Annotated in this window: 158 protein-coding genes, 2 tRNA genes and 1 pseudogene; 76 read left to right on the top strand and 85 right to left on the bottom strand. The window is 46.0% G+C overall.

The features are described 5' to 3' along the window. Window positions 1-204 precede the first annotated feature (204 nt). The 3 genes from A3860_RS21180 to A3860_RS21170 form a co-directional block, all read right to left on the bottom strand. Window positions 205-1,893, bottom strand: coding sequence for a SpoIID/LytB domain-containing protein (locus A3860_RS21180; RefSeq protein ID WP_081149484.1), 1,689 nt, complete (start codon window positions 1,891-1,893; stop codon window positions 205-207). A gap of 165 nt (window positions 1,894-2,058) precedes the next feature. Next, a complete protein-coding gene (locus A3860_RS21175; protein WP_216823480.1) occupies window positions 2,059-3,660 on the bottom strand; it encodes an N-acetylmuramoyl-L-alanine amidase in 1,602 nt (533 codons plus the stop codon). 691 nt (window positions 3,661-4,351) lie between these two features. Next, the gene (locus A3860_RS21170; protein ID WP_081149482.1) at window positions 4,352-5,143 is read right to left on the bottom strand and encodes an HAD family hydrolase; all 792 of its coding nucleotides are present in this window, start codon (window positions 5,141-5,143) and stop codon (window positions 4,352-4,354) included. Window positions 5,144-5,343: 200 nt separating this feature from the next. Between A3860_RS21170 and A3860_RS21165 the strand changes: the two genes are divergently transcribed. From A3860_RS21165 to A3860_RS21145, 5 genes are all read left to right on the top strand, one after another. After that, complete coding sequence (locus A3860_RS21165) at window positions 5,344-5,817, top strand: hypothetical protein (RefSeq protein WP_081149480.1); 474 nt, start codon at window positions 5,344-5,346, stop codon at window positions 5,815-5,817. Window positions 5,818-6,089: 272 nt separating this feature from the next. Beyond that, a complete protein-coding gene (locus A3860_RS21160; protein WP_081149477.1) occupies window positions 6,090-7,310 on the top strand; it encodes an OmpA family protein in 1,221 nt (406 codons plus the stop codon). A gap of 194 nt (window positions 7,311-7,504) precedes the next feature. Then, window positions 7,505-8,497, top strand: a complete 993-nt coding sequence (locus tag A3860_RS21155; protein WP_245843583.1) for a GlxA family transcriptional regulator — start codon at window positions 7,505-7,507, stop codon at window positions 8,495-8,497. Between the two features lie 110 nt (window positions 8,498-8,607). Beyond that, complete coding sequence (gene gap, locus A3860_RS21150) at window positions 8,608-9,618, top strand: type I glyceraldehyde-3-phosphate dehydrogenase (RefSeq protein WP_081149472.1); 1,011 nt, start codon at window positions 8,608-8,610, stop codon at window positions 9,616-9,618. A 135-nt stretch (window positions 9,619-9,753) separates the two neighbouring features. Continuing rightward, window positions 9,754-10,284, top strand: coding sequence for a hypothetical protein (locus A3860_RS21145; protein ID WP_081149470.1), 531 nt, complete (start codon window positions 9,754-9,756; stop codon window positions 10,282-10,284). A 99-nt stretch (window positions 10,285-10,383) separates the two neighbouring features. Here A3860_RS21145 and A3860_RS21140 read toward each other — a convergent pair whose 3' ends face one another. Beyond that, window positions 10,384-11,097: a Crp/Fnr family transcriptional regulator gene (locus A3860_RS21140; protein WP_081149467.1), complete on the bottom strand. Its 714-nt coding sequence runs from the start codon at window positions 11,095-11,097 to the stop codon at window positions 10,384-10,386. A gap of 343 nt (window positions 11,098-11,440) precedes the next feature. Further along, window positions 11,441-11,740, bottom strand: coding sequence for a hypothetical protein (locus tag A3860_RS21135; protein WP_081149465.1), 300 nt, complete (start codon window positions 11,738-11,740; stop codon window positions 11,441-11,443). Window positions 11,741-12,785: 1,045 nt separating this feature from the next. Between A3860_RS21135 and A3860_RS21130 the strand changes: the two genes are divergently transcribed. Further along, complete coding sequence (locus A3860_RS21130) at window positions 12,786-15,110, top strand: YCF48-related protein (protein ID WP_081149463.1); 2,325 nt, start codon at window positions 12,786-12,788, stop codon at window positions 15,108-15,110. A gap of 126 nt (window positions 15,111-15,236) precedes the next feature. Here A3860_RS21130 and A3860_RS21125 read toward each other — a convergent pair whose 3' ends face one another. After that, window positions 15,237-15,719 (bottom strand): CAP domain-containing protein, encoded by a 483-nt coding sequence (locus A3860_RS21125; RefSeq protein WP_081149461.1) that lies wholly within the window; start codon window positions 15,717-15,719, stop codon window positions 15,237-15,239. 9 nt (window positions 15,720-15,728) lie between these two features. After that, window positions 15,729-16,493, bottom strand: a complete 765-nt coding sequence (locus tag A3860_RS21120; RefSeq protein ID WP_081149459.1) for a GH12 family glycosyl hydrolase domain-containing protein — start codon at window positions 16,491-16,493, stop codon at window positions 15,729-15,731. Between the two features lie 167 nt (window positions 16,494-16,660). Here A3860_RS21120 and A3860_RS21115 point away from each other — a divergent pair, with 167 nt between their 5' ends. Continuing rightward, entirely contained in the window at window positions 16,661-17,413 is a 753-nt protein-coding gene (locus A3860_RS21115; protein WP_081149457.1) for a sulfite exporter TauE/SafE family protein, read from the top strand. Window positions 17,414-17,418: 5 nt separating this feature from the next. Here the strand turns inward: A3860_RS21115 and A3860_RS21110 are convergent, their stop codons facing one another. Next, window positions 17,419-17,802 carry a response regulator gene (locus A3860_RS21110; RefSeq protein ID WP_081149454.1) on the bottom strand — a complete coding sequence of 128 codons (384 nt, stop codon included), beginning with the start codon at window positions 17,800-17,802 and terminating at the stop codon, window positions 17,419-17,421. 791 nt (window positions 17,803-18,593) lie between these two features. Between A3860_RS21110 and A3860_RS21100 the strand changes: the two genes are divergently transcribed. After that, window positions 18,594-19,544, top strand: coding sequence for a hypothetical protein (locus A3860_RS21100; RefSeq protein WP_081149450.1), 951 nt, complete (start codon window positions 18,594-18,596; stop codon window positions 19,542-19,544). 53 nt (window positions 19,545-19,597) lie between these two features. Here the strand turns inward: A3860_RS21100 and A3860_RS21095 are convergent, their stop codons facing one another. Continuing rightward, window positions 19,598-21,070 (bottom strand): aminotransferase-like domain-containing protein, encoded by a 1,473-nt coding sequence (locus A3860_RS21095; RefSeq protein WP_081149448.1) that lies wholly within the window; start codon window positions 21,068-21,070, stop codon window positions 19,598-19,600. Between the two features lie 85 nt (window positions 21,071-21,155). Here A3860_RS21095 and A3860_RS21090 point away from each other — a divergent pair, with 85 nt between their 5' ends. After that, window positions 21,156-21,794: a pyridoxamine 5'-phosphate oxidase family protein gene (locus A3860_RS21090; protein WP_081149446.1), complete on the top strand. Its 639-nt coding sequence runs from the start codon at window positions 21,156-21,158 to the stop codon at window positions 21,792-21,794. 51 nt (window positions 21,795-21,845) lie between these two features. Here the strand turns inward: A3860_RS21090 and A3860_RS21085 are convergent, their stop codons facing one another. From A3860_RS21085 to A3860_RS21035, 12 genes are all read right to left on the bottom strand, one after another. Continuing rightward, window positions 21,846-22,919: a hypothetical protein gene (locus A3860_RS21085; protein ID WP_081149444.1), complete on the bottom strand. Its 1,074-nt coding sequence runs from the start codon at window positions 22,917-22,919 to the stop codon at window positions 21,846-21,848. 201 nt (window positions 22,920-23,120) lie between these two features. Next, window positions 23,121-24,515 (bottom strand): T9SS type A sorting domain-containing protein, encoded by a 1,395-nt coding sequence (locus A3860_RS21080; RefSeq protein ID WP_081149441.1) that lies wholly within the window; start codon window positions 24,513-24,515, stop codon window positions 23,121-23,123. A 102-nt stretch (window positions 24,516-24,617) separates the two neighbouring features. Next, entirely contained in the window at window positions 24,618-25,997 is a 1,380-nt protein-coding gene (locus A3860_RS21075; protein ID WP_245843582.1) for a T9SS type A sorting domain-containing protein, read from the bottom strand. Window positions 25,998-26,299: 302 nt separating this feature from the next. Then, window positions 26,300-27,730, bottom strand: coding sequence for a contractile injection system tape measure protein (locus A3860_RS21070; protein WP_081149439.1), 1,431 nt, complete (start codon window positions 27,728-27,730; stop codon window positions 26,300-26,302). A gap of 4 nt (window positions 27,731-27,734) precedes the next feature. Next, window positions 27,735-27,911, bottom strand: a complete 177-nt coding sequence (locus A3860_RS41180; protein ID WP_158085318.1) for a DUF5908 family protein — start codon at window positions 27,909-27,911, stop codon at window positions 27,735-27,737. 200 nt (window positions 27,912-28,111) lie between these two features. Further along, on the bottom strand, window positions 28,112-29,380 hold the full coding sequence (gene preA / locus A3860_RS21065) for an NAD-dependent dihydropyrimidine dehydrogenase subunit PreA (RefSeq protein WP_081149436.1): 1,269 nt from the start codon (window positions 29,378-29,380) through the stop codon (window positions 28,112-28,114). 69 nt (window positions 29,381-29,449) lie between these two features. Further along, window positions 29,450-30,790 carry an NAD(P)-dependent oxidoreductase gene (locus tag A3860_RS21060; protein ID WP_081149434.1) on the bottom strand — a complete coding sequence of 447 codons (1,341 nt, stop codon included), beginning with the start codon at window positions 30,788-30,790 and terminating at the stop codon, window positions 29,450-29,452. A 34-nt stretch (window positions 30,791-30,824) separates the two neighbouring features. Beyond that, window positions 30,825-31,691 (bottom strand): nitrilase-related carbon-nitrogen hydrolase, encoded by an 867-nt coding sequence (locus tag A3860_RS21055; protein WP_173820240.1) that lies wholly within the window; start codon window positions 31,689-31,691, stop codon window positions 30,825-30,827. An 84-nt stretch (window positions 31,692-31,775) separates the two neighbouring features. Further along, window positions 31,776-33,158 (bottom strand): dihydropyrimidinase, encoded by a 1,383-nt coding sequence (hydA, locus tag A3860_RS21050; RefSeq protein WP_081149432.1) that lies wholly within the window; start codon window positions 33,156-33,158, stop codon window positions 31,776-31,778. Continuing rightward, window positions 33,142-34,626, bottom strand: coding sequence for an NCS1 family nucleobase:cation symporter-1 (locus tag A3860_RS21045; protein ID WP_081149430.1), 1,485 nt, complete (start codon window positions 34,624-34,626; stop codon window positions 33,142-33,144). Before A3860_RS21045 ends, hydA begins: the two co-directional genes overlap by 17 nt. Window positions 34,627-34,713: 87 nt before the next feature. Then, on the bottom strand, window positions 34,714-36,066 hold the full coding sequence (locus A3860_RS21040) for an aminotransferase class III-fold pyridoxal phosphate-dependent enzyme (RefSeq protein ID WP_081149428.1): 1,353 nt from the start codon (window positions 36,064-36,066) through the stop codon (window positions 34,714-34,716). A gap of 229 nt (window positions 36,067-36,295) precedes the next feature. Continuing rightward, entirely contained in the window at window positions 36,296-37,753 is a 1,458-nt protein-coding gene (locus A3860_RS21035; RefSeq protein ID WP_081149425.1) for a CoA-acylating methylmalonate-semialdehyde dehydrogenase, read from the bottom strand. A gap of 115 nt (window positions 37,754-37,868) precedes the next feature. Between A3860_RS21035 and A3860_RS21030 the strand changes: the two genes are divergently transcribed. The 12 genes from A3860_RS21030 to A3860_RS20975 all read left to right on the top strand — a co-directional run bounded on the left by A3860_RS21030 (window position 37,869) and on the right by A3860_RS20975 (window position 48,965). Further along, entirely contained in the window at window positions 37,869-38,339 is a 471-nt protein-coding gene (locus A3860_RS21030; protein WP_081149423.1) for an Lrp/AsnC family transcriptional regulator, read from the top strand. Between the two features lie 60 nt (window positions 38,340-38,399). Further along, window positions 38,400-39,794, top strand: coding sequence for an FAD binding domain-containing protein (locus A3860_RS21025; protein ID WP_081149420.1), 1,395 nt, complete (start codon window positions 38,400-38,402; stop codon window positions 39,792-39,794). A 26-nt stretch (window positions 39,795-39,820) separates the two neighbouring features. Next, window positions 39,821-42,130, top strand: coding sequence for a xanthine dehydrogenase molybdopterin binding subunit (locus tag A3860_RS21020; RefSeq protein ID WP_081149418.1), 2,310 nt, complete (start codon window positions 39,821-39,823; stop codon window positions 42,128-42,130). Continuing rightward, window positions 42,093-43,106 carry an XdhC family protein gene (locus tag A3860_RS21015; protein ID WP_081149416.1) on the top strand — a complete coding sequence of 338 codons (1,014 nt, stop codon included), beginning with the start codon at window positions 42,093-42,095 and terminating at the stop codon, window positions 43,104-43,106. Before A3860_RS21020 ends, A3860_RS21015 begins: the two co-directional genes overlap by 38 nt. 90 nt (window positions 43,107-43,196) lie before the next feature. After that, window positions 43,197-43,499, top strand: coding sequence for an urease subunit gamma (gene ureA / locus A3860_RS21010; RefSeq protein WP_081149414.1), 303 nt, complete (start codon window positions 43,197-43,199; stop codon window positions 43,497-43,499). A 22-nt stretch (window positions 43,500-43,521) separates the two neighbouring features. Next, complete coding sequence (locus A3860_RS21005) at window positions 43,522-43,893, top strand: urease subunit beta (RefSeq protein WP_081149411.1); 372 nt, start codon at window positions 43,522-43,524, stop codon at window positions 43,891-43,893. Continuing rightward, a complete protein-coding gene (gene ureC / locus A3860_RS21000; protein ID WP_081149409.1) occupies window positions 43,890-45,611 on the top strand; it encodes an urease subunit alpha in 1,722 nt (573 codons plus the stop codon). Before A3860_RS21005 ends, ureC begins: the two co-directional genes overlap by 4 nt. 18 nt (window positions 45,612-45,629) lie before the next feature. Beyond that, complete coding sequence (ureE, locus tag A3860_RS20995; RefSeq protein ID WP_081149407.1) at window positions 45,630-46,133, top strand: urease accessory protein UreE; 504 nt, start codon at window positions 45,630-45,632, stop codon at window positions 46,131-46,133. Further along, a complete protein-coding gene (locus A3860_RS20990) occupies window positions 46,130-46,816 on the top strand; it encodes an urease accessory protein UreF (RefSeq protein ID WP_081149406.1) in 687 nt (228 codons plus the stop codon). The genes ureE and A3860_RS20990 overlap by 4 nt, the downstream gene beginning before the upstream one ends. Window positions 46,817-46,826: 10 nt before the next feature. Continuing rightward, window positions 46,827-47,462, top strand: a complete 636-nt coding sequence (gene ureG / locus A3860_RS20985) for an urease accessory protein UreG (protein ID WP_173820238.1) — start codon at window positions 46,827-46,829, stop codon at window positions 47,460-47,462. Beyond that, on the top strand, window positions 47,459-48,274 hold the full coding sequence (locus A3860_RS20980; RefSeq protein ID WP_081149401.1) for an urease accessory protein UreD: 816 nt from the start codon (window positions 47,459-47,461) through the stop codon (window positions 48,272-48,274). The genes ureG and A3860_RS20980 overlap by 4 nt, the downstream gene beginning before the upstream one ends. Further along, window positions 48,264-48,965: a hypothetical protein gene (locus tag A3860_RS20975; RefSeq protein WP_081149399.1), complete on the top strand. Its 702-nt coding sequence runs from the start codon at window positions 48,264-48,266 to the stop codon at window positions 48,963-48,965. The genes A3860_RS20980 and A3860_RS20975 overlap by 11 nt, the downstream gene beginning before the upstream one ends. Before the next feature lie 5 nt (window positions 48,966-48,970). On the opposite strand, the gene pucL is transcribed toward A3860_RS20975, so the two are convergent. Then, window positions 48,971-49,816: a factor-independent urate hydroxylase gene (pucL, locus tag A3860_RS20970; RefSeq protein ID WP_081149396.1), complete on the bottom strand. Its 846-nt coding sequence runs from the start codon at window positions 49,814-49,816 to the stop codon at window positions 48,971-48,973. A 78-nt stretch (window positions 49,817-49,894) separates the two neighbouring features. On the opposite strand from pucL, the gene allB reads away from it, so the two are divergent. The 6 genes from allB (at window position 49,895) to A3860_RS20940 (ending at window position 55,655) form a co-directional block, all read left to right on the top strand. Beyond that, window positions 49,895-51,241 carry an allantoinase AllB gene (gene allB / locus A3860_RS20965; protein ID WP_081149394.1) on the top strand — a complete coding sequence of 449 codons (1,347 nt, stop codon included), beginning with the start codon at window positions 49,895-49,897 and terminating at the stop codon, window positions 51,239-51,241. Further along, window positions 51,228-52,481, top strand: coding sequence for an allantoate amidohydrolase (locus A3860_RS20960; protein WP_081149391.1), 1,254 nt, complete (start codon window positions 51,228-51,230; stop codon window positions 52,479-52,481). The genes allB and A3860_RS20960 overlap by 14 nt, the downstream gene beginning before the upstream one ends. A 1-nt stretch (window position 52,482) precedes the next feature. Next, window positions 52,483-53,229, top strand: a complete 747-nt coding sequence (allE, locus tag A3860_RS20955) for a (S)-ureidoglycine aminohydrolase (RefSeq protein WP_081149504.1) — start codon at window positions 52,483-52,485, stop codon at window positions 53,227-53,229. A 93-nt stretch (window positions 53,230-53,322) separates the two neighbouring features. Further along, the gene (uraD, locus tag A3860_RS20950; RefSeq protein WP_081149388.1) at window positions 53,323-53,835 is read left to right on the top strand and encodes a 2-oxo-4-hydroxy-4-carboxy-5-ureidoimidazoline decarboxylase; all 513 of its coding nucleotides are present in this window, start codon (window positions 53,323-53,325) and stop codon (window positions 53,833-53,835) included. 13 nt (window positions 53,836-53,848) lie between these two features. After that, window positions 53,849-54,187: a hydroxyisourate hydrolase gene (gene uraH / locus A3860_RS20945; protein ID WP_081149385.1), complete on the top strand. Its 339-nt coding sequence runs from the start codon at window positions 53,849-53,851 to the stop codon at window positions 54,185-54,187. A gap of 37 nt (window positions 54,188-54,224) precedes the next feature. Next, a complete protein-coding gene (locus A3860_RS20940; RefSeq protein WP_081149383.1) occupies window positions 54,225-55,655 on the top strand; it encodes a DUF6986 family protein in 1,431 nt (476 codons plus the stop codon). A gap of 78 nt (window positions 55,656-55,733) precedes the next feature. On the opposite strand, the gene A3860_RS20935 is transcribed toward A3860_RS20940, so the two are convergent. After that, window positions 55,734-56,303 carry an RNA polymerase sigma-70 factor gene (locus tag A3860_RS20935; RefSeq protein ID WP_158085317.1) on the bottom strand — a complete coding sequence of 190 codons (570 nt, stop codon included), beginning with the start codon at window positions 56,301-56,303 and terminating at the stop codon, window positions 55,734-55,736. A gap of 1,045 nt (window positions 56,304-57,348) precedes the next feature. On the opposite strand from A3860_RS20935, the gene A3860_RS20930 reads away from it, so the two are divergent. Beyond that, entirely contained in the window at window positions 57,349-57,666 is a 318-nt protein-coding gene (locus tag A3860_RS20930) for a hypothetical protein (protein ID WP_081149378.1), read from the top strand. A gap of 94 nt (window positions 57,667-57,760) precedes the next feature. On the opposite strand, the gene A3860_RS20925 is transcribed toward A3860_RS20930, so the two are convergent. The 3 genes from A3860_RS20925 to A3860_RS20915 all read right to left on the bottom strand — a co-directional run bounded on the left by A3860_RS20925 (window position 57,761) and on the right by A3860_RS20915 (window position 63,854). After that, complete coding sequence (locus A3860_RS20925) at window positions 57,761-59,143, bottom strand: RagB/SusD family nutrient uptake outer membrane protein (RefSeq protein WP_081149375.1); 1,383 nt, start codon at window positions 59,141-59,143, stop codon at window positions 57,761-57,763. A gap of 9 nt (window positions 59,144-59,152) precedes the next feature. Then, window positions 59,153-62,422: a SusC/RagA family TonB-linked outer membrane protein gene (locus A3860_RS20920; RefSeq protein WP_158085316.1), complete on the bottom strand. Its 3,270-nt coding sequence runs from the start codon at window positions 62,420-62,422 to the stop codon at window positions 59,153-59,155. A 133-nt stretch (window positions 62,423-62,555) separates the two neighbouring features. Then, window positions 62,556-63,854 carry a FecR family protein gene (locus A3860_RS20915; RefSeq protein ID WP_081149370.1) on the bottom strand — a complete coding sequence of 433 codons (1,299 nt, stop codon included), beginning with the start codon at window positions 63,852-63,854 and terminating at the stop codon, window positions 62,556-62,558. Between the two features lie 600 nt (window positions 63,855-64,454). Here A3860_RS20915 and A3860_RS20910 point away from each other — a divergent pair. Then, a complete protein-coding gene (locus A3860_RS20910; RefSeq protein WP_081149368.1) occupies window positions 64,455-65,708 on the top strand; it encodes a DUF2130 domain-containing protein in 1,254 nt (417 codons plus the stop codon). 102 nt (window positions 65,709-65,810) lie between these two features. Here A3860_RS20910 and A3860_RS20905 read toward each other — a convergent pair whose 3' ends face one another. Then, window positions 65,811-66,455 carry a 4'-phosphopantetheinyl transferase family protein gene (locus tag A3860_RS20905; RefSeq protein ID WP_081149365.1) on the bottom strand — a complete coding sequence of 215 codons (645 nt, stop codon included), beginning with the start codon at window positions 66,453-66,455 and terminating at the stop codon, window positions 65,811-65,813. A gap of 89 nt (window positions 66,456-66,544) precedes the next feature. On the opposite strand from A3860_RS20905, the gene dcd reads away from it, so the two are divergent. Further along, the gene (gene dcd / locus A3860_RS20900) at window positions 66,545-67,081 is read left to right on the top strand and encodes a dCTP deaminase (RefSeq protein ID WP_081149362.1); all 537 of its coding nucleotides are present in this window, start codon (window positions 66,545-66,547) and stop codon (window positions 67,079-67,081) included. Between the two features lie 51 nt (window positions 67,082-67,132). Next, a complete protein-coding gene (locus A3860_RS42300; RefSeq protein WP_081149360.1) occupies window positions 67,133-67,360 on the top strand; it encodes a PLDc N-terminal domain-containing protein in 228 nt (75 codons plus the stop codon). A 22-nt stretch (window positions 67,361-67,382) separates the two neighbouring features. Here the strand turns inward: A3860_RS42300 and A3860_RS20890 are convergent, their stop codons facing one another. After that, a complete protein-coding gene (locus tag A3860_RS20890) occupies window positions 67,383-68,462 on the bottom strand; it encodes a DUF3810 domain-containing protein (RefSeq protein ID WP_081149357.1) in 1,080 nt (359 codons plus the stop codon). Between the two features lie 84 nt (window positions 68,463-68,546). Between A3860_RS20890 and A3860_RS20885 the strand changes: the two genes are divergently transcribed. The 4 genes from A3860_RS20885 to rnhA are packed head-to-tail and all read left to right on the top strand — an operon-like array spanning window position 68,547 to window position 72,029. Further along, window positions 68,547-69,182: a hypothetical protein gene (locus tag A3860_RS20885; RefSeq protein WP_081149355.1), complete on the top strand. Its 636-nt coding sequence runs from the start codon at window positions 68,547-68,549 to the stop codon at window positions 69,180-69,182. Beyond that, window positions 69,175-69,840, top strand: coding sequence for an O-methyltransferase (locus A3860_RS20880; RefSeq protein ID WP_081149352.1), 666 nt, complete (start codon window positions 69,175-69,177; stop codon window positions 69,838-69,840). Before A3860_RS20885 ends, A3860_RS20880 begins: the two co-directional genes overlap by 8 nt. Before the next feature lie 47 nt (window positions 69,841-69,887). Next, window positions 69,888-71,516, top strand: a complete 1,629-nt coding sequence (locus tag A3860_RS20875) for an acyl-CoA carboxylase subunit beta (protein WP_081149350.1) — start codon at window positions 69,888-69,890, stop codon at window positions 71,514-71,516. A gap of 36 nt (window positions 71,517-71,552) precedes the next feature. Further along, the gene (gene rnhA / locus A3860_RS20870) at window positions 71,553-72,029 is read left to right on the top strand and encodes a ribonuclease HI (RefSeq protein ID WP_081149347.1); all 477 of its coding nucleotides are present in this window, start codon (window positions 71,553-71,555) and stop codon (window positions 72,027-72,029) included. Window positions 72,030-72,525: 496 nt separating this feature from the next. Here rnhA and manA read toward each other — a convergent pair whose 3' ends face one another. Further along, window positions 72,526-73,746: a mannose-6-phosphate isomerase, class I gene (gene manA / locus A3860_RS20865; protein WP_081149345.1), complete on the bottom strand. Its 1,221-nt coding sequence runs from the start codon at window positions 73,744-73,746 to the stop codon at window positions 72,526-72,528. 35 nt (window positions 73,747-73,781) lie between these two features. On the opposite strand from manA, the gene A3860_RS20860 reads away from it, so the two are divergent. Continuing rightward, a complete protein-coding gene (locus tag A3860_RS20860) occupies window positions 73,782-74,141 on the top strand; it encodes a YraN family protein (RefSeq protein ID WP_081149342.1) in 360 nt (119 codons plus the stop codon). Here the strand turns inward: A3860_RS20860 and A3860_RS20855 are convergent, their stop codons facing one another. Further along, window positions 74,142-74,648, bottom strand: coding sequence for a YkgJ family cysteine cluster protein (locus A3860_RS20855; RefSeq protein ID WP_081149339.1), 507 nt, complete (start codon window positions 74,646-74,648; stop codon window positions 74,142-74,144). Between the two features lie 125 nt (window positions 74,649-74,773). On the opposite strand from A3860_RS20855, the gene xerD reads away from it, so the two are divergent. Together xerD and A3860_RS20845 are read left to right on the top strand one after the other, a co-directional pair. Next, entirely contained in the window at window positions 74,774-75,676 is a 903-nt protein-coding gene (xerD, locus tag A3860_RS20850) for a site-specific tyrosine recombinase XerD (protein WP_081149336.1), read from the top strand. Window positions 75,677-75,943: 267 nt separating this feature from the next. Continuing rightward, the gene (locus A3860_RS20845; protein ID WP_081149334.1) at window positions 75,944-76,366 is read left to right on the top strand and encodes a DUF6934 family protein; all 423 of its coding nucleotides are present in this window, start codon (window positions 75,944-75,946) and stop codon (window positions 76,364-76,366) included. Window positions 76,367-76,650: 284 nt separating this feature from the next. On the opposite strand, the gene A3860_RS20840 is transcribed toward A3860_RS20845, so the two are convergent. From A3860_RS20840 to A3860_RS20830, 3 genes are read right to left on the bottom strand one after another with little or no spacing between them, the layout of a single operon-like run. Next, window positions 76,651-76,992, bottom strand: a complete 342-nt coding sequence (locus A3860_RS20840; RefSeq protein WP_081149331.1) for a carboxypeptidase-like regulatory domain-containing protein — start codon at window positions 76,990-76,992, stop codon at window positions 76,651-76,653. Continuing rightward, on the bottom strand, window positions 76,982-77,713 hold the full coding sequence (locus A3860_RS20835; protein ID WP_081149329.1) for a carboxypeptidase-like regulatory domain-containing protein: 732 nt from the start codon (window positions 77,711-77,713) through the stop codon (window positions 76,982-76,984). The genes A3860_RS20840 and A3860_RS20835 overlap by 11 nt, the downstream gene beginning before the upstream one ends. A 57-nt stretch (window positions 77,714-77,770) precedes the next feature. Then, window positions 77,771-78,826 (bottom strand): carboxypeptidase-like regulatory domain-containing protein, encoded by a 1,056-nt coding sequence (locus A3860_RS20830; RefSeq protein WP_081149326.1) that lies wholly within the window; start codon window positions 78,824-78,826, stop codon window positions 77,771-77,773. Between the two features lie 182 nt (window positions 78,827-79,008). On the opposite strand from A3860_RS20830, the gene A3860_RS20825 reads away from it, so the two are divergent. The 4 genes from A3860_RS20825 to A3860_RS20810 all read left to right on the top strand — a co-directional run bounded on the left by A3860_RS20825 (window position 79,009) and on the right by A3860_RS20810 (window position 83,173). After that, window positions 79,009-79,605, top strand: coding sequence for an RNA polymerase sigma factor (locus A3860_RS20825; protein ID WP_173820236.1), 597 nt, complete (start codon window positions 79,009-79,011; stop codon window positions 79,603-79,605). 38 nt (window positions 79,606-79,643) lie between these two features. Next, window positions 79,644-81,146 (top strand): carboxypeptidase-like regulatory domain-containing protein, encoded by a 1,503-nt coding sequence (locus A3860_RS20820; protein ID WP_081149325.1) that lies wholly within the window; start codon window positions 79,644-79,646, stop codon window positions 81,144-81,146. A 68-nt stretch (window positions 81,147-81,214) separates the two neighbouring features. After that, window positions 81,215-82,054 (top strand): DUF2911 domain-containing protein, encoded by an 840-nt coding sequence (locus tag A3860_RS20815; protein ID WP_081149324.1) that lies wholly within the window; start codon window positions 81,215-81,217, stop codon window positions 82,052-82,054. Window positions 82,055-82,222: 168 nt separating this feature from the next. After that, window positions 82,223-83,173, top strand: a complete 951-nt coding sequence (locus A3860_RS20810; protein ID WP_081149323.1) for a bifunctional helix-turn-helix transcriptional regulator/GNAT family N-acetyltransferase — start codon at window positions 82,223-82,225, stop codon at window positions 83,171-83,173. Window positions 83,174-83,282: 109 nt separating this feature from the next. On the opposite strand, the gene A3860_RS20805 is transcribed toward A3860_RS20810, so the two are convergent. From A3860_RS20805 to A3860_RS20795, 5 genes are all read right to left on the bottom strand, one after another. Further along, entirely contained in the window at window positions 83,283-85,028 is a 1,746-nt protein-coding gene (locus A3860_RS20805) for a sodium:solute symporter (RefSeq protein WP_081149322.1), read from the bottom strand. After that, entirely contained in the window at window positions 85,025-85,150 is a 126-nt protein-coding gene (locus A3860_RS42125) for a hypothetical protein (RefSeq protein ID WP_262497322.1), read from the bottom strand. Before A3860_RS42125 ends, A3860_RS20805 begins: the two co-directional genes overlap by 4 nt. A gap of 17 nt (window positions 85,151-85,167) precedes the next feature. Continuing rightward, a complete protein-coding gene (locus A3860_RS41175) occupies window positions 85,168-85,323 on the bottom strand; it encodes a hypothetical protein (RefSeq protein ID WP_158085315.1) in 156 nt (51 codons plus the stop codon). Continuing rightward, window positions 85,324-87,843 (bottom strand): PIG-L family deacetylase, encoded by a 2,520-nt coding sequence (locus tag A3860_RS20800; protein WP_081149321.1) that lies wholly within the window; start codon window positions 87,841-87,843, stop codon window positions 85,324-85,326. An 81-nt stretch (window positions 87,844-87,924) separates the two neighbouring features. Beyond that, window positions 87,925-90,456, bottom strand: coding sequence for a M14 metallopeptidase family protein (locus A3860_RS20795; protein WP_081149320.1), 2,532 nt, complete (start codon window positions 90,454-90,456; stop codon window positions 87,925-87,927). 453 nt (window positions 90,457-90,909) lie between these two features. Between A3860_RS20795 and ggt the strand changes: the two genes are divergently transcribed. From ggt to A3860_RS20780, 3 genes are all read left to right on the top strand, one after another. Further along, window positions 90,910-92,622 (top strand): gamma-glutamyltransferase, encoded by a 1,713-nt coding sequence (gene ggt, locus A3860_RS20790; protein WP_081149317.1) that lies wholly within the window; start codon window positions 90,910-90,912, stop codon window positions 92,620-92,622. Between the two features lie 46 nt (window positions 92,623-92,668). Next, window positions 92,669-93,220 (top strand): DUF1572 family protein, encoded by a 552-nt coding sequence (locus A3860_RS20785; RefSeq protein ID WP_081149314.1) that lies wholly within the window; start codon window positions 92,669-92,671, stop codon window positions 93,218-93,220. Window positions 93,221-93,651: 431 nt separating this feature from the next. Continuing rightward, window positions 93,652-98,427, top strand: a complete 4,776-nt coding sequence (locus tag A3860_RS20780) for a translocation/assembly module TamB domain-containing protein (RefSeq protein ID WP_081149312.1) — start codon at window positions 93,652-93,654, stop codon at window positions 98,425-98,427. A 132-nt stretch (window positions 98,428-98,559) separates the two neighbouring features. Here the strand turns inward: A3860_RS20780 and A3860_RS20775 are convergent, their stop codons facing one another. Further along, on the bottom strand, window positions 98,560-99,762 hold the full coding sequence (locus tag A3860_RS20775; protein ID WP_081149499.1) for a bifunctional 3,4-dihydroxy-2-butanone-4-phosphate synthase/GTP cyclohydrolase II: 1,203 nt from the start codon (window positions 99,760-99,762) through the stop codon (window positions 98,560-98,562). Window positions 99,763-100,593: 831 nt separating this feature from the next. Here A3860_RS20775 and A3860_RS20770 point away from each other — a divergent pair. Both A3860_RS20770 and A3860_RS20765 read left to right on the top strand, forming a co-directional pair. After that, complete coding sequence (locus tag A3860_RS20770) at window positions 100,594-103,866, top strand: TonB-dependent receptor (protein ID WP_081149309.1); 3,273 nt, start codon at window positions 100,594-100,596, stop codon at window positions 103,864-103,866. A 417-nt stretch (window positions 103,867-104,283) separates the two neighbouring features. Continuing rightward, window positions 104,284-107,682, top strand: a complete 3,399-nt coding sequence (locus tag A3860_RS20765; RefSeq protein ID WP_081149306.1) for a TonB-dependent receptor — start codon at window positions 104,284-104,286, stop codon at window positions 107,680-107,682. Window positions 107,683-107,758: 76 nt separating this feature from the next. On the opposite strand, the gene A3860_RS20760 is transcribed toward A3860_RS20765, so the two are convergent. Beyond that, window positions 107,759-108,586, bottom strand: a complete 828-nt coding sequence (locus tag A3860_RS20760) for an alpha/beta hydrolase (protein WP_081149303.1) — start codon at window positions 108,584-108,586, stop codon at window positions 107,759-107,761. A gap of 142 nt (window positions 108,587-108,728) precedes the next feature. Here A3860_RS20760 and A3860_RS20755 point away from each other — a divergent pair, with 142 nt between their 5' ends. The 3 genes from A3860_RS20755 (at window position 108,729) to A3860_RS20745 (ending at window position 111,690) form a co-directional block, all read left to right on the top strand. Then, window positions 108,729-109,727, top strand: a complete 999-nt coding sequence (locus tag A3860_RS20755) for an ATP-grasp domain-containing protein (RefSeq protein WP_081149300.1) — start codon at window positions 108,729-108,731, stop codon at window positions 109,725-109,727. Window positions 109,728-109,759: 32 nt separating this feature from the next. Further along, a complete protein-coding gene (locus tag A3860_RS20750; protein ID WP_081149297.1) occupies window positions 109,760-110,872 on the top strand; it encodes a carboxylate-amine ligase in 1,113 nt (370 codons plus the stop codon). A 284-nt stretch (window positions 110,873-111,156) separates the two neighbouring features. Beyond that, entirely contained in the window at window positions 111,157-111,690 is a 534-nt protein-coding gene (locus tag A3860_RS20745; RefSeq protein WP_081149295.1) for a hypothetical protein, read from the top strand. A 172-nt stretch (window positions 111,691-111,862) separates the two neighbouring features. Here A3860_RS20745 and eutC read toward each other — a convergent pair whose 3' ends face one another. The 3 genes from eutC to eat all read right to left on the bottom strand — a co-directional run bounded on the left by eutC (window position 111,863) and on the right by eat (window position 115,420). Continuing rightward, window positions 111,863-112,642, bottom strand: coding sequence for an ethanolamine ammonia-lyase subunit EutC (eutC, locus tag A3860_RS20740; protein WP_081149292.1), 780 nt, complete (start codon window positions 112,640-112,642; stop codon window positions 111,863-111,865). A gap of 89 nt (window positions 112,643-112,731) precedes the next feature. Further along, entirely contained in the window at window positions 112,732-114,111 is a 1,380-nt protein-coding gene (locus tag A3860_RS20735; RefSeq protein WP_081149290.1) for an ethanolamine ammonia-lyase subunit EutB, read from the bottom strand. Between the two features lie 13 nt (window positions 114,112-114,124). Then, entirely contained in the window at window positions 114,125-115,420 is a 1,296-nt protein-coding gene (gene eat / locus A3860_RS20730; RefSeq protein ID WP_081149287.1) for an ethanolamine permease, read from the bottom strand. 326 nt (window positions 115,421-115,746) lie between these two features. Here eat and A3860_RS20725 point away from each other — a divergent pair, with 326 nt between their 5' ends. The 4 genes from A3860_RS20725 to A3860_RS20710 all read left to right on the top strand — a co-directional run bounded on the left by A3860_RS20725 (window position 115,747) and on the right by A3860_RS20710 (window position 119,056). Beyond that, window positions 115,747-116,415, top strand: coding sequence for an SGNH/GDSL hydrolase family protein (locus A3860_RS20725; protein WP_081149285.1), 669 nt, complete (start codon window positions 115,747-115,749; stop codon window positions 116,413-116,415). Between the two features lie 108 nt (window positions 116,416-116,523). Beyond that, on the top strand, window positions 116,524-117,360 hold the full coding sequence (locus A3860_RS20720) for a type 1 glutamine amidotransferase (RefSeq protein WP_081149282.1): 837 nt from the start codon (window positions 116,524-116,526) through the stop codon (window positions 117,358-117,360). Between the two features lie 161 nt (window positions 117,361-117,521). Continuing rightward, a complete protein-coding gene (locus A3860_RS20715) occupies window positions 117,522-118,715 on the top strand; it encodes a hypothetical protein (protein ID WP_081149277.1) in 1,194 nt (397 codons plus the stop codon). Window positions 118,716-118,738: 23 nt separating this feature from the next. Then, a complete protein-coding gene (locus tag A3860_RS20710; RefSeq protein ID WP_081149274.1) occupies window positions 118,739-119,056 on the top strand; it encodes a cupin domain-containing protein in 318 nt (105 codons plus the stop codon). 96 nt (window positions 119,057-119,152) lie between these two features. Here the strand turns inward: A3860_RS20710 and A3860_RS20705 are convergent, their stop codons facing one another. The 3 genes from A3860_RS20705 to A3860_RS20695 form a co-directional block, all read right to left on the bottom strand. Then, window positions 119,153-120,292: an efflux RND transporter periplasmic adaptor subunit gene (locus tag A3860_RS20705; RefSeq protein WP_081149496.1), complete on the bottom strand. Its 1,140-nt coding sequence runs from the start codon at window positions 120,290-120,292 to the stop codon at window positions 119,153-119,155. An 8-nt stretch (window positions 120,293-120,300) separates the two neighbouring features. Continuing rightward, window positions 120,301-124,668 (bottom strand): CusA/CzcA family heavy metal efflux RND transporter, encoded by a 4,368-nt coding sequence (locus A3860_RS20700; protein WP_081149271.1) that lies wholly within the window; start codon window positions 124,666-124,668, stop codon window positions 120,301-120,303. Window positions 124,669-124,859: 191 nt separating this feature from the next. Then, window positions 124,860-125,249: a hypothetical protein gene (locus A3860_RS20695; RefSeq protein WP_143774204.1), complete on the bottom strand. Its 390-nt coding sequence runs from the start codon at window positions 125,247-125,249 to the stop codon at window positions 124,860-124,862. Between the two features lie 119 nt (window positions 125,250-125,368). On the opposite strand from A3860_RS20695, the gene A3860_RS20690 reads away from it, so the two are divergent. After that, complete coding sequence (locus A3860_RS20690) at window positions 125,369-126,247, top strand: LytR/AlgR family response regulator transcription factor (protein ID WP_081149266.1); 879 nt, start codon at window positions 125,369-125,371, stop codon at window positions 126,245-126,247. 517 nt (window positions 126,248-126,764) lie between these two features. Beyond that, entirely contained in the window at window positions 126,765-127,457 is a 693-nt protein-coding gene (locus A3860_RS20685; RefSeq protein ID WP_081149263.1) for a hypothetical protein, read from the top strand. On the opposite strand, the gene A3860_RS20680 is transcribed toward A3860_RS20685, so the two are convergent. Further along, the gene (locus tag A3860_RS20680; protein WP_143774203.1) at window positions 127,454-129,508 is read right to left on the bottom strand and encodes a putative porin; all 2,055 of its coding nucleotides are present in this window, start codon (window positions 129,506-129,508) and stop codon (window positions 127,454-127,456) included. The genes A3860_RS20685 and A3860_RS20680 overlap by 4 nt on opposite strands. A 117-nt stretch (window positions 129,509-129,625) precedes the next feature. Then, complete coding sequence (locus A3860_RS20675) at window positions 129,626-130,447, bottom strand: purine-nucleoside phosphorylase (protein WP_143774202.1); 822 nt, start codon at window positions 130,445-130,447, stop codon at window positions 129,626-129,628. A 236-nt stretch (window positions 130,448-130,683) separates the two neighbouring features. Between A3860_RS20675 and sucC the strand changes: the two genes are divergently transcribed. Then, on the top strand, window positions 130,684-131,895 hold the full coding sequence (gene sucC, locus A3860_RS20670; protein ID WP_081149261.1) for an ADP-forming succinate--CoA ligase subunit beta: 1,212 nt from the start codon (window positions 130,684-130,686) through the stop codon (window positions 131,893-131,895). A gap of 244 nt (window positions 131,896-132,139) precedes the next feature. Here sucC and A3860_RS20665 read toward each other — a convergent pair whose 3' ends face one another. Next, window positions 132,140-132,646, bottom strand: a complete 507-nt coding sequence (locus A3860_RS20665; protein WP_081149258.1) for a hypothetical protein — start codon at window positions 132,644-132,646, stop codon at window positions 132,140-132,142. 1,640 nt (window positions 132,647-134,286) lie between these two features. On the opposite strand from A3860_RS20665, the gene A3860_RS20655 reads away from it, so the two are divergent. Next, on the top strand, window positions 134,287-134,772 hold the full coding sequence (locus tag A3860_RS20655; protein WP_081149253.1) for a GNAT family N-acetyltransferase: 486 nt from the start codon (window positions 134,287-134,289) through the stop codon (window positions 134,770-134,772). A 116-nt stretch (window positions 134,773-134,888) separates the two neighbouring features. Here the strand turns inward: A3860_RS20655 and A3860_RS20650 are convergent, their stop codons facing one another. From A3860_RS20650 to A3860_RS20635, 4 genes are all read right to left on the bottom strand, one after another. After that, the gene (locus tag A3860_RS20650) at window positions 134,889-135,503 is read right to left on the bottom strand and encodes a SprT-like domain-containing protein (protein ID WP_081149250.1); all 615 of its coding nucleotides are present in this window, start codon (window positions 135,501-135,503) and stop codon (window positions 134,889-134,891) included. Beyond that, the gene (locus A3860_RS20645; RefSeq protein WP_081149247.1) at window positions 135,496-135,897 is read right to left on the bottom strand and encodes a hypothetical protein; all 402 of its coding nucleotides are present in this window, start codon (window positions 135,895-135,897) and stop codon (window positions 135,496-135,498) included. The genes A3860_RS20650 and A3860_RS20645 overlap by 8 nt, the downstream gene beginning before the upstream one ends. A 158-nt stretch (window positions 135,898-136,055) precedes the next feature. Continuing rightward, window positions 136,056-136,490 carry a bactofilin family protein gene (locus tag A3860_RS20640; protein WP_081149244.1) on the bottom strand — a complete coding sequence of 145 codons (435 nt, stop codon included), beginning with the start codon at window positions 136,488-136,490 and terminating at the stop codon, window positions 136,056-136,058. A 17-nt stretch (window positions 136,491-136,507) separates the two neighbouring features. Further along, window positions 136,508-136,903, bottom strand: coding sequence for a hypothetical protein (locus tag A3860_RS20635; protein ID WP_081149241.1), 396 nt, complete (start codon window positions 136,901-136,903; stop codon window positions 136,508-136,510). A 137-nt stretch (window positions 136,904-137,040) separates the two neighbouring features. On the opposite strand from A3860_RS20635, the gene porW reads away from it, so the two are divergent. From porW to A3860_RS20620, 3 genes are all read left to right on the top strand, one after another. Continuing rightward, window positions 137,041-140,196 (top strand): type IX secretion system periplasmic lipoprotein PorW/SprE, encoded by a 3,156-nt coding sequence (porW, locus tag A3860_RS20630; RefSeq protein WP_081149238.1) that lies wholly within the window; start codon window positions 137,041-137,043, stop codon window positions 140,194-140,196. Between the two features lie 148 nt (window positions 140,197-140,344). Further along, window positions 140,345-142,741 carry a penicillin-binding protein 1A gene (locus A3860_RS20625; protein WP_081149235.1) on the top strand — a complete coding sequence of 799 codons (2,397 nt, stop codon included), beginning with the start codon at window positions 140,345-140,347 and terminating at the stop codon, window positions 142,739-142,741. An 844-nt stretch (window positions 142,742-143,585) separates the two neighbouring features. After that, window positions 143,586-144,695, top strand: coding sequence for a DUF2911 domain-containing protein (locus A3860_RS20620; protein WP_081149232.1), 1,110 nt, complete (start codon window positions 143,586-143,588; stop codon window positions 144,693-144,695). Window positions 144,696-144,811: 116 nt separating this feature from the next. Here the strand turns inward: A3860_RS20620 and A3860_RS20615 are convergent, their stop codons facing one another. The 16 genes and pseudogenes from A3860_RS20615 to A3860_RS20540 all read right to left on the bottom strand — a co-directional run bounded on the left by A3860_RS20615 (window position 144,812) and on the right by A3860_RS20540 (window position 157,928). Continuing rightward, window positions 144,812-145,900 (bottom strand): TlpA disulfide reductase family protein, encoded by a 1,089-nt coding sequence (locus A3860_RS20615; RefSeq protein ID WP_158085314.1) that lies wholly within the window; start codon window positions 145,898-145,900, stop codon window positions 144,812-144,814. Window position 145,901: 1 nt separating this feature from the next. After that, window positions 145,902-146,504 (bottom strand): bifunctional phosphoribosyl-AMP cyclohydrolase/phosphoribosyl-ATP diphosphatase HisIE, encoded by a 603-nt coding sequence (hisIE, locus tag A3860_RS20610; protein WP_081149227.1) that lies wholly within the window; start codon window positions 146,502-146,504, stop codon window positions 145,902-145,904. 81 nt (window positions 146,505-146,585) lie between these two features. Then, window positions 146,586-146,771 carry a hypothetical protein gene (locus tag A3860_RS20605; protein ID WP_081149225.1) on the bottom strand — a complete coding sequence of 62 codons (186 nt, stop codon included), beginning with the start codon at window positions 146,769-146,771 and terminating at the stop codon, window positions 146,586-146,588. A gap of 4 nt (window positions 146,772-146,775) precedes the next feature. Next, the gene (hisF, locus tag A3860_RS20600; protein WP_081149222.1) at window positions 146,776-147,534 is read right to left on the bottom strand and encodes an imidazole glycerol phosphate synthase subunit HisF; all 759 of its coding nucleotides are present in this window, start codon (window positions 147,532-147,534) and stop codon (window positions 146,776-146,778) included. Between the two features lie 156 nt (window positions 147,535-147,690). Continuing rightward, the gene (hisA, locus tag A3860_RS20595) at window positions 147,691-148,827 is read right to left on the bottom strand and encodes a 1-(5-phosphoribosyl)-5-[(5-phosphoribosylamino)methylideneamino]imidazole-4-carboxamide isomerase (RefSeq protein ID WP_081149220.1); all 1,137 of its coding nucleotides are present in this window, start codon (window positions 148,825-148,827) and stop codon (window positions 147,691-147,693) included. A 1-nt stretch (window position 148,828) separates the two neighbouring features. Then, window positions 148,829-149,431: an imidazole glycerol phosphate synthase subunit HisH gene (gene hisH, locus A3860_RS20590; protein ID WP_081149218.1), complete on the bottom strand. Its 603-nt coding sequence runs from the start codon at window positions 149,429-149,431 to the stop codon at window positions 148,829-148,831. Between the two features lie 12 nt (window positions 149,432-149,443). Further along, entirely contained in the window at window positions 149,444-150,214 is a 771-nt protein-coding gene (trpA, locus tag A3860_RS20585) for a tryptophan synthase subunit alpha (RefSeq protein WP_081149215.1), read from the bottom strand. Between the two features lie 84 nt (window positions 150,215-150,298). Then, entirely contained in the window at window positions 150,299-151,543 is a 1,245-nt protein-coding gene (gene trpB, locus A3860_RS20580) for a tryptophan synthase subunit beta (protein WP_081149212.1), read from the bottom strand. A gap of 20 nt (window positions 151,544-151,563) precedes the next feature. Continuing rightward, window positions 151,564-152,283: a CTP synthase C-terminal region-related (seleno)protein gene (locus A3860_RS20575; RefSeq protein WP_081149211.1), complete on the bottom strand. Its 720-nt coding sequence runs from the start codon at window positions 152,281-152,283 to the stop codon at window positions 151,564-151,566. A 26-nt stretch (window positions 152,284-152,309) separates the two neighbouring features. Further along, window positions 152,310-152,828, bottom strand: coding sequence for a GNAT family N-acetyltransferase (locus tag A3860_RS20570; protein WP_081149208.1), 519 nt, complete (start codon window positions 152,826-152,828; stop codon window positions 152,310-152,312). 10 nt (window positions 152,829-152,838) lie between these two features. Next, the gene (locus tag A3860_RS20565; RefSeq protein ID WP_081149205.1) at window positions 152,839-153,477 is read right to left on the bottom strand and encodes a phosphoribosylanthranilate isomerase; all 639 of its coding nucleotides are present in this window, start codon (window positions 153,475-153,477) and stop codon (window positions 152,839-152,841) included. Between the two features lie 50 nt (window positions 153,478-153,527). Beyond that, complete coding sequence (trpC, locus tag A3860_RS20560; RefSeq protein ID WP_081149202.1) at window positions 153,528-154,313, bottom strand: indole-3-glycerol phosphate synthase TrpC; 786 nt, start codon at window positions 154,311-154,313, stop codon at window positions 153,528-153,530. Window positions 154,314-154,335: 22 nt separating this feature from the next. Further along, window positions 154,336-155,328: an anthranilate phosphoribosyltransferase gene (trpD, locus tag A3860_RS20555; protein ID WP_081149201.1), complete on the bottom strand. Its 993-nt coding sequence runs from the start codon at window positions 155,326-155,328 to the stop codon at window positions 154,336-154,338. A gap of 2 nt (window positions 155,329-155,330) precedes the next feature. After that, window positions 155,331-155,693 (bottom strand): annotated as a pseudogene (locus tag A3860_RS20550) (GxxExxY protein); the annotation flags it as partial. Between the two features lie 156 nt (window positions 155,694-155,849). Further along, the gene (locus A3860_RS20545; RefSeq protein WP_081149198.1) at window positions 155,850-156,419 is read right to left on the bottom strand and encodes an anthranilate synthase component II; all 570 of its coding nucleotides are present in this window, start codon (window positions 156,417-156,419) and stop codon (window positions 155,850-155,852) included. Between the two features lie 75 nt (window positions 156,420-156,494). Continuing rightward, window positions 156,495-157,928 carry an anthranilate synthase component I family protein gene (locus A3860_RS20540; RefSeq protein ID WP_081149196.1) on the bottom strand — a complete coding sequence of 478 codons (1,434 nt, stop codon included), beginning with the start codon at window positions 157,926-157,928 and terminating at the stop codon, window positions 156,495-156,497. Window positions 157,929-158,301: 373 nt separating this feature from the next. Here A3860_RS20540 and A3860_RS20530 point away from each other — a divergent pair, with 373 nt between their 5' ends. Further along, window positions 158,302-158,580: a GNAT family N-acetyltransferase gene (locus A3860_RS20530; RefSeq protein WP_081149190.1), complete on the top strand. Its 279-nt coding sequence runs from the start codon at window positions 158,302-158,304 to the stop codon at window positions 158,578-158,580. A 6-nt stretch (window positions 158,581-158,586) separates the two neighbouring features. Here A3860_RS20530 and A3860_RS20525 read toward each other — a convergent pair whose 3' ends face one another. The 4 genes from A3860_RS20525 to A3860_RS20510 form a co-directional block, all read right to left on the bottom strand. Further along, on the bottom strand, window positions 158,587-159,303 hold the full coding sequence (locus tag A3860_RS20525) for a pyridoxine 5'-phosphate synthase (protein WP_081149188.1): 717 nt from the start codon (window positions 159,301-159,303) through the stop codon (window positions 158,587-158,589). 164 nt (window positions 159,304-159,467) lie between these two features. Continuing rightward, the gene (locus tag A3860_RS20520; protein ID WP_143774201.1) at window positions 159,468-159,731 is read right to left on the bottom strand and encodes a hypothetical protein; all 264 of its coding nucleotides are present in this window, start codon (window positions 159,729-159,731) and stop codon (window positions 159,468-159,470) included. A gap of 350 nt (window positions 159,732-160,081) precedes the next feature. Beyond that, on the bottom strand, window positions 160,082-160,348 hold the full coding sequence (locus A3860_RS20515) for a T9SS type A sorting domain-containing protein (protein WP_081149183.1): 267 nt from the start codon (window positions 160,346-160,348) through the stop codon (window positions 160,082-160,084). Between the two features lie 250 nt (window positions 160,349-160,598). Further along, entirely contained in the window at window positions 160,599-163,082 is a 2,484-nt protein-coding gene (locus A3860_RS20510; RefSeq protein ID WP_081149181.1) for a TonB-dependent receptor, read from the bottom strand. Between the two features lie 825 nt (window positions 163,083-163,907). Here A3860_RS20510 and A3860_RS20495 point away from each other — a divergent pair. Beyond that, the gene (locus tag A3860_RS20495; protein ID WP_081149174.1) at window positions 163,908-164,267 is read left to right on the top strand and encodes a YciI family protein; all 360 of its coding nucleotides are present in this window, start codon (window positions 163,908-163,910) and stop codon (window positions 164,265-164,267) included. 174 nt (window positions 164,268-164,441) lie between these two features. Here A3860_RS20495 and A3860_RS20490 read toward each other — a convergent pair whose 3' ends face one another. From A3860_RS20490 to A3860_RS20465, 6 genes are all read right to left on the bottom strand, one after another. Further along, window positions 164,442-164,801: a hypothetical protein gene (locus tag A3860_RS20490; RefSeq protein ID WP_081149171.1), complete on the bottom strand. Its 360-nt coding sequence runs from the start codon at window positions 164,799-164,801 to the stop codon at window positions 164,442-164,444. Between the two features lie 92 nt (window positions 164,802-164,893). Next, window positions 164,894-165,481, bottom strand: coding sequence for a hypothetical protein (locus tag A3860_RS20485; protein ID WP_216823478.1), 588 nt, complete (start codon window positions 165,479-165,481; stop codon window positions 164,894-164,896). 107 nt (window positions 165,482-165,588) lie between these two features. Continuing rightward, window positions 165,589-166,671 carry a Gfo/Idh/MocA family protein gene (locus tag A3860_RS20480; RefSeq protein WP_081149169.1) on the bottom strand — a complete coding sequence of 361 codons (1,083 nt, stop codon included), beginning with the start codon at window positions 166,669-166,671 and terminating at the stop codon, window positions 165,589-165,591. A gap of 160 nt (window positions 166,672-166,831) precedes the next feature. Continuing rightward, the gene (locus tag A3860_RS20475) at window positions 166,832-167,578 is read right to left on the bottom strand and encodes a class I SAM-dependent methyltransferase (protein ID WP_081149167.1); all 747 of its coding nucleotides are present in this window, start codon (window positions 167,576-167,578) and stop codon (window positions 166,832-166,834) included. 6 nt (window positions 167,579-167,584) lie between these two features. After that, the gene (gene rpe, locus A3860_RS20470; protein WP_081149165.1) at window positions 167,585-168,235 is read right to left on the bottom strand and encodes a ribulose-phosphate 3-epimerase; all 651 of its coding nucleotides are present in this window, start codon (window positions 168,233-168,235) and stop codon (window positions 167,585-167,587) included. Window positions 168,236-168,314: 79 nt separating this feature from the next. Further along, window positions 168,315-169,328, bottom strand: a complete 1,014-nt coding sequence (locus A3860_RS20465; protein WP_158085313.1) for a tetratricopeptide repeat protein — start codon at window positions 169,326-169,328, stop codon at window positions 168,315-168,317. Between the two features lie 177 nt (window positions 169,329-169,505). Here A3860_RS20465 and A3860_RS20460 point away from each other — a divergent pair, with 177 nt between their 5' ends. From A3860_RS20460 to A3860_RS20445, 4 genes are all read left to right on the top strand, one after another. After that, the gene (locus A3860_RS20460; protein ID WP_143774200.1) at window positions 169,506-170,606 is read left to right on the top strand and encodes a TolB family protein; all 1,101 of its coding nucleotides are present in this window, start codon (window positions 169,506-169,508) and stop codon (window positions 170,604-170,606) included. A gap of 95 nt (window positions 170,607-170,701) precedes the next feature. Next, window positions 170,702-171,163, top strand: a complete 462-nt coding sequence (locus tag A3860_RS20455; protein WP_081149156.1) for a hypothetical protein — start codon at window positions 170,702-170,704, stop codon at window positions 171,161-171,163. A gap of 521 nt (window positions 171,164-171,684) precedes the next feature. Beyond that, window positions 171,685-173,010: a hypothetical protein gene (locus tag A3860_RS20450; protein ID WP_143774199.1), complete on the top strand. Its 1,326-nt coding sequence runs from the start codon at window positions 171,685-171,687 to the stop codon at window positions 173,008-173,010. Window positions 173,011-173,095: 85 nt separating this feature from the next. Continuing rightward, complete coding sequence (locus A3860_RS20445; protein ID WP_081149150.1) at window positions 173,096-173,977, top strand: bestrophin family protein; 882 nt, start codon at window positions 173,096-173,098, stop codon at window positions 173,975-173,977. Between the two features lie 5 nt (window positions 173,978-173,982). Here A3860_RS20445 and A3860_RS20440 read toward each other — a convergent pair whose 3' ends face one another. Both A3860_RS20440 and A3860_RS20435 read right to left on the bottom strand, forming a co-directional pair. Next, window positions 173,983-175,068 carry a M48 family metallopeptidase gene (locus A3860_RS20440; RefSeq protein ID WP_081149147.1) on the bottom strand — a complete coding sequence of 362 codons (1,086 nt, stop codon included), beginning with the start codon at window positions 175,066-175,068 and terminating at the stop codon, window positions 173,983-173,985. Window positions 175,069-175,073: 5 nt separating this feature from the next. Beyond that, a complete protein-coding gene (locus tag A3860_RS20435) occupies window positions 175,074-175,346 on the bottom strand; it encodes a hypothetical protein (RefSeq protein ID WP_081149145.1) in 273 nt (90 codons plus the stop codon). An 86-nt stretch (window positions 175,347-175,432) separates the two neighbouring features. Here A3860_RS20435 and A3860_RS20430 point away from each other — a divergent pair, with 86 nt between their 5' ends. From A3860_RS20430 to A3860_RS20420, 3 genes are all read left to right on the top strand, one after another. Next, window positions 175,433-176,860 carry a DUF4403 family protein gene (locus A3860_RS20430; protein ID WP_081149142.1) on the top strand — a complete coding sequence of 476 codons (1,428 nt, stop codon included), beginning with the start codon at window positions 175,433-175,435 and terminating at the stop codon, window positions 176,858-176,860. Window positions 176,861-177,036: 176 nt separating this feature from the next. Next, on the top strand, window positions 177,037-177,627 hold the full coding sequence (locus tag A3860_RS20425; protein WP_081149139.1) for an RNA polymerase sigma factor: 591 nt from the start codon (window positions 177,037-177,039) through the stop codon (window positions 177,625-177,627). Then, window positions 177,611-179,170: an outer membrane beta-barrel protein gene (locus tag A3860_RS20420; protein ID WP_081149136.1), complete on the top strand. Its 1,560-nt coding sequence runs from the start codon at window positions 177,611-177,613 to the stop codon at window positions 179,168-179,170. Before A3860_RS20425 ends, A3860_RS20420 begins: the two co-directional genes overlap by 17 nt. A gap of 252 nt (window positions 179,171-179,422) precedes the next feature. Here the strand turns inward: A3860_RS20420 and A3860_RS20415 are convergent, their stop codons facing one another. After that, window positions 179,423-179,806: an SET domain-containing protein gene (locus A3860_RS20415; protein ID WP_081149134.1), complete on the bottom strand. Its 384-nt coding sequence runs from the start codon at window positions 179,804-179,806 to the stop codon at window positions 179,423-179,425. Window positions 179,807-179,936: 130 nt separating this feature from the next. Between A3860_RS20415 and mgtE the strand changes: the two genes are divergently transcribed. From mgtE to A3860_RS20395, 4 genes are all read left to right on the top strand, one after another. Next, window positions 179,937-181,319, top strand: coding sequence for a magnesium transporter (gene mgtE / locus A3860_RS20410; protein WP_216823477.1), 1,383 nt, complete (start codon window positions 179,937-179,939; stop codon window positions 181,317-181,319). A gap of 24 nt (window positions 181,320-181,343) precedes the next feature. Further along, window positions 181,344-183,737, top strand: a complete 2,394-nt coding sequence (locus tag A3860_RS20405) for a S9 family peptidase (RefSeq protein WP_081149133.1) — start codon at window positions 181,344-181,346, stop codon at window positions 183,735-183,737. Between the two features lie 282 nt (window positions 183,738-184,019). Continuing rightward, the gene (gene glmS / locus A3860_RS20400; protein WP_081149131.1) at window positions 184,020-185,861 is read left to right on the top strand and encodes a glutamine--fructose-6-phosphate transaminase (isomerizing); all 1,842 of its coding nucleotides are present in this window, start codon (window positions 184,020-184,022) and stop codon (window positions 185,859-185,861) included. 33 nt (window positions 185,862-185,894) lie between these two features. Next, the gene (locus tag A3860_RS20395; protein ID WP_081149129.1) at window positions 185,895-188,135 is read left to right on the top strand and encodes a DUF4954 family protein; all 2,241 of its coding nucleotides are present in this window, start codon (window positions 185,895-185,897) and stop codon (window positions 188,133-188,135) included. Between the two features lie 105 nt (window positions 188,136-188,240). On the opposite strand, the gene A3860_RS20390 is transcribed toward A3860_RS20395, so the two are convergent. The 3 genes from A3860_RS20390 to era all read right to left on the bottom strand — a co-directional run bounded on the left by A3860_RS20390 (window position 188,241) and on the right by era (window position 192,544). Beyond that, window positions 188,241-190,103, bottom strand: coding sequence for a hypothetical protein (locus tag A3860_RS20390; RefSeq protein WP_081149128.1), 1,863 nt, complete (start codon window positions 190,101-190,103; stop codon window positions 188,241-188,243). Window positions 190,104-190,339: 236 nt separating this feature from the next. After that, on the bottom strand, window positions 190,340-191,656 hold the full coding sequence (gene der / locus A3860_RS20385) for a ribosome biogenesis GTPase Der (protein WP_081149126.1): 1,317 nt from the start codon (window positions 191,654-191,656) through the stop codon (window positions 190,340-190,342). An 18-nt stretch (window positions 191,657-191,674) separates the two neighbouring features. Beyond that, window positions 191,675-192,544 carry a GTPase Era gene (gene era, locus A3860_RS20380; protein ID WP_081149125.1) on the bottom strand — a complete coding sequence of 290 codons (870 nt, stop codon included), beginning with the start codon at window positions 192,542-192,544 and terminating at the stop codon, window positions 191,675-191,677. A 221-nt stretch (window positions 192,545-192,765) separates the two neighbouring features. Between era and A3860_RS20375 the strand changes: the two genes are divergently transcribed. Then, window positions 192,766-192,837 (top strand) — tRNA-Met (locus tag A3860_RS20375). Window positions 192,838-192,975: 138 nt separating this feature from the next. Then, a tRNA-Met gene (locus A3860_RS20370) sits at window positions 192,976-193,047 on the top strand. Window positions 193,048-193,321: the final 274 nt, after the last annotated feature.

Raw genomic sequence — 193,321 nt, 5'->3', positions numbered from 1 at the left:
TAAATCCCCCAAAATTTCAACCTGATCCACAAATAATAAAGCCGTCCCGCCCCTGGCGGGACAAGGGCCTTTGAATAAGACCACCAATAAAAGATCATTGAAAATAATTTTGTCCTGGGCACAAAGGCCTCCCGATGCAAATCGGGAGGCCTTATTATTTAGCGGCGGGTCCCGAAATAATCGGGATCTTATCATTCGCTTAATCTATTTAACTACGATCAGCTTACTGCTTTTCGATTTACCAGTTGCGCTGAGGCGAATGGTGATATTGTAAATACCGGTTTTAAAACCACCAGTAGGTATAGTAAGGCGGTTGACTCCTTGTTGCAATATGACTGAACGTTGCTGTACCACATTGCCATAGTTGTTCGTTACCACAATGCTGGCTGGTTGCGATACAACATCAAGCTTATATTCAATAGTAACTGAGCTTCCCGTAACCGGGTTGGGGGTCACTTTCAATGCGCCATTGGCATCCGTTGTACGATCATCACTGGCGCTTCCTTCTTTCTCTTCAAATTCAGTGGTGGTTGCAACCGAAGCTGGTGTTTGAATAGATACCCCGCCGGGTTGGTAGTAGTGATTTAAGATCCAGGTATAGGTTTTATCTCTGGCCCAAAAGCTGGAGCCCCACTGACACATACCACGGCCATGACCACTGGTAGCTCTGCCTGCACAACGTTCGTCTTTGATGCATGGCCACGTAGTTCGTGTTCCGCTATATCCATTGCCGCAACCGGCGTTGTTATTTTCGGCGGAGTATTCTGCTCTGTAAATAGCACCGCTTTTTATCAATACAACTTTGGCTGTAGCATTGGCTGCACTGGTGCAGCTGGAAGACCCATCACCGTCCCACACCTGATTGCAGGTTGTGGCAGCAATATCAAAATTGCTTTTAACCGGATGCTTTACATAATAGGCTCCATATGAACGGTAGGCAACCGCGCCCGCCCGCAGTGACGCAGCTCCCCAGCTCGCTATCCATTCATCATTCAACCCCGTTTGAACATATTTCTCAAGGCTCATTACCTGTACTGAACTGCAGCTGGTGCAACTGCAATGGGTGCCCACCCGTATGCTTGCAGGTACAGTGATCGCCATAATGCCTTCAACCCTTGCCTGTGGTTCAGCTGTTTCGTTATACCGAAGTTGTTCGTCTGTTTCTTTTCTGTCGAATAAGCCATGCTCCTGTATTTCTGTTTCTTCTGTTACCTGTTGTGCACGAACGTTGTTTGCAGGCGACATGGCCACTTTCAGGGTATACGTATCTGGGATCAGATAAAAATTCTGAATACTGTGCGGCGCATATCCCGCTTTGGTAAAGCGGATCGTTGCTTTTTCAGGAACGGCCCCATCAGCAATTGTTGATGCAGCAGATAACTGAATACTAAAAAAACCTTTGCTATCAGTGATAACTGTTTTACCACCGGCGCTCGCCTGTACACCTGCCAGTGGTTGGTTGGCGGCGGCATCTCTAACATAACCACTAATGATGGCCTGGTTTACATTGGTACGAAGTTGTTGTTCCGAAACGGGAGGCGCATTGTTACCCACCGGGTCAAGGTTTATATTCGCTTCAATGTTCGTTTCTTCTCCTGAAGCGAAGTATGTTTCAATGGGGTCATATCCGTTTGCCGTAATAGTAAATAAATACTTCCCATTTACCGCTGTAAATAACAGTTTGCCATTTGCAGCAGTGGTTAATTTACTGGTTTTACCATTAGGGGCTGTTACCTGTACAACGGCGCCGGGTACCGCAAAACCGGTGCTTTCATTTCTAACAACAAATGTAATGTTGGCACTGCTGCCCGCTCCTGAACCTGTTGGTTGCTGCGCCTGCAAACGACCAAACAGGAGTAGTATTGCAAATAATAATAATCGCGTTTTAAGCATAGTGTATAGTTATAATTATAGTCAATACGCAAAGACGAAATCAGGGAAGGCCAGGAGATCTAAAACGAACCGTCTCTGTCTCTCCTATTGTTATCACTCCCGGCCTACCTGGTTCGTCTTCCTTATTAATAAGAACATTTTATTTTATTTACCATCGATCAGACCCTACTTAACAACAATTAACTGTCTGCTTTCCGATTTGCCGGTTGTACTTAGGCGAATGGTTATATTGTACACACCGGTCTTTAAGTTGCTAACAGGTATGGTAAGCCGGTTGATCCCATGTTGCAGAACCACCGAACGTTGCTGCGCTACATTGCCATAGTTGTTGGCTATTACAATGTTTGCTGGTTGCGATGCATTCTGCAACATGTATTCAATTGTAACTGAACTTCCGGTAACCGGGTTGGGCGTTATCTTCAGGGCGCCATCAGCTTTGGCTGACTGGGAAGGCGCTGGCTCAGCAGTTACCTCATCATCGGCGCTTTCTGGTAACGCTGCAGCCACTGAAGGCGGACTGATCAGGTTCGCATATTTTGTCCAGTTCCAATATTTACCGGGGTCAGTATGCGTATTTCCGCTGTAATGCTGATGACCTTTTATACGCACAGTTACAGGCTGAGGATTGGTGCCTGCAGTAGCGGGTCCGCGAAAGCATTTTTTGCCATCGATATTCCTTCCGCGGCAAATATCACGTACCAGGGCAGCCGAGCTTTTGTACATGGCAGTGGTATACCAGGTATTGCCATTTGCTACATAACCTTCGTGTTCTATACCGATGGTGTAGCCATTATGGTTTAATACATGCCAGGCCTTGTCTTTTTCCCGTACCATTTGGGTAACCTGTCCGTCAGATGAACGAATTACATAATGGGCCGAGACTTTGGCGCTGGGATTATTAAACCATGAGATGGTGCCCGAATAACTCCCTTCGGTGGTATGTACAACCACATTCGTTATGGCAGCGCCCCCACGGCCTACAGTAAAGTTGCTGGTGCTGGCCTGGTCCCATTTAGCTGAAGGATAATCAGGACCCTGCGCTGCAGCCACATCACTAATGCCGTTGGCTTCACTGGTTGGTTCTGTAGATAATGCAGCGTCATCGGCCGCTATACGGCCCTGGTCAACATTTACCTGTACACCGGGCGTGCGTAATAAACGCAACGTTTTTGCAGGGTAAATTTTTTCGAACTGTACACTGCGTGCCGGCAGTTTTATGCCGGGCGACGTAAAACCTTTCTGCAGGTGATGGAAAACGTCATAAGTGTACAACGAATGCGCATATTTGTTAATAGCGCTGCCATCGTCGGGAATTTCAGAGAGCCTATCCAGCGCTACCGAAAAACTTTCCGGCGTGCTGTTGGCGGCCAGGCTTTGCACGCCTGCTTCCCTGTTAAGGAATTTTGCTACAGCCAGAATTTGCAGGTGCACATCTTTTTTAAATCGTTCGGGCGTAATACCACTCAGCGAACAAACTGCGGTAAGGTTGTTTTTAAAATAACCTTTACCATCTTCAATTAAACCAAAAATGCCAAAGCGTTGCGGCATGCCAACCTCGTCACCATCACCATCTGTTTGAGGAGCAAGGTTGTTCATGTGCGAAGCCGAATAAGCAGTGGCTTCCAGCACACCTTTGGGAATGCTGGGATACAGGCGATAAGCCTCGGCAAAATAGCCGCTGAAATCCTGTTCGGACTGTTGGGCGCTTAGTTGCGTGCCCAGTACAAGCGAACAAAATAAACCACAAAGTGATCTTCGGGTAATCATCGTGTTACTGTTTTTTAAAGGTTAGCAATAGGTGTTTTCCAGGAAACAAGACTCCTTTTGCCCACAGCATGCGCATTACTGTAGACACATAGGTATACCTGTCAGAGAAATCCGGAGTTTATCTGACGTTGGTAAAAAAATAAATAAGGGCTATTCTACGGCGTTAGCTTTAGATCGATAAAAGGTTGATGGGTTATGTGAAGTGCTGTTGCGGGCAATATTATCGAACTGCAGGTACATAGCTACTCATGCCATGTTGAAAGATCCGATAATTGGTGAAAGGAGAATAAGCAACCACTTTGATAAGATGATGTACAGATATTTTTCATGTGATAAGGTTTAAAAACAAATATGTCTCACATAATTAAGTAATTTTTTTGAAAACCTCACTGATGCTCATGAAAATTATGTGGGTATTTTATGGCTGCCTGCTGGCTTCGGGTACGGAGTTATACACAAGTAGAAAAGTAACCGCTTCTATGTTAACATTTCGTGCATCAGAATAGTTTACATGTGAATTGCGGTTATACATGATAGTACCTGTTAGTACCATTAATTTCAATACATTTTATATCAATATCAGATAAGAAACAGAGCCTGCAAAAAAACGCATCGGGCAAATTATGCAGGAATGAAAGCATAAGATCATTTAAAAAAATCTTTCATATTTGATGCTGACAGGCATTCCCGGCTATGAATTAAAACACAAAGCTTCGATAACATCGAGCGCCCCCGCTTCATTATTATCCTTGTCGGTAATAAAATTCGCGGCTTCAATCAATTTCGGATTTGCATTCTTCATAGCATAACTGTACGTTGCTGTTTTCATCATTTCATAGTCATTCATAAAATCGCCAAATACCAGCGTTTCATCGGCACTTATACCATGTAATGATTGTAAGATCTGCACAGCTTCTCCCTTGTTAACATCAGTACGGGTAATGTCGAGCCATTTTGCACCACCCATAGCCACCTTTAGCCTGTTTTCAAAATCTTTATACTGCGGGCAACTATTTTGTTCGGAACCTGCAAGATCATAAACAGTCATCTTCAAAACAGCTTCATCTACTTTTGTAAGGTCATCCACAATCCTGAAATTACTATGGTAGGCTAAAACAGCTTTCATAAGCGCATCGTCAGAATTTTCGAGGTACCATTGATCTCTACCACAAAGTATTGGCCAGGCATTGTCAACAGAACGTGCTGCCATTACCAACGCTTCTATTTCATGCGGCGGTAATGATTTAGAAAGGAGCTCCGTTTCACCATGTACAATAAGACTTCCATTATCTGAGATGCAATATAGCTGGCTCACTATTGACTGAAATTTTTCAGTGATGCTAAAATGCGGTCGGCCCGTGGCTATACCCAGCTTTATTCCCTTTTTAAAGAGGCGGTGCGTTATTTCCCAAAAACGGTCTGGAACTTCATGGTTATCAGTAAGAAGGGTACCATCAAGATCTGTAACGATTAGTTTTATCATGAGTACTGGGCTTATTTAGAATAACTATCAGGCAAAGATAACAAATGGTTTTGAAGTTGCTGTCAGGCACATAACAAGCAGCGGCCATAAATAACTGAAATTCAAAACCTTGAAATCATGTTTCAAACACAAAGACACGTATTTATGTAATTCAGCCAATGGCCGCATCTTCTTATTACTACAATTAAAAACAACATTTTATGACCAGTTTTCTTGTACCCTTTCTGCTGATTGTTTTAAATCTCAATCCAAATACAGCTATGCGCTCTATTAATCAGTTTAATTTGCCCAAAACCTGGAATAAAGAGCTTACGATCAGTTATTCTTTTAGCGGAAGTATGGATGGAAGCAGGACCCAAATAATATTTACCTATGATTCGTGTAAGTACACCATACAACCAGGAATGAAAGCACCCAAAACAGGTGCGTTCGCGATGACAGAAGCCGGCCGTGCAGAAATATTAAAAAAGATGCAGGAGTTGAAAGTGAATAAAATAAAGTCTGACATGAGTATAGGCGCAGTCGACGATGGTTGGTCGGAGTCTCTTTTAATTGGCAGCCATTGGATAGAGGGTGGCACCTCGGCCAAAATGAACGATAAGGATAAAGAAACATTTTCTACTGCCTGTGTATACTTGCAGGATTTCGTTGCAAAGAAAGGTAAACATAGATGATCGCACTGCCTCTTTAAAGGAGCTTGAACACAAGCCCTTTCGGTATAACCGGAAGGGCTTTATTATTATTTAGCACGCCCGCTTCCAACAAATTATCCTAATTTTATTACACAAACGATCCTTGCCGCCCGGTACCCCCCATACAAAATTCCCCTTCCCTATCATTCGCTATATCCAATTCCGGCTTTTTCCTATCATCATTACATACACTGCACCCTGCTTTTATCCCTAACATCAAACTGGCGCCGCCGGTATTGAACAAATCGCTTTATATGAGACAACTACTACTGCTCATCTCCTTCCTTGTTATTACCGTTGTAATACAAGCGCAGTTCCCCAAAAAAATATTGGATAAAGCAAAAGAAAAAGTAAATAAAAAAATAGACAATGCTACCGCGGATAAAACACCCAATACAACTCCGGAAACAAAAAACGAAGAAACCAGCACCACCACTAAAAAGGAGGAACCGGCTTCATTTAAAACATACAGCAAGTTCGATTTTATTCCGGGCGAAAAAGTGATCGGCTACGAAGATTTTTCTACGGGTAATATTGGTGATTTTCCCGCAGCATGGAATACCAATGCCTCTGCTGAAATTATTACTGTTGAAGGCAAACCGGGGCGCTGGTTATGGTTTACCAAACACGGCGTTTTTATACCGGAATTCCCGGCGCCATTCCCTGAAGATTTTACGTTTGAATTTGATCTGCTGCATGGTATCCCCATTAATGGCGCCGGCTTTACCATTTGCATTGCAGAATTGGAAAACGTTAACCAGCCACAATACTATCCAAATTCAACCAACCAGTTTACTATTGAGTTGAACACAGCCAATACGGGTACCGAAACTGGCGGCACCCGGTTCGCTGGAAGAAAGAATTCAAACACTGATATTCAAAATAATTCCGAAGCCCCTATGTTGAATGATCATAACAATCCGGCACACATTTCTATCTGGCGGCAAAAGGAAAGAGTTCGGGTATATGTAAACGAGCAAAAAATATGGGATGTACCAAAAGCCATTTCTAAAGATGCCAAATTAAACGCCATTGTTTTCTCTGTCAGTTATGCTGAAGAAACTGTAAAACATTTCATCGGTAACCTTCGCCTGGCTGTGGGTGCGCCGGATACCCGTAATAAATTCCTTAACCAGAACAAATGGGTGACCCATGGAATTTTATTCGACGTAAACAGCGATAAAATTAAACCTGAATCTTACGGCACCTTAAAAGAAATGGCAGGCATTCTTAAAGAATTTCCTGAACTGAAAGTGAAAATTGTTGGCCATACCGATGCCGATGGAAACGATGCCGCCAACCTTGATCTGTCAAAACGCAGGGCCGCCGCTGTAAAAACATCCCTGGCCAGCGAGTTCGGGATCACGGAAACACGGATGGAAACCGATGGAAAAGGCGAAAGCGAACCGATAGATAAAAACGATAATCCGGCAGGCAAAGCCAATAACCGGCGTGTAGAGTTTATTAAAATATAATGGAAAGCCCCCGCCAACTGGCAGAAGGGCTTTGTTGTTGAATTAGATCCTGGCAATAGACGCGTAATCTGCCGTTCTAATAAAAATTCTTACTTATATTTTTATCCACCTGAAATAACCCGTTTTCCCCCGATGGCCGGAATTGTATAAAATATGTCATTTGCGCCATGGTGTATTCATGCTACATTTACACCATGGCAAAGGCAAAAAAGAAACTCGTAGTGGTTGTACCAATGCCGGGGATCTTCCTCCTTGACGTTGCCGGCCCCTGCGATGTATTCGCAGCAGCAGACAAACAGGTCAACGGAAACGGCGGTTACGACATTCTGCTTGCTTCTCCCGTAAACACCAAAAAGATCAGCACCAAGAGTGGTGTGGAACTAAACTGTGCGGTCACAGTAAATACGATCAACCGGCCTATCGATACGGTGATCATTGCCGGATTTTCCTGGCCGCTGCTCGAAAACGGCGACCGATTTTTTCAATGGCTGAAAGGCGTTTATCCGAAAGTTAATCGCATTGCTTCCATTTGCGTGGGCGCCTATGCACTGGCAGAAGCCGGCATCCTCGATGGCAAGCAGGCCACTACGCATTGGGAATACAGCCAGCAGTTTCAACAACGCTATCCACAGGTAAAAGTAGATACTGACCCTTTCTTTACACGTGATACCAATGTATATACGTCGGGCGGCGTGGCATCGGGCATTGACCTTTCCCTGGCACTGGTAGAAGAAGACCATGGCCGCGAACTGGCCCTGCAGGTTGCACGCAAGTTGATCCTGCATCTGAAGCGGCCGGGTTACCAGTCACAATTCAGTAAAGTGCTGGAAATACATCGGCTTGAAAATTCTATCGGCGGAAAACTATACAGCTGGATGATCAGGCACCTCGGTGAAGACCTGAGCATACAACACCTGGCGGAGCACAGCAATATGAGCGTTCGAAATTTTGCCCGCGTATTTCAGAAAGAGACCGGCATTACACCAGCCAAATTCGTAGAGAAAGTACGGGTAGAAGTGGCGCGGCGCTACCTCGAAGACAGCGACCTGAGCATTGACCAGATAGCCACCAAATGCGGACTGGGCGGCCTGATCTCCATGCGACGCACCTTCTTACGGCACATGAATGTATCGCCCAGCGATTACCGGCGAACATTCAGGACCTCCCTGCAACCTATAGAAGAATAAATTAAAATATATTTTTATGGAACGAGGTATGAAAATATTTTCATTACAATTCCCGGGGAAGTGAAAATTTTTCATACCGGGTTCCATCTGACCAAAATAAAAATTCACAAATGAAAGTAGCTATTAATGGATTCGGACGTATTGGCAGAATGACTTTAAGAGCACTGCTGAATCAAAAAGACGTAGAAGTAGTGGCCATCAATGACCTCACCGATATCAAGCTGTTAACACATTTGTTCAAATACGATACCTCGCATGGAAAGTTTGCGGGAACCGTTGAGCACCAGGACCAGCACCTGATCATAAACGGAAATAAAATAGTATTACTGAATGAACGCGCACCGGAAAAATTGCCCTGGGCGGCGCTGCAGGTAGATGTTGTGATAGAATCAACCGGGCGGTTCACCCAAAAAGAACAGGCGCAGCTGCACATTACCGCTGGCGCGAAAAGAGTATTGATAACGGCGCCGGCTACCGGCAATGTAAAGACCATTGTGGTGGGTGTAAATAACAATGAGATCACAGAAGCAGACGAAGTGCTTTCTGTAGCATCCTGTACTACCAATTGTATAGCACCTGTATTATACCTGATCGATAAAGAATATGGAATTGAATCAGGGTTCATGAGCACTGTGCATGCATTCACAATGGACCAAATGCTGCAGGACGGGCCGCATAAAGATCCCCGCAGGGCGCGGGCTGCCACCCAATCGATCATTCCCACCACTACAGGCGCCGCAAAAGCTATTGGCGAGGTATTGCCGAACCTGAAAGGAAAGATGGATGGATTTTCATACCGTGTACCAGTGATCGATGGTTCTATTGCAGATATGTCGTTGAACCTGGTAAAGCGCGCTTCAGCTGCAGCCATCAACGAACTGTTGAAACACCATGCGGCCACAACATTAAATGGTGTACTTGAATATACGGAAGAACCGTTTGTATCGGCCGATATTCTGGGCAATGCGCACTCCTCTATCGTTGATGGTACGCTGACCCGTGCAATTGACAAACTGGTTAAAATTGTATCCTGGTACGATAATGAAGTAGGCATCAGCAACAGGCTGGCCGAGCTTACTCTTGAGCTGGCAGGAAAAGCGAACAAACTGGTGACCGCTTAACATATAGTTTTCTATTATAAGAGCCTTCCTGGTTTTACCGGGAAGGCTTTTGTTTATAGTTCTCATTTCGGGGTACCAGAAAAAAAATATATTTTAGCACTTTACAAGACCGCATCCCTGAAAAAATCCGACTTTATGAAGAATCCTGCTATCCGTGAAGCTGTAAAGGAAAAAGGCCCTGAAAAGGCTATTCAAGAGACAAAATCTTCCCTCCGCTGGATCATATTTGTTCCATTTATTATAGTACTGGGTGTATTGGCTGCTATTTCCCGAAGCGGTGAATCTTCGCCCACCGATCGTATTGAGGCCGCAAAAACCGGCAAACAAGGTGCAGTAACCGGTGGCGACGCCAGTGTAAAAAAGATGGTGCGAAACAATATCACGTCATTAGTAAAAGCGGAAAGCAATGATTACGATAGCCGTAGCCTGGGCGGCATTTCCAATTTAGAGATCACTGTAAACAACCCAACCGATTATACGCTCGACAAGGTACGTGTGAAGATCATGTATATAAAAGCCAATGGCAATATTCATGAAACCAAATATGAAGATTTTTATTTCATACGCCCCAACACCACAGCCACCCACAGAATTGCCGATACCAAACGCGGCACCAGCGTTAAATATGAAATTGCTACGATAAGGTCGAAGGCGTTGGGCTTGTGAGGAGGGCACTAAAAAAGGGTGTCCTGCCCACGCAGTACACCCTTCTGAAGCGCGAAGCGGCGGCGAGCCGCTCCTTGTTGTCCCGTTTTAATCATTGTCCTAGTTCAACATCGTTCGAAGTTTTGCTTCATTCAATATAGTTATATAGCCTTCGCTTATCTCAATCAGTTTTTCCTGCCTGAATTCACCGAGGGTCCTTATCAACGACTCGGTAGCCGTTCCGGCAATGGCGGCCAGGTTATCACGGCTGATCTTTATGGCCTCCTTGTATTTTCTGCTCAACAGTATCAATGCTTCCGCCACTTTTTTACGCAGCGAGTTATAAGCCAGTCCCAACAACAACTGTTCTTTATCAGCAATATCTTTTGCCAGCAGGGTTATGAACTTGCGGGCGATCTGCCAGTCGGTCTCCATCAACTCTTCAAATTCATCTTTGGGAACAACCGCTACCTCAGCATATTCTACGGCTACGGCCACATCTTTATAAACCGTATTTTCGAGCAATGCCACATAACCGAGGTATTCCCCCTCTCCATATATACCGGTGATCAGCTCCTTTCCTTCACCATTGCACTTGAATGTTTTTACAATCCCTTTCTTTATCTGGAATAACTGTAAAGGGTGATTGCCTTCTGTATATATGATCTGTTTCTTTTTAAACTTATGAATTGCAGTATGCTGCGTGAATAATGCCGTTAGCGGGTCAGCTTGTTTACTTCGGAAGTAAGTGCCTGAAGTATTTTCAAATATCGGCATGCTGTCCATTAATTTATGGACCTCTTTGTTATTTTCAGTAACAAGCAATCGTTTCATTGTGTAGTCAGTTTTATATGGTCAGGGTGGTAAATACCACCGACAATGGAATAAAGAATAGCAAATTGCAACGTAATCAGAGAATTTCTGCGACGGCAGCCGCCAGGCCGCCTTATTGGCCAGGATATATTGATTAATGATTGGTTTTCAGGGAAAATCAGAATTTAGGCGCAACCAAAGAGGAAATTAAAAATTCATGCGTTAGCGTTAGTCGGCCCTTTCCAATCAACTGCATTACAAATATAATACATATTTTAAATATCCATAATCAAATTGGGCAGGTTGAGAATTTCTATGTTGTAACTTCTAAGTAAAAAGCATTACACCAGGAGCAACTATCTGGTTAGCACACCACTCGCATCGTATCTGTCAGCATCTTGAATGCTGCCTTTTCTTCAATAGTGGCCTGGTTCATTTCGGCCGGACAAAGTGATATTCCTGATGATGGGTCATACTTCAACATGGCGTTGGCCATGCCAAAATAAAACTGCCAGCAAATGATATCATCTTCCATCTTCTTTTTTTGACAAAATGATATTCCTATTTCATGCCTGAGCCAGTCTGCTGTAGTATAGAAATAAGATGTGTCACATTGTAAAGACAACACTACCTCTGGATATCCATTTTTAGTTTGTAATATCATATAAAATTATTTTGCAGTAATCTCCAACAAGGAATTCGCAGGATATCTGGGAGGAAGTTGATCCCTACTAAAGCGGGACTAGCTATGATACATCAAGATATGTTTTTTAAACATGAAAAACCATGACGGCCGTCATAGTTTATACATATTTGCGATCATACGCAATCCAGTACTGTAGCGGCTTTCATCAGGTTGTATAATACGTAAAAAACATTGACATTAATCAAAAAAACACTACAAACTTCCTTGTTCGAAGCGCTTTCTAATCTTGTTTCGTATATTAGTATCAGTTCGGTCGGGTGCAATGCAGGCATACATTCACCCGATAAAAATTGGTATTTCGAGTATATTCTGATGTCCGGTCTCGTAGCATAGCCGGATAGTATCTTTTGACATCACTGCGCAGTTGTGAATTGCTATATGATGATTCACGTAATTAAACACAACTGCATTCAGGCACAAGGAACGTTCTTATCCTCTGTAGTTTTTTGTGCTGCAATAGATCCGGATTTTACTAACCGGATCTATTTTTTTTATCCTCCACAGTACCTGGTCTTCTTTTACTAACTCAAAATTGCTGGCAAGCCAACAGTCATAAGGGGGCTTCAAAGCGGAAGACCATTTTGGGCCCGGCTTTCATACCGCTATTGGGCCTTCGTTGCGTCGCACACTTGTACACCAACACGCTATGCGACGGCGTACTCCGGCGTCCGGTTCTTCTCCCTGTTTAATTCGTGAATCGCTTCACGATGGCGCAGCCCGGCGCCCACCTGGTCCTTGCACCTTGAATTAAAAACTATGAACCAAGAACTGCGAACTTAAAAACTCACAAACTGACAAACTCACAAACTCATGAACCTGTTCAATCCTGGAAAAAACTCTCAAAAATGGAAAATCTTTATAATAATTATTTTCCCATCGCGTTGTTATTCAATCGCTTAAAAAAATGGCAAGGGTATTGCCTTATTGAAATCGCGTAAACCCCTTATCCCGTAACTGTTATATCCTATTAATAAAACCATAATTCCTAAGTACCCAACCTGTTATGAAAACTGTCCTTTGCAAAACCCTCAGGGCCTTCCTGGGCCTTTTTATCATGTTATCTGCCCTGGGCGCATCTGCCCAATGGTCGAATTTAACCAGCGGCACTACCAGAGATCTGTACGGTGTACATTTTGAAGATGCCAATACCGGCTGGGTCGTTGGCAGTAATGGCGTAATCCGCAAAACTACCGATGGCGGCACCAGCTGGACGGCTCAAACCAGCGGCACCACCCAACAATTAAATAGTGTTTTCCTCGTGAGTACCACTACCGGCTGGGTAGCTGGCAACAATGGTACTATTCTTAAAACCACCAATGGTGGAACCAGTTGGGGCGCTCAAACCAGTACTACTACACAAGACCTCAACAGCATCTTCTTTCTCGATGCCAATACCGGCTGGGCTTCAGGCGACAATGGCACTATTCTTAAAACCACCAATGGTGGCACCACCTGGACCGCCCAAACAAGCGGAACCACCCGCGACCTGTACGATATAAAATTTATTGACGCTAATAATGGCTTTGCAGTAGGTGAAAATGGCAGGATCGTAAAAACCACCGATGGCGGCACTACCTGGAGCATTTTAACCAGCGGTACAACCAATGACCTCAACAGCGTTTATTTCCTGAATTCCACTACCGGCTGGGCCGTGGGCGACGGTGGTGTCATCCTTTACACCACCAATGGCGGTACTAACTGGACAGCCCAAACAAGCAATACTGGCGATGATATAAACAGCATCGTCTTTACCAGCACCTCCATCGGGTATGTAGTGTGTGAGAACGGCACCGTGTTGAAGACCGTTAATGGCGGTTCATCCTGGGGCCTGCAAACCAGCAATACTGGTGAAGACCTGTTAGGTGTCTTCTTCATTAATTCAGGCACAGGCTGGGCGGTGGGCACCAATGGCGCTATTATAAAAACCACCAATGCCGGTAGCTTTATCTGGACGGAAGAAAACAGCGGCACTACCAATAATATAGAAGACATCTACTTTGCGAGCACTACCACCGGCTGGATGGTCGGCGAGAATGGCACTATTCGCAAAAGCACCGATGGTGGCATCACCTGGAGCGGGCTAACCAGTGGCACCACACAGGACCTGCGGGCCCTGTCGTTTGCCGATGCCAATACCGGTTGGGCGGTTGGAACCAATGGAACCATTCGCAAAACCACCAATGGCGGCACCAGCTGGAGCGGCCAAACAAGTGGTACGTCAACAACTTTGCGCGGCATAAACTCCATAAGCACAACTACCGCCTGGGTGGTAGGTTCAAACGGAACCATCCTGAAAACCACTGATGGAGGAACCAACTGGAACACGCAAACCAGCGGTACTACCAGAGATCTGTATGATGTACAATTTACAGATGCCAATACCGGCTGGGCAGTTGGGGAACATGGAACTATTCTTAAAACTACCGACGGCGGCACCAACTGGACAGCCCAAACCAGCGGTACTACCCAAACATTATATGGCCTTTATATGGTTAGCTCCAGCATCGGCTATGCAGTAGGCGATAACGGCGTTATTCGTAAAACAACTGATGGCGGCACTACCTGGTCATCTCAAACCAGCGGCACTACCGATAGGTTGAATGAAGTGTTCTTCACCACAGCCACCAACGGCTGGGCAGTGGGCGACAATGGCACTATTCTGTATACTGCCGATGGCGGTACCACCTGGGTGGCGCAAACGAGCAACAGCAACAGCGATGTGAACAGCGTATTCTTCGTCAATAGCAACTCCGGCTGGTCGGTAGGTAATAACGGCGAAGTACAGATCTTTCTGCTGACGCCCTTAGCAGCCAGCTTTACTTCTTTTGATGCCATCAGCAGCGATTGCAACAGCGCCCGCTTGCAATGGCAAACTACCAGCGCTATCAGCAACAACCGTTTTGAGATCCTATGGTCAACCGATGGCAACCACTGGCAAACCGTTGGCACAGTGAAAGCCCCCACCGCCTCATCTTATTCGTTTACCTATACAGGCCTGGCCCAGGGCGCCAACTATTTTAAATTGAAACAGGTCGACAACTACGGCCGGTATGTGTTCTCGAAAATGGTTACCCTGTCAAAATCATGTACCCAGCCTGTTGCAGAGGCAACCGTTTACCCCAACCCTACCCGTTCATTGGTAACAGTTAGTTTGAACAACACCGCCTTGCTGGGTACTTCGGCCCGCCTGGTGAATATGCAGGGACATGTACTGCGTCAGTTCACGATCACTAACGTGAAAGAACCGCTGCAACTGAGCGGGTTACCTGCAGGAACCTATTTTCTGATAACCGCTAATAAACAGTCATTTAAGATCATTAAACAATAAGCTGGTTACAGCAACGATAAAAGAGCGAGCCTTCCACCTGTTGATGGAAGGCTCGCCCTTTTTTGTGGGTAACCGGCAATCGTGAAGACCCCAAATATAGCCCCCCTTTAGGGGGTTGGGAGGTATCTAGTGCCCAAATTCCTGTACCCAATACGTATTCACATTGGCGGCACCCATTTCGGTATGCCCGCTATCCATCATGGCTTTGCAATGATCTTCACTGTTCACCCAGGCTTTCATAACAGATTCTACCGAAGTATAGCCGCGGGCAATATTCTCCATAACATAATTCCCGCTATAGCCCAAAGCCATGGTGCGCTGAATGGGCGAGGTGCCGCCCGGCGAAATATGGCTGAAATAGTTATTGGCATCCATATCGCGGGCATGCGCCAGCGCAGCCGATGCCAGGGTATCGTTCCAGGTTAATGGTTTTACCGGCGGCATCCAGGTTCCGCCACAGGTACACCCTGCCAACCGCAGCGCATTTACCGCAGCCAGCATTTCCCCCTTTATATTCCGTTCTATGGCAGCCTCCTTGCGGCAGGCCGGCAAAAGACAGATCACCATAACCAGCGGGAACCAGCTATATTTTTTAACAGTATGGAACACGCTAAATTTTTAATTAAAGCTTACTGAATAGCTGTTGGTAGTCCATTGCAGCCCGGCGCCATTGGTGCCGTAGCTCGAAGTGATCTCGTACCCGAACTGTACATCACCAACCGTAATATTACCAAACCAGCCCAGGTTTTTAATATAGTTAGCAATGGCCCTGATGTCAACAGTAGTGTTATTGGTTTTGGATGTACGCAGAAAAGAGTACACATTGTTGCTGCCGTTGTTGCCACGGAATACATTCCAGGTGGCGCCACCTACAGAAACATTTGTGTACACCGGTATGGGATTGCCGGCCGAATTCCAGTTGTAGGAAATGGGTTTCACGTTACCCGATCCATCGCTGTTGCCGGTGTAATTCATCCAAAGCATTATTTCATGCTGATGGTTGTTGTCCCACACATCATAGGCCGATTCCCAGGCGCCGCCTGAAGGTGAAGTAACACTGATGCTGCTGGTGAGTGAGTTTAGCGAACTGAGCGCCCGGTTCACATTCCGGGTACAATTGGGATACGATTTAATGCCCCCCGTGTTAGGATGGTTCGCCCATATGCCCCAGTTGCTGTAGCTGTTTGCCCAAATGGTTTGAGAACCGGCCCCGCTTCCCCAGATATTATTATAAAGCGTATACCCTCCGTTAGTCCAGGTACCCCACTGGGCGCTTGACGACCAGGCGGCTTCCACTTCAGCTGGTGGCGTGCTGGTGTTTTTTTTACAGGCGGCAAAGCAAATGGCGGCGCAGGCGAGCGCAATCGTTAGTTTTCGATTCATGATGATGAAATTTTTATGGTTTTAAAATGGAAAAGACGAAATCGTCTGGTAGCTACGGGTTGCTACATGAATGTACCTTCACCTCGCCACAATGAGGGTAGCTGAATGTTTATATTAAGGGTAGCTATTGTTATATTTGAGTTTTTTTATACCTATAAGAAGTGCACATGGGTTTGTTTGCCGACTACACCACCTCCAGCCTGATATTGATAGCGCTCTCGGCCTTTATTATTGGCCTGTCGAAAGCGGGTCTTAAAGGCATTGATATGTTGAATGTAACCATTATGACCATTGTCTTTGGCGGAAAGGCTTCCACCGGTATTGTGCTGCCTTTATTGTGTGCGGCAGATATTATGGCCGTAAAATATTACCACCGCCATGCGCAATGGCCGCATGTCATTAAACTAATGCCCTGGATGGTCATTGGTATTTTAGTGGGTGTATTTGTGGGGAAAGACCTGAACGAAGCTATTTTCAGAAAAATAATGGCCACTATCATTGTGCTCACCGTAGCCATTATGCTGGTGATCGAGTTCCGGAAAACGATGGTGTTCCCCGGCAATAAATTATTTACGGCCGGCATGGGACTGGTTTCGGGTTTTACCACCATGCTCGGCAACCTCGCGGGCGCTTTTTCGAATATCTATTTTCTCGCCATGCGTTTGCCTAAAAATGATTTTATTGGAACCGGCGCCTGGATCTTCCTCCTCATCAATTTTTTCAAACTGCCCTTCCAGATCTTTTACTGGAAGAACATTACCGCTACCTCACTGCTCACCGATCTGTCGCTGGTACCTTTTCTGATCCTCGGTTTCTGGTGCGGCATAAAACTGGTAGCCCGCATCAGGGACGACCTTTACCGCCAGGTAGTGATCGTGCTCACCCTTATTGGCGCCATCTTTATCTTTTTAAAAAGATAGGCGCTTTAACTGTTCAACACCTTGTCAAAAGCCTGTTTCAGCTCTTCAAAAGAAGCATCTTTCGACAGAAACCCTTCGGCCCCTATTTGCCGGGCTCTTAATACATAGGCTTTACTGTTGTGCATGGTAAAGAACAGGATCTTTATGCGGGGCCAGTTCTTTTTCAATTCTACAGCCGTGTTAAAACCATCCATCACCGGCATATTGATATCGAGCAAACATATATCGGGCGGCGCGGGTAGCTTCCTTAACTGATCAAGAAATACCTGCCCGTTTTCTGCCTCCAGTACAATTTTATACCCAAGTAAACTCAGTCGCAAATTAATAGCCTGACGTAACATCGCGTGATCATCTACAATGGCAACCGTAACCAGCTGTGCATTCTCCATAGCAATTACTCAATAAGATTTTATACGGGACCCCGTACCTACCCATGATCAGGGATCAATGGTCAATACGGTACCCATTAGGGGAAAAAAGAATTAACCTGCTGTAGGGATTAAAACAACCGGCTTGAGCGAATAATTTTTTTATGCCGCAGCATGTCCGGTAAGCGCTAAAGTATTCGAAGGGTGTGGAAAGCCAGGAGGCCTGTCAAACTTCATGGTGTTTGGGTAGAAGCCCTGACCTCGAAGTAATATGCCAAAATAATTTAATAATGAGCAGACTAACAAATATGATTGAGTGTAAATGTCAAAATCTGCGCTTTTTTTACAACTGATAAATACTTTTATTTAGCTGCCCTATCATTGAATTGCGTTGGATCAAGTGGTTTAGGTTCTGCTGTACAATATGTATAAACGCTTTTGCTGTACTAAATACAACATCCAGCTTGTTGACACAAAGGATTTTGCTTAGCCGGGATCAAGTGGGCATTAAAAAGGCGGAAGGCCCGATTGCAGAGGGCAAAAGGCGAAAAGGCGGAATACTGAATGCAATACGTAAATGGGAAATAAGGGGTCCTGCCTTAAGCGTTCAACTTTCAGTGTTCAGCTTTCAACTTTCAGCGTTCAGCTTTCAGCGTTCAATTTTAGGCCTTCTCCGTTTTTTGTATCTTCATGCCAAATTTTACCCCTGCCCAATGAAATGTCCCCGGCAAAATTTTCATTACCATTGCGAAAACAATGAAAATTTTACCAGGGTAAGTTCCATCTGGCTAAAATAAAACTATAAAGAGCAGATGAAAAGAGTTCTCCCTGTACTGCTGCTGGCGGCAGTATTTTTTGGTTGTGGCCAACAAAAGAAAGACCCTGTAGCTGCCCCCAAAGCAAAGCATGCGACCAACAATGCGCCCCTTTTCCATTATGGCAATCCCGTGCTGTTACAATACGACCGGTACCTGGCCGGGCTCGATACCCAGTTAATCGATATGGGCAGCCAGGCCGTTGATACCTTTCAACTGCTTTTCAAAAAACAGCCTGCCGCTGTTTGCGATACGGCTTTCTATATTTTCAACCAGTACCACCAACGCCTGAGCTCCTGGGCATACGGGCATATGGATACGACTATTATTTATGAGGATATCGTTTATCCCGAAAAAACAAAACCGCTCTCCAAAAAACAGCTAGCCCGGAAAAAGCAGCTTGACAAAAATGGGTTTTACCTCTTTGGAGATGAAGGCTCGGCCTATATTGAGCAGGACCAGCATTTCCTGTCGCAGCACTTTGGCCTGTATGTAAGCGCACCCCTGAAACAATACCTGGTGCAACTGGCTAAGGAACAAAAAGAAGGTTTTTCGGAAGATGCCGGCATAACCATTGAAGCGAATGTGCTGGCTGAACGTACCGTTTGGTGGGAGAACTTCAATAAAACCATCGCCAATACCAATTTTTTGTATACAAAAGAAGCAGTTGACAAATACAATCTACTATTGTGGGTATTAATGACAGGGATGGAAAACACCCCCGTGAATGATGAGTATGCGAATGATGATGACAGCATTCCCAATAAATATAAATTGTACGATTACTTCCAAAAGGCCTGGACCTATGTGCAGGAAAAGCATCCGCAATCAGGCACCAACGCCATCGTAACACCTTATTTAAATGCCTGGTTAAAGAAAGATTCAGCCGAAATAAACCAGGTGTTCAGCCAGTTTCAGAAAGAACATAAGTCACCCTGGGGAGAATAGTTCGTTAGTTATTGAGTTTTTAAGTTCCTTATTCAACTGACCAACTCAATAACTTACGAACATAATAACTTACGCAATATTTCAACACAACTGGCCAGTTCATCAGGTGTTGAGGAAGCAAAACCCAGCCGGGTGGCGTTCAACACCGGTGACCGTTCCTCGTTCCGGTACCCCGGCGAAAAATACAGGTCATGTTGCAGGGCCTTCCGGGCAAGGGCGGGTAAATTAACAGCGGGGTCAAAATGCGTCCACACGGCCATACCGCCAACCGGGACCTGAAATTGCACGTGATCGCCTAGGTTAGCTGTCAGCAGCTCACAAAACACATCGCGCCGTTGCCGGTAAGTACGCATTGACTTGCGCAGGTACCGTTGAATGATACCATTTTGCAACAGCTCGGCAATGGCATTCTCCAACAGGATATCGCCCTGCCGGTCGATGATGCGGCGCAGCTGCGCCAGGTGATGGATCACATTTTCCGAAGCCACCAGGTAGCCTACCCTGAATGCAGGGGAAATAGTTTTGGTAAAAGAACCGCAATACAACACCACACCGGCCTTGTCGGCACTGGCCAGCGGCAACAACGGTTTGCTCAGGTAATGGAAATCGTAATCATAATCATCTTCAAAAATGATAAACCCATATTGCTCAGCCAGCCGTAGCAGTTCAATCCGGCGGTCGGCCCGCAAAGCGGTGGTGGTAGGATAAAAATGGTGTGAGGTAATATACACCATGCGTATCCGCTGTTTACGGCAAATATCGGCCAGTGCTTCAACCACAATACCATGTTCATCAACCGGGATCTTTACCAGCCTGGCGCCCGCCTGCAGAAAGTTCATATTGGCTCCATTATAGTTCAACTCCCCTACCACGGCAATATCGCCCGGTTTCAAAAAAGCCGTGCAGCTCAGGTACAGGCCCATTACGGTTCCCCGGGTTATCAGCACATTCTCTGGCGTGATCTTCAGGCCACGGGTATCATTTAAATAATCGGCCAGCACCTGCCGCAACCACAAAGAACCATGGGTATCGCCATAGCCTAAGCGTACATAGGGGTTACCGGTAAGCAATTGGCTGCGGTAGGCCCGCGCCAGCTCTTCCAGGGGCGCCAGCCGCGAATCGGGAAACCCATCATCGAGGTGGTATTTATTTTTTGAAAATACGGTCGGCTGTGCCAGGTGCGGCAGCGCTTCAAATTCAAACCCGGCCGTATGTGCGGGGTTTACAGACCGGGCAGCACCGTTCAATAAACTGCGGGGATGCATTTCTGGTAAATGCCTGGCCACATAGGTGCCGCTGCCGGTACGGCTCTCGAGCCAGCCCTGGGCCAGCAATTCATCATAAGCCTGAATAACCGTTTTGCGATGCACGGTTAGCCAGTCGGCCATTTGCCGGGTGCTGGGCAGGCGATGACCCGCCTGCAGATTGCCTTCTTTTATAAAAACCATCAATTGGTTGGCAATCTGCAAATACACAGGTTGCACACTGTCTTTATCGATCAAAATAAGGGTTGAAAGTGCCTGCATAGTAAAAGTGGACTACTGACTTTATACAAACCGGATGATTACACCCACCCAATAAAGGTACAATTTTGTAAAAAAACCAACCAATATGGCTCCACAATCGCATCTGATACCCAGCCGTTCAGCCAAAAGGGCGCAATACGACAAGGAAACGATCTACTCCATTTTAGATGAAGCGCTTTTCTGTACCATCAGCTATGCGGCCGGCAACAAACCTTTTTCTATTCCCACCGCTTTTGTGCGCTATGAGAACAAATTGTACATCCACGGTTCTGTGGGCAGCCATTTTATTTGGGAACTGGAAAAAGGGGTGCCGGTTTGCATTTCGGTAACCCTCATCGATGCGCTGGTAGTAGCCAAATCAGCCTTCTCCCATTCGGTGAATTACCGCTCGGTAGTGCTTTTTTCACAAGGCGTAAAAATGGAAGAGGACGCGCTTAAATTCTCCGTGTTGGAATGGTTGACCAACAAGATAGTGCCAAACAGCTGGGATTATCTGCGGCCGATGAAAGAGAATGAAGTGCGAAAAACAACGGTGCTGGCTTTTGATATCGATGAAGCATCAGCCAAAACACGTACGGGTATGCCGAATGATGAAGACGAAGATAAACCATTGCCTATTTGGTCGGGGATCATTCCTATTGAAACCACCCGCCGCGATCCCGTACCGGATGATCTTAGCCGTAATCTTCCTTTGCCGGTACATTTACAACCGGGGAAGGCGTAATGGGCTAATGGGCTCATGTGTTACAATTCGCCCACCAAAGCAGCTAGCCCACTATATTTTATCAGGAATTGATTTTACAGGCGGAGGAGCTACGGCAGCGGTAGCTGTTACCGGCACCTTGTTCCTGTGCCGGTATAAGATGAACCCATAAACAAACATCGACAGGGAGACGATGGCAATAAGCACGCTCCATTTTTTATTACTGTTATCGAGCGAGTGTTTGCTTTCATTATAGCTATCTACTGTTAATAGCTGTTCTCCATTGAGGGTAACGCTATAGGTATAAATAGTGGTCCATTCGTAATGCGTTTCAAAATAACCCGGTGCTTCTGTTTTTTTGATCTTCACACCGTATTCGTGTTTGAGGATAGAAAGTTCTGCCGGTGTTCCGCGGGTGGCGGCCAGCAATTGTTTCATCTTTATGGAATTGAACCCAACTTCATCAATATGGAACATGATACCCGGGTACTCGAGCAAATACAATTTAACGTAACCCGAATTATTTCTGCCCGAAGTAGATTTTACTTCCGGCGGCATACTGAGACGGCCACTCAATGTAATGAGCTTGCTTCCATCGACCGAAAGTTCGGGCGAAATAACCGATTTAATGGTGAAGCCCAGCAGAAATGCACCCACCACCATTAACACCGTACCTACACCCCGGTTCTCTATGCGGGAATGCCGGGTAACAGGCAGGTCAAATTTTCTTTTTATTTTCCATTTCTGCAGTTGCAGAATGAGGTCGGGGTGATTATTGATGAGCGGTTCGGGCAACACCACATCTTCGCCCGTTGTTTTGATGATGAGATAATTGATCTGTTTGCGGGCAGTTTCTGAAAAAGCGGTAATATCTTCTTTATTAATGATGCGGGAAGTAAAACGCCATTTTACTTTAAGCTGATCTTCATATATATCAACCGCCTTAAACCCCTGCATGGTCACCAGAAGAATAAAAACGAAGAACAGGGTCAAACTGGTTGCAGCCACCAATACATCGACCTGTACATACCGGAACGCAAATGCATGTTGAAAGATGTAAAACGAAATAACCGACATCATCGCACACAGGATCAGGATTAAAACCCACTGCCGGCTGTTGAATTTTCCTTTTGATATTGGCGCCATGGTTGTAAAATACTTTATCCCCGTTGTATAAAGTAAGAAAGATATAAAAAAAATGCCTTACGGGGATAAAATGAAGTAGGAAGTAGGAAGTAAGATTTAAGAAGAACCTTATATGCGGGAATTCCTCCTAATTCCTTCCTCTTACTTCGTATTTCCTACTTCTTACTTCGGCCTCCTACTCAGACCTGGGCTTCATCCGATCTACCTTACAAACTTCTTCGTCACAGGCTTGCCATTTACCTGGTAAACCATCACATATACACCTGGTAACAAAGAACTAACATTGATGCGATTTCCAACCGGCCTTACCGCCATCACCTGCCGGCCGGTAATATCGTATATGCGTACGGGAATACCAGCTATGCCCGAAGCATCAAAAAATCGTATTTCCTGTTGACCGGGGAAGTTAGTAATGGTGAGGCCCGTTGCCGGCGCAGTTACCGTTCTTGCATTACTCAATGCCGATGCGGCGCTTATGACGATGGAAGAAACCTTATCGTTCCACCCATCATCGACCAGGCAGGCATCGCTGGCTGTTTTGCCAAGGGTGGAACCTGCAAAATTATCATCCCAGTACAGGGTTACCGAATAACCGCTTTGCACCGTCAGCGATGAAATAGCATCATTGGCAATACCATACGATTGCAATTTGGTGAGGGTATAGCTGCCGGTGGCCAGGTTAACCCCATACCCTGCATAATTACAATCCTGATAAAATCCCGCAGCCGCGACATTTACGCCACCACCGCCAAATACGTTGTTAATAGCGGTTGCATACGCTTTTGTACCGCTGGTATTATCAAAATCATCATATAACCACATAAATCCGCCGGCAATATTGCAATTGTTTTTCCAGGTGGTTAACTGGCTTTGCACCTGGCTGGTCGATTTTTCTGCATCCCACAACCCTGCATACAGGGGTATGCTGCCGAAATTCCAGTTGCAGGGATTATTTCCCGCACCGCCCGAATAGCATTGCAGATCGACCCGGTCAACAGTACCAGCCCGCTGATTATTGGTATTGGTGGCTACGCTGGTCCAAAAAGACGAAGCAGTATACGGCACCAGCGATACCCTGAAACCCAAACCTCCCAGCATCACCGCAAATGCAGTGGCCGAGCTTACATCGTAGGTGCTTTCATCATCAAAGCCAATGGCATCTACGGCCGGAAAAGTATTTTTCAGTGCCTGAAAATTCTTGTACAGCGTACTGGCAGACCCCGTTCCCTGCGCGTTGATCAGGGTTTTTATATTGGCAAAGGTGGAAGAGCCCCACGCGCTTAAACAGAACTCAACCCGGTTGATAGAGGTTGGAGCCGATTTCAGCGACGCAATATCGCTGGCAAAATTGGGATAGGTAGAAGCGCCGATATAAGCGCCGTTCTGCACCAATGGAAATTCGGCGTTGAAGTTCAGGTTGCCACTGGCATCAATGTGAATGGTCCATACCACCACACAGGTATAGCCCGAACCTTTTAATTCACTGATGGAATAACTGCGGTTCTTGTAAACCGGTCCGCCTGCATAGATGCCCGAGTTTCCCTGCATAGTTTGAATAATACATAGCAGCAGGCATATAGTTATAATTCGTTTCATTGTACATTAGTTTTTTGGTTATTGAGTTCGTTAGTTATTGATTTAGTAAGTTTCTGACATTAAGAACTTACTAAATCAACAACTAAATAACTTACGAACTCATTATCGTTTTACAAATCGACGGGTGATCGTTTTATCATTATTGGTAACCACCAACGTGTATACACCTGAAGGCAACTTCGATACGTCAATATAATTCGTGGTTAGTTTGGCTTGCATTACTTCACGTCCCATCATATCCTGTATCCTTATCATTGAACCGGCTACTGGCTGTGTGGTGTTGAACCGTAGTTCCTGACCCACGGGGTTGGGGTAAATTATGAACTTGTCCGTTGCCACCCTTGCCGTAGCACTTACAGCAGAAACCTTGAGCGATGAGGCCTTATCATTGAAATTATTAGCGACCAGGCAGGTATTGTCTGAAGTTATGGTGATGGAAGTTCCGGAGAAATTATCGTCCCAGAACAATTGCACCTGGTAACCGCTGTTCACTTTTATAGAAGAGATATCATCATTCAACACGCCCATGTTCTGCAATTGGGTCAGGGTATAATTGCCAACACCCAACGCAGTTACATACCCGCCATAATTGCAATGTTTGTAAACGCTTGCCACTCCGGTACCATATGCAAATGGAAAATCAATACGCGCCTGGTTAAACTGTGAGTCCATTGTGGATGTCCAGCCGAAAGCGGAAGTAGCCAGCGGTTTAAGACTTACACCGGTAGCACCGCTCCAGAAATGAATAAATTCACCCCAGTTCATATCGCGCGTATAGCTGCCACCACTCTGGGGAAAATACTGGGCCAGCAGGGTAAAAAATCGGTTCAACACCTGGGTACCGCCGTAATTATTATAGATGGGGTAGAACCAATCGCGGAACCAGTGCGTACCGGTTACCGGAAAATTATCAGTTTGATTTTGCAGCTGGTTATACCAACGTGTTGCTTCGCTGGTTTTACCGAGGCCGAGGTACACATCATAAATAAAGATCTCAGCCCATTTGCTATCGCCCCAGATAGGAAAGGCCGGCGAACCTTTAATTCCTTTGCTGGCGCCTTCTACAATATGTGCCACTTCGTGGGTAGCAATATCAAGATCACCGCCGGTACCACCGCTCGTCCAGGGACCAGGGCCTACATCGATCACATTGCGGTAATCGTGGCTGGCATCGAAATACGTTGACGGGTGGCCGCCGCTGTATTTATTGGTATGAAAAACCGCAAACAGGTGTGCATCGCTGCCAAAGTTGCCGTACACGTTCTTTACATAACGCCATACATCGCCCATATAGGTGTAGGGCCAGGTAACGGAGGCGCTTACGTCATTGTCGTAATATACCGCAACATCATTATCATAGAATTTACGGTTGAGTAACTGGTTGTGCTCAAACCAATGTTCCTGCCAGGTGGCTGGGGGTGTTTGAGACATAACGGTTTGCACAACAATACTTAGTAATAATGTGTAAATAATTCTTTTCATAGATAATAGTTTGTTAGCTTTAGTTAATTAGTTAAGAAAAGACATAAGGAGGCATTACGCGTTCGGCGTTGAGCGTAGCGCATTCTGCATTCTCCAAAAGATTGTCATACTCCCTGATACAGGAGCAGCCGGTTAATTAATGCAATAAGACGTTCTGCAGATTTACGGTAGAAGAAGGTAGCCTTTCTGACTATACCTGTGCGTTATGTGAATACTAATTTACCTTGTTTAGCAAGTACGGGCCAATAAAAAGGTTGCCCGGGCGGGAAATATATTTATACACATGAGGGTCTTCCTGTATATTATAACTGTTGGTCCAGGTATTCAACCTTTCCTTCATTAGTATGCAGGATGCGGAACTCCATATTCGTTTCGTAGGCCGTTTTTAACTGGCCCGGCATCCAGGGCAGCTTTATGGTGTTGATGCTCCAGGGCAATTGTTGTAACAGTACATCCCAGTTTTTTTGCTCTATCTGCAATACCCAATCGTTGTTTACCAATTGCAACTTGCCACGCCGTTGCAGGAAGGAATGTTGTATACCTTCGGGCGAAGTATCTTTTAATGCTTCCCAATAATCAATAACCGATAGTAGTAAAGCGTGTATTTCCTGTTTTTCTGTTTTCGTTAACCGGATGTTGGTATCAACCGGCGTATCTGTTTCAAGACCGCAAAGGATCTTCGCCAGGCCCAGTTCAAACTCTGCAATCCTTTCTCTGCCCGAGGCCAGGTATTGCACCAGGCAAACAGCCCGGTTCATATCGGTTATGGCCGAACCATCAAACACATCAAGCTTGTTAAATAAAGCCGGCAGAAAGGAAGCCACAATTATGAGCCCCGCATTCTGGATATAGATGCCCTCCTGCTTAATGGTAAAAGAATCTGCCGTTAGAACAGCTTCCTCTTCTTTGCTTTTTCCATTTGTCAGGTGCCCAACGGCTATTTTGTGTTTGAATTTTCCATTGTTGACGGGTATATGTTGCAAATGCCCGCGGGCAGATAACTGATGTACAAAATGTGCATATACATGTTCCGCAAACTGGTGATGATCTACTCTGTAAATACAGGCCATAACACATTGCCTGAAAACCGGCAACACGGTTCGTCTTTCATCTTCGTCTTTAACCAGTTTTCTGATGTCGTTCATTAGGTTGGTGATGCCCTGTTCAATACCACTGTTGATCTGCACCATCAGTTTGATAAACAATTCGTCGGGCACCTCATATAAAACGCGCTGCTGCACAACCTGCTGCTTTAATAAATGCAGCAACCGGGCCCTGGCATTTTCACCAAAACCGGTGATCAACAGGTTATCCAATTCTTCCAGCCAGATATGATGTGTTGAAACAGGGCTCCACCACGGTAAATGGCCATGCTGCAGAAAATAAATAAAGGCATCAACAAAAAGTTGCTGATAAGTTGCCGGGGTTAAACCGGAGTCAGTATGATATTTTTGAATTTCCTGTTCTACCTGGTCATGTAATTGTTGAACGATCTGTACGGTAGCATCGGCCATCCATTTATTGCCATCAACCTGCACCGCTATTTCCAGCTTATCGATCCGGTACACTTTCCCCTTTGTGCGAAGCTTTCCCAATTGTTCTTCCATCTGCGGTATCAGTTCGCGGTGGCACCAGTCAGACACCTGGCGTTGCAGGGCAAACCCATCTGCCTGGCCATGGTATTCCAGGTCAATCACTTGTTTCAGGATGATATGTTTGCCAATAAACCCCAAGGCACTATTTTATAAGGTTGTCGTTCTGCTTCCCTTCTTTATCGCCCTCGCTCCGTGAAATAATAGCCTTATCCGCCTCGCCAATGCCCTCGTTTCCAACCGATACAGCTGTCGCCTGCTGGGCTTGTGCAGGTTGGTTAATAGTGATCTTTATATGCAACTCTTTTATCACCAGTGGCATATCGGTGCTATTTTTTCTTGTAAAATAATTTTAATGGTAGTCCTGCGTCAGTGGGCATTGGAGCTGGGGAGCTGAATTACGGACCGAAAGTGAAGGTACATCCTAATAAAAATCACGCAATACCACTTTGTGGTAAAAATAAAGGGCGTCACCACAATGTTATTTACACATTACGGAAGTGTTAAAAGCATAGTATGCAATCAATGATCATTCAGGGGCAAACCACGTTGTTGAAACTCTTTCCAGTTAATATAATCGGGGCCTTTGCGTTGCTCAACCATGGTAATGCAATTGTCGACCGGACAAATAAGCTTACACAAATTACAACCAACGCATTCCTCTTCTTTAATAGTATAGTTGTTGTATGGATCTCCGTATTGCAGGTTGATCGACTGATGCGAGGCATCTTCACAGGCAATATAACAAAGACCGCAGTGAATGCATTTTTCCTGATCTATGTTCGCTACAATATGATAGTTGATATCAAGCTCTTCCCATTGTGTAAGGTGGGGAACCGATTTGCCAATGAAATCATTGATGGTTTTGAATCCTTTTTCATCCATCCAGTTGTTGAGGCCTTCGCACATATCTTCTACTATCCTGAACCCATGTTTCATTACCGCCGTACACACCTGTACGGTGGTAGCGCCTAACAACATAAACTCCACCGCATCTTTCCAGGTGCTTACACCACCAATACCAGAGATAGGGACTTTGGCTGTTACCGGGTCCTGGCTAATGGTAGCCAGCATCTTGAGTGCAATGGGTTTTACTGCCGGTCCGCAATAACCGCCAAATACCGATTTACCAGCTACATAAGGATTGGGCACAAAGGTATCGAGGTCAATACCGGTAACCGATTGTATGGTGTTTATCAATGAAAGGGCATTGGAGCCGGCTTCCACCGAAGCTTTTCCTGTTGGCACAACCGAATGTACATTGGGCGTAAGCTTGGTGATAACGGGTATGGTGGCTTTTTCCATCACCCATTCCACTACCAGCCGGGCAATTTCAGGGTCCTGCCCCACTACGGCGCCCATGCCGCGTTCGGTCATCCCGTGCGGACAACCGAAATTCAGTTCAATTCCATGTGCACCGGTATCTTCTACCTGGGCTATCAGCTCATGCCATTTTTCCCGCGTATTATCGGCCATCAGCGAAACGATCATGGCCCGGTCGGGAAATAGTTTTATACATTCTTTTATTTCGCGCAGATTAAGTTCTAACGGCCGGTCACTGATGAGCTCGATATTATTCAGGCCCATTACTTTGGAGCCATTGTAGTTGACAGCTGAATAGCGGCTCGATACATTCTTCACCTGGCTGCCCAATGTTTTCCAAACCACGCCGCCCCAGCCCGCCTCAAAGGCCCGCAGCACATTGATCTTTTTATCAGTGGGCGGTGCACTCGCCAGCCAGAACGGGTTGGGCGATTTAATGCCAAGGAAATTTGCAGATATATCAGCCATAATAATATTTTTAGTTAGTAACTGTCAGTGTTATTCAGTTTTAACTTCTTAACTGAATAACTTACAAACTTATAAACTCAGGTATTTAAGGATCGCATCTGCCCCAATTTTACCAGCTTGCACTGCATCAACAACTTCTTTTCCCCCATTCACACAATCACCACCGGCAAAAACACCGGCAATATTGGTAGCGCCGTTTGATTGCGTCACGATCTTCCCTTGCTTATGTTGTATTTGATTACCGCTCACCAGTTCTTCAAAAGGAATTTGTCCGGCCGCTTTGATCACCATATCCACTTCCAGTGTAAATGTTTCACCTGTTTCTACCGGCGAACGGCGGCCGCTGGCATCAGGATCGCCCAGCTGCATGAGGTTACAGACCAGTTGGGTCACCTTTCCGTTCTCACCCTTAATAGTTGCCGGCGCAGCTAACCACATAATGCGGCATCCATCCAGTTTGGCAATATCGAGTTCTACTTCGGTGCAGGGCATTTCGGCCTGCGTTCTGCGATATACCAGGGTAACGTCTTTAGCGCCCAGTCTTTTGGCTTGCGTGGCTGCATCAATGGCCGTCATACCCATACCGATCACCGCCACTTTATCGCCCACCGGCACCTGCTCATAGGCGCCAGCCCTGATATCATAAATAAAACGGATAGCATCTACCACGCCAGTCAGCTCTTCACCGGGGATATTCAGTTGCCGGGCCAGTCCAACCCCGAATCCCAGGTACACTGCATCATAATTATTTTTGAGCTCAGCCAGCGTTATATTTTTTCCGAGCTCCTGATCATATTTAATAGTTATGCCGCCAATAGAAGTGATATAATTCACTTCAGCTTCACAAAATTGTGGCGTTACTTTATATGCGGCAATGCCAAAGGTCATGAGACCGCCCCCCTGGCTTTCCTTTTCATATATAGTAACATCGATGCCGGCGCGGCTCAACACATGCGCACAACTTAAACCGGCCGGACCTGCACCTACGATGGCCACTTTTTTTCCGGTAGCCGGTTTGCGTTCAAACAGCTTCCATTGCTTTTCCATGGCCTGTTCGGTTGAATAGCGTTGCAACCGGGCAATGGGTATCGGCGGTTCTTCCAGTAGATTATATACGCAGGCGCCTTCACATAATTTCTCAACAGGACAAACGCGCGAACAACCTGCGCCCATGATGTTGGAAACAAGAATAGTATGGGCAGAACCTTTTACATTATCGGTACTGATCTGCTTGATGAACTTGGGAATATTGATAGAGGTAGGACAACTTTTGGTACAGGGTGCATCGTAACAGTACAAACAACGATTTGCTTCCACCAGCGCCGATTCCCTGCTGTCGAATGGCGGGTGTATATCGCTGAAGTTCTGTTCGTATTGTTCAGCCGTTAACCGGTTATTCTTTATTGGCATTAATTCAGTTTAAATAGTCAATTTGGTTGCATAATTAAAGCTCCACCAACTTTCCATAAGTTTCAGGCCTTCTGTCTCTATAAAACTGCCAGATGCTTCTTACCTCTTCAATCATCTCCAGATCAAACTCAGCCACCAGCAATTCATCATTATCTTCTGAAGCCTGGGCAAATATTTGTCCGCGTGGATCAACAAAATAAGAGGAACCATAGAACTTACCCAGGTTCCAGGGCTTCTCCTGCCCTACCCGGTTAATGCAACCCATGAAATATCCATTGGCAGCTGCATGCGCCGGTTGTTCCAGCTTCCAGAGGTATTGCGATAACCCGGCCACTGTTGCAGAGGGGTTGTAAACGATCTCAGCGCCATTCAAACCCAACACCCGCGCGCCATCGGGGAAATGCCGGTCATAACAGATATACACACCTACTTTTGCATACCGCGTTTGAAAGACCGGATAGCCGAGATTACCGGGTTTAAAGAAAAACTTTTCCCAAAAACCGGAAGTATGGGGTATATGGTTCTTACGGTACTTGCCCAAATAGGTTCCATCGGCATCGATCACTGCAGCGGTATTATACAATACACCGGCCTGTTCTTTTTCATACACTGGTACTATCATCACCATATTATATTTGCGGGCATATTCAGCCATGCGTTCTGTTGTAGGCCCCGGCACCGTTTCGGCCGATTCGTACCAGGCCCTGTCCTGGCCCGGACAGAAATACGGCGTATTGAAGATCTCCTGCAGGCATAAGATCTGCACGCCCTGCTCACCGGCCCTTTCAATATATGGAATATGTTTTTGCACCATCGCCTCTTTGATCTCTTCAATAGTACCTTCGCCTTCCGTCTTCGGCAAACTCATTTGTATTAATCCCGATTTGATGATTCTGGCCATAATAGTTTAAAGTTTTTAGTTTTTTTTGTTTAGGGCCTCCCCCGGGCCCTCCCGACACTCGGGACTGTTTTTTGTGTTATGCTTTTATATTTTCCCTTCTACTTTGTTACGTTTTATAAATTGTCCGTATCCTTTGTTTACCAAACACTTTCCTTTATCGATGGCTATTTGCCCGCGCAGGATCACCGTTTTTACTTTGCCGTTGATGGGCCAGCCTTCATACGCTGAATAATCCACATTCATGTGATGGCTGTTTACCGAAAGCGTATGCGCCTCATTGGGATCAAAGATCACTATGTCGGCATCGCTGCCCGGCGCCAGCGTTCCCTTGCGCGGGAACATGCCAAATATTTTCGCCGGATTGGCACAGGCCACTTCCACATATTTATTCAGGCTGATCTTTCCCTTATGCACGCCTTCACTATATAATAGTTCCATGCGATTCTCAATAGCCGGGTGACCATTCGGGATCTTCGAGAAATCTTCCTTGCCCGTCAGCTTTTGTTCCCATTTGAACGGACAATGGTCCGTTGCCACTACCTGCACCAGTCCCTGGTTAATGCCGGCCCACAAGGTTGCCTGGTCTTTTGGCTGGCGCAATGGCGGGCTCATCACCCATTTGGCGCCTTCAAAATCTTTTTCATATAAAGAGGCATCCAGGATCAAATACTGGATACAGGTTTCCACAAATACTTTCTGATTGCGGCGCGTAGCATTACGCACGGCATTCAACGCACCTTCACAGGTAAGGTGTACAATATAACCGGGGCAGCCGGTATAATAGGTCATGTCGGCAAAGCGCTCCGAGGCTTCCGCTTCGGTTATCTCAGGTTGTGACAGGTAATGATACAGGGGCGATAATTTCTTTTCTGCACGATGTTTGGCCACCAGGTAATCGATCATATCGCCGTTGGTGGCATGCACGTTTATGAGCCCTCCATATTTCTTTACTTCTTCCATTAACCCGATCATTTGCCGGTCGTCGATCATAAGCGCGCCTTTATAGGCCATAAAGGTTTTGAAGGAAGTAATGCCTTCCTGCTCTATCATCTTTTGAATTTCGGTTCGCGTATTATCATTAAAATCGGTCACCGCCATATGAAAGCTGTAATCACCCACACAATTATTATCCGACCGCGACCGCCATTCATCCAGGGCCGATTGTAAAGAGTTGCCCTGTTTTTGCAGAATAAAATCAATCACCATGGTAGTGCCGCCAAACAAGGCGGCGCGTGTACCGGTTTCGTAATTGTCGCTCGAAAAAGTTCCCATGAACGGCATATCGAGGTGTACATGCGGATCGATACCACCCGGGAAAACCAGTTTGCCGGTGGCGTCTATTTCGGTATCTGCCTGCACATTCAGGTTTCTGCCGATCATTTGTATGGTTTCATCCACAACAAAAATATCGGCTGTAAAATCTGCGTCAGCAGTTACAACCCGTCCGTTTTTAATCAATAGCGACATGGAGTGTTTCTTCTTTTGCAGTGAGTGAATCTGATACCAGGGGTTTATAATTGCGCATCATGAACAGGTAAGCAAGTCCGGATATAAAAAAGCCTACGAACCAGGCATAATTGTACAAATGCGCAATCCATGCCGGCACGGCGTCGGGCGAAAGCACTTTTATAGTAGTAAGAAAACCCGGAATATTCGGAATGATGCCAGCCAGCAACGCTATAATGGCCCGGTAATTAATGCCGTTCTTAAAAGTATATTGTCCGTTTGCTTTATACAGATCATCCGTTGACAGCTGTTGTTTTCGAATGAAGTAATAATCCACGATCATAATACCGCCCACCGGCCCTAACAAACTGGAATAAGCGATCAACCATGTAAAGATATACCCGGTTGGGTCAGCGATCAGCTTCCACGGAAAGATCAGGATGCCCAACACCCCGGTAATATAACCACCCTTGCGAAAGCTGATCTTCGAAGGGGCCAGGTTGGCAAAGTCGTTGGCCGGACTAACAATATTCGCTGCAATGTTGGTTGCAAGCGTTGAAATAGCCACGGCGATCATCGCTACACTCACCAGCAGTTTGCTTTCGAATTTACCGGCCAGAACAACAGGATCCCAGATGGTGTTGCCATATTTTATAGCTGTGGCGGAAGTAACCACCACGCCTATGAATGCAAACAGGGTCATGGACGACGGTAAACCAATGGCCTGTCCTTTTATTTGCGCCCGCTGGCTTTTGGCATAGCGGGTAAAATCAGGAATATTGAGCGACAGAGTTGCCCAAAACCCAACCATGCCCGTTAGTGCCGGGAAAAAGAAATCAGCAAATTGGGAGGCCGTAGCAAATTTTGATGGCTGTTGTAAGATAGGGCCTAACCCATGCGAGGCGTTGATGGCCCAGAACAATAAAGCCAATGCCGCCAGGGGCAGAAAGATGGCTTTAAACACCAGCAGCTTGCGAATGCTTTCAACCCCCAGGTAAACGACGAACATATTGAGCGCCCAGAAAGATAAAAAGCAAATGAGCGGAACCGCCTGTGGAAATAAGGAGGAAGCATCTATCTCAGGCAATGCAGGGCTCCATACCCTGATCATTTGATAAATGGCAGCGCCGCCGATCCAGGTTTGAATGCCAAACCAGCCGCAGGCTACAATGGCTCGCAGAATGGCCGGAATATTGGCGCCGCGTACACCAAAGCTGGCCCGCGCAAACACCGGGAAGGGAATACCATACTTCGCACCGGCGTGTCCGTTAAGGATCATCGGTATCAATACAATGGTATTTCCCAGGAAGATAGTCAAAATGGCCTGCCACCAGTTCATACCACCGCCAATCAGCGAACTGGCCAGCATATAGGTAGGAATACACAGGCTCATGCTGATCCACAAGGCTGCGTAGTTCCAGGTATTCCACTTGCGGTTGGTTACCGGAACAGGGGCAAGGTCTTCACTATATAGTGATTCATTCTTCATATCAATAATGTAGGTGATTGCACATGGCTACATCGCGCGGGTAACGGAAATGATCGGGATACGGCGAAATGAACGTTCGAACTTTCTTCAATTTACAAATTCATCGGCAATTTTGATCGCTTCGCTGATCATGGCCAGTCCCTCATCTACTTCCGCTTTGGTAATACTCAATGGCGGGGCAATAAAAATGTAATTCCAACGCACGAAAGTATACAGGCCCAATTCTTTCAATTTGGCAGCCACCTTGTTCATGATCGCCATTTCTTCGGGTTTGGCATTATAAGGCGCCATAGGTTCTTTGGTACTGCGGTTCTTTACCAGTTCAATACAACCGAGCAAACCGGTATTTCTGAAATCGCCGATGCTGGGGTGCTTTTCTTTTAACAGTTCAACCTGTTGATCAAGATAATGCCCCATGTTGGTGGCGTTCTCCAACAGGTTCTCATCTTCATAGATCTTTAATGTTTCCAGCGCAGCTGCACAGCTGACGGGGTGGGCCGAATACGTTAACCCAAGCCATAGCACCCGGTCGTTAAAATGATCTGCAATGGCATCGCTAACGATCAATGCGCCCAATGGCAGATACCCGGCAGTAAGTCCTTTTGCCGTGGCGATCATATCGGGCACCACGCCATGATAATCGACCCCAAACCATTTGCCGGTACGGCCAAATCCGCTCATTACCTCATCAGCAATGAGCAGAATGTTGTGCTTATCGCACAGGGCACGCACTTTTTGTAAATAATCGGGCGGGTATTTGATACAACCCGAGGTACCGCTTTCTCCTTCCATTAAGATGGCGGCGATACTACCGGGCCCTTCAAATTCAATCACCCGCTCTATATGACTGACGCATTCGCGGCTGCAGGACGTAATTTCCTTACCCCAGGGGCAACGATAACAATAAGGATCTTCAACATGAATCACGTTGGGCACCTGTTGTGCATCGGATGGCAATTTACGCGGATCGCCACCGGCTGTCATGGCGCCGTAGGAAGCGCCATGAAAAGCACGATACCGGGCAATGATCTTATGCCGGCCGGTATATAACCGGGCGAGTTTGATGGCATTTTCAATCGCAGAGGCCCCGCAAACGGTGAACAGGGTTTTTGTTAACCCCGGCGGTGTTACTGATGCGAGCTTTTTGCCTAACTCGCCACGTACTTTGGTAACGCAACTGGGTGTTACATAACTTACCTGTTGCATTTGTTCCATAACGGCCTGAGTTATTCGCTGGTTTCCATGGCCAACGTTCACATTCATGAGACCGGATGAAAAATCGAGATACCGTTTGCCATCGTAATCATACAGGTACACACCCTGCGCGCTTTTCACCGCAATAGGCGCAATGCCTTTTTGTTTGCTCCACGAAAAGAGCGTGTAATCCATATTATCACGAATAATTTCCTGTGATTCGGAGATAGAAACAGCTTGTGACATATTGAATCAATTGGCAATTAATAATAAGTAGTCGGCAGCAGGCAATCGCTGAATAATGAACCGGACCCTGAAGAGTGCGACGCAACAGGCGATGCCATGAAATACAACAGCCGGGCCCACCATTCGGCTTAACCCGGAACGGCAATTAATAAGAGGGAATGCCAAACAGAAACGGCCCATTCACCATTGACCATTCACCATTGACCATTCATCATTGACCATTCACCATTCACGACATCCAATTAATACCCGCCTCCGGATTCCACTTCACCGTACTCTTTTTGAGTTTGGTCCAGAATTCAATAGAACTTTTTCCTGTGATATCGCCCACACCGAATTTGCTTTCATTCCAGCCGCCAAAAGAGAAAGGCTCGCGGGGAACGGGCACGCCCACGTTCACGCCGATCATACCTGCACTGGCGCGGTCGATCACATAACGCGCCATACCGCCATTTTGCGTAAACACCGATGCGGCATTGCCATAAGGATTGGCATTTTCAATGGCCAGCGCTTCATCAACCGTATCGGTGCGCATGATGCTGATGACCGGACCAAAAATTTCTTCTTTGGCCACCGACATCTCGGGCTTCACATAATCAATAACGGTAGGGCCCACGTAGGTGCCCTGTTCTTTACCCGGCACGGTGGTATGCCGCCCGTCGACCAGAATTTTAGCGCCCTGCGCTTCGGCCTCGGTTATATAATGTTCAATTCTTTCTTTGGCTTCCTTACTGATAACAGCGCCCAGGTTTTGACCGGGCACGATCTTTTTTGCTTCTTCGCAGATCTTTTGAATGATGTGATCAACATTGCCCACAGCCACCATGGCCGATGCAGCCATACAACGTTGCCCGGCACAACCGCTCATGGAAGCCGCGACGTTTTGTGCGGTCATGTCGGCTTTGGCGTCGGGTAAAACCAGCAGGTGATTCTTGGCGCCACCCAGTGCAAGACATCTCTTATAATGATGCGTAGACCGCTGATAAACAATTTTAGCCACTTTGGTGCTACCCACAAAGGACACCGCAGCAATACCCGGATGATCGCAAATAGCATTAACAATGGCGCTGTCGCCATTCACTACATTGAAAACGCCATCGGGCAAACCGGCCTCTTTTAATAATTGCGCCAGGCGGCCAACGCTCAGCGGCACTTTTTCAGAAGGCTTTATGATCATGCAATTGCCAAGCGCAAGGGCATTGGGGATCGTCCAGTTAGGCACCATGCTGGGGAAATTGAACGGCACAATGGAAGCCACTACCCCCAACGGAACGTGTTCGGTCCGGCATTCCACACCTTTACTAACTTCCAGCACCTCGCCCGTAACGAGCTGCGGCAAGGAAACAGCAAATTCTGTGAGCTCGATGCATTTTTCTATTTCAGCAATGGCTTCGCCCATGGTCTTTCCATTCTCTTCACTTACCAATGCTGCGAGCTCCTGCAAATGTTTCTCCAGCAAATACCGGTACCGGAACAATACCTGTACCCTTTCTTTTATAGGCGTATGGCTCCAGCCATGAAAAGCTATTTTGGCTGCACGTACGGCGGCATCCAGGTCTTTGGGGGCCGACATAGGTACAGCAGACAAAAGCGTACCATCGAGTGGTGATATAACGGGCAGTGTTTGATCGGTTGAGGCATCCACAAATTGTCCATTTATATAATTCTGAACAGGCGCGTACTTCATGAGCAGACATTTTTTAGTACTACAGATTTTGCAGAAAGAAGATAGTAATTTAAAAATATTTTAGTACTATACCAAAAAATAAACAGTATTTTTATTTTTGTTGCATCTTTGCTGTATGGAAAAAAACGGTTTCCCACTCGATGAACTGGACTTTTCGATCCTGTCGTGCCTGCAAAAGGACGGCCGGATGTCTTTTACCGTTATTGCAGAAAAGTTGAATGTATCTATTGGCACCGTTCGTACCCGGGTGAATAAATTAATTGAAGAAGGTACTATTAATATTATAGGACGCGTGAATCCCGCTAAAGTGGGATTCGGAGCCTATGCACATATTGCCGTGTTTGTTCGGCCAGCCACATTCAAGGAAAAGGTGGCGCAAAAAATAGCGAAGCTGCCCGAAGTAAGTTTTCTGGCCATGACCTCCGGCGATTATGACCTGGAAGTGGATGTGATGTGCCGCGACAATGACCATCTTGTGCAATTCGTAAATGAGATCTCGAAAATAGAAGGTGTGTATCAAACAAAGACTACGTTGTATTTTAAGGTATATAAATACGCACAGCCCGATTTGAATTTGTTGAAGTAGACGCGTTTCCCCCTTACACTTTGCCCGGATTTCGTTAACTTTAAAGAAACCGGATCTGCCTTGATCAAATTCATTCTCAATAATAAAAATATTGCAACCAGTTTGCCCGCCGGCATGGTGCTGCTTGATTTTGTACGCTATCACCAACATTTAACGGGCACCAAAGTGGGTTGTAATGAAGGGGACTGCGGCGCCTGCACCATGCTGGTGGGTGAATTGAAGAATAATAAATTGCAATACCACGCCCTCACCAGTTGTTTAACACCGCTGGGCAATGTACACGGTAAACATGTGGTAACGGTAGAGGGCCTGAACATGGAAGCACTGAATCCCATTCAGCAGGCTATGTATGATGAATCGGCCACACAATGCGGGTTCTGCACGCCGGGCTTTGTAGTATCCCTCGCCGGTTTTTGTTTAAGCGGAAAGCCAGCCACCACGCAAAATGCCATAGCACATATTGATGGCAACATCTGCCGCTGCACCGGGTATAAATCCATTGAACGCGCGGCGGCCAAAGTAGCAGCGCTGATGCAGAACAGACAATCAACCGAACCCACAACATTTGTATCAGCGAATCATATTTTGCCCGCCTGGTTTGCGGATATTAAACAACGGTTATATTCATTGCATACCGAATTGAACGGACAGCTGCATTCGACCACTGCTACAGAATGGGTAGGCGGCGGCACGGATGTATATGTGCAAAAGCACGATGTAATGAAGGAAGCCAACATCCGGTTCCTCTTCGATGAAGAAAGGCTGAAAGGCATTAAACAGGAAGGGAACCGGTGCATCATGGGCGCATCGGCTACTGTAACGGAGTTGAGCGAATCGCCGGTAATGCAGCAATATTTTCCGCGGTTGGCTGATCATATCAAATTGGTTTCCTCTACCCCTATCCGTAATATTGCTACCATTGGCGGCAACCTGATCAACGCCTCCCCCATTGGCGATCTCACTATTTTTTTACTGACGCTTGATGCCATGCTGGTATTCAGTAATGGAGAACAACGCCGGGAAATTCCATTAAGTGAATTGTATAAGGGGTATAAAACACTCGATAAACAACCGGATGAACACTTGGAATTAATTTCATTTGAATTGCCCGGCAACAACACCTTCTTCCATTTTGAAAAAGTAAGCAAACGCACGAACCTCGATATTGCCAGTGTAAACTCAGCCATTTGTATCACGCTGCAGGGCGATACCATTCAGGCGGTTCGCATTTCGGCCGGTGGCGTTGCACCGGTGCCCAAATTACTGCAGGAAACGAATGCCTTTTTGAAAGGCAAGGCTGTTAATGAATCAACGATCAAAGCGGCAATAGCCATTGCCCAAACGGAAATAACCCCTATCAGCGACGCCCGGGGAACAGCAGACTATAAACGATTGTTGTTAGGCCAGTTGATCAAAGCACATTTTATGACCATCGCTGAAAGCGCGTTACGATAAGTGCTCAGCATTACACCTTATGCGTTATGAAGAATATCGATGCATATACACACCTGCGGGGTGAATCAATATACCTGGATGATATTCCGCTGATCCATGGCACCTTGTTTGGCGCCTCCTTTGGCTCGCCGGTTGCTCATGGCATCATCAGGCATCTCGATATCAGTGAAGCCGCCGCCCTGCCCGGCGTGGTGCGCATCTTCACTTATAAAGACATCACCGGCGAAAACCAGATCGGCGGTATTGTGCCCGACGAACCGTTGATAGCCGATCATGAAGTACATTTTTGCGGCATGCCCGTAGCCTTTGTAGTAGCCGACTCAGTTGACGCCGCCCGGGCTGCAGTAAAAAAGATCAAAGTCACCATCGACCCATTGCCTGTGATCACCGATTCGCGGGAAGCGCAACAATTGGGCGAGTTAATTATACCACCCCGCACTTTTCAATTGGGCGATACCGCCAACAGCTGGCAACACTGCACCCATATTTTTGAAGGCCGGGCCGATACCAACGGACAGGAGCATCTGTATATTGAAACCCAGGGCGCTTACGCCGTACCCCAGGAGCACAACGCCATAAAAATATATTCATCCACACAAGGTCCTACTGCCGTACAACGCGCCGTGAGCCGCGTGCTTGGTTTACCCATGCACCTGGTTGAAGTGGAAGTGAACAGACTGGGGGGCGGTTTTGGCGGTAAGGAAGATCAGGCAAATACCTGGGCAGCACTATGTGCCCTGGCAGCGCATCACCTGAAGCGGCCGGTTAAATATTCCTTACACCGCATGGAAGATATGGCCATGACGGGTAAGCGCCATCCCTATTCAGCCGATTTCAAAATTGGGTTGAATGCGGAACTAAAGATCATTGCATACGAAGCAACTTTTTACCAGAATGCCGGTGCGGCGGCAGACCTGTCACCAGCGGTGATGGAACGCACACTGTTCCATTGCACCAATACTTATTTTATTCCGAATGTAAAAGCAACCGCCTATAGCTGCCGTACGCATTTACCGCCCAATACCGCCTTTCGCGGTTTTGGCGGCCCACAGGGCATGTTTATGATAGAATCGGCCATTGCCAAAGCCGCTGAAGCATTGGGTGTGGAAGCCGCGGTTATTCAGGAAAAGAACCTGCTGCAAACGGGCGATGAATTTCCTTACGGACAAATAGCACAAAGCGAAGCCCCCGATTGCTGGCACAAGGCTACCGCCTTATACGATGTGGCAGCTATGAGAAAAGAAGTGAACGCATTTAACGCCGCTAATAAATGGCATAAAAAAGGATTGGCATGCATGCCCATTTGCTTTGGCATTTCATTCACAAAAACCCTGATGAACCAGGCCCGTTCATTGGTACACGTATACACAGATGGCAGCGTGGGCATCACCACTGGTGCAGTTGAAATGGGCCAGGGTGTGAACACCAAAATATTACAGGTTGCCGCCCAGGTATTTTCTATACAACCCGAAAAGATCAGGATACATACAACCAACACTTTCAAGATCGCCAACACCTCCCCTTCGGCCGCCAGCGCCACTGCCGACCTGAACGGTAAGGCCACCCTGATGGCATGTACCGCCATTGTAGAAAGATTGAAAAAAATGGTGGCAGAAGAAATGAAGGTAGATGCACAGTCAGTTACCCTGCAGGATGAATATGTATGGGTAAACAAACAAAAAACCGACATCGATTGGAAATCGCTCGTAATGACCGGTCATATAAAACGGATAGGCCTCTCGGAACACGCCCATTACGCCACGCCAGAAATTCATTTTGATGCGGCCAAAGAAAAAGGACACCCTTTTGCCTATCATGTGTATGGCACTGCGCTGGTGAGTGTAACGGTTGATTGTATTCGTGGTACGTACACCGTTGATTCGGTAAAGGTGGTGCATGATTTTGGCGCCAGCATGAATACGGCCGTTGACCTTGGCCAAATAGAAGGCGGCATTGTACAGGGCATTGGCTGGATGACGATGGAAGAAGTGGTGTACGACGCCAATGGCAGGCTGCGCTCCAATGCACTCTCCACCTATAAGGTGCCCGACATTTATTCGGTCCCAAAAGAGATCGCCATCGATTTCCTGCAAACACCGCACGATAACCTCGCCATCTTCCGGTCAAAGGCAGTGGGCGAACCGCCGCTGATGTACGGCATCGGCGCTTATTTCGCCTTACGCAATGCGGTACGCGCATTTAACAAAACCGGTCAATTTGCATTTGACGCCCCTATGACGCCTGAAAAAGTATTAATGGCTTTATACGCAACACAAAAGGAAGGAATTATTGAATCCCATGAAGAAACAACTAATCATCTGGCAGTTGATAAATAAAAGCCTGCAGCAGCAGGTGCCGGTTATGTTGCTGTATGTGCTGCAAAGCGAAGGAAGCAGTCCGGGCCGTGCCGGCTTCTCTATGGCAGTGAATGCAGCCGGTGAAATAGCAGGATCTATCGGCGGTGGCATTATGGAACATAAATTTATTGAGACAGCAAAGGACAGGTTGAAAGCAGGCGTTTCCCTGCAATTCTCCGACTTACAGAATACCTATACAGATGAGTCGAAGATCACTATAAAAAAACAATTTCACAATAAATCAGCGGCTACCAATCAGAGCGGCATGATCTGTTCGGGCGAGCAAACCATTCTAATTTACCGGGTATCGCAGGAAGATGCGCCCACTATTAAACACCTCATTGCCAGCCTGGAACAACACCAGAATGGCACCCTGCAATTATCGCCCACCGGCATACATTTCGCTACCGGCAGCCCCGACACTGATCTTTATTTTTCCATGACTTCTGAAGTAGAGTGGTTGTACCGGGAAAAAACGGGCTACAAGAACCATTTATACGTAATTGGCGCCGGGCATTGCGCCCTGGCGCTCTGCCGCCTGATGCAGGAAATGGAATTTTATATTCATTTGTACGACGACCGCTCGAGCCTGAAAACATTTCAGGAGAACAGCTATGCACACGAGAAAAAAATAATTGACGATTATAAAGAACTGGCAGCGCTGGTACCCGGCGGAGAAAATCAATATGTTGTTGTTATGACGGTAGGTTATCGCACCGACGACATAGCACTTAGAGCCCTCTGGAACAGGCCCTTTACCTATTTCGGATTACTAGGCAGTAAAAGCAAGATCGAAAAAATGTTCAACGATTACCGCACCGAAGGTGTGCCGGGCTCTTTGTTACAACCTATACATGCGCCGGTTGGCATTGGCATTCACAGTGAAACCCCGGAAGAAATTGCCATCAGTATTGCAGCGCAGATCATTCAGGTGAAGAATAGTGTTGGCAAATAACTCACCGAATCATTTTTTTCCCTAACTTAAATTATTGCCTGCCGGTCAGTATTTCCATTTCACTATATACCTGATTTATCATTTTTATATATGCATCTTACACCAAGAGAGTCAGAAAAACTTTTATTATTTCTGGCAGGAGAGCTGGCAGAAAAGCGAAGAGCCCGGGGATTGAAATTGAATTATCCCGAAGCCATCGCCCTTATCAGCAGCCATCTGCAGGAAGCTGCCCGTGATGGTAAATCAGTAGCTGAGCTTATGCAATATGGCGCTACTATATTAACCCGCGATGATGTAATGGAAGGTGTACCTGAAATGATCCCTGAAATTCAGATTGAAGCCACGTTTCCCGATGGCACCAAACTGGTAACTGTACACGACCCTATCAGATAGTTTTTCACCATAATCAACGACCATGATCCCCGGAGAATACGTATTGAAACCCGATGACATTATTGCCAATGCAGGCCGCACCACCACCACTGTTGTGGTAGTGAATACCGGTGACAGGCCGGTACAGATCGGGTCACATTTTCATTTCTTTGAAGTGAACCGGCAACTTCAGTTCAACCGCCCGGCCGCATACGGCATGCGGCTCAATATTCCGGCAGGTACTGCTGTACGTTTTGAACCCGGTGAAGAAAAAGAAGTGCAGCTGGTTACTTTCGGCGGAGCGCAAAAAATATATGGATTCAACAACCTGGTGAACGGCGAACTATCCGACGCCAATAAACAGGAAGCAATACAAAACGCACAAACCGGTCAATTCAAAAACCAATCTGTATGAGCCTGCCCATCAATCGCATCAAATATGCCAATATGTATGGCCCTACCACGGGCGATAAAGTGCGCTTGGGCGATACCGAACTATTTATTGAAATAGAAAAAGACTTTACCGTATATGGCGATGAAGCCAAATTCGGCGGCGGCAAAACCATTCGCGATGGCATGGCCCAATCGGCCCGGGCAACGCGTAATGAAGGTGTGCTGGACCTGGTGATCACCAACGTAATGATCATTGACCACTGGGGCATTGTAAAAGCCGACATTGGCATTAAAGACGGGAAGATCGTTGGCATTGGTAAAGCCGGCAATCCCGACACTATGGATGGGGTGGATGCCAATATGATCATTGGCGCAGCTACCGAAGTGCATGGCGGCGCAGGCCTCATTGCCACAGCCGGTGGCATCGATACACATATTCATTTCATTTGCCCGCAGCAGATAGATCATGCGCTGTATAGCGGCATTACTACCATGATCGGTGGAGGTACGGGACCGGCAGATGGCACCAACGCCACTACAGTAACCCCCGGCGCCTGGAATATTCAGAAGATGCTGGAAGCGGCAGATGCCTTTCCTATGAACCTCGGTTTTCTGGGCAAGGGCAATTGTGCTGCTTTACCACCGCTGGCCGAGCAAATTGCAGCCGGCGCATTGGGGTTAAAGATCCATGAAGACTGGGGCAGCACACCCGCTGTTATCGATGCAGCGCTGCGCATCGCCGATCAGTTCGATGTACAGGTGGCCATTCACACCGACACCCTGAATGAAGCCGGATTTCTGGAAGACACCATCAACGCCATCAATGGCCGGGTGATCCACACCTACCATACCGAAGGAGCCGGTGGCGGCCACGCACCGGATATTATAAAGGCAGCCATGTATCCCCATGTGCTTCCTTCCTCTACCAACCCTACCCGGCCATTCACCGTGAACACGATCGATGAACACCTCGATATGCTGATGGTTTGTCATCACCTCGACAAATCGGTTCCCGAAGATGTTTCTTTTGCCGATTCCCGTATTCGGCCCGAAACAATTGCCGCTGAAGATATTTTGCACGATATGGGCGTATTCAGTATGATGAGTTCCGATTCGCAGGCGATGGGCCGGGTCAGTGAAGTGATCATTCGCACCTGGCAAACCGCCCATAAAATGAAAGTACAACGGGGCGCTTTATCCGAAGATGCCGGCAAAGGCAATGATAATTTCCGGGTTAAAAGATATGTAAGCAAGTATACCATCAACCCGGCTGTAACACATGGCATTTCATCGTATGTTGGTTCGCTGGAACCCGGTAAACTGGCCGACCTCGTACTATGGAAGCCGGCTTTGTTTGGCGCAAAACCCGAAATGATCATCAAAGGCGGCATGATCATCGCCAGCAGAATGGGCGATCCCAATGCGTCGATCCCTACCCCGCAACCTGTTATTTACCGGCCAATGTTTGGCGCCTACGGAAAAGCATTGCACACTACCTGCGCTACTTTTGTTTCACAGCTATCAATTGATAATAATGCAGTAGCTCAGTATGGATTGAAAAAAATGATCGTTCCGGTCACAAACTGCCGCAACATTGGTAAAAAAGATATGGTTCACAACAACGCAACGCCAGCCATTGAAGTGAACCCTGAAAATTATGAAGTAAGGGTAAATGGCCAACCTATAACCTGCGAGCCCATAGCCGTTGCCCCACTGGCCCAACGGTATTTCCTGTTTTAAGAAAAATAAAACCTAGCAATGCTGATACAACAAAAGATAGGGAACCTTCACAGTACAAATATCAATAACCGGCGTATCGATTGGTTGCAACTGGAGTGGTTTGAAAGCAGCAAACGTATTTTACGAAAGCAAACCCAGGAAGGCACTGAGCTGGCCCTGAAGTTCCTCGATAAAGATCCGATGCTCACCCAGGGCGATATCTTATATGAAGATGATACAACTATTATTGCGGTAAACATTTTGCCCTGTGAAGTGCTGGTTATACAACCTGCCAACCTGTTCGAAATGGCTTCGGTTTGTTATGAGATCGGGAACAAACACCTGCCCCTTTTCTTTGAAAAGGAGGAAGTGCTGGTACCCTTTGAAATGCCGCTGTTCCGGTTATTATCAATGCAGGGCTATGCCATAAAACAGGATAAAAGAAAACTACTGCAACCGTTGAAAACGACCGTAGCGCCACACGCACATAGCAATACCAGTTTGTTTACGAAGATCATGCAACTCACTAATTCCGGCGTATGAACCCCGCATTGATACGATTATTACAGTTAAGCGATCCGGCTTTACCCGTCGGCGGGTTCGCGCATTCGGCCTCACTGGAAACCTATGTACAACTGGGCATCGTAAACAATGAGGCCACTGCCAACGAATTTGTAACGGGTATGCTATCACAAAATATCCATTACACCGATGCGGCCCTTGTTTCCCTGGTGTATGATGCAATTGCAGGCAACGAGGCTGATGAAATAAAACAACTGGATGATCTTTGCACGGCGGTTAAACTTCCCCGGGAAATGCGGCAGGCCAGTCAGAAGTTGGGGGTGCGCCTTATTAAGATATTTCAGCCCTTATGCAACAACGACTGGTTAAACCGGTATGCGACCGCGGTTCAAACCAAAGAATTATCCGGGCATTATTGCGTGGCGTTTGGCATTATTGCCCAGGCGCTGCAAATACCTAAAACAGATGCCCTCAGTGGTTTTTATTACAACGCAGCAGCAGGCTTTGTGACCAACAGTGTTAAACTGATACCGTTGAGCCAGCAAAGCGGACAGGCACTATTGTTTTCATTACAACCGTTGATCACTGAGCTGGTAAAAAACAATTTACAACCCAACAGGGAGATGATCGGTCTTTGCTGCACCGGTTTTGATATCCGCAGTATGCAGCATGAGCAATTGTATTCGAGATTATATATGTCTTAAAGCGCGAGATATGGAAAGAACTTATATAAAAATAGGGATCGCCGGTCCCGTTGGTTCGGGCAAAACGGCATTGATAGAACGCCTGACACGAAAGTTATATCCAGCCTATAGCATTGGGGTTATTACCAACGATATCTATACAAAAGAAGATGCGGAGTTCCTGACCAAAAATAGTTCGTTGCCGGCCGATAGGATCATTGGGGTTGAAACAGGCGGTTGTCCGCATACTGCCATCCGGGAAGATGCGAGCATGAACCTGGAAGCCGTAGAAGAAATGGCCGCCCGTCTTACAGACGTGCAGCTCATTTTTATTGAAAGCGGTGGCGATAACTTATCGGCCACTTTTAGTCCTGACCTCGCCGACCTCACCATCTTTGTAATTGATGTAGCGGAAGGAGATAAAATACCACGCAAGGGCGGTCCGGGTATTACACGCAGCGATCTGCTGGTGATCAATAAAATTGACCTGGCTCCTTACGTAGGCGCCAGTTTGGAAGTGATGGAACGCGACGCCCGCAAAATGCGAAACGGCCAGCCTTTTGTGTTTACCAACCTCATGAATGGGGAAGGCCTGGCTGCTGTCATTAACTGGATAAAGAAATATGCCTTGCTGGAAGAAACAACAGAACCGATCCTGTACCGATGAATGCACGCCTGCACATACAAACCGCTGTTCGTAATGGCATCACCTGCCTGAAACAAACCTATTATACCCCGCCATTCAAAGTGGCCAATATTACGGAAGATAAACAGGCCGGCCCCTTACACCTGATGTTGATGTGTTCTTCACCAGGCGTGCTTGACGGTGACGACTACCAGATAAAGATCAATATAGAGGAGGAGAGTTGCCTGTATTTACATACGCAATCGTATCAACGACTCTTCAACATGAAAAACGGCGCCCGGCAAAATACGGAAGTGTACCTGCAAAAAGGCGCTGGCCTGGTATACATTCCGCACCCGGCGGTTCCGCATAAACAGGCTGTTTTTACAGGCTGCAATAAAATATACCTGCAGGGCAACAACCGGTTGATCTGGGGCGAGCTTTTGACCTGCGGCCGCAAATTGAACGGAGAGCAATTTGATTTTGTAAAGTATCACAGCTTAACGGAAGTATATATGAACGGCCGGCTTATTATCAGGGAAAACTGGCTGGTTGAACCAGGCATCACCCCAGTACATGCCATTGGTCAGTGGGAAGGATTTACACACCAGGCCAGTTTGATCATACTTGATGATCCGGAAACGATATCCCCGCATTATGAAACGATCAATGCATTCCTGCTACAACAAAAGGAGATCACCTACGGAATAAGTACACTGGCAAATGACGGCCTTATTGTGCGGTTGTTGGGGTACAAAGCCGAACAATTATTCAATTGCCAGCATGCAATCGCCAGGCTGGTTACAGTCAATAAACACAATCCTGTTAAAACCCAGGGCGCACATGTTAACTGAACTGCAAATATTGATGCTAACAGCCACGGGTATTGCCTGTTTGCATACGCTCACCGGGCCCGATCACTATTTGCCCTTTATTGCCATTGCCAAAGCCCGGGGCTGGCGCTTTGGCAAAACAATGCTATGGACGCTCCTTTGCGGTTGCGGCCATGTATGGAGTTCCGTTTTGTTGGGACTGGGTGGTGCTGCCCTCGGCTGGTCGCTGTCAAAGATCAACTGGCTTGAACATATTCGCGGCGGACTGGCAGGCTGGGTGCTTTTGTCGTTTGGTTTGATCTATGGGATCTGGGGATGGAGGCGGGCTTATCAGAAAAAAGCCCATAAGCATTTCGATACGTATGAAGACGGTTCCCTGTATGTATATGAACATAAACACGGTGAAACGGTGCGGCCAACCGAAAGATATAAAGTAACGCCCTGGGTATTGTTCATCATATTCTTACTGGGGCCTTGCGAACCCATGATCCCCTTACTGTACTTCCCCGCCGCCCAAAACAACTGGTGGGGCATGTTTTTGCTGATCCTCGTTTATACCTTTTTCACCCTGGCCACCATGGTGGTAATGGTAATACTGGGCTATTATGGGATATCGTTCCTGAAAACCGAAAAGCTGGAGCGGTATGTTCATGCGCTGGGAGGGCTCTCACTCTTTATTTGCGGCGCCGGTATGGTATTCATGGGATGGTGAACGGGTTATTCACGCACTACTGTACCCGTAATATACCCGTATGGTTCATCGGTAGCAATAAAGATCTCATTCTTGTTATCCATCCCAAATTGTTCAAGGTTGAACAAAATATGATGTTTGTTGGGCATTTTCAAACTGATCTCTTTCACCGCCCCAAACCGGTTCAATACAGCTTCGCCCATGGCAAACAAGGTGTGTTGTACAGAAAGACTTTGGTGGTCGGCAAAAGTCTGTAGCAAAGTGGTGCGTATTCCATTGAATAATTCAACGAAGAGTATATTGGTTGAATTGTACTTCCAGCTTACTTCACATTGCGTGGCGAAAACGCGGTCACTGGTTTCTTTCAGCGTGGTGTATTGATCTTTTATATAATTCTCGAAACCCGAGTCGGTAGTTTTTAGGATTAGCATGTCTATAATACCTGATGTAACGGTTATGTCGTTGTTGGTTTGCACAATGGTGGCGGAATGCTTCTCCCCTCCCCCGCTGCAATAGGCATGCGGATGTGTGGCGCCATTGAACTGCATCCGCTTCCAGCTATGCTCCGTTATTTCAATAGTAGCAGAAGAAACCTGGGGATTATTGCTTTTAAAATAGTTGGCCAGGTACAGGCCAAAGCTTTCAATTGAAGAAACAAAATGCTCCTTTGCCAATGCATACACCGTATTCTTCTGGGTATCGGTAGGCAGGATTTTTGAATTGTCGCCGATGGTATGTGCCGTTTCAAAATCACCTTCCAGCACTACATTCACTGATATTTGCCTGAATTCATGGTAATCGGGGTGGCGGATGATCTTGGATAAGTTAACAGCATTCTTACCATAGGTATTCTTTCCCAGTTTAATTGACATAGCAGCGTATTTTGATGATTGCATACTCAATATAAACAATTAATTGTCTATTTTTAGTAGAGCCTTTAATATTCTATTATGGTGTTTGCGGTCATAAAAGGTAAAAACATTTGTACTCCTGAGGGTATCAGGGAAGGCTTTGTATCAATTCAGGATGGTGTCATTACCGGTTTTGACACCAACCTACCACCGCACCTTAAACGCGAGGCCATTGATATTGGCGATTCGGTGCTAATGCCGGGGCTGGTTGACCCCCATGTTCACCTGAATGAACCCGGCCGTACACACTGGGAAGGGTTTGCGACCGGTACCCGCTCGGCAGCAGCCGGCGGTATTACTACCCTGGTTGATATGCCCCTGAATTCATCACCGGTCACCACCACCGCCGAAGCTTTCGATAAAAAAGCCGCAGCAGCAACCGGACAATTACAGATTAACTGTGGTTTCTGGGGAGGTATTGTTCCCGGAAATGATAAAGAAATTGAAAAGCTGATAGAAAAAGGCGTGCTGGGTTTTAAAGCATTTCTTACCCATAGTGGTATTGATGAATTTCCCAATGTCACTGAAAATGACCTGCACAAGGCCATGCCCATTATTGCCCGGCATAAACTGCCGCTGCTGGTACATTGCGAATTAACCACCCCTGCAAGCTCACAAACGGAGAATAACGAACGCTCTTATAAAAACTATCTGGCATCGCGGCCTGCAGCATGGGAAGACGAAGCCATTGCATTGATGATACGGCTTTGTGAGCAATATCAGTGCCATGTGCATATCGTACATCTTTCAACAGCCAACTCAATATCCCAAATAAAACAGGCGAAGGAAAAAGGGTTGCCCCTTACCGTGGAAACAGCCCAGCATTATTTGTATTTTAATGCAGAAGAAATACCCGATGCACAAACCGCCTTCAAATGCGCACCACCTATCAGGGAAAAAGCGAACAACGAACAATTATGGCAGGCTTTGCAGGATGGCATCATTGATTTTGTAGCAACAGACCATTCCCCGGCCCCTCCGGCCCTGAAAGAAGTGGAATCGGGCAATTTAATGAAAGCATGGGGCGGTATTGCATCGCTGCAACTGGCATTGCCTGTTCTGTGGACCGCCGCCCGCCAGCGGAATATACCGGTGGCCGGCATGGCCAAATGGCTAAGCACCAACCCGGCAGAATTTTCTGCCCTGAAAAAACTAAAAGGGAAAATAGCCAGGGGGTACAGTGCCGATCTTGTTGTATGGAACCCCAATAAAAAATTCATAGTAACAGCTGATCAATTACATCATAAACATAAATTAACACCGTACCTGAACCAGGAATTATATGGAGTGGTAGAACAAACCTGGCTGGCCGGTGAATTGGTTTTTGATAAGGGAAATTTCCCAGCCCCAAACAAAGGAAAAATAATAACACTTGATACCCCATAACCTACAACAGGCAACCATTATTCAGCAACGCATCAATGAACTGGCGTCCATCAGTGAAACGCCAGGTGTTATTACCCGTACGTACGGCACCGATGCTTTCATAAAAGGGAGAACGCTAGTGGCCCAATGGATGCAGGAAGCAGGTTTACAAACCCACATTGATCATATTGGCAATGTAAGAGGAAGACTGGCTTCGGCAAAAGCCGGTGCGAAAACACTGGTCATTGCATCGCATATTGATACGGTTGTCAATGCCGGTAAATTCGATGGGCCGCTGGGCGTGCTCATGGGAATTAACCTGGTTGAACAGTTGGTTAAACAAAACACCCGCCTTCCCTTTCACCTTGAGCTCATTGCTTTTTGCGATGAAGAAGGCTGCCGCTTTCATACCACTTACCTGGGCAGCAAAGTAGTGGCCGGGCAATTCGATAACAGCCTGCTCACCAAACAGGATAATGCTGGTGCTAAGTTATATGATGTAATTCAGGCAATGGGAGGCGACCCTACCCTGTTACCCCAGGATGCCATCCCTATGGGCAATTGGCTGGGCTATTTTGAGATCCATATTGAACAGGGACCCGTATTGTTTGAAAAAAATATTCCCGTTGGTATTGTTACGGCCATTGCCGGACAAAAAAGAATTGCCATCACTTTCAGGGGAGAAGCAGGGCATGCCGGAACCGTACCTATGCAAATGCGCAACGATGCCTTATGTGCCGCAGCTGAATTCATTCTGGAAGCAGAGCGATTCGCCAGCAGTCATATGCAGCAGGTACTGGCAACCGTTGGCACTTTACAAATTGCCCATGCAGCCAGTAATGTAATTCCCGGCGAAGTGAGTTGTACGCTCGACTTACGAAGTGCCAATCAGGCCGTGTTAACATCCTGCTTTATTTACCTCGAGCAACTTGGCGAAGCCATATGTAAGCGGCGTAATATCGCCTTTACCTGGGAACCGGTACAGGAAACCAATCCGGTGAAGGCCGATGCCAATTTGAACCGGTTGCTCACGCAGTCGGTTCAGCAGGCAGGTTATGAAGCCATCAACCTGGTAAGCGGAGCCGGTCATGATGCGGTAGCAGTAGCGCCGGTATCACCGGTCGCCATGTTGTTTGTGCGATGTTTTAAAGGCATCAGCCACAACCCGCTGGAAAATGTTGAATTGAACGATATCGCCGCAGCAGTGGAGGTATCGGCTAACTTTATACAATCTCTTATTAAAAAACATAATGCCGGTTAATATGGAAATTTCAGCGTTAACAAGATCGGTCGTAAAAAGCAATCATGCGGTTATTAGTGCGGATGGCTATGTCAACAGCAATGTGCCGGGTTGGGCGAACTGCACAGTCAACGTGATCATCAATGAACAAATGGGAGCACGGTTGTGTCAAACCCTGATCACCTTGCAAAAAGAGGGATCTCTTACCGGAAGTACCCGGCAATCACAAATATTCTTTTATGTTATAGAAGGTAAATGCAAGGCAACCGTTAGCGGCGAGTCGAAAGTAATGACCGGCGGCCAGTTTGTATATGTTCCCATTCATAAAGAATACGTGTTTGATGAAGTAACACCTGGCACCAAAATACTTACCTTTCACAAAGAGTATGAGCCCCTGCAGGAAGCCCCCGTACCATTGACATTGTTTGGCGATGCGGCTACCGTTCCAGCCCCAACTTACTTAAATGATCCGGCTTTGCGCTTGCAGGTATTGCTGCCAGATAATTTATCTTTCGATATGGCCGTGAATATTTTCACCTATGACCCGGGCGGGCATTTGCCCTTTGTAGAGACGCACATCATGGAACATGGTTTGCTGTATTTGCAAGGTCAGGGCGTATATATGCTCGATCATCAATGGTACCCGATTAAAAAGGGAGATGCAATCTGGATGGCGCCCTATTGCCAGCAATGGTTCACCGCCATGGGCAAAGAGCCGGCGGTGTATATTTACTATAAGAATGTGAACAGGTTTCCCACGCTGGTGTAGTGTGCCATTTTGAGTAATGCGCCAGAACGGAAATCATAAATTTGAGTGAGTCATTCACCATTGACCATTCACCATTCACGAAAATCAACGACTATGACCATCGCCGAATTTGATCACCTCGATCCGGAAAAAAAGAAAGCATTGCTACAGCAATGTTGTGGCAGCAGCACCTGGGTGAACAATATGATTGCCGCCCCGCCGGCTGAAGACCTGGTCGACCTATTGGAAATAGCCGAAGAACAATGGTATGCCTGTCATGAGGCCGACTGGCGCGAAGCATTTTCGCACCACCCCAGGATCGGTGATATTGATTCGCTCAGGGATAAATTTGCCGATACCGCGCAATGGGCAGAAGGTGAACAGTCGTCGGTAAGGCAGGCATCGGAACAAACCCTGCAGCAACTGGCCGAAGGAAATGAGGTATATGAAGAACGGTTCGGCTATATTTTTATCGTTTGCGCCACTGGCAAAACAGCCGATGAAATGCTGCAGCTATTAAACCAACGGTTATATAATAATCCCGAAGTGGAGATCGGGGTGGCCATGGAAGAACAACTCAAGATCACCAAACTGAGGCTGGAAAAACTATTTGGCATAGAATCTTAAAGCCCCCACCATTATGAGCCAGTTAACCACACATATTTTAGATACCACCCAGGGCAAACCGGCTGCCGGTGTGCAGATCGTTTTATACCAGCAGCAGGGAACTGAGTGGAAAGAGATCGTACGGGGCATTACCAACCACGATGGCCGCATTACCGACTGGTTGCCAAAAGAGGAAGTATTACCGGCCGGATTGTACAAATTGAAATTTGAAACGGGAGATTATTACAAGCAGTTAATGATCTCATCTTTTTATCCGTTCGTGGAAGTTGTTTTTTCCATTACTGATCGATCGCATTACCATGTGCCGCTGTTGTTAAATCCGTTTGGCTACTCCACCTACCGGGGATCGTGAATCTTTTATAAATTTTATTTTACAATAAAGGAGCAATATGAAATTTTCCATTCCGGAAAAAGAGAAAATGGTGTTGCTTGAGCAATTGCAACAAGCCAATCTCAAATTCCAGCAAACTTATCCGGGCGACAAACCCGACCGCCAACCGGTACATACGGTGTACGGGGGCGCCAACCTGTTTAAAGCAGATACCTGTGTTAAGATGGGTGAAATAGCCCTGAAAAACCTGCAAACCTATGCCCCTAATTTTGTGGTACTCGCAAACGTATTGCAATTAAACGGACATGAACATTTACCCAAACATCAGGACGATATTGAGGCGTTGACCCAAAAGCTGGATGCAATGTCAGCCGCCATGCGGAAGCAGGAACCAGCCTGGCTTTCGTATACTGTATATAACAAGATCATTAAAAAGCTGCAGCAGGAGGCGGTGGAAGATTTCAGGATCGATTTTGAAGATGGATTTGGCAACCGGCCCGATGCCGAAGAAGATGCAACTGCGGCGCAGGCAGCGCGGAAACTGGCAATGGGTATGAAAAACAAAACCGTTTCGCCTTTTATTGGGATCCGCATTAAACCATTTACAGAAGACCTGAAGCAACGGGGTGTACGCACACTGGATATTTTTCTTTCAACCCTGCTTGAAAGCACCAATGGCGTTTTACCGGATAATTTCGTAGTCATGCTGCCTAAAGTAACCATTCCTGAGCAGGTGGTAACACTGGTGCGCTTGTTCGAACTGTTGGAAAAAGCCCATCAGCTGGCGCCCGGTTCGTTGAAAATGGAAACCATGGTAGAAGCCACACAAATAATTATGGATGACGAAGGCCGCAATCCCCTGTTGCGCATTATAAAAGCCAGCGAAGGAAGATGCATAGCGGCCCATTTTGGCACTTATGATTACACCGCCTCTTGTGGCATCACGGCAAAATACCAAACAATGGCGCATCCGGTTTGCGATTTTGCCCACCATATGACAAAAGTAGCATTGGCCGGCACCGGCATATTTTTGTCTGATGGCGCCACCAACGTTATGCCTATTGGCCCCCATCGCGGCGATCAGTTGAGTTTTGAACAAATGGCTGAGAACCGGGAATCGGTGCACCAGGCCTGGCGTACCGGTTTTCATCATACCATGCATTCGCTCATTAATGGGTTTTACCAGGGCTGGGACCTAAACCCCGCGCAGCTGCCCATGAGGTATGCCGCCACGTACAATTTCTTTTTAAACAGTTATGAAGATGCGGTATTCCGGTTAAAAACATTTGTTGAACGGGCCGCCATCTCTACTTTAACGAAAGATATCTTCGATGACGCCGCCACCGGGCAGGGCCTGCTCAATTTCTTTTTAAAAGCAATGAATTGCGGCGCTATTTCTGAAGAAGAAGCCACGGCTACCGGGCTTACGATCGATGAAATACGAAGCCGGTCATTTTACCGCATCCTGGAAGGAAGAAGAAAAAAATAGTAATTACAACAAAACATGTTTACCCATCATGACCAACGGTTATGATGGGTATTTTTTTGTAGCAGTAAATAGTGATGATCACAAAATAGGCACCAGTTCTTCTGAGAAGTGGAACCTGTTTTTAATTAAATGAACGCCCCTGTTCTTCTGATTCCTGACGGTGTGCACAGAAAGACTCATTTTGCGCGCAATCTCATGGCAATCGAGGCCTTTGGTATAGCTCAACAGCATAACCTCTTTACATTTTTCGGGCAGGTCATTTACAATTTTGTTTACCTGCCGTAAAACCTCGGCATGAATAGCTTCATTCATTTCATGAGTTTCAACTTCACTCGATTGCTGGCGGATATTTTCCCTGATACGCGCCTGGTACTGCACCTGCTGGTTATGATTGAGGCAGGCATTGCGGGTACTGATGTACAAAAAAGCTTTTACAGAATATACCGTCTGAAAATCAGACTGTTTTTGCCAAAGCTTTACAAAAACATCAGTTACAATGTCCTGGGCAATGGCCCCGTCATTTACTAACCGGCGGGCAAAAAAACAAAGAGCTGGGTTGAACAGATGAAAGACTTTTTCAAACTCCGGGATCTTCTGTTGCTTTAGGCGTTTACTTTTCTCATTCGTTAATTGGTCTGCATTCCTCATGATCATGTAGTTTTTGAAATGTCGCAACACATTTAGTTTTCTTTCTTTTCATGGCATTTTTGGTACTAATGGATATATGGAGGTTGATACAGGTTCTCTTAAAAACCGGCTGCGGCCCAATGGCAAAACAGCCGGTGCGTTCTTCCATGTGATAAATCGGTAGTCTATTTATTTTCAATAAGCTTTAGTTAACTCCATCATTTCTGCTGAACAAATAAGCTGTTGAGGTTTCCGCGTTTTGAGACATATTTCCTGTCAATTATTGCCTGCCCCCACCAACAGCCTCCCCTAAAGGGTTCCCAATACATACTCTATAAATAAAAACACCGATCCCCCCCCTTTTTACTAAACAGTGGGAAAAAATATTTATTTATAATAGTTGCAATGTTAACTATTTATGCATTATTCTATTTCTTACTGAGCGCCTGGGCAATATGACGCCAATCGCACCCAAAATGAGTGTGGAAACAGTTGGGGGCCGAGCAAAACCCACTACAAAATTGTTTGTGCATTGAAAACAGAAAGGATCAAAGAAATAAAGCAGTAAACAAAACAACGATATTTTACCAATTCCTTTTTACATCTCACGGTGTTGAATCTACGCAAAACATGATCTAACGTTTTTGGTTAGTGTATAACAGACCATGAAGTTTCAGAAACTAAACATTAAACATTTCACTTAGCTATAATTTGTATTTTATCAACAACTAATCAATAACGAAATATTTTTATAAAATATATTTTCTTTCTCCTACCTTTAATCATGAATTGAATACGCGCTCCAACCTTTTCAGCTTAATTCAATTTTTCAAGCCTTACTTACCTCGTTTTACGTTATCCACTTACAAGCAAGCTGTTTCCTATCACAACCTATTCGTGATTCCGCGCCCTTAAAAATTTCGCCATTTGCGTTACTGCCGATCTCATGACTAGTCTGGTGCAAACACCGGACAGGGATTCCTATGCCTTGCAATGAACGGGTACAATCATCATTCTATACACTCAATGTTTTTCCTGCTTTTTGAAGAATAAAAGCAGCAACATTATGAAACAAACTACATTAACCTTGTTCATGGTGGCATTTGTAATAATGCTGACAACTCCCTTTGCTGTAAAACCTCATTTCAAAACCCAAAAAGTTGCCGTGCAGATCAATTACTATTGGTTTGATCCTAACACTGTGTACAGTCACCAGGCCACGCTTGCCACTGAAGAGGCAAACACGGGTTGGAATGAAAGCACACAAAACCCAAAGACCCTGCAGGAAAAGGGCTGGGCTCCTGGCAATGTAACCTTTGACGGATCTGGCACTCCGGTTCCTATTACAGGAACACCCGACAAAATCCTTTATTCTCACCCCTGATCCCAATGCAGCCGGCGTATCATGTTTACCTGTATAACACAATGTGTTCCCGCAAAAACATGATACGCCTTTTGTTTTCCTTCATCATTATACATTAATCGTAACCGCCATTTTGTTCCAGGTTTGGATCAGCTTGCAATTCGGAAAACGGAATAGGATATAATTGATCGGTTGAGCTCCAGTTGCTTCCCTTAAAATCCTTGAGCACTGTATTGGCCCGGTTGGTTCGTTTCAAATCAAACCAGCGATGGCCCCATTCTGCAAACAATTCAATACGCCGCTCCTGTTCCAATGCCTGAAAAAATTGCTCACTACTTATTGATCGGGAAATGCCTGATAATTGTGCGCGGCTACGGATCTTGTTTATATCATCTACGGCTTCCGGGATCATCTCCTTGTGAGCCAGAGCTTCCGCCCGTATCAGGTATTGTTCCGCCAGCCTTAATACAATATTATATTCTTCAGGAGGAGAAGTTGACTGGTATATTTTGTACTTGTAAGGATAATTATAAACCGGGTTACCGGTCGTTGTTTTTACCCAATATTGTTTTCGCAGATCACCGGTTTCAAAGGCGGCCAGCAATCCATTGGTCAACTTATAATTTGGCCGCGAACCAGCATTTGACTGCACAAAAATATTACCTTCAGGGGCATTTATTTTGTCGGCCACAGGCGCCCACTGAAAAATCGTTTCTTTACTGTTGCATCTAAACACAGTGTCAAGATTGCTTTCCAACATAAACTGCTTGGAATCGATAACGGCCGTTGCCATTTGTTCGGCTTTGCTCCATTTTTGCTGATACAGGTAAACCCGGGCGAGCAAGGCCTTGGCCGCATAGCTTGTTGGGCTAGTATTAGGCCTGTCAACAGCCAATGCATCACTGGCTGCCCCCAGGTCTGTTTCCATTTGTATATATATATCCTCAGCCGGCGTGCGCGCCATTAAAGCATTTACATCGGCATTGGTGCCTAATACCAATGGTACATCGCCAAATAGATTTACCAGGTAGTAATAACATAAAGCACGAACAAATTGTACTTCGCCAGTTAACCGCGTTTTTAATACGGCTGAAACGCCAGTTGACTTACGCAATCCTTCCAGACAAATATTACATTGGTAAATATAGATGTATGCTGCCTTCCAGATGTTAACGTATATCAATTGATTGCCTGAAAGGATCGAATTGGAAATGAATTGATCTTCACTACTCAATGAAACAGTGCGTTCCAACTCATCTGCTGACAGGGCTGGAAATAAACTCATGCCGCCATTCAGAAAATATTTTGGAACGCTCAACACTTTTATGTAAATCCCATTTACAGCAGCCTGTGCCAGCGAGTCGTTTGAAAATACTGTATTAGTTGACAATGAGTCGTCCGGTTCCTTCACCTGCACCAGCTTTTTGCAACCAGTAGCAATGAGTATGATCAACATACCGGTTATAAAAAAGCATTTACTATTATTTAACCATTTCATAAACGTTGTTTAAAAACTTAATTCAACCCCGGCTACAATTGTTCGCAACGGAGGTAAAGTTGATAGGTTTCGCGTTTCAGGATCTGTTCCCTGATACCGGGTAATGGTGAACAGGTTTTGCGCCTGCATATACACCCGGCAGTTCTTAAGAGAGATATTCTTCATCCATTGCACCGGCAAACGCCAGGATAATTCAATATTCTTTAACCGGCAGAAGGTAGCATCTTCAATGGGTCCATCAGATTGTGTAAAATTATCGCTGGCATCCTGGGTTACAGCTTTGGCGCCGGTGGTGAATTGCTGCAATGAAGCTAGATCATTAGGCTTCTGCCAGCGGTTCAGGGCCATTACAGGTTGATTTAACAATATGGTACCAGGTGGAGTAGACACATACATGGAATATAGATAACTGTATGCCCGTTGTTTTCTGATCTCCCAGAATACATCCAACTGCCAGCCTTTGTATTGTATATTCGTTTGAACTGAGCCATACCAACGCGGATCAAAATTCCCAAGTATCCGGTAATCCTTGGGGTAGTTTATGGTGTCATTTCCATCCTGATCTTTAAATGTAAATACACCTTTGACCGGGTCCACGCCGGTATATTGTAACCCTCTTAAAATAGAAAGCGATTGTCCCATCTCCAGTGTACCGGCATACGATGAGGTAACCAGGTTGGGAAAGGCAATTAATTTATTGCGGGGTATGGTCAGCATAACAGTACCGCCCAGTTGCCAAAAGCGGTTCAATTTATTTTTGGTTTGCATCTGCATTTCCCAACCCGTATTTTGCACTACAGCCGGGGAATTTTTAGCGGCATAACTGGGAAATCCCGTAATTACCGGCAAAATATAAGATATCAATTGATTACCTGTACGGTTGCGGAAATATCCCACTGACATCCACACCCGGTCCTTGAAGAGCCCCAGTTCAAGAGCCGCTTCCAGCTTACGGCTTACTTCCCAGCTGTAATTACTATCTGCCAGTTGAACAGGAATAATGCCCCTGCTGTTTAAATAAGTGCCGTTTATATCTTCCCATTTGTCGAGGTATTTATAATCGCCGATCTGATCGTTACCCGTAACCCCATAGCTGGCCCTTAATTTTCCAAAACTGATAAAGGGAACAGTGTATTTTATAAAAGGTTCGTTTGAAAAAAGCCAGCCCAGGCCGGTTGACCAGAATGTACCTACCTGTTTGCCCGGGCCAAATCGGCTGCTGCCATCTATACGGCCGGTGAGATTAATTAAATATTTATCGCGCAGTATGCTGTTCAACCGGCCAAAAACACCCCCATACCGGTATTCGGTATTCACCTCTTTGGTAACCAGTTTTCCTGCTTCATTCACATAACGCAACAGTGCATCACTCGGGAAATCAGAAGCATCCATCTTGGTCACTGTATTGGTTTGTACCTGCATGGTTGTACCTACCAGCCCGCTGATCTTGCCAAAGCGCCAATACCGGTTATATTCCAGTTGCGGTTCGGCAATCCAGCTATTATAGATGATCTTTCCAAAATAAGAGTACCCTTCAGGACTGGTGCCACCATTGGGTACCTGGCTACTACCTGGGGTTATGCTGATCTCATCTGAGTGCAAGCGGTTATAACCGAGGCTTGTTTTAAATACCAGGCCTTTTGCAATGCGGTAATTGATGTCAAGATTACCCAGCAGATTACTGGTCTTTGACTCATAAGTTCGAAGTAAAAAAGCCATGGGATTGAAAAAATCCAGGTTTCCCTGCGTCCAGTTTAATTTGCCCATTGAATCATATAACACAGGGGCATTCGGCGCCATTTTCACTACACCGGTCAGGTCATTCGCGATCGACCTGTTTTTATCTCTGTTAATGATCACAGATAAATTAACATTGAGGTTGGAATCTCTGCTCTGATAATGCAGGTTAACATGGCCCGATAAGCGGTCATTCTTTAGATCGCCGGGAAAAACGGTTGTTTCGCGATGATACCCGGCCCCAACATAATATTGCAGGCGGTTGGTGCCACCTGATAAGGCGAGTTGTACATTATTGGTGGCTGCCTGGCCGCCGATCAACATTTTCTTAAAGTCGGTGTAACGGGTAGTATCCCAATCGATGAGGTCGGGGGCAGTAGTCTGGTCTGCTACTTTTCCATCATTCTTCAGGGCTTCCTGCCGCATTTGTACATATTGGGCAGTATTCATCATGGTGGCATAACGTGTAATTTTACTAAAGCCACTTTTAATATCGCAGGTAAAAGTAGGCACACCGGGTTTCCCTTTTTTGGTAGTGATCAGCACCACACCGTTTGAACCACGGCTTCCGTAAATGGCCGTTGCATCGGCATCTTTCAGCACTTCTATATGATCAATATCACCCACATTAATAAACGATAAGGGGCTTCTGCCCGATTCGCCTAATGCTGAACCGGAAGCAACAGCCACCAGCGGATTGTTATTGGGCGCATAAGGAACGCCGTCAATGATAAAGAGGGGATCGTTGGGCGGCAAATGCCCGGGCAAAATACCAATGGAGCTTTGCCCGCGTAACTGAATTTTATAGGCGGAACCCGGTAACCCATTGCTTTGTATCACCAGCAAGCCCGGCACCCGTCCCTGCAGGGTAGCCAGCGGATCAGAAACCGGCTGGCGCGCAATATCAACCGCGTTCAATTTGTAAATGGAGCCGGTATTATACCGCTTTGAAGTTTTACCATAACCTATTATAACCGTTTCATCCAGATCTTTTACCAGTGGCTTCAATCGCACAACAATAAACGACTGGACTTTTACCTGTTTATGAACAGGCTCATACCCTACAAAGCTAAAAGTCAATACAGAATTGGGCTTTACCGCAATTTTAAACTGTCCATCCGGTTTTGATAAAGTGCCTGAAGGCGTACCGCTTTCCTCCACAGAAACACTTCCCAATGGCTCTCCGGCTTCATTGGTGATACGCCCTTCAATAGTTAATAAATTCGGTTGTTGAATCAAGGGCATAGAAGAATCAGGCCGCACAGTGATCATATTGCCTACGATCAAATAGTTCAACCCCAACCCTTTCAGCGCCTGTTTCATCACTTCATGAATGGTCCCTTCTTTTACATGCACCGAAACCCGGTGTGCATTTTGCAAATATTCAGTCCTGTAAGCGAAGTAATAATCGCCAGAGCGCTCAATCAGCTTAAATACCTTCCTGAGCGGAACATCATCCACTGATATGGTAAAATAATTCTGGGATTGTGCATAAACCGGAAAACACGCTACCAAACAAAGCATTAACAATATTCTAGTCATGTTTTGGTCGTTGTGATTAGCATTCGCTAGCATTACACTTTTTTAAATACGAGTTGAACCGGCTCTTCCGGCTCTGTATAAAGTTCTATCGCAATTTATTACTCCTGATAATTCCCTTAACCCAATTCCCCCACTATTGAGAAACTATTATTTTATGGCCCTCAATTTCGAAATTAATCCCACCCGATAATTCAAGCGCCTTCAATACCGGTTCTACAGTTAACTGCCTGGTCATTGATAATGTATAATGACCGGTTACCGGTTCCTTATACTCCACCTCAAGATCATATTGCCGGCATAGCTGTTGCATGATCTGCTTTATATCAAGGTCATTAAATATTAAAAGATCTTTTTGCCAGGCCATTACTTCCTGAATATCGGCATATTTTATTACTTCAAGCTGTCCATCACCGTTAACATTGGCCTGCTGCCCGGGAATTAATACAGCCGATTGCTCATTCGGCTGTTTGGCAGCTTTACGATTCAACCGGCTGACCGCATGTACAATATCGGTTAGCGGGCCAAACCGGTTGCTTACCCTCACCTTTCCCTGCAACACGGTGGTTTTAATAGCCGGTTCATCGCCATAGTCATTTATATTAAAATGAGTCCCTAACACTTCTATCATGGCGCCACCGCCTTTACCACCGGGCAGCGGATTCGCATATACAATAAAAGGCTTCATTTGCTGGCCAGTGCCAGGCGATACAGGTTGGGGGTTCACTTCAAAATATACTTCTCCGGTTATTTGTACAATACGTTCCTTGTTGATAAACGCTGTAGGGAAAGTGATGCTTGAAGAAGCATTCAACCAGGCTTTGCTGCCATCGGGCAATTCCAAAACAAATTTTCTTGTCCGGGGCGTGGTGATCGTATTGTATTCTAGTTCAGGTTGGGCATCTCCGTTCGACCATTCATACCGTACCTCATCGCCCTGTTTGTAGATCACTGATCTGTATTGCAAGGCAATATGTCCGTTTACGCTGCTGTCAAGATACACAATTCGGTCGTTTGCCAGTTTGAGCTGCACCCGGTGCACATCGGGTAATACCGCATTGCTCAATGCTGACGAAGCCCGGCTATTTGTTGCCGCGCTTTTTTTACCGGCGCCCTTTTGCAATCCCGAATACAGGGTAATACCGGTAAACAACAGGCATCCTAAAATAACCATATACGTTATTGCCGCTACAAAACGCTGCCTTCCCTGCCGGGGGAATAAGGGTCGAACCTTTCCCCTTTCTCCGTTTATGGCTTCGCTATAAAATTCAACCAGGCTATCAGTATGATATGCCTGACGATTCAACCGTTCAAACAGTAACTGGTTTTCTTCACAAAGACCACACCACGCTTCCAGCTCCTGCCGTTCATGGTCGCTCAATGTATTTCTACGGTGCTTTACAATGAGTTCAGCAATACGTTTATGGGTAGCCACGGTGAAGGGTTTAATTCACAATATGATTAACCGTTAGATATAACCCATTGCCATACGTTAAGTTAACCGCTCATACGTACATCCATAGGTAATCGGGAAAAATAACCTTCATGTTTAAGCTGCCTGATCAGTATACAGAGCCACCTTTCAGAAATATTACTTGAAGTTTAAACCAGTGGTATAATAAGCCAGAACTTTGTAGTAAACATATGTACGGTATGTTTATGACTTATAATACATTCAGGACAAGGCAGATTGCATTGATCTGATGGGATATGGAACCTTGGCAATCTCTGGTTTTAGCTATTGGTTGGGCAACCTGCACGGGGAACATTTGTACAGGTATACGAAAGTAGGAAAATTCCTGCATCATTAAAAAAAATATGAAGAGCGGATAAAGGTACATGTTAACCTGTAGATGGTGTTGCTACGAATGCAAACCTTGCTTCGTGCTCCGTCGCTGAAGCTTTGGCGCAAGCCACTGATGCTTCGCAGCTGCATGCCTCCATAGCTTAGCGGTGGCGCAAGGCGCATGAGGCCGGTTGCTTGGGCCTTTTGCCCGTTGCCCACCCTTTTCCTTAACTTGCGCAAAATTCGTACATGGCTACAGATATAAAATGCCCCGGCTGCGGACACAAGTTTGCCATTGAAGATGCTGTTTCTGAAGATATTAAGAAAGAACTAAGAGAGAAGATGCAGCATTTCTTAAAACAAAAGGAAGAGGATTTTGCCAAACGTGAAAAAGAGCTGATCCAACAAGCACAAAATAAAGACGCCGAGTTTGCAAAAAAACTGCAGGAAGAAACCAACCGGCTGCAACAATCGCTCGAAATCAGTTTGCGCAAATCCATTGCCACTGATTTCGAAACCAAATTGCATTTACTTCAGCAAACCAATAAAGAACAGGAAGACAAACTGTCGCAGGCCCGGCAAAAAGAACTGGAATTTCTGCAAAGAGAACAGGCGCTGAAAAATAAAGAGGCCGAGCTGGAGCTTTCGGTTCAACGCAAATTGCAGGAAGAACGGACGAAATTATCAGAAGAGTTGCGCAAACTGGAAGAACAAAAAACGGCTGCCCGGGAATCCGAATACCAGCTGCGTTTACGCGAGCTTGAAAAACAACTCGACGATCAAAAAAAGCTGGCAGAAGAAATGCGGCGCAAAGCCGAACAGGGTTCCATGCAATTGCAGGGTGAAGTGCAGGAACTTATTCTGGAAGAAATGCTGAAAGCAGCATTCCCCTTCGATCTGGTTTGCGAAGTGGGTAAAGGGGTTCGGGGAGCCGACTGCGTTTTAACGGTTCGCAACAACCTGGGCCAGGAATGCGGTTCCATCATTTTTGAAAGCAAACGCACCAAGCATTTTGATAAGAACTGGATCGAAAAACTAAAAGCCGATATGCGCAGCACTTCGGCCGATGTGGGGGTTATTGTAACCCATGCCCTGCCCGAACAGGTGAGCAGTTTTGGCCAGGTAGATGGCATCTGGATCTGTTCTTTCCCCGACGCCCTCTCACTGGTGCATGTGCTGCGGGACGGTATTCTCAAAGTGTTTATGGCCGCCAAAACCCAGGAAAACAAGGGCGACAAAATGCATATGTTATATGCCTATTTGACCAGCAATGAATTTGGCGAACAATGGAAAGCCATCCGGGAAGGATTCCAGGCCATGAACCAGTCGATCCAGAAGGAACGCGAGGCCATGGAAAAACTGTGGAAAATGCGCCAGAAACAACTGGAAAAGGTATTACTGAACGCAGCCCATATCAAGGGGTCAATTGAAGGCATCGCGGGCAGCGATAATATTCAATTAGATCTAATAGACGATACAGATGCTTTACTGGTAGATGAGTAACTCTTGGTAAATTGGTCAGATGTAGGATGTAAGAAGTAGGAAGAACCTGAATTTCGTACTTCTTACTTCGTACTTCATACTTCTTACCTCTTATTTCGGGTTTTACCCCCCCGTCATAACCCAGGCCAACGCCAGCTGATCGAAGATCCTGGCTTCTACCGTAAGGTGTACCGGCTCCTGCTTTTTGAACACAAAAGGCAGTACAATGGTTTCATCGGCCTTGAAGGTAATGGGACCCGACAACTGCATATGTTGCCTGAAATCGAGTTCGCCATGGCCATACCATTTATAAATGGCTTCCTTGGCGCTCCACAGCACAGTGGTTAGTTCAAGGTGCATCTTTGTGAGGTGCACCCAGTCGTTCAGGAACAGTTTTTCACTGTAATGCAGGAATTTATGCGAAATGGCGATAATGCGGCTCGAAACCAGCTCAATATCAACGCCCACCCGGCTTTTGCTGCTGACAATGGCAGCGGCAAAATTGCCCCCATGCGAAATGGAAAAGTGGTATTGCTCACTCTCAAGAAAGGGTTTGCGGGTGTCAGCCACCAGGATCTCTTCCAGGGGAAAATCGGTATACAGGGTAGGCAGCAGAAACCGGCCCGCCAGGTGTTGTAACCGCTTGTACGGATGCGATACGCCCTTCTTCAGGGGAACTTTTTCCAGGTAAAACGCCTCCGGCTCTTCTATTCGCCAGATGCCCAATTTTGTATACTCGTTAATATTATGTTGATAAAACAGTGCCACAGTAGCGTTTTAGATTATACATTGCACCAATTTTCGAGCGCAACAAAGCCTTTGCTAAACAACAATCAAATATAAACTAATCACATCACATGATCTTGTCGGATAAACGCATACTGGAAGAAATTGAGAAAGGCAGCATCCGCATTGAACCCTATAAACGAGAGTGCCTGGGCAGTAATTCCTACGATGTGCATCTGGGCAGATACCTGGCAACGTACCGGGAGCATATACTGGATGCCAAAAAGCACAACGAAATTGAATATTTTGAGATCCCTGAGGAGGGTTTTGTATTATATCCCCATGTATTTTACCTGGGCGTAACGGAAGAATATACCGAAACCCATGCCCATGTACCTTTTCTGGAAGGGAAATCAAGTACCGGCCGCCTCGGCATCGATATCCATGCTACCGCCGGCAAGGGAGATGTTGGTTTCTGTGGCAACTGGACACTGGAAATTTCGGTAAAACAACCGGTAAAAGTATATAAAGGAATGCCCATCGGACAATTGATCTATTTTCCGGTTGAGGGTGAAATTGCCATTAAATACAATCAGAAGAAAGACGCCAAATACAGTGGTCAACCCGACAAACCGGTTGAAAGCATGATGTGGAAGAATAAGTTCTAAAACCGGATCTCCATTTTCTTCCTATATTAGGTTAACAAAAAACCTTTTCATATGCCCCTGCTCATCTCCATGCCCGGCGGCCTCGAATGGCTGATTATTTTGGGAGTTATTTTTATTGTGTTTATTCTGCCCATTTGGGCACTTATTGATATTATCAGATCGCAATTCCAGGAACCCAATAATAAAATAATCTGGGTACTTGTTGTGCTTTTGCTCCCCTTTTTAGGTTCAATCTTATATCTGGCAATCGGCAGAGGGCAAAAAAGATCAATTAGCTAATTATCTCATTAGCTAATTGGTTTTATATCGCTTCTGCTCCAAACTTTTTGTAGTAGGCTACTAACCACGCCACCACTTCATTGTAGCTTAATTTACCACCCGGCTGCTCATTCGCCTTGAGGTATTGCCCGTACAAATGATCAATGATCACTTCAATGGGGTTCCGGTACTTTTTTATAAATTGTCTTAGTTCCTTATAATCGGTTTTGAAGCCGGGCGGCAATTGCGCATCGAGCTGTTTGGCGGTTACTGAATCCTGTGCATATAAATAATACCGCGAATAACTGTACAGGTCAAAATACACGGAATACCGGAACAGCGCATCTGTTGAAGATTTGGCCGACAAATACCCTGCAAAATTCGCCTCATTCTCTTTGGCATAGCCCAATTGGTGACCAATTTCATGACAGGTTGTAAAAGGCTGCACAAACAAAGGCACAGTGGTATTCACCTGCGCTTCACCGCTAAATGGATTGTAATAACCGGTATACCCCAGGTAATTTCCCAGGTAACTATACAATGAAGGCTTTACCGACCTGAATGAATACGCAAAATGGGCATCATGTTGTTTCAGCTGACCGTAGGCCGATGTGGCGCCATCAAATAAATTCCGTTTTCGGTTCAGGGCTTCGCGGTTAACGTGGGAAGCGGAGTCAAGCACATTCAGGCGAATCACGACCTGCTGCATCACCTGCACCAGGTCGTTTTTTGAATAACGCTGAACCTTCAAACCTAACTGGTAGGCCACGCCGCGCCGGTTATAATTCAACCCCCATAATAAATTAAAAGATACATATACGATCAGCACAGCAAACCCAACTTGCAGCAGGGCCTGCAACCAGTATTTTTTAGTCGTTTGCTTTTTTACAATACGCCGCGTAGTATGATACAGCTTGTATAACAACCAAACTATAACTAGTGCGTAAAAGATATCACCCACACTGAAAGGTAGCCAGCCAAGCAAAATGCGCTGGAGTTTTGAAATAACAGGATAGAACCCCGAAGCATAATACCGCTCCACCGCATCGGGGAATAAAGAAAAAATCTTAATACCAATAGCCAGACCTAATAAAATAAACCAGGCAGTTTTTTTCCTCCACATATATTGTTAATGTACTGATCCCGGCAAACGCCGGGGATGATCAAATTAGCATATTTTGCTTAAATTCACCCTAACAATAATACTATGAAAAGTTTATTAATTGTTGTGGGTTTGTTCGTAACCTGGTCTGTACGCGCGCAAAGCTACCCCTTTGCAAAGGATTTTGTTCCGGGTACCATTACCATGAAAGATGCCACGCAGAAAAAAGGGCTGATCAAATGGTTCCCGTCTCCCAATGAAAAACTCTGGTTCAAACCAAACAGGGAACAGGAAGAAAAATATGCGGTCAATGATCTGCAGGGGTTCAACACCGACAGCCTGCAGTTTAAAACATTGAGCAACCTCGATGTATATGGCGAAGATTTTCCATTACTTAACAGAATGTCGAAGCTGAAGCAAACCTTTGCCCAGGTAATTTATACCGGCAAAATAAATGTTTACTATGTGTTGTATTTTGGCTACAATGCCCTTGAGGGCAAATATGAAACCTACCCCAACATCATCTTTGAAAAAACAAAGGAAGAAAAACAGGAATATGCGGCTTTTCCGGTAATGATAAAAATGCAGGATAAGAAATATGAGAAGGCCAAACAAAACCTGTATCCTTTCTTTAAAGATTATCCGGCCATTCAGCAAAAACTAAAACAGTATTACCTCGACAGTAATATTTTCAGCCTGGTAGAATTTATTAAAACAAATAGCGGAGATAAAAATGAATAACGAATTGTTTGAATCTGTAGATCATTATATCAGCAAGCTGGTTGGCCAGGAAGATGAAGCGCTGACAGCCGCCACCCGTTCACTCAAAGAAACAGGAATGCCGGCCATCAGTGTATCGCCTAACCAGGGTAAATTTTTACAAATACTGGCCTTGTTGTGCAACGCCAAAAACATCCTCGAACTGGGAACACTGGCGGGGTACAGCACCATCTGGATGGCCAGGGCTTTGCCTTCCGATGGAAAACTGATCACGTTGGAAGCAGATCCCAAACACGCTGCTGTTGCGCAAAAGAATATTGAGCGCGCGGGGTTGGCAACGCAGGTACAAATTAAAACAGGAAAAGCACTTGATATTTTACCCCAGTTGCATGCCGAAGGCGCCGGTCCTTTCGATATGATCTTCATTGATGCCGATAAACCGCCTTATGCCGAATATTTTGAATGGGCACTTCGGTTATCGCGCCCCGGTACCCTCATTGTGGCCGACAATGTGATCCGCGATGGCAGGGTGCTCGATAAAAATTCCACAGATGCCGCTGTAAAGGGCGCGCAACGTTTTAATAAAGTGCTGGCAGCCAGTACGGCTGTAACTGCCACCATTCTTCAAATGGTGGGCGTGAAAGAATATGATGGAATGGCCCTCGCTGTAGTAAAATAATTAGCTAATTTGCTAATTATAACAAAAACAATTACTACAAAAACTACATGAATTTAGAATTTAACCGCAACGAGGATGTCATGAAAAGGGCCCTCAGCGAAATGAACCAACGCTTTGCACAGGTGGCCCTGGGCGGTGGTAAAAAAGCGATTGCCAAACAGAAAGAAAAGAACAAATTAACGGCCCGTGAACGCATCAACTATCTGCTCGATCCTGATACCCCATTCGTAGAGATCGGCGCCTTTGCCGGTTGGGACATGTATGAAGAACAGGGCGGCTGCCCGGCCGCCGGTACCGTTGCCGGTGTAGGGTATGTGAGTGGAAGGCAATGTGTTATACTGGCCAATGACCAAACTGTAAAAGCCGGGGCCTGGTTCCCCCTAACCGGTAAAAAGAACCTGCGCCTGCAGGAGATCGCCATGGAAAACCATTTACCGGTGATCTACCTGGTTGATAGTGCGGGCGTGTTCCTCCCCATGCAGGATGAGATCTTCCCCGACAAAGAACATTTTGGCAGAATCTTCAGGAACAATGCGCGCATGAGCGCCATGGGCATAACGCAAATTGCGGCCGTTATGGGCGCCTGTGTGGCCGGCGGTGCATACCTGCCTATCATGAGCGACGAAACCCTGATGGTGGAAGGCAACGGTTCCATTTTTCTGGCCGGCCCCTACCTCGTTAAAGCCGCCATTGGGGAGAATATTGATACAGAAGCGCTGGGCGGTGCAGTTACGCATAACGCCATCAGCGGTATCGCCGATTATAAATTCAAGACCGAACAGGAATGCCTCGACCAGGTAAAAAAGATCATCTCTAAACTGGGCGATACTCCCAAAGCCGGGTTCCACCGCAGCAAACCCAAACCACCTAAAAAGGACCCGCAAAATATCTACGGCATTTTGCCGGCCGACCCTACCCGCCCCTACGACATGTTGCAGATCATTGAACAGATCACCGACGACTCGGTATTTGAACAATTCAAACAGGATTATGGCAAAACCATTCTTTGTGGTTATGCCCGTATCGATGGCTGGGCAGTAGGCATTGTAGCTAATCAGCGCACCATGGTAAAAAGCGCGAAGGGTGAAATGCAAATGGGCGGCGTTATCTATAACGACAGTGCCGACAAAGCGGCCCGCTTTATTATGAATTGTAACCAGAAAAAAATACCACTGGTGTTCCTGCAGGATGTTACCGGTTTTATGGTGGGTTCGCGCAGCGAACATGCAGGCATTATAAAAGACGGCGCTAAAATGGTGAACGCGGTTGCCAATTCGGTAGTACCCAAGATCACTGTCATTGTAGGAAATTCTTATGGCGCCGGTAATTACGCCATGTGCGGTAAAGCCTACGACCCACGGTTTATTTATGCCTGGCCCAGCGCAAAGATTGCCGTAATGGGTGGCGAACAGGCTGCTAAAACATTGCTGCAAATACAGGTAAGCGCCATGAAGGCCAAAGGCAGTGAGGTGCCACCCGAAGAAGAACAAAAACTGTTGAACGATATAAAAGGCCGGTACGAAAAGCAAACAACGCCTTATTACGCAGCTGCCCGCCTGTGGGTAGATGCTATTATTGATCCGGCGCAAACGCGGCAGATCATTTCAGAAAGCCTGGCCGCCGCCAATCACAATCCCGATATTCCACCTTTTAATACGGGTGTCATTCAGGTATAGTATCTTGCCGGCTCATTAAAATAAGCTGTATTCATTTTGACAACTTCTTCGAATAAAGAACTGGTTATTTATACTGATGGCGCATCCCGCGGCAACCCCGGACCGGGTGGGTATGGCGCTATCTTACAATGGGGCGCTTCACGCAAAGAACTTTCGGCCGGTTATCGCCGTACTACCAATAACCGCATGGAGCTTATGGCGGTGATCGCCGCTCTGGAAGCCCTCAACCGCGAGGGATTAAAGATCACGATTTACTCCGACAGCCAGTATGTGGTAAAAGCGGTTATGGAAGGCTGGTTGAAAAACTGGATTGCCACCGATTTTAAAGGGGGTAAGAAGAATAAAGACCTGTGGACCCGTTTTTACAAATTGATGCAGAAACACCAGCTAAAGTTTGTATGGGTAAAAGGCCATGCCGATAACCCGTTCAATAACCGGTGCGACCAACTGGCCACTGCCGCTGCCGATGGGGGTAACCTGCTCGATGACACCGGCTTCGGTGGCGATGTTTAATAACATTTCCAGCTACATATTGAACTTTTTCAGGCCTGGGTAAATCAGTTTTACCCGGGCCTGAATATTTAGTAAAGGAGGTGCGACCTGCTGACATCTTCGCTACAGTTTCCTTTCGTATTTCTTTATTCAAACACAGACTAAACCCAGACCAAACCCAGATAAAACGCAGACCAAACCCAGGTAAAAGCTGCATTTCCTATATGTTTAATGTGCATTTATAACGCATTCAATCTGCTTTATTTTAAACCAAGACCCAAACCTAATAGCATAAAAAAGGTATATCTCCTGCCAGGAAATATACCCCTCAATGGCCGTTGGTTTTGGCTTTAGACCACTGTAATTGGCAGTCTGGGCAAACAAAGAGGCCATCCCGGAAACCGGAATGGCCAATGGAATTTATTTTTAGGCTGAATTACAGGGTAGCCGTAAAATGAAATGTGAATTTTTGAAATTCAGGATCTTCTTACCTCTTATTCCCTACTTCTTACTTCACTTACTGCGGAACTGTAGCCCTGAACAACACCGCATCCTGACTTATCTGCAGCTCAAAAGAAGCGCCGGCCGTGGCCAGCATGGTTTCGCCCTTACCCAGGGAAATTTCAGTACTGCCTGCTTTCGCTTTCACTGCCCCTTCATACACAAAAAAGATCTCGGCCGTGGAAGCGGTCAGCGATACGGTGGAACCGGATTTCAGCACCAGCCTGCGTAATTCAAAATCAGCCGCCGGCGTGGGAAAAGCTGTTTCACCGGTAACTGCACCACTAGTGCCTGTGAGGATGTTGGGGATCACTGCTTCAAACTTCGTATGATGCATCAATTCCGGTACATCAATATATTTATTGGTGAGCCCGCCACGCAACACGTTATCAGAATTGGCCATTAGTTCCATATTCTGTCCTTCGAGATAAGCGTGCGGAATACCGGCATCCTGAAAAATGGCTTCTCCGGGTTTCAGGTTCAACAGGTTGAACAGGTATATAGAAAAAATACCGCGGTCGAGCCGGTTCGGTTCACAAAATGTTTTAGCAGCCCGCGCTGCCCAGAAATCTTCCTGGCTGCGGTCAAGAAATCCTTTTTCATACAGGGGAACGATGCGGTCGAGCAAGGGGCGTAAACGCTCATCAACCTCCTGCTGGTCCATGGTCATTACCCTTTCGTACAGGGCATGATAATTCTCATTGTCAAATACCGGCACCAGGAATTGCAGCTCGGGTGTTTGCATCAGGATGGTCACCAGCGCCTGGGGCGATTTAAACCCGTGCAGCAACCAGAAATCGCTCAATGCCAGCATTAACTCCGGCTTGTGGTTATCATCCTTATAATTGCGGTTCGGTGCATTTAATGGCGTGCCCTTCATATTCTCGGCAGCAAATGCCGATTCAGCTGCTTTCTTTGTAGGATGCACCTGAATACTCAACATATCTTTTACATCGAGCACCTTGAACAGGTAAGGAAGGCGGCCAAAACGTTGATGAACAGCGGGCCCCAGCAAAGCAGCCGCATCCTGCTTTATAAAAGCATTAAGCGGTTGCAGGCTACCGTCAGGCAGCTCTACTTCAGACGGTACATTATCATGTGCCCCCATCCAGTATTCGGCAAAGGGCTTTTTTTCGGGGTTCGACAAATGCAACAGCGCAGGAATAAAATCCATTCCGCCCCAGGTATAATGCTGAACCTTGCCCTGGAGTTTAAATATTTTGGTATTGTTCGACATATATCTTCAGTAATTTGCAATGATACAAAAATGCCATGAGCTATCAGCATCATGATACTGGTAAAAAAGGTGAGGATATGGCTGTTGCCTATCTGCAAAAGCAACTGTTTACCATCTTACAGCGCAACTGGCGCTATGCCCGGTATGAGATCGATATCATTGCGTCACGGGATAATGTGCTGCACATTATAGAAGTAAAGACCAGGAGCAGCCTGTTATTCGGCCATCCGGAGGAAAGCGTATCAAAAAAGAAAATTAAGAACCTGCTACAGGCCGCCCGGGCCTATATGTACCAAAACCAGCAATGGCGCGAGGTGCAATTCAATATTTTATCGATCACCATGCTGCCCGGTCAGCCGGTAGAATACTTTTTTATAGAGGATGTTTATTTATAATTACTGAGGCTTTTCATTGGTTTTCTCCATCATCCGCTCTATCAGTCTGAAGGTAGCCGGACAATATTCAATATTCTGTTTAAACACGTGCATATAATCGATCATGCGGCGGCGGGTATGGTGCGGGAAGCCCGAGCAGTCTTTTGGCCGTACTTCATAAATAGAGCACTTGTTATCTTTCAGGTTCAGGAACTGGCATGGCTGGCGGGTATTCACCCAATCGCCCGCCCGGTCCTTCTTCAGCCACTTCTTTTTAAAGGCCTCCTCAGTCATGTCAAGATGGGCCGAAATGCGCTTGATATCGGTATTGGTGAAGGTAGGCGTCATGGTCTTGCAGCAATTGGCGCAGGCCAGACAATCGGTTTCTGCCCAAACCTGCTTATCAGTTTCCACTGCCAGATTATCGAGCCCGCGGGGCGGATTCTTCTCCAGCTTTGTTAAAAACCTTCTGAAAGCTGACCGGTTAAGGAGCATTTTCTTTTTCATCTTTGCAAGACTAAGCAGCATGTCGACAGTTGATTTTAAGAGTGGCCAATGATATGGATGCGTTATTTTTGAGCAACGAATATAGCAAATTTTGTTACGGATAGCTTCGTTATTGATGTAACCCAATTTTGCTTTAACAGTACACTATGTGGGAACCGTATAAAAAAGGCTTTAAGGCTTTCTTACAACTGGAGAAATCGCTTTCCGACAATTCGGTGGAAGCTTATTTGCGCGATATTGAAAAGCTTACCCAGTTCCTGCAGGAAAAGAACAATGTACAAAGTCCGGCCAATGTTACCCTGCCCGATCTGCAACTGTTCATCCGTTGGGTAAGTGAGCTGGGCATGACGCCAACCTCGCAGGCCCGCATCATTTCAGGCATCCGCGCATTCTATAAGTATTGTCTTATTGAAAATATCGTTACCAAAGACCCCACTGCCCTGCTGGAAGCGCCCAAACTAAAACGCGCGCTACCCGATGTGCTCACTTTTGAGGAAATAGAAGCTATTATTGGCGAAATAGACCTGAGCAAACCCGAAGGCGGCCGCAACAAAGCCATTCTTGAAACCATGTACAGCTGCGGATTGCGGGTAAGCGAGGTCGTAAACCTGAAGCTGAGTGCCCTGTACCTCGATGTAGGTTTTATTCGCGTAACCGGTAAAGGAGATAAGGAACGGCTGGTACCGATAGGTGATTCAGCGGTAAAATATATTACCATTTATAAGAGGGACATCCGGGTGCATGTGCCGGTAAAGAAAGGACATGAAGACATGCTGTTCCTGAACCGGCGCGGTGCAAAGCTCACCCGGGTAATGATCTTTTTGCTGTTGAAAGAACTGGTAAAGAAAGCGGGCATCACGAAGAATATTTCACCACACACTTTCCGGCATTCATTTGCCACACATTTGGTAGAAGGCGGCGCCGATCTTCGGGCAGTGCAGGAAATGCTGGGGCACGAAAGCATCACTACCACCGAAATATATACGCATTTAGACAGGGAGTTCCTGCGCGATACGTTGCAACAGTTCCATCCGGCGTTTAAGGGGTGAAGCAGAGAGAAAGTTTGCTAAGGATCGGCTATATAGCGCCGATTGTACACATACTTTAAATCAGTTTTATTAAAAAAAATATCGCTGATTGTTGGCCGTAATTATAGTATTCCTTAATTTAATAGTAAAGTAATACATGTATCGGGCGTATGAAGTATGAGAGGTATACAGAGCTGTTTGTGACAAGTGATTATCTTGAATATGAGTTTACCAGCATTGGGCCAAAAGGACCTATTAGAAAACTAATTTAATTCACAGAAAGACCAGATGGATCGTTTGTTAACCTGGCATTTGGAAATAAAAAAGACTGGGAGTATAGACGATTTAGCAAGAGATAATAACAATGATAGAAATAAGATCCTAGCCACCGTTGTAACTGTACTTAAATTTTTCTTTGAGAAATATCCAGATAAATGTGTCTTTTTTAAAGGAAGCAGCCCGGAAAGAACAAGACTTTATCGAATGGCAATCACCCTGAATTTAGAAGAATTAAGTGTTGATTTTGATATAGTTGGAACACTTACGGATAAGAATACATCAAATAATGTGCCTTTTGAAAAAGGTATTACTTATTTTGGCTTTTTGGTTCGAACAAAAAAACGTAGATTTAAACAACAATACAGAATATTATTGTATGAAACAGAACAAGATCACGAAGGAACAGATGGAGGAGAGGGAACGCATGATTAAATACGCCGCTTCATTAGGAATTAATTTAACTGTAAGCGACAAGCCTTCTGAAAAAATTTACTTCCCCGAGAAAGTAGAGGAAGCCAATAGGATATTGTCGAATATGGACAATATGATAATTATTCCTTTTAAATAATTCGATATAAAATCATTAAGAGCCATCCGCAACACCGGATGGCTTTTTTATTTAATAAAAATACCGGCCTTTCGGCCGGTATAGAACCATGAAATAGAAATAATCACTACCTCATTTTTAATCCTGAATGAACCCGTGTATAGAACTATTACTTATTTGTATTCTCCTCTTCGACCACAACTGCGCCCATGTGAATTGATTCTTCCGTCATCATTATTACCAGATTCTGCCAGTTGGTTGTGTTATTTATCAGCACCGGTTTTGTTACATACCAGGGAGCTTTGACCTCAAGAACAATGGAATCACCTTTTTCAATCGTTAAACTGAACTTACCCGTTGAATCGCTCAACACGGTTTTTCCATAATCAGCCAGATGAATACTGGCGCCTTTTACCGGAGCACCTGTTTTGCTATCCAGAATAGTTCCTTTGATTTCCTGTTGCTGTAAAATAGCAGTAGGTTTTTCATCAATCGCTATTTTACCCAGCACATCTTCCCGTTCTGTACACGATTACTTTATGCACTACCAAAACTTCTCCTGTAAATACTACATCTTCTTCAAAAAGTATAACGTTCACATTTTTCCAGTTCGTTTTATTATCAAACACCAAGGTCTGCGATTGATAACCAACGTAGCTTATTTCCAATGTAACCGTATCCTGCTGTTCAACCTGTATTCTAAAGTTTCCCAGGGCATCAGCCACCACGCCTTTTCCTGTACCTTTTATCATGACAGTAGCACCGGACATTGGTTGTTTGGATTTGCTTCCTATTATAGTACCACTGATCTCCCTCGGCAGCGACAATTCAACCGGTTCCACAATGGCTATCGTACCCATTGTAGGTAAAGCATTAGGCAGTACCGGTTTGTTGGTAGTCACCGGTTTCTTTTTCATCACCGGCTCGCCCTGTGCATATGACTCTGTAACCAGAAATGTGGCCAGTAATACATTCCAGATATATGCCCAGGAGAACCGCCGTTTGTTTTCTGCAACACTTAACTCCCGTTTCAATTGATCGTTCGCGAACCGCCCACAAACCTGCGTACTGGCGCTGGAAATATAATTGAGGATCTCTTTATCGCTCATTACGCTAAAATCAACTACTATTTTTTGGCAGGAACCGCAAAAGCGACCCTGTTCCTGCGGCGTCATGTTTTGCCAGTTCTCATGACAGGGTTCGGGTATATGTAGCTGTACGGCTTTCGACATAAACGCTATTTAATATTTGATGCAGACCAGGTTAAAATTCCATAATCGGCGTAACCATTATTGCAATATAAACTTGCTCTGGTAAACTGTTTTTGAATTGGAGGAAATAATGCGTACCCAGTAAATACCGGCGCTCCATGCTGATTGCGTGTAAATATTAACCTGCTGTTCTTTCGTTGCCATTACAACAGGCTGCACCAGCATGATCTGTCCGGCAGTGTTCATTACCTCCAGCTTGTAGTTGCCGGCTTGTTTTAACGCCAGGCTCACCTGTATGTAATTCCCGCGAACAACAGGATTAGGATACAGTTTAACGTCCTTTTTTAGGGCAGTGGGTACCCAATCGTTGATATTTCTTTTTATTATTTCTGATCTTGTAAATGTATAATTACATATTGTATACCCTCTTTTGGTAGTGTTCTCATTGGCAATAACACTAACTTCCCCCAAATTGGCAAAGGCCGGCTTCAAAAACACCTGAACATGCTGCCAGCCGGTGAGCCCATCTATTACGCGGGTTTGTGTTTCGTAACCAATGGCGCTGAACTCCAGCACCAGGGAATCTTTCTTTTCAACAGGTAACTTAAAATTACCCAGCGTATCGGCCATGACACCCCTGGAAGTATTTTTTATTCTGATACTGGCCCCTGCTACCGGTTGATTACTTTTCGAATCAATCACCTTACCTTTTACTGTAACCGGTATTACAGTCTCAACAGGATCCAAACGTATAGATTCCACATCGCCCATTACCTGGGGCATTCTTTCAATGGTTCTAACCAGCTTTTTGGGCCTGGCCTTTGGCCTAACCTGTGCATTGGCTTCCGTGAGCAGGAAGGTGGCCAGCAATACATTCCACACATAGGCCCATGAAAAGCGTTTTCGCTTTTCAGTTATTGGCAGTTCCCTATTCAGCTGGTCTTCGGCAAACCGGCCACACACCTTATGACCGGCTTTCAAAAAATAGTTCAACACCTCCTGATCGCTCATCATGCTGAAATCCACAACAGTTTTCTGGCAGGAACCGCAAAAACGTCCCTGTTCCCGGGGTGTCATCTGCTGCCAGTTCTCGTGACAGGGTTCGGGTATAATCAGTCGTAAAGATCTTGGCATAAACAGGCATTTGCCTAATTAGATGGGCGCACCGGAGAAATTACATAACGGGGAAATAAAAAATATTTAACCCGGTACCGGGCATTCAGTTGGGGGAAAAGTCATTGCAACCCCTGCGCATAATTTCCGTCTTATTAATTACATACACTACTTGTTATATCTTTTGTTAATTTTAGCCGTCGGTGGCATTCATAAAGAACATACCAACCAATGCGTTGCCCGATAAAGAATTGGTCAACCTGTTTCGCACTTCCGGTAATATGGAGGCGCTGGCCGTGCTTTTTCAACGGTATATGGACCTGTTGTACGGGGTATGCCTGAAGTACCTGAAACAGCCTGAGGCGGCCAAGGATGCGGTGATGCAGATCTTTGAGGAACTGGTGGCCAAATTGCCCAAACACGAGGTGGATAATTTTAAAAGCTGGCTGTATACCCTTGCTAAAAATTACTGCCTCATGCAGTTACGCACCCCAAAAAACCTGAAAACAACGGAATTTAAGGTAGAAAGTATGCAATTAGAGGAAGAAGCGCATCTGAATGGCATACAGCTGAAGGAGGAGAACCTGCAAAAGCTGGAGCGTTGTTTGCAAACTTTATCAACAGAGCAAAAAAAAGCGGTAGAGCTGTTCTATCTGCAAAATAAATGTTATAAAGAAATTGCAGATGTTACCGGCATCGAGTGGAATAAAGTGCGCAGCTTTATCCAGAACGGCCGGCGAAATTTAAAGATCTGTATGGAAAAGGGGATGGAAACCGAAAAATCAGAGGTTAGGAATTAGAAATATAAAAGTAAAGAAGCCAATGTATAAATAAATTCATGAGCGGGCACAAGGAACATACCAGTCATTACACAGCGGCAGATATTCAACGATATGTGCAGGGGAAATTATCTGCCCGGGAAATGCACGCTATGGAAAAAGCGGCGCTGGACGATCCGTTCCTGGCCGATGCCATTGAAGGTATGCAAGAGGCTTTTACCACACATGAAGAAAACCTGGTGACCGGTCAGTTGCAACAATTACAGCAACAAATTAAAACCCGTACTACCGGCCCCGGCAAAGTTGTGGCGTTTAAACCCTTCCGGTACTGGCAGGCAGTAGCCGCCGCCGTGATTGTGATCATAACCGGTGTATGGATATATACCCTGGTAAACAATTCTCCTATAAGTGAACAAAACACAATTGCCCAAACAGAAAGCGATAAAAGCACCGTTCCTGAAACCGAAACACAACAGCCAAAGCAGCAGGAGCCCACACCCGCTTTAGCTGATGGGAAAAAAATAAGCACCGATTCAACTGTAAGTGCCGACGCAATTGTAACACCCGGCCGGTCCAATGCTACCAGCGTTTCAAAACCTGTGCATAATGAGGTGGCCCATAACAATGCCAACGGATATTACAGGAACCGTATAGTGCAGCCGCAGGCATCCGCTGCGCCACCACAGGTGTATGCATACGACGATCGAAAACAGCAAACCGATTCGGTTAAACAGGAGTATAACAATGCCTTCGAAGCGGCTAAACCCGCCATGAAGGATGTTGTTGCAGAAAAAAAGCTGGCGGCGCCATCCGCAGCTGCTGCTCCCGATATGGCAAAGGCACGCAGAACAGATGACCTCTTTAAAGACAAAGAACGGGAAACAGAGGTGATAACCATTGCCAGGAACGATAGCCTTTATAATTATAAGAGCCTTTATAAAAAAACCGCCAACGCAAATAAAAAAGATAACAACCTGTCGGGGGTTATCAAGGGGCAGGTAACCGATCATTACAATAACCCCATCGCCAATGCGTATTTACAGATACCGAATACCCGTAATAATTTTTATACCGACAAGACCGGCTTTTTCAAGATACCCGCCAATGACTCTGTAGTTGATGTGGCGGTAAATGTAAGCGGTTATGGCACACAGAATTTCAGATTACAAAATAATGCGGCCATGAACCAGCTGCAATTATTACCTGCCAATATTGCATTGAATGAAGTGGCTATAACTCCTATAAAAGGGAAAAAGCTGTCGGAGGGCAGTAATCAATATCCCAATGTGATGGTGCATGATGCCGAACCGGTGTTCGGCTGGCTGGCATTTGATCAATACCTCGAGAAAAACAAAAAAACACCGGCAGGCGCTCCTGCCCTCAACGGCCAGGTACTGGTTAGCTTCCAGGTAAATAAAAAAGGGGAGCTATCTGATTTCAAAACAGAACAATCGCTTTCAAAACTATACGACGACGAAGCCATCCGGCTTATTAAACAGGGCCCTTCCTGGAAATTGCTAAAAGGACGCAAAGCCCGGATAACGGTTATGGTACGTTTTTAATGATCCGTTCATCCAACATTTCATTGTGCATTCCCTGAATAGCTTACTTTCGCGGAAATTCGTTCGTCATGAGAAAGATATGTTTGATTGCATGCTTGCTTGCATTTGCAATTTCCACTGAAGCGCAATTAAAAACACCTGCGCCTTCTTCAACACAAACCATTAAACAGGATTTTGGTCTGGGCTCAATTGAATTGTCGTATTCACGCCCGGGCATGAAAGGCCGTAAAATATTCGGCGACCTGGTTCCCTTCGGAAAAGTATGGCGTACCGGTGCCAACCAGGCCACTACGCTTACCTTCGCCGATGAGGTAACAATAGGCGGCACCAAAATACCAGCTGGTAAATATGGTTTGCTGACTATTCCTGATAAAGCTTCCTGGACCATCATCATCACCAAACAACTGGACGTTACTTCACCCGCTGCCTACAAACAGGAAAGCGATGTAGTACGCGTACAGGCAAAACCAGAAGGTATCAAAAACAAATTTGAAACCTTTACCATGCAATTCGCCAATGTAAAACCTACCAGTATTGAATTGCATATGACCTGGGACCAAACTGATGTAACCCTGCCCATCACTACAGAGATCGAAAGCAAAGTAATGTCGCAGATCTCTGAGCAAATGAAAAAGGGTGATGAAAAGGACCGTCCTTATTTCCAGGCCGCCATGTATTATTTGGATAACGGCAAAGACCTGAACCAGGCGCTTGAATGGTTCAACAAAGCAGCTGAACAAAATCCCAAAGCATTCTGGGTAATGCACCAACGGGCCAACTGCCTGGCCAAACTGGGTAAAAAACAGGAAGCCATTGAATCGGCCAACAAATCAATTGAGCTGGCCAAAGAAGCCAAGAACGATGATTATGTAGCCCTGAACCAAAAGCTGCTGGCTACGCTGAAATAATTAAGGTTATACTATTTATACCAGAAGGGTGTGCCGAATGCGGTGCACCTTTTTTATTGGCAGCCGGCGCCCCGGCCATTCTTTTCTAAACTAAAATTTTGGGGATAAAACTTCCGCATTTCAATTAAAGTCGTAAATTACGTAATCAATTACATAATTACTTAAACAATGGACTTTTACAACAACGTAGGCAAAATGGCGATCGGCAGCCGCTTACGCCGCCTGAGTGAACAGATCACAGAGGATGCCAGCCAGGTTTATAAAATGTACAATGTATCGCTACAGCCAAAATGGTTCCCGGTGTTCCATGCCCTGTCGCAGGGACAGGATAAAACGATCACCGCAATTGCTGAGGAAATCGGGCATTCGCACCCCTCGGTAAGCACCATCATCAGGGAAATGGTAAAACAGGGGCTTGTTGTTGAGAAAAAAGACAAACAGGATGGCCGTAAAAATGTGGTGGCGCTTTCCAAAAAAGGCAGGGAAGTGGCAACCAATATTGCCCCGCAATATATTGATGTCACCAATGCCATTGAAGAAGCTTTATCTCAAACCCGGTACGACCTGTGGAAGGCCATTGAAGAATGGGAATTTTTATTACAACAGAAATCGCTGTTGCGCAGGGTGCAGGAACAAAAAAAATTACGCGAAAGCCGCGATGTGCACATCGTCGATTACAAACCGGCCTACCAGGAAGCCTTCAAACGGTTAAATGAGGAATGGATCTCGAAGTATTTTAAAATGGAAGCGGCCGATCATAAGGCGCTTGACCATCCGCAAAATAATATCATCGCCAAAGGCGGTCACATATTGGTAGCCCTGTACAATAATGAACCGGTAGGCGTTTGCGCATTGATAAAAATGGATGACCCGGTATATGAATATGAACTGGCCAAAATGGCTGTGTCACCGGCAGCGCAGGGAAAAAATATCGGCTGGTTGCTTGGCCAGGCCATCATGGAAAAGGCCCGGTCGCTGGGTGCTAAGAAATTGTATCTCGAAAGCAATACCATACTACAACCCGCCATCAACCTGTATCATAAATTAGGATTCAAAAGAGTGGTGGGGCATGCAACGCCGTATGAACGATGCAATATTCAAATGGAGGTGGTGCTTTAGATCGGCTACCAGTTTCCTGTTGCCGGTTACCGGGAGAACAGCCAATTATTAGTCAGGCTTTACGATTTGCGGCCCTGGCAACCGGAACCAGGTAACCGGAAACTGTTTCCTATTTCTCAAATGCAGGTTTTTGTTTCACTTTGGGGCTTTGTCCGAAGAAGACAACCTGCAACAATCCCGAAAATACCACCACCCCAACCGCGCCAATAACATTCAACCAAAGGAATGAAAGCAAATCAAAGGAATATACAGCAATAACGGTAACCTCGGCCATAAGTGCGCCAATAAACACGGCATGACCGCCTACTCTTTTTATATAAATAGCCACCAGGAAAATGCCGAGAATGGTACCATAGAACCAGGAGCCAAGGATATTAACGGCTTCTATTAAACTATTGCCCAAATTATAACCGAATTGCGCCACAACAATACAAAACAGGCCCCATATCAATGAATAGGCCTGCGACCAGCGATACTCCTGCAAGGGGGTAGCGGGCGTTTTGGATAACCGTTTATGAAAATCAACCATGGTACAGGATGCCAGCGAATGAAAAGCGGCTGCAATACTGCTCCATGATGCCAGAAAGATAATAGCGATGATCAACCCTACCAGCCCTTTGGGCAGGTAATCACCTACAAAGCGCAGGAAAATATAGTTGGTATCATTGCCATCACTGCCGGGGATTGTTTTCTTAACAATGTTCTTTATTGAATCACGCACCAGCCCGGCCTGCTGCTGTTCCTGTTGTAACTGGCTGCGCAACTGGTTAACAGCAGCTTCATCATGCTGTTGCAAGGCATTACCCAATGCGGTAACGGTCTTACTTTTTTCGTCCTGCACCTGCTGATAATGTTGCGAGGCAGCAGCAAATTCACCGGCATTGGCGCTTTGTTGCATGGTTTTTTCGTGCGCCAGGTTAAAATAGGCTGGCGCTTTATTAAACTGGTAAAATGCAAAAACCAATACCCCAATCAACAGGATGCAAAACTGCAGGGGGACTTTTACCAGTCCGTTCATCAGCAAGCCGATCTTGCTTTCCTGTTCTGAACGGGCAGTGAGATAACGGCCTACCTGGCTTTGGTCGGTTCCGAAATAGCTCAAAGCCAGAAAGAATCCGCCGATGATGCCGCTCCAGATATTGTACCGGTCTTTCCAGTCGAACCCTTTCTCTGTAAACCCTGATGTTATTACGTTCAGCTTACCCGATTTGCCACCTATATGCAGGGCTTCTGTGAAGCCAATTCCCGCGGGCAGCATCTTTATGGCCCACCAGGCGGCTAAAAACATCGCTGCATAAATTATAATGACCTGCAATTGCTGCGTATAAGCTACAGCTTTGGCGCCACCACTTACGGTATAAATGATCAGCAGTCCGCCCATTATTAAATTGGTGACCGTAAAATCCCAACCCAGCATAAAATGTAAGGCCATAGAGGGCGCTACTATGCTTATACCGGTTGATAACCCGCGTGAGAGTAAAAACAGGAATGAAGTAAGGAAGCGGGTCTTTGCATCGAACCGTTGCTCCAGGAATTCGTAAGCGGTAAATACTTTTAACCGGTGAAAAATGGGCACAAAGGTGATACAGACCACCACCATCGCAAAGGGCAAACCGAAATAATATTGCACGAACCGCATGCCATCACTATACGCCTGACCCGGCGCCGTTAAGAAAGTGATAGCGCTTGCCTGCGTGCCCATAATACTTAACAGCACCAGCCACCAGGGCATTTGCCGGTCGCTCAATAAATACCCTTCCAGGTTTTTGGATGTACGGCTGCGGTACACCCCATACACAATAATGAGCAACAGGGTGAACACCAATACGGTCCAGTCTAACCGGGAAAAGTTCATGCAAAGTATTTAGTGAAGAAATAAAAAAGAACTATCAGCAATAACAAAAAGCCGATCACCAGCAGGTACCAGTACCGCCATTTCCTGAATACAGGGATCTGTTCTTTCTTAACCGGCAACATGCAATGTGTTTAATGTATTATTTCTTTTTGTTCGAAACGATCATGACCACCATAAATGTCAGCAACAATCCCAACGCCAATCCTATGGTCACTCTTTTCAGTAGCTTCCCAAGTATAAGTCCAACCGCTATAGCAATAATGAAGAACCATTCACGCTTTGATAAAGGGGCCATCTAAAATCCTTTCTTTTTATTTAATGCAATAATATTGGCCAGCAACCGGTATGCACCCGGTACGCCGGCAGGTAATTCGCGAAAGAACACCAGCCCGGTATAAACAAATTTTCCCTTGCCATAATTGGCAATGATGAGGCTGCCTGTTTGTTCCTTTTCATTTGGATCGGCCATAGACAACGGCATTTCATAAGCGGGGTCTATTTGATCGGCGAAATATATTCCCCGTTCCTGTACCCAGTTGTCGAAATCTTTTGCAGTTATCTTATTAGGATAGTTTAATACAGCATGATCGCGCAGCACGAAATTCACGGTTGCCTTTTCATCGGTAACGCGGTTGCGCGAAATGGTAAAGGGATAAGGCCCTATTTTGGAAGTTACCGAACTGATAAAATTACTGGTATTGTATTGAACGATCAGGTTGCCGCCGTTCTTTACATACTCCATCAACACGGCATGTTTTCCTTCCAGGTAATCGTGCACATTGTATGCCCGCACCCCGGTGATCACAGCATCAAATTGGTTCAGATTAAAGGGGGTAATATCCTTTTCTTTCAATATGGTTACTTCATAACCCATCTGCTGCAGGGCAATGGTCACTTTATCGCCGGCCCCTTCTATATAACCGATCTTTTTACCAACGGTCTTTATATCAATATTCAATACCTTGATGGCATCCTGATAAAAATAATGGATGTGCGGAATATGATCGTACTGAATATTATTCAGGTTCAAATAAGCCGGTTGTTCTTCAGTACCGTTTTTCAGTTCAACAAAAGCCTGCACAAAATCCTGCTCTTTGTCTTTCAGCATGCCATTATCAATGTTGAACAGGTATTGACGTTGCATGCCGGGTTGCATGTTGAAATTGCTATCGGTCTTTGTGCTGTTATCGTAGGTAAGCCGTTTTGATATTTTGGCTTTGTACCCGTTGAATTGTTTATTGGCCGTTACGGTAATGGCCACTTCGGCGCTTTGCTTTTCGCCTTTACGGAAAATGATGATGCTGGGATCGGTGGTAACGGTAGAAGAAGGCACTACTACCAGCGGCTGGTACAGCTCACCTTTCACCGGATCGGTATGCTTGTATAATACCGGTTTAATAAAGGAGAACGGTTGCCCTGCGATCACCAACTCAAAACGCGCCTGGTAAGGCGGGTCGTTCTGCGGCTTTCCTATCAGCGACTGATCGTCAACAGTAAAGGAGCCATCGCTCATTTTATGTTCAAGCCAGTAAGGTTGCGAAATGGGTTTGGTGGTGAATACATAGAACGTTCGTTGCAGGTTTACGTTCCGGTTCTTCTCCAGGTTCATGTTCAGGGAAGTATCCAGCACATCGAGGCTGAGCTTATTCAGTTGTATGGGCGCCCCTAACCGGTTATTGACAGCTATATTTATTTTTATGGAATCGCCATCTACTATCTGCTCATTGCCGGTAGTGGCTTCGAGCCATAATCCGCTGCATTGCTCAACAAGGCGTTGCACTTCTTCCATCTTCTGCGTTTTCCAGTAGCCGTCTTTTAATGATTGCAGAGACTTATACAAATTCACCAGGGCCGGAATGGAATTCTCGGGATTGGCAAGGGAATAGCTCTTAATAATATCATCGATCTGGGCATCAATTGCGCTGCCACCTTCTATCCTTGTCCAGCCGGTATTTACGCCATCCATCAGGTCGCCCTGGGGTGCCTCTCCGTCTGTCAATGAAAAGTATTCTAATTGTGTACCCCGGCTGGCTGGCACGCCAAAACCCTGGCTTTTATGCTGGCTGCGGCTTTCAGCGGCTATTTCACCATAACTTTTTCCCACCAACGCATTGTAACCGCCTACATCAATTTTCATTTGATCGTTGCTGGTAGTATTGGTGCCGCTTCCAAAATTGAAGGTATTCCAGAATATGCGTTTTACCTTCCAGGGTTGTACGCCATATTTGAATTGTTCGGGAAAGCGATTGGGATCGGCCGCTGCGCGGAAGGCTTCATGAGCGATCACAGCAGATGCAGAATGGTGGCCATGGCCTGCGCGGCTGTCTTCGGGAAAACGGGTAATAATAATATCGGGTTGAAATTTGCGAATGATCCACACGGCATCACTGAGCACTTTTTCCTTTCCCCATTTTTCCAGGGCTTCGTCGGTGCTTTTACTGAACCCGAAATCAAAGGCGCGGCTAAAGAATTGTTCGGCGCCATCGGTGCGGCGGGCGGCCAGTAATTCCTGTGTACGAATGAGCCCCAGGTCAATACCCTGTTCGTCACCGATGAGGTTTTGTCCGCCATCGCCACGGGTCAATGATAAATAACCGGTACGGTATAATCGTTCCCGGGCAAGCCAGGCTAATAATCGGGTATTTTCATCATCGGGATGGGCGGCAAAGTATAATACCGATCCTAATACCTTTAGCTTTTTTAATTGTAGAAAGATATCGGCCGATGTATAGGCAGCAGGCGTTTGTGCTGATACCGGCAATACGTACAGCAAAGCAATCAGTAACAGTAATCGCCCGGGGTAAAATTCATTCATTCTATAAGTTTTGAGCTGAAACCGGGGGCAAAATAACACAATGCAGGGCAGTGTGCCAATCCGCTGGTAAATTTTAACAACCTACTGCCCTACCATAAACACCGCATTACTGAACAGCAGTTTGCCATTTTCCCAAAAACTTCTGAACAGCGGGTCATCGGCCAGGTAAACAACACTCCCCTGCCCCATATCCTGTACGCCAAACAAAAGGCCGTCTTTCAGTTTATCTTTCAGCTTTGAGCCAACAAAACCCGCTACCTGGTTGTCTTTTTTGATCACGCCTACATTCCAGCCCATATCTTTAAAGAAATCGTAAATGGTATTGTCCTGTTTGAGGGTATAATAAGCATCGTCGTACCCAAATGCGAGCGGGTGCGAATTATCGAGCTCTACTTTAAATATAGAGCCGGGATTGGCCCCGGGTATAAAATCCCGCTCCCGGTTCTCATAGCGGCGCAGCAAGCCGTAATCTTCTTTTTTGTCATCGGGTTTATCCTTGTCATCGTCACTTTTTTTGATCTTGATGCCCCAATCAGACACAGCCAGTTGCGCCACGGCGCTTTCCAGGGCAATCAGGCGGCCACCGTTGGTAACCCAATCTTTTAACGCATCATTCATGAGACGGTCTGCCAGAAACTTGTAGTTGCCATCGGGCAAAATGAGCACATCGAGCTCGCGCAGGCTGTTTTTGGAAAGATCATTTGCCCAGATAACATTCAGGGGGTAACCGATCTGCTTATCAAAAAAATGCCACACTTCGCCCATTCCCAGTGAGGATACGCCATCGCCGGCCAGCAATCCGACCTTAGGCGCCTTCATGACATGTACTTTTTCTGATCCAAAATCAAATCCTTTATCAACAAAGGAAGAAGAAACTTCGGTAAAATCTATTTCTGCTCCGCGGGCCGCATCGCTGATAATGCCGGCCAGGGATGTGCCAAGCGATTGGTTGCTTGTACGTGTTATGATGAGCGTTCCCTTATCAAAATCATTTCCATTCGCTTTAAATGGTTGCTCGGCATACCGCACCTTTACTTTCTTTTGCAATATAGCGCTGAGGAACTGAACACTGTTTAATCCATTCCAACGTACGATCCAGGCAACAGGGGCACTCTGTGTTGTTATACCTGAAAGGCTCTTTGCTTTCGTATTGAGGCCGCTCTTTACATAATTGCTTATACCATAGGTAGTGAGGCCATATACAAAGGGCACCGACCAGGCCGTGATATCGTACGTTACCGAATCGCTGAGGCGGGAGTTCCTTTCAAACAATACTTTTAACAGGTTTGCATTGGGCTGATTGGCATTAATAACTACATCGTGATCGTTTGCTTTAATCGTTTCTGCTTTGCCGGTAAAATAATTGATGCCTGTATAACTGGTTTCTTCTGCATCGAACCATTTGATCGCATTGCGGTCGAGCAATTGTTTTAACCGGGAAATCTTTTTTCCTTCATCGGCTTTTATAACATAGGCCTTGAATTCCCCGGGCGGCGCAGTACGCGCTTTATCGTAATACTTTTTAAATTCCTGCACCAGCTTTGTCGCATTTTGCGCAGTGGCCTCAATGGTGCTCATGCCGGTGGTGAAATGGTGATAAAGCCGGTCCCACAAGGTAAGCGTATCGCCATCATGATTAATGACGGCCGCGCCTCCGCGACTATGTCCGCCCTGTTCATACGTCATACCAATAGCGCCTTTGTACAAAGGATAGGTATCGCCATAGCTGGGATAGAACAGATCGAACCGTTCTTTGGTGAAGAACAGCCATCCGTTCTGATCAAAATATTTTGCATTGTTCCGGCCAATGATGGTCTGGAATTCGCGCTGCCAGGTGGTGATCACTTCGTGGTAAGGTTCGGCTGCCGGCGCAAAATAATAGGGATTGTTATAATACTGTTCGTGGTAATCAACATGTACCTGCGGTAACCACCGGTTGTATTGCTCAACACGTTGCTGCGTTTCAACCTGTGTTTGCCAGGCCCAGTCGCGGTTCAGGTCAAAATAATAATGATTGGGTCTGCCGCCCGGCCAGGGTTCTGAATGCTCCCTGGTAAAAGGCTGCGGATTGGGTTGAATGCCTACCACCGAATTAAACCAGTTCACATACCGGTCGCGGCCATCGGGGTTAATGCAGGGGTCAATAATAACGACCGTATTTTGCAACCAATCTTTTGTTTTTGTGTTAGAAGGATTTACCAGTTCATACAGGGTTAGCATGGCCGCTTCAGAGGAAGAGGTTTCATTGCCATGCACATTATAGCTTAACCACACAATGGCCGGGCCTTTTTCATCGGGCGCCGTTTTATCGTCTGTCATGCCGGCCAAATGCAGGTTATTTAGCCTGATGGCCTCCAGGCGCGCCATGTTGGTGGGCGAAGTAACCATTAACAGTAACAGCGGACGGCCTTCATTGGTGGCGCCATATTGTTCCAGCTTTACCATGCCGGGCGCCGCTTCGGCCACCTGTTTACAATAATTGACTATATTATAGTGGGGAGTATACCGGGTACCCAATTTATATCCCAGGAACTGATCGGGTGATTTTACCTGTGCCAATGCCAGGCTGGAGATGAATAACAACAAGGCTACGCCACCAGGGACTTTCTTCATAATTAAAAAATGTACCGTGAAAGTAATTAAATCGTTGAAAATGAAAAAAGCACCTCACCGGGGTGAAATGCTTTTATTTTCTCATGTGACCACTAAGTCTTTATTAAAAACGCAAATAAAATTCGCGCCAGTGAACATGGTTAACCTGGCAGCGGCCACTACCTGCCGGGCAAGTTGTTAGTGGAAATGTCTGCGTAAATATATGGGTTGAAAATATGTTTAAACCTGCTGATCAACAAGGAGAATGCATAAAACCGCAAAACATATGGGAAATGATATGAATAGAAGTGTACTATACGCTGTGAAAAATGGCGTTTCCTCATAAGCTCATGTGGTTTGGTCCCCGTAAACAGTTTTTGTTAATTCTAAAATTAGAACATTTCATTCAATTATAAAAAAAACCGCCAGCTAATTTTGGTTCATTAATTTTAGCTACTCAATCTATTCTTTCATATGAGATCATTCTTTTTTTATTCATTCCCGTTAGTGCTGCTGTGCACCGCATGTTTTGGTCAGCGTTCTGCCACTTCTCTTCCATTTAACCCCTATGAATACACTATACAAAAAAAGGCGACCGGTTCAAATGGCGCCGTGGTTTCGGCTCATTCGCTGGCCAGTGAAACCGGTATTGCCATTATGAAACAGGGAGGTAACGCCATAGATGCTGCTATTGCCACCCAGCTGGCGCTGGCGGTAGTGTATCCGGGTGCAGGAAACATCGGTGGTGGCGGCTTTACGGTTATCAGGCTGGCGAACGGTTCAAACATTACGATCGATTACCGCGAAAAGGCCCCGGCTACGGCTTACCGTGATATGTACCTCGATGGCCAGGGCAACGCCCAAACCGAATTAAGCCAGAATGGTCACCTTGCAGCAGGGGTGCCCGGCACCATTGCCGGTTTATTCGATTGTATGAAATATGCCCGCCTTCCTTTTAAAAAATTAATTCAACCTGCTATTGACCTGGCTGAAAAAGGTTTTGTTATTGGCGAATCGGAAGCCAATAGCCTGAACCATTCCAGGGATGTTTTTATAAAATATAATACCGTTACCCCTGTTTTTGTAAAACCCGGCGACTGGAAGGCCGGAGATACACTGATTCAAAAGGACCTGGCCAATACATTGAAACGCATTCGCGACAAAGGCAAAGCCGGTTTTTACGAAGGAGAAACCGCAAAACTGATCGTGGAAGAAATGAAAAGAGCCCGTGGTATTATCAGCTATGAAGACCTGAAAAACTACGAAGCCAAAGAGCGGCAGCCAGTTGTGTTCGATTACAAAACATTTAAAATAATTACGATGCCGCTGCCCAGCAGCGGTGGTGTTTTATTGCCACAGATGATGCACATGATAGAAGAATACCCCATAAAAAAATATGGGTTTCAAACAACGCAATCAGTGCAGTTAATGACCGAAATAGAACGCCGCGCCTATGCCGACCGCGCCAAATACCTCGGTGATGCCGATTTCTATAAAGTGCCGGTAAAAAAATTAACCAGCAAAGCCTATGCGCAGGAAAGAATGAAAGATTATTCAACACAAACCGCAGGCAGCAGCCAAACCATTCAGGCCGGTATTATTGCCGAAAGTGAAGAAACAACGCATTTCAGTGTGTACGACAAAAGCGGCAATGCCGTATCGGTAACCACTACCCTAAATGGCTGGTACGGCAGCAAAACCGTAGTGGGCGGCGCCGGTTTTTTATTGAATAATGAAATGGATGACTTCAGCATTAAACCGGGCGTACCCAATATGTATGGCGCCGTTGGCGCCGATGCCAATGCTATTGCACCGGGCAAACGCATGCTTAGCTCCATGACACCAACCATTGTTTTAAAAAATAACAAGCCGTTCCTGGTGGCAGGCACACCGGGTGGCACCACCATAACCACTTCGGTATTTCAAACCCTTGTTAATATGCTGGAATTTGACATGAGCACCGAAGATGCAGTGAATAAACCCAAATTCCATCATCAATGGCTGCCCGATGAAATATATGTTGAAGCAGAATTTCCGCAGGAAGTAAGACAACAGTTGACGCAAATGGGGTATAAGGTTACCCAGCGCGGTTCCATTGGCCGTACCGAGGTGATACGTATTGACCCCAATGGCGCCATTGAAGCGGTGGCCGATAAACGCGGCAATGATTCAGCGGCGGGGTATTGATTCCCCGGCGCTTCTCCATTTTTGTAAATTGCAATAAATTTTAGCCATGTCAAACTCATTAGGCACCGAATACCTGCAAACGGCCATCAGGCGGTTGCGCTACTATAAAGGTTTGGGCGAAAAAACATTCGAACAGTTAACAGATGCCGATCTGCATCTCAAACCCAACGAAGCCTCAAACAGCATTGCCGTCATCGTTCAACATATTTCGGGAAATATGCTCAGCCGCTGGACCAACTTCCTTACTGAAGACGGCGAAAAATCATGGCGGAATCGTGATGAAGAGTTTGAAGTGCACAACTATTCCAAACAGCAATTGTTCGATCTGTGGGAAAAAGGCTGGAGTTGTTTTTTAAACGCGCTCACCGCGCTTACTGAAAATGACCTGTTGAAAACCATTTATATCAGGGAAGAACCGCTACTGGTCATAGATGCCATTAACCGGCAGCTGGCGCATTATCCCTATCACGTTGGGCAGATCCTGTACATAGGCAAAATAATCAAAGACAACGGGTGGCAAAGCCTGTCGATCGAAAAAGGAAGATCGGAAGCCTATAACAAAAGTGAGGGTATAAAGGACCCGGCGAAGAAGGAGTAGGCTTTTAAACCTATCGAATTCGACAGGTTTAAATCCCCCGAATTCGGGGGATTTGCTGATTCATTCGCCAACCAACCGGCAATTTACCCACTCACCCCATTAGGATTCAAGCCCCCTTTTGAGTAACTTCACCTCCTCATTTACAAGTTCACCCCCAACCGATAGAACGCAATTACCCCGTTTACCTTTTTTGAACCATTTACACAAATTATTCGTTAAAAACCAATGAAATAACCAACCTTCACATCCTTTTTACGTATGTACTATACAGCGACAGGCGCATTAAACGTTTCTATATATGTTAAGGGCACTGAAAAGTTGTCCAAAAACAATGTCCTGGTATTGATTTTGCGCCAATTAGGAAACGGTTTTATTACTTTTACAATTAATACGCTCCAACCCTGAGAAAGTTTTGGAAAATATCCCGGACCGTGCTGCTGGTTCTGATCGGCCTGATCATACTGGTATGGCTGTCCATTCAAACCTCCCTGGTCCAAAACTGGCTGGTTAAACAGATCACAGGCAAACTTTCCAAAAACCTGCATGCTACTGTAAGCATCAAACACGTTGATTTCGCTTTATTTAATAAAATGGTGCTCGAAGGCACCCTGGTGAACGACCAGCACAACGACACCCTCCTGTACGCCGGCTCCGTAAAGGTCAACCTCACCGACTGGTTCTTCCTTAAAGACCGGATCGTGATGAAATATATCGGTTTGGAAGATGCGCTTATTCAATTAAAACGCAGCGACAGCACCTGGAACTACGGCTTCCTGGCCAACTATTTCAGCAGCCCGAAAAAAAAGGAACCAAAAAGACAGGACGATATTGACCTCGACCTCGATAAAATTGAATTCCGCAATGTAAAGTTGAAGCAGCTCGATGGCTGGCGCGGGGAGAACATGATCTTGCAAATGGGCGCCATGGATGTAAATGCCGACGAGATCAACCTGCAGAAACGCATCGCCCACATCAACAACATCGATATCACCAGGCCCGATTTTTCCATTTACAACTATACCGGCAACCGGCCCGATTCATTAAGGCCTAAAGATGATACCACCGCTATCATCAACGATCCCAAACACCTGCGCTGGAATGTTGGCAACTGGGATATTGCCGTAAACCAGCTCACCCTCAACAAGGGAACTTTCCACAACGATGTTTATACAGACAGGAAGCCCTATCCCTATTTCGACGGTAACCATATTCAGTTTTCCGAGATCAACGCCATATTCAGTAAAGTAGCATTCAAACAGGATACCATTACCGCCGGCTTACAGCTTACTACCAAAGAACGGAGCGGCCTGGTAGTTAAAAAGTTAAATGCCCGGGTTAAATGGTTTCCCGAAGCAATGGAATTTGCCCGGCTCGATATTCAAACCAACCGCAGCCACCTGCAGAATTTCTTCGCCATGCGGTACGCCACCTTCGACGATATGAGCGACTTTGTTGATAAGGTTCGGATGGAAGGGGATTTTACCAACGCCGTATTGAACAGCGACGACATCGCCTATTTTGCCCCGGAACTGCAGGCCTGGAAAAAAGAAATACGCATTACCGGTAAAGTAAAAGGTACGGTTGAGAACCTGACCGCCCGCAAACTGGTCATTGAAGCCGGAAAAGACACCTATCTCAACGGTAACATCCGCCTCAACAGCCTTACCAATCTCGATAAAACCTATATCGACTTTGAAGCAACCGAATTCAGGACCACCTACCGCGATGCCGTAACCATTATTCCTGACCTGAAAGAATTTACCCAGCCGCGGCTCGATAAGCTCGAATACCTCCGCTTCAGGGGTAACTTCACCGGCTTTATAAAAGATTTTGTTACCTATGGTACCATAGAAACCAAACTGGGCGTGGTGGTGAGCGACGTGAACATGAAATTCCCCGATAATGGTCCAACCATATACACCGGGGGTATTGAAACCCGCTCTTTTGCCCTGGGCGAATTTGTTGATGCACCCCAGGTGGGAAAGATCAATTTCACCGGTTCGGTAAATGGCCGCGGGCTAAAAGCCAGTACACTCAATGCCAAACTCGATGGCAACATTCGCTCGCTCGAGGTAAATGATTATAACTACCAGAACATTGTGGTAAAAGGTACCATTGCCAAACGCCTCTTTAATGGTGAGGTCATTAGCAATGACCCCAATTTAACTGCCCGGCTCAACGGGTTGGTCGATTTCAGCAAAAAAGTACCTACGTTTAATTTCGATGCCGAGGTGAGCAAAGCCGATCTAAAAAATGTTAAGCTCACCAGCGACAGCATTGAAGTAAAAGGTAAGTTCAGAATGAACTTCACCGGCAACAGTATCGATAACTTCCTGGGTACCGCCCGTATTTACGAAACCTCTATTTTAAGGAACAGCAAACCGCTTTCCTTCGATTCATTAAGTATTGAATCAAAAGCCATGGGCAATAACAAGGTTATTACCGTGGTAAGCAACGAATTTGACGGGGCGCTGGTAGGTGAATTTTCTATCAGGGACCTGCCCGATGCAGTAAGAACTTTCCTGAACAAATATTACCCCAGCTATATTAAACCGTCGAAAAAAGAACTGAAGAATGAGAACTTCAGCTTTGTATTCACCACCAAAAAAGTGGATGAATACATGAGCTTTATCGATAAAAACCTGAGCGGGTTCAATTACAGCACCATCACCGGCCGCATCAACAGCAGGGAAAACCTGCTCGACCTCAATGCAGAGGTTCCGCAGTTCAACTATAAAAACATTCACTTTTATAACGTAAACCTGAAAGGCACCGGCACCCTCGATACCCTGTCACTGACCAGTTCCATTGCCGATGTATTCATCAACGACAGCCTGCATTTCCCCGGTACCGATCTGCGGGTACGCTCGGCCAATGACATGTCGCTGGTACAGTTAAAAACAGCGGCCAACCAAACCCTTAATTCTGCCGACCTGTTTGCCCGCGTGCAAACCATGCCAAGCGGGGTGCGCATTACCTTCAACGAATCGAACTTTGACCTGAATGGTAAGAACTGGACCATTGAAAAGAATGGCGAACTGGTGTTAAGTAAAGAACTCATTTCGGCCGATGGCGTAAAGATCTATAACGGCCAGCAGGAAATACTGGTTACCACCCACCCCAGCGACGAAGGCACCACTAATGATATAAAAGTGGAATTAACCAAAGTGAACATTGGCGATTTTGCACCCTATGTAGTTTCTGATAACCGGCTCGAGGGGTTACTGACCGCCAATGTGGATATTATTGATCCTTTCGGAAAAATGATCGTTGATATGAAAGGGGAAGCCGAGCAGTTCCGGCTCGATAACGATTCTATAGGCAGGCTGCAACTGAATGCCGGCTACAGCAAGCGCACCGGCAAGGTGAATTTTGGCACCCTTTCAGATAATGAGAAATATAATTTTGATCTCAACGGATCATATGATCTGTCAGACACTGCCAATACCGCACCTTTAGACATTACCAGCAATTTCAGGGATACAAAGATCAAGCTGCTCGATAAATATCTTTCAGATGTATTCACCGATCTCAATGGGTATGCCACCGGGCAATTGCGCATTGTAGGCCCGCCCAATGACCTGAAATACCTGGGCCGGTTACAGCTGCACGACGGCGAACTGCGGGTGATCTATACCAACGTATTGTACAAGATCCCGTCGGCAGTGTTCGATTTTAAAGATGGCGCCATCGACTTTGGCTCATTTGCCTTTAAAGACGAGTTTGGGAATACCGGCCATATCACCAAAGGCATTTTGAAACACCAGGCCTTTGACAACCTGTATTTTGATTTTGCCTTCAACACCAATAAACTGCAGGTGTTGAATACGCCCAGCACCAGCAAGGATGTATTTTACGGCACCATGTTCGCAAAAGCCAACGCCACCTTCAGAGGACCGCTCGAAGATATGCGGCTCGATGTGCATGGCGAGCCCGCCGATAGCTCCTCCCTGTACATCCGGTCACAAACCGGTCGCGAAAGTGGCGAAGCCAGCTTTGTTATATGGAAAAAGTACGGTAGCGAAATGAAAGCCGTGCGCAGTTCAGAAGAAAGCAACCTGCGGGTATCGCTTGATGTTAATGCGAACAATTACGCCAAAATGTATGTGATCATCGATGAATTAACCGGCGACATCATACAGGCTGTAGGACATGGTAACCTGAAAATGGAAACCGGCACCGATGGTAATTTTTCGCTCACCGGCCGGTACGAAATAGATCGCGGTAATTATAATTTCAACTTTCAGTCATTGCTGCGCAAACCGTTTAAATTAAGAGAGAACGCAGGTAATTACATACAATGGCGCGGCGATCCATACGACGCCACTATTGATATTGACGCTGAATATGAGGCTGATGATGTGCGGTTCAGCGACCTGGCTACCACCGCCGTTACCAGTGCCAACGACAATGTGCGCAAATATCGTGGTAAGGTAATTGTGGTTGCGATGCTTACTGATAAGCTGATGAAGCCGGATATTAAATTCCAGATCGAGCTGCCCGCAAACAGTCCGTTAAAAGACGACCCCGATGCACTGGCCATTCTGCAACTGATCCAGCGCGACCAGAACGAACTGAACAAACAGGTAGCCTTCCTCATTGTGTTCAACAGCTTCGGCCCTATGTCTACTTCCAGTCAGGGTAACATTGGCAACATTGCAATCAGCGGTGTTGTGGTGAACAGTATTTCCGGCGTTTTGTCAAGCGCGCTCAGCAAACAGTTCTCCTCCATCTTCCAAAAGCTGTTCAACGATAAAAGCATTAAGGTCAACTTCAATGCCCAGTTATATAATGGCAGCAACCTGGTCGACGGTATCAATAATAACAAACTGAACATCGACCGTACCAACCTCAATTTCAATATTGGTAAAAGCTTTTTGAACGAACGGCTTACATTCACCTTTGGCAGTGCAGTTGACTTTGGCTTGTCGGCCCAGCAGGTGCAGGCAACCAAGAACCTGCAATTCCTCCCCGATATTTCGGCCGACTGGAAAATTCGCCAGGATGGAAAGCTTGTGCTCACCTTCTTTTACCGCGACTCGTATAACTACCTGTCGGGCATAGGCGCCCGGCAAAACCGTTCCGGCGCCAGCATCAGCTATCGGCGCGACTTCGAACGCCTGAGCGATCTGTGGCGGGCCGACAGAAAGAAAAAACTTAAACCGATCATTGATACCACCTCAAGGGCCGATACCGGAAGCAATTAGGTTTCAGCTTTCGAATTTCTATTGGGCTTTGCTTGCGTCGCACACTTCCCGGTTCTGTTCGCTATTCAGCTATTAAAATAAAAATGCCATCCCCTGACAGGAATGGCATCTATATAAATTTAACGCTGGCGCCTACTTCTTCAAGATCTCATGCCCCAGCTTATCTCTCTTGGTAGTAAGATATTTTTCATTATGCGGGTTGGGTACCACTTCAATAGGAACAGCTTCCACCACTTCTAACCCATAACCCAGCAGGCCCGCGCGTTTTTTAGGATTGTTGCTCAACAGGCGCAACTTGGAAATACCCAGGTAACGCAATATCTGGGCGCCAATGCCATAATCCCTCTTATCCATGGGAAAGCCGAGGTGCAAATTGGCTTCAACGGTATCAAAACCGCTTTCCTGCAATTTGTAGGCTTTTAATTTATTTACCAGTCCAATGCCCCTGCCTTCCTGGTTCATATATAATATCACACCTTTACCTTCTTTTTCAACATGTTGCATGGCGGCGTGCAGTTGTTCGCCACAATCGCAGCGCATGGAGCCCAGAATATCACCGGTAAAGCAGGAAGAATGCACCCGCACCAGCACCGGTTCATCTTTTTGCCATTCTCCTTTTATGAGGGCCAGGTGTTCATTGGTTGTACCTTTTTCATTAAAGGCGATCAGTTTAAAATTGCCCCATTTGGTAGGCATATCAACCCGAACGATCTCTTCGATCAGCGAATCTGTTTTGAGGCGGTATTCGATCAGGTCTTTAATAGAGATCAGTTTCAGATCAAAGCGTTTGGCAATTTCTTCCAGTTCGGGCAGGCGGGCCATGGAGCCGTCTTCATTCATGATCTCAACCAGTACGCCGGCAGGTTCAAACCCGGCCAGCCGCGCCAGGTCGTTGGCCGCTTCGGTATGCCCTGCCCTGCGTAAAACACCCCCTTTTTTTGCCCGCAGGGGGAAAATGTGGCCGGGCCGGCCCAGATCTTCGGGTTTGGTTGTGGGGTCAACCAACGCCTGAATTGTCTTTGCCCGGTCATGGGCACTGATACCGGAGGTACAACCATGCCCAAGCAGGTCAACCGACACGGTAAAAGCTGTTTCATGGAGGGCTGTATTGTTATTGACCATCAGGTCGAGCTGCAGTTCGGCGCAACGTTCTTCTGCCAGGGGAGCACATATGAGGCCGCGCCCGTATTTACTCATAAAATTCACAACCTCAGGGGTTACATTCTGGGCAGCGGTCAAAAAATCACCTTCATTTTCACGGTCCTCGTCATCCACTACAATAACCAGCTTACCATTTTTAATATCTTCAATTGCACTTTCAATAGAATCGAGCATGTTATGAAATTTCGGCAAAGTTAACATAAAACAGGGAAGCAAATAGCCGGTCGAATATGCCGGGAAGGCTGCGGTTGAAAACCGGTCAGGCCTAAACCAGAAAATCATAATCGATTGATTATTTGCTATCTATGACAGATATACAACAAGGATATGGTTGAATTGTTCAATGGTATTTGTAAAGACTTTTAAGGTCAATCAGATATTCGGTTAAAAGGCCTGCCAGGTTGCCTTGCTCTGTTAACTATCAGGCCATTTAGGGCCAGGGGGTTGCACTGGGGTTGCACCGGAGTTGCACTGGGATACTATATTCAGTGCAACCCTGGTGGAACGGTTAGTGCAGAAAGCCCCCCTTCCCATGCAGCCTTTTAACAATTCACATTGCCTCTATAGCATACAGTTGCCGGAGTACATGAACAGGAAATGTACAACCAATCAAAGGAATTCAACCAAAACTAGATAAGAAAATGGCGTGGGCGCTATATCGGACGCAAGCAGCGTAAATGTTTTGTGATACAAGCCCACGCAAAGCACCGGTATCTGGATAAAAACAATTCAGTGTATTTGTTAGCGTTAATAACCTGTGAACTGCTTTTGATAAGGGATTATGCGTTTGATTTTAATTTCAGCTACATTTGCTTCAACATTAATGCAATTGCTGACAGCATGATTTACCAATCATGCTGGTTTGGCCTGATGAACTATTACAATTCGCTTCCTGTATGTTCACAATACTACGTGATCTGGAAGCCTGAACCTTTACGAACCCTTTCTCTACCACGCTCCCCGTACCGATGATCCTAATTATTGGCACATTTAAACATTGCATATATGAGAAAACTCAAGGCTTACTTGTTATTAACAATATTATTGGTTGGCGCCGGATTACAGTTCGGGTATTCGCAGGTTACAACCAGTAGTATGTCCGGCATTGTTAAATCAGGCAAAGGAGAACCCCTGGTTGGTGCTACCGTAATAGCCCGCCACGAACCAACAGGTTCGGCCTTTACAACCATAACAAGGTCCGGCGGATTTTTTGATCTCCAAAACCTGCCCCCCGGCGGGCCCTATACAGTTACTATAACCTATGTAGGATATGCCGCTTTCAAAAAAAGCGATATCATTATACCCTTAGGTGAAAAATATGACCTGCTCACTGAAATGACCGATAAAGAAATGACGCAGGTTATAGTTACAGCAGCAGGCCGTAAAGCCGCCTCTGAAAAAACAGGCGCTTCAACCAACATCAGCAACCGCCTGGTGCAAAACATTCCCAACGTATCGCGCAGCCTTACCAACCTCACCCGCCTAACACCCCAAAGCAATGGCAACAGCTTTGCCGGTATGAACAACCGGTACAACAATCTGATGATCGATGGTTCGCTGTTCAACAACAACTTTGGCCGCAGCGGCGATGGTATGATACCCGGTGGCGCTACATCGGCTATTTCAATCGATGCGGTTGACCAGGTGCAGGTGAACATTGCGCCTTATGATGTTCGCCAGGCCGGTTTTATAGGCAGTGGCATCAATGCCGTTACACGAAGAGGTACCAATAGCTGGTACGGAACTGTTTACGGTTATTACAGGAACCAGGATTTCAATGGTGCTAAAGTAAAAGAAACAGATGTTCCCAATGCCAACCGCTCCACCAAAATATATGGCGGCAGTGTTGGCGGGCCTATCATCAAAGACAAGTTGTTCTTCTTTTTCAACTATGAAAATGAAAAACGCACCCAACCGGGTCAAACCTATGTAGCCAAAAAAAGTGCTACTGATACCGATCCCAACGCTACCGCAGTACTGGCCAGCGACCTCGATGCATTGAAAACATACCTCATCAGTACCTATAAATACGATCCGGGTTCATATGAAGGCTATGATTTTCAAACCGACAATAAAAAATACCTGGCCCGGGTTGACTGGAATATCACCGGCAAACATCGTTTAACGCTGCGGTATACCAATTCAGAGACGAACGACGATGATATGATAAATGCGAGCAGCGTAACCGGCGTATCGGCAAATCGCATTAACAACAGCCGTCGCGGCGGTTCCACCGGAGGAATGGCTTATAGCGGAAGTAATTTCAAGAACAATGTGAAAGTATGGTCGGGGGTACTTGAGTTGAACTCAAATTTCAACAACCAGTGGGCTAACCAGCTCATTGCTTCTTATACCAATAACAACCTGGTGCGCATTCCCAACAGCAGTATGCCGTTTGCCGACATTATGCGCGATGCAAACAATGTGTACATTTCTTTTGGCACCGATCTTTTCTCGTATATGAACGAGATCAAGGATAAAGCCATAAACGTTGCTGACAACGTAACCTATACCATGGGCAAACATACGTTTACGGGCGGTGTAAGCTACGATTATATGACGTTTGCCAACTCTTTCACCAGCGCCGGTGGCCCCAGTTATTACCGGTTCAATTCATTGAGCGATTTTATGGCAAATAAAGCGCCTTCTGTATTTGCCGTGGCCTACGATCCCACTAATAAATTGGGAATAAAAGTACCGGAAGCCAAATTTGCACAGTTAGGGGTGTATTTGCAAGACCTGTACACAGTTAACAACAAATTGAAAGTTACGGTTGGTTTACGGGTCGATAAACCGTTCTATCCATACGATCCGCCCCGCAACCCTGCACTGGAACAGGTTACCTTTAAAGACCCGAATGGCGTTGATGAACAATTTGACGTAAGCAAATGGCCCGATGATAAATTGCTCTTCTCGCCCCGCTTTGGCTTTTCCTATGATGTGCAGGGCAATAAATCGTGGGTTGTACGCGGCGGAACCGGCATTTTTACCGGCCGTATTCCGTTCATCTGGCTGGTGAACCAGGTAGGTGATGATGGTGTGGTACGCGCTATTTACCAGCCTACAGGCGCCGATCTGGCCGCTATTCGCTATAGCACCAGCAGAACAACCTATCTGGAAAATTATAACCCACCGGCTGTGGGCACCAGCATACCCGATCAATCGTCGTTCAGCGCTGCTGCCAGGGAATTCAAAATGCCGCAGGTATGGCGTTCGAACCTGGCTGTTGACAAACGGTTTGCCAGCAACTACACTGCCACTTTCGAGGCTATATACACGAAGATGATCAATAACGTGTATTTCCGTAATGACAACCTTGGGCCCGAAGTAGGTAAACTGGGTGGCGTTGCAGATAACCGGCCGATCTTTAATAATGTGAAAACTGCACGACCTGTGCCCCTGGTTAACCAGATGATCGTTATGGATAATATCAGCAAAGGATACAGCCTGGCATTGACCGCCCAGTTGCAAAAATCCTTCTCCGATAAATGGGAAGCCGGCCTTGCCTACACTTACACCCTGGCCAGGGAAGTAGCCATCGGCAGTTCTGACCAAAGCGGCAGCGGTTTCAATACCAATAACATTACATTCAATCCTAACAAACCCGATCTTGGATATTCCAACTACTCAATACCACACCGTATTGTAGCGAATGTTTCGTATCGTTTGGAATACCTGGAAAAGCGCATGGCCACTACCTTTAGCCTGTTCTATGCTGCACAACCGCAGGAACGGTATACGTTCAGGTATGGTGGTGATATAAACGGTGATGGTCAAAGCAACGATGTGATCTACATACCTAAAGATCCTTCAGAGATCTCATTTGTTGAAGGAGCTGTGTTAGGAGGTAAAACCTATACCGCCCAGCAGCAAAGTGATGCCTTTTTCAATTTCGTGAACAACGACAAATACCTGAAAGATCACAAGGGGGAATACATGAAGAAATATGGCGCCACCCTACCCTGGAACCATACAGTTGATCTGAGAATATTGCAGGACTTTGTTTACAAATCGGGGACCACCAAACATACCTTACAGTTCAGCATAGATGTAATTAACCTGTTGAACCTGTTGAACAGCCAGTGGGGATACCGGTATTCCTATACTTACGGCTCTTTCCAGGATATGGGCATAATAGGTGTGCCATCTACATTTAACCAGGCTTCCCCAAAATTTACCTTTGACCCTGCCAACCCGGCAAAAGCATACCAACCCAATTATTCCACTACCAGCACCTGGGGTATTCAACTCGGGTTGCGGTATATCTTCAACCAATAAAGGTGTAAAAAACAATTACAAAAAACCGTTCCGGACCGTCCGGGACGGTTTTTCTTTGTAGTAAAAAAACTACAACTACCCAGAAACCACTAACGTAAATTGCGCAGAAAGCGAAAACCAACCCCATTGCAGCTTTTGGCGCCAATCGCCTGTCTTTTTTTCACGTTAATTATTTTAACATTAATTCTTTTTTCGTTTATATTTGATGCTTGTGCAATCAGGATTGTGTTGAACAGGATTCCTTATAACTGCTACGATTCTTGCCGTTTACGCCAGATAAACAAGGCCAAACACCCAATATCACTATACAGGAAGCAGATCTGCAAAATGTTATTTAAACATTTGATAATATAGTTTTTACACTATAGATGATAGCTCATGCTTTCTTTGCGCCCGAATTAAAACCAAACGTCAAATATGAGAAGATTCTCGCTTTTGCTACTCCTGGCAGTACTATGTTTTGGAGCTAATGTTTTTTCTCAGGAAACAACATCTGAGATCCACGGCACAGTAACAGACAATAATGGAGCCCCTTTGCCTGGCGCCACAGTAGTAGCCCTGCACACCCCCTCAGGCACAAGGTATGCCACTACATCCCGTAAAGACGGACGCTTTAATTTACCCAACCTGCGCGTTGGCGGTCCTTACACGATCACAGTTACGTATGTAGGATTTAAAAAGTCGGAACAGGAAAACGTAAACCTGTTGCTCGGTCAGGAATTCAAGGCCGATTTCTCACTCAGCGATGCTCAAAAAGAAATGAAAGAAATAGTGGTGGCAGCTTACAAACAAAATAAAGTGTTTAATACCAGCCATATCGGTAGCCAGGAAGTTATCAATCGCACACAGATTGAAAGACTCCCTACCATCAGCCGGTCATTACAAGACTTTACCAAACTTGAACCCACTTCAAATGGTTTGAACATCGGCGGCCGCAGTAACCAGTATAACAACATGACGGTTGATGGCGCCAATTTCAACAACTCATTCGGTCTTTCGTCTGTATTGGGTGGACAAACCAACTCACAACCCATCAGTCTCGATGCCATTGAGCAAATACAGGTGAACGTTTCACCCTACGATGTAACACAAGGCGGATTTACCGGTGCAGGTATCAACTCGGTAACCCGCAGCGGCACCAACAGATTCAAAGGCTCAGCGTACCTGTACACAAAAAATGAAAACACCCAGGGATATAAGGTACAAAATGCCACTGCTCCAAAAACACCTCTTACCTATAATCTGCTGGGTTTTTCAGTTGGCGGTCCTATAATTGAAAACAAATTATTCTTCTTCATTAGCGCTGAAAAAGTACGCCAGGAAGTACCCGCCACCAGTTACACGGCTTCTGATGCCAGCAATCCACCGGTAACCGGCAGCGTTTCAAAAGCAAATAAAGATTCACTGGAAGCATTGATTTCTTTGCTGAATAGTTCACCCAAGACTGGCGGCTATAATCCAGGCGCTTATCAGGGTTATAACTTCCTCACCAGGAGCGAGAAGATGACTATCAAGATTGACTGGAACATTAACAGGAACCATACCCTTACCCTTAAATACAATTACCTGAAGTCTTATGCCGATCAGTTTGCCAGCACAAGCCGGCCAAACAACGGATCGTCACTGGTAACCAGCGGTTCGGGTTCAGCTAATAACACAGCAATGCCTTTCTGGGCAGCCGGTTATGGCATCAACAACAACTTCAATATTTTCATTGCCGAGTTGAACTCCCGCTTTGGCAATTCCATGTCGAATAAATTTCAGGTAGGTTATACTGCTTTAAGGGATTTCAGGGTATCGCACTCCCCTAACGATACCATGCCATTTGTTGACATCCTCGATGGTTCAGGTAACATTTTTACCTCATTTGGCTATGAAATGTACACTTACAACAACAAGCTGAATACCGACGTGTACCAGGTATCTGACATTTTCAAAATATTTAAAGGCGCCCATGAAATTACAACCGGGTTCCAGGGATATTATAGAAAATACCAGAATGCATTTGCACCCGGTTACGCTGGTGTTTACCAGTTTAACAGCCTGAACGATTTCAGGAACAGCTTGCTGAATGGTACTGCCAATGCAAGGAACTATTATCTTCAGTATTCTGCTTTACCTGGTGGAGCTTTCCCCTGGGCGTATGCCGGTTCTACTGAATTAGGCGTATTTGCGCAAGATAAATGGCGTATGACCAGGAACCTCACGGTAACGCTGGGTTTGCGGGCTGATATGACCTTCTACAAACAACAATTCACCGACAATCCATATTTCGATGCATTAACGTTCAAGGACGGAAAGTCATATAACATTGGTAAAGGCCCGGGCAATGCCCTGATCCTTTCTCCCCGCGTTGGTGTTAACTGGGATGCCTTGGGTGATAAATCACTGCAGATCCGTGGCGGTGGCGGTATATTCTCTGGCCCACCACCATTTGTATGGATCAGCAACCAGGCCAGCAACAACGGTATTCAGTTTGGAGCAGTACAAACCAGCAACGTAGCATTTGGTTATAAGCCTTCTACCGGTGGCGCCAATACTAGCTACAGCGTAGCCCTGGTTGATAAAAACTTTAAATATCCTACTGTATTAAAGACCAACCTGGGCATTGACAAGAAATTTGCCAATGACTGGGTAGTTACTTTGGAAGGAAGCTTTTCTAAAGACATCAATTCAGTGTATTATTCCAACCTGAATTTAAAAGAAGACAATGGTTATGCTATGGAAGGAGCAGATAACAGGTACAGGTATTTTACCGGCTACCTTAATTCCACTTCTTCTACTTCCAACACGTATGCACAGTATACCAGTAACAAGTATTACTACAATAAGCCTTCTATCAGCAGCTTTACAGGCAATACCTTGCAGGACCCCGCATTGGGAACTGCTATTTTAATGAAGAATTCTAAAAAAGGATATGCCTATACCATAACAGCAAGAGTTGAGAAAACGTTCAAAAACCTGTATACCAGCCTTGCTTATACGTACATGGATGCCAGAAACGTAGCAGAAGGTGGCAGCACCGCTTCTTCATTATGGAGCGCCAGATCGGTTAGCAGCAAAAGCCCCAATACCGATAACCTGGCCTATGCAAGCTACTACCAACCGCACCGCGTGATCGCAGTTGCTTCTTACCGGTTTGAATATGCCAAATATTTTGCTACGTCAATCGGTGCTATCTTTGAAGCAGCTCCTGCTGGTGTAAGCTCTTATATTTATACAAACGACCTGAACGGTGATGGTAACACCAACGACCTGGTGTATATTCCAAGAAACCAAAGCGAGATCAATTTGATCGATGCAGGTTCTTATAGCACCTCTACACATACCGGTTCAACCACCGGTACCACTGCAGATCCCAGAACTGCTTCACAGATCTGGAACCAGTTAGATGCCTTCATCAAACAGGACAATTACCTGAATTCACACCGCGGTCAATATGCCAAGGCGAATGCGTGGGTTTTCCCCTGGTATAAAAAACTTGACCTGAATATCACGCAGGATGTTTATTTCTATACCAAAAACAAAGGTGATAATGATAAACATACCCTGCGTTTGAGCCTGGATATCATTAACGTAGGCAACTTCGTTAATAAAAACTGGGGACTGGTTAAAACGCCAACCCTCAGCAGCAACTCTTCAGGCTATCAATTGTTGACATTTGAAGGTATGGCAGCTGATAATAAAACACCTTTATTCTCATTCCCATACGCAGATGCAACCAACCAGGCTCCCCGTACCAATAGCTTTAACAATAGCACAGGTATTGGATCGCGCTGGCAAATGCAGTTCGGAATCCGTTACATGTTTAACTAAGACAATAAAGCGCAAGCAGCACAAAAAAGCCTCCCGATGCATCGGGAGGCTTTTTTTATTGGAATGCTGTAATTGATCATGAATGTTGAACTTTCTTCCGCCATCCCCATTTCAGGAACACGGGTAATGCTTTGGCCCAGGAACGAACATCATGCCTGCCATCGGGCAATTGCAGATAACGCATATCTTTTCCTTCTTTCCATCCTTTAGCCAGCAGTTCGCGCATTATATCGATAGTATCGTCGATGGAGTCGATCACTTTATTTCCATTGCGGTCTTCCGTTTCATCGAGCTCACCACACTGGAAAAAGAATTTCAGCGAGGGCTGATATTTTCCCTGCCGTATCTGGCGATGCATCAACCGGTCGTTGGCCTCATTAAAGTCTTTCTCCTTTTTATCTTTCGACCGCCACCACAAAGAACCGGAAAATACGCCCACTTTCGAAAATACCTCGGGATGGTTCCAAACAAGATCCAACGCGCTTAACCCGCCTAATGAAAAACCGGCAAATGCCATTTCATTAAAAACTAATTGATTATAACGCGCATGTATAAATGGCAATAATTCTTCCAGAATGAATTGACGGTACAAACCAGCTTTCGCGCCCCGGCCTTTGAAATCGGCACTGCTGATCATGCCATATTCAAGCATCCTTTCTTCGCCACAATGAATACCCACACACAACATCGGCTTAATAGCCTCTGTTTCCAGCAAATAGGCCAGCATTTTATCAAAGCCCATGGCTTCAATATCCTGGCCGTCGTTCAGTAATAACAGGCTGAGCTGATTATCCGCAGGAATATGGGCGGGACTGTAAAAATTGATCGTTATGGTACGTTGGAGCGCTTCAGATGGCAATTCTACCGTTTCTACCATTACTCCGGTACTGAGTTCTGTTTGCATAGCCGCCAAAATTAGGAAAATATGCAATAGTGGTAACGTTAAATGTACAGGAATTGTACGATTTGTTTATTCACGAACCTTCCGATAAATTTGGTAACCAGGTTAGTGTGGCAGGAAAATTGAATCACCCAAATGTGCTAGTATGAAAAAGATCGGTATTCTGTTCGGCCGGGAAAGAACTTTCCCGATGGCTTTTATTGAACGCGTGAACAGCCGGAACACCCCCGATATTATTGCAGAACCTGTTCATATTGACAAAGTAATACAAGGCGCCGCGGCTGAATATGATGTCATCATCGATCGCATTTCGCAGGATGTTCCTTTTTACCGGTCATTTTTAAAAAATGCAGCTATTTGCGGTACCGCCGTCATCAACAATCCTTTCTGGTGGAGCGCCGATGAAAAATTCTTCAACAACTGCCTGGCCGTACAGATCGGCGTACCCGTGCCTAAAACGGTGATCCTTCCCTCCTACGAACTGCCGGCCGAAACCAGTGCCGAATCATTCGCCAACCTGGCTTATCCGCTCGATTGGTCAACCATTTTCTCGTATGTGGGCTTTCCGGCATATATGAAACCTTTTGCCGGCGGCGGCTGGAAAAACGTTTACAAACTGCATAACAGGGAAGAATTCTTCCGCATACATAAAGAAACCGGCCAGCTGGTAATGCTGTTACAGGAAGAAATTGTTTTTGAACAATACTACCGTTGCTATTGCATTGGCGGTAAATATGTGCATATCATGCCTTATGAACCGCGTAACCCGCATCACCTGCGGTATAAATGTGATTTTACGCCATCACCCGAACTGGCTCACCAGATGCATGACATCGTATGCCGCATCAATCAATTCCTGGGGTACGATTTTAATACTGTTGAACTCGCTGTTCGCGACGGCGTTCCCTATGCCATCGATTTTTGCAACCCCGCCCCCGATGCCGACCGGCCCAGCGTAGGCGATGATAATTTTGAATGGGTGGTTGATACCGCCGCCACCTATGCTATTGAAAGAGCGCTTATGCATGATCCGGGGCGCGACAACTTAACCTGGGGTGAATTCACCAAACGAAGTGTTCACCGGATGCCGCTGGGAGAAATAAAAAATGAGGAATTAGTAACAGAGACAGGAAGAATAGATTGAACCAGATACATTTGCAAACTAAGAATCAATAAATGGCAAACATCAACTTTTCGCATTTTACGCTTGGCATTGAAGAAGAATACATGGTGCTTGACCCCGCCAGCCGCGAGCTGAAGAGTCATCAGCAAAAGATCGTGACCGAAGGCCAAAAGGTAATTAAAGACAAGGTGAAAGCCGAAATGCACCAGGCCGTAGTGGAAGTGGGAACCGATGTTTGCCGTAATGTTGACGAAGCCCATAAAGATGTAAGCAACCTGCGCCGCACCATTTCCCATATTGCCGGTGATCTTGGCTTTTGGGTAGGGGCTTCAGGCACCCATCCGTTCAGTCATTGGGAAAGCCAGCTTATAACCGATCATGCCCGGTATAAGGAAATACTGGATGTATTGCAGGATGCGGCACGCAGCAACCTCATCTTCGGCTTACATGTACATGTGGGCATGGAAAGCCGGGAAATGGCCAATCACATCGCCAATTCAACCCGGTACTTCTTACCCCATATTTATGCACTCAGCACCAATTCACCCTTCTGGGAAGGCAGAAATACCGGTTACAAATCGTACCGCACCAAAGTATTCGACAAGTTCCCCCGCACTGGCATACCCGAAACTTTCGATACCATCGAGGACTATGATAATTTTGTAAAGCTGCTGGTAAAAACGAATTGCATCGACAATGCCAAAAAGATATGGTGGGACCTTCGCGTGCATCCATTTTTCAACACGGTAGAATTCAGGATCTGTGATGTTCCTTTAACGGTGCAGGAAACCATTACTATTGCCGCGTTGTTCCAGGGTGTATGCGCCAAAATATATAAACTCCGGTTACAGAACCTGAACTTCATTCAATACTCACGCGCCCTCATAAACGAAAATAAATGGCGGGCCAGCCGCTATGGCATCGACGGTTTACTCATTGATTTTGGAAAAGAAGAAGAGATCAATACCCGGGTGCTGATCTACGAGCTGCTCGATTTTGTGGATGACGTGGTTGATGAGCTGGGCAGCCGCCATGCCATTAACTATATCACCAAATTAATGGAAGAAGGCACCGGGGCCGACCGCCAGCTAAAAGTATTTCAGCAAACAGGCAGCCTCGTACACGTGGTTGATTACATCCACAGCCAGTTCCTGGCGGGGATATAGTTGCCAGTTACCGGGTACCAGATACCTGGACTTGAAATTCGATCACTCTGCATATAACCGGGTTCTCCAAATTTTTTGCCAGGTAACGGGGAACTGGTAACTGGTAACAGCATCAGATATTAACATTTACCATAACATATCAACGGTCGTTATTGTCGCTTCCGGCGCTTATTGCCCTGATAGTACAATATTTACTCACATTTGACCGTTATAGCCACCAATCCCGTCCCTACGCTCACTGTAAATTCCCGAAATAAAATACCTTTGGTTAAATCTGTTCCGGTATGAAAAAATATCTGGTTAATGGCTGGCCTGTGCTGCTATTGCTGATCTTCGTAGCGTCGTGTGGTAAGGAAAAAAGTGTAGAGGAAGATCAGGGGCAATACTTTCTCAAATGCAAGATAGGCGGCGTCGACAAAACCTTTAATGTGAATGCAGCTGCAGCCAAGTCAGACCTGGGTGGCGGCATTACAAGTTATTCCGTTTTTGGAAAAGCAGTAGCTGATGCCAGCAATTATGAAAGCATGGGTTTTACCATCCAGCTCTCCATCCCTTTTAACACAGGCACTTACAAGGAAACGGACCCCACTACTGATTACTTCCTGGCAGGTATTTACAATCCCAACACAACAGAGGCCACCAAGATCTTTGCCAGTGGGTATGATGATACCAATCCGTTCCAGATCACCTTTACAGAGATCACGGCCACTACGTTAAGCGGTACTTTTAAAGGAAAACTGTTTATCAATAGTACTGATCCGAATAGTGATTCTGCCATTATCTCAAATGGACAGTTCAAAGTAAAGCTCCAAAAGTAGTGACTGGTGAATGCCCGTCCGACCGGTCATCCGGGCGGGGTCAATGGTGAGTGGTGAATAATTCCCGGTTCATGAATCCCGCTTCCTGTTTTCTACCTCCTGTTTCCTTTGATTTCCTTCTATCCAACGTCCCCAATATTCCAATATGTAAACTTAATAATGAACAACACGGCTACCCGTGCTCTTCATTACCGGGTAAGGCTGTTGTATTGTCTTTCAGGCCCACGCCCGAAAGTTGAAGGCGTAACGATTCTCTGATAAGCGAGCATATCTTTTCCGCAGCAGCGGTGTAATTCAATCCTTCGGGCCGGATGTTCGAGATGCAATTGCGCGACTCATCAGTTAATCCCGGTACAGGCTGATAAGTGAGGTAAACGCCTAAACTATCGGGAGAACTCAATCCCGGCCGCTCCCCTATTAACACCGCCACCAGCCTGGCGCGTAACAGACTGCCGCATTCATCGCCAATGGCCACTCTTCCTTCCTGTACCAAACAAATGGGAGCAAGGGACAGGCCATACTTTTCAAAAAGGGGTAATAATAATTTCAGTACCGGAATCGCGTGGTTATTTATAGCGGTGGCCGATAAACCATCGGCCAGCACCAAACAAATATCATAACTGGTACTGTTAAATGATTTCAGTTCGTCGGCAGCTTTTGCCAGCAGGCGTCTGCCTCTGTGAGGATACTGCAGGTATTCGCTACGGCCGGCAGCCTGGGTATGCAAAACAAATACGGCCTGCTGCAATGATCGTAATTCCTGCAACAGGCGCTGCTGATCAAATACAGCATACACCGCATCGCGGGCATTGGCATGCGCCAGCCTGAATTGCAGCATGGCCTGCAATGGTTCGGCGGTACCGGTTCTTCCCAATGCAATTCTTGCTGCAGTAAATTCTTTTAATGCAGCCCACGGGTCTGTTTGTACTATTGGTTTTTGAATCTCCTTCACAAGTTTTTCAGTCTTTTAGTTTTTCAGTTAAACTCTCGAACACTTATGAACTTAAACTAACGAACTCAATAACGTATAAACTTATAAACTTACTGATTGATCAATTGCAACAACTTATGCTTCTCTTCAACCGGCAATAAAGTTCCTCCCTCATTCATGATCCCCTGTTTTACCAGCCATTGCTCAAACTCCGGCGCCGGCTTTAAGCCCAACACCTTGCGCACATACAGCGCATCGTGAAAAGAAGTACTCTGATAATTCAGCATAATATCATCTGCACCGGGAATGCCCATGATGTAATTGCAGCCCGCAACGCCCAACAGCGTAAGCAGGTTATCCATATCGTCCTGGTCGGCTTCGGCATGATTGGTATAACATACATCAACACCCATGGGCAGGCCCAGCAGCTTGCCGCAAAAATGGTCTTCCAGCGCTGCGCGAATGATCTGTTTTCCATCGAATAAATATTCCGGACCAATAAACCCAACCACGGTATTCACCAGTAAGGGAGAGAATTTTCGGGCCACCGCATAGGCCCGGGCCTCACAGGTTTGCTGATCGACCCCTTCATGGGCGTTGGCAGAAAGAGAGCTCCCCTGCCCCGTTTCAAAATACATTACATTATTGCCCAGGGAGCCGCGTTGTAACGACAAAACCGCCTCCCAGGCTTCCTGCAGCAATGCCAGGTTTATCCCAAAACTCTTATTGGTTTTCTCTGTACCGCCAATGGATTGAAACACCAGATCGAGCGGCGCTTTTTGCTGCACCAATTGTAAGGAAGTAGTTACATGGCTTAAAATGCAACTTTGCGTGGGTATCTTAAACCGCTCAATGATGGCATCGAGCATGTGCAAAAGCGTTAGTACATGTGCGGGGGAATCAGTAGCCGGGTTAATGCCGATCACTGCATCGCCACTGCCATACAATAATCCGTCAACTATACTGGCGGCAATTCCTTTTGGATCATCTGTGGGGTGATTGGGTTGCAACCGTACCGATAACCGGCCTTTTAACCCAAGCGTATTGCGAAAGCGGGTAATCACTTCACATTTCCGGGCCACACTGATGAGGTCCTGGTTGCGCATCAGCTTTGAAACGGCAGCTACCATTTCAGGTGTTACACCCGGCGCCAGCTTGCGCAGCGTTACCGTGTCGGCCTCATCGCTCAGCAACCAGTCGCGGAACTGCCCGGTGGTGAAATGGGCTACCGGTGCAAAGGCGGCCGCATCGTGTGAATCAATGATCAGCCGGGTAACTTCATCCTGTTCGTAGGGGATAACCGGTTCCAGCAAAAAATTCCTGAGCGGTACATCAGCGAGCGCCAATTGCGCCGCCACCCGCTCTTTATAATCGGCCGCTGCCAGCCCGGCCAATGCATCGCCCGAACGAAAGGGGCTTGCTTTGGCCAGCAGGGTGGTCAGTGTATCGAAGGTGTAAGTATGATGTTGTATGGTATAGCGATAAGCCATAAATCATGAATGATCATTGATGAGTCTTCCTGCGAAATGCCATAAACAGTGCAGCCAGTACAAGCAATGCACCAAAGAAATAAATACTCAACTTCGGATTGTACCAGATAATAGCGATGAGGCAAACAACCGCCAGTACCAGGGCCGTCCATGGAAACCATGGATACAAAGGTACTTTGAATGGACGTTCCATGTTGGGGTGTGTGCGCCGCAAAACCAGTAAACTGATCATGCTTACGATATATAACATCAATGCCCCCAGGGCGCTCAGGGTAATGGCATCATTCGTATTACCAAAACGCACCACAATAATCCCGATGCCACCGCCAACCAGCAGTGCTATATGGGGCGTTCTAAAACGCTTGTTTACAGTAGCCAGTACCGCAGGTAAATAACCACTTCGGGCCATGGCATACAACTGCCGCGAGTAACTGATAATGATACCATGGAAGGAAGCGATCAAACCAAATAATCCGATGCCCGCAAACACCTTCGTCCAGCCATTTTGTTTTCCCAGCACAATGCTGATCGCCTCTGGTAAAGGATAATCAATAGAAGCCAGCTTATGCCAGTCGGTAACCCCACCGGTAAAGAACATGACGCCCAGGGCCAGCAACACCAACGTTACAATGCCATAAATATAACCACGCGGAATGGTGCGTTGCGGATCTTTCACTTCTTCGGCCACCATGGCCACCCCTTCAATGGCCAGGTAAAACCAGATGGCAAATGGCAAAGCGGCAAAAACGCCACCCCAGCCAAAGGGCATGGCATCCTGTTTAAAATTCTGCCAACGAAAACCGGGCGCCACTATTCCCATAAACAATAACAACTCTGCAACAGCCAGCAAGGTGACCACGAGCGAGAAGAGGGCCGATTCTTTGATATCCAGAAAATTGATAAGGGTGAATACCACAAAACAACCTATGGCCACCGGAATAACGCCCAGTGATGGATACAAAAAATGTACATAACTGCCGAGCGCAAAAGCAACAGCCGGCGGCGCCAGTAAAAATTCTACCAGGGTGGCATAACCGGCAACCAGTGCACCCAGCGGCCCTAATGCTTTATGCGCATAGGCAAAGGGGCCACCGGCCTGTGGTATGGCAGCCGTTAATTCGGTATAACTAAAAATAAATGTTATGTAAAAGATGGTGACGAGTACGGTAGCGATCAAAAAGCCACCTGTTCCGGCTACCTTCCAACCCAGGTTCCAGCCAAAATATTCGCCGCTGATAACCAGGCCCACCGCCAGCGCCCATAAGTGCACGGGTCTTAAAACTTTATTTAATGAAGGGTTGCTATGCATGCAATTAGTTTTTAATAAATGGTGCGGATCGGTTCGATCGCCTGATTTCCGCGATTTTTCAGTTGTACCTACTACTTACAGCAACCGTTGGCTATTTATGCCGCTTAAATTATGACAAACTATTTAAAAACTACGGATTGCGGCGAAAAAAGAATTTATCATGAAGACCGTCAGGCACTTATGTGCTTTCACCCGAAAACGTGACTATGGTCAATTTGTGCAAAAACGCGGGGACTACCCAATAAATATCAAAAATTAGTCATTAGATTCGCTGCCCATTATATGGTACATATTAGTGCCTTTTTACTTTTCTAAACTTATTAATTATGAGACTGCTACTGTACATTTCTTCATTCATAGCTATTACATTGGTAAGTTTTACCGGTATGCAACAAAAACAACGTATTGTTTTCTTTGGAGATTCCATTACCCAGGCCGGGGTTGCACCTAACGGCTATATAACGGTGTTAGGCAACCTGATTGCACAAAAAGGATTAAAGGACCAATATGACCTGGTAGGCGCCGGCATCAGCGGCAATAAAGTGACCGATCTGTATTTGCGCCTGGAAGATGATGTGCTGGCAAAAGACCCCAACACGGTGGTGATCTGGATTGGCGTAAATGACGTTTGGCACAAGAAAGGCGGCACCGGTACCGATGCGCCCAAATTTGAGCAATTCTATAATGCCATCATCAAAAAACTGCAGGCAAAAAATATAAAGGTGGTTATGTGCACACCGGCAGCCATTGGTGAAAAAACCGATTTCTCCAATGAACTCGACGGCGATCTGAACAAATATGCCAATATCGTTCGCAGCATTGCCACTAAAAATAATTGCCCACTGGTTGATCTGCGCAAAGCTTTCCTGGCCTATAACCTGGCCAATAATGCACAGAACCAGGACAGAGGCATCCTTACTTCAGATGGCGTTCACCTCAACGACAAGGGCAATATGCTGGTGGCAGATGAAATGATGAAAACACTGGTGAAATAATCAGGCTGTAACATTTCCAGGGTTATATTGTTTTATGCTGTGAAATGCTTTCAAATTTTTGTATAGACTGGCATCTGTGCGGTCTATATATTATTTTTGCAGTATACTATGAATAAACCAACAACCATACGGGTGGCCCTTCTTGACTTGTATGAAGGGCAGGTAAATGAGGGAATGCGATGCATCCGCGAAATTTTGCAGCAGTATAGTAATGCCCATGGTTTACATCTCGTATGTACCGAATTTGATGTGCGGCTTAAGTGCCAGTTGCCTGATTTACACCACGATATATATATTTCTTCCGGCGGCCCCGGTTCGCCGCTGATCAGTGGCCACGAGTGGGAACGCTTGTATTTTGAATGGGTGCATGAGCTGGAACAATATAACCTGCGCGGAGATGGTCCCAAAAAACATGTGTATTTTATTTGTCACTCCTTTCAGCTGGCGGTTCAGTATTTTAAAGTAGCCACTGTAACCAAACGCAAATCCACCGCTTTTGGCGTTTTTCCCATTCACATGATGGAAGGCGGAAAAGAGGAACCTATTTTTACCGGATTACAGGATCCCTTTTATGCAGTAGACAGCCGCAATTACCAGGTAGTAGAACCTTCCCCCGAACAATTGCAGCAAACAGGCGCTTCCATACTCGCATTAGAAAAAGAACGGCCGCACGTACCGTTGGAGCGGGCCATCATGGGCATCCGGTTCAACGACTATATGGTGGGCACGCAATTTCATCCTGAGGCCGATGCGCCGGGGATGAGCCGTTACCTGCAACGGGACGACAAGAAGCAGATGGTAATCAAAAATCATGGGTTCGAGAAATGGCAATCCATGATAGAACAGCTTAATGACCCGGATAAGATCTTATATACATATTCTCATATTCTTCCGAACTTTCTTAATATAGCTATTGAATCCTCTCAAAAAGTAGGAAGCCTGTAACGTGAATGGTGAATGGTCAATGAAGAAGCTGTTCCAGGTTTCAGGTTGCAAGTTACAAGAGCCATGTAACCTGAATCTTGAAACTTGTAACCTGCATTTCCAGGTAACTGGCAATCGGTAACCAGTAACTAATTCGTACCTTTCGTTTAAATTGTATCAGCATGGTTCCCGGTTTACGGAAAGCGTATAATGAATCTTTCACCGATAAGCAGTACGAAGCATTTTTAAAAGACCTCAACAGTAAATACCCCGGCGCCATTCAATTCAGGTTAGCAGAAACACCAGTATTTGTCGATAAACAATTTGCCGGTCAAATGATCGAGGCCTGTGAGCATATCATTGATGTGATCACTGATCCTTCATTTAAACAATATACCGAACCGGCCATTCCACCCGGCGAACATGTTCCCAATGAAAGCGATCACTGCGAGCTGCTCTGTTTCGATTTTGGTGTTTGCCTGAACGACGAACAACAACCTGAACCCCGGTTGATTGAAATGCAGGGCTTCCCTACCCTCTTTGGCTTTCAGGTATTTTACCCCGATCTGCTCCGGAAATATTTTCCTGTTCCGGAAAACTACAGCCAGTACATGAATGGTCATACCCGCGAAACGTATTTGCAGCTGTTAAAAGAAGTGATCACCGGTGATGTGCCGGTTGAGAATACCATTCTGCTCGAAATAAAACCACACGAACAAAAAACCCGCATCGATTTTTATTGCACGCAGGATTACCTGGGCATACAACCGGTTTGTATTACCGAATTGATTCAGGAAGGAAAAGACCTGTACTATATGCGCGATGGCAAAAAAACGGCCATAAAGCGTATCTACAACCGCGTTATATTCGATGAGCTGCGTGCAAAGAAAGATACGCTGGGCCATTTTACCGATATTACCCAGGAGCTGAATGTACAATGGGTGCCCCATCCCAACTGGTTTTACCGCATCAGCAAGTATACCCTGCCATTCCTTCATCATCCGTACATACCGGCTACCTATTTTCTGAATGAAATAAAACAAATACCTGCCGACCTGGAGAACTATGTCTTAAAACCTTTATTCTCCTTTGCCGGACAGGGCGTGGTGATCGATGTAACGCCGGCCGACATTGAGAAAATAGACGACCCGCAAAACTGGATCTTACAACGTAAAGTGCAATATGCCGATATCATTGAAACGCCCGACGTTCCCGCCAAGGCAGAGATCAGGATCATGTATGTATGGAAAAAGGGTTGGGAGCGGCCGCAACCTGTCATTAACCTCGCCCGTTTAAGCAAAGGCAAAATGATAGGCGTGTCGTATAACAAGGATAAACAATGGGTGGGCGGCAGCGTCGCTTTTATTGAACGCTAATTCATTTACATAAAAACCTCATTATGCAACATCTTAATGACGTAAAAGGCAAAGTGATAGTACCGGGTTTATACGGCCGCTTTGTACATGGCGATACCATGACCCTGTCGTTTGTAGATATTGAACCCGGTGCACAGTTACCCGAACACAGCCATCCGCATGAACAGATCACGTTTATCATGGAAGGAGAACTGGAAATGGTTATCGGCGGTGAAAAAATGTTGCTGACACCCGGCATGGTGCATGTGATCCCCGGCAATGTTCCGCATAGTGCTTATGCGCGTACCGCGGTTAAAGTACTGGATGCCTTTTCGCCGGTACGGGAAGATTACAGAGTTTAAAGTTTACAGTCCACGGTTTCGACAGGTACCCCAATTGCTTATTACCCCTGAGCGCAGCGAAGGCTTAACTTTGAACTGTAAACTTTAAACTGTCAACTATTCTTCTTCCGCCGTATTCTTCATTTTACCCAATACCGCATACGCATTTTTAGTGACCACCTGCATACCCGAAAGCTCCGTGCTGGTTGAACTAACGGCTACGCGCTTATTTTCCCGGATACCTGTTTCCACAGCCACCAGCTGAAACTTGTTCTCCCCTGTAGCCTGTACAATGTATTCCTTATTGCCATACCGCACTACGGCCTCTTCGGGCACCGTAAGCGCGGGTACATTTTCAATATGGATCGATCCGTTCAGGAACATACCGGGCAACAGGTTCCTGGGCCTTGTCTTGAAATGGCAATGAATGGTACCGCTGCGGTTAACATCCACATTACGGGTAACCAGTATCACTTCACAATCGTATTCCTTACCGGGCTCATCAACAAACGATACCTTCACCAGTTGCTCCACCTTTATCTTCGACAGGTCTTTTTCAAAAACGGTGAGGGCCGCATGAATATCATCGGGATTAATGAGCTCAAACAACACATCGGTAGCATTCACAAACTTGCCGATGTTTACATTTACTTTCGACACAAAACCATTGATGGGCGAATAAACCGGTACGCTGCGCGAAATGTTATTCTCATTCAAAGAGGCGGGGTTAATATTTATCAACCGCAGTTTCTCCCCAAAGCCTTTTACCAACACTTTCTGCGCCGCAAAATCGGCCTGCACCTGTTGAAAGGTTTTGGCGGCGCTTACCTGTTGCTCACTTAATTCTTTTTGCCGGTCATACTCCTGCTGCAGAAAATGCAACCGGGCCTGGGCCATCAGGTAATCCTGTTGTAATTGCACCAGCCCCTGGTCTTCAATGGTACCAATGACCTCTCCCCTGCTCACATGCATACCGGGCAACAGGTTTGTATGTTTCAGATATCCCCCCAGCGGGAAGCTCACCGATACAATATTCTGCGGCGGTACATCTACAACCCCGTTCACTTTTAATACGGAGTTCATGTTTTGCGATTGTATGGCCCCGGTCTCAATACCGGCATTTTTTATTTGTGCTTCCGTTAAGCTTACGGCATTCTCATCGGTTGCCTTTTCCGGCGCTGCGGCTTTCTCTTCTGTTGAGGAGGAGCAGGAAGCTGATAAAAACAAAACAATACTATATATAAACAAATTCTTCATATCGGGGATCATTTTCCGGTTAAATATTCCAGTTCAATAATGGTGTTGTTCAGGGCATGTACAGCCTGTAAATAGCCGAGCTCTATGTTCACGGCATTATTCATTTGCAGGGTCCACTCAACATAGCTTACATCACCTTTTTCAAAACCCAGCCGCGCATTACGGGTAATTAAGGCAGCCTGTTGCAGTCCGCTTGTTTCGTAATACCGTACCTGCTCAGTATATTTTTTATAGGATTCGTTCAATTGCTGCCATTGATTGTTCAGGTACTGGCTGGTGGCCGATACTTCCATTTTGGCCGTTTCTTCCTGTACCTGGTTTGCCCTGATGCGGGCCTTCACAGCTTTGTTGAACAGGGGCACTGCAACCGCCATCTGGTAAATATGAAAACGGTTACCTGCATCGTAATATTTCTGCGTAACACCATCTGGTGACTGATAACCTATAATAGATTGATTGCTGTACCCCACCATAAATTCCGGCGACAGCCGGGCCTTTTCTATATTGGTTTGCGCAGCGTTCACCTTTGCCCGTTCCTGTTGTAATTGTACTGCGGGGTGGCCGGCGATTGCCATGGTATCGGTAATTACTGCAGATCCTTTTTTCAGGGCCTCATAAGCGGGTAACAGGTTCTCATTCGTATTAAGCAACCATTGCAATTGTTGCTGCTCAATACGCAGATCGGCCTTTACCTGTTCCTGTTGCAATTTCAATTGTTGTATCTGGGTTTCGGCATTGCTTTTTTCGAGCATGGTGCTTTCGCCTGTTTTCAGGCGCAAGGTAGCAGCTTCCAGAAAGCGGCTGTAAACTGAATCGAGGCGCATCAACAAATGTTGCCGCTCAAGCAGGTCAACCATATTATAAAAAACGGTCTTTACGGCTTTATGCAATTCCTGTTGCTTCAGCGCCACCTGTTTGGTTGCCACCTGTTCCTGGGCCTGGTACAGTTCTTTCTGCCGCCGGTATACCACCGGCAATTCAAACGACTGGTTAATATAAAACCGGGTATCGTTTTTCATACTGTTGATATTACCATATTCGCCGCCGATCTGCGTGCGTGGCAATTCGCTAGTGGCGCTTTGCAATTGCGTCCAGTAGCCAATGCCTTTCCGGCTCGCCTGTAACGACAGGTTACCGGTATTGGCCTGTTGCAACATTTGCTCCAACGGCATGGAACGGCTGGCAGTTGTTTGTGAAAGCACGGGCTGGCATAACCCCAGCAGCAGGATCATGGCAGCCAGTTTTGGCGCTGGCCCTTTGGGCACCCGTTTTTCGAACCACATATACAGCACAGGCAATACAACCAGAGTAAGGAATGTGGCAGTAAGCAGTCCGCCAATAACAACGGTCGCCAACGGCCGTTGTACTTCAGCCCCGGCCCCGCGGCTCAATGCCATGGGTAAAAAGCCAAGTGAAGCAACGGATGCAGTCATTAACACCGGCCGCAACCGAATGCGTGTTCCTTCCATAATAATTTGTTTAATATCGTGTATACCCTGGTGCTTTAACCGGGTGAATTCGGCGATCAATACAATTCCATTCAATACTGCCACGCCAAATAAGGCAATAAAGCCAATGCCTGCTGAAATACTGAAGGGCATGCCCCGCATCCACAGGAACAGGATACCGCCAATGGCCGATAATGGAATGGCAGAAAAAATAAGCAGTCCATATTTTATTTTACCGAATGCGAAATACAACATTACCAGTATCAGCAATAAGGCAACTGGTACGGCAATGGCCAAGCGCTGCCGCGCTTCGGTTAAATTCTCGAACTGGCCGCCGTAATCGATGTAATAACCGGCGGGCAAATGCACCTGTTGTTTTATTTTTTTGTCGAGCTCCTGTACAATACTTTCCACATCGCGCCCCCGTACATTGAAACCAGCCACGATCCTTCGTTTGGCATCTTCACGTTGTATTTGGTTGGGTCCTTCCTGTATACTAACAGTGGCTACCTGGCTCAATGGTACCTGGGCGCCATTGGGGGTGGGCACTAACAGGTTCTGTACATCGGTTACATCCTGGCGTTGGGTATTCTCTAACCGTACAACCAGGTCAAAACGCCGTTCCCCTTCATAAACCAGTCCGGCGCTTTGCCCCGCAAAAGCCGTGTTCACCACGCGGTTGAGGTCTTCAATATTCAATCCGTAATGGGCAATGGCATTCCGGTTGTACCTGATCAGGATCTGCGGAATACCGGTAACGGTTTCTACATACAGATCGCTTGTTCCTTTAACAGTATTTATAATAGACCCGATCTTGTTGGCATATTGCGCCAGCGTGTCAAGGTCTTCACCAAAAATCTTACACACCACATCCTGCCGCGCACCGCTGATGAGTTCATTGAACCGCATTTGTACCGGGAACTGAAAACCGAATGTAGCGCCGGGAATATCTTCCAGGGCTACACGCATTTTTTGGGCCAGCTCATCAAATGTGCGGGCGCTTGTCCACTCCTTCTTATCTTTCAAGATGACCATCAGATCACTGGCTTCAATAGGCATGGGGTCGGTAGGTATTTCACTGCTGCCGTTCTTGCCTACTACCTTTATCACTTCAGGGAAACGGCTTTTTAAGATATGGGCTGCCCTTGTAAGGGTGTTCACTGAGGTACTGATATTACTTCCTGTAAGCACCCGGGTTTCAACAGCAAAATCTCCTTCTTCCAGCTGCGGAATAAACTCGCCGCCCAACCGGGAAAAGATCACCAGGCTGAGCCCAAAGAACAGGATACTTGCAGCTACTATGGTTTTGGGGAAATGCAACAGTTTTTCCAGCCCGCGCTGATATATTTTCTCTAACCGCCGCATCATGCGGTCGCTGAAGCTTTCGGTATGCGATAATTTTTTACTGAGGAACAGCGAGGTCATCATGGGCACATAGGTGAATGACAGCAGGAATGCGCCCAGCAAGGCAAAGGTTACCGTTTGCGCCATAGGGCGGAACATTTTTCCTTCAATACCCTGTAAAGAATAAATAGGCAGGTAAACAACGAGGATAATGATCTGTCCAAAAATGGCGGCATTCATCATGCGGGAAGCGCTTTGCTGTACTTCTTCATCCATGCTGCTTTGGTTCAACCGGTTCACGCCCGTAAAATGCCGGGAATGGCTTAACCGGTGCATCACGGCTTCCACAATGATCACGGCCCCATCAACGATCAATCCAAAATCAATAGCGCCAAGGCTCATAAGGTTACCGCTTACGCCAAACGCATTCATCAGAATGATGGCAAACAACATCGATAAAGGAATGACAGATGCCACTACCAGCCCCGCCCGCAGGTTACCCAAAAACACAACCAGCACAAACACCACGATCAGGGCGCCTTCAATCAAATTGGTCTCTACCGTTCCAATGGCGTGGTTCACCATTTTGGTGCGGTCGAGGAACGGTTCTACCACTACCCCTTCGGGCAGGGTTTGTTGTATTTGCTTTATTCTTTCCTTTATCCGTTTTATGACGGCCGACGAGTTCTCACCTTTCAACATCATTACAATGGCGCCGGCTACCTCGCCTTTATCATTATACGTCATGGCCCCGTAGCGGGTAGCGCTGCCCAGTTGTATGGTGGCTACATCGCGCATGAGCACCGGTATACCGGCATCGATCTGTTTTACTACTATATTGCCAATATCCTGTTCATTGGTGATCAGTCCTTCGCTGCGGATGAATAATACGGCCGGACCTTTTTCAATATAGGCGCCACCCGTATTCTGATTATTTTTTTCCAGGGCATTGAATACATCATCGATCGTGAGGTTATACGATTTCAACCGCGATGTGTTCACAGCTATTTCATATTGCTTCAGCAGCCCGCCAAAACTGGAAACATCGGCCACACCGGGTGTGCCCAGCAATTGCCGGCGAATGATCCAGTCCTGGATCGTTCGTAACTGCATGGCATCGTATTGCTGCTCATAGCCTTTTTTTGCACGCACCACATACTGGTAAATTTCACCAAGGCCTGTGGTAATTGGCGCCATTTCGGGTTTACCCAATTGTGTGGGTATCTGGTTCTGCACCTGCTGCAGCCGTTCAGCAATTTGCTGCCGGGCCCAGTATACATCGACATTGTCTTCAAAAACAATGGTCACTACCGATAAACCAAAACGGGAAAAACTCCTGATCTTCTTGAGACCGGGTATGGTACTGTTTGCCTGTTCAATAGGAAAAGTGATCAACCGTTCTACATCGGGTGCGCCCAGCGATGGGGATATAGTGATCACCTGTACCTGGTTATCGGTAATATCGGGCACGGCATCAATGGGTAGCCGGGTTACGGAATAACCGCCCCAAATGATAAGCGCCAGTATAAATAAACCGATTATCAGTTTATTCTTGATAGAAAAACGAATGATAGATTGGATCATGAAATACTTTTTGTACAGGTAAAGGCACACTACAACAAACAGCAATTACATCGTATACAGTAGTTGCCTGCATACGCCCATGGTTTGTTGTACAATGTACTTTGCCTGATTCGGTATCAATACACGATAAACAAATAGTGATGCTGCTTATAGCGCATTCACTTTTTTGCCTACAATAAAATGGTTATGGCTCAGGCGCAACGGGGTGGCTGAAAAATATCGGCTACTGCGAGCAGGGAGTGATTATCTTCATTGTGCAGAATAAACTCGTTCTTTGCTTCTATACTGCGTACCGGCAATTCAATAACTGCATTTACCGGGCACTCGCAACAAATGGTGGTATTGGCTACGCAGCAATCGGTATGGCGAAAAGGCAACTGGTTATCGCGTTGATAATCCTCGTCCTTTACATACTGATGAATGTAATGTAAGTTCAGGAAAGAAAGCAGGGAGATGGATGGGTCCTGATGCCGGTGCTCAATAAAATGTTGTATCAATACGGGCATTCGCAGAAACTGGTGCAGTTCTGAGAACGACAGCATATAAATACTTACAAAAAATATGGCTACGGCCTTTTTCACGGGTCAAATGTACAAAACAGCCGGTCAAATAAAAGGATAATAATTATTTTTTAACCTGTGTTAAGACCAGGGCCCAATAATATGGAATATTATCTTTATGCCGCCATCAAGGCCCATTTATGTTATTACACCGTCCTTTTCCTTTAGATGCGCCCTCGCGCCAGGCGTTCCGGTATACTTTTTATGCCGCGTTGTGTGTATTTTTGATCCTGTTCCTGTTACAGCCTTTTGGCATTAATGAGCTAAGCCTTTCCGCCCGCATCTTACAGGCTTCCTTATACGCGCTGGTCACTTTTGTTCTTGCCACCCTGAATACTTTTATGCTGCCCTGGCTTTTGCCGGCTGTTTACCGCGAAGAAAAATGGACGGTTGGCAAAGAGTTGGTGCATATGTGCTGGCAACTGGTGGTTATTGCATTTGGTAACTGGTTGCTGAACCACTGGCTGTCGGGAACAACTTTGTCGTGGTATATGCTGATCCGTTTTTTATGGTGGACGTTGATAGTGGGCATCTTCACGCTGTGGCTGAATATCTTATTGAAACAACAACGCCTGTTAAAAAAATACAAGGCCGGCGCTTCGCAACTGGATAAACAATTGCACCAGGCAGAAAGCCCGGCTCCGGTACTGTTGAACCAGCAAGAGAACATCGTATTTACCAGTGAGAACGGGAAAGAACAGTTTATGGTAGCCCCCGGCGATATCCGGTATATTACTTCGGCGGATAATTATGTGCAGATCCATTTTTTAAAAGAAAACGAACCCGCTACGTATCTTTTGCGCAGCACCCTGCGAAAAGTAGAAGAAATGCTGGCCCCCTTCCCCCAATTTTTCCGCTGCCACCGCGCGTTTATTGTGAATTTGAGTGCCGTAGCGCATGTAAGCGGCAATGCGCAGGGGTATAAACTGCATTTAAAAGATGGGGCGGAACCGGTGCCGGTTTCGCGGAATTTGAATTCAAAACTCTCCGAACAAACCCTTTTGCTCAGCATGGGATAAGTCAATTCTTTACCTCTTGTTTACCTCCTGGTTACCCCGGCGTTTCGCAATTAGTTGATTTCCAACATCAGCAAAATCATTTCTTTACCCCCTGGTTTCCTCCTGGTTACCTCCTGCTTAGGTAGTCCTCTCTTTTTTGTTACCCCCTGGTGACCTCCCCTTTTCCTTTTCATTACCCCCGGGTTGGCTTTTCTTCTCCCTTCTTCAGGTACCCTTTATGTTAGGGTAATATTGCCTTTACCTTTTCATTTCCATTTTATTACCTAAAGGGTAACCAAAAGGTTAACCTGATATTACCACAATACGACCACAACCAAACCACAACCTAACCGAAGTACAGCTGCCTGACCTCACAAATGATTGCCGGTTTGAAAACTCCCCCTTCAGGAGGCTGTGTGGCCTGCATTCTGTCCCAAACCCGCGCATTTCATCCCTTGCATTTGGAAAACGCCCTGATATACAGGCATTTTTGTGAAGGCAACCAACTCATTGCCAAAATCAAAAAAAGCCATCAGATATGACCATCGCATTAAAAATTATGCTCATCCTGCACATCATCAGTGGATTTACTGCATTATCTACCGGACTTCTTTCCATGCTCAATAAAAAAGGCGCCCCGCGTCACCGCCTTACCGGGAAGATCTTCTTTTTTGGGATGACCGGTGTTTTTATAACAGCCACCTTCATTTCAATAGTCAAGAACATTCCATTCCTGTTTATGGTAGGCTTTTTCAGCTATTACCTCGCCAGCTCGGGCTACCGGGCTTTGTACCTCAAAAAACTGCATCTGCAACAGCAACCTGCCGGGCTCGACTGGTTCATAAGCGGTACCGGTATGCTGGCCGGACTGGCCCTGGTAATCTTCAGTTATTTCTGGTTTACACAGCGGGGTATGTGGGGAACTGTTCCGCTCAGCTTCGGCATCTTTTGCTTTATCAGCGGCTTAAAGGACATTCGCCGTTTTTACAGGCGGCCGGCCGAAAAACAGCATTGGTTCTTCACCCATGGCAGCCGGATGGGCGGGGCTTTTGCCGCCACCGTTACCGCATTTATTGTGGTGAACGTGAAAATGGGTTCATTAAGCTGGCTGTTATGGATATTACCCGGTGTAGGCATCGGGTTTTGGACCAGCAGGATCTTATCGCATTACCGCAACCTGTTCAAAGGAAAGAAAGCCACCGTGCAGGCAGCACCCGCAGGCAGCCATTAATTCACAAAGCTCCAGAAGATACCTACCCGAATTTGCATACCGGGATAAGGATAATCAATAGTGGGAACATTATTCTTTGTAAAGCCACCCTGTGATGGGTTCAGCGCGTTCAGGTTTTCGGCCCGTACATAAGCGCTAAAGCTTTTAATACGGAAATGCAGGTAAGCGCTTAAATCGGGCCTTGCCAGCTTTACGGTGGTCTCATTCTGGTAAAAGTACTGCCCTATAAGGGGTGAATATTGCGGCGCTTTATAAGAAGTGAAATAACGCATTTCGGCGCCAAAGCTGATGCGCAGGTTCTTAAAGCCAAGGGTGCCATCATAGCCTACCTGGTTGCGGGTGGTAAGCAGGGGCAGGTTCACCGGACCATCACCTATACGTTGCTGTAATACCACCCAGGTTTTCCAGTTCCAGCTGCCGCCAATGCGGAAGATCTTTTCGGCCGATACCTGCAACACATTGAACAGCGTGGTAGCCTGCTCAACATGCATGTAATTGGTATAATAAGTATAATTGGTAACCACGTAATACTTTCCGGTTAGTTTCAACCTCAATTTGGGTTGCACAAAAGAACCGAACAGTATAGACGTATTCTCTTTTTTAAGATCGATGGGGCTGGCTGCCGAATCAAGATAAAAACTGCTGTTGGGGTTGTACACATAAGAAGGCGTACGGTTGGTGTTTTGAAAGCCCACCTGTAAATACCCGATCTGCCGGCTGATCAACCGCTGCAAACTGATGTAGGCATTATAGTCGCCGGCATTATTTCCGTTCACATAAAAATTACCCAGGGCCTCAATATCCCATTTCTTGTTGCGGGTGCGGTTGCGGTATTCGCCGTGTACAAAGAAGTTATAATAGTCTTTAGTGAAGCTGCTGTCTTTCAAATACACCGAATCAATAAATTCCCCCTTCAGGGTTTGTAAGGAGGCGCCCAGCTTCAGGAATTGTCCTGCATTTTTAGCATCAGGGAAAGTGTAGATCGAAAAATCATTCACTAATTCCCGCCAGTGTTCCCGGTTAAAAAAAGTATCCCGGTTCTTTCTCAAAGGGATGGCATACAGGCTATCGTAATAGTTGGTATCTGAATAGTTATCATGAAAGCGGTAATGATAGGTGCTTAACGCAATAGTATGCTCAAGGCGCAAACGCGGGTAAAACAAAGGTATTGTAGTGGTATCGTTCACCACCAGGGAGTCTTTTTGTCCCAGGTCGTACTGCTGCCGCAGCATATACGTAGCATTGGTATAATTGGTACCGGTGGGTATATTGGAGCTGAAGAAATTGCGGCTGCCGGGCTGGTCGGGTCCCAGTTTGGTGGGAATATTTGACCGTTCATCGTAGGCGCCGCCCGCACTATCGAGGTAGTTACCATCGGCTTTTATACCGCCGTTTTCACCTGATTGCAGTTTGTTGCCCACTATCACTATGAAATTCTGGTAACGTTTGTTCTTCGACTGGTACCAGGAAGTAAAGCGGTAATTATTATGATTGGTATTCTGGTTCTGAAAAAAACCCGGTGCATTGATCAGCCGGTACTCAAAAGCCATGTTCCAGTTTGGCTTCAGGTTTTGGGTATGCATGAGGCGGATCAATTGTTCCGATTTAGACCCCAGCAGATAATTCAATTCGGCATACGGGCGGGTTGTATTATAAAAGCGGGCGTCCTGCACCGTTAAGTTGTAAATATCAAATGCATGAAAGCCATGGTCCCAACCGGCCTTCATTTTAGGTTCAAACAAAAGACTGCGCGAGGCGGTGCCCAAATTACCGAGGTTAACGTGGTACCAGGGAACATTTATGCGTTTGCTGAAATCGTATAATACGGAATCGAAATTCTGCAACCTGCTTGTATCGAGGAAACGGAAATGGATGGTGATGGAATCTTCGAGGCCCGTACGGTGGCCAATTGAATCGCTGCCACCACCCGACATGCTCATGCCACTGAACTTCCCCTGCGCCTTACGAAGAAAATCCTGTTGGGCCTTTGCCGAATTTACAAAGCCGGTCAGTAAAAGGGAACCAATAAATATGTACCAGATCCTTAACAAGTATGAACGATTATTAAACAAGGCGACAAATTAATAATTATTAAACCGATACCGGTTATAAGAAAGTTAATTGTGCTGACTAATCGAAGCTGTCAGAATGCCGGCAGCTTCGGCATATTACAATTCAGCTACCAGTTGTTTAAAGATAGCGGTGAGCTTTGGTTCAGCTTCCTTCGCGGCCTGTAATACTTCTTCATGCGTGATTATATTATCTTCTTCCCGTATACCAATATCGGTGATAACGCTCACGGCAAATACGGGCAGGCCCATATGCACTGCAATGATCACTTCCTGTACGGTGCTCATGCCCACCGCATCGCCACCCATACGATGGATCAGTTTGTATTCGGCCCTTGTTTCAAATGTTGGACCAGTTACACCAAAATAAACCCCTTCCTGCACTTTTATATTCGAAGCGGCCGCAATGGCTTTGGCTTTTTTTATGATCTCTTTAGTATATGGCTCGCTCATATCAGGGAAACGGGGGCCCAGTTCGGTATAATTTTTACCGATCAGCGGGTTTACCGTGCTGAAACTGATGTGATCGGTAATGATCATGAGGTCGCCCACCGTAAATGCCGGGTTTACCCCACCCGCCGCATTGGATAACATCAATTGCCGGATACCCAGTTGTTTCATTACCCTGATAGGATAGGATACCTGATCGGGGGTATATCCTTCATAAAAATGGAAGCGGCCGGCCATTACCACCACTTTCTTCCCGCTTAATTCGCCAAACATCAGCTTGCCATGATGGCCTTCTACTGTAGAAACCGGGAAATGGGGAATGGCATCGTACGCGATTTCCTTTTCAACTTTGATTTCCTGCGCAAAATTTCCCAATCCGCTTCCTAAAACAATGCCCACCTCGGGGATGTGGGGATAATTGCTCTGAATAAAGGAAGTGGTTTCATGTAATTGTTGAAGTATACCGGGCATAAATGATGAATAATAATGTTAATGGCGCGTTTTATTGGTTGAAAATGCGTGCAAATATAAGGAAGTTACCGGTTGCCGGGTTGCCAGTTGCCAGGCGTTTCGCCCCGGGAACCGGAAACTGGTAACCGGTAACAACCGATTTCCGGCAACGTTACCGTAAATCGTAGGCTGTTAACTGGCAGCAGGGGTAACAGGTAATACCTTTTTTGCTTATTTTCGCCAAAATTTTTTACGGCATGAATCTTCACGAATACCAGGCAAAGGAATTACTGAAAAAATACAATGTACCGGTGCAGGAAGGAATACCGGTCGACAGAGCCGACGCGGCCGAAGAAGCATATAAGAATTTAAAAGTTCAGTTTGGCAACAACTTCGCAGTTGTAAAAGCGCAAATACATGCGGGTGGTCGCGGTAAGGGTAAAATCAGAGGCACCGAACAACGCGGTGTGGCTGTAGGTAAAAGTGCCGAAGAAATAAAAACAATCGCCAGTAATATACTCGGTGGCACCCTGGTAACCATTCAAACCGGTGAAGCTGGTAAACTGGTGAACAAAGTACTGGTTGCACAGGACGTATATTATCCTGGTCCCAACCCGGTAAAAGAGTTTTACTTATCGATTCTGCTCGATCGTACAAAAGGCCAGAATGTGATCATGTACAGCACTGAAGGCGGTATGGATATCGAAGAAGTGGCTCACAATACACCCGACAAGATCTTCAAAGAGTGGGTTCACGCAGGTAGTGGACTGTACCCTTTCCAGGCGCGTAAAATTGCATTTAACCTGGGTTTAAAAGGTGAAGCATTCAAGAACTGCGTAAAATTCGTTACTAATTTATACAATGCATACGTTGGGTTAGATTGCGCTATGCTCGAGATCAACCCGCTGTTCAAAACATCTGACGAAAAGATCATTGCCGTTGACTGTAAAATGGGCCTTGATGATAATTCATTGATGCGTCATCCCGAACTGGAAGCACTGCGCGATATCAGCGAAGAAGATCCTACAGAAGTAGAAGCAGGTAAATACAACCTGAACTTCGTAAAACTCGATGGTAACGTAGGTTGTATGGTAAACGGCGCCGGTTTGGCCATGGCTACCATGGATATGATCAAACTGAGCGGTGGTGAGCCTGCCAACTTCCTCGATGTAGGTGGTACAGCTAACGCCACTACTGTAGAAGCTGGTTTCCGCATCATTTTGAAAGACCCGAAAGTAAAAGCGATCCTCATCAACATCTTTGGTGGTATCGTACGTTGCGACCGGGTTGCACAAGGTGTTATCGATGCGTATAAATCAATCGGCAACATCACTGTTCCCATCATCGTTCGTTTACAGGGAACCAATGCTGAAGAAGCTAAAAAACTGATCGAAGAAAGCGGCCTGAAAGTACAATCGGCCATTCTGTTAAGCGAAGCGGCTGCCCTGGTAGGTAAAGCGGTAGCTTAGTGAGAAGTCACCCCCACCCCCCTAAAGGGGGAGATAAAGTTAATAGGACTATTAAGATAATAACAAAAGGCCTTCTGTTTAACAGAGGGCCTTTTGTTATTATGTAGGCAACGGGAGATCGTGAATGGTGAATGGTCAATGGTCAATGGTGAATGCGCTGAATGCGAAATCCCTGAATATCGCGAGGTGAGTAGTGGGAACCGGCAACTGGTAACTTCTTCCTCCCTTTTAGGGGCTGGGGGTATTATTCATCCCCTTTCATATACTTCTTCAGCCAGCCTATTACAAAACTGACACGCTTGTGGGTATTCTGAAGCAGTTGGTCGTAGGCAATAGATTTAATTGTTTCAGGCTTATCTTCCAGGTGGTATTGCAACTTGCCTTCTTTATCAATGACCTCAAAATGATTGATCATATAGCGATAGTGGCCATCCATTATCTCAATGCTCATATGCAGGGCAACCGGTATAATGGAGGGAACCGAAACACCATGGAGTTTGGCCCTTACATTAATATAACCTTTGCCGGTTAACAGCAAATTAGCTGGCTGCTCAACGTGGGCAACGGTATCCCAATGTACAAGAAAAGGCTGGTTAAAAAAGGATTTGGCCCGTTCCATGGAATGGGCGGAATTCTCGCTAACAACTTCACCATAATACTGGAACTGGCCCGAAGTAGTGCGTGGTATCTGACCTACAGCAACATCAGTGATCGACGCTATCGATAACCATATAATAAGTACAGGCCGCATAATTCGTATACAAGTTAACATATAGTACGGTATATTAAAAACCACTCAACACATTTACGGATTTGTGGTAATTTATTGATCCGGAACATGGCCTTGCTAAAGCGTACCAATAATAACAGGGGGCTTACCCCCTCTAAAAAAATAAATGCCCCCGCAACGGAAAGCGGGGGCAATTCTTTTTTGAGAGACGGTTTCTGTTTTCAAAGGATTACTGGATCAGTTTTCAAAAGGACTTTCGGATCTTACTTTGGTTTTCAATTGGATCTGGATTTGGTTTTTCTTCGGACTTTGGACATTTTGGATAGTTTAACACAGGAATACGTTACGGTTTTTCGGACTCTTGGACTTTGGTTTTTCTTTCGGACCTGGACTTCGGTTTTTCTTTTGGACTTTGGACTTCGGACTTTGGTTTTTCTTTCGGACTTTGGACTTCGGACTTTGGTTTTCTTAGGAATTCGGATCCTGGTTTTTCTTTCGGACTTCGGACTTTTGGTTTTTCAATTGGATGTTGAACTCGGTTTTTCTTTCGGACCTGGACTTTTTACTTTGGTTTTTCTTTCGGACGTTGGATACTTTAATATCTTTTTGTTTGCCTGTATAAAGATCGAAACTTTAACTACTTTTTATTCATCATTTCATCACTTATTCGTTCTGCTCGTTGGTAAACTTATTCGTATCTAGGAATATACCCTTACACTAACGGGTATGGGCATAAAAAAACCCGCCGGTAACTGGCAGGAGACATTGCTGGTGACAGCATTATAATATGCGTTATGGAAATTGGTTTTCACGGATACGAAAGGGTTATATGTTTTTGTTTTTTCGGTTTTCATTTGACGTTGGATGAGCAAAGCTATTACAAAAGTGTTGTTGTTGCATTGCCGGTATAAAAATGTTACAATTTCTTCAAATTAGGAAGCTTTTGGTAAGAATAAGTTAACAATATGTGCGATTATTTTAGAAATAACTAGGATGAAACCTTTATGCCTCGTATATCCACAAACACCGCTTCGTACATTTACCAATTGCATAAATCATTCATTTACTACCGCCAACACATTACATCGTGGATATCTAATTTTACTGAATGCAATTGCGAAGTAATAAAGCAACCAGTATCTTTGTACGCATAAGCGATCATAGAGAAAACACCAATGCTGCTGCTGTTTAATTCGCTTTCCGTTACTGATAGGTGTTTTCATCAACCGCCCGATATTAACCTCTAGCCCATCATTAGTGTAGTTACGAAAAATGCACCGTATTTTCTGTAATTCTAAAAATTAGTAAATCCCTCTTGTGGATAAGTGGGTTTTGGCATAGAATTTTGTCGAATAAAATGTTAAACCAATCGTTAACCTGATTAATCTGTAGCAATGAAAAATCCCGTACGACTATTCTTCGGATTCATCTTTGTAGCCTATGTGATCATTTACAGCCTCATGGCAATTCTGGCTTAGTTACTTCTGCAGTTACAAAGAACACTCCCCTACCCCATACGTTTATACTTCCTCTTACTGTATATCTGATATTTACCGTAGATGCTCACCCGTTGATGCTTACCCATTGATATTATGGTGTTGTTCCAATGGCTATTGGTATAACCGAGGTATAGTGCCTGCAATTTGGCGTATCTTTGTTGCATGCCATCCCTTACTTTCAGAACTATTCAGCCTGCCGATAACCAGGCGCTGGCAATTATTGTACGGAATGCCCTGGCCGAATTCGGCGCTAATAAACCAGGTACTGTTTTCTACGACGCCACAACCGATGCCTTATACGAATTGTTTCAACAGCAAGGCAGTATCTATTATGTGGCTGAAGAAAATGGAGTGCTCATTGGCGGCGCCGGCATTTTTCCTTCGCCCGGCTTACCAGCCGATACGGGTGAACTGGTGAAAATGTACCTGTCGCCTGCCGCACGCGGAAAAGGCATTGGAAAGATCCTGATTGAAAAAGCCCTGGCATTTGCAAAAGATGCCGGCTACCGTAAAGTATATCTTGAAACCATGCCCGAGCTGCGAAAAGCGGTGTCGGTGTATGAAAAGTTCGGATTTAAATACCTTGATGGTCCGCTGGGAAATACGGGGCATTTTGGATGTGATGTATGGATGCTGAAGGAACTATAAAGAGTGGCCAGTTACCGGTTTCGGGTTACCGGGGAATACAAAATGTAATCAGCCTTTTGCAATAAGGACCTGGCAACCGGGACCTGGTAACAGGTAACCTTCGAAATTGCAAATTGTCAACAGGCTTTTACCTCGTAGATCGGACTGAACAAATACAACTTCCCCGTTTCTACCTCCACGCACTGGAAACGCTTGCGCAATTTCTTCCCTTTTTTAAAAATGCGGCCTTCGCCTATATCGAACAGTTGTCCTTCGGGTAACTGCTCAACCATTACCAGCCCGTTATTGCGATCGAACTGCTTCAATACCCGCATCAGGCCCTCATCGGCACAACTGCTGGCTGGCAGGTCGTGCATCGATTGCTTGAGCGCCTGTTCAACCACGGGCGGAAAGATCTCTTTACCCAAAAAGTCTTTCAACAACATGGCATATAAATTCTTCCACTCCCGGCCATGGGGCGATACGCGGTGCCCAAATTGCATAAAGGTGACCAGGTGGGCCAGCTCATGTACCAGCGTGATCAAAAAAGCGTAAGGATTTAAATTGCCGTTGACACTAATGCGGTGATTTTTATTGGTAGTGGCATGGCGGTAATCGCCGAGGATTGATTTTCGCTCACGGGTGATGGTTAAATGTACCTTATACTGATGCAGGAATTCCAGCACCCGGGGTACAGCCGTGGCGGGAATGAACTTACTGAGATACTCTAATGGGGCCTCCTGCTTAGACATTCTTTTTTTGCTTGCTCAATTTCATCAGCGTGACAACCTCAAGGGTCGTATAAAGCACGTAAAGGAACATACAGCCAAAAACGCCGCCTTTATTAACTCCTTTACCAGCTATGCTAATATAAACAAAGACAGCCACCAGGCAAATCATCATTTTTGACAATACCCCCCCATACACGGTACGCACAATTGCCTGTGGGTTCTTAGTGTTGAGCTGGCGGGTGAACAGGAAAAATGAAACAGCGGTAGCAGCAAACAGCACCAGGTTACCTATTATCAATACATCAACATCTATATTCCACTGGTTCAACCGGGCCCGGCTGGTTAAAAACAACGCATTGGTAATAACAAATATCAGCACCAGCGGGCGAAATGACCTGAAAACCGTTTTATTCATTGTTTAAATAATGGAGCGCAAAGATAGACAGGAAATGAGTAGAAAACCCGGACAAACCAACCTACAATTTAGAAAAAACAGTCCTTATCCGGTAACAATCAGGTTATCGAATAGGTGCGTTCAACAAGTACATAGGGGGCGTAACCAGGTAATCTAAATCAGGCTTTTGCAAGCTCTTTTGCCTTTTTATCGGCAATTACTTCATTCACCTGACCATTGGTGGCTGTTGTCATATGGCACTGGCCATTGAAATTTGCGCTCGGCTCTATCTGCAGTTTTCCTGCATATAAATTGCCGCTCACATGGCTGCCGCCTTTTAACTGCAACAACTCTTTTACCTTGATGGTGCCGCTTACCTTCCCCATGATATCGGCCTGCTGTCCCGAAATATCGCCTTCAACTGAACCATTTGAGCCAATGACCACCTTGGCCTGGCATTGAATATTTCCCTGCAGCGTGCCATCAATACGGATGTCGCCATTGCTCGAAATATCGCCTTTTAATGTGGTTCCGGCAGCAATAATGGTAGCAGCCCCTGTTCCGGGTGCAGATACTTCACCTGAGATTTCGGATTTGGATTTTTGATTGAACATACGGTATGGTGGTTGGTTTATTCTTCAATATTCTCAGTTTGAGGAATAGAAAGCGTGGTAGTGTCCAGTTTAACGCTGATATTCCCCTGTAATACACTTTTTACGTTGTCAAGATACTTGTCTTTATACTGCATCGCCTGCTCCAGTGAATCGGTACGTACCTTCAGTTCGCGCAACTCACGCATGGTGTTAACGTCTCCATACCCCGGTATGTACATACGCAGGGGTGTAAACACAATGAGTGCCACCGTTAACCCGGTGAGCAACACAAAAATGGTGCTAAGTGTAATGTAAACACTCAGTCTGGATAACTTAAACGTCACAACCTCTTCGTAAGTATCATCGTTCATCACTACCAGCCGGTACCGGTTCTGCAAGCGCTTCAGGGTAGATTGGGCATCGAATTTAGCCATAGAGAGAGTTTCAAAACGCTAAAGATAATAAGTTATTTTAATTGCTGGTCACGAGTATAAAAATTAACGTACCTGCAAAATATTTTTCTTGAAAATCAGTTAATAAGATTTTAGTTTGTGGTAGAAATTCAAAGGATTTGACGAGGATACTTGCATTACTTATTGTTTTAATAATTTGGCTGCCGAAATTATCCGCTCAGCCCACGCTTTCTTTTGACCTCAAAAAGCCGCAAAAATTCGAGAACCGCAAGCTCCCTTCCGAAAAAACTGAAGACCGCAAAAACCACCTCTGGCGCCGCTTTACACAGAACGGCACCACCAAATTCAACTATCATTACAACGCTTATAAAAAGCTGGCCGAAGTGATCGCCCGCGCCAAAGCGCAGCATAAAGACGATTACGCCCGCCTGCTTTCTTTTTATAACTACAGCCTTGATGTAACCGCAAAAGACAAAATTGAACTCGATTCGGTTATTTACAAGTCCAATGCAGCCATTCTGCTGCACGACCTCCGCAACACCTGGGTCGATAATATGTATATGCTAATGGGCGAAGCCTATTATTTCAAGAAGGTGCTCGATTCGGCCTATTACACATTTCAATACCTCAACTACGCATTTGCGCCCAAGGAAAAAGACGGTTATGATAAACCGATCGGTTCCAATGCCAATGCCGATGAAGGCGGCAGTGTTTTCTCCATTTCAAGCAAAGAGAAAACCGATGTGCTGCATAAAATATGGGCCCGTCCGCCCAGCCGTAATGAATCGTTCATTTGGCAAATAAGGACCTTCCTGGCAAATGATGAACTGCCCGAAGCAGCCGGCTTAATTGAAACGCTGAAACACGATCCGCTGTTCCCGGCCCGCTTAACAAGCGACCTGCGCGAAATGCAGGCCTGGTGGTTCTACAAACAACAGATATATGACAGCGCCGCAATATATCTGGAAGAAGCCCTGCCCAATGCCGAAAACCGCGAAGAAACAGCGCGGTGGCTATACCTGATAGGCCAGTTATACGAACGTGCCGGCAATTCAACCGATGCGGCCCGGTTCTTTGAAAAAGCCGTAAGCCATACATTGAACCCGGTGCTGGAAGTGTACGCCCGCCTCAACGCCATTCGCCAGCACAAAGGCGACGATAAAGTAATTCAGGAGAACATAAAAGAGCTGGTGAAAATGGCGCGGAAAGACCGCTACCTGGCCTACCGCGATATCATTTATTATGCAGCCGCCGAAATGGAACTGGAACGGAATAATATCGCCGGCGCCAAAGCGCTGTTGATAAAAGCAACCACAAACCCCGGCGAAGATCCTTCGGTTCGTTCCAAAGCATTCTTATTGCTGGGCGACCTGTGTTTTAAAGAAAAAAATTACCCCGACGCCAAACGCTTTTACGATAGCATTACCAATATCAACCCCGACCTGGTTGACCTTACTTCATTTAATAAATTAAAAGCAGCGCTCGCGAAGATCGTAGTGTATCAAAACGCCATTAACCGGGAAGACAGCCTGCAACGCATTGCCGCCATGCCCGAAGCAGAGCGCGATGCCTATATTAAAAAGCTGGTAAAGCAATTACGTAAGAAACAGGGGCTTAAAGAAGAAAATAATGGAGAGGTCTCCGGCGGGCCCTTATCGTTCAATGATAACAGTGGGCCCAGCGATTTGTTCGGCAACAACGCAAAAGGCGACTGGTATTTTTATAATGCTACCCTCAAGGGAAAGGGCTATACTGAATTCAAAGGCACCTGGGGCAACCGGCCCAATGTTGATAACTGGCAGCGGATGTCGGCCGTAAAACAGGGACCGGCAATAGCCAACAATATGGATGAAGGAAAAGCTACAGGCAGCGATGTGCCTGCAGGCCCCATCTCCTATGAAGAATTACTAAAAACGGTTCCGCTTACCCCGGCGCAGATCAATACCTCGAACGATTCAATTGAAAAAGCCCAATTCAACCTGGGTAAAGCCTACCTGGAAGGACTGGAAGATTACACTTCCACCATCAATACGCTGGAAGCCTTCCTTACCCGTTTCCCCGATAGCAAAAACCGGCCCGAGGCCCTGTTCCTGCTGGCCTATTGCTATACAAAAACCGGTGATCTGGCCAAAGCCACTGCTGCGCAGAATGAGCTGAAGACGAAATACCCGGGTACCAATTTCGAAAAGATCGTATCGAACCCCAATGGCATTTCGCCCGACAGTACGGCAAAGCTCGATATGACCCGCCGGTACGACAACATCTATAATTTATTCATTGAAGGCAATTTTGAGGAAGCGCAGGCGCAAAAGAAAATTGCCGATAGCCTGTACAACAAGAATTACTGGACACCGCAGCTGCTGTATATTCAGTCGGTTTACTATATCAGGCAACGCGAAGACGATTCTGCCAAAAAAACCTTGCAGCAAATCGTTATCCTGTTCCCGAAATCGCCCATGGCCGACAAAGCGCGCGCATTGATCGATGTATTGGGCCGCCGCAAGCAAATTGAAGATTACCTCACGAACCTGAAGATAGAACGCCCGGCCGAGGACAGCACCGCCGAGCCAACAGGCATTGTTCCCCCGCCAACAGTGGTAGTGGTGCAACAACCGCCTGCAACGGTACAGCCCACGCAACAACCCGCGCCGGTTACCGCAGCTAAACCACAGCAACCGCCGGCCACAACTGTGCCCAAACCACAGCAGCCCCCGGCAAATGTGCCTAAAGCACAGGATTCAGCCAGGGCCAATAAGCCCGTTGTGGCTAAGACCAATACGCCCGATACGGCCAAAACCAATAAGCCCGATGTGGCTAAAACCGATAAACCGGTAACACCGGCTGCCAAACAACCGGTTACCCAGCTGCCGCCGCCCCCGCCGGTGATAAAAGATTCGGTGAAGGCGAAAGTAGAAGCGCCCAAACCGCTGGTGTTGGCCAATAATGCAGAATTACCGCATTATGTGGTCATTGTGCTCGATAAGGTAGACCCTGTGTATGTGAACGAAGCCCGCAATGCGTTCACCCGCTATAACCGGGAACAAAATTCAACCAAGGGGTATGCAGTCAATAACCAAACGGTGAGCGATGACATTAAACTGGTGTTGATAGGCACCTTCCCCAATGCCAATGAGGCCATTTCGTACATCGATAAAGCCCGCAAACTGGCAGCCAGCGACATCATACCCTGGCTTCCGGCCGCCAAATATTCCTTTATCATCGCCACCGACTACAACCTGCAGGTGTTGACGAATACGAAGGACGTTAATGCATTCAAAAAGTTCCTGCAGCAGAATTACCCCGGTAAGTTCTAATAAAGTTCTAATAATCAGGCCCCAAAGGGGAAAACCGAAATAATTAAGAATACTTTCGTAGCCCTATTTAGTTTTATCGGCCATAAAGCATGATTTTTGCAACTCGTAAAATCCCGGCTCCAATTCCCGGTTTTCAAAACGCCCAACTATGACGCGCGCCATTAAAATATTCTGGAAAATCTTTTTGATCGGTTTCCTGGTAGTTGTTCTGTTCATCACCCTCATAAGCTTTGGCTTGTTTGGAAAAATGCCTTCATTAGCCCAGTTGGAAAATCCTTCCATTACCCTGGCTACCGAGGTATATGGTGATGATGGCACCATGCTGGGGAAATACTATAAAGAAAAAGGCAACCGCAGTTTTGTTCAGTATAAAGACATTTCGCCCCATGTGGTTGACGCGCTGGTGGCCACTGAAGACGAACGGTTTTACGATCACTCGGGCATCGATGGTAAATCACTGGCCCGCGCCATTTTCTTTATGGGGAAGGAAGGCGGCGGTAGTACCATTACACAACAGCTCGCGCTCAATATGTTCGATGAAAGGGCCGATAACAAGTTCGCCCGTTTAATTCAGAAATTAAAAGAGAACATCATTGCCGTTAAGCTGGAACGGAATTTCACCAAACAGGAAATACTGGCCCTGTACCTGAACACCGTTTCATTCAGCGATAACGTATATGGCATTCGCAATGCAGCACGCACTTTCTTCTCAAAAGAACCCGACCGCCTGAATGTGGAAGAAGCCGCCGTACTGATCGGGATGCTGAAAGCCACCGGCACTTATAATCCCCGCACCAATTACAAATCATCTTTTGAACGCCGCAATACCGTGCTCGATCAAATGATGCGTAATGATAAGATCAATCAGGAAGATGGCGCTAAACTGAAAAAAGAACCTATTCGCCTCAACTATAAAAAGCTTAACGAGAACAATGGTATTGCCCCTTACTTTCTGGATGTAATAAGGGATGATGTAAAAAAATGGTGTGCCGAACATAAAAAACAGGATGGCGAAAATTACGACATCTACGAAGATGGCCTGCATGTATATACCACCATTAACCCGCGCATGCAGCTGTATGCCGAAGAAGCAGTGGCCAAACACCTGCCGGTATTGCAACGCGTTCTGGCGGCCCAAAGAAGTTTAAAAACTGATGCCGTTTGGAAAGGACACGAGAATGTGCTGGAAAGCAATATGCGTAATTCTGATCGCTGGCGCAACCTCAAGGCCGAAGGTTTGAGCGATGATGAGATCAGAAAATCGTTCAAACAAAAAGTGCACATGAAAGTATTTGCGTGGAATAATAAGCGCGAGAAAGATACCATTATGTCGCCGCTCGATTCCATCAAATACCACCGCGAAATGCTGCAGACTGCCTTTATGGTCACCGATCCTATGAGCGGACAGGTAAAGGCCTGGGTGGGCGGTATTGATTTCAAGAACTACAAATTCGATCATGCCAACCTGAAAACAAAACGGCAGGTTGGTTCTTCCATAAAACCATTTTTGTATTCGCTGGCCGTAGATGAATACGGCTTTACACCCGAAACACAGTGCGAAGCGGTGCAGCAATACTTCCCTAAAGTCAGAGGCTGGGTGCCTGCAAAACCCAACCCCAAAGTATCGGGTACACGCACCATGGCTACCGGTTTGGCCTATTCTATAAATGAAGTAGCCGCTTACATTATTAAGCAAACCACGCCCGAACGGTTTGCCGAATTCCTGCACCAGATCAATATACCAACAAAGGTTCCACCCTACCCTTCCATTAGTTTGGGATCCTGTGAGCTGTCGTTATACGAAATGATGTGGGGCTACAGCATGTTCCCCACAGGCGGGTTCAGCATAAAACCTATTTATATCACCCGTATTGAAGACAAGAATGGCAATGTGCTTCAACGTTTTGATACAGACCGCAAGGAAGTGATAAGCCAGGCTTCGGCCTATACCATGGCCCGCATGATGCAGGGCCCGGTTGATTATGGTACCGCAGCCGGTTTACGCGGCCGCTTAGGCGTTGCCGAAATGGGCGGAAAAACAGGTACTACCAACGATAATTCAGACGCCTGGTTCTTTGGCTTTACACCGCAACTGCTCGCCGGCGTTTGGATCGGTTGCGACGACCGGTTCATCCGTTTGGAAAGCGGCCTGGGTTATGGTGGCGCTGCCGCCCGGCCCATTTGGGAATACTTCTTTACCAAAGCCTTTGCCGATAATTCGCTGGGCCTCGACAAACAGGCCAAATTTGTACGGCCCGAAAGCCTGCGGAACGATCAGTTTTACGACATGGGCAATTATATTGATCATACGCCACCACCCGGTGCCGAAGGAGAAGACGTAGGCAATGGGGCTGCCGATGCCTATTTGGGCAAGCCTGATACCCAGAACATTCCAACCGAATCTAAAGAAGCAATGGAAGAACAAAAGGTGTTGAAAGAAGCCACCAACAGCAGGAACCAGCTTCCCAAAGATTCTATACTGCCCGATGAACAGAAGAAAAAGAAAGGTTTCTTCAGAAGGCTTTTTGGAAAGAAAGATGACTAAATAATAGGTACCAGTTACCGGGTTCCGGATACCGGGCAAAAATTCGGAGAGCCCGATTGCAATTAGAGAGTTCGACATTTAAGGCCTGGTAACAGGTACCAGTTACCGGGTTCCGGATACCGGGCAAAAATTCGGAGAGCCCGATTGCAATTAGAGAGTTCGACATTTAAGGCCTGGTAACAGGTACCAGTTACCGGGTTCCGGATACCGGGCAAAAATTCGGAGAGCCCGATTGCAATTAGAGAGTTCGACATTTAAGGCCTGGTAACAGGTACCAGTTACCGGGTTCCGGATACCGGGCAAAAATTCGGAGAGCCCGATTGCAATTAGAGAGTTCGACATTTAAGGCCTGGTAACAGGTACCAGTTACCGGGTTCCGGATACCGGGCAAAAATTCGGAGAGCCCGATTGCAATTAGAGAGTTCGACATTTAAGGCCTGGTAACAGGTACCAGTTACCGGGTTCCGGATACCGGGCAAAAATTCGGAGAGCCCGATTGCAATTAGAGAGTTCGACATTTAAGGCCTGGTAACAGGTACCAGTTACCGGGTTCCGGATACCGGGCAAAAATTCGGAGAGCCCGATTGCAATTAGAGAGTTCGACATTTAAGGCCTGGTAACAGGTACCAGTTACTGGGTTCCGGTTACCAGGCAAAAAATTCGGAGAGCCCGATTGCAAACAGCAATTCGACATTAAAGGTCTGGTAACAGGTACCCGGCAACCGGTAACTGATAACCGGTAACCGCCTCTTATAACCTTCTACCCCCGCCCTTTTACAACACATATAATATTAGGTCAGTGGCTTTGAAATAGTACGTAGATTATATTTCAAAACTACCTGACATGAAAAAGACCTTGCTTGCTTGCATAGCATTTACCTGCTGTATCGCTTCTTACTCGCAATTAATGACCCCGCCGAATGGTGGTAACAAAAAGGCCATGGTGGGCGAACGGATCGGTATCACCGATGTCACCATTAATTACGACCGGCCGGCCGTAAAAGGCCGTGAAGGAAAGATCTGGGGCGACCTTATACAAAAGGGCTTTAACGATCTTGGGTTTGGTACCAGCAAAGCCGCACCCTGGCGGGCGGGCGCCAACGAAAACACGACCATTGAATTTTCGACCCCGGTAAGCATTGAGGGGCAAGCCCTGCCTGCCGGTAAATACGGTTTCTTTATTGCTTACGATCCTCAGGAATGCATTGTTATCTTCTCGAAGAACTCCACTTCCTGGGGCAGTTTTTATTATGATCCCAAAGAAGATGCGTTGCGGGTTAAAGTAAAACCCCAACCGCTCGATAAAAGCGTGGAATGGTTAACGTATGCGTTCACTGATGAAACCAATACCGGCGCCACCGTTGCATTAACGTGGGAAAAACTGAAGATCCCTTTTAAAGTAGAAACGGATTATAACAATCTGCAGTTGGAAAGCTTCCGCCGGGAGCTGCGCAGTGATAAGGCTTTTAACCCCGGCTGGCAAAGCTTTAACCAGGCAGCTCAATTCTGCCTGCAGAACAATATCAATCTCGAAGAAGGGATGAAATGGGCCGATGATGCCATTAATTTACAATTTATAGGGGAGAAGAATTTTGTAACGTTGAGCACCAAGGCCGGTTTCTTAAAAAAGCTCAACCGGGATGCCGAAGCAGAAGCCCTCATGAAGGAAGCATTGCCAATGGGAACGGTACAACAGCTGCATGCCTATGCCCGTCAACTATTGCAACAGAAAAAGAGTAAGGAAGCGTTTGAGGTGTTCAAACTCAACTTCGATAAGAACCCGAATGAGTTCACTACCCAGGTAGGTATGGCCCGTGGTTACTCAGCTATAGGTGATTATAAAAAGGCATTGGGTTTTGCCCAGAAAGCCCTTACCCAGGCGCCTGATAATGGCAATAAGACCAATGTGGAGAAGATGATAAAGACGTTGCAGGAGGGGAAAGATGTAAACTAATACCCCAAATACCTGATACATATTAAAAGGCCGCCTGCGAGCAGACGGCCTTTTAATATTTTCTATGGAATCCTACTAATCTTAATTACTCCACCTTCAGGGGGCCTGGGGGTGAACTACTTACATCCCAGCAACTCACACAACTTGGCATCCAGGTCGGCGCCACGGAGGTTCTTACCTACGATTTTTCCATTGGGATCAATGAGGAAATTCTGCGGAATGCTTTCGATCTTATATTTCCGGGCCACTTCATTGCTCCAGAATTTAAGGTCGCTTACCTGTGTCCAGGTAAGTCTGTCATCGTTTATAGCCTGGATCCACGACTCGCGGGCCTTGTCGAGCGATACACCCAGCACGGTGAAGTTCTTGTCTTTAAACTTGTTATACGCGGTTACCACATTCGGGTTTTCCATGCGGCAGGGCCGGCACCAGCTTGCCCAAAAATCAACCAGTACGTATTTGCCTCTGAAAGAGTTTAATGAAACCGGTTTACCGGTAGTATCGGTTTGGGTAAATTCAATGGCGTCGCTGCCAATGGACCCTATTTTGCCCTCGGCTATGCTCTGTTGTAAAATTTTACCATAAAAACCCTTTTGACCGGCCGGGCTCAGCATATTAAACCGCTTTTCCAGCGTAATGGGGTCCTGTTCCAGCTCGCGGGTAACCACCAGCAGGAAGGGAGTTACCGGGGATGCCTTTTTCTCAGCCACATATTTGTCAATAGCCACTACAATTTCGTCATAAACCTTTTTAGAGGCAGCTATCAATGAATCATCGGCCTGGCCATTCGGCTTGCTGTACATTTTCTGATTCAGCCCGGTGAGCGTTTGAAACAGTGGATTGAATATTTTCTGGAACGCTACAAAGTCATTGTTCACCACAGAACCTTTAACGTCGAACTGCTGCACATTATCGATATTGCCTTTTATGGTTATGTTCTCATTACCAATAAACAATACCGATTTCTTGCCGGCCACATCAAAATTCAGCTGATGCAGATTGGGTTCTGCCACGCTTCCTTTCAACACAAATGTGCCCTTGGTTACCAGGCCTTTAGCCAGGGTATCAGTAGGTTTGTTGAGATCAACCAATGTTACCCGGGAATTCTCGGCCAAACCGGTGATCGTACCAGTAATAACAAATCCCTTTTGCTGCGCCATCACCGCAACAGGTAGTAAGAAAAGTCCTGCTATCAGCTTCTTCATATTACTTTTTATTGGAGTGCCGGTTTTGTAATACGCCGACCACTTGTTGCAAATTATAACCTTTTGCGTTAAGTAATACCAAATAGTGGAAAAGCAGATCGGCAGCCTCATTTAAGAAAAGGCCCTCGTTATTATCCTTGGCCTCTATTACCAGTTCCACCGCTTCTTCACCCACTTTTTGGGCTATTTTATTGATGCCTTTATTAAAAAGCTGGCGTACATATGATTTTTCGTCTTCGCTCTTTTTACGTAACTCAATGATATCCTGCAAGTAATACAAAAAGTCTTCTGAATGGTTGCGTTCGCTCCAGCAGGTATCGGCGCCAGTATGGCAGGTAGGGCCCAGCGGTTGGGCTTTTATAAGCAGGGTATCGTTGTCGCAGTCAGACAGGATCTCTTTTACCAGCAAATGGTTGCCGCTCTCCTCGCCTTTTGTCCACAGCCGGTTTTTACTGCGGCTAAAGAAAGTCACTTTACCCTCAGACATCGTTTTCTTCAGGGCCTCTTCGTTCATAAAACCCATCATCAGTACTTTATGGGTCACAAAGTCCTGGATAATGGCCGGCACCAGGCCGTCGCTGTATTTTTTAAAATCAACTTTCATGATCGTTAATTGAGTGGTCAATGCTATTTTGTACCCGGCTGCAGTGCTACTATTTTGCTTCGGTTGTGCCTGTCCCGTACATTAGCCGGGATCATTCACTTCACCGCTCTGTTCGCTACTGTGCTTTTTTTTCGCCTCAAAAAATTGCTGTAATTGTTCTTCCCTTCTTTCCCGCCAGTGCTCCCGCCGCTCGTCGCGCTTGCGTTGTATATACCGGTTAAAGTATATAAATATCAACAGGGCGATGATGGCTACTACAAATACCATAGGGTTATAATCTTACGGCAATCTGTTTATCGTGCAAATATCCCTTTAATTCGGGAATTGCGATTTCTTTAAAGTGAAATATGCTGGCGGCCAGGGCGGCATCGGCCTGCGCCTGTTCAAATACGTCAACAAAATGTTGCATGGTACCGCCACCACCCGATGCTATCACTGGTACCGGTAGCTGCGTTGCCAGCCTGCGGGTAATATCGAGGGCAAAACCCTGTTTGGTACCATCGTGGTTCATGGAGGTCAACAATATTTCACCCGCGCCAAGGTCAACACCCTGTTTTGCCCAATCGAAACAACGGGCTTCGGTTTTGGTGCGGCCACCATTCAGGTACACATACCATTCGCCATCTTCTTCCTGCCTGGTATCAATGGCCAGTACCACGCACTGACTGCCGAATTCTTTCGACAGGTCCTGTATCAATTGTGGATTCTTAAATGCAGCGGTATTTACGGAGATCTTATCGGCTCCGTTCTGCAGCAAGGCGCTTACATCATCAACACTGCTGATGCCGCCGCCCACCGTGAAAGGAATATTGATGTGGTGTGCAATACGGTTCACCAGTTCGCGCAACGTCTTCCGCTTCTCAACCGTAGCGGTTATATCAAGGAACACCAGTTCATCGGCCCCCTGTTGTGCATACAATGCACCCAGTTCAACCGGGTCACCGGCATCACGAAGATTAACGAAATTGGTCCCCTTCACCGTACGGCCATCTTTTATATCCAGACAGGGGATGATTCTTTTACATAACATTATTATACTTTTTTTACTGAGTCTTCAGTGGTCAATGTACTTTATCGAAAGCTAAGTGTAACAAATTTCTGATTTCGCGATTTTGAGATTGAAATACCGGTATTAGTCTGAAACAAATGAAATCTCTAAATCACTAAATCAGAAATCTCTAAATCGCTACTTGCTGAATACCTTCAGGTCATCTAAGGATATTCGATTCTCATAGATCGCCTTTCCTACAATGGCGCCACTGCAACCAATAGCGTCCAAACTCTCCAGGTCGTTCAGGGAGCTTACACCGCCGCTGGCAATGAAATGTAACGAAGGAAAACGTTCAATGATCTTTTTATACAGCTCAACCGACGGACCGGCCAGCAAACCGTCTTTACTTACATCGGTGCAAAACACCTGTTGCACGCCATGGTCAACATACTTTTGCAGAAAATCATAAATCGAAATATTGGTCGTCTCGAGCCAGCCGCCTACAGTGATCTTCTCCTCTTTTACATCGGCGCCCAGCAGGAACTTTTCGGCCCCAAATTGCAACAGCCATTTTACAAACTCCTCTTCATTCTTTACGGCCAGGCTGCCAATGGTGGCCAATGCTGCGCCTGAATCAAATACAATATTTACATCCTTTTCAGTTTTAATGCCGCCGCCAAAATCAATGACCAGCGAAGTTTTGCCGGCAATGGCCTCCAGCACTTTCCAGTTCTTTACAGCGCCTGCTTTGGCACCATCCAGGTCAACCAGGTGCAGGCGTTTGAGGCCTGCATCTTCAAATTCTTTGGCCACTTCCAACGGATGCTCATTGTATATTTTCTTTTGTTCGTAATCGCCCTGCGTCAGCCGCACGCATTTTCCATCAATAATATCAATAGCCGGAATGATCTGCATATGCTTTGATTGCAATAATTGTTTTTCCATTTTTATAAAATCAAGCCCCCATTTCTGCCAGGTTTTTCCCACCGCCTGCATACCGAATTTTTTATAAATACCGGTAGCAGTTAACCGGGCATTGCACCAGATGCTTATTTTTTTATTGGCATGGGCCCAATCCATTACATGTTTCAGCAAGGTAGTTCCATATCCTTTGCCCTGGTGACTGGTTCGGGTGGCAAACTTTCTGAACTGTATGGCGCCATCCTTATCGAACAGCGAGATCACTGAAACCAGTTCTCCGCCATCATACAATCCCCAGTGTAAACCCCGCTCATCATCTTCCAGCTGAACGAACGAAATACTTTCCTGCGGGTACATTACCGCCTGGCGCATGGCCCACACTTCGGTTAAAGGAACAGGTTGTATTATCATTTTACAGGCTCAAAAAGTTCTTCAATATCTGTTCTCCTGCTTTGGCGCTTTTTTCGGGGTGGAACTGGGCGCCATAAAAATTATTTTTATGCAGGGCCGCGCTATAAGGTTGTATATAATCTGCTGTTGCAATGGTGTGTTCGCCCAATGCAGCATAATACCCATGTACGAAATAGCAATAACTGTTTTCGGGCAATTCACTGAACAGTGCTGACTTCAGATTGAAGATATTATTCCAGCCGATCTGTGGCACTTTAATGCCCTTCCCATTCTCTCCCGCAGGCGGGGCAAACTGCTTTACCTGCTCTTCGAAGATCCCCAAACAGGTAGTATCGTTCTCTTCACTATGAGCACACATCAACTGCATGCCCAGGCAAATACCCAGCACGGGTTGCTGCAGGTTTTTTATTACGGTATCCAGTTTGTGTTCTTTCAGGTACCGCATGGCGCTGCTGGCCTCTCCTACTCCGGGGAAGATCACTTTACCGGCGCTTTGGATCTTTTCGTAGTCATCGGTAACAAGCGCACTCACCCCAATGCGTTCCAGCGCATACAGTACCGACTGAATATTACCTGCATTGTATTTTATAATTACCAGGTCCATTATTTATATATCTCAGCTTTTAATATCAGTTATAAACTTTTTGGTTGCCCCTTCCACATCAGCAGTATTTTCAATTGCTTTTATGAATGCGGTGCCAATAATGGCTCCATTCGCATGCTCACATGCCTGTTGAAAGGTAGGCTTGTCCTTGATGCCAAAGCCAACCAGTACCGGATTTTTGAGTTTCATATTCTGCAAACGCTGCAGAAAATCGTTCACGGCGTTCATATCCTTGTCTTTCCCCGTGGTAGAAGAAGAAGAAACCGCGTACAGGAAACCGGTGCTTAAACTATCGAGTTTGCGGATGCGTTCCTCAGAAGTTTCAGGTGTTACCAGGAAAATAAAGTTCAGGCCATAACGCTGTATAATGGGGCCGTACTCTGTTTCAAATTCATACTCTGGCAGGTCAGGTAAAATAAGTCCATCAATGGGCGCATCGGCCGCATGCTGACAAAACTTTTCAAACCCATATTGTAAAACAGGGTTCATATAACCCATTAAGATAACCGGTACATACACCTGCTGGCGAAAACCTCTTAACTGTTCAAACAGGGTTGCGATGGTCATGCCATTGGCCAGTGCTTTGGTGCTGCTTGCCTGTATCACGGGGCCATCGGCCAGCGGATCGCTGTAGGGCATTCCCAGCTCTATCATATCTACCCCGCTATCCTGCAATGCTTTCATTACCGGCACCGTGCTTTCCAGTTGCGGAAAGCCGGCCGTACAGTATACGTTTAATATGTTACCCTTCTTCTGGTTGAATAACTCCTGAATTCGATTCATTCTAGTTTCAAGTTACAAGTTACAGGTTTCAGGTTCCAGGTCGCAGATCCCTTGTAACCTGGAACCTGTAACCTGCAACCTCATTTATTTCATTTCCATAGCTTTCATATACGTAGCCATGTCTTTATCACCTCTTCCGCTTAAACAAACCACTACTACCGAATCTTTGGTGAACAGCGCTTTTGGCGGTATGGGCGCTTCTGATTGTTTGGGTTTTTCCGGGTTCAGGAATTCGAGGCTGGCCAGTGCATGAGAGCTTTCCAGCGCCGGAATAATACCTTCCTGTTTGGCCAGGTTAAAAGCAGCCTGCAGGGCCTGTTCATCGGTAGCGCTCAAAAAGACGCCCCGGCCCGAATCATATAAATGCGCATGCAGGGGACCTATACCGGGGTAATCCAAACCGGCTGAAATGCTGTGCGGTTCCACCACCTGTCCGTCTTCGGTTTGCATCACCAGGCTCTTGCTGCCATGTAATACACCCGGTTTACCTAACTGGGTGGTAGCAGCGCTAAGCCCGCTGTGTACGCCATGGCCCGATGCTTCAACAGCGACCAATTGTACTGAAGGCTCTTCGAGGAAATGATAAAAAGCACCGGCTGCATTGCTTCCGCCCCCCACACAGGCCAGTACATGCGTTGGTAATTCACTGCCGGTTTTTTCTTTTAACTGCCACCGTATTTCTTCACTGATCACGCTTTGAAAACGGGCTACCATATCGGGATAGGGATGCGGCCCCACCACACTGCCAATGATGTAATGCGTGTCGACGGGGTTATTGATCCAGTCGCGGATGGCTTCATTGGTGGCGTCTTTCAGGGTTTTACTGCCGCTGGTGGCGGGGATTACCGTGGCACCCAGCATTTTCATACGGGCCACATTGGGCGCCTGGCGCTCAATGTCCTTTTCGCCCATATATACAATACACTCCACACCTTTCAACGCACATACGGTAGCGGTAGCCACGCCGTGTTGTCCGGCACCGGTTTCGGCAATGATCCGTTTTTTGCCCAACCGCTCGGCCAGCAATATTTGCCCGATAGTATTATTCACTTTATGCGCGCCCGTATGGCACAGGTCTTCGCGTTTCAGGTATATTGTTGTGCCGTACTGTTTGCTCAGGCGTTGCGCCAGGTACAAGGGCGTTGGCCGGCCGGCATAATCGTGTAACAGGGACCTGAATTCTTTCTGGAAAGCAGGATCGTAAATAATATCAAGGTATTTCGATCGCAGTTCTTCCACATTGCGGTGCAGCATTTCGGGAATGAATGCGCCACCGAACTTTCCATAATACCCCTGTGCATTGGGTTGCTGATATGTTGTTGTCGTCATTTGTAAAATTGTTTAGCTGCTTACGCCCTAACCCCTTCTTCTTTGTACTGTTCCATGGCTTTAAGCAGTGCTATTAAAATCGGATGCGGTTTTTCATAATTTGAATTCACCTGCGGAACAAAAAGCGTGGCCACATAAAAAGGGTGGCCTTTCAGCTCCATGATCCGCGCTTCATTATGTTTATCACTGGCTACCATGGCAAAACCGGCTTTATGGATCTGTTCCTGGTATTCGGGGTTCAATCCGAAATTGCAATAATAATTTTCAGTGATCGTATTGGTATTAAAAATGGAATATACCAATGAATCTTTTTCTATTATTTCAATATCGAGTTGCTGGCCCTTCAGCGAACAGCTCAACGGGTTTATTACCAGGCGTGATGCGTACGGATTTGATTCTGCATGCTCTGCATCGGTTATACCCAGTACATTACGGGCAAACTCGATGATCATATGCTGAAACCCACCGCAGGTGCCTAATACAGGTAGCTGGTGCGTTCGTGCGTATTCAATGATCTTCAATACACCCGACATGCTTTTATACGGGCTACCGGGTGCTATCAGTAATCCCTGGTACGAATGAATGATGGTCTCAAATTCGGGTTCAATGCGGTCGGTTGCTACCCATTCGTACTGAAAAGCTTTGCCAAACCGGCTGGCGGCGTGATCAAATGCTTCGTTGTTGGCAATATGCGTAGCATTCGAAGCAACAAAATCACCCATGATGCCTAATTTTATCATAGTATGCCGTTTAATTGCCTGTTATTCTACTCTTCAACCGGTTGCTGCGGTGTTTTCAGCAGCAACTGCATAAAGGTAAGATCGAGCCAGCGGCCAAATTTGTAACCCACCTGTTTAAACCGGGCTACTTCAGCAAAACCCAGGCTCCGGTGCAGCATGATGCTGGCTTCATTGGTAGCATCGATGCCCGCGATAATGGTATGCATGTTCAATTGTTCTGCAGCCCGGATCAGGGGCGCGATCAATTTTTTTCCAATACCCTTGCCGCGTTGATCAGCTGCGACATATACTGAATTTTCAACAGAATATTTATACGCCGCCCAGGCACGAAAGGGGCCTATTGAACTAAATCCTACTATACGGCCATCCTCTTCTGCTACAAATACCGGAAAGCCCTGCTCCTGTTTGGTACGCCACCACTGGCGCCGCATTTCCATCGTATGCGGTTTATAATCGTATACAGCCGTCGTATTTACAATAACGTCGTTGTATATTTCCAGCATGGCTTCCAGATCTGTTTCAAGGGCCGTTCGTATCTGTATCATAGCATAAAATTTAATAGCGGCTGTTCAACCTGGTCACAAACTCCTTCACCTTTGCCATATCCTTTATACCCGGACCGATCTCAAATTTGCTGTTGATATCTACCGAGAACAAGGCTTTGCCGATCGGCAGTTTGGCAAATTCATTCAGTTGGTCTTCATCGCCCGGTTCAATACCACCGCTCAGGAAAAAAGGTTTACCAATGGAAGCGTCTTTCAGCATATTCCAGTTGAACTTTTTACCGGTACCACCGTATCCTGCTCCCATTGTATCGAACATGAACATATCACATACATCCATATACGGTTTTACCATCCATTCAATATTATCATTCTCACTGATCCTGAACGCTTTTACTACCGATACATAATCGGCGATCTTTTCACAATACTTCGGGGTTTCATCGCCATGTAACTGTACCATGTGCAGGCGGCATTCATCAACCATGTGCAACACTTCTTCAATAGAAGCATTTACAAAAACGCCCACTTTGTTGATGCCGTTCTCTTTCCTGATCTGGCTGGTGGTAAGGCCTTTGAAAACATAGCGCGGACTTTTTGGATAAAAAATAAATCCGGCAAAGGTGACGCCCAAACCGCCGAGTTGTTCCAGCTGTTCAGGTAATGTCATACCGCAAACTTTTACTCGCATAGCGTTGTCAGATTTTTAAGTGTTAGGGTTTTGGCCATGCAATCGCTACATTACTTTGTTTCCAGTTGCGCTATGAATTTATGAAATGCTTCGCCTGGTTGAGCTTCTTTCATAAAATTTTCCCCTATCAGGAACCCACGAAAGTTATGTTTTTTAAAAAGCCTGATATTTTCCACCGAGCTGATGCCGCTTTCGGCAATTTTTATTTTATCGGCCGGGATGCGCTCCGCCATTCGCAGGCTTCGCTCAATATCTACTTCAAATGTTTTCAGGTTACGGTTGTTAATGCCTACCAGCTTTGTTTCATCACAAATATGTTCCAGCTCTTCTTCGGCATGCAGCTCGAGCAATACTTCCAGTTGTAAAGAAGCGGCAAAGGCTGCCAGCCGTTTTACTTCGGCCGGGGTTAAACAGGCAGCGATCAGGAGGATCACATCGGCCCCCATGGCCCTGGCTTCTACGATCTGGTATTCATCGATCATGAAATCCTTGCGCAGAATGGGCACCTGGTTCACCCGCGCTTTTATAAGATCGGCCGTACTGCCACCAAAAAAACTTTCGTCGGTGAGTACCGATAATCCGGATGCGCCATACCGGGCGTACGCCGAGGTAACTTCAATTACATCCGCCGCGCCGTTGATGATACCTTTTGACGGCGACTTTCTTTTAAACTCGGCAATAATGCCGGTTTTGGTTTCATCGAGCAAAAACCCGCCAAGCGATAATACCGAACGTGTAAACAATTCCTGTTTTTCCAGCGCGTTGACGGGTGTTTGGGCCTTTCTTTCAGCTACTTCCTTACGTTTGACCGCTATTATTTTATCGAGAATATTCATATTGGGAATCGAGTATCTTGAATTATTGTAATGCAACCAGTTTCTTCAGGGCTTCATTTGCCTTACCGCTCTCTAAACTATCTACAGCCTTTGCATATGCATCGTCATAAGTTTTAAAGTTGCCGGTGCAATGCAGGGCCATGGCCGCATTGGCGAGCACCACCGCATTTTGCGCCCAGGTTCCTTCGCCCTTCAGGATCTTTATGAATATTTTAGCTGCTTCTTCCACAGTGTTACCGCCATAGATATCCGTTGGGTTTACCATGCGTTTTCCCAACTGCTCAGGCGTCATGATCTTTTCGCCATTATTGGTGATCACCTTGGTATCGTTGGTCAGTGAAATTTCATCATATCCATCTAACCCGTGAATAATGGTAAAGGCTTTATCGGTAAGTTGTAACAGGTAATTATAGATGCGCGCCATTTCAAGATTATATACACCTACCAACTGAAATGGCGGAAAGGCCGGGTTCACCATGGGACCAAGCATATTGAAGAAGGTACGCATGCCGAGGTTCTTTCTGATTGGGCCTACGGTCTTCAATGCCGGGTGAAACAAGGGCGCATGTAAAAAACAGATATTGGCCTCGTCTACTTCTTTCTTCAGCCGGTCGGGGTCGTTCTTGAATTTATACCCCAGCTGTTCCATTACGTTGGAAGCACCGCTGATTGAGGAAGCACCATAGTTGCCATGCTTGGCCACCTTTTGCCCGGTGCCGGCCACTATAAAACAACTGAGGGTGGAAATATTGAATGTATTCTTTCCATCGCCGCCGGTTCCTACAATATCAATTACGGGGAAACCGTTGAGGTCAACTTTTACACACAGTTCGAGCAGGGCATCCTGAAATCCCTGCAGTTCCTCGATGGTTACACTGCGCATGAGGTATACAGTCATAAAGGCCGTTACTTCATGTTCATTGTAAGTTCCTTTACCTATGTTCAATAAAACATCTTTAGCCTGTTCGCGGCTGAGGGTTTTATGTTCGAACAAATATTGTAGAATCTTTTTCATTGTCAGAACTGGGATTTTGGGGATTTATGGGAAAGGTTGGATATCGTTGAATGTTGCATAAGTTTATCATTAAATTTTTTATTTGTGAATCTGTGAAATTCCAATCTTTTGCTGCCAAAATTGATTAACAGGCCTATTTCAAGATTGTATGCTTCCAGATAATTCATTGCCTGCGCAAAATGCACATCTTCAAGTTTAATTATTGCTTTCAACTCTACACTTATTTTTCCATCAATTAAAAAATCAACTCTTCTTGTACCTATTTGTTGATCTAAATAATATATTGGCATTTCAAATTCCCTGGTATAAATCATACCTATTGCTTTCAATTCCAATTCCAACGCCCGCTGGTAAATCACTTCCTGAACCCATTGCCCAGGGTATTGTGTACTCTAAATGATGCACTGATAATTTTTTCAGTTATTTCTCCGTACTTAAAGCTTGCCATAAAAGAGGTTTTAAAGTAAAACCTCACTCGCATCAAATATCCCCTCTATCCCATCTATCCAACTAATCCCAGTTCAGACCTTTAGCCAGTTACGTAAGATGTCTTCTCCCCTTGGTGTTAACACACTCTCCGGATGAAACTGCACACCCTGTACATCATATTTTTTATGCTGCAATGCCATAATGAAATTATTGGCATCGCGGGCAGTGATGGTTAACTCTTTTGGAAACCCTTCTTCACTAACCACCCAGCTGTGATAACGGCCTACTTCAAATTCATCGGGCAAACCGTTGAACAATGGTTTATCGCGATTAATGATCTGCACCGGTGTGGCCACGCCATGATACACGGTGCTAAGGTTAACCAGCTTTCCGCCAAATGCCTGACCAATGGCCTGGTGCCCCAGACAAACGCCGAGGATAGATTTGGTAGCGGCATATTCTTTTATCAATGGCAGCAACAAACCCGCTTCTTCGGGTATGCCGGGGCCTGGTGATAAAATGATCTTATCATACGCCTTTACATTTTCCAATGGGATCTGGTCGTTGCGGTATACATCTACTTTCTGATGCAGGATCTTTTCAACCAGGTGTACCAGGTTGTAGGTAAAGGAGTCGTAATTATCGAAAACAAGGATCTTCATACTGTTCATTTATGTTATGCTGCTGAAGTGTGCGACGCAAGGGACGCTGATAGCCTTCCTGCAGCCGGGCACCTGTTAAATTATCTCCTGGGCAAAAACGATCGCTTTTTTCAATGCGCCCAGTTTATTATTTACTTCCTGTAATTCGCTTTCAGGTTTGCTGGCAGCTACAATACCGGCGCCGGCCTGGTATATCAGTTTGTTCTGGCGGCTCATGAACGTGCGGATCATAATAGCATGATTGCACTGTCCGTCGAAACCCATAAAACCGATGGCGCCACCATAATAGCTTCTGGCTGTAGGCTCAAAAGCATCGATCAGTTCCATGGCCTTGAATTTGGGTGCGCCGCTCAATGTACCGGCAGGGAATGTTTTGGCCAGCAGGGCAAACGGATTGCTGCCGGCACGCACTTTACCACTCACTTCGCTCACCAGGTGTATCACGTGCGAATAATATTGCACTTCGCGATAGTGATCAACTTTTACTTCATCGCAAAGGCGGCTCAGGTCGTTACGGGCCAGGTCGACCAACATTACATGTTCGGCGTTTTCCTTGGCATCGTGCAACAGGCGTTCTGCTTCGCGCTGATCGGTTTCATCATCGCCGGTGCGTTTAAAGGTTCCCGCAATAGGGTGAACCACCGCCTTTCCGTTCTTCATAATGAGCTGCGCTTCGGGTGAAGAACCCATCAGCTTGTAATCGCCATAATCGAAAAAGAACAGGTAAGGTGAAGGGTTGATGCTGCGCAATGCGCGGTATACAGCAAATTCATCACCGGTAAAGCCCTGCTCAAAACACCGGCTCAGTACGATCTGGAACACATCGCCACGCAGGCAGCTCTGGATCCCTTTCTTCACCATATTCATATAATCGTCGTCGGTCATGTTCGATGCTTCGGCACCTTTTGTTTTAAAAGGATATACCGGAACATCCTTGCTGCGGATCAACGATTCAACAACAGCCCCTTCGCTTTCAACACCCGGCATGGTGTTCTCACATATGAACAGCTCATCTTTATGATGGTTGATGGCAATAACATATTGGTAAAGGCGATACCGCATAAGGGGAACAACGGGTTTGCCTTCGGGCGATTTGCGCTCAACACCCAGTTGAATGGTATCGAAGAACTGTACGGCATCGTAGGTAGTATAGCCATATAAACCCTGGGCAAATTTTGTTTCGCGGCTGCCCCCGTCTGGCGGGATTACTTCAAAGCGCTGCATGAATTCCCACAGCTTTTCGGGCACTTCGGCGCTGTTTGAGATGGCTGTTTTTTCGGGAGGCAGGCCTGGCAATTTGAATTCGATGCTTTTTGAAGAAGTGATCTCAATACCGGCAATGGCATTGATACAAATGAAAGAGTAACTGTTATCGGCTGCGTGGTGATCGGTGCTTTCGAGGAGCACCGTGTCGCGAAAGCGGTCGCGAACCCGGAGGTAAATGCCTACCGGTGTAAATACGTCGGCCAGCAGCTTTTTACAATTGGTGGTAATGTTTATCTTTTTCATTAAAAGATGCCCTTAAAAAATGTCAAAAAAAAAGCCCCGATTAAATCGGGGCCTGAATATGGTGTTTAATAAAACATCAACAGCAGCTTACAAGCCCCTTTTAGAGTTTGTATGCCACCACCAATGATTATTTTGTAATTGCTTTTTCATTACGTGTACAAAAGTGCTTTGCAAAAATGATTTGACCAAATTTATTTTGTTCAACGATAGAGATTTTGTCAGGATGCATTTAAATTTACCCACGAATTGCACCCAGGCCGGAATAACCTGAAAATGATCAACATAGGTTGCCGGCCCGCAATAACCCATAATACCCCTGAACCGCTTGCCGGAATGAATAATTTTTACAATTATTGCATTATTCCTATTCATTATGGTAATACAACACAAACAATTACAAGGGAAAGGTATGTTCTATGTAGGGCAGGATGGCGCTATTTTGGCCGAAATGGTTTATACGATGGCCCCTAACAAAATGATCATTGAACACACTGAAGTAGATGATTCCCTGGCCGGAAAAGGCGTTGGCAAACAACTGGTACAAACTGCCGTTGAATATGCCCGCACCCATAACATCAAGATCGTGCCCCTTTGTCCCTTTGCCAAATCAGTTTTAGATAAGATGCAAGAGTGGCAGGATGTTGTGGCATGAGGACTTTTATTTCAACTGTCTTTTATACAATTGAATGGCATTTTCATAACCCAGGTACAACGCATCGCTGATCAGTGCATGCCCTATTGAAACCTCGAGCAACCCGGGGATGTTCTGTGAAAAATAAGCCAGGTTGGTGAGGTCAAGGTCATGACCGGCATTGATGCCCAGCATCAGTTCATTGGCGCGTTGGGCCGCTGTAATATAGGGGGCAATGGCTTTTTCCCGGTGATCCGCATATTCGCGGGCGTAAGCCTCGGTATACAGTTCAATGCGGTTGGTACCGGTTTCCGCCGCGCCATTCACCATTTCAATAACAGGATCAACAAAAATGGATACCCTGATGCCCGCCTGCTGAAACACCTGTATCATTTCGCGCAGGTAATCGCGGTGTTTAACGGTATCCCAGCCATGGTCAGATGTGAGTTGCCCTTCGGCATCGGGCACCAGCGTTACCTGATGTGGTTTTGTTTCCAGCACCAGGTCAACAAACTTTTGTTCCCTGCAATTGCCTTCTATATTAAATTCTGTGGTGATGTTCTTTTTAATGGCCCGTACATCGCTGTAACGGATATGCCTTTCATCGGGGCGTGGATGCACCGTAACGCCATCTGCCCCAAACCGCTCGGCATCAATAGCCGCTTTTAACACATCGGGATTGTTGCCACCGCGGCTATTGCGCAACGTGGCAAATTTGTTGATGTTAACACTCAGCTTTGTCATGCCCAAAATTATAATTTACTGCATTAATTTACCCGGTAAATTTAGTTACTAAATTAATGCCGTAAAATTGAGGCTTACGGCGGCAGGGGATTGGGGAGGAAGGAAATAAAAAAAGGAGCTGTTCTATGAAACAACTCCTACGGGGTTAGGGGTCCAATATTTTTCTAGCCTTTTGAAATATGTGTGCTGTATAAAACATCACCTTCCAGATCAACAATGTCGAGCGAATAAACGCCTGTTGGCAAAAATTCCACTTCGCTTATATTGGTAATATTTATTCCTTTTACCAGGAACCAGCTGAACATTTTTACGATCTTATCGTCTTCATCGAACATACGCACAATGACATGTTTTCCCTGCGCGCAGGTTACATCGAGCGTTATAGCGGTGAAAAACGGGTTTGGGCGGACAACTACTTTAGGGATCATAATTTCTGAATTTGGAACATCTGATGTACCATGATTACCACTGGATCCAGTTTGGTCGATCTGTAATATCCGGTTCAGCTTTTGCCGCATTGATAGTGCGTTTTTTTCCGCCTTTTGTTTTTCTGTGTTATGATTATGGCTTAATGGTATCACAAATAATGGTTTATAAAAAGATTACTAATGGGATGCCACATTTTAAAGTGCTCATAATCAGCTACGTATCCTGCCTTAATACCATCGTCCTGTCTCAGTTTGGGATAAATTTTTATTAATTTGGGAAAGAAAACCGGAATTTACTGTCGTTGATACGGGTTTCTCCTTTTTTTAGCAGGAAAACCTGTATGCACCACCTACTTTACCACTTTTGTACTGCATAAAATGTGACCTCTTTCGTCCATCACATCGAGCATGTACATACCCTGGCTCAGTTTGTTCAGGTTATTAATATTGCTAATATTTATGCCTTTCTTCAATTTCCACAGGAAAAGACTGATGATCTTTCCGGTAGGATCGGCCATCCTAACTACACCGGGTTGATCTTCTGAAGTGGTGATCTCAAGGGTAAGAGATGAAATAAATGGGTTGGGCCGGGTTGTAATCACGTTTAGTGCCATCATACTGTTTAGCTTTAAGGGTTATAGAGGATTTGCTATCGCTCAGGACCTCATAGGGTCGTGATAAGGTATCCTATTAAAGTGCCAAAAAACAACAGTCTGATAAACAACAAATTACACATTCATGTTATGCCATTTTATTCTCATTTCCGGAAAAGCAGTTGGAAAACGGGAAAGCTTCCAGCAATATAGGTAGCATAAAAAAAGGGGTACCCTGTCAGGATAACCCTTTACATATGTTTAAATGCCGGGATTAAAACCTGGCTACCAGCTTCAGGTTCAGCAGGCGCGGCGTTAACCGGTTTGGCATGGCATACACGGTGTTTGAAAAATCCTTGATCAGCATGTAGGAAATGGTATTGTCGCGGTCGATCAGGTTGAACACTTCGAGTGTAGCCCAAATGTTCTCAAAATTGCGGAATGGGCTATGACTGCGGCGATTGCTTTTTTCGCTATCAAGTAACAGGGCGCTGAACCCGATATCGATCCTGATGTAAGGGTCAATGATCAGCGCATTGCGGTATTTTACACTGCCGGGAATATTATAGGGCAGGTTACTGCCATACAGGAAGTTCAGGTATACTTTCAAATTCTTGTTGGTGCTCAGGTAATCCTGCAGGAACATGCCAAAGGTCAGGAACCGGTCTGTTGGCCGGCGTAACCAGCCTTTTTCTTTCAGTGAGCTGTCGAGTATGGTTCCGGCTGAATCGAGTTTATAATCGTAATAGGTATCGCCTTTCAGGTTCTCACGGGTACGCATAAAACCAAGGCTGATCCAGCTTTCTGCATCCTTAACCAGCTCGCCAAACAACCGCGTTTCCAAACCGGCGGCATAGGCCTTGGCCATGTTCTCCCCAAAATACCGCAACCGCACATTGTCGATATCATACGGCACCACATCCCACATGTTCTTATAGTAGGCTTCGGCCGTCCACCTGAACGGACGGTTACCCGAGCGGAAATTATAATCGAACCCGGCCGATAGCTGCCAGCTTTTTTGCGCTTTCAGGTCTTTATTCACCGTTCCATCGTACCGGCGTAATTCGCGGTAAAAAGGCGGCTGGTTATAAATACCGGCAGCGCCACGGAAAATTATATCCCGCTTCCAGTGGGCCGGTTTCCAGGAAAACCCAACGCGGGGCGAGATCAAAAATTCGTTGTTGAGCGTATTGTAATTATACCGCACACCTGCCTGCAGCACCACGCCCATTGAATCGTGTAAAATGATATTGTCCTGAAAGTAACCCGTGATCCGGTTAATGGTGAGGTCGGCGTGTGAATTGAGCGCTTTATTCAAAGTGAGGTTACCCGGCGTGTAAGGCAGGCTGTAGCCGGCCGAATCCTGGTATTCCCATTCGTGGAGTTTATCGGTAACGGTTTGCCGTTCTACGCTTTGTCCCCATTGCAGGTAATGTTTGCCTTTATCGAGCATGCCTTTGTGTGAGGCATTCCATACCTGTATATTGAGCTTGTTACGGGCATAGTTTTGATACAGCCCGGCGCCCAGCGGATTGTTGATCAGTCCGTAATCTGCTTTTGATTTATCGAATTCCCGTTCGCCAAAGATGTACGCCCCGGTAATGTCAATGCCTTCGCGTTCGTCGTTCTCAAAACGGCTCAGCATCCATTTCAGGCGCAGGTTCTTTTTGGGTTGCTGGGTAAGCGACAAGCCCACCATATTGGTGCGGTACCTGTCTTCTTCACGGCCATCAAAATAAATATCCAGTCCCAGGTTGGCGCTGAAATACGGCGAGAACACCGATGAGGTGAGCTGACTGAATTTGGGAATGAGCGTGAATTTGGTTTGTGAAATATTTCCCAGCAGCTCGATGGTGTTCTTCGCATTGAGTTGGTAAGTAAGCAACGCCTGCAGGTCGTTTGATGAGGGCACATAATTGCCCTGCGTCTCCTGGCTTTTCAGCAGGTTGCGGTTGCTGCGGTTACGAACACCTATGAGGTAAGTGAATTTATTATTCCTGCTCATGCCTTCGAGGTGCAATCCCTGTTCAAGCAGGCCCACATAGGCCGAACCGCCAAATTGCCGCGGCTTTTTATACTGGATGTCGAGTACCGAAGACATTTTATCGCCATATTTTGCCTGGAAGCCGCCATTGTAGAAGCTCACATTGCGCGCCAGTTCGGGATTTATAAAACTAAGGCCCTCCTGTTGCCCGCTGCGCACCAGGTATGGACGAAATACTTCAAAATCGTTTACATAGATCAGGTTCTCATCATAATTACCACCCCGTACCGAATACTGGGAGGTTAATTCATTGTTGGAACCGACAAATACTTTTATCAGGCTTTCTATACCGCCGGTAGGTGACGGAATGTTGATGGCGTTTTTGGGATTGATGATCACCAACCCGGCCTCGTGCCGCTGCCGCTGATCGGTTATCACTACGGGTTCCAGTTCGCGGGCGCCGCGTTCGAGCCGGATTACGACATATTCTTCTTCATTCTCGTTCAGCAGGAAATTTCGTTGTTCGGTTTTATACCCGGTATAGCTGAAAACAATGGCAAACGCTTTATCGGCAGGCACTTTCAGCCTAAAGGTTCCTGAATCGGAAGTGACTACACCCTTGAGCCGCCCCAATACCATTACAGACACATTATCGAGGGGTTGTTCATTATCACCCACTACCCGGCCGGCGACCCAGGCCGTCTTTTTTTGAGCTATCACCGTACCGGAAAAACAAACTGCGAAGAATACCAGTAATAAAGGGACAAATTTCACCCGGGTATGTTTTAGTGCCGTCGAAATTAATTGAATTTGACGTCATTGTAAACTGAAAAAGATCAATTTTATTGCCTGCCCGCCGAATCAGCCAGTGGGTGCATAAGGCCTGGCTGCCCAACAAATGGGGTAATTGATAGTGTGCAATCGACAACATGCAATGTTTTATTGATATCCCAGGCACCGGATACCGGTTACCAGCACCTTAATGCGGAAAGCCCGCCTATAATCAGCTTGCCTATATTTTGAGAGCCCCCCGGAAACTGGTAACCGGTAACTGGCAACCTTGTGTACTTGTCGCAGATCAATTATAACATACACATACCGGTAAGTACTTCTTTGTATCAGGTTCAACATGCCAACCAATTTCTGGAAAATCGTTCCCTGGCAGGGACGCGTCCCTATTTTGGCACGCCTTTAATCAATTGATTATTAATAATTTATTTTTTGGCACCCGGTTGGAAAATACTATATCAACAAGGCGATCAGCAAGAAAGTGAAAGTGAAGAGGAACAGGGAACAGAAAGCATGATAATGGAGAGTGCGTTGCTGATTGCAGGCTCCCGCTAAGGCGGGACAGGCTGTGGGGCCGGGGGATTCTTTTTTCGATTGTAACTACATCAACATATTTACTTGGAAGGCGTGTTTTGTACAGGGGCTGAATGTCTATTCAGCCCATTTTTTTTATACTTACCTGTATGGTCCTGCTTTCAAACCCACTGTAAATATTATATTGCGCCATATAACGACCCACCCTTTACCCATTCCCGTAATAAGTTCGGTTTTCATTTATTCATATACCACCACTAAAACAAAAATTATCCAATGAGTAGTCCAGCTGCATTTCAATTTGTATCGCCTGAAGTACTGACCAAACTGGCCACTATCAAGCCTTATATTCTGGTTGTATTGACCAAAGGCGAAAACTATGGGTTAAGCGATTCCCCACGCATTATTCAAAGTGAACACCTGCCGTACATCTTTGAACAACGGCGCAATAACCAAATGGTGCTAACCATGCCCGTGATGGACAACAACACCAACCTTGCTGCTGTAGCGGTTTACAATACTACCGATAAAGATGAGGTACAACGACTGCTCGATAAAGACCCCGCCATCATGGCCGGTGTTTTTGATTATGAAATTGTTACCGGTATGGGATTACCGGGTGATAAACTTCCGTAAACGGCTCCTGGCTACTAATTAAGAAAGCTTCAGGTTACGCTACAATCTTTGCAGTTGCACGTCCCTGAAGCTTTCCCCTTTATTTTAATTTTCATCTCATAAAAAAACCGGAAGATGTTGCGGGTACACTGGAAACTCGTTTACAAAATCCCCCGGTTTAACGGAACGAACTAGTTAAAATTTAAGTTCAAAGGTTCTTTGGATCCAGCCTGTGGTAAATCCCACTACAACCAGTACAACAACTATTAATAAAAGTATTGCCCATGCCGGCAAACCCCGGCGATGGATAGCCGTACGTTTTGTACCGTCACTGTTGCGATATTCCGGCACCAATTCATTTTCCTTTACAACCCTTGCTTTAATAACATATCCGGCGTACCGGCTACTAAATCCATCTACTTCAGCCTGATTTCTTACCATTTGTTCTGCTACAAACAATTCTCCGTTGGCTGAAGGTTGATATGCCTGTACTACCACCGGGTACTCTTTCTCATTTATGACCATAACAAACGATTTGTTTACAAACTTATTCATGCAAAAGCATTGCCATGAAAATTGCGCTGTTACCCATTGAAAATTAATTGATCAGTCGCTGAGGAATTATTTACTCAGGCGCTTAGCATGCTTTATGCATTTGGCGCGGTCTTCCTTTTACCGGCAACTTTCTTCCTGGTTTTTACCGCCGTACGTTTGGCCGGTGCTTTTTTGGGTATGGGAACCGCTTTGGTATCGGGTGGTTGATTAAGATTTTCCGGTGCTTTTTCCAATTGCACTATTATATCTTTCAGAAAATTGATGAGGCGTTTGCGCTGTGCTTTATCGCTGATGTTCCATTTGTCTTTATCGGCTCTTTTATGCGCAAGCTTGAATTTAAGCCCCGTCATTGAAGTAGTATAATCATTCGCATTCAGCTTGCGTACATGCTGATGGGCTGCTATATACCAGTGATATTCTGTTCCCACCGGTACGCCCGATCCTTCGGGCGCCTTGCCTGCCCGGCGTTTGGTTACACCATAACTGATAGTCCACAGGTCGGGCGTTGCTTTTGTTTCCTTCCATTCGCCTTTGTCGTAATACCATTTATGACTGCGCCCAATCTTCATGCCCGTATATTGCTGCCCTTCAAATTCCTTGAACTGATTATATGTTTTGGCGAGATCTTTATCTGCTTCCTTTTGTTGTGCTTTCTTTGACTTTCCGTTTGATGTTGCCATAATAAAGCTGTTTTTTTTATATATACAAAAAATGCCACCGGGGAGTGGCATCTATAAAACAGCTTTTCTGTAGATTTTTTTTCACGGGAACAAACGCTACACTGTCTTTACAACGGCCAGCGAACGGGTTGTTTGGTTTTCATACAACGATACAGGGCAGTGAACAACTCTACTGTTTTTCGGCCCTCGGCGGCCGTAACCAATGGCTCCCTTTTTTCGGCTACAGCTAACAGGAAGTCCCTGATCTGCTGGCGAATGTAATATTCAACGGGATTGCCTGAATTAAATTCAGCAGTATCTGCTGACTGCCATGTTTTCAATTGTTGTTCATCGCCGGGGACCGTCCAGATATCGTTTACCGGCGCTTCAAGCATTGTTGACTGCCCGGGCAGGAACATAGAACCGCCATCGGTTTGCACGCCGGCCGATGCACCATTGCTACCATGTATATGCACTTTGCCATAAATGCCAGGCTTTTGGGCATTGCTTACCACAATATTTCCCACTGCGCCATTTTTAAACCGGATAATGGCAACGGCGGTATCTTCCACTTCAATATAAGGATGGTTGATGTTTTGCCATACCCCGTATAGTTCTTCCATTTCACTGCCCATATACCACAACAGCAGGTCTAACTGATGCGGCGCCTGGTTCACCAGCACCCCACCACCCTCCTGCTCCCAACTGCCGCGCCAGGGATCGCTGCTATAATATTTTTCATCGCGCCAGCCATACATCACCACCGAACCCAGCATAGGCGTACCCAGCTTACCCGCATCAATAGCCTGCCGTATACGCCGGCAGGGCGCCAGGAAGCGGCGCTGACTAACCATTCCCAGTTTTCTATTGCAGGCGGCAGCAGTCTGCATCATGGCATCACAATCTTCGAGGCTAACGGCCAGTGGTTTTTCTGTAAGTACATGCGCGCCGTGCTGCATGGCAATCACAGCAGCCTCGCGGTGGGCCGGGTGCGGCGTACATATAACCACCACCTGCACCTGCTCCTGTTGTATCATTTCAGCAATATCTGTATAAGCCTTTGCGCCAAAACGGGCCGCCGTGGCGGCTGCTTTTTCCTGATTGCGGCTTTGTACCGCCACCAGTTCTGCTTCCTCAATATTTTTCAAAGCCTGCGCATGCACCTGCGCCATTTTGCCACAACCTATTATTGCTGATCTGAGTTTGTTCATATGATACACCTTGTTTAATTGTTACTTCCTGCTTCTTTAATTCCGAAGTAGGAAGTATGAAGTAAGAAGTTTACGAATTTTTCAGTTGTCGGTAAAGAAAATACGAATTTACTTATGAGTTAAGAAATTAGGATTCTTCTTACTTCCTACATCTTACCTCCTACTTCATTACCCTGCCCAACTTTAAAAACAATGGAAAATAAAATGACTTAAAACTATCCCCGGGCCACACCTGTTCTATGGCGGCCGTAAGTTCATCAACGGGATTGTACTGATGCGCTTTTATAAAATGCTGTACGCTCGACCAGGTATTTAAATACCCTATAAATTGCTGCCGGTTATATTGCACCTGTATCTTAAAATCTTTTGAGGGTAAGGGTTCGTAAGGGAAGGGAACCGTGGTATAATGATCGTCGACATATTTTCTTTCTTTATCCCAATACGGCCCTACGGTTTCGCGGTAGAATGTATTGATAAGGGCATTCATCGCTTCATCTTCACACACCACCAGGCTGTATCCCCAAATGGCTACAATGGCGCCCGGCCGGGCAATGCGCTGCACTTCTTTTTCAAATGCCCCGAACCGGAACCAGTGATAAGCCTGGGCTACGGTAATGCAATCAAAGCTGTTGTCGTTGAACGGAGTTTGTTCGGCCGTACTTACCAGGTAAGTGATCTTTTCATGCGGCTGGGCCTGCTGCAACTGTTTTTCGCTGATATCGGTTGCCATCACCTGCTCAAAATAGTTCGCCAGCTCAACAGCGGCCTGTCCATTCCCGGTGGCGCAATCCCAGGCCAGTTGCCTGTTGGTCACCTGTTGCAGAATATATTCATACAACTCATGCGGATAACCGGGGCGGTATTGCGCATAGAGCGAGGCCTGGTTGCTGAAAAGATCTTTTGCCATATGGGATCAGGTTATTTTCTTCAACTGTGCAATGGTGTCTTTGGGATCTTTTGAACGGAATACGGTATTTCCTGCTACCAGTACATGCGCCCCGGCGTTTATAATGTCGGGGGCATTTTGCAGGGTTACGCCGCCATCGATCTCTATTTTGGTAGCCAATCCTTTTTCATCGATCATCCGGCGCAGGGTACTGATCTTCTTCAGCGTATTGGGAATGAATTTCTGTCCGCCAAAACCCGGATTTACGCTCATGATCAACACCACATCAATATCGTGCAATACTTCTTTCAGCGCTTCTACCGGCGTATGGGGGTTCAACGCCACACCGGCCTGCATGCCCAGTGATTTTATCTGCTCAATATTCCGGTGTAAATGGGTACAGGCTTCCTGGTGCACGGTCAGGATATCGGCGCCGGCTTTTTTAAAATCTTCTACATATTTTTCCGGCTCCACGATCATCAGGTGCACATCACAAACTTTGGTAGTGGTTTTGCGAATGAATTCGATGATCATAGGGCCAAATGTAATATTGGGAACGAACCGTCCGTCCATTACATCTAAATGAAACCAGTCGGCCCCGCTTTCATTCACCATTTTGCAATCTGCTTCGAGGTTAAGAAAGTTTGCCGATAAAAATGATGGTGCTACTATTGCCATGGCAGGTTGATAAGCCTGCCGGCCTTACTGCGCATTCGCGAAACTTCGGCGAAGCAGGGCCGGCAGGCAGGTTATTAATTTATTTCTTTAATCGCTTTAACCCTTCCCGTGCTTCCTGAAAGTTTTTATCAAGGGCAAGGGCACGTTCGTAATTCACCTGGGCAAGTTCCTTCTTACCCTGCACTTCATAACAACGGGCCATCCAGTACCAGGCATCGGCATTGGTATTGGAAACGGTAGCCGCCATTGTGAAAACCTTTAAAGCGCTGTCAGTTTTTTTCAGATCGTACAAAACAATTCCTTTTTCAATGTACGCATCGGTAAATTTCCAGTCGTGGCTGATACATTGGTTAAACATCTCCATGGCCTTGTCGTATTGTTTTGTATCAGAATAAAAACTTCCTTTCAAATACAACACGTCGTTGATAATACCCGTAGTGTCCTTCTTTATCAATTCATCACAAAGAGTGATCACTTTGGGATTGAGGGTAGCGGCATACAAACTGGCCAGTGCCAGTCCGTTATAGTTGATGGGCTGTACTTTGTAAGATCTTTCCAGCGACTGAATGGCAGCGGGGGTGTCTTTTAACTTGGCCAGCAACACACCTTTTTCATACCATACTTCAAAGTTGAGCGAATCCTGTTGCGCCCATTCATCGTATTGGTCTATGGCTTTTTGGGGATCGCCCAGTTGTGCATAGATCTCACTGAGGCGCCGATGCAGATTGGGATTTTCGGGCCATTTGGCAATGCTTTCTTTCAATAACTTCACTGCTTCATCAGGCTTATTCACCAGCATCAAATTCGATACATATTGCGTGGCAATATATTGTTCAGGCTTTAGTTCCCAGGCTTTTTTATAATCCAGCATAGCCAGCTCATGTTTGTCGTTCTGCGACAACAACACGGCTCGTTGCATATACAGGTCCTGATTTTTGGGGAATTGCCTGATGCTATCAGTTAAACCCGCATAAGGTGGCGAGCTCAATATTTTTTCGGCCGATTCCTTTTCATTGGTACGGGAATGACAACTACCTAACCAACAGAGTAAACCTACCAATAATAAAGACTGTAAAGAGAACCATCTTTTCATCTGCGTTATATATGTTTTTTTCAAATCCATGGCCGAACTCCGGCAAAACTAACCGATTTTTATAAAGTACTTATGACAATATTCTGACATGCAAACTATTTAACAAAATTATCTTCATTTTTATACCGTGCATTACCTATAAAACAAGGTATTGCGCGCTTGTAAAATATGTTATTTATGAAAATATGGTTGCTGTTCCCGCTGCTGGCAGGTATTGTCATTACTGCGTTTAAATATAAACCATTGTCACCAGTTGCGTCTTCGCTACCGGCCGACACATTACAATATCCTGAAGAAAAACATTTCCGGAACCTGCAACAATTAACGTTTGGGGGTGATAATGCCGAAGCCTATTTCAGCTTCGATGGTCAATGGCTCGTGTTTCAACGCACCAGTGCGAAAGATGGCCTGCCATGCGATCAGATCTTTGTTGGAAAGATACCCGCGCCCGGCGCTCCCTTTCAATACAAAATGGTTAGCACCGGTAAAGGAAGAACCACCTGTGGCTTTTTTACAAAGGATGGCAAACACGTTATTTACGCCTCCACACACCTGGGTGGCGATAGTTGCCCGCCATTACCCGACCGCTCTAAATACGGTAATAAATACATTTGGCCTTTGTACAGCAGCTATGATATTTTTATGGCCGATCTCAATGGAAAGATCGTTAAACAACTCACGCACAGCAAGGGATATGATGCCGAGGCCACCCTGTCGCCCGATGGCAAAAAGATGATCTATACAAGCGTTAAGGATGGCGATATCGATCTGTACCTGATGAACCTGCAAACCGGTAAAGAAAAGCGGATCACCAATACACCCGGATATGATGGGGGCGCCTGGTTCAGTCCCGATGGAAAAAAGATCATCTGGCGTGCTTCACGTCCGCAAACACCCGAAGCATTGCAATCGTATAAAGAGCTGCTGGCCGAGAACCTGGTAGCGCCTACACAAATGGAAGTTTTCATTGCCGATGCAGATGGCAGCAATGCACAACAGGTAACGCACCTGGGACAAGCCAACTGGGCGCCGGCCTTTTTGCCCGATAGCAAACGTATCATTTTTGCGTCGAACCATGAATACAAACGGGGCTTTCCGTTCAATTTATATATTATGCAGCCTGATGGCAGCGGGCTGCAGAAGATCAGCCGCGACAAAGGGTTTGATGCCTTTCCCATGTTCAGCCCCAATGGAAAAAAGATCGTTTTTTGCAGCAACCGCAACAATGGCGGAACGCATGATACCAACATCTTTATTGCCGATTGGGTCGAAGAATGATGCCGGTCAACAGTTGAAAGCAGTTACCCGATGATCAGGAATCAAATTTGAGATTTCCCTTCTGCACCATTAGCTTTGCGCCAAATCTCCCCAATATGAATTTTTTAGTTGTACTACATAGCTATCTCCGGTGGATACTGTTGGTGCTGTTATTAGCTTCCATTTTAAAAGGTCTTTCCGGTCTTGGCGGTAAAAAAGCATTAACGGCAGGCGACAAAAAATTATGGTTGTTCACCATGATCTCGGCGCATACCACTTTGCTGATCGGTCTTATACTGTTACTCTTTGGCCGCATGGGTATATTTACCAATCCGCCACCTGCCGGTACCAGCGTAATGAAAGATGCAACGTACCGGTTCTTTTACATGGAACATCCTTTAATGATGATCATTGCCATTGTGTTTATCACCATTGGCAGAGGACAGGCAAAGAAATCAATTCCCGATGCTGTTAAATACAAAAAAGCATTCTGGTTCTTTGTTGTTGCATTAATTCTTATACTGGCTGCTATTCCCTGGCCTTCCCGGTTTGGCCGCCCGCTGTTCCCTGGCTTATAATAGCATATACATTTTTAATCATATTTCAATGCCATTCCGGTAAACCGGGGTGGCATTTTGCTTTTTGCTACCTGTCATAACCGACTAATGACTATTATCACCCCACGCCAATTTGACTATTCCCCAGGTAATAACCCTCCTATCTGTCTCATTTCAATTCATTTATCACCATTCGTCCCGGATATGTAACAAAATGAAATACAACACAATAATAGAATTGGGCACACGTTTTTGGATGCGGCGCCGCATGACCTGAAGGGCTGGAGCAGGACACTACAGGACATCTGTTTGAGACAAAGACCATACGTTTGTGCGCCCGGAATTGAACACCTAAACAGCCACAATTCTTCATAAGAAATAACCTATCCTTGTGGCGCTGTAATGCTCTATCGTATAGAGAAAAACGATATGCTTTTTTGCTTGCTCCTGTTGAATAAATTTCACTAATAAACTTATTGGCACTGAATTTATAAGATCAATTATTTCGGCAGACTTTTTGAATTTTATACATAAACGTTATCATGACACTTAACACCTTGGCGAGAATCCGTACTGGCGTTTTATTTTTATGCTTACTATTCTCCTGTTCGATCCTTTTTGCACAAAATCAAACTATCAATGCGGTGTATGCAGGTACTGCATATGAGTATGACCAAACGTCTGATGCCGGCGAAATGGTAAGAACTGATTACGTGTTCTACTTCAGGCCAAACTCCTCTTTTTGCAGCGGACTTGATAAGCCCGATTGGCAAAAGAAAGTGGATGGAACCTATTCTATTACCGGCAATCAGCTGAAGATGCGGTTTTTGAGCGATGGATCCGAAAAAATAATCCTGTTAAGCGTTACCGGCGAAACCGGTCAATCGGGCGCAGCTACTTTTATCAGGCTGAATGTTTCCAGTGCTGTACCTGCCGGGTTTTATAAGTATATAAGATCTTCAGGTAAACAGGATGGTTTCTATTTTACTGATGGCAAATTCAAACGTACCGCCACCCTTTCAACTGTAAGTGGCGGAAGCAATAACAGCGGCGAAGATGGTTCTTATACAATTAATCAAAGTCAGTTAAGCCTTAAGTTCGCCAATGGCCGCACGCAGAATTATAGCTTCTTCAGCAGCAATGAAAAAAAATCATTGGTTGTTATAAATGGTGATATCTATTACCTCGATGAAGAAGAACAGGCAAAACAGGTAAGGACCGACAATCCTGTTGCAGCCAAAGCAGCTGATGTACTGGAAGCTGGCATGAACCTCATGAAACAGGCTAACCAGGCCCATGGCGGTAAAGCGCTGGATGGCCTTACCACCTTGAAAGCGGTGATGAACACCAATAACCTTACGCTCACTATGCAAGCCGACTTCACCCGTCAGATAGTACGGTTGGAATCTTCACTGCAGGGCAACACCATTTTGCTGGAACAAATGGAAGGCAACAGCGGCTGGAGCTTTGATGGCAATGGCTATGCGCCGCTTTCTGCGCAACGCGTTACTGAATTGAAACGTTATCTGTTTTGTGGTATGCTGGGATTGAAATCAGATATCCTGGCCAAATCAACCGCCACCCTGCAAACGCAGCAATATGATCTGTCGTCGGTAATGGTAGTGGTGAACAGTATACGCGCCGGTTACATCATAAGCAACCGCAGCAACCGCCTTGAAGCGCTGGTGATCGCTGATCCGCTGAGTGGTACAACCACCTTTACCTACTCAGACTTCAAGAAAACAGGCAACATTCTGTTACCTTATACAGAGATCATGCAGGCAGGTAAGCATGCACAAACAATTTCGTACGAGAGCTACGATATTAATCCAAGCTTCCCGGCCAGTACCTGGGCAAAGCCAAAATAAGTTTACACGTTAAGTCAACATACCCGGGCCCTGAGGATTAAACCCTCAGGGCTTTTTTCTTATCTTGCCGTCCTGAACAATCGTTATGATCACCTATAATCCCAAAGACTGGTTCACTTTTATTTTCCGCTTTCATAAAGCAGATACCCTGCGCAAGCTGGCCCCGCTTATCTTTGGTATCAGCGTTTACTGCTGGGTCATTGCCTTTCTGGAACTGCACGTTCTCAAAATACCCGACAACAGCCACATCAAGCAAATAACCGTCATGCATACCCTGCTCAGCTTCGTGATCTCGATGCTGCTGGTGTTTCGCACCAATACGGCGTATGACCGCTGGTGGGAAGGCCGTAAACAATGGGGCTCGCTGGTGAATAACAGCCGTAACCTGGCCATAAAACTACACAGCATGCTGGGGTATGAAGATGCCGCGCACCGCTCGTTCTTTAAAAAGATCATTCCCATGTACGCCTCGGTATTAGCGCACCACCTGCATGCTGAATCAACCCGCCTGGCATTGGATGAGCAGGAACATCCCGAATTGCGTGAGCTCAATACCAGTCAGCATTTGCCCAACCAGGTTGCAAAACTGATAATACAACGGGTGAACAAATTGTATACAGAAGGCAAGATAAAAGGCGATCAGCTGATCATCCTCAATAACGAACTGCAATCATTCACTGATATCTGTGGCGCCTGTGAGCGCATCAAGAACACCCCTATCCCCTATTCGTATAGTGTGTTCCTGAAGAAGTTTATCTTCTTTTACGTTATGACGCTGCCCTTCAGCTTTGCGTTGAGCCTGGGTTATTTGGCCGTTCCGGTGGTGGCCTTTATTTTCTATGTACTGGCCAGTCTTGAAGAGATAGCAGAAGAAATTGAAGACCCGTTCGGCGGCGATGAAAACGACCTGCCAATGAATAAAATGGCCCAGAACATAAAAAAACATGTGGTCGAGATCCTTTCCTGAGCTTTCTATTCGTAAATCTCGTGAAATAATTTTTTCAGGTTGTCATTCGAAGTGGATACAGCAGGCAATTGCTGTATCTGTTTTTCAATATTGCTGATGCGGTCCTTAAATACAGGATGCGTGCTTAAAAATGGCGCCGGTTCTGCCCCGCTGCTTTCCTTTTGCAGCATTTTCATCAACCGCACCATGCCCTGGGTGCTGATGTTATTTTTTGCCATCAGCTGCAGTCCATTGTCATCGGCCTCCGTTTCAAGGGAACGGGAATATTGCAGTTGTTGTAATGCACTCGCGTTGTTCACCACTGTTGAAGCAATACCCGATTCGTTTCCCAGCAACAGGGAAATAAACATCTTTTGCGACAGGTCGCGAAAGATATTACGCAGGGAATGGCGCAACGCAATATGCGAACCTTCATGCCCCAACAGGGCAGCCAGTTCTTCGGGTGTTTTCATTTGCTCCAGGATGGCATCGTACACTACAATATGACCGCCGGGTATGGCAAAGGCATTCATGTCATTCGATTCAACAACAGTTATTTTTACCGGATACCCGATATCATAATGCAATTGTTCATAGAAGGCATTCAGCACTTCCGTTTTATGCGTATCTACTTTATATTGCTGCATAACAGCCTGGTACATTTGCTCGCCCATGTCGATCTCCTGAATTTTGGAGAAACGGCTGGCCATGCGATCACCCAGCCAGGGCATTAGCCAGGCGTATAAACCAACCAGTATCGCAATAATTATAAGCGCAATTACGCCCAGCTTTAACCAGATATTGCCGAACAGGCGGGTATGCGCTTTACCGAACAGGCGGTGGTGCGTAAGCGTGTTTTTAAGGGCCTGCACCAATTGTGGGTCCCGTATCACCAGCCGTTCAATTTCCCCTTTTTTATTCCGGTATCGTAATTCACTTCCTGCAACCTGGTCATTGAATGCAATGAGCTCCTTTGTTAACCAGTATACATCTTTTTCCTGGCCTGCTTCATCGCGATACCGGATGGTAATGGTCACTGCCGATAAAAAGATGGTAGCCTGGTAATACCGGCCGCCGGCTTCATGGTAAGTACCTGTATAAGTAGTACTCATATTGGCTATATTGCGATAGGGATTTTCTTAATCGCCTGTATAAACGCTACGTCCTGGAAGCACAGGCGTTCCGTTTGCCCCTTGTTGTTTTTATATTGTAACTCGCTCTGTATGGTCTGTTGCCAAAAGCGGGTATCCTTTGTAAGCCAGTACACAACTTTTTCCTGCCTGTTTTCATCGAGGTACCGGATGGTGATAGTAGCAGCCGACAGAAAAATGGTGGCCCCGTAAGTGCGGCCGGCGGCATCATAATAAACAGCTGAATAAGTAGTACTCATAATGACACTAAATTAGGCGGAAAGAATGGAAATCAGAAGTCAGACTTCGGTCTTATATTTGATTATAGAATCTTTTTCTTTGCACTATGAAACAAATCTTTGGTATTCTTCCTGTAGTAGCTTTATTATTCTGTATCACAGCCTGTAACAGCAGCAAAAAAGTAACCATTCAACCTACCGAAACACCGGCCAGGCTTTTACCGGCTTTGCCCGGCTCAACGATCAATCTTCCCTTCAAGATCTACATGAAGCCCCTGCTGGCTATGATGGATTCAGGAACATCCAAAGAGTTCACCAATGATAAATGGCCCAATTTTACGCAATCGGGTTGCGATTTCCGTTATAAATTCCGGTTTGTACGGTCGCCCTTTGTTTTTAGCTGTGTTAATAATAAAGTAACAATAGGTTTTCGCGGCAGTTACCAGATCGGGGGAAGTAAAACCATATGTACATTCGATAAACAGATATCGCCCTGGGTGACCGGTAGCTGTGGTTTTGGCAATGAAGCCCTGCGCCGGGTCGATCTCAACATCAGTTCTACCCTTACTTTATTACCCAACCACCAGGTGCTTACGGCAACCAGGTTAGATAAAATAAATCCGTTGGATAAATGCGAGGTCACCCTGCTGCAAACCGATCTTACCGGACAAATAATGGACAGCATCAAGGCCTCGATCGAAAGTTATTGCGGCTCCTTCGACAAATTTGTTCAAACCCTTAACAACAACGACCTGTTGCGTCAGTGGCGCAGTGGCGGCAGCCGGGTAATCCCCATCAGCACATATGGCTTTTTAAATTTGAACCCATCGGCCCTGCGGGTAAGCAAATTCAATGTATATAAGGATACCCTGTACTTTTCGATAGGCTATAGCGGCCAGCCGAAATTCTCCTCCGACAGCCAGCGGCTGGTTACCCACGCTGCCCTGCCGCCCATCAGCAATTCTGAATACTCCACCGGCATCAATACTTACTTCGATGCTGTTTATCAATACAGTTTCTTTAACAAGCTCATGAACGATAGCTTACGCAACAAACCATTTGAAGTGGAAGGAAGAACGTTTGTGATAAAAGATATAAACATCAGTGGCACCAACGATGGTAAAATACAGGTGGATGTTTCTTTTACCGGTAACCGTAAAGGCGTACTGCATTTGAAAGGAACGCCCATACTCGATGCCGAAAAGCAGGTGCTCTCCATGCCCGATGTAAGTTTTGCTATCGATACAAAAGATATGATGGTGAATATTGCCAAGGCCCTGTTCCGGAAAAAGATCATGAAACAGCTGGCCAACCAGTCGGTACTGGATATTGCCGCGCTGATCGAAAAAAATAAACCGGCTATTGAGGCCCGCTTAAATCAAACCGTAACACCCTGGATGAGCACCGCCGGCACCTTTCAACAATTCAGGCTGGTAGGACTGCTTCCGCAAAAAGACTACATACAGGTACAGGCCCATCTTCGCGGAACATTGATGTTAATTGGACAACCGCCGGTAAGCGTGTTGAAAAAGTAGCTGGCTTCTCCCAAACAATACATTACAAAAAAGCTGAAAGTCATATTTTTGCAGGGGGATCTGCATTAAAAAACTTTTGCAGTACCAGGCAACCCTGGCAGCTGATTCATCGTAGTAGCCGTTGAGTTATGAAAAACAATTAGTTAGCAATGTAATATTCCCGCAAACCAACACCCTTGCTAGATAACTCGAACATTTCCTCATTATTGAGTGGCTGTAGAAAGAACGATCGAAACAGCCAAAAGGAGTTGTATTATCTGCTCCGGGGATTCGCTATGAAAATATGCTACCGCTATACCAATGCCATGGAAGAATGCGAAGAAATTGTGAATGAAGGGTTTGTAAAACTCTTCAAGAACGTTCATCAATTTGATGAAACCAGGCAGGAAGATACGCTGCTTTCGCTGAAAGGGTGGTTTAAACGGATCCTGATCAATACCTGCATAGATCATTACCGCAAAAGCAATTCATCGGTAAATGGTCATGTGCTAACCAATCATGAATCGGAAACGATTGCTGATCAGGGGGAAACAGGTATTGATATGCTGTCGTACAAAGAGATCATTGAAGCCATCCGGTTATTATCGCCGGCTTACCGGGCGGTCTTCAATTTATTTGTTATAGAAGGGCTTAGCCATGAAGAAATATCGCAAACACTGGGCATTTCAGTGGGCGCCTCAAAATCCAACCTGTCAAAAGCACGAGACAACCTAAGAAAACTATTGCAGAATAAAAATATTATTAAAGCGTATGTATCCCCTCCATGACCATGACCTAGACCGTTTAAGCCGCGAAGCTGCTGAGCACTTCGAGGTGGAGCCAGGCGCTTCTGGATGGGACCATCTGGAAAAACGTTTGGATGAGGAATTGCCGCAAAAGAAAAAACGGCGACGGTTCCTGTTCTGGCTCTTTTTTATTACCGCCACTACCGGCGGCGCTTTAACCGCTATATTAACCTACAAACCAGCATCGCCATTAGGCAAAAATACCGTGGGTGTGGTAACCCCTGCCCAAAGATCTGCAGTTTCTCAACAACAGCCTACTGCGACTGCTTCTATAAACGAAGCGGTTCAGCCAGGTACTGCAACTGACAACAGTACACCTGCAGCAATAACGCCTGCTCAAACACCGGCCAGCCCGAATGCCGTTCCTGGCAATACCCCGAATGCCAGCGGGTATGAAGGCAGTCCTGTTACACCATCATTGGCCACACCAGAACCGCATACTGCCGGCGCCAATCAGGCTGCTGATGCTACCGTATTAAATACAACGGCTGATAGGAACAGCGCTCAACCTGTTGCAAAAGCAAACAAGACAAACAAAGGGAAACCTGTTTCAAAAACAGGCGCCGATAAATCGCCGCTTTCGTTGAATTATGCCACCATTGCGCCCACCATCAAGGGGCAGAACGGCCTGCATGTAACCAACGCAACCAGCAATAAAACGGGTAAAAAGAAAGGCACCACCAAAGCCGGTCAACAACAGCAAACAGGTAGCCCGGTACCTGATAATACATCAACACCCGATCGCGGCCTTACCGCTAATGATCAGCAGCCAACTACCCAACCGGTTGCGGTGAACAATGAGCCATCAACCACAGAGGCGGCTGCTACACCGGCTGATTCTGCAAAGAACAACACCATTGTACCACCTGCCGCTGATTCGGCCAAAACGCCGGCTAAAGAAAACAACAAAAAAACGGCGCCTAAAAAGGATAAAAATGTAAAAGGGTTTGAACTGGGTTTAATGGCAGGTCCAGATGCGAGCACGGTTAAATTCGGTCCACTCTACAAACCCGGGTATAATTTCGGCTTGCAGGTTGGTTACCGGTTCTCGAACCGCTGGTCGGTAAATACCGGCCTCATATACACTAAAAAATGGTACAAAGCCCAGGGTAAGGATTTTAATTATAAAGCCCCCTGGCCAATAGATAAAGCAGAAGGCAACTGCTCTATGTGGGAAATACCGGTGAATGTACGATACGATGTTTCGTTCAATACAAAACGGCGTTGGTTTGTAAGTACGGGCTTATCAACCTACCTGATGGATAAAGAGAATTACGACATGTATTACACCTGGGGTGGTAATAGTTATACCTGGCCGAAAAATTCAGATACCAACTCCACCTATCTTTTCTCCATCCTGAATTTATCGGTAGGTATGGAGCGTTCGCTGGGTAAACATTTCTCACTTCAGGCAGAACCCTATCTCAAAGTACCATTACAGGGCCTGGGCCTGGGAAGTATAAAGATGGATAGCTATGGAGTATACTTTACGTTGAAGTATAAATTAGGTCTCCGAAAAAAATAACCGTTCAATAAATAGTATAACCGTTTATTTGGATACACACTTTGAAATCAACACCACGCTGCTCCGATAGTATATTGGGGCGGCTTTTTTTGTGAAATGGGGATCGTGAGTTGTGAATCAGCAAACATGAATGTTGCTGTAACCGGTTACCTGGTCCCGGTTACCAGGTAAAAAAAATTCGGAGACCCCGATGGCAGGAAGAGCTCTCGACATTCAAGGCCCGGTAACTGGTAACCGGAAACCAGCAACCAGCTAAACCGCCTCGAACCACAGCTTCTTTTCATCATTCCATTCTCCATTGTAGTTGATGAATAACTCCTCTCCCTTTTTTATGTTCCGCACCGTTTTAATGGTGATGAGGTGGTTATCATAATCCATTTCATATTCGCAGTTCGATCTGTAGGAATGGTTATACACCGGTACATAGCCCAGCGCCATACAACACTGATTGTGCTGGTCGCCCCACTCAAAAATATAATCGTGTAGTAAAGTCTGGTCAATAAGTTTACGGTCGTCCTGGCCCATTACAATGACCGGGGCAATTTCAATAACGGTACCCGCTTTCAGCTTTTCGGAAGTAAATACACCGCGCCCCATTTTATCGGTAGGGGCAATGTACAGACAAGGTAAAATCATGTTAGGTGAATTAGGCTAAAACGAGTTGCAATATAGTGGGAACGGGCTTAACAACCGGCAATAAGTGACCGGCATGTTATTAAAAGCCCCGGATTTTCTTTGTGTATTGCCTATTGCCTAATTTTGGCCCATGAGCATGGAAATTGAAAACGCAAAAGAACAATTCCTGGACCTGATAGGCCGCGAAGATGTGTTGCAGATGCGGGAGTTTTTGAACGACCAGAACATCAGCGATGTAGCTGAACTGATCAACGAATTCCCTGAATTCTCAAGCCAGATCATTGGCAATATGAGTATTCACCGGGCATCCAGTGTATTCAAGATCCTTGACCTGCAGGACCAGAAAGCCATTATACAGGAATTACCCCCCTTTAAAACGGCCGAACTGCTGAACGAGCTGCCCGCCGATGACCGCACCGCCTTTCTGGAAGAACTGCCCAGCGAGGTGGTTAAAGAGCTCATCAAACTGCTCGATCCCGATGAGCGCCGGGTAACCCTGGCGCTGCTCGGTTACCCCGAAAGCAGCGTTGGCCGGCTCATGACGCCAGATTATATTGCAGTGGGTGTTGACTGGACGGTTCAGGAAGTGCTTGACCACATCAGGGAAGTGGGGAAAGACAGTGAGACCATTGATGTGATCTATGTGGTGAACGACCGGGGTGAATTTGTTGATGACATCCGCATTCGCGAGATCATTCTGGCCAATCCCCAAAAAATGGTGGAAGAAATTATCGATAACCGTTATATAACCCTGAATGTAAATGACGACCAGGAGGTAGCCAACCAAACATTTAAAATGAACAACCGCGTGGCCCTGCCGGTGATAGATGATAAAAACATTCTGTTAGGTATTGTGACCATCGACGACGTGTTGTGGGTGGCCAATGAAGAGTTCAGCGAAGACATTCAAAAGATCGGGGGTACCGAAGCGTTGGACGAACCCTACCTCGAAATGCCCATTATAAAACTGTTTAAGAAGCGGGTGGTTTGGCTCATCGTGCTGTTCCTGGGCGAAATGCTGACGGCCACGGCCATGGGTTATTTTGAAGATGAAATTGCCAAAGCGGTGGTGCTGGCGTTGTTTGTTCCGCTGATCATTTCCAGCGGTGGTAACAGCGGCTCACAGGCATCTACCCTTATTATTCAGGCCATGGCCGTGGGTGAAATTACCATTTCAGAATGGTGGCGGGTATTGCGCCGGGAAATAGTGTCGGGTTTGCTGCTGGGGGCTGTATTGGGGATAATCGGTTTTATTCGCGTGGCTTTATGGAACAGTGTTTTTCATACCTACGGTAATCATACCGTGCTTATTGGCTGTACCGTTGGTTTTTCGTTAATAGGCGTGGTGCTGTGGGGCACCGTGTCTGGTTCCATGCTGCCCATCATCTTAAAAAAACTGGGCGCCGACCCGGCCACTTCCTCGGCCCCCTTTGTAGCTACCCTGGTCGATGTTACCGGTTTGGTGATCTACTTCTCGGTAGCATACGTTTTTTTGAGTGGTATCCTGCTGTAAAATATTTTCTCCTAATTTCCATCTATGAAAAAACTACTGCTACTACTGCTTTTGCAGCCTGTCCTTATTGCGCATAGTCAGCTTAGTCCCTTAACCGTTGAAAAAATAATGCGCGATCCCAAATGGATGGGCACCTCCCCCGCCAATCCGCAATGGACAGCCGATGGAAAATACCTGCTGTTTAACTGGAATCCCGAAAAAGCCAACTCCGATTCATTATACTATATCACACCTGCCGCCACGGTTCCGCAAAAATCAAGCTGGGCATTTCGCCAGGCAGCGATCACTGAAAGCCAGATAAAATATAATACGGCCCGCGATCAATATGTATATGCCTGGGAAGGCGATCTGTACCTCGTGTCTGTGAAAACAGGTATGCGTCGCCGGATAACACAAACAGTAGCTACCGAAAGCAATCCGCAGTTCTCGTTCAATGATCAAAAAGTAGTATACCAGCGCGAACAAAATGCCTGGGCCTGGGAAATACAAACCGGATCAACTACCCAGCTCACGAATTTTCAATCAGCCGCTGCACCAGCATCGGCACAACGCAGTCAGAAAAGCAGTGGCAATCAGCAGGAAAAATGGTTGCAGCAGGAGGCGTTGGAAAATTCTGTTGTATTACAACGGCGCAAGCAAAAAAAGGAACAGGCCGATTCCATGGTGAAGCAATTCATCAAAGAAAAAATAGTACGCGCCATACCGCTCGATGGCAAAACCCTGTCAATGCTTACCATCAGCAGCAATGGCCGTTTTATTGCTTACCGGTTAAATACAACCGCTACGGGCAAAACTACCATTGTGCCCAGCTATGTTACAGAAAGCGGATTTACCGAAGATCTTTCGGCCCGTGCTAAAGTAGGCGTTGCGCAAAACAGTCAGGAACTGTTTGTTTTTGATACCGGAAAAGACACGGTGTTCACCATAAAAACCGATTCTATTGCCGGTATGCGCGACCTGCCGGATTATGTAAAAGATTATCCCGCTGTTTATAAAGAAATGAGCAGGAACCCGCCGCTGCGCGCCGTGAATTTCGCGAGCACAACCTGGGCGCCTGCGGGTAATTATGCCGTGGTAGAATTGCGGTCACAGGATAGCAAAGATCGCTGGCTGCTGTTGCTCGAAGGCGAAACCGGCCGTTTATCGTTGCTGAACAGGCAAAGAGATGAGGCCTGGATCGGTGGGCCCAGTACCAATGGTTTTCCTGCTAACAATTCCGGCTGGGTAAATGATCAAACTTTCTGGTTCCAATCCGAATCAACCGGCTATTCTCATTTATATACCATCAATGTTCTAACAAAAGAAATAAAGGCGCTCACCAGTGGTAATTATGAGGTACTGGACGCGCAGCTGTCGAACGACAAAAAATATTTTTATCTCACCACCAATGAAGTGCATCCGGGAGAACAGCATTTCTACCGGCTTCCGGTAACTGGCGGAAAAGCGGAACGCATCACCACCTTTACCGGTTCTAACCAAATAAGCCTTTCGCCCGATGAAAAATGGATAGCAGTGCTGCATTCATACAGCAACAAACCCTGGGAGCTGTATTTGCAGCCCAATACGCCTGCCAATAATAACAGATCAAAGCCTGTACAAATTACCACGCTGGGGCAAAGCGAGGAATTCAGAACATATCCCTGGCGCGATCCTGAGGTGATCACCTTTACTGCCCGCGACAGCGCTAAAGTGTATGCCCGCCTGTACCGGCCGGCACAACCACACGCCAGTAAACCGGCAGTGATCTTTATACACGGCGCCGGCTATTTGCAAAACGCCCACAAATGGTGGAGTATGTATTTCAGGGAATACATGTTCAATAACCTGTTGGCCGATAATGGCTACACCGTGCTCGACATCGATTACCGGGGTAGCGCCGGCTATGGACGCAACTGGCGCACTGGCATTTACCGCTATATGGGCGGAAAAGACCTGGATGATATTGAAGATGGCGCCCGCTACCTGGTGCAGCAATGCGGTGTTGATTCCCGGCATATTGGCTTGTACGGGGGATCATATGGTGGTTTTTTAACATTAATGGCATTATTCACAAAACCTACTATCTTTGTGGCCGGAGCCGCTTTACGCCCTGTTACAGACTGGGCTCATTACAACCACGGCTATACCTCCAATATTTTAAATGAACCTTTTAGCGATAGTATTGCGTTTCGTCGCAGTTCGCCCATAAACTTTGCAGCAGGCTTACAGGACCATTTACTGATTTGCCATGGCATGATCGATGTAAATGTTCATTTCCAGGACGTTGTACGTCTAACACAGCGTCTTATTGAATTAGGCAAAGACAACTGGGAACTCTCCGTGTATCCGATGGAAGATCATGGCTTTATTGAGCCTGAAAGCTGGACCGACGAATACAAAAGGATCTTCCGGTTGTTTGAAACCTGGCTAAAAAAATAATCCATTTTTCCTTTACTGTTTATCTGATTTCCTGGTAATACCGAGCGTGCAGAACGGCGGGAGGATGAGGCATTTTGTATGGATCAGCAAGCGTTCAGCCCATACCACTTAAATGGTATGTTAACCTTGCATGTTTTTGCATACTGAATGGCCTTTTTTTTGATAATATTGCGCAACCGATTGCGAGGATCCGCAATACAGAACATTTAACTCAACACAACACAATAACAACAGTAACACTGTTAACTCAACACTTAATTTGTAAAACTCAAACCTGTAATTATGTGCGGAATTGTAGCATATATAGGACACAAGCAAGCTTACCCTATTATCTTAAAAGGATTAAAACGACTCGAATACCGTGGATACGACAGTTCCGGTGTTGCCCTGCTGAACGGCGGATTGAATGTATATAAGAAGAAAGGGAAAGTAGCCGATCTCGAAGAAACACTGGTAGGTAAAGATCTGCATGCCAACATTGGTATCGGCCACACCCGTTGGGCCACCCATGGCGAACCCTGCGACCGCAATGCGCACCCACACGTATCAGAAAATGGCAAACTGGCCATGATCCACAACGGGATCATTGAGAACTACAACCAGTTAAAAAGCGAGTTACAGAAAAAAGGCTACAATTTCATCAGCGATACCGATACAGAAGTGCTGTTGAAATTTATTGAAGATATTCAGCTGAACAACAAATGCAGCCTCGAAGAAGCAGTTCGTATTGCCCTGAAACGGGTTGTGGGCGCTTATGTAATTATCCTCATCGACCAGGATAATCCCGATACCCTTATTGCCGCCCGCAAAGGCAGTCCGCTCGTAATTGGTATTGGCAAGAACCGCGACGAGCATTTCCTCGCATCCGACGCTTCACCCATTATCGAATACACAAAAACTGTTGTGTACGTAAACGATTATGAACTGGCCATTATAAAACCCGATGAGCTCATCTTAAAAAATCTGGGTAACGAAAAGATAACACCATATGTTCAACAACTCGATCTTGAACTGGCCGCAATTGAAAAAGGTGGTTATGATCACTTCATGCTGAAAGAGATCTTTGAACAACCCAGCACCGTGTTCGATTGCTTACGCGGTCGCGTAGATGCAGAAAAGGGCACCATAACTATGGCCGGTGTTGAGAATAATATAGAGCAGCTTAAGAATGCCCAGCGCATCATTATCATTGCCTGCGGAACCAGCTGGCATGCCGGTTTGCTGGCTGAATATATTATTGAAGAATTGTGCCGCGTTCCCGTTGAGGTGGAATATGCATCAGAGTTCAGGTACCGCAACCCGGTGGTGCAAAAAGGCGACGTGATCATTGCCGTATCGCAAAGCGGTGAAACGGCCGATACCCTGGTGGCCATTGAAAAGGCCAAAGAACAGGGCGCCCTTATCTTCGGTATTGTGAACGTAGTGGGCTCCTCCATTGCCCGCGTTTCACAAGCCGGCGCCTATACCCATGCCGGTCCTGAAATTGGCGTGGCCAGTACAAAAGCATTTACCGCGCAATTGGCTGTACTCACCATTATTGCCCTGAAACTCGGTTATGAAAAAGGCACCCTCGATAATAAACGCTTCCTGCATTTATTAAACGAGTTAGAGGCTATTCCTGAAAAAATACCTGCAACCTTACAACAGGCCGAACATGTAAAACAACTGGCTTATAAATATAAAGATGCCCGTGATTTCCTGTATTTAGGCCGTGGGTACAACTTCCCTATTGCCCTGGAAGGCGCGTTAAAGCTGAAGGAAATTTCTTACATTCATGCAGAAGGCTATCCGGCAGCAGAAATGAAACATGGCCCTATCGCCCTGGTTGATGAAAACCTGCCTGTAGTGTTCATAGCTACCAAAGACTCATACCATGAGAAGATCATCAGCAACATCCAGGAAATAAAAGCCCGGAAAGGAAAAGTAATTGCGGTGATCACAGAAGGCGATGATGTTATTACCAAAATGGCCGATGATGTAATTGTAGTGCCGGCTGCCGATGAACTGGTAGCGCCTATGCTCAGCGTTATTCCTATGCAGCTGCTGGCCTATTACATTGGCGTTGCAAAAGGACTGGATGTAGACAAACCAAGAAACCTGGCTAAATCTGTAACCGTGGAGTAAGCCGAAAACATTCACCCATTAACATCAACAGCCATGAATGAAATTAATCGTAAACCTCTCAATACGTTAGGGTACGACTTTATTCAGTCTCCTTATTTACCCAAGGGGAAAGATGAGTATTACCTGCGCAATAAACAGGTGAAGAACGGTATTCATTACCGTCACCTTTCAGCCTACGAAATTGAAGTACTGGTACGTAACCGCAACACTTCAGATAACTGGAATAACCTGCTGGTATCTGATGCGTTCAATCCCGAACTGGTGCAAAACTGTAAGTTCTTTGGACTGGTACGAATAGGTAAGCTGGAACCCTATTACCTCGAGTACCATAACCTGCGCCGCCCGGTAGGGTTTTACAACAGTACCGTTATCAGTTGCGATTTTGGCGACAATGTGGTAGTAGATAATGTAAATTACATTTCTCATTATATCATCGGCAATGAAGTGATACTGGTGAACTGCAATGAAATTGCCACCACCGATCACTCCAAATTCGGTAATGGTATCCTGAAAGAAGGGGAACCGGAGAACATTCGCATCTGGATGGAACTATGCAATGAAAATGCGGGCCGCAGTATTCTGGCCTTCGATGGCATATTACCCGGCGATGCTTTTTTATGGACCTATTTCCGCGATGATGATAAGCTGTTGAACCGCTTTAAGGAGTTTACCGAAAAGAAGTTCGATGCACTGCGTGGTTATTACGGCACTATTGGCGACCGCACGGTTATCAAAAATTGCCGCATCCTCAAGGATGTAAAGATCGGGACCGACGCTTATTTAAAAGGCGCCAATAAAATAAAGAACGTAACCATTAATTCATCGGCCGAGGCCAATACCCAGGTAGGTGAAGGCTGTGAGCTGGTGAACGGTATTATCGGTTACGGTTGCCGCCTGTTCTATGGCGTAAAAGCCGTACGTTTTGTGCTGGCATCGTTCTCGCAACTTAAATATGGGGCCCGGTTGATCAACTCGTACCTGGGCGACAACTCCACTATTTCCTGTTGTGAGGTGTTGAATTCACTGATCTTTCCTTCGCACGAGCAACACCATAACAATTCATTTTTATGTGCTGCGCTGGTACAGGGACAAAGCAATATGGCCGCAGGCGCCACCGTGGGCTCTAACCACAACAGCCGCAGCCCGGATGGTGAAATAATTGCCGGCCGTGGTTTTTGGCCGGGCTTGTGTGTAAGCCTGAAACACAATTCAAAATTTGCCTGCTATTCAATAGTGGCAAAAGGCGATTACTCGGCAGAGTTACACATTCCCATTCCATTTTCATTGATCAGCAATGACCTCAGTAATGATCAGTTGGTGGTAATGCCGGGCTATTGGTTCATGTACAACATGTATGCCCTGGCGCGTAATTCCTGGAAATATGTTGACCGGGATAAACGCACCGACAAAACGCAGACCCTGGAATTTAATTTCCTGGCGCCCGATTCAATCAACGATCTGTTACAGTCATTGCCTTTATTGCAAAAATTTGTTGGTAAAGCCTGGCTGAAGCGCGAAGGCAACCACAAAAAAATGAGCGATGATGACATCATTGCCATTGGGCAGGTACTGCTCGATACGCAAGATCCCGTGGTAAATGAGCTGGTAGTGCTGGCCGATAACTTCGAGAACAGCCGCCGCCCGGTACGCCTCATTAAGGTGATGAAAAGTTATCACCTGTTCAAAGAACTGGTGATGTATTACCTGGTGCAGCAGTTACTGGAACATATTCGCAGCAACAATATCAAAACACATGAGCAACTGATCGAAAGCCTGCCTTCAAAAGCGGTTATTGCCTCCTGGATGAATGTGGGCGGTCAATTGATACTTCGCTCTGAGATAGATAAGCTGAACAAACAGATCGTTGCGGGCAAAATAAAGGATTGGGATGCAGTACATGCATTTTATGTGCAGCAGGGTAAAAATTACCCTATGGAGAAACTGGCGCATGCCATGGCTGCCGTAAAAGAAGTGTTTGATATCAATCTGAAGAAATCCAGTGCGGGTATCATAAAAAGCCTGTTGCAGCAAAGTATTGCCACCAAAGAATGGATGGTAAAAGAAATATACGAATCACGCGCCAAGGACTATCGCAATCCTTTCCGCAAAATGGTATATGAAACACCTGAAGCCATGAACAAAGTGGTAGGCAAGCTCGAAGACAACAGCTTTATAAAACAGGAACAAAAAGCGCTGGAAGAATACAAGAAAGAGATACAGCAGTTGGTCACTAAATTAAAGTTAGATAAACCAGCTAAATTAAAAACAGCCTAAAAAGTTTCAAAAGTAATAAGGGTCAGGGAAGTCAAAGGGTCAAATAATAAGTTTCATCATTCTATACTTATTTGCCCTTTTTACTTCCCTGACACATTTTCCTGGTTACTTTATATATACGAACCGCAATACATTCGAAGCTCCTTTTGCAGTAACAGCATACAGGCTGTAAACCCCTGCCGGCAGTGAGGCCATTTGTACCGGTAAATTGTTTACACCGCGTTCAACAATCATATTCGTAACTTTTACTACCACACCGTTACTGGTTACCATACACAAGCTGGCTTTTGTTTTCTCGGAAGCCCGGCAGGTAAGCACCTGAGCATTGGGAAAACTAACCGACAATAACCGTAATGAACCGCCATTATTATTGATAGCATTATTACGGATACCCGGTAACGCATCGCTCAATGTAAGCGGAGCATCGGCCAGTTCGCTGCTGCCCAGCGTAAAATACTTAGGAAGCCCACTCCAGGAAGCCATTGTATTACTCACTATTGATCCTCGTGAACCGGCAGTGCCGGTATAAGCGGTGTTGCCGCCATTCACCCAAACGTTGTTATCAAGTTTAGCAACCCTTGCGGTGGCCAAATTGGTGCCCACCACACTGTTGGGCCCGTTAAACGATAATTCAACAGCTGCGGAAGGCAATGGGCTTGCATCGGCCTGTATTGTCCAGTACCCTGTTTGCGAAATTTGTTTGATGCCGGAACCATAGGTATTGCTAAGCTGTTGTGGATTGCTGCTAAAAAACTCCACCTTAAAATTGCCGCTGACATTTTTCAATGCCAGCCAGCGCATAGTACCTCCTTTTCCAACCGGGAATAAAAAATGCGCAGCGGCGGAAAGCCCTTCTTTACGAAGCGGACCATCAATAAAGCTGTTACTTAACAAGCTGTCAACCTCAATACTGCAGCCCGCAAGCAATTGCAGGATATTAGCCACAGAAGTAGTTATATTCCCCTTCGCCAGTTTTAATTTATAGGGTAATGCCCAGGGCGAAGTGAGGGTAGCACCGGCTGTATTATTCATTTTTATGGTAACGCTATCTTTTAGTGTGCCTTTACAATCGATGTGCTGGTTATTAACACCGCCAAATACTATTTCAGGAAAAGACTTCCCTGTTTCACAAATTAAACCAGTGACAGATTGTACCAGATGCCGGTTGATAACAGTTACCAGTGTACGGGCAGCCGTACCCAGGTTTATGGTTCCACCCTGCTGAATCAGATCGCGGCCTATAAAAAGCGTATCAGTAAAATTGAGGCTAAGCGATACGCCGGTGCCAACATACAGATCACTTCTTATTGTAACAGGATTTGTGCCTGAAGCTGTATAAGTAACCGCTCCATTCATGGCATTGGATGAAAATATCAGTTTACCATAACTTCGGTCGCTCAATGAAACGGTGCTGGAGGCGGTGGGTAAATCAAACTCAAAGATTCCCTCTTCAGTACCGGGCGCTTTTGACAGAACCGTTACAATAGCGGCATGACTGCCGGATGTGTTTTGGATATACCGGCCCCCATTATTGATTTTAAGGGAATCAGCTATTTCAACGGGCAACCCGCTGTCGGTACCGGATGCATTTTTAAAAATACCCCCATTCCCGATCACCATTCCATATACTGCACCGGAAATTATAAAAGCAGGAATGGCCGTGTTGGTAGCAGGCAGTATTAATTCAATGGTATTGCCCGGTCCCGGGGCAATGGCTATTGAGCGGATATGCACGCTGCTATTGCCGCCTGGTAAAGTAACGGTATAACCGCCGGTTATAAACGCATTATCCAAAATGATATCATCTGTAATAGCAGGGAGTTTATCGCCAACCCAGTTCCGGGCTGTCATCCATTGGCCATCTCCGGCTTCCCCATCCCATTTAAGTTGAGCAATAGAGGGAACACTTACAAGAAGGGCAAAACAAAGCAGAGGCTGCTCGATCCGCAACAATTTTCTATTCCACATAACAGTAAAGTTTTTATACCACTTTACAGAGCCGTTATATCGAAGGTAAAAAAATAATCATATCAACCAAATAAAAAATAAATATTTTTTCGAATACCTGTTAGTGTAATATACTATAGTATATATATGCTACAGGCATGAGTACAATATTGTACCGTACCGGTATCAGAAAAAAAAGCAGGAAGATGTTTCCTTCCTGCTTTCATCTGCCTCACGGCTATTTGGAATGCAATAGATTATTTCTTTCTAAAGAAGAGACGCACGGGCACGCCGGTGAATTTAAAATGCTGGCGCAGCTGGTTCTCAAGATAATTTTTATAAGGCTGTTTTACATCGTCGGGGAAATTGCAGAAGAAAGCAAACGATGGCACATGCGTAGGCAGCTGTGTTACATATTTAATTTTAATAGGATTACCCCGCACCACCGGCGGCTGATACGCACCAATTGCTTTCAACATTACCTCATTCAGTTCGGAAGTAGGCACCTTACGCGATTTATTATCATATACTTCCAGGGCTATTTCAATGGCTTTATGAATGCGCAGCTTTTCGAGGGCCGAAATAAAAATGATAGGCACATCGGAGAACGGCGCTATGCGCTTTTTCAATTCGTTCTCATAATCGCGGGCGGTGTTGGTCGCTTTCTCCATTTTGTCCCATTTGTTCACCAACAACAATATGCCTTTTCCTTTTTTCACTGCCAGGCTGAAAATGTTCAGGTCCTGTTGGGTGATCCCTTTTTCAGCATCGAGCAACAGCAAACAAACATCAGCTTCATCCATGGCTTTAATGGCCCTGATCACCGAATAGAATTCCAGGTCTTCGTGCACTTTTGTTTTGCGACGGATACCTGCAGTATCGATCAAAACAAATTCTTTCTGGAATAAATTATAATGGGTATGAATGGTATCGCGGGTTGTACCGGCAATATCGCTGACAATAGTGCGCTCCTGCCCTATGAGGGCGTTCAGCAAAGACGATTTCCCTGTATTGGGCTGACCAATGATCGCAAACTTGGGTAAAGCGGCTTCTGCCTCTACAGCAGCCGCCTGGTCTTCGGTGATGAGGGCGGCCAATGCATCGAGCAATTCACCAGAACCACTGCCACTCATTGACGAAATGAAAAAGATATTATCAAAGCCCAGTCCGTAAAATTCGGTGGCTTCGAGCAGGCGTTCATGATTATCTACTTTGTTCACCACCAGGAAAACGGGTTTGGCGGTACGGCGCAATACATCGGCCATAGATTCATCGAGGTCGGTAATACCGGTTGCGGCGTCAACCATAAATAACATGGCATTGGCTTCTTCCACGGCGATCATCACCTGTTTACCGATCTCTTTTTCAAAAACGTCTTCGCTTGCCGGTACAAAACCGCCCGTATCTATGATGTTGAACGATTTACCATTCCAGTCGGCCACACCATACTGGCGGTCGCGGGTTACACCGCTCACGTCATCCACGATTGCTTTACGCTGCTCAAGCAGGCGATTAAAAAATGTACTTTTCCCTACATTGGGCCTTCCAACAATTGCTACTGTAAAACCTGACATAATGTTGCTCAAAAATTATTAGTGATAGCCGTATTCTTTTAACATGTAATCATTATCGCGCCACTTGGGTCGCACTTTCACAAACAGTTCCAGAAATATCTTTTGTCCCAGGAACTGTTCAATATCTTTTCTGGCTTCTGTACCCAACTGCCTGATCATTTTTCCGCCAACGCCCAGCAAAATACCTTTCTGCGATTCCCGGTTTACGATTATATCAGCAGCAATTTTCACTAAGGATGATTTTTCCTTGAACTCGTTCACAATAACCGTTGTGTGATAGGGTATTTCTTCCTGGTATAAATAAAATATCTTCTCCCTGATCATTTCCGCGCAAAAAAAACGGGTAGGCAGATCGGTGAGCTCATCCCCTTCAAAAAATGGCGGATTTTCGGGGAGGAATTGCAGGATGGCATCGATTAGTTCTTTCAGACCTGTTTTTTTCAGGGCCGAGATGCCAGCCAGTGCTTTGCAATAAGGTTTGGCGGCAAAGAAATCAAATACTTCCTTTTTTTTGGCCGCCGATGCTTCATCGAGCTTATTGATAACGATGATCGCGGGCACCTTCAGGCGCAGCGCTTCAAAGATACCGTTTACTTCATCGAGGGTTTCATTGATATCAACCATCAGCAGGGCGACATCTGTATCTTCAAGTGCCTGTTTTACCGCCTGCATCATTTTTTCCTGTAATTTATATTTAGGATCAATAATGCCGGGCGTATCAGAAAAGATGATCTGGTACTCAGGCTCTGTTAAAATGCCCTTGATACGGTGACGGGTGGTTTGCACCTTGGGAGATACAATAGCCAGCTTTTCACCCATAAGAGCGTTCAGCAAGGTGCTTTTGCCCGCATTGGGGCGCCCAAAAATGCTTACGAAACCCGCTTTCATTGACATTAAAATTCCTGCAAAGGTAGATTATTAAAATTTGTTTGGTGGCAATCATTTATATCTTTATCTTTGCAACCCAATTAACGAAGAAGGTTGTTTAGAAGCGGAAAAAAATTGGAAAAATCGACGCACCGGGACTGATTTTGAGGGCAAAGAAAAGTTAAAATACTTGTGCAGGTACCGGACAAAGTTCTTAAAAAGGTAAATTCAACTTATTATATCGCGAAGTAGAGCAGCGGTAGCTCGTCGGGCTCATAACCCGAAGGTCGGTGGTTCGATCCCACCCTTCGCAACGAAGAAGAGGCTCTGTAACAGGAGCCTTTTTTTATTTCACAAATTAGCGTCAAATTCGCCCGGTGATCATGGGCTTATTTCCAAGGGCGCATGGCGGTTCGATCAGGTTCTTAAAATTAAATGCAAACTTATTATATCGCGAAGTAGAGCAGCGGTAGCTCGTCGGGCTCATAACCCGAAGGTCGGTGGTTCGAACCCACCCTTCGCAACAAAGGAAAGGCTTCTGTAATGGGAGCCTTTTTTATTTCTACAATTTTATGCGATAATGTGACGCGGTTACCCATATCTGCCGGCTGGTGAACGGTAATTCAATCCCACACTTTACAATCTGGAAAGGCATTTGTATCGAAAGCCATTTTTTATGTTTAAAATGGAACCCAGGTTGATCATTTTACACTACGAACAGGTATCAGGGGTCATTTTTTGGAAAGCTGTACCCAAAGTTGCTAATTAAGCCGCATCACAAGCGTTGCGTCTTTAATC

The organism is Niastella vici (assembly GCF_002077945.1).
Lineage (GTDB): Bacteria > Bacteroidota > Bacteroidia > Chitinophagales > Chitinophagaceae > Niastella > Niastella vici.
The sequence above is the reverse complement of the archived record's forward strand: the minus strand, read 5'-3'. Positions and strand labels throughout refer to the sequence as shown.

Excerpts from the sequence above, each read along its gene's own strand:
- A3860_RS20860 (WP_081149342.1), top strand. The coding sequence starts at position 73,782 with ATGAGCTATCAGCATCATGATACTGGTAAAAAAGGTGAGGATATGGCT.
- glmS (WP_081149131.1), top strand. The coding sequence starts at position 184,020 with ATGTGCGGAATTGTAGCATATATAGGACACAAGCAAGCTTACCCTATT.
- A3860_RS20530 (WP_081149190.1), top strand. The coding sequence starts at position 158,302 with ATGGTAATACAACACAAACAATTACAAGGGAAAGGTATGTTCTATGTA.
- A3860_RS21175 (WP_216823480.1), bottom strand. The coding sequence starts at position 3,660 with ATGATTACCCGAAGATCACTTTGTGGTTTATTTTGTTCGCTTGTACTG.
- A3860_RS21110 (WP_081149454.1), bottom strand. The coding sequence starts at position 17,802 with ATGGAGAATGCACAGCTGGTTACGGTTGCCATTGTAGATGATCACGCG.
- A3860_RS42300 (WP_081149360.1), top strand. The coding sequence starts at position 67,133 with ATGCCCCTGCTCATCTCCATGCCCGGCGGCCTCGAATGGCTGATTATT.
- A3860_RS20920 (WP_158085316.1), bottom strand. The coding sequence starts at position 62,422 with ATGACTAGAATATTGTTAATGCTTTGTTTGGTAGCGTGTTTTCCGGTT.
- A3860_RS20430 (WP_081149142.1), top strand. The coding sequence starts at position 175,433 with ATGAAACAAATCTTTGGTATTCTTCCTGTAGTAGCTTTATTATTCTGT.
- A3860_RS21170 (WP_081149482.1), bottom strand. The coding sequence starts at position 5,143 with ATGATAAAACTAATCGTTACAGATCTTGATGGTACCCTTCTTACTGAT.
- A3860_RS41175 (WP_158085315.1), bottom strand. The coding sequence starts at position 85,323 with ATGGCCCCTTTATCAAAGCGTGAATGGTTCTTCATTATTGCTATAGCG.
- A3860_RS21155 (WP_245843583.1), top strand. The coding sequence starts at position 7,505 with ATGGCAAAGGCAAAAAAGAAACTCGTAGTGGTTGTACCAATGCCGGGG.
- A3860_RS20880 (WP_081149352.1), top strand. The coding sequence starts at position 69,175 with ATGAATAACGAATTGTTTGAATCTGTAGATCATTATATCAGCAAGCTG.
- A3860_RS20705 (WP_081149496.1), bottom strand. The coding sequence starts at position 120,292 with ATGAAGAATTTGTTTATATATAGTATTGTTTTGTTTTTATCAGCTTCC.
- A3860_RS20760 (WP_081149303.1), bottom strand. The coding sequence starts at position 108,586 with ATGCAAACAGAACTCAGTACCGGAGTAATGGTAGAAACGGTAGAATTG.
- A3860_RS20565 (WP_081149205.1), bottom strand. The coding sequence starts at position 153,477 with ATGCGAGTAAAAGTTTGCGGTATGACATTACCTGAACAGCTGGAACAA.
- A3860_RS21075 (WP_245843582.1), bottom strand. The coding sequence starts at position 25,997 with ATGAAAAGAATTATTTACACATTATTACTAAGTATTGTTGTGCAAACC.
- preA (WP_081149436.1), bottom strand. The coding sequence starts at position 29,380 with ATGGCTGATATATCTGCAAATTTCCTTGGCATTAAATCGCCCAACCCG.
- A3860_RS20690 (WP_081149266.1), top strand. The coding sequence starts at position 125,369 with ATGTTATTACACCGTCCTTTTCCTTTAGATGCGCCCTCGCGCCAGGCG.
- uraD (WP_081149388.1), top strand. The coding sequence starts at position 53,323 with ATGACCATCGCCGAATTTGATCACCTCGATCCGGAAAAAAAGAAAGCA.
- eat (WP_081149287.1), bottom strand. The coding sequence starts at position 115,420 with ATGCATAGCAACCCTTCATTAAATAAAGTTTTAAGACCCGTGCACTTA.
- A3860_RS20540 (WP_081149196.1), bottom strand. The coding sequence starts at position 157,928 with ATGAAAAAGATAAACATTACCACCAATTGTAAAAAGCTGCTGGCCGAC.
- A3860_RS20765 (WP_081149306.1), top strand. The coding sequence starts at position 104,284 with ATGAGAAGATTCTCGCTTTTGCTACTCCTGGCAGTACTATGTTTTGGA.
- hydA (WP_081149432.1), bottom strand. The coding sequence starts at position 33,158 with ATGTCGCTATTGATTAAAAACGGACGGGTTGTAACTGCTGACGCAGAT.
- A3860_RS20440 (WP_081149147.1), bottom strand. The coding sequence starts at position 175,068 with ATGAGTACTACTTATACAGGTACTTACCATGAAGCCGGCGGCCGGTAT.
- sucC (WP_081149261.1), top strand. The coding sequence starts at position 130,684 with ATGAATCTTCACGAATACCAGGCAAAGGAATTACTGAAAAAATACAAT.
- A3860_RS20845 (WP_081149334.1), top strand. The coding sequence starts at position 75,944 with ATGGATCGTTTGTTAACCTGGCATTTGGAAATAAAAAAGACTGGGAGT.
- A3860_RS20925 (WP_081149375.1), bottom strand. The coding sequence starts at position 59,143 with ATGAAATGGTTAAATAATAGTAAATGCTTTTTTATAACCGGTATGTTG.
- A3860_RS21035 (WP_081149425.1), bottom strand. The coding sequence starts at position 37,753 with ATGAAGTACGCGCCTGTTCAGAATTATATAAATGGACAATTTGTGGAT.
- A3860_RS21085 (WP_081149444.1), bottom strand. The coding sequence starts at position 22,919 with ATGGCGCCAATATCAAAAGGAAAATTCAACAGCCGGCAGTGGGTTTTA.
- A3860_RS21130 (WP_081149463.1), top strand. The coding sequence starts at position 12,786 with ATGAAAACTGTCCTTTGCAAAACCCTCAGGGCCTTCCTGGGCCTTTTT.
- A3860_RS20640 (WP_081149244.1), bottom strand. The coding sequence starts at position 136,490 with ATGTTCAATCAAAAATCCAAATCCGAAATCTCAGGTGAAGTATCTGCA.
- A3860_RS20910 (WP_081149368.1), top strand. The coding sequence starts at position 64,455 with ATGGCTACAGATATAAAATGCCCCGGCTGCGGACACAAGTTTGCCATT.
- A3860_RS21135 (WP_081149465.1), bottom strand. The coding sequence starts at position 11,740 with ATGATATTACAAACTAAAAATGGATATCCAGAGGTAGTGTTGTCTTTA.
- gap (WP_081149472.1), top strand. The coding sequence starts at position 8,608 with ATGAAAGTAGCTATTAATGGATTCGGACGTATTGGCAGAATGACTTTA.
- A3860_RS20625 (WP_081149235.1), top strand. The coding sequence starts at position 140,345 with ATGACGCGCGCCATTAAAATATTCTGGAAAATCTTTTTGATCGGTTTC.
- A3860_RS20455 (WP_081149156.1), top strand. The coding sequence starts at position 170,702 with ATGAATTTTTTAGTTGTACTACATAGCTATCTCCGGTGGATACTGTTG.
- A3860_RS20890 (WP_081149357.1), bottom strand. The coding sequence starts at position 68,462 with ATGTGGAGGAAAAAAACTGCCTGGTTTATTTTATTAGGTCTGGCTATT.
- A3860_RS20460 (WP_143774200.1), top strand. The coding sequence starts at position 169,506 with ATGAAAATATGGTTGCTGTTCCCGCTGCTGGCAGGTATTGTCATTACT.
- A3860_RS20545 (WP_081149198.1), bottom strand. The coding sequence starts at position 156,419 with ATGAAGATCCTTGTTTTCGATAATTACGACTCCTTTACCTACAACCTG.
- A3860_RS20940 (WP_081149383.1), top strand. The coding sequence starts at position 54,225 with ATGAAATTTTCCATTCCGGAAAAAGAGAAAATGGTGTTGCTTGAGCAA.
- A3860_RS20750 (WP_081149297.1), top strand. The coding sequence starts at position 109,760 with ATGGCAAACATCAACTTTTCGCATTTTACGCTTGGCATTGAAGAAGAA.
- A3860_RS21100 (WP_081149450.1), top strand. The coding sequence starts at position 18,594 with ATGAAAAGAGTTCTCCCTGTACTGCTGCTGGCGGCAGTATTTTTTGGT.
- A3860_RS20520 (WP_143774201.1), bottom strand. The coding sequence starts at position 159,731 with ATGATCCCTAAAGTAGTTGTCCGCCCAAACCCGTTTTTCACCGCTATA.
- A3860_RS20445 (WP_081149150.1), top strand. The coding sequence starts at position 173,096 with ATGATCACCTATAATCCCAAAGACTGGTTCACTTTTATTTTCCGCTTT.
- A3860_RS20475 (WP_081149167.1), bottom strand. The coding sequence starts at position 167,578 with ATGGCAAAAGATCTTTTCAGCAACCAGGCCTCGCTCTATGCGCAATAC.
- trpC (WP_081149202.1), bottom strand. The coding sequence starts at position 154,313 with ATGAATATTCTCGATAAAATAATAGCGGTCAAACGTAAGGAAGTAGCT.
- A3860_RS20490 (WP_081149171.1), bottom strand. The coding sequence starts at position 164,801 with ATGAATAAGTTTGTAAACAAATCGTTTGTTATGGTCATAAATGAGAAA.
- A3860_RS42125 (WP_262497322.1), bottom strand. The coding sequence starts at position 85,150 with ATGTTGCCGGTTAAGAAAGAACAGATCCCTGTATTCAGGAAATGGCGG.
- A3860_RS20710 (WP_081149274.1), top strand. The coding sequence starts at position 118,739 with ATGCAACATCTTAATGACGTAAAAGGCAAAGTGATAGTACCGGGTTTA.
- A3860_RS21120 (WP_081149459.1), bottom strand. The coding sequence starts at position 16,493 with ATGAATCGAAAACTAACGATTGCGCTCGCCTGCGCCGCCATTTGCTTT.
- ureG (WP_173820238.1), top strand. The coding sequence starts at position 46,827 with ATGGAAAGAACTTATATAAAAATAGGGATCGCCGGTCCCGTTGGTTCG.
- A3860_RS20650 (WP_081149250.1), bottom strand. The coding sequence starts at position 135,503 with ATGTCTAAGCAGGAGGCCCCATTAGAGTATCTCAGTAAGTTCATTCCC.
- A3860_RS20415 (WP_081149134.1), bottom strand. The coding sequence starts at position 179,806 with ATGATTTTACCTTGTCTGTACATTGCCCCTACCGATAAAATGGGGCGC.
- A3860_RS21165 (WP_081149480.1), top strand. The coding sequence starts at position 5,344 with ATGACCAGTTTTCTTGTACCCTTTCTGCTGATTGTTTTAAATCTCAAT.
- A3860_RS20615 (WP_158085314.1), bottom strand. The coding sequence starts at position 145,900 with ATGAAGAAGCTGATAGCAGGACTTTTCTTACTACCTGTTGCGGTGATG.
- A3860_RS20725 (WP_081149285.1), top strand. The coding sequence starts at position 115,747 with ATGAGACTGCTACTGTACATTTCTTCATTCATAGCTATTACATTGGTA.
- A3860_RS20465 (WP_158085313.1), bottom strand. The coding sequence starts at position 169,328 with ATGAAAAGATGGTTCTCTTTACAGTCTTTATTATTGGTAGGTTTACTC.
- hisH (WP_081149218.1), bottom strand. The coding sequence starts at position 149,431 with ATGGACCTGGTAATTATAAAATACAATGCAGGTAATATTCAGTCGGTA.
- A3860_RS20485 (WP_216823478.1), bottom strand. The coding sequence starts at position 165,481 with ATGGCAACATCAAACGGAAAGTCAAAGAAAGCACAACAAAAGGAAGCA.
- allE (WP_081149504.1), top strand. The coding sequence starts at position 52,483 with ATGGAAATTTCAGCGTTAACAAGATCGGTCGTAAAAAGCAATCATGCG.
- A3860_RS20855 (WP_081149339.1), bottom strand. The coding sequence starts at position 74,648 with ATGCTGCTTAGTCTTGCAAAGATGAAAAAGAAAATGCTCCTTAACCGG.
- A3860_RS20720 (WP_081149282.1), top strand. The coding sequence starts at position 116,524 with ATGAATAAACCAACAACCATACGGGTGGCCCTTCTTGACTTGTATGAA.
- A3860_RS20935 (WP_158085317.1), bottom strand. The coding sequence starts at position 56,303 with ATGAGGAATGCAGACCAATTAACGAATGAGAAAAGTAAACGCCTAAAG.
- A3860_RS20930 (WP_081149378.1), top strand. The coding sequence starts at position 57,349 with ATGAAACAAACTACATTAACCTTGTTCATGGTGGCATTTGTAATAATG.
- A3860_RS20390 (WP_081149128.1), bottom strand. The coding sequence starts at position 190,103 with ATGTGGAATAGAAAATTGTTGCGGATCGAGCAGCCTCTGCTTTGTTTT.
- A3860_RS20665 (WP_081149258.1), bottom strand. The coding sequence starts at position 132,646 with ATGCGGCCTGTACTTATTATATGGTTATCGATAGCGTCGATCACTGAT.
- A3860_RS21005 (WP_081149411.1), top strand. The coding sequence starts at position 43,522 with ATGATCCCCGGAGAATACGTATTGAAACCCGATGACATTATTGCCAAT.
- A3860_RS20450 (WP_143774199.1), top strand. The coding sequence starts at position 171,685 with ATGACACTTAACACCTTGGCGAGAATCCGTACTGGCGTTTTATTTTTA.
- A3860_RS20605 (WP_081149225.1), bottom strand. The coding sequence starts at position 146,771 with ATGGTATTTGTAGTAGCCATCATCGCCCTGTTGATATTTATATACTTT.
- A3860_RS20700 (WP_081149271.1), bottom strand. The coding sequence starts at position 124,668 with ATGATCCAATCTATCATTCGTTTTTCTATCAAGAATAAACTGATAATC.
- A3860_RS20815 (WP_081149324.1), top strand. The coding sequence starts at position 81,215 with ATGAGAAAGATATGTTTGATTGCATGCTTGCTTGCATTTGCAATTTCC.
- A3860_RS20635 (WP_081149241.1), bottom strand. The coding sequence starts at position 136,903 with ATGGCTAAATTCGATGCCCAATCTACCCTGAAGCGCTTGCAGAACCGG.
- A3860_RS20820 (WP_081149325.1), top strand. The coding sequence starts at position 79,644 with ATGAGCGGGCACAAGGAACATACCAGTCATTACACAGCGGCAGATATT.
- A3860_RS20655 (WP_081149253.1), top strand. The coding sequence starts at position 134,287 with ATGCCATCCCTTACTTTCAGAACTATTCAGCCTGCCGATAACCAGGCG.
- A3860_RS21090 (WP_081149446.1), top strand. The coding sequence starts at position 21,156 with ATGGCTCCACAATCGCATCTGATACCCAGCCGTTCAGCCAAAAGGGCG.
- A3860_RS20830 (WP_081149326.1), bottom strand. The coding sequence starts at position 78,826 with ATGCCAAGATCTTTACGACTGATTATACCCGAACCCTGTCACGAGAAC.
- A3860_RS20755 (WP_081149300.1), top strand. The coding sequence starts at position 108,729 with ATGAAAAAGATCGGTATTCTGTTCGGCCGGGAAAGAACTTTCCCGATG.
- A3860_RS21040 (WP_081149428.1), bottom strand. The coding sequence starts at position 36,066 with ATGTCACAAGCTGTTTCTATCTCCGAATCACAGGAAATTATTCGTGAT.
- A3860_RS21020 (WP_081149418.1), top strand. The coding sequence starts at position 39,821 with ATGAAGAATATCGATGCATATACACACCTGCGGGGTGAATCAATATAC.
- A3860_RS21095 (WP_081149448.1), bottom strand. The coding sequence starts at position 21,070 with ATGCAGGCACTTTCAACCCTTATTTTGATCGATAAAGACAGTGTGCAA.
- era (WP_081149125.1), bottom strand. The coding sequence starts at position 192,544 with ATGAAAGCGGGTTTCGTAAGCATTTTTGGGCGCCCCAATGCGGGCAAA.
- A3860_RS20745 (WP_081149295.1), top strand. The coding sequence starts at position 111,157 with ATGAAAAAATATCTGGTTAATGGCTGGCCTGTGCTGCTATTGCTGATC.
- A3860_RS20620 (WP_081149232.1), top strand. The coding sequence starts at position 143,586 with ATGAAAAAGACCTTGCTTGCTTGCATAGCATTTACCTGCTGTATCGCT.
- A3860_RS20770 (WP_081149309.1), top strand. The coding sequence starts at position 100,594 with ATGAGAAAACTCAAGGCTTACTTGTTATTAACAATATTATTGGTTGGC.
- mgtE (WP_216823477.1), top strand. The coding sequence starts at position 179,937 with ATGAGCATGGAAATTGAAAACGCAAAAGAACAATTCCTGGACCTGATA.
- A3860_RS21140 (WP_081149467.1), bottom strand. The coding sequence starts at position 11,097 with ATGAAACGATTGCTTGTTACTGAAAATAACAAAGAGGTCCATAAATTA.
- pucL (WP_081149396.1), bottom strand. The coding sequence starts at position 49,816 with ATGTCAATTAAACTGGGAAAGAATACCTATGGTAAGAATGCTGTTAAC.
- uraH (WP_081149385.1), top strand. The coding sequence starts at position 53,849 with ATGAGCCAGTTAACCACACATATTTTAGATACCACCCAGGGCAAACCG.
- xerD (WP_081149336.1), top strand. The coding sequence starts at position 74,774 with ATGTGGGAACCGTATAAAAAAGGCTTTAAGGCTTTCTTACAACTGGAG.
- A3860_RS20405 (WP_081149133.1), top strand. The coding sequence starts at position 181,344 with ATGAAAAAACTACTGCTACTACTGCTTTTGCAGCCTGTCCTTATTGCG.
- A3860_RS21180 (WP_081149484.1), bottom strand. The coding sequence starts at position 1,893 with ATGCTTAAAACGCGATTATTATTATTTGCAATACTACTCCTGTTTGGT.
- der (WP_081149126.1), bottom strand. The coding sequence starts at position 191,656 with ATGTCAGGTTTTACAGTAGCAATTGTTGGAAGGCCCAATGTAGGGAAA.
- trpD (WP_081149201.1), bottom strand. The coding sequence starts at position 155,328 with ATGAAAAAGATTCTACAATATTTGTTCGAACATAAAACCCTCAGCCGC.
- A3860_RS20570 (WP_081149208.1), bottom strand. The coding sequence starts at position 152,828 with ATGATACAGATACGAACGGCCCTTGAAACAGATCTGGAAGCCATGCTG.
- A3860_RS20810 (WP_081149323.1), top strand. The coding sequence starts at position 82,223 with ATGGACTTTTACAACAACGTAGGCAAAATGGCGATCGGCAGCCGCTTA.
- ggt (WP_081149317.1), top strand. The coding sequence starts at position 90,910 with ATGAGATCATTCTTTTTTTATTCATTCCCGTTAGTGCTGCTGTGCACC.
- A3860_RS20800 (WP_081149321.1), bottom strand. The coding sequence starts at position 87,843 with ATGAATGAATTTTACCCCGGGCGATTACTGTTACTGATTGCTTTGCTG.
- rpe (WP_081149165.1), bottom strand. The coding sequence starts at position 168,235 with ATGGCAATAGTAGCACCATCATTTTTATCGGCAAACTTTCTTAACCTC.
- A3860_RS20685 (WP_081149263.1), top strand. The coding sequence starts at position 126,765 with ATGACCATCGCATTAAAAATTATGCTCATCCTGCACATCATCAGTGGA.
- A3860_RS20805 (WP_081149322.1), bottom strand. The coding sequence starts at position 85,028 with ATGAACTTTTCCCGGTTAGACTGGACCGTATTGGTGTTCACCCTGTTG.
- A3860_RS21080 (WP_081149441.1), bottom strand. The coding sequence starts at position 24,515 with ATGAAACGAATTATAACTATATGCCTGCTGCTATGTATTATTCAAACT.
- A3860_RS20395 (WP_081149129.1), top strand. The coding sequence starts at position 185,895 with ATGAATGAAATTAATCGTAAACCTCTCAATACGTTAGGGTACGACTTT.
- A3860_RS21015 (WP_081149416.1), top strand. The coding sequence starts at position 42,093 with ATGAAGAAACAACTAATCATCTGGCAGTTGATAAATAAAAGCCTGCAG.
- A3860_RS20735 (WP_081149290.1), bottom strand. The coding sequence starts at position 114,111 with ATGGCTTATCGCTATACCATACAACATCATACTTACACCTTCGATACA.
- A3860_RS20975 (WP_081149399.1), top strand. The coding sequence starts at position 48,264 with ATGTTAACTGAACTGCAAATATTGATGCTAACAGCCACGGGTATTGCC.
- A3860_RS20645 (WP_081149247.1), bottom strand. The coding sequence starts at position 135,897 with ATGAATAAAACGGTTTTCAGGTCATTTCGCCCGCTGGTGCTGATATTT.
- A3860_RS20435 (WP_081149145.1), bottom strand. The coding sequence starts at position 175,346 with ATGAGTACTACTTATTCAGCTGTTTATTATGATGCCGCCGGCCGCACT.
- allB (WP_081149394.1), top strand. The coding sequence starts at position 49,895 with ATGGTGTTTGCGGTCATAAAAGGTAAAAACATTTGTACTCCTGAGGGT.
- A3860_RS21145 (WP_081149470.1), top strand. The coding sequence starts at position 9,754 with ATGAAGAATCCTGCTATCCGTGAAGCTGTAAAGGAAAAAGGCCCTGAA.
- hisF (WP_081149222.1), bottom strand. The coding sequence starts at position 147,534 with ATGTTATGTAAAAGAATCATCCCCTGTCTGGATATAAAAGATGGCCGT.
- ureE (WP_081149407.1), top strand. The coding sequence starts at position 45,630 with ATGCTGATACAACAAAAGATAGGGAACCTTCACAGTACAAATATCAAT.
- A3860_RS41180 (WP_158085318.1), bottom strand. The coding sequence starts at position 27,911 with ATGCCACTGGTGATAAAAGAGTTGCATATAAAGATCACTATTAACCAA.
- A3860_RS21160 (WP_081149477.1), top strand. The coding sequence starts at position 6,090 with ATGAGACAACTACTACTGCTCATCTCCTTCCTTGTTATTACCGTTGTA.
- A3860_RS20420 (WP_081149136.1), top strand. The coding sequence starts at position 177,611 with ATGTATCCCCTCCATGACCATGACCTAGACCGTTTAAGCCGCGAAGCT.
- trpB (WP_081149212.1), bottom strand. The coding sequence starts at position 151,543 with ATGACGACAACAACATATCAGCAACCCAATGCACAGGGGTATTATGGA.
- A3860_RS20875 (WP_081149350.1), top strand. The coding sequence starts at position 69,888 with ATGAATTTAGAATTTAACCGCAACGAGGATGTCATGAAAAGGGCCCTC.
- trpA (WP_081149215.1), bottom strand. The coding sequence starts at position 150,214 with ATGAATCGAATTCAGGAGTTATTCAACCAGAAGAAGGGTAACATATTA.
- A3860_RS20715 (WP_081149277.1), top strand. The coding sequence starts at position 117,522 with ATGGTTCCCGGTTTACGGAAAGCGTATAATGAATCTTTCACCGATAAG.
- ureC (WP_081149409.1), top strand. The coding sequence starts at position 43,890 with ATGAGCCTGCCCATCAATCGCATCAAATATGCCAATATGTATGGCCCT.
- A3860_RS20835 (WP_081149329.1), bottom strand. The coding sequence starts at position 77,713 with ATGTCGAAAGCCGTACAGCTACATATACCCGAACCCTGTCATGAGAAC.
- A3860_RS20495 (WP_081149174.1), top strand. The coding sequence starts at position 163,908 with ATGAGTAGTCCAGCTGCATTTCAATTTGTATCGCCTGAAGTACTGACC.
- A3860_RS20775 (WP_081149499.1), bottom strand. The coding sequence starts at position 99,762 with ATGCTCGATTCTATTGAAAGTGCAATTGAAGATATTAAAAATGGTAAG.
- ureA (WP_081149414.1), top strand. The coding sequence starts at position 43,197 with ATGCATCTTACACCAAGAGAGTCAGAAAAACTTTTATTATTTCTGGCA.
- A3860_RS20515 (WP_081149183.1), bottom strand. The coding sequence starts at position 160,348 with ATGATGGCACTAAACGTGATTACAACCCGGCCCAACCCATTTATTTCA.
- A3860_RS20795 (WP_081149320.1), bottom strand. The coding sequence starts at position 90,456 with ATGAAGAAAGTCCCTGGTGGCGTAGCCTTGTTGTTATTCATCTCCAGC.
- A3860_RS21045 (WP_081149430.1), bottom strand. The coding sequence starts at position 34,626 with ATGAAGAATGAATCACTATATAGTGAAGACCTTGCCCCTGTTCCGGTA.
- dcd (WP_081149362.1), top strand. The coding sequence starts at position 66,545 with ATGATCTTGTCGGATAAACGCATACTGGAAGAAATTGAGAAAGGCAGC.
- A3860_RS20990 (WP_081149406.1), top strand. The coding sequence starts at position 46,130 with ATGAACCCCGCATTGATACGATTATTACAGTTAAGCGATCCGGCTTTA.
- A3860_RS20525 (WP_081149188.1), bottom strand. The coding sequence starts at position 159,303 with ATGACAAAGCTGAGTGTTAACATCAACAAATTTGCCACGTTGCGCAAT.
- hisA (WP_081149220.1), bottom strand. The coding sequence starts at position 148,827 with ATGATAATACAACCTGTTCCTTTAACCGAAGTGTGGGCCATGCGCCAG.
- A3860_RS20675 (WP_143774202.1), bottom strand. The coding sequence starts at position 130,447 with ATGCCCGGTATACTTCAACAATTACATGAAACCACTTCCTTTATTCAG.
- A3860_RS20785 (WP_081149314.1), top strand. The coding sequence starts at position 92,669 with ATGTCAAACTCATTAGGCACCGAATACCTGCAAACGGCCATCAGGCGG.
- manA (WP_081149345.1), bottom strand. The coding sequence starts at position 73,746 with ATGTCGAACAATACCAAAATATTTAAACTCCAGGGCAAGGTTCAGCAT.
- A3860_RS21060 (WP_081149434.1), bottom strand. The coding sequence starts at position 30,790 with ATGCCAATAAAGAATAACCGGTTAACGGCTGAACAATACGAACAGAAC.
- A3860_RS20480 (WP_081149169.1), bottom strand. The coding sequence starts at position 166,671 with ATGAACAAACTCAGATCAGCAATAATAGGTTGTGGCAAAATGGCGCAG.
- A3860_RS20885 (WP_081149355.1), top strand. The coding sequence starts at position 68,547 with ATGAAAAGTTTATTAATTGTTGTGGGTTTGTTCGTAACCTGGTCTGTA.
- A3860_RS20575 (WP_081149211.1), bottom strand. The coding sequence starts at position 152,283 with ATGATAAAATTAGGCATCATGGGTGATTTTGTTGCTTCGAATGCTACG.
- A3860_RS21115 (WP_081149457.1), top strand. The coding sequence starts at position 16,661 with ATGGGTTTGTTTGCCGACTACACCACCTCCAGCCTGATATTGATAGCG.
- hisIE (WP_081149227.1), bottom strand. The coding sequence starts at position 146,504 with ATGAAAGTTGATTTTAAAAAATACAGCGACGGCCTGGTGCCGGCCATT.
- A3860_RS21030 (WP_081149423.1), top strand. The coding sequence starts at position 37,869 with ATGGAAAAAAACGGTTTCCCACTCGATGAACTGGACTTTTCGATCCTG.
- A3860_RS21055 (WP_173820240.1), bottom strand. The coding sequence starts at position 31,691 with ATGGCCAGAATCATCAAATCGGGATTAATACAAATGAGTTTGCCGAAG.
- A3860_RS20980 (WP_081149401.1), top strand. The coding sequence starts at position 47,459 with ATGAATGCACGCCTGCACATACAAACCGCTGTTCGTAATGGCATCACC.